Below are 172,386 nucleotides of genomic sequence, written 5' to 3' on the forward strand. Positions count from 1 at the left end.
GTTCCTCCTTTAGCGAAGCTTACGGACAATATGTAAGAAAAATCAAGAATTACAAAATAACGATAGATGTACGAGTCTAAAAAATATTTTTTGACGCTCATAATTGGCGCAAGCCATTGATACATCAACATTTATAGAGGGAGGATTAAAATTGGCTAATATTTTTACATTTATTATTTTGGCGTTAGTTGTAATGGTAATGGTATCCGAATTTTATAAAATGAAATTCGAGCGTAACAAGGAATCCCAAGATGAAAGAGGACAATTAATTATTTTTAAAATAAAGTCGTTTTCTTACACTCTTCTAACTAGTGGAATAGTCATTGGAGTAATATTAGTAGCAATATTTGAGTTATTTAATCGTGAATTTTTTATCTTTTATGTAATGTTAGTCTTCTTCGTTCAAAGCATAGCATCTTCAATATATTTAGCCATTGTAAAAAAACATAGTCTTTTACACTAGCTAATTCTATCAATGCAGAGGTCTTGTACCATATAAGCTAAGAAGGAACGAATTCCTGATCATAGAATTCGTTCTTTTTCACTGCCCTCTACTGAAAACAAGCGCTGATTCTTGTTACAGAATTAGCGCCCGCTTGTTCAATAATTAACTAAAAATATTTGTCTTGAAAATATGTAATTATTTCAAGCCTTAATTATAGTTTTGAATAATGATAATTTTATTTTTTAATAAACATTTGTGTCCAGTAGTTACCGTCTTTAACGTAGCCTACACCAATATGTGTAAATTGCGCATTCATAATATTTGCTCGGTGGCCTGAACTATTCATCCATGCGTCCATAACTTGCGTGGCTGACTTTTGACCTTGTGCAATATTTTCACCGGCTGATTTATAGCTGATATCAAATTTTTTCATCATATCAAATGGTGACCCGTAAGTTGGGCTTGTATGGCTAAAATATTTTTTGTCGTGCATGTCTTGTGATTTATATTTTGCTACACGTGCAAGCTCCCAATCCATTGTAAGTGGGGCTAACCCTTCTTTCGCACGTTCTTTGTTCACCAAGTTAACTACTTGCTCTTCTACTGCTTGTTGTTCATTTTCAGAAATAGTAATTTTATCTCCAACATAAATCATGTCCGGATTTTTTAGTGTAGGGTTTAGAGAAATTAATTCGCTTAGACCGATTTGATTTTTAGAAGCAATCTTCCAAAGCGTGTCCCCACTTTTTACTGTATAGGTAGCTGCAGATGCAGAGTCTGGCAGCGCTAAAAGCATAATACCGAAGAACAACACGATACTTTTTTTCAACATTACTGAATCATTCCTTTCTTGTTGTCTATTACAAGCTTACTAGAAAACTATTCTAAAATCATTAGGGAATGAATGGCGCCTCTTTTGCATTTGTGTTACAAACGTTACAATTATGACTAGCCACTACACGGTTGAAGTTTTTCATCCTTCAGAATCCATGCTACATGAGCCTATTTTTAAGCTATTCAAACGAGTGTATCCGACATAAAAAAGAACGCTAATCATTTAGATTAACGTTCTTCATTTATGATTTTATTAGTATTTCAAAATAACTATTTAGTCGACTCTGCTAATTTCATTAAATAGTATTGTTCCTCCCTCGCCATGTGGTCAGCCATAGACGCTGTAAATGTCCCTAACACTTCCGCACTTAACTCCATTTCTTCAAGTTCATTTAGAAAAGTCTTAAATAAACCCATTTCTACTTCAACCTCATCGTTAAATCTATTTATCGCCGGGAATTTTTGTATATTTGTACGTAAATAGCCAGTTAATTCTACAGCTTTCAAATAAAATTGATCAAAGTGTTTTGTAAAAGTACTGCTTTTTTCCTTTAACCGTCTTTCTACACCATCCAATTGGTCATTAATGGCACCTGCATGACCCGATGCATCTAACAACCAGATTAAATGATGATGTAACTCGTGAAATATTGGTGGTATTTCCCCCTGTTTGAGATAGTTTAATATACGTAAATATTCTTCTAATTCATTTACCATATGATTTATGAAAGTAGGTGTTAAATGAATTTTCATTTCACTTGTTATATGGCGTTCAATAATCGATAGTTTGAAGGCCCTTAAAAGTTTTATTGATTCTTCAACATTATTAGCGAAAAAAATCGCATTGGATTCGTTAAGTGTACTTACTTGAGAAAGTAGTTGATCAAAGTGATGGATAAAGGAGGCAGCTTTAGAAATGTCCTCTTGTTCAGAAGGATATAACGAATCATAAATAAATCGTGAATGATCTCCTAGCACTTGAAGCCAAAACTGATGTTCAAAAACAGCACTCTTCAAATAATTTTCTATGCTATTTACATCCCCTTTTTTCACACTGGTAATCAATTTATTCGACATGGAATCGCTTTATGAGAAATTCTATTTTATATTCAAAAATAAAAATAGCTTATGATAATCAAATTTGATTTCATAAGCTATTTCTTAGTTTATTATCTTTCTAGCGTTAATACGCCGTCTTCCATGCGGTACACTTTATCACAGAACTCTAGCATACGCTCATCATGGGTTACCATAACGGCTGCTTTATTACGTTCTTTTACTTCATATCGAATTTGTTTCACTACTTCAAATGCACGGTTAGAGTCTAAACTTGCTGTCGGTTCGTCTGCCAAAATAACGTTTGAGTTGTTAACAAATGCACGAGCGATCGCAACACGTTGACGTTCTCCCCCTGATAATTCATTCGGGAATTTCGATAATTTTTGCCCTAAACCTAAGTCTTTTAGTAACGCTTTCGCGAATTTGACTTCTTTAGCAGTTACTTTGCCTTTCATCTTACATACAAGCAGAAGTTGATCCAATACATTTAAATACGGGATTAAGTTTGACGTTTGTAAGATGAAGCCGATGTCTGTTAAACGGAATGAAGAAAGTTCTTTTTCTTTCATTTGCCCAATATTTGTATCATTTACTAATACTTCACCTTTAGAAGGTTGTAGAAGCGCACCAGCGATCGATAACAATGTACTTTTACCTGAACCGGATGGACCAATAATTGCGATGAATTCACCAGGATTTACAGATAGTGAAACATTTTTTAATGCATCAACTGTTGAGTCGCCTTCTTTAAATGATTTTGTAACATTTTTTAATACTAAACCTGTCATTTATTCCACTCTCCCAATCGCTGTTAATGGATCGATTTTCGTTACTTGACGAGCTGAAATCACGGAACCTAGAACAGAAACAATTAGTAAGACAACGGCATAAATCAGTACCATTTTAAAGTCTAAGTTAAATGGCATTCCTTCTGGGAAGACTAAAGCCGTTAAATATGTCAATCCAATACCAGCGATAATGCTTCCTAATGATAAGACAAATACTTGTGAGATAATTGAATTTTTAATAAAACGGTCTGAAGCACCAATTGCTTTCATAACACCGAATTGTTGTGTTTTTTGTAAGATGAATACATAGAAGAATACAGCGATAATTACTGCTGAGATGGCAAACAAGAATGCTAGCATCATATAAATTGTTGCACTTTCTTCTTTATAACCAGGCATACCCATAATAGCGTCTGATTTTGTTACCGTTTCAATTGCATCATAGTTGCTTGCAATCGCATCTGCATCTACATTTTCACCTTGTAGCGCAATCATGGCTACTGGGCTTTCTAACCCATTGTCTGAGCCAGGTGCTGCGAATGCATAGCTTTGCCAAGTTTCAACGTTTACAAATACTGTTGGTAAATGGTTAAAAGTTTCACCTTTTGTAATACCAACAACCTCTAACGTAATGTCAGAAGATGTTACTTCGAATTTATCACCAATTGAATAGCCTTTATCTGCTAAAGATTCGTCGATAACGACACCGAATAAATTGTCATTTGAAAGCTGTTTACCTTCAATTACTTTTGGCTCGATGAATTTCCCTGGCTCAATCCCTAAAAAGGCTACATCTTCATTTACTTTTGAGTCTGTAATCTTAGGATTGTGTACGATAATTGTAGATTGTCCAAATTTCGCTGCTTCTTTGACACCGTATTTACCTTCGATATCATCTGCAATTGCTCCAGACACTTTCGTTTTCATCATCGTTCCTTCAGAACCCTCTTCATAAATGAAAAGATCACCGTCAATATTTTTCATCGTTGCCGCTGCTAATGTTGATAATCCATTACCTAGGCCCGACAAAATAAAAACAAGCCATGCGATTAGCATGATAATAGCGCCAATCATTGCAAAACGAGTTTTTGAATGTTTCATTTCTTTTATTGCTAAAAACATTCTTAGTTCCCCCTATTAATATGTCTAATAGAAATAGATTATACGAAAATAAGTTATCCCTACCTTAAAAACTATCTTTATATAATAAAATTCTCTTAAAAACTAAAAATAGCTTTATCGAGTTTGGATAAAAACATTCACGTTATCTACTTCTCTTACAGAAGTATAGCTCTCCAATATAAACTTTATATAAACTTTTCAACATTTAATAAGATGATTCTAAAATAACAACTATAGAAGGATTTCCAGTATATTCATTATATTGGTATACTTTTAATACGTTGTATACTTACACTAATACCTTCCTTAAAGTAAGAATTTAGCGAGTGATAAATCATAAATAATAAATAACGCTCCCCTGTTATTTAAGAGAGCGTTTGTGTGTGCTTTGAGGCGTTTACTTGTTATTTAAGTTATCTAATTTTCTTTCAAGCGCCTCTACTCGTTCTTTTAAAGAATTCAATTCGTATGTAAGCTTAACATCACTATTCTTTTTTGGTTTTAATATAGTTTTATAAATTAGATTGAAGCTCCATAACATGATTGAAAAACATATCCCCAGTATCAATAAAACAATTAATATACCGATAAAATTCTCTAAAATAATATGTCACTCCTTTACCCTTAACTGTCATAACAATTATAAAAACCCATATCAATGCGAATTAAGCAATTAGGGGAGCAAAAAATAAGCGGAGGATTTCCGGTTATTTGGTGGATTCTAAGCATTTCAGGGAAAATAAGGGGAGAATTTCCGCTTATCTACCACAAAACCATGGAATTTTATGTTTTTTTAATAAATAGACGGAATTTCTCCGTCTATTTTTGTCGCTTAACCTGATCTCCTCAGCTTTATATAACTCATCCCAAGCGAGACTTCTTTCCGAGAAATCCTATTCCACTATGGTTGCTGTTAATTTGCTATCTAGTTTTCTAATCGCATGCACCGAATTATCCTGAATAATGCCTGTTTCTACAAAACCTAATGAAGCGTAAAATTCTTTAGCTACGACATTATCTTTATGATAAAAAAGGTCTACATGTTGCGCTTCCCCATATGGGATCTTTTCAATATCCGCCAACATTTTTTCAAAGGCAAGTTTGCCATATCCTTTCCCCTGATAACGCTTATCAATCATAAAATGCCAAATGAAATAGGTCTTCTCCCCATAAAAATCTTCATTTTGAAATGATTCATGATCTGTCGTGTCGTAAATATACATCAAAAATCCCACCATATTATCATCAGCATAAATGGCTAATGGAGTCGCTGGTATACCATCTGTGTTCAACATATGAGCGTCTGCGAAGCATCTAAGATTAGTAGTTTCTAATATAAATTCTTTCTGATTTTCTCCAACATCAAGCGCTATTACTTCATCTATGTTATCCCCGTCTATTCTTCGTAATTCAATCATTTTTTATCTCCTCCCCTTTAAATCACCATTCGCTTAAGAAGAACCATTACGTTTCCATAAGGTACATTTTAGCCATCATATAAGCATGTGCTGTAAAAAGTTGTGTGTTAATCTCTTTTTTTCGAATTAAATTTCCCATATCATTAAAATCTATTAATTTAACAGTTAGTTCTTCAGTATCATCTAGATCCTGTTCAAATTCTTTAAAAGCATCGAGAATTAGATAAGTTATTACTTTGTTATTTTGTGTGGCTGGATTCACCATGAATTCTCCCAAATAGATAGGCTTTTTCACTGAAATATAACCTGTTTCTTCTATTACTTCCCGAATGATCCCTTCCTCATATGTTTCATTTTCTTCGATTTTTCCAGCAGGGACTTCTAGGTAAAAATCTTCTCCTACGTAACGATACTGTTCAACAAGTACAATCTGATTCTCTTTTGTTATAACCACTGCATTTACCCAATCTGAGTATTCATTTACATAATAATCATCAATCACAATTCCATTCGGAAGCTCGCATTGGTCTTTTCTAATATTGCCGAATGGACTTTTATGTATATAATCTGATTTTATTGTTTTCCATTTCCTCATAAACAACCACCCTTTAATAATTGTAAGAATCCGTTCCTCACTAAGTTCATTACCATAAATTGTAACTTTTTTCTTTGTTTTATTAAATGATAATAAATAGCCATACGTGTGGTCTTAATTATTGCAAAACAGCCTGCATACAAAAAAAACGAACTTCTGTAAAGTCCGCTTGTAGTAGAAAAATTATTTACTTGAAATATTCTCTATATGCTGTGATAAAAGCTTCTGGTGAAGATTTCACATTATACGTATATACACCTTGTAACGTGTGTAAATAGAGAATACCACCTTGATTTGCAATTTCCCGATAAGAAAAATCCGTTACCACCTTAATCGGAAATTCTCTATGCTGTGTAATGACCTTATCAATGTATAAGAAAATAATTCTTTCATGCTCAATTTCAACCTGTTCAATACCTGTTACTTTTCTTTCTACTTTTATATAAGGATGTTGCGCTATCAAGCTCATGTGGTCCTCCTAAAACATAGACTTATTCCTATTATCTTATCACAAACAGATTATTTAGTTATCTAATCTAAGGTCCGCATTAATTAATTGTTTCTATAACTATGAACATTATTTTGTTTAATAATCGTAAAATTCCATATGTTTTTTATCTTCTTTATAATAATCAAGCCTATCTTGTAAGGTTCCCGAATGAAATTCAAATTTATGACCGTCTAAATCCGTAAAATAAATTGATTTTTTATCTCTTTCATCTCTCGCTCGTCCTGATAAAATATTAACGTTTAAATTTACAAGCTTTTGATAAATCACATCTAACTCTGTTTCGTCTATCGAAAATGCTATATGTGTATAAGATAGCTTAACTTCATTACGAGGAATATTCTTTTCTTCATTAAGAGCAAGCCAAATACCATTTAAATCAAAATATGCTGTACTTCTACCTTTAACTAATAGTTTTGCATCAAATACATTTTTATAAAATTCTATCGATTTTTCCAAATTAGAAACTGAAAACAAGAGATGATTAAGACTTTTTATAGTCATCTTACTTCCTCCTAAAATAGTTACTTAATTTAACAAAAAAAAGCACTTTAATAATAACTTGTTATTCCACAATCTGGATTTCGAATGTAATATCAAATAACCTTATCTAAGAAAGCACTTTACAGTTGAAGCAGAGTTATGTATTTTGCAACAATAAATTCATTACAAACTGTTCACCCTTAGGACCAATTTTTCTCCTACCTGTATCCTCAAAACCTACTCTTAAGTATAGTTTCTGAGCTGGAATATTTTTATGATTAACGACTAAAATGATCTCATCACAATTAGGAAATTCAGTTTTTACAAACCCTCTTAATAAGAGCATACCTTGTTTAGCATACCCCTTCCCTTGCTTCGCATGATTAACTGACAATGCAGTTAACAACATAGCTTTCGAGTTATCAGAATATTCCTTTACTCGTTCAGTTGAATGCAATAAAAAGAATCCTACCGGTTCATTTTCGCTTAAAATAACAATACGGTATTGGCCTTCTGTCACATTTAAAATCTGACTTGGTAATGCAGTAAACTGCCCTTGTTCTTCTGGAAGTTCAAAAGAATTTAATACATTTAAATATTCTTTCGAAAAATGCTTTAGTTCAACCTTTTCCATAAGTGTAGCCTCCCTTGATTCACTATATTTTACCATAAGGATATATACTTCACCATTTGCTCCTTAATGAAAAAAAAGCGTGATTCTTATTACAGAACCGCACTCCATCGTTAATTCCTATTACCTCTAATTTATAAAGTAAACTATTTCGCAATAAATCGTTCCACTTTGACAATCTGATCCATTGTAATTTTTGGAGTGACACCTTGCATCCACTCATCATCAAAATTGCCTGCCCATTCTTTAGGACGACTCGCAAGCCAATCCATATCAAATAACCTCTCCCAGGTTTCTTTTATCTCATGTAATAAGTACCCACGTTTATCAAACTCTTCCCATTCCATTTCATCAAATGTAATTGGACCTTCGTTTAATATATTATGCCATACTTCAAAAGGAGACCAAAGAATGTTCTCTTCGGGGATATCTAACTTTAAAATGATGCCTTTTGTTCCCTTTTTAAAAATTGCCTTTTCATTACGATTAACTTGACGTTCCCATACCCATATTGGCGGTATTTCACCTATATAGTTAGGTAGCCGCTTTTCCATTTGTTCCATCATCCACTTATATGCCTCTGGAAACATTGAGTATTTAATATCTCCTGTTAAGTAACCCTGTTCTCGCATTAATTTGTTGGCTGATAGTTTTTGTACGGTATAAACAATCATTACTTTCTCCTTTGTATGTAGCTTAATGTTCTATTCGTACTATGTCTATTAATGAAAACGAGCGCTGATCCTTGTTTGCAGAATCGCGCACGTCTAAAAATTTAAAATAATTACCTATATGAATCGTGAATTGGACTAAACAAGTCTTCTTCTGAATTTCTGACAATTGAAAAATGATCAACATTATAATGACCGTGAAGTGTAGCATTATGATGTTTTATAATTTGTTCTGCACTTAAAACATCATTACCAATGGTTGAATGCCCATCACCAACTAATGTTACATCAAACCCATTTATAGTTGCTGTTCTCACCGCGCTATCTATACAATGCTGTGTTTCACAGCCCATAATCACAAGGTGTTTAACGTGTTGTAATTTTAAATATTCTAAAAGACCCGTTCCATAAAAGGAGTTTGTTGCAGCTTTATCGAAAATCTTTGCTTCAGTGGGAACATTAATTTCATTGTGAATTTGAAATCCATCACCTTTTCCCTCAGCAACATCAAGATCCCTTATAAAAACAACTGGAACATCTGCTTCTCTTGCTTTTTCAATCACTTTATTAATATTCCTAACAAGCAGCTCTTTATTGAAAACCGGCTTAACCTTTTGATTTCCATCAATTAACTCTTGTTGTGCATCAATAATTAATAATATTTGATTCAAATATTTACCCCTTTCAAATATATGAGACGAAATTTAAGTTCCCCTCAGGACCAATCGTCACCACCCAACAGGTAGATAATGTACTAAATTTATTGGGATCGGATAATCTGATTATTTACAAATGCTTTTATAAAGAACAACTCATCATCATTTGGGGTTCTGTTATTTTCAAGCTTGAAGGATTCTATTGCACTTTCTAATGAAGGTGATTTAACCGCTTCACTTGCTGCTCTTAACTCTCTCCAGAATGTCGTCATTTCCTCTAAATCGCAAATTGATTCATGACCTATCAGAAACGCTTCAGCATTATATTTTTGAATGTCTTCAATCATTGGTAATAATAAAGATTGTTTATATTGAAACAGAGAATTGGTCGTTGTACCATATACACAATCCCCTAAAAAAAGGACTTTTTCATCTGGGATATAAATGATGGTCGCATCGTCTGAATGGGTACTACTAATTTTTTCAAGCACACAAATTTTATTACCTAGATCAAGCGTTAACGTTTTTTCAAAAATTATATGTGGAGAGTTTAACTTAAAACTATCTCTATTTGGAATCTCTTCTTGAATAATCTCAATACACTTAGCGCTCATCAATTTTGTCCGCGCATACGTTTGTAGTGACTTGTCATCAAATGTGTAATTTTGCCATGTTTTTAATAATTCGTTTGTTTGACTATTAACAATAATAGTTGCATCAAATTCATTCATGCCTAGGAAATGGTCCCAATGCGCATGGGTAATTACCGCATATTTCACTGGAGGAACATTTAGCTTCTCAATTTCTAGTATAAATTCCTTAGCATGCTGAGTTGAGTTACCACAGTCTATTATTAGACTATACTGGTCACCACAAACCAGTCCTAATGTCGGTCGATCGTTTTCATCTTGATTGGGCATATAATAAATAGTTTCGCTGAATTTGTTTAACATGTTATTTCCTCTTTTCTAGATATTAGTAAGATAAAAGAGAAAATCTTCATGTTTATCTTATATTAAATAAAATAAATTAAGATTTTCTCAGATTAGTTGTTTACCATTGGACTAGTACCCCCTCTCAAATATGGAAAAGTATAACATTTATAATCATTGTTAGGTAGCCTTAAATAAAAATGAGCACTGATTCTTGTTACAGAATCGCGCTCATAAACTCCTTTGGCTCAATTATTTCTTCAAGTCAATTACAATAGGATCGAGTTCTATTTTTATGTGACCTTCCCCAAAATTAAGACTGGCAATTTCAATTGGCTGAATGATCAATTGACTTGCACCTTCTTGAATCGTACTAAATTCCGTTGTTCCCATAAATGTTTTACCATTATCGTGAGACATACCTCCACCACCAAGCTCATCTAAATACACATGTCCAAGGTCGTCTGTTACTCTAAATGTAGGTGTCACACTCTCCCAGGTTTTAAGCAGTTCATCAGTCACCACTTGTTCATATGAAATAACGGTTGATACCGGAGTATATTCAATCGATTGAAGCGTAAATGTCACGTCTTCGTTTTGAACTGTTTCATTCAGAAGTTCTAGATTTCCTTCTAAACGTTCTAATGAAAAGGCAAAGTACCAGTCACCTTTTATTTCTGAACCTTCGAAATCTGTAAACTTTTCAGGCTTCCAAGTTACCTGTACCATTTCAGGATATAGAGCATCCTTGAAATGGGGTGTAATACTGGCAATGCCAACATAACGTGTATCAGAAATCCTTTTCATTTCCCCCGAACCTCCACCACCAATGGAACCTTTCACGTCAAACCAGCCATGAGAAAGTATATCCATTTTATCACCAAATGAATGCTCAGTTTCAATTGCGTAGGAAACGGTAATATTTGTCCCATCATAAACAGCATTTTCTATCATTACAGTAGTCCCATTACTTGTTTCAACAAGTCCCACATCAGTAGAGAAGGTTTCAAAATTACTAGAACGCTCATCTTCCGTAAAATAACCTATAATATTTTCCATAAACGGAATTTGGGATGCGATTGTAGGAAAGGCAAACCCAGTTGTTATCGTGGCACTAAGAACTATTATTGAAGCAACGACAATATTTCGCCATCTAGGTGCTTTTTTATGTTTTTTTAATACATGCTGTTTAACACGAGCTTTTTCCATCTCTGTCACTTCGAGCAGTTCGAGATGATCAATGTCCAAATCCGTCCATTTCTTCAGGCTCATAAAAATCGCTCCTTTAATTTTGTATTTGTCGCTAATAATTTTTTCCCTCGATATAAGCGATTATCAACAGCAGCTTTTGAAAGATTTAAATTCTCAGCGATTTCATTATTGGACAGTTCCAAATAATATTTCATGATGAAAATATCGCGGTCAATATCTGTTAATTGACTAATAGCCAGTAATACTTCATTTTTATCCTCACGTTGCAAGATGAATTGATCGGTCTGTAAACTACCAGCATTTTCTTCAAGTAGCATATCTGATTGTTCTCGAGCAATTTGTTTTTCAGTTTGGCGATACCGATCGATTGCTTTATATTTTGTAATTACGCCAATCCACTTCTTAAAATCTTGAGCATCTCCTTGAAACTGATGGGCATTTTGCCAAACAGTTAAAAAAACATCATTGATACACTCATCAATATCTTGTCGTTTCATATTGTATAAAATTTTCGTAGTGATTGTTTTGACAAGTGGCATATAAGCATCAATAATATACTCGAGTGCATCTTCTTTTTGCTTTTTTAATCGCTTAATAAAGTTTGTTGATGAACTGTTCATTTACTTCGCTCCCTATGTTATTGAAAAAGCTTTTTCATAACGTACAACGAAAGCTAATCCTTTTTATTCTCAAAAATATTCATTAAATTTAATAAAAGGTAATCTTCATTTGATTATAATGGAAAAAAGAAAAAACGCGTCCCTGCATTTTTGCAGAACGCGCCTTAGTTAGCCATTATATCCATCACCAAATCCACGAATAAATCCATGAATAAAATCCGGTGATTCAACAAGAATCAGACAGATTATAAAACCTATGCCAGCACCAACAAGTTTAATATTTTTCTTTGTTTTACCTACAATAAGTAATAATAAACCTATAACTAAAGCTAGAGCAGGAAAAATATAGAAAATAGACTCAAGCATAACTGTACCCTCACTTTCTTCAACTTAACATTTACAAATACATACTACAATACCTTTATTTAACAGTAAAGAAATCCTTATTTTAAGTACCTAGCTACTCCCTCTCTTTTTGTAAGCTCCTCAAGCTCAAGCCTTTAAATATTATTTAAACAACGCTTATTTTATCAGCACCATTTCCATAAATTGTATTGAATGTTGAAACTTTTCTTAGCGTTAAACGTAATAAGATTATATGAATTTATATTGAGGTGTTTTCATTGTTAGATATTTTGCTCGAATTTATGAATCTACCCGTCATGCTTACGGTATACTCAAGTATTTTACTGAATTTTGCTCTAGTCTATATTCTATTATCAAATGGATATTTTACATATTTTGAAATAAGTTACCCGATCTATGATCAGCTCAATACATTAACACAAATAGTAATTAATGAAAATTTCTTTATTACTTCCCCTGTTATCGTTTGGCTACAAAGGTCAACGAAAAGATACGAGTACTCCGATGAGGAGGGCGACATCTCTATTCTTCCTACAATCATTTAAAGATCATTACTAGGAGGAAATAGAGTGTACAAATCAAAAAATTTATTTTTATATATGGGTATTGCATTAAGCGCATTATCCTTATCTGGTTGCCAGCAAAGTAATGGAGATGGCACCTTTCAAAAAGTCTTTGTCAATCCGTTTATAAGCAGTTTAGACGGACTTGCTGGAATATTGGGTGATAACTACGGTTTCGCTATCATTATTGTTACGATCATTATTCGACTTATCATTATGCCTTTTATGTTAAAACAACAGAAGAAGCAGCAGGAAATGAAAGTAAAGATGGCGTTGGCAAAGCCCGAAATAGAAGAAATTCAACGAAAACTTAAAGAAGCAACAAATCTTGAAGAAAAACAGAAGATACAGGCGGATATGATGAAAGTGTATCAAAAGCATGAAATTAATCCTTTAAATATCGGATGTTTGCCACTTCTTATTCAAATGCCCTTCCTAATGGGCTTATACTACGCCATTACGAGTTCAGAAGAAATTGCTACCCATTCATTTTTATGGTTTAGTCTTGGGCAGCCAGATTTATTTGTCACGGCAATAGCGGGAATATTATATTTTGTTCAATTTAAAGTTTCACAATCTGCAATGCCAATCGAACAGCAAAAACAAACAAGATTTATAGGATTACTGTCACCGATAATGATTGTGATTTTTTCTATTAATGCCCCAGCAGCTCTACCGTTGTATTGGTCAGTCGGCGGACTATGTCTTATCTTACAAGTGCTCCTGGGACAAAGGCTATATCCTCCACAAATCATGCAACCGGAAACTAAAGGATAAAAACCATTAACTAAACAAATAAAGTAGATGCTTAACATGTCATATGTTGAAGCATCTACTTTTTAGTTAGTTGCGTTAATTTAAATTCTTTTACTACTTTCTGTTGTCGTTCTATTACGATATACAACGAATGTCATGATGTTTAAAAAGAGTGTAATAACAAGGAGTACTGATCCTGCAACCACGACACCTCCACTTGTATCCATAAGAGCAGACCAATCCTCAATTTTCACTAAATAGTTATTATATAGTAGCTGAAAGTATAACGAAATAACACAGGCACAAATACTTAGCATGGAAAGAACTACCCAATTACTATTGTTACGGCTTCGAAAAATATTAACAACAGGAAGTATCCAAGCAATAAGCCCTAGCACAAGACTACCAATATTAAGCCAACCCATTATATAACCCTCCCCCTTAAGTCCAAAAGTAAAAGCATATTCCACAACAACTCTCTTATTGTGAATTAGACGGTATATTTTGGAAAAGGTTTCGATTTATGGTTCATCACCATAACATGGTGTTGATTTTTGGCAAAACGCCTTAGTAGATAGAAAGTGCCTTATTTAAGTTTTTCAGTACCCGCCCAAAATAAGGGAAGAATTTACCGTTATTTGAAGGATATAGCTCATTTTGGGGTAAATAAGGGAACGTTTTACCGTTATTTTAAATAAAATCCTGAATTTTCATGCTTTTTAGGTCAATAACGGAAATTTCTCCCCTTATTTTGACTATTTTTTATGTCATTTTCGAAATAACGGAAATTCCTTCCACTATTTTTTTCATAACCAATACAATCTACAAAAGCTTTGTAGCCACGCCGTTCGGAAAGTCTGTCCCGGAATGTAGTACAACGGATGCGAGCTTCAAAAACACTTGCTTCAACGCGCTTTCCCGTAGCGAATCTTATTTTTTCAATTTTGTCATCCCCAACTTATGGTGATGAACTCATTTTATAATATAATCTTGTAACACACTTACTGAAAAAAAGCGCTTATCCTTTTTACAAAATAGCGCTGGTTGTTGGTTTATTTGTTTAAGCTTTTTTCATGTATTCGATAAATCATAGCCGCCATTTGTGCTCTTGTTACTGGGTTGTTCGGACCAAAACGGCTAATAGTATAGCCAGCCATAATTCCTTCTTGTTTCATCGTTTCAATCGCAATATATGCCCAATAGTATTTGTCTACATCTTCAAATGAATTCTCACCATTATTCGCAGATCGGCTATAGAAACCTGCATTATAGAATATCTGTGCCATTTGCGCTCTTGTTAAAATAGTATGAGGTGAAAAACGACCTTCGCCAATACCATTGATTATTTTATGTTGCGCTACTAAATGAATCGATTCTAATGCCCAAAAACTCTTCTCCACATCAATAAATGAAGTAGTTTTATTTAGTGGGGGCAACGATAAAAACTCACTTAGAATAGCAGCAGCTTGAGCTCTTGTTATCTTATTATTCGGTTTATATGTACCATCAGAATAGCCGGAGATCCAGCCCTTTTCAGCTAAGAACATAATCTGTTCCTCTGCCCAATGTTCGCTTATGTCTTTGAATTTTTTATTATCATACTGATATAAATCCCATTCATCCATTACCCCGCCTCCTTTATTTCGATAATAGTCACCTCCCAAATGGTTATATCCGGCATTCGCAATGTCGTATAGATATTCTTTAGATGCTCGATCAAAACTCCATCCCTTTTTAATTCTTTTATCATAATTTGTTTTTGCGAAAAGATATCTCTGATTTAATAGTAAGTTTCCTGCTAAATAGTTTACCGCTTCTTTATAAGTACTAAATGCACGATACCAGTTATCTCTTCTTTTGCTTTCATCGTAAATTTTGCGATCTTCTCCGTAATCAGCGAGCACAGGTACCCGTTCATAATCTTCATCAGGCTGCCCTTGTAGTTGCCAAGCATTCTCTGGATTATATCCCCATACTTTTATTCCAAAAAGATTATTGGCATTGATTGCTATTCTTGTTGTTCCATAGCCACTTTCAATAATAGCCATTCCAATAATAGCGCTAGCAGGGATCCCCCACTTTTCATTTGCTTTCATTGCATCACCATCGTGTATGTGGAAGAATCGATATAAGGTGTTATATTCATTTTCATCAAAATCTGCCAAAAACTCATTTTATTTCGCGTAAATAAGATAAACAAAGAATTGATTTTCTCCCATAGTTAATCTCCTAGTTTTTACGTCGTTTCCTTCTATTTAAAATGATTAAAATGACAATGAAAATGGCTAATCCCAGTGAAGTCCAAATTAAAATTTGATTTCTAGTTTGTTCACCACTTAAATTAACTTCTTCACTCGGAATCTCACCTTCTCCTAGTACCACCAAATCGTTTTGTGAAGAACTCAACTTATTCGTACGACTACATATGATTGATACAAGCGATTTTGCCCCATACATCGTTGATTCGTTGGCATAAACCAAATATTCATTTTCCTCAATAAAATTAAATCCACAATCTGCATCACCTACACCCTTGGTAATAAGAATTTGTGTTTGTTCAACACCCTTCCAAGTATTTGTTACCTCAAAAAGAACTGATTTATATGAATATCCTTTTAGACTCTTTTTCTTTTTTATATCTAACACTTTCCCGCTAAATACTGCGTCTGAACGTTCAAGTTCTTCTTCTACACTTGATAATTCTGCACAGGAACACGCACTTGTTATTGAAGGAAAAGAACCTATAATAAAAATGAAAGTAAGAAGTATCATTGCTTTCCTCAAAAAAATCATCTCCATCACTCCCATAATTATCTTATAGTACAGAGTCGCTGCGATTGCGAAAGACTATCATTACTTCTCCCTATACTTACCATCCCTAATTGCTTTTTTATATTTACCTTCATCTTTTATGGCAATTGCTTCATCTGTACTTATCCCTTGTATAGCATAATACTTTGTGCCTTTTTCATATGTATTCGAGAAGTTTCCAGAATAAGTTCCTTCCATATCAGAATACTTTGTTACTTCGCTGATTTCTTCATCTATGCTTTCTACATATTCGGCGGTTAATTGATAAATATACCCATCCCAAACAACAAAGTTAAAAGTCCATTCTGCTGATGAATTGTCAAATGGATTGGAATTGGAACAACCTGATATAAAAACAATAGCTGTGACTATACAGATAAAGTTGTATTTTAACCTCAAAAATATCCCCTCCGCTTAATATTCATTCTTTTACAATCCCTACTTATATATGATTTCGCCATTTTTCAAAAAATCAATTACCTTTTCTTTAAGTTCCTCTGGTTCTATCCAATTTTCATCAAGAAATTCATCTAAAGGTGTAATTTCCATTTCCACTGATGGATACTCCAGCTTAAGGTCTGCTAAAATGGTAATTCCCAGAAAAAACATTATGGATAACATTTTTTTCAACTACCCCACCCCTTTTTGTTTTAAAATATCTAATTGTAAGAATATCGTATCAACATATGGTATAAATATCCATTTACTCCCTTGGATTCACAAATATTTGTAATTACATCCATTCGAGTAAATAACTTTCCTTCGTGGTTTTTGAAAAGTTGTGCTATATTCATTATGTCAGGAGTGAGTTGATGAAAAAGTTTTTAACATTTACAGCAATAATTCTTGTTTTACTTGGAGCAGCTGGTTATGCTGTGTGGCATTTTGGAACAAATATCGCATCCGAAAAAATTATCGAAAAAGTGGAAACTAATTTAGATGATGAAAGTCTTAAAGAAGTAAATACTTATATTGAGAACGATCCGAAGCTTCAGGAAATGGTTAGCGAGGCAGCAACTACAAATCCAGATTCTCTTCCCTTCCAAACGAAGGAAGAAGCGACACGTTTGTTAATAAAAAAAGTGGGCGTTACTCGTTTACTGGATATTCAGCAACAAGCGCAAAATGGTGCAATCAATAAGGACGCACTATTAGCCGAAATCGAAGGTAAACTGTCCGAAGATGAACTTTCTGCTTTAAAGTATGTTATATTTAAAGAACTCAATAAATCAAACTAGTCATAATACAAAACGCCAAAAACAATTTATAAGGGCTCGATTCCGCGAATTAGGAATCGAGCCCTTTTGTTTTACTACTTACTAAATAAAACGATATTTACTTGATAATTGTGAAATAGCCAAAATAATAGTGAACCCAACAACCAAATACCACACTATATTAATAGAGATCACAAACATGATTAAGCTAAATAAAAGCGCCACTAAAGAGCTAATTATAATGGATTGTACACTCGGTAATTTATTTTGTAAGATGAGATACAATGCTAACGGCAATATTAGTGTGAAAATCGGAATATAAATCATCACAAAAGTGTGCTGAAGCAAGGCTAATGATAGTACTGCAATTACAAAACCGATAGATGTAGTAAATGTTCTTCCCATATTTCCTTTACCTAAAAGCAGTACCAGCATAATTGTTAAAGCCGCACACATGCCTATGATTGAAACAAATGAATACCCCATAATTAGAGCTGATATAGAAAAACAAACTAAAGAAATACATGGTATCAGCAAGATTATTGGTTTTTGCTGTTTTTCAGTATTTAGTACATTTGTAAAGCCAACAAGAAATAATAATGCAAATGGAATCGTTAAATAGCCTAATTCTATTTGATTAAAATGGGTAATATAACTAACTTCAAGATTACCAAGCAATATAATGACCAATGATGCACTAATTTGACCTACTAACAACCAAACACTTGATAATTTCAGCTTTTCAGTAAGCTTCGTTGTAAATACAATTATAGTCAAACCTAATAATAAAGATAAATATAGCAAATTTATCCCTCCTAATGATTTCTTTAAAGCTGCCACTTCGTTTATGTAATCTTAATCCTCTTTATACTTTAACATAAATATCCAATTTATTCTTTACCTTCTCAACCTTCTGGATTAGAAAGATAAAAACCCCGAATAGATACACATTTGAAAGTGTCCGCTATCCAGGGGCCAGTCCATTTATTTACTGATCTTTCTTTATGCTTTCCTGAGCCATCCTTACTAGCTCCTTGACCATATTCCCGCCAATTCTTCCACCTACTTTACCAGCTTCTTCAGAAGTAAGTTTCCCGTTGTATCCTTCCTTAAGGGGAATACCTAATTCTTTAGCTACCTCTAATGCTGCATCTTCTGGTTTGCTAGTGCCGGATACTTTCGCTTTTAATTGATCAAGCTGTTGTCTAGATTCGGGTACAAGTAATTTATTTCTGTTTCTCTTTGCCATCGAATCACTCCTTTAATACTAGCATAGGCAACTAAGGGCAAAGTATGCGATGCAGATAATGTTAATCATTTCGTCAATGCAAACACCGCAATTGGTTCATATTTTGGTGTATTTTCTAAATTTGATTTATATAATACAATTTCATTTACTTGAAAAGATAAGGCCTTTTCTCTAAAAGGGTTATGCGTTTCTAAATCAACCATTTTAAAATCTTCACTCTTCCCCCACTTCCGCGCCAAAGTGATGTGGGGATGATAAGGACGTGTTTCAAGAGTAAAGCCTTCAGCAAGACAAGTTTTATAAACAATTGCCTGAATTTGAAATAACTGTTCCACTTTGTTCACCGCTCCCCAAAATATACGAGGAGCTTTTTGAGGACCAAACACATTCAGTCCTTCAATATCTAACATAAACGCTTTTTGATTTTTAAGAGCTTCCCCAACTGAATGAATAACAGATTGAAGTTGATGTGGATTAACGGAACCAAGAAAAGCAAGGGTTATATGATAATCACGTAAATCCACCCAACGTTTAAATTGGAAGATCGGTTTAATTCGTGTCAGTTCATCATAAATTGTTTGTTTCACATCATCCGGAATACGCACTGCCCAAAAATAGTGAGCCTCTCTCTCCATGTGTTTTCACCTCTTTTGCTTTGTTGATTTAGAATTGACATCCATAAAGGAATTAATGCATTTATATGGTTAAAGAAAAATAAGCGGAGGATTTCCTCTTATTTTTAAAATTGTGCTCATTTCAGTGAAAATAAGGGTAGAATTTCCGCTTATTTACGATAAAATCATTAAATTTTACGTTTTATTTATAAATAAGGGAAATATCTCCGTTTATTTTGGTTATTTTTCACTTTAATTTTAAAATAAGCGGAATTTGTTCCTTTATTTTGGAGGCTTTCCCTCGGCATATGTACCAAACCTATTTAAACTAATTTCTTCTCCATTATCCAGTAAGTATCATGCCAACCAACATGCACATAATCTAATTGTTTATATAAGCGGCAAGCCGAATTTCTTGGATCTACATTTAAACATAGTTTCTGATACTCAAATTTTATTGCTTCCGCTTCGAGCGCACGCATTAGTGCATGTTCAATTCCTTTACCACGAAATTCTTTCAGGATGGCAATTCCGATTTCGGGCGTTTCAGCATTACCAAAGCCTTTTTGTGCTTCATCAAACAGTCGCAACCAAATGGCCCCAATCGCCTGTTGTTCATTTTCCGCAATCAAGCCTATATCACCACTTTGTTTCCCCCAACCCTCTACATATTTCGAAACAGACGGTTCGTTAAGTATTGTTCGAGGAAAAGGTTTTTGTCCTTCTGGTACAAACGCAGATTCATACACCATATCCCATAAGAAGGGTATATCGCGTTCTACAAGACTTCTTATTTCAAACAGTATGAACCTCCATTCGACGAAACTTTGTTATTTGAACTAGTTATCTAATACTTATTAATTATTGTACATTAATATCTTTTCTTCGCTAGATTTATTATAAAAACCGTTATTATATATCAAAGTGGAGAAGGCTTACTAAACTACATATTAGACAGATGAGTAAATGTTATACTTAAAAACTGGAGTAAATTGGTACATTAAAAAAAATCCATCTATGCATTCAAACAGCAGCGATTATTAAACTAAGTGAAAAAAAGAAATTTAATTTCCTTTCATTTAAATCCGATTAATAAACGAGGAGGTTTTCAATGAATAGTCCTAATAAACAAAAATCAATTGAAGAAGAAATTAGGGATATAAAAAAGCAGACACTAAAAGTATTGACTATCATTTTCTTAGGCATCTTATCGTCCATCATTTACTGGATTTATTTTGAAGAGGACCTATTAGTTGAAAGCCAGTCTCCTTTTGACGATAAAAAAGTAATTATTAATGAAGTTGGAAATTGGTTTATTGGAGGTTCCAATAAAATTAAAATCTATTTTAAAGAGGATGGAAGGACTAGAAACTTCAAAAGAGTTGAAGTTGATAACTTCCGCGAATCAAATACTAAGGAACGATACAATATTGTGTGGATAGATGAGAACAGAATCTCTATAGCCATGGTATTTGAAAGATCTACCCAAGGCTTGGAATATAACTTTACTACTAATTCTATTGAAATGGAATAAACAAAAAAACCCCTGAAAACTAGTATCCATCCATACTAATTTTCAGGGATCACGATATTATCCTGCATGTTCTTCCTGTAAATATGACACATTCACACGTTGATAAATGATACCGTATACAATCGTCATTAATACCACACTTGCCACCATCACTGTAATACTCGGAAATATAAATGCTTTACTCATCGCAAATAAGACATCTGTACGGAACCAGCTTTGGAACGGTATACCGACACTTAAAAGGGCAGCAAAGAATACCACTTTCACACCAATATGCTTTTCTTTCATTTTACGAATCATCCCATTAATAAATAAACGTAATGCTGCTAATCCAGCCCCAACGAAAAAGAAAATAACTAAATAACCTTTCACCGCTTCATCTAAAATAAACGCTTTACTCATCATTACTATAATAATTGCAGTAGCAATAGACATCATCACTTTTGCTTTTTTACTCATCATTGTGTCCTCCTCAAAATTCAACATATTGTTGATTTCTATTTATAGTTTAAGTCGAATCAATAATGATAGCAACGAACAAAATTGGACACATTGTTGATTTTTGAAATTATCAAATGTCATTTTATATTTTTATTAAAATTGGCTTTAAGTAAATAAACAACATCATATTTTTCTATTTCATTAATATGACCATTAACATCCTGATAAAATTCAGCGCTAAGGGAATTCATTCTTCCATCATTTGAATAACAAATACTGCCTAATACAACTTCGTCTTCAATAGATGTATTATCCCCCCGGAAACTCCCCCACACACTTGACATATCATCTAAATCTTTTGAATTTGCGTCATATGCACTGATTGAACTAACGCCTTCCTTACCGCCAACTGCCATATTAAATGTCGGTTGCTTTGAGATAGAGTTTTTGGAAGTTGTGAATATAATTGATCCATCCCCCTCTACCTGCGTCGAAAGTTCGCCAATTTTATCCTCAATCAGATTTCCTGACTCATATTTTTCTATCCATATAGTTACTTCTTTGTATTCTTTGTCTGTATTGAAATCATATACAAATGATTGATCAGCACTACTCGACAGAATCGCATTTTCTCTGTCTGTTAGTTCAGCGACAGAAATTGTATTCTTATTTGAATCAAATAAAAAATAATTTAGTAATAATAAAATTAGCGCTAATGCAGAAAAAACAAGACTGGCTATATTGGTCTTATTCATTTTCTTTTTACTACTCATTTAGTCCACCTACTTTTAACAGTTTTAAATACAAAATTCCCTATATTTATTATACAGTAAATATGTTCCTATAAAATCATTTCCTTACAAATGGCATATTCTTTCCCCTATGATTTAGAGGATTTTAATTGAGTAATATAGAAATAAGTTTAGATGTAAGTAATTAAAGTTAGGTGGTTATAATTATGATAGAGAATTTAAAAGAGCATTTACAACAATTAGAGGAAAGTCATACCGGTATGGAAGTAAGAATGAGTAGAGAAAAACTCGATGAAATTTTAGCTGAGGATTTTTTTGAAATTGGCAGCTCTGGTTATATGTATGATAAGAAAGAATGTCTTGAAACAGGTGTTGTATTGACAAAAATGAAGCTACATAATTATGAAATCTATCCGCTTGCTCACGACGTTGTCTTAACAACATATTTTCTTGTAGATACTACAAGGGAAAGAAATACACTTCGTAGTTCAATATGGAAATTCATTGATGGAAAATGGCAACTTTATTTCCACCAAGGTACAATCACACCACTTCAATTAAATAGTATTATGAGCAGTTTATAGCTAGCATTATTAAAAGCTAATCTAAGTAATCCGTTTGAATTAGAAAAAAGGCCTTTCCTCAGGTTCAGGAAAGTGCCTTTTATTTGGATAAGATTACCTTATCTTCAACAAACTTAATACTAGTTAACCAGCGATTCCTCTAGCTAGCACAATTAAATATACAAAAACCAAGACTCCTCCGTTTAATAAAACACCTAATATTCCAGACAACCACTTCTTTGATAGTACTGCAAATATAATACCAAAAAGCGAAAGCGTCCCAAGTACGATAATAGCCATCAGCAAATTCGCATTAGGCCCTCGTATAATTAAAAATGAAATGATACTCGCAATAACCATCAGTAAAGAAAGAACTCCTAGCTTGTTCATTTTATCCCCCATTTAATTTCCAAATATCCTTTTGGAGTGTTGTTTTGTATTCTAATATTGTGTAATACTAATTACTCTGATTATGAAAAAAATCTAATAATCTGTCAAAAGAATGGATGTCCGGCGTATCGCCTAGATGAATCGTTCCAACTAATTAAATCCCCTTTTTATAGTAAAGCATATTTAGTTTTTATTAATATAGTAAATTAGATTATCAGTCCATTCGCCAAACTCATAAATAAAACCTTTTCTTATGCATTCAAATTGCAACCCAACACTTTCCGCTAATTTTATCGAAGCTGTATTATCGAGATTTATGTGTGCTTCTATACGATGATAATTCAGCTTGTCAAAAGCTAGATAAATCGCTGCTTTTACAGCTTCCTTTCCATATCCTTGCCTCCAAAATTGGTTATGAATCGTGTAACCAAATCTTGCCCATTGAAAGTCATCTCTCATAATTGTAGAAAAATCGATTGAACCAATATGAGTAGTATCTTCTTTCAGGAAAACCCCAAAAACATATGCATTATCTTCTAGAGCCATTCTTTGATGATTATTTACCAAATCTTCAAACCATTCTTTTGTACAAATACTCATATCAATTCTTCCTTCATCGTATTTATGTTGTGAAGGATACCTATTTTCAAACTCAGATAACCACGTATTATAATCATTTCCTTCAAGTGGTCTAATTACCAGTCTTTCTGTTTCTATATGAAGATTAAAATTTCCCAAAAAAACACCTCTTTTATAATGTGAAATTCTTTCTGTTTATAAAAGTAATCCCTGTAGATTTTAACATAAATTTTCCATATATTTTCAAATTATTAATAAAAATGAGCGCTGACTCTAATATAGAATCGCGCCCAATAAATTAAAATATATTATACAGGTACATATCAATCCAATTTAGCAAAAGAGACTAAAGTGCCTTGATCGCATGAAATAAATCCATTTTTCTCATAAAAGTGCCGAACGTCTGGTGCTTCTTCTGTTAACAAAACTTTTTGTCTAACACTTTTATATTTATTAAGAACATGTTGCATAAGCAATGTTGCAATTCCCTGATTTTGATATGCATTTAATACGAGTATATCTTGAATATAGATAATTGTTAGTCCATCACCAACAACACGAACTAAGCCAAGTAGCTTTTCTTCCTGCCAAACTGAGATGACATCTAGTGATTGTAAACAAGCATGCTGCAATAAATCCAAATCGTTGGTATACGCGTACCATTCTACATCTTCATATAAATCCTTCAACTGGCTGATGGGAATGTTTTTTTCGTCATTTATTTTAAACTTCATTTTTATCCTCCTAAAATATTATTTAGAAGAATTTTTTCGTAACTTTTCCATAGGTATGACCACCTTTTCTTAAATTCCTAATATTATAATCTGAAAGTAATTAATTATCAATATAATCATTATTGAAAAGTGATGAACCCAGTTAATTTACCCTTTGTTTTTCATTTACATATTCCAGAACATTTCGAGCATTTATAAACTCTTCCCGTAAATCTATTGGGACCATCTCGATTTCCGGTGGTGATGAGACGCCGGTTTTAGCCATAACCGTTTCATATGTTATTAAAGCCTGAATGTATTGTTCAAATTCTTCAGCTGTCAAAACCTCTTTACTAGATAGTTCATCGTTTAATTTATCAAAGTAAGGTTGGATGTCATAGAGGGCTGCTTTAATTTCCTCCAGATTTTCACTAGGGACTTGAGAATAATCGATATTTCCATTTTTATCGCCAAATTCAAGTTTTGCATTTGTAATTACATATAGTACTTCTTTAAATTGTTCGTATTGCTCTTTTCCTAAGTTACCTTTTGCTTGAGATAATTTGGCATCAAATAATAAATAACTTTTCATTGTGATATTTGCGATATGCTTTTTCACGTTATCGAACGAACCATATAAATCATCCGCAAGTAACGACTGATACGCAAATGCTCCTGTAGGTACCATTAAACAAGCTGCAATGACGGTAATAGCTATACGCTTTTTCACAAAACGTTTCACTGTTCCACCCATTTCCGATTTAGCTTCCTGGATACCTTTCTTACTTCTTTCATGAAGTTGAAATGGGATTTCAATTTTTTCTATTTCTTGTTTAAAATTATTTTCCATAGTTCTCTACCTCCTTTAAATTTTGGCGAAGTTTATTTAAGGCACGGTACAATATTGACTTTGCGGTTCCAAGTGGGATTTCTAAAATCTCCGAAATTTCCTTTAACGTCCGGTCATTATAATACTTTAGTAAAATCACGCTTTTCTCATCTTCATGCAAAGTATCCATAAGTTCTCGTAAAGATAAAGAAGTTTCTATATCTTCTACTTCCGCCCCTGTATGTACTTCAAATTGAGGAATTAGTTGAACCACTTTTTTATTTTTATCTATTACGTTCAGTGCACAATTAATCGTAATTTTCATAAGCCATGTCTTGAAATATTCCGGTTCATTTAAAGTGCTAATTTTTTTAAATGACTGATAAGCTACTTCTTGAACGACGTCTAAAGCGTCATTTTTATTTTTCACATAGACATAGGCCATTCGATAAATATCTGCTTCATATTGTTGGAAAAGCTCTAAATACGCTTTGTCATTTCCTTTTTGAGCTTTTTTTACTAAGCGTCCAATATTCATCGCAATTCCTCCTTTCATTTTTGTCTTACACTTATTAGACAAACAAGAAGAGCATTTGGCTTAAAAATTTACCAATTATTTTTCAAATTCAAATTTCCCTCCATCATTGCATGAAAAAAGACGCCTCTCTTATTACAGAAAAGTGTCCGCTACTAATTAAGATTCCTATTTATTCTTATCTATATAAAATATTGAAATTCACTATCAGCATTAATGATAGCAACAAATACAACTTGGTCTATTTGCCACTATATTTTTTTACTGTGATATATTTCATACTCTTTCACTCCTCATCCACCTTGTTTAAAGTAAATTTCATTTGGTTTATGTGATGGATATCGTGTTCCATTAATCCTTTTAAATATTCATAAAGTGTTAAAGTAGAATCCTTAATCTGCAGTTTAATCAACCATTTCTCTTCAGGTATTTGGTTTAACTGATTTAATAAGTCTTCCCGAATGCGTATACATTTTTCAAATGTTTTTTCAATCGTCTCAGTTCTAGCAATAAATGAAGAATGAATGTTAAAGTCCTCGGCACTTGGAGCTTTCGGTAAGCTTTTACCTGCTAATAAATATGGAATTCTGTGTTGTAAAACAAATTCATCCCAAGGGTAAAAATGACCAACTATTTCGATGATGGACCATTTTCTTTCTCCAATTGGTTTTCTTAGTAGACATTCATCTAAGGTTTTCATTCTTTGCAAAAATAGAAGAAAGTTTTGATGATGCTCTATTATTTCTGATTTTTCTCTTTGCAATTATGCCACCTCGATTTTATCGAATTAAATTTTATGAAGGGCCTCTCCCTCATTCTTGAAAAATATTACATAACCAAATTTTAACATAAACTTTCCGAGTATTTTAAATATGTTTCCAATATAATACGGAGCAGCACCCATTTAATCACCTATAGATTTATAGAATAAAATATGGTTTTTTAGAAATCATACTTTATAATGGCCTTATAAATACCCAAAAAATGTTAGTTAATAATTGGAGATAAAATGAAAAATACTAGAGTTCTCTCTTATATAGTTCTTAGTTTTCTATTGCTGTATGGCTGTGCCGGGGATGACAAAAAGCCAGTTTCTTCCGCTAATGACATGGGAAAAATACATCCAGCCAAAGAAACAAAAAAGGAATTATTAGCACTGTCTGAAGAAATACTTTCGCTGTTAAAAGAGTCTGATTTTGAAAAAATCTCTGAAATGGTTGATCCAGAACATGGCGTCACTTTTGCTTTTTATGCTGATTTTGGTAATCCCGCTGGCTATGGAGGGCAATATGTAAATTTATCAAAAAAGGAAATAAGTGAAAATAATGATACAAAGTATTTGTGGGGAATGGATGAATCAGAAAAAGAAATTGAAATGTCCTTAAATGAATATGTTCAACAAATGCTATTACAAAGTTGGGGAATGGAAGAAGTAGAATATAGTATCATTACTTTTAATGAACCTGCAGAGAATTTTGCAGGTGTATTCAATACCATTCATCAATATTATCCGGATGCCAAATACGTGGAATACCATTCGCCGGGAATTAATGAGCATTCATTCCAATCATTGCGGTTCATTTACCAAGAAAGAGGAGGAAGATGGTACCTTATCGGAATAGCCCGTGATGTAGCTACTTTATAAGAAATTTTAAAACCAAATATTAGTTTTGGATGTGTATTGATTTAGGACTGGTTCAGTTCATTCATTAACCGGAAATAACAGGTTCTTTAAATGAATATTTAGGGGAATGTCCAAATCAGATGTCCCCCTATTTTTACCATAAAGAGACAATATTATTTAACAAAGCCTAAAATATAAATAACAATTCGAACAAAAAAATAAATTATTCCTACAAAAATTAACAACCCCCAAATAATCGGAAATAATAACGAAAAGACCAACTTCTCAAGACTTTATTGAGAAGTTGGTCTTTTTAAAGAGTGCTACAATTGCACCCGTTAATTTTAAATAACCATTTATCGCTATACTAGATACTTTATTTATATAATTTTTTTATTACCCGAACGATATATTTTGCAGCAAAGTATGAAAAAGGAATACCTAGTAACATTGTAATGTTAAACGTAAAATAACTGAACCAAAATAAATTTGACAAGTATGCACAAAATTTAAAGTATGGTATAAAAACGATTACCATTAAAGCTATAAAGCCCGCTTGTCTCATCATTAATCTATTTTCTTTAATATTCAGTTCTTCCTTCCGTTTTTCATCCATACATAATTCCACATTTGTATTCCCCACTTCATCTGATTCTATTTCCTTTATCTTTTCATGTAGTTTCTCCATTTCCGTACCCCCATAACTACTTTCCAACATTTTAACATAAATATCCAATTCCCTGCTATGGGTCACGTGTTGAATGGGGATAAGTTAAGCTGCGCGAACTATCCAATTTAAAAGTACAAAAAAACTGTGTCAAAAAATCTGGCATTACCAGATTTAACACAGCTTTTTTGTATTATTTTATTAACTTTAATTTATCTAATGGAAAGAAAACAATATTTGTTGTACCTATTATTTTATCCTTTGAAACAAAACCAACGTTTGGGTCTCTACTATCTATACTTTTCCGACGATTATCTCCTAGCACAAAAAGGTATCCATCTGGAACGATTGCCTCACCTAAATACTCTTCCATTGTAAAATCTTCAGTGAGTGTACCATTGTCCATCAACGCCTTTTTATATTCCTCTAAATAAGGTTCTTCATATTTCTTACCGTTAATAAAAAGTTCATCGTTTTTATAGGCAATGTGATCACCAGGAATACCGATAATACGCTTGATATAATTTGTATCTTCCTTTGCTTCAAATACAATCACATCAAATCGGTTATACTCTGTTAATTTTGGCCCAATCTTATTTACGATTACTTTGTCCCCGTCTTCAACTGTTGGCATCATAGAAGCACCATCCACCACAATAGGTGTTAATATGAACATCCGAATTCCCACGGCAAATAAAAGTGCGATCCCGATCACTTTTATCCATTCCAAAAACTCATTTTTTTTGACTGCTTTCAAAGTCATCACATCCTTTCAGCAATATGAATAATCTTTTGAATAACTGTATTAACTTGATCATTGTCTCATATGACAAATAAATAATCCGCTTCATCTTCTGTTGGATTAACTATATCTTCCTTTTCAGCCTGTTGTCTAGCAAGTACTTCCTCAAACTTTGTATATGCTTTGAGATGGAATGCTAAAGTATATTAGGGCCTTGTGTCGGTAGTAAATTCTTATAGTATGTATTAATAAATTCAGCATGGTTATCATTGATCCATCACAAAAGAGTTACTTAACTGTTTTTCCAAAGCATGAGCAAATGTCGTTTTTCCAGAATGGGTTTTACCCACTGTAATAATCGCTAACTTTTTCATAGCCCGTCTCCTTCTTGCAAAGCTAAAGTTAAGAAATAACCTTTGTCCCTTGATGAAAATGCATTTTCCAATGTCCGTCGATTAATTTCCAAATCGAGCTACGTAGTGAATGTTGGTTATTTACTTCATTATAAATTCGGTAGGTCGTTAAAATTATTTCTTCAGATAATGAATGAATTTCAAAATCACTTATTTTCATTCGTACTAAACTTAGTGTCATCTCGCCAATATTCGCATCTTTGTACAATACCTGCCCCGAACTTCCAAATTCAAAAAAAGTTTCTGCAAGCAGATTCGTTAGCTCATCTTTTGATGTCCTGATTTCTGGTTTTAACAATTTTTGCTCTAGTGCAAATAACTGTTCTTTCAACGAAGATTTACACTCCATTTAATACTCACCTTTTTCCGTTCATAGAATTGATATTAGTAAAACTAACTAATTAAGTTAGGACCCGACCCTTTATGTTTGAACTTTCTTAACGATAGTAAAACGGCACCTGCTATAAATAAAAGTCCGCTTATTGAAGTAATCCAGAAGAAAATACTACCTCCAGTCGTTGATGCATTAAAAGTCAAACTACTAAATAATATCATTATAAAACCTATAAATCCCCAAAAACCAATTGCCCATTTAGATTTACTTTTGATGAGATAATAGCCAGTTACACCTAGAATATAAAGTATACTTACTATCATTAAAGTTGGAAATAAAGGTTGAAATTTTACTGCATAAACAAAATAATCAAGTTGGCTAATATCCTGTCCAGCCGTTATCTCTATATTAAACAATTTGGTGAACGGTGTGGAATACTTCCATTCGATTGAATTATTTATAAGTGCACTTCCTTCATACCATGCAATAAAAGTTGCTACCATAAAAGTTAAGATTCCTATTATAATTTGCAGTGCATACTTAAACAACTACACTCCCCCTATATAATTATTTAACAAATCACTGGTAATTTTGACGGAAATAAATAACAAAGGTTCCAGGGATTTTGTCGCTTCAAAATAGACGAAGTAAATAGTTAATTGTTACACTCAATTATTTGGTAAATATTTTTTATATTGATCCCATACTTCCAAATATTCCGGCAAATCATGTGGGTGCACTTTAATACATATCCCTATACGTGTATATAATTGAAAAATCACTTCATCTAAAAGTCTTTCTTCGGTATAGCTAAGATCACTGTTCCACATCTCAAACAATGTAAGCAATGTATTCAAATCTAGATTGTCTGGTGATGAACAAAATGCATATGTAAAATCATAAATTTTCGGTCCAATTATTGGTGAAGGATCAATCACACCTTTTAATTGGTTATTTAAATAAACAAAATTATGTACACCAGTATCTCCATGTAAATAATATTTTTCTTCCAAATGGCTATATCCTTTTAACTTATTTACTAAAAGTTCTACCCTTTTATGATCATCTAATGAAAGAACCTTTCCTATATTTTGCTGCGCATATTCCAGACTACTTTGATTAAAATCAGACCAACTGCTTTTAGAAGTACCGTTTATTCTTCCCCAAGGGGTATCTTCATCTACCTTCCTATATTTATCAAATAGTTGCTTTATTAAAATTGTCATCCAGTCTATTTTAGAGCCTCGATTAAAATGTGTTTCTCCTGCAATATAGTCATACACAATAAATTGTTCTTCTGGATCTGTGTAAATAATATTAGGAAGTAAGTTCGTATCACTATAAGCCGTAAGAAATTGTTGCGTCGGCTTTATAATATTTGCTGTATCCATTTTTACCACATATGTTGGTTTTTTATTGACAAGTAGTAAATATAAAATGCTATTTGTAGTACCGCTATTAAGATTTTCTGCCTTTAAATCTGTACTAATTAAATAATTACTTTTTAATAAATTTATAATTTTATTAATTTTTTCCACATTTGAGCCCTCTTCTGCTAATTAATATCGTGCCTGATAGTTATATTCTTTCCTAAATATTAAAATCCTTTTATTTTGAATTGAAATGATTTTTATGTTTAAAAGAAGTTATGAAGGTTTAGGGGTGGAGAAAGACTACACGTAGCTAACTGTTGAGGTAGTCTCCGTAAAGCTAAAAAAAGGATAGATGTATGCAGGAGTTATTCCTGTTCATCTATCCGTACTTTTTTCTTCTATATTTGTAACGAAACCTTTAATTATTTAGCGCTTTTTATTCTCTTTCCTAAACGATAAACGCAAAGTATGAAATGAATAATAAACAAAGCACGTACATTATTGGATGCACTTCTTTAGAACGCTTTTGTGCGATTAAACAAAGTGGATATAGAACAAAACCTAATCCGATTCCGATAACCACACTAGAAGTTAGCGGCATCATAATAATTGTTAAAAATGAAGGAATTACGATTTCTAACTTCGTCCAGTTGATTCTACGGATTTCCATAGCCATTAGTGCACCTACAATAATTAATGCAGCTGATGTCACTTCTACTGAAATAACACTAACAAGTGGCGAGAAGAATAAAGCAACAACAAAACAAGCAGCAATGACTACAGATGTAAAGCCGGTTTTCCCTCCGACAGCAATACCTGCAGAAGATTCAACGCTTGTCGCAGGTGTTGATGTACCTAAAATAGCACCAATTACCCCCGCTGCAGAATCGGCAAGTAAACCTTTACCGATATTCGGAATTTTATTGTCCTTCATCATGCCTGCTTGACTCGTTAATCCAATTAATGCACCCGCTGTATCAAAGAAGGCTACAATTAGAAACGTGAAAATAACTGTAAGGATTTCTGGCGTGAAAATCTCATCTAAATGACCAAACACAACACCAAATGTCGGTTCAAGGCTTGGGATACTACCAACAATTGAAGATGGTACTTCGATTTTACCGAACAGCATACCTACAATTGTAGTAATGACCATAGCGTAGAAAATACCGCCGTTAATGCCTTTTACTAACATAATGATCGTAAGGAAAATACCTAGAATTGCTAATAACGTCATCGGTGAAGTTAAATCACCAATCTTAACAAATGTGTCTGGATCTGCTTGCACAATGCCACCATTTTTTAATCCGATAAAAGTGATGAAAAATCCAATACCAGCAGCGATTGCGAACTTTAAATCACTTGGAATAATGTTAATAATTTTTTCGCGAATTTTAAATAAACTTAAAATCAAGAAGATGATTCCGGCAACAAATACACCTGTTAAAGTGACTTGCCAATCAATACCCATTCCAATACATACTGTGAATGTAAAGAATGAGTTTAATCCCATACTCGGTGCAATAGCGATTGGAAAGTTCGCAAGTAAGCCCATAAGTAGTGTTCCGATAATTGCAGTAAGCGCAGTTGCAGTAAATACAGCACCACTATCCATCCCGGATTGACTTAGAATAATTGGATTTACCACTAATATATAAGCTATCGATAAGAAGGTTGTTATTCCTGCGAGTGATTCCTGCTTATAGGAAGTGTTCCGTTCTGCAAATTTAAAAAAGTTTCTCATGTTGTAATCTCCTATTTGCCAAAGTTAAGAATGAACGGAAATCATTCTGATGTTAGTATTCAGCTATTGCATTTTTCTATTAATAAAAAAAAAACTTTGACCACAATCGGCCAAAGTTTTTTCTACAATAAAGCGGAATAAAAAATCAATAATTTCCCATTCCTTGTAGTCAGCTAATATCGGTAGCTGGTAGAAACTTTCAAGCCGTCTTCTTGAATTTATACAAGGTAAATCTATTCTTTTTTAAAACAATAGGAGAATAATATCAAGTATAATTTAAAAGGTCAATAGTATATATTGGAATAAGTTTTACCCTTAACGGATGTAAAAATATTCTAAAAAGAGCGAAAAATCAAGTAATATTAAATCTATAAAAAAATGCAATGAAATCTCTTAAGACTTATGTAGGATAAAATTGTTAAAAGTAAAATTCTGTGAGCACAAAAGCCGGTAAGAACTATCTTAATTTATAAAATCGAATATTTTTAAATCTATTTCATCTATTGGACCAATCTTTTGTTCTAAGTCCCATAATCGAATTTCGAATGTCTCATTATTTTTCTGAAATGGTTGGAGTTTTTCAAGAGTAGTAAAGTAGACAGGATTATACTTAATTTCATTATTTATTACGTTTTTTACTTTTAACAAACCTTTAAATTCTATATCCAGAACTATTTGACCAGTTTCTTCGTAAAGTTCTCTTATTGCACAATCATTTGGTGTTTCATCCATCTCCCTTTTCCCGGCTGGTAATTCCCATTGTTTTCTTAAAGTGTTATAACATAAAAGATATTTGTCATCACATTTAATTACAGCATATGATCCAGCCAATCGGTGATAGGTATATATTTCTGTCTCTTTTACAACAAGGAATTCAGAAATTGAAAGCCATTATCCTTTGCGCATTCCAATTATTTCCCCCCATCTTTTTAACCAATCTCACTCAAATGTTATGAAATAGTGACTTTATCTAAATGCGCTATGTCCCCTTCAGATAAAATACAATATTCTCCATTTTTTATTTCCATTATTGAAAGACTTGTGTCGTGTATAAATGGTGGTGCCCATAAATCTGTAATGTTCCTTCCTTTTGCATGCATTAATAAAGATTTTAGAATAACAGAATGAGTAATAACCAATATATTTCCAGATTCATGTTCTGAAATAATGTAATTTAATACATTAATAGCCCTGTTTGTAAGCTGCTCAAAGGTCTCACCACCAGCTGGTTCATAAAGGGCTGGTTTCTTCCCAAAATTTTTATATTGCTCAGGGTATGAAACCTTTATTTCTTCATGAGTTTTACCCTCCCATTCACCCAAATACATTTCTCTCAAGTTTTCATTCGTACTAATTGGTAAATTTCTTTCCCCAATAATTAATTTAGCTGTTTCAATTGTTCTTTCACTGGTACTTGAATAAGCAGCAACAAATTCTACCCCTTCTAACCTTTTTCCTAATGCAATTGCGTTATTAACCCCTTGCTCAGTTAACGCTGAATCTTTCCAGCCTTGCATCCTTTTTTGAATATTCCACTCTGTTTGACCATGTCTCACTAAATATAATCTAAGCAATGTGTGTTCCCCCGCTCTATACTTTCTCTAAAATCGCTTGTACATTAAGTTATAGCAGCCAAGAAATGTTGGTTTCTCAGCATTTTTCAACTACTTGTGTATCCCTAAACTGCATATGCCTCCCCTAAAAAATTATAATTTGTTTTTATCTATTTTATAAATCCCTTTCCGATCACGGAGTTCGCATCCATTTTCCTCAAAGATTTTAATCATATAAGAATTACTTACGTCGGTACTGCCGACGTAATAGCTGGCATGGAAATTCTTGAGTAATGCGAGAGTAATTTTATGAATAGTTCTTCCCAGGCCTTGCCCTCTTAAATTCGGCACTACGCCGAAGTAAAACAATCTTCCTTCGTCATCTGTCCCCATTTCAATATGAGGAATACTTATCCCTATTAAAGTTTCATTCTTCGTGAAATAATAGCAATACTTGCGCCACTCAGGTCCCAACTCATTTTTAATAGAATGCATAACTTGATCAATGGGCTGCTTTATATTTTTATTGGCAGAACCCATTCGACATAGATCATACAATTCCGCATATTCTCGGTCATCCATTATTCCTTCAGAAAGTGAATGCCAAACAATTTGATCATCTATTTGTGGTAAATCTTCAAGTTTCCTTGTGTACTCGACAATACTGGAAATCTTGCTGAACTTTTTTTGAAGCAGCCAGCTTTCAAAATGTTCATCCATCAGTAAAGATAAATAGCCAATCCCCAGATGATCCCATTCCTCCAGGATTTTTGTGAATTGATGTATGTATTCTTCTTTTGGAATATCCTCTTTATTGATTTGATCAACAAGCCAATATTTCGGATCGTTTTTGATGATATTGAATAAGTTCAATTTGTTGCTCCCCCTAATACACCAGTTTAAGAATTTTTTTGATATGCTCTTCATTTTCTTCTATACCAACTTGCCTACTCAAATATTTATTCAGTCTAAGAATTTCTGGAAAAGTAGAAATCAACGTTAATTGTCAAAGGTTCCTCTTGCTAATGAACCCGCTAAGTAAATTGCTAAAACATCCGAATCAGATGTTAAGTCTTTTAAAGCATTTCCCAATAAAATATCTCGATGATTTGGTAATAATGTATCACTTTCTAGATGTCTGTTTTCAAGTCCCATACACATCAACTAGCTCCTTTTCTACTTTTGAAGATTCTTTATAAGTTGGGTTAAATCCTTAACGCCTACCACACCTCTTTCTAGGGAAGCCAAAGAATTTCATTAATATAATAAATTCCACAAAAAAGGCATTAATCCTTGTTGGATTAACGCCCTTTTGTTGAAGCAGAAAAAAGTAGCACTATTTTTCCTACTATTTATTAAGATTTTTTACTGTGTCTTACAATTAAGATTACAAGTCTATTGACTCGCCACCTGTTACTCCATAAATTTGACCAGTAATATAACTTCCTTCATCAGAAGCTAGAAGAACATATACCGGTGCAAGTTCTACCGGCTGTCCAGCACGACCAAGTGGAGAGTTTTGGCCAAACTCAGGGATACTACCTTCCAATTGTCCGTTATCTAACTGAAGCGGTGTCCAAATTGGTCCTGGTGCCACCCCATTAACACGTACTCCTTTAGAAGCAAAGTATGAGGAGAGCGTTACCGTAAAGTTACTGATTGCACCTTTTGTAGAGGCATAATCTAGTAATTGTGTGGACGGATTAAATGATTGAACCGATGTCGTTGTAATAATGGCACTACCTGGTTCTAGATACTCTTCAGCTGCTTTAACCGTCTCAAACATACTGATAATGTTTACTTTGAAAGTATCCTCCACTTGTTTGATTGTTATTTCACTTAGGGAAGGTTGTGCAATTTGCTGCGCCGCATTTAATACGAGCGTGTCCAAACCGCCAAAAGCTTCCACTGTTTTTGTTACAATTTCAGTCGCTGCGCCATCTTCTCGCAGATCATAAGGTAGCAGTAATGCTTTTTTGCCTTCTTTTTCAATTAATTCTTTCACTTCATTAGCATCCTTTTCTTCACCAGGGAAGAACTGGATCGCTACATTTGCCCCTTCACGTGCATAGGCAATAGCAGCGGCACGGCCAATTCCGGAATCACCACCTGTAATCAAGGCGTTGCGCCCTTCTAGGCGATTGTGACCTTTATAAGATTGTTCTCCGCAATCAGGTTTTGGGCTCATATCTTTTTGGAGCGCTGGAGTGTTCTGTTCTTGATCCGGGAAGTTTCCTGTATGATATTTCTTACGTGGATCTGTTAGATGTGTGTTTCCCATCAAAAATCATCTCCTAATCTAGTTTTGATAGTAAGGAAAAATCTGAAAACCTATTCCTTTACTAATTTGTGTTACATTCCTTTGAATACCCTGTGTTCATTCACTTTAAACAGCTAAAAGCTATCCTACGCATTGTATTGAAATAGATAATATCTCTAATAAGTGAAGTGGTGACCATCCATTCGATCACCACCTCTTTTTAGTTTGTTTCTGGGAAAAATACCTGGGCTGTACGAACATCTACCAGTGTAGGCGCATTTGTATTAAGTGCCTCTTCCATTACCGATTCCAGTTCAGAATCTGAAGCGGGGCGTAGTCCTTTCCAACCGCAAGCTTCTGCCAATTTCACAAAATCTGGGTTGGTTAAATCTACCCCTACTTCTTCCTTCTCAGCTACTTTTAATTTGTCTCTTTCCATTTGCAGACTCTCATTATTTAACACAACGACCGTAATATTGAGTCCATATCGGGTAGCTGTCAATAAATCAGCAAGTACCATTTGTAGTCCTCCGTCACCGACAATTGCCACTACTTGTTTTTCAGGTTGGATAAGCTTGGCTGCCATTGCAGCTGGAAGTCCAAAACCTAGTGTCCGCCAGTAGCCAGAGAATAAAACAGATTGCCCCTTTTGTCGGAAGTTCCGATTCGTCCACACTGTATTATCTCCTGTATCCAGTGCAAGAATGGCATCCGGTGCCACTGTTCTGTCCAAGGCGTGCATAATTCGGGAAGGATGGACAGGATAACCAGAAGTACTACCTTCCTTCTCATTTTGCTCCGCCCATTTTTCTTTAACTTTCTTGCAACGGATTACCCAATCTTCAGAACGGGAGAATTCTTGCATGCTCTCCAATAAGAATGGTACAACTTCTTCTGTTTTCCCCATGATGCCAAGCTCAGTTGGAATTTCTTTTACAAACTTATCGAATTGGCGGTCAATCTGAATAATCCTTGCATTAGTTGGCACATACCCTTCTGGCCACCAAGTTGTGCCCGCAAGAAGTACTACATCTGAGTCTTTAAATAAATCCGCAGCATAAGGATTACCGCCTTCGCCTATACCTTGCAGAACGAGCTCTGAAGATTCATTAAATAAGCCTTTGCCACCTAAGCTTGTCAGAATTCCAGCTCCCCACAAATCTGCTAATTTTTCCAACTCCTCTGATACGGACGTGGCGCCTAAGCCTGCTAGAATCATTGGCTGCTTGGCTGTTTTCATTATTCCGATTGCGTGTTCCAAGCTTTCTTTCGTGAAGTTGGAAGCCCCTTCTATTACATTAGGCAATGGACGCGGCTCCCCTTTAGCCGGCATCATGAAAATGTCCTTCGGTATGGATAGATGTGTGACTACACGCTGTCCAAGTGATGTTCTTGCCGCTTTTTGCAGAACCTCAATCGTCGCATCTGGATTTGCCAGATTAGCAGAATAAGCAGCAAAGGGCTTCATTAGCTCCTGTTGGTCAATATATTGTGGATATTCCGTCCCGATTTTATCGCTTTGGGCCTGTCCCGTAATGGCGAGTACAGGTGCTCTATCTGCATGTGCATCACCAAGCCCATTTAAAAGGTTAGCTGCACCAGGTCCCATCGTCGCGGTGCATACCCCAAGCCCGCCCGTCAGTTTTGCTTCTGCAGACGCCATAAAAGCAGCTGTCGACTCATGCTTAACAGCAATGTATTGTATTTTATTCTGCTTAGCCAGTGCATCTATGAGTCCGAAAGTAGTATCTCCCACTACCCCGTATATCCGTTTAACGCCAAACATAGATAGTTGGTCCAGCATCAATTCACCAACTGTTCTCTCTTTATTATCCATAAAATATGAACCTCCTTGATAGATTTTCTAACTTGCCAGTTAGAGAGCCTATTTATATTTTTCGGTCATATTTAATTACTTTCCCAAAATAGCGAGAGTTAACCTTTGTTTTTTAATTGCTTAAAGGAAGTTTTTCTAGGGTATTCAAAGATGATAAAGGAGTGAAGAGGATTGATAACAACGATTATCATTAAAGTCATTGTCGGATATTTAGCTCTTATGCTAGTCATCCGCTTGTTAGGGAATAAGGAACTCTCTGAAGTTACCCCTTTCGACTTTGTCTTTATCATTATTCTCGGTGGAATACTTACGAGTGCTATTTATGATGATAAGGTTAGTATTTGGGTTATTCTTATCACTATTGGAGCATGGACTGTACTTAACGTTATAGTCAATTTCCTTGTCCGGATGTTTGAAAAACTGCGCCCGGTCATTAAAGGGGAACCAGCCATTGTCGTTAATAATGGCTGCATTGAGATTAAAGAATTACAAAAAAAGAGAATTGATCCCGAACAGCTTCGTTCCTTATTGCGACAGCAAGGGGTTTTTACTCTTAGAGAGGTGAAATATGCTCTTTTAGAGCCTGGCGGACAAATTAGTATAATGAAAAAGGAATCAGCCAAGGAGAATTCAAGTAATGTTTTGTCCCATCTTCTTGTTGATAAAGGTAGTGTAAAAGAAAAGGCCCTGGATAAAATAGGGAAAGATGAGCAATGGGTCATTAAGTCATTAAAAGATGAAGGCTATGAAAACCTCAAGAAAATATATTATGCTGAATGGGATGAGGAAAATGGATTTTTAGTTCAGACTTATGATTAGCGCTTATAGAGATGCTTATTTCAGCTAATATTAAAGGACATAACTTATTTGGTGATAAAGTTATGTCCTTTATTGATATTTTTATATAAAAAAAGAGTAAATCAACATAAGTAAATTCATGGAAATATGTGCAAACATATGTGCAAGCATGGCAAGCTCCAGATTGTGCTTCCAATAAATCCACCCAAAGAACAAGCCGGCAAAACCATTCAAGAAAATCATTCGGAACCAAATGAATGCTGTCATTTCTGTTGCATTTGCGGTTGCGCCATAATGACCTAATGCAAATAATAATGTGCTAACAAAGATGGCAATGATAAAGATCCAGTTAGCAGGTTTTACTGATTTTCGATCAAATAGTTTCCATAGGATATAAACTAGCAAACTCATAACCCCAAACCGGATTAGTAGTTCTTCAACAATCCCTCCGTAGAGTATTGCGGTCATAAATTCTGAAGCATTATAAGGTCGTAATAATTCTTTAATACTTTCTGTTAAGAACGGTTCTAAAAGATAATCGAATCCTCTTATAACGACACCTGCAATCGAACCTAATATTATGGCTAGTTTAATCCCTTTTATCCACTCTGCCTTTGACTTTTCTCTAGCATTCGGATGAATAATTACAGATTTTAACCCAACTTTATGAGCAGTGAAAAATCCAATAACAAGAGCAATTATTAATAAAATATAATTGGGGATTACGGAGATTAACGCTAACAATTTAGGTTGTACAGAAATCCCCATCATTTCACGTAATTGTTCTAATTGGATCGGGTTTGCCGTTAATGTCGATAATGCCAGAAGATATAAGGGAAACATTGCAATAATTCCAATAAAGAGATAAATTAATAGACCTTTAACACTTCTTTGCTGTGTCATATCCAACCTCCCTGTTTTAAAAATGGTTATCTAATAGCACCAAATAGTCCATATTTTTTAAATAATATGCAGCGATTCTGTAGAACTATTTAATCCTTTTCGAACTATATCTAAGAAGTAATCCTTATTGTCTGGATGGCAAGCAATCAAGTAAGGTTCATTGCTCATGCCTGTGAAGTCATTTCCTTCAAAGTCAATGACAATTCCCCCCGCTTCTTTTACCATCAGTATGCCGGAATACAAGTCATCCCCTTCAGAGTTATAAAGAATAATTCCGTCTATATCGCCTTTTGCAAGCATACACCACTGCAGAGTAGGAGCCCAGAGCCTCATCATCCTTTTACAATTCACATCGATATATTGTCGTAATATTACAGCCTTTTCATCATTCTGCACTTTGTGACCTTGTATCCAAGCAATCGTAAACTTTTTCGGATGATCTCTCTTCATAACTTTTAATGCTGTATCATTACAAAATGAACCACCGTTTACACTAGATATAAATAACCGATCTACCATAGGTTCATAGATAACACCAAGAACCGGTTCGTGTTTATATAATAGCGTTATAGAAGAAGTAAATACAGGTAGCCCAATAGCAAAATTATTCGTTCCGTCCAATGGGTCCACTTGCCATAACCACTCACTTTGTAAGCCATTATCCCCTGCTTCTTCACTATGTATTTTATGATCAGGAAAAGCACTAGTTAATGAGTTTAATATTACAGCTTCAGCTAAATGATCTACTTCAGTTATTATATCCCCAAAATCATCTTTTTCTTCCATACTCGTAACGTTACCAAAACGGTCTTTTGCTATATTCCCAGCATCTATTACAGCCTTAGTTGCTACTACCCGCGCTTTATTTAATAATTCCTCCATATGAATCTCCTTTTGGCATTAAGAATTCAAACTTTTACTATCGTACTTTAGGGGCATAAATAAACCAGGAGTCAATTCCTCACTTTGAATGACTATAGCCGTTAACCCCGCATCCGTTTTCGTTTCGTGCCATTCGTCTTTCTCCCAAAAAACAGCATCCCCAGTCGTAACTTTAAAATATTCTTCTTTTTCATTCCGAACATATCCCTCTCCGTTCAAAATTAAGAGGAGTTGAGGAACTACTGCTTTATGATAGCCTACTATTCCATTTTGATCTAAGTGCATACACCCAATGTTCGTTACTTTAGTTGTTTCAATAATACGGGAAATAATAAAATCCGAATTAAATTGTGAAATCTTTTTGCCACTCTCTTTATTAAATTTATAAAATTCCATAATGACCTCCTAAAAATTTATAAAGCTAAATATGACAAACTGAAAAGCCCTTACTTCTTTTCCTGTTCAATAAACCGGACATTATTTTCTTTAGCTATCCTATAAATTTCACTTTTATCTTCCTGTAGATACTGTTTAGTTACAGGAATTCGAAGAGAACTCCCATCAACTGAAGTAAAGATATATTCTTCATGGTTACCGATGTCATCCGCATAAAATTCTAATACTACTTCATCAATTTCAGCCCATTGAAACGTTTTTTCATCGAACAAATGATTTGAAACGACCTGTTCTTTTCCTATATAGGTATAAGTTAAAATCGATAAATAAAAAACAAAGAGGCCACCAGCTATAAAAGCAGTCATGAGGCTATAAGTAAATTTATTCTGTTTAATTATAGGGATCATCAATCCAATAATTAATATTAAACAGGCAGCCATTACTATTCTATAATTTGTACTACCTGGATAGAGTACAATTGTCGATGGATCATAAATAAATGTTTGAACATAAAAAATAGGAAAGATTAGTCCGAAAACAGGTGTACTGATCAGAATTAATATGGCTATTATTGATAAAACTAGACGAGGCGAGTAATTGGTCTTCATTTTAATTCCCCCTTTAATTTAAATAAAGATCTAACATGGTTTCATATAATCACTAAAATTCAACTTGAAATTAGCTAAATGCCCCAAAATAATCTATGAATTTCCCAGTATGTGCATCTAACACAATAGTTGAATTCATTTCAGGTGATTTTATCGACACTTCCCACTGCATTCTATTTAATAATTCATTCCAAAATCCAGATTTTTGCGAAAGATTTACACCGATATTTTCTTCCGGAATTCCTTCCAGCCCATTGAATGATACCGTTCCCCATTCTTCATCAGGATTTAATAAATAATTTTCTGCATGGAATAAAGCTGCGTCTGAACTTAGTACGGGTGATTTATAAAAATATATAAAACAAACAGCGACGGAAACAGCTAAAATTAAAAATATTTTTTTCAAAAGAATACCACCTTACGTTAACTCTTCATTAGCACAATGTCTCCCTTCACTATATCTACGGACAGAAATAAATAAAGTTTCATAAAATTTTACAAAAATGATATTTATAAGGTAATTCATTCAGCGGATTTTCATCCCTTTTTTGTAGGTGAAGGTAGTTATTTAGTACATGACAAAAAAGCCCTATACATCAGATACAGGACCTTTCTAATTATTCTATTTTCAAGATATGTAAGTATAAAATGGAAGCGATTTTCTTCCAAACCACCATTCGTCATTATGCTTTATTAAACAAATATATTCCGACGAACATTAACGTAAGGGCAATGAATTTGGTGGTATTTAGTGGAAATACTTCCCCACCAAAGAGTCCAAAATGATCAATAATTGCACCGACTACAATCTGACCAATAACGACTGCCATAAGGGTTGCGGCAACACCGATAAGGTTGACAGAAAAAATGTTAACGACAATAAATAATGCTCCTAGTAATCCACCAATTAACTGCCATTTTGGTACATTAAATACATTTAAAAAATTTCCTTTCCCAAAAAAGAAAGCTAAAAAGAATAGCGCAACAGCCCCCACCAAGAATGAAGTAGTCGCACCTTCCAATACGCCAACTTTTTTACTTAACTGTGCATTTATCTGACTTTGTATGGCAACTGCCGCACCACCGATCAGTGCTAAAAAAGCGATTATCAATTTCATCCTCAACATTCCTCCATTGTCTATATCATGTTGTTTTCAATTAAACATTTCAATATTCCTTTATAATTTGGAATACCAATACGTGATAAATAATAGTATATTTCATTCAAACTAAGCCATAATAAGATCTATTTCCAGAAATGGAGGACACAAGTGCAGAGGAATAAAAAAATAAACAAAATGCCATATGTGTTAGCAGTTTGTTCTTTCGTTGTATTCTGTATTTTATGGGCTACGTATAAAACTTCATTCATTCAAGCTTTTGACAGTAAAGCATCGGATTTATTATTTGGTAATAAATTTATTACAATGTTTCATTATTTAGGTGAAACTAAGTTTATTTTTGCTGTCACAATCGTTTTATGGATTTTTATTTTGATTCGTAAAAAAGACCTTAAATTGATGGTTTTTGTTATTTTTTCCGTAGGTGGAGGTTATGCATTATATCAGTTATTAAAACGCGTAATTGAACGGCCTCGTCCAGATATTGTGGATCAACTCTCAACTTATAGCTTTCCCTCAGGACATGCAGTGCATGGTTTGCTGTATTTAATCACCATCGCCTATGTATTGAACCGAGTTATCACTTCTAAGAGCGCGTCGTTTATCATTTGGATCATAGCCATCCTATTGGCTATATTAATCGGGCTTTCACGTATAGCAGAGGCTCGTCATTTTGCTTCTGATGTGATAGCAGGCTGGTTACTTGGCTATAGCTGGTTTATCCTTTCCTTATGGTGGCTTAAAAGTGAAAATCCTTATTGGGGAAAAAATTAATTATTACAAAGGGTCCTAATGGATTCCTTTTTATTTATTATTTATAACCTACTTCAAAGTCGATTTTCATTTACTCACAATTAACGGCCTCATCATCATCGCTCTATATGAATAATATCATTTGAAGGTTCAAGAGACTCTTTATCCCCTAAAGAAAAATTAGTTCTTAAACGTTCAATTTCTGCATATTGAACAACCTTACCTTGATTTAAGAAAACCAATAAATAAATATCATCTCTTGATCCAATATTGCTGGGATCCTTGAATTCAACGCCCAACTGCTTTTCAATATCTGCTTGAGATGTATAAGGTTGAAATAAATAAGCGTTCTCCCATTTAAAATCTGTAAAAGTATCTATATAGTGTGCGCTAGTGCTATTATCAGATACCATCATAATCGATGAATGAAGTTTTTCTTCAAGTTCTGTATTTCGTTTTACGCCGCTGTCGTTGCATCCCATTAGTAATAACATGGAAAACAAAACAACACCTATTTGTTTTATCAATATATTAATCTCCTTTTATGAAAATGGACGCTAATTCTTGTTTAAGAACTGCGCCCTTTAATTGAGTTATGGAGCAAAATCCGCTAGACCTGTAAACAATGCAAAAAGCGCTACTATCCAAAAAATAAAGAGCGATGAGGAAAGAATTAAAGACAGTACGGGAATTATTTTTTTCTCCGTTTCTTTTGAAAGCGCCACAAGTGACATTAGGATACCTATAAATGTCAGGAAGTAAGTGATATAATCTCCTGTCATATTTCCAGTGTGGGCCAACCTTGTAGGTGTTACAAAAACGATAAAGAAACATATAATACCAACTAGAAGTGAACTATAGCTTATTAAACTATGCTTCCTTGATACACTTTGTTCGATATTATTCAAATAAACAACCTCCAAATTTTGTAATAAGCTTTATTCTATCTTTTTGGTCACGTTAAGCAAATATCGTTCTTTAATTACATCTTTACTATTCAACTATTATATAATATGCCATTTTAATGAATTTGAATGGGACCTACTCTGAAGACGAGTCGTTTTTCTCATTCAAAACCGTCCCCTGTAAGTTATTCCACTTATCCTCTAGATAATAGATATTATAAATTATCATCCCAATGATAAATGATCTGTACAATACCGGAAGAAAATGTTCTTGTATTCACGACTTTCAAATTTAACCTCTGTTTAATATCAATAAACAACGGTTTGCCTTCTCCCAATACGACGGGATGAATAGATAATCTAAATTCATCAACAAGCCCTAAATTGATAAACGTAGTAATGAGACTTGCCCCGCCGTATAGCCAAATATCTTTACCAGGTTTGTTCTTTAATTTAATTACTTCTTCACGGATGTTATTATTTATAAATATTGCTTGATGACCGGTTACGTTTTGAGTTCTGGAAAACACATATTTCTCTTTGTTATGAACCAAATCCCACATTTCTTTTTCGGTTTCGGATCCCCCTTCTTCTGGAGTATATTGCCCCCATAAGTCGTAACTCTTTCTGCCGTAAAAAATTGTATCAACTTGATTCAAAAAATCATTAAAGTTCATTTCCGGGTCCATAATACACCAATCCACTTCACCGTTTTTCCCTTCAATCAAACCATCTAAAGTAATCGCCAAATCTAAAATTACTCTTCTCTTTGTTTTATTATCTACCATTATCTTTGCTCCTTCTATACCCCATTACTTATTTGTTGCAGCTCACTTCCACTCTTCATCCAAAATAGCGTAATAATACTCATCCCACCATTCATCCCCACTCGGAATACATTTTTTGAAATACCCTTCCCTTCTCATGCCAATCTTCTCCATGACACGGTAAGAGGGTGTATTCTGTGGTTGACAAGTTGCTATAATCCGATGTAATTTCATTTTTTCAAATCCATGCTCTAACATTGCCTTGGCTGATTCTGATGCATACCCTTTGTTATAAAATTTCGGATTAAACACCCACCCAATCTCATATGTATGATCACCAAAATATTTACCAAAAAAGATATGCCCAATCAGAAGATTTTCATCTTTTAATATGACAGCGAATTTTTCAGCTTCTTCCCCCATATTTTGCTGTATAAATTCTTTAACAGCCTCTTCTTTAAAAACACCTTCAGGTATATATTTCATAACTTTGGCATCGGATGTGTATTCATATACAGCTTGTAGATCTTTTAACTCAAATTTCCGTATCAACAATCGTTCGGTTTCAAGGCGCATTACCTAACCCCCACAAATATGACTATTCTTGTTATCATATTTCGACAGATAATTAATGATTACCTTTCAAGTAAGTCTCATTACATAAAAAACCCCCACCAAACGAGTTGGCGAGGATGAATTATAATGGTCTAACTTTAAGTTTATCCTTGTAAAATATCAATCCATATTTTAATTGCTGTTGCACCAATCATGACTGCGAGTAGCCATTGCAATATTTTTACATTCAGTTTTTGCCCTAATTTTGCACCTAGTGGGGCAGCAATAACGCTGGCGATGATCATAATAAAGGCTGGCCAATATTCGACCTGTCCTGTCATCACTTTCCCAATACTGCCTCCGATTGAGGAAATAAAAGTAATGGCCAAACTTGTTGCAATTGTAATGCGTGTAGGGATTTTTAGTACTGTGAGCATAATCGGCACAAGTAAAAATCCGCCTGCTGCACCAACAATCCCTGAACCAATCCCGACAATCAGTGCAAGTGAGCTCGCTAATGGTTTATTAAAGGTAATTACTTTTGTATCTTCAACAGTTTTCCTTGGAATAAACATCATCACCGCTGCAATGCCAGCTAATAAACCATATACGATATTAACGGCATCTTCTGACAAGAATCCCGAGCCATAACTTCCGATAAAGCTACCGATTAAAATTGCGACACCCATATATATGATTAAGTCCTTGTTTAACAATCCACTTTTACGATAAGCCCAAACCCCTGCAATCGAAGCAAATAATACTTGTACAGCACTTATCCCGGAAACTTCATGTGCAGTAAATGCGACTAAACCAAACATTGGCGGAATATAAAGTAACAATGGGTATTTAATAATCGAACCGCCAACACCGAGCATGCCAGAAATAAATGAGCCGATAAACCCGAGTGCAAAAATGACCGCTATAAATGCGAACGATAAATCGATTTCCATATAAATGCCTTCTTTCGAAAAAAATATAGCGAGTAGAACTTTTCTCTACTCGCTATTTTTTTATGCTTTTTGAATGTAGAAGTACAGTACGCCTGCTTCTTCTTTTTGTTCTACGATTGTGTGACCACCAGCACCAGCCCACGCAGTAAAGTCATTTAATGCGCCTTTGTCTGTTACTAATACTTCTAAAATTTCACCTGAATTAATTGTATCGATAGTTTTTTTCGTACGTACGATTGGCATTGGGCAAGCTAAGCCTTTTGCGTCTAAAGTTTTTGCGATATTCATATTGGTTTCCTCTATTCTTAAAATTGATTTTTGTAAGCGATTTTCTTATTTACCGTACAATACGGTTGCTTGCCTCTTGAGCACGAGGCAAGCGTTAGGTATAACATTTTATTTTATTTATGAATGAATTAACGTACTGCGCAACGATTAGGTCCAATCTCCATCTCTGTTTGCTCTTCATCGCTTGGTGTCACTTTCCCCATGTTCACGATACGGATTTCTTGATAAGCATTTGGCTGTGGTGGTAAATTATCTGTTACCATTGAACGGAATACTGCTTCGTCCTCTACATTTAAACCATGGTTTTCAGCGAATAAGTCACCAAGGCGTTTTGCCACTGTACCATCTTCATTCAGCTCTTCAATAATCATGAAGTGTGCTGGTAATACGATTAAGTCCTCTGCTAATGTGCGATAGCGTTTATATAACGTTTCGCGTAAATCACCAACCCAGTCCTCAGCTAAACCAGCTAAGTCCGGACGACCAATTGAATCGATGAATAAAATGTCACCTGTTAATAAATATTTACTATCAATTACGAAAGATGTTGAACCGATTGTGTGACCAGGTGAATATAAAGCGCCTACTTCGATTTGTGATGCACCTAAATGTACTGTTAATCCATCTGTTAAAGGTGTATAGTCAAACACTACTTCTTTCGCATCTTTTGGCGGTAAATAGTACGTTGCACCTGTTGCAGCTGAGATATGACGTCCACCGGAAATGTGATCAGCGTGCAGATGTGTATCGAATACATGCTTAATCTCTACACCTTTTTCTTTTGCAAAGTTTGTGAAAACATCTGTGAAACGGACGGCATCGATAATTGCAGCTTCTCCGCCATTAATCGCCATGTAAGAAAGGCAGCCTTTCCCTAAACGAACGAATTGATATAGTTCACCGCCATCTTTTAAATCCCCTACCTTAATTGGCTCAAGATACATTGACCACGATTTCATACCACCTTGAAGATAAGCCACTGTAAGACCTGCATCTGACAGCATTTCTGCGATCATAATAGAAGAGCCTTCCTTCGCACATACGACTAAAACTTCTTTATCTTTAGAAATCTTCGGTAAAATTTCTTCTACACCATCCAAAAGATCGAAGTAAGGAATATTTAAGTATTCGAATTGATGCCCTTCAATTTTCCAATCGTCAAATGCATCTGTATTACGTACGTCTAAAATAAATAATTCTTTGTTCTCGATTACTTTGCGTGCAACTTGTGCCGCTGTCCAAGCTGTTACTGTCATATCAAGTACCCCCATAGGTATTATTTTGTTTAAAATTTTTTGGGCTCTAGTAGCAAAATGCTACTAAAACCAATAGATTAAAACGTTAATGTTGGTGCTGCATCCTTTGCATATTCCAGGAATGTTACAGCTCCACCTACACTAATTCCATCTACGAAATCTTCTTTCGTTAAGCCCATCACGTCCATTGTCATTTGACAAGCGATGAATTGCACTCCTAAATCTTGTGCCATCTCCAATAATTGTGGGATTGCTGGTACATTTGCTTTAGCAAATCCTTCCGCAAAATGCTCTTTACCAGCCGGCATTTCAAGTGCGTGCATCCCTTGTTTATGAATTAGGTTCAAGCCTTCAAATGTGAAGAAAATTTGTACTTCTTTATCTGATGCTGCGGCTGCAGTGGCAATATTAAATACTTTATATGCATCGAAAAGGCCACCGTTTGCTGCGATAATCGCTACTTTGTTTGACATTTTATTCAACCTCTTTCTGTAGTTCGCCTTCATACCCTGACATACCAGGTAAGACATTATAAACATTCGTAAAACCTGCTTTGGCTAACTGCTGTGCTGCTAAATCTGAGCGTGTTCCTGTACGGCAAATAACATAAATAGTTTGTGCCTTATCCAGTTCATTCATACGCTCTGATAACTCACCCATTGGGATAGATTTTGCCCCCGGAATATGACCGAATGCATATTCCGCTGCTTCACGCACATCTAAAATAATGCCCTCTTCTTTTATTGCACCTTCATTTGAAATCGTTTGTTCAAACGACTTTTCCACTGCTTCGCTTACTTCTGGATTACATTTTCGGATGTAATGATAAAACACACCATTTTCTTCATTTGTCCCAATGTATTGATGACCGACTGTTTTTGACCAAGCAGCTAAATCCGCTACAGAACCTTTATCTGTTGCCTGAATTTCCAATACTTGACCTTCTGTTAAATTACCCATCGCTTTTTTCGTTTTAACAATTGGCATCGGGCAAGCTAAGCCCTTTGCATCGAGTTGTACGTCTGATTTAATCATATGAATCCTCCACTCATACCGGATAGGGTATATTTTTTACTAAAATTTTTTATTTTACTTCGCCAGTCCATTCCAGCATGCCGCCAGCCATATTCGTCACATTAAAACCTTGAGACTCTAAATATGCTGTAGCTTGACCACTGCGTCCGCCTGAACGGCATACCATAATATAAGGTGTATTTTTGTTGAGTTCATGCATACGGAATTCAAGTAATCCTAAAGGAATATGTGTAATCCCTGGAATGTGACCTGACTCTACTTCATCTACTTCGCGAACATCGATTAAATGTAACGCCTCGCCTGCTTCTAACTTTTTCTTTACTTCTTCTGGTAAAATAGTTTTCATGTTCATTCCTCCTAATATGCGCTCATGCCGCCACGGACATTCGTCACATTTTCAAACCCTTGTTTTTTTAATTGTTTACAAGCCTGACTAGATCGCATACCACTTTGACAAATCACAACAATTTCCTTATCCTTTGGCAGCTTTGAAAAGTCGGAACCAAGCGGAATATTTTTAAATTGCTTGATGTTACGTGCCTTGTATTCACCCGGTGTACGAACATCGATAAATACTTTGTTACGGTCATTAATCATTGTTTTAAGTTGCGCTGTCGATATAGTATTTACTCCTTTTACAGGCTTCATACGCCAAACAAAAAATGCAACAATTACAGCAATCAGTATTACTATTTCCATAAGTCACCTCTTAAATAAATAGATTTACGTTTCCTTCTTCCGCATCTGCTAGGTAAGCTGCAACTCCCGCGTACTGAATCCCATCTAATAATTCTTCTTTTTGAAGACCTAATAAATCCATCGTCATTGTACATGTCACAAGCTTAATATCCTGTTCCTGTGCCATTTCAACCAATTGTGTCAATGTTAACGCATTATGCTTTTTCATAACATGCTTAATCATTTTTGGACCCATACCGAGCATTTGCATTTTCGATAAGCCGAGCTTTTCAGCACCACGTGGCATCATTTTTGCAAACATTTTTTCCAGGAAGCCTTTTTGCACTGCTACTGGCTCTTGTTTTCGTAAAGCATTGATACCCCAGAACGTATGAAAAATTGTTACCTCATGATCATATGCTGCTGCACCATTGGCAATAATATAAGCCGCCATTGCCTTATCATAATCACCGCTGAATAAAACGATGGTTGTTCTTTTCTTTTCCATTTTATTGTCCCCCTACCCCTATAGGTATATTTTGTGTTAAAAATAAAAAGCCTTATCGACTTTTTACTAACAGATCTACTGCCTGTTTAACGATTGCATTTTTATCTACTGTTTCTGCATCTTCCTGTGAAAGACACTCCACTAAATTATCTGTTACAATAACACCAATAGTACGGTCAACAGCAGAACGAACAGCACTTAGCTGAGTAATGACGTCTTTACAATCTTTCTCTTCTTCCATCATCCGCAAAATGCCTCGAAGCTGACCTTCCATCTTTTTCATACGTGCCAGCACCTTTGGATCGTATTGCATACGCTCACCTCTTTTTGAAATGTTTTTATTAGCTTGACCTCATATTACTACCCCTCTGGGTATATGTCAACCGTTTTATATTTTTTTAATTTGCAGTCGAGTTTAAATCCATTTTACATGTTGTTACCCTGTTCTTTCTATAAATCCACCAATAAGTTATAATTTTCATACATTTTATATTATTAGATAAACGAGGTGGATGATGTTAACTTTATTTCAATATAATTGGCAAGTACGCGATGACTGGTTTCAGTGGTGTGAATCCATTCCGGAAGAAGAATTCTATAAAGAGCGTACAGGCGGTATGAAAAGTATTCGGGAAACATTAATACATATTATCGATTGTGAGCTACTCTGGTTAAATTCAATGCTGGAATCAAAAATTGTATTTGAAGCACGAAATGAAATTACCGATTTGAATGCGGTTAAAGCTTACTCGATATTTGTGAAAGCACATACTAAAAAATTCATTGAACACTTACCTTCAGATTATGAAAAATGCATCGTTAAAGTAACACGGCGTGACGGAACAATTCTGCACTTTACACAAAAAAAGATACTAGCACATATCATCACACATGAAATTCACCATATCGGGCAATTATCCATCTGGGCAAGGGAACTGGCGCTTAAACCGATTTCTTCTGATTTGATTGTAAGAAATTATGAGTAGTTTTTGTCAATAAGCAAAGCTGCAGCAGCTACAATATGCGCCATACCAATAAAGATTCAACTCTAATATAAGTATTAAAAATTTGAATTCAAGGATGGGGGTGACAGTTAAATGGGCGCAATCTTTTTCTTGTTTCTACTTTATATCGTTATATTTCTTGCAGTAAAACATGGAATCAATTATTCGTATATTGGTCAATTAATCAAAAATAAGTATCCCGATGATATAGAAGCCAAAAACACAGAAGTAAGTGATGAGGAAATCGAACGTGAATTGCAGAAGCAATCGGATAAAAATTAAATTATGTAAAATCCTCACTCATTTCGAAAAAACAAAAAAATACGGAGGAATAATTTGATGACTAACAGCACATCCAGCGGAGCAACTGCTCTAAATATAGGAGATGTATTGGCAACAATCATTATGTTGGGATTTATGGCAATTCCGATTATATTAGTGGTTTTCTTTTATAAAACGTATAAGAAAAACATGACTCGAGCAGAAGAACGATTCAGCGATGAAAAACAAGAAATACTTAATTTACAAAAACAAATAGATGAATTGAATGAACGTGTAGGTAAAATTGAACATGGCGATACGATTGATACTAACCAAAGGAGATAACCTTTTTGACTTATGAATTAGAGCTAACTAAAATCATAAAATCAGACGATGTATTTATGTCAATTTTAAAATCCGTACAAGCTTTAAAATTAAACGATTGCTGGGTTGCAGCTGGCGTTATTCGAAACAAGGTTTGGGATTACTTACATAACTTACAAACAGAAATAAACGATATTGATGTCATTTATTTTGATAAATCCGATTGTTCAACAGAGACGGAAAAGTTCTTAGAATCCAAGCTGCAACATATAATGCCCGCTCAACCTTGGTCGGTAAAAAACCAAGCAAGAATGCATATTAAAAATAAAGTCTCTCCTTATTTATCTTCATTTGATGGTGTAGCCCATTTTCCCGAAACACCTACATCAATTGCTGTCCGTCTAAATAATGAAAAGATAGAAATAATGGCTCCTTATGGATTGAGCGATTTATTTGAAGGTATAGTTAGACCTACGCCTCCATTTAACCAAAACGCCAATCTACATACTATTTATTTAAATCGAATACAAAACAAAAATTGGCGTTCGATTTGGCATTATTTAATTATCAAATCAGAATAGCGTTACCATAGTAAATGCTTCCCCTGACACACGCTCCAATCGCATACATTATATAAAATTTAGCTCATACATGTAGACTATCCACAAAGCACAAATTGCTTTATAGGCGATTTGTGCGCACTTCTAACTTGCTTCATCTTATATATTTCCATAAATAACCACAAAATTGCACCATTCCCCCTTAAAATACATGAATAAACAAGCACCGGATTCATTATTTTTATTTCTTAACATACACTTAAATGATACACACTACCCTGAGAGGAGCGTTTTGTGTTTACACAATATAAATACTGGCGACCGTATATTAGCCCGAACGACCCGTGCAAACCTATTGAAGTGAAAAGCTATTCCACTCCCCCACAACTCTATATCGGATTTCAACCTAGTGGATTACCCCAATTTCAAACAGCTAAAGAAGCTTTAATGCATGGTACCCTATGGCCTCAGCTATTTAGTCCATATCCTAATCCTGAAAAAAGGAATGAATCATCGTGAGCAAACAAATGCCCCCTGAATTTTATAGCCTTCTGGAGGAAATTCAGGCAATTGATTTTGTCATTGTTGAGTTAAACCTTTATTTGGACACCCACCCTGATGATTTTGAAATTATTCAGCAATTTAATGACTTTACAGAACAAAGCATAAAGTTAAAGATTCAATTTGAGCAAAAATTTGGTCCTTTAATGAATTTTGGCAGAAGTTACTCTAATTATCCTTTTAACTGGGTGGATACTCCATGGCCTTGGCAAGTTTAAAAGCTACTTTATTTAGGAGGAAAATGTGTGTGGTATTATGAAAAGAAATTGCAATACCCGGTGAAGGTTAGTACGTGTAATCCTACGCTTGCGAAGTATTTAATTGAACAATATGGGGGAGCTGATGGAGAATTAGCTGCCGCACTCCGGTATATGAATCAACGCTATACACTTCCAGATAAAGTAGTCGGACTTTTGACAGACATCGCTACAGAAGAATTTTCTCACCTTGAGATGATTGCAACGATGATTTACAAGCTCACGAAAGATGCCACTCCTGAACAAATGAAAGAAGCAGGTCTTGCCGATCATTACGTCAATCATGACAAAGCCTTATTCTATCAAAATGCTGCCGGAGTACCTTTTACCGCTTCCTATATCCAGGCAAAAGGAGACCCAATTGCCGATTTATACGAAGACATTGCAGCAGAAGAAAAAGCCCGCGCTACCTACCAGTGGATCATTGATATGTCGGATGACCGTGATTTAAATGATAGTTTAATTTTTTTGAGAGAACGCGAAATTGTTCATTCGCTGCGATTTAGAGAGGCTGTAGAAATTCTAAAAGATGATCGTGATACGAAGAAGATTTTTTAACTTCCTTATGCACCCAGTTTTGAAGTAACGAAATCCACTCCATGTAGTAACCCATCTAAGCCCAAAGATGGGTTATTTTTTATATAAAATCATATTTAATGTATAATACTCCCATATCATAAATTAAGAGGTGAAGTCATGTCCTGGAAGTTGCAAGTCGCAGAAATGAAGAAAACTTATATAACAGACCAGGAAGCCTGGAATGCACTTCACCATTTCTTTTATCACGGGAAAACGACAACTACATATAAATATGGGTTTTTTAAAGCTCTGCTAGAAGGGTGTATTACTGCCAATGAACAAGGTGAAATCTCCTATGATGCGATTTTTTATTCGTTTACTAAAATTTATTGGAACCTTGTCATTGATCATGGGCTCTGGCAATCCAATACCCGCGCTCAGCCATCCAGTGTTCAAAAAGAAATAGAGAAATTTGCGCATCAAAATTCTATACCGGCCAATTGGAATTTTGAAAAGCTGACGGACACCCAAAAAATTGAGCTCGTTCAAAAAGTTAAGCAAGTAGGGAAAAAATATGTCATTGGTGCGCTCTACGGGGATTTTAATGGAGAAATCTATACGTTTGACTTAAAACGGGAATATTTACAGTTTCACCCGAAATATTTATTATTCCTCCAGACGTATAAACGCATTTTGACGAATGTGACAAATTATCAATTGGCTCTATTCCTCGAAAAATTTAACGAAGTCGAAAAAGTGCAGAGTTTATTGACGAAAGTTGAATTCATTACAGAACGCCAGTCATTAAAGGCTTTTGAACGTTTATTGCAGCAAGCAGGTGTGTCGTCATGCTTTTATTGTAATAAAACCTTGCACTCGAAAACACATGTCGATCACTTTATTCCTTGGAGCTATTTCCAAAATGATTTACTCTGGAACTTTGTTCTCGCTTGCCCCACTTGTAATACACGAAAAAGCGATAAATTGGCAGCTCCCCAATTTCTTAATAGCTTAATTGAAAGAAACGAGGAATTACTTAGTCAAGAAATTTTAAAAGACAACCTGAATCATTACAATGCAGCTAAGCTTGAACAGCTGTATATGTTTGCCGGGAATAATGGGGTTGTAGGCGGATGGATGCCTTAATTGAAAATGCCGAAACGCTAATATACCGCGCTTCGGCACTTCATTATATATTATGTAAGTAAAAGAGACGACGGTTTCCAAGCACTTATCCATTACAAACTATTTAAATACTGTTTCACTAAGTATAAATGATGTTCATGGAATAGGCGCTCCTCCAGTTCTTTAAAAGATACCCAGCGCATCGGTTCAATTTCAACAGGTTCAGCCACCTTTTCCAATAGTTCACAAGCATACAATATCCCGATATTATGCTGGGAGTCATTTGGATATTTTGTCGATACCCAATGTCTTTCGGCCTCCCCTATAAATTTTACAATTTCGACTTTATAGCCTGTTTCCTCTATACACTCTCTTAACAGTGCTTGCTCTGAAGTTTCACCCGCCTCAATACCTCCACCTGCCAAAAACAAATACCCATTCACTTCTTCCACACACAAAAATTGCCCTTTTTCATTTTGAATAACAGCATAAGCTCCAGTTCTTTTACAATAATTTAAATCATCATTTCGTTTACCAAAAGTTTTCATTGTCCCCCCTACTTTCTGCATCTATTTCACTATTGAAAACATATTCACATCGTAAGCTATATTATTTTGATATATATATTTTTTTAAAATACCCTCTTTTTCAAAACCATTACTCAGCAATAATTGATTCGATGCATGATTTTCGATGAAAACTACTGCTCCAATTCTTGTTAACCCTAATTCATTAAAACCGTAATCAACTATTGCCATTAAAGCCTCTGAAGTATAGCCGAGTCTCCAGAAATCCGGATGAATTTCATACCCTATTTCAGCGCGTTTATGAGCTGGTGACCATAAGTTGAAACCGATCGTACCAATTAAACCTTTTTTGTTTTTTCTTTCAATTCCCCAACGAATGCCTCTTTTTTGTGTGAAATTTGAAGAAAAAGCATTAATTAAATTCTCAGCTTCCTCTAAGTTTGTAAAAGTATTCATCCCATAATGTTTTGTTACGCGGTCATCCGAAAAATAAGAATAAATAGCTTCTGCATCCTCCTGGAAAATTTCCCTTAATACTAATCGGTCTGTTGATAACGTCGGAAACATTCTTTCACCCACTTTTTTACAATTTCACTCATTATATAACATCTTTAATTCTTCTCATAGAAAAAAACGCCGATACGCAGGTTTAACGCTGCGTTTCGGCATTTTAATATATTTATCTATTCAAAAGCAGGTGTTGCCGTTTCATTGTAGTTTTCCTTTAGGAAATCGCGCACAACATCACTTGTCATTGCTTCGGCAAGCTTTTTGATTGCTTCGTCGTCCTGATTGTCCTCACGAGCTACTAATGTAATTGCGAAGTCATTTTCCACACCTTCTGTCAGCAGTGCATCACTTTTTGGCGTTAAGCCAAGTGGTGCCGCATAGGCAGGTGTCATGATAACTGCATCGGCATCATCATACATCCGCGCCAGCATTAATAAATCAACTTCTTTAAACTGAAGATTTTTCGGATTGTCCTCTATGCTCCCTAACGTATAGTAAACATCTGTTTTTTCCTTTAATGTAATGACATCATGCTGGGCAAGCAGCATTAAAGAACGGTCGACATTCGAAATATCGTTGGCAATCGCCACTGTTGCACCATCCGGTAAGTCATCGATTGAATCATGATTTTTTGCATAGACACCGTAATTCGCAAAGTAAATCGGCTGAATTGGCACTAAATTCGAGCCATTATTCCGATTGAATTCCTCCATGTATGGGACGTGCTGAAAAAAGTTTGCGTCCACTTCCTTTGCAGCGAGTGCACTGTTTGGTTGTACATTATCACCTAAAACGACAATTTCCAAGTCGATGCCGTCTTTCGCTAATTGCGGCTCAACCAACTCTAGAATTTCCGTCATTGGTGCAATTAAAGATGCGACCTTTAATGTTGTTTCTTCATTTCCTGAATCTTTATTATCTTTTGCTTCCTCTTGCCCTGTGCAGCCAACTAATGCAAAGGCTGCTGCTAAACTTAATAACCATCTTTTTTTCACAATCATTCTCCTATCTTTTATCCAACCATCTTGCTACAGTCGTTCCAAGCAATTGAATGAGCTGTACCAAAATAATCATAATCAAAATCATGTAAAGCATTAAATCTGTTTTGAATTGCTGATAGCCGTAGCGAATGGCAAAGTCACCAATCCCACCACCACCAACAACTCCCATTATTGTGGAATACGAAATAAAACTAACAATCGATGTTGTTAAACCAAGTACAAGCCCCGAGCGCGCCTCCACATAAAGAAAGCTAAAAATAATTCTTTTAACTGATGCCCCCATCGATACCGCAGCCTCGATTACCCCTTTTGGTACATCCAGTAATGACTGTTCGACAAGCCTTGCATAATGGGCAATGGCAATAATCGATAATGGGATAGTAGCTGCAACCGTACCAATCGCAGTCCCTACAATTAGCCTTGTAAAAGGTATTAAAAATACGACGAGCAATAAAAATGGAAACGAGCGGATCGTATTTACGGCTAAGTTCAGTATATTGTAGACGATACGATTTTCAAGTAACTTCCCTTTGCCGCAAAGGAATAAATATGTACCAATTGGCAGTCCGATAAGTACCGCCGCAATAATGGATACGCCTACCATGAAGAACGTTTCGCTTACCGCCCGCCATATCTCGGCTTCATATTGGATGAGTACATTAGGCATGTCCATCTCCACCTTTCACAAGCTGATTGACGAAGCTTTGGGGGTGATGGTCCGTTTCCTTTATGCCTGTTGGTACTAAATCCACGGTTTCATAAATTTGACCGGCATCCAAAACTGTTGCGCGATGGCAGATGCTTTTGACTACTTCAAGCTCATGACTAACGAGCACAATCGTTACACCTAGCGTTTCATTTACTTTTTGCAGAACACGCAGAATTTCTGCTGATGTATTCGTATCGAGTGCAGAAGTCGGCTCATCACAAAGCAATACTGCCGGTTCATTCGCAAGCGCCCTTGCTATTGCGACACGCTGCTTTTGCCCGCCGCTCAGCTGTGCAGGATATTGCTGTGCAAACTGTTCCAGCCCGACAAACTTTAGGCATTCCAAAACACGCGCCTGACGTAATTGTTTTGGATAATTCGCTAACGAGAGTGCAATTTCAACATTAGCAAATACAGTCTTATTTGCTACTAAGTGAAAATGCTGAAAAATCATCCCTATCGATTTTCTCGCTTCCCGAAGCTGTGCACTATTTAACTCGGTCAGCTGTTGGCCATTGATAATAACAGCACCAAAATCAGGAACTTCCAGCAAGTTCATCAAACGTAGCAACGTCGATTTCCCAGCTCCACTCGCTCCAATAAGACCGTGAATTTCCCCGTTTTCAATCGTTAAGGTCACATTTTGAACAGCCTCAAACGTACCAAATTTTTTTGTGATTTGCTGTAATTGAATCACCGTAAAAACACCCCTACTCCATTACCCAATCGATTTCTAATTATAGTAGATATTTCATCTTCAACCAAGAGAAATGATTTTTGAACAATGTAAAAAATGCCAAGTGCTTGAATGTTGTGCTCACAACGTGTTGATTGAGCCGTGCTTCGTAATGAAACTCATATTTAATAAAAGCAAAAAATCTCAATTTCTGTAAGGAAATTGAGATTTATACTTACTTATAAACAGCTAGAGCTTCGGTATTCTAAGAAAGAACTTTATAAACAGCACGCTGATGCGAGAAGGTTTTAAAGCCATGAATACCATGGAAACTACCGCTTCCGGAGTTATTGACACCTCCAAATGGTAAAGCAAGGTGTGTATTGTGTAAAAATAATCCGTTTATCGTCACACCACCCGAAGACGTTGCGCTTAGCACCTGCTGTTGGAAATGCTCATCATCACTGTAAATGTAAAGAGCTAATGGCTTTGGATTTGCCTGGATGTATCTAGTAACATCGGATATATCATTATAAGTTTTCACAAATGTGAGCGGCCCAAAGATTTCCTCATCTGCAATACGCATATCTGCCGAAACATTACTTAATAATGTCGGTTCAATTAAACGGTTTTCATCGTCAAATGTGCCTCCACTTAAAACAGTAGCTCCTTTTTCCAATGCATCCTTGAATAATCCCTTAATCCGATTATAGTGTGCTACATTGACAATTTGTGTGCGCTCTGTTGTACGTAACTTACCATCCTCATAGAGCATACCTAAAGTCATTTGCTGATAGGCCTGTACAAATCCAGATAAATCATCTTCGTGCACAAATAAGTAATCGGGGGAAACACAGAACTGACCAGCCATCAGCACCTTACCGAAAACGATTGTTTGCGTTGCTTTCACAGGATCATATCCCTTTTCCACAATAACCGGCGATTTGCCGCCAAGTTCGAGCGTCACGGTTGCCAGATGCTCGGCCGCTTCACGCATGACGATTTTGCCGATACGGGGACTACCTGTAAAGAAGAAATGATCAAATGGCAACTTTAGTAATTGTTCGGATACATCGGCTTCCCCCTGGACTAACGCAACCTCCTGTTCATCAAATACTGTCTCGATTATCTCTATAAGCACTTGATTGTATGCTGGATTAAATTCGCTCGGCTTAATAATTGCACAGTTACCTGCAGCCAGTGCATCCACTAAAGGATGAATTGTTACTGACATTGGAGAATTCCACGTTCCAAAAATACATACACAACCGCGGGATTCATGCAGAATATAGGCTTCGCCGTCTTGAGGATTATCTACTCGCTCCGGATGCATCCATTGTTCCAAATGCTCAACTGTATAATCAATTGCCGATGTTACCGCATAAATTTGGTGCTCGGCTGTCATAGTAGGTGTAACAAAATCAGTAATCGCTGCTTCTACCAAGTCATGTGTACGCATTAAAATGGCATCTTTTAGCTTCATTAGTTTTTCAATCCGTTGTCTGGCTGACGTTTGACGTACCTGCCACTGATAGCTTTTTTGCTTCTCAAAAATACTTTGTAGCTTGTTGATCGTAGAATTTCTCATTGCTTTCACTCCCTCTTTAAAATTAAACTTACGTATTGCAAGCCAATTTACACCAGCGGCTCTGCAACAGGCTCCTCATCCTCAATTTTTAAATTACGCTTTTGCAATGTAACAACGAAGATTCCTAGAGCAAGTACAACTGCACCTAAGCAGGCTAATAATAAGTACGTTAAGCCCTGACTTAAATTCGGAATTCTTAAAAACAGACCTAGGAAAGAAGTTGCTAATAAAGACGATACAGCAACAGCCAATTGAATTACGCTCATCGCCACACTAATGTCTTTATCAGGCAAATTCATCTGAATACCTGTGTGGAAAATCGAAATCAGAATACCACTTGACGTTCCCCAAATTAAACAAATAATTGTAAGAGCTAATGTAGAAGCGGAGGTTGTAAAGAATGTTAATGTAAAAATCATCGAGGCGAAAATAACCATCGCAACAATTGCCACTAATTTAAAATCCTTCAGTTTTACAACAATGAATCCGCTCAATGCGGCAAAAATAAAGGAAGTCAATCCTCGATAAGTCATAAATAAGCCAGTTTCTGTTGGTGTATAACCATATAGATTTTGTAAAAACATTGGCAATAAATAAATTAAGCCTGTTGCGGCAAACATAACGGCAAAAACACTTAATAGGCAAACTACAAAAACGCGGTATTTAAATAATCGTAAAGGTACGACCGGATGTGCTGCCTTCTTTTGACTTTTTATAAAGAAAGCTATCGCTGTTACGAATAATAATGCCAACACAAACATTGGGACGGAAAGCCAAGGAATTCTTGAGCCCCCGAACGTTGTAACCGCAACAAAGATTAAAATAGCTGTACTTAAAATACTCATTCCCTTGTAATCAAGCTTTGCATTTTCTGTTCGTTGAATATTCGGCATATATTTAACGACTAAATATAATCCAATTACACCAATCGGGGCAATTGAATAAAATACCCAATGCCAAGACATATACTGGACAAAGATTCCGCCTAATGTAGGGGCAATAATCGCTGTAATGGCATTTAATGCACCGTAAAACCCTAAAAACTTCGCACGATTCGCTAAATCAAAAATATCACTAATGACTATTAAGCCCACTACAGCAGTAAGTGCACCACCTAATCCCTGTATCGCCCGGAAAATCATTAAATGATAAATATTGGATACCATAAAAGGTGTTATTAGTTCCGAAATTAAAATTATTAAAATACCGATAATCAAAATTTGTCTGCGTCCGTAAATATCACTCATTTTTCCAACGATTGGTGTCATGATTGCACTTACTGTTAAGTTGACAGTAAATACAAGCGAGTAAAATTCAATCCCACCAATATCATCAATAATCTTGGGTAGAGCAACTGAGAACTGGGAGGATACCATAAGCCCCAATTCGATACACATGAAAATTCCCACCATTAACAATACCTTTTGTTTATACGTTAGCGATTCTACTGTTTTAGACGTTTTCAACATGAACAAAATCACCTCTTTTATTTTGATTTTTATAACTAAAACCTTATAAAAAAGAATAGAGAGAGACTTCATTTAAATATTTCAATATATTTAAACTCGTGTCTCTCTCTATATAAGCCTCTATTTATGTGCCATAATAGCTTGCTCCTGCACAGCTTGAGCAGGTTTTTGATTGGTCCAATTTAACGCTTCAATTGCTAAGTCATAATATTGCTCGATATTTCCTAAGTAATTTTCGTAATATCTAGCCTGCTTAACAAATAAATGACAATCGATTTCCTCAGTGAATCCAATACCGCCATGAATTTGGATATTGTGGGATGCCAATCGAATAAACGCTTCTGTAGCAAAAATACGCGCACTGCAAATTGCCTCAGTCCTGTCCTCGGCACTTGTTTCCAAAGTCCAGTTAGCATAATAGGAAAGTGAACGTGCCGTCTCCAAATCCAATTTCATATCAGCTAAACGATGTTTGATCGCTTGGAATCTACCAATCGGATTTCCAAACTGTTCCCGAATTTTAGCATATTCGGTTGCCATCTCTACTATTTGCTCCATTGCTCCTACCGCTACGGACGATAAAGCAGCATTATAATAAAGAAGGCACTCCTGTAAAATTCCCCAGCCATCCCCTATTTGACCAATCACGTTTTCTATAGGAACCGTGACATTATCAAAATGAATGGTAAACAGTTTTCTCGTTTCCACAAAATTTTTCTGTGGCGTAACCAATAGTCCAGGTGTCTGAAGATCCACGCTGATTAAAGTAATTTCATTGTTGATTCGAAGCGGGACTAATACATGTTGTGCAAGTTCTACATCCGGCACCTGTGTTTTAACACCATTCAACCTAATTTGATCCTGAATGATTTCACCTGTTAATTGTATTCCCTGCTCTTTATAGCTTCCGCCTGGTTCTAGCCATGCCACAGTAAAATTGACATCTGAATCGGCTATGCTCTTTAAAAGTAACTGCTTCTGCTTATTCGTTCCGAAACGTTCTAGTAATGGAACTGCTAAGGCATTTGTTTCAAGGTATAAGCCTGGAAGCAACACCCTACCAAACTCTTCCATAATCGGTACTAAATCAAGCTGTCCTAAACCCATTCCCTCGTATTCCTCAGGGATATTTAATTTTGTCCATCCTAATTCCTTTAAATCGGATATTACATTTTTTACATGCTCAGTTTTATTGTCAACATAATCTCTAGCTATTTTCGTCCGTTCCATATCGACTAAAAATTTCTTAATATATTCGCGAAACATTTCCTGTTCTTGGCTTAAAGAGAAATCCATTTTTTCACCCTCTTATAATTTATTTACCAATATCCTTTGGCAAGCCTAAAATTCGCTCAGCAATTGTATTCTTCTGAATTTCGCTCGTACCGCCTCCAATTGTTTGACCAAAGGAATATAAATAATTTTTTTGCCAATACGAGTCACCATATATAGCATCCTTTTTCCATAAAAGGCCCTGGTGTCCTTGAATAGAAATGGCTTCGGCGAATAATTCCTTAGTGTTTTCGCTAACAAAGAGTTTATCCATTGAACCTTCTACTCCCGGGTGACCTACCTTCAATTGCTTTGTTAAATTGCGGTAGTAATTTAGCAACGACCCGCGCGACTTAATATATAAATTTAGCAATCTTTTACGAACATCCGTCTTTTCAATGATCGGCACATTATCCTCTGTTACATTGCGGGCCAATTCGACCAACTCGTTGAATTGCTGTTCCAACGAAAACACCTGGGCGCCAATGCCTGTTCTTTCATGCATAAGCAACGCAATCGTTACACGCCAACCATCATCAACAGCACCGATAATTTCACTTTCATAGGCAACCGCATCATTTAAATATACCTCATTGAAATCATGCTCTCCGTCCATTTGAATAATCGGTCTAACCTCGACGCCCGGCTGATTCATATCCAGCAAAAAGCAAGTAATCCCATGATGCTTTTTCTCGCCTTTACTCGTTCGGGCAACTAAAAAGCAGCGATCTGCAAAATGCGCGAAACTCGTCCAAACTTTTTGCCCATTGATAATCCACTTATCACCATCTTTAACCGCCGTCGTTTGAACAGCCGCCAGATCTGAACCTGCATTTGGCTCAGAGTAGCCTTGACACCAAACTTCCTCACCTGTAATAATTTTTGAAATATACTTTTCCTGTTGTTCCTTGCTACCGATTTGCATGAGTGTGGGACCAACCATATGTAAGCCCACATAATTTACAAGTGGCGGTGCTTTCACACGAACCATTTCCTGATGATATATAATTTCTTCCATTAATGTTGCATTACGACCACCATGCCGCTCTGGCCAAGCAATTGCTGCCCATTTACCTTCTGATAGCTTTTTTTGCCAGTCTCTTAAAAATTGTCCTTGCTCTTGTTGATCTTCCGGCATTTTAAAGGAGCCATCCATCCAGCCCTCCGGCAGATTATTTTCCAGCCAGTCGCGAAGCTCCAGACGAAATTGTTCCTCCTGCTTCGTGTATGAAAAGTCCATTGATATTCCTCCCTTTTAAAGAATTTAGGCGAATACCCACTGTGGAATCGAGCGCTCCTCAGTAGCCTCTACCCAAACCATTTTCACTTTTGTTCCGATTGAAACTGTCTCAGCATTGCCATTAAGGACATTCGCAATAATCTTAATGTCAGGGTAATCCTCCAAATGGACAACAGCGATTACGGTCGGTAAATCGTTTTGGAATCCCGGCAAGAATGGTCTATGTGAAACGATATACGTATAAACCTCACCTGTAATATTTGATCCTAAGTTCTCCCAAGTAACCTCTATGCTTCCGCAGTTTGCACAGCTTGGACCAGGTGGGTGATTGTAAATCCCACATGTATTACATTTTTGTACATTCAGTTCATGACGATCCGCCGCATCCCAGTAAGGTGCATTATAGGTATTTTTCAATGGAATTGGCTTTTCATAAATTACTTTCGTTTCTTCGTTCATAGTCATTCCTCCTATTTACATAAAATCATTGCACCGGCAACATCAGGACCTGTCCATCCCGTACAAATTGCCAGTTCAGTATCTTCTACTTGTCGATCTGTTCCTTCATATTCACGTCGGACTTGGCGCACAATTTCCAATACATTATTCATCCCATGTGTATAGCCTTCAGAGAGCATGCCACCTGCTGTATTAGTAGGAAGCTTCCCATCCATTCGAAGGTTTCCGGCACTTACAAAATCCCCGACCTCACCTTTCGGTGCAAGGCCATAAGCTTCCAGCTGACGTAAAACGACCCAACTAAAGCAGTCATAAATTGACGCAACTTTAATATCCTCCGGAGAAACACCCGCCGCCTTATATAATTGAGGGGCAACATAATCAGCTGCAACTTCATCAATATTTTTCCAATAGTGTGCGTGGGATACAACTTCCCTTGCAGCCATGCCTAAAATTTTTACAGGTACGGACTTACAATCTTTCGCCCGCTCTGTTGAAGTGACGATAATGGCATTCGCTTCATCCGACTCCAGGCAGTAGTCATGCTTTGTAAATGGTGAACTTAAATGTGCCGTTTTCATGTATTCTTCCATCGTTAATGGCTTCCCGTAGAAAAACGCCTTCGGATTTCGCTGCGCATGCTCATAAAAGCTTGTGCATACATGCCCTAAATGTTCTTGTGTCAAGCCGTTTAGGTGCATATGGCGCGTGGCAAATAATCCGAACCATTGCCCTGGGCTACCTGCTCCGTACGGAATAATAAAGCTTCCGCCATCAAAGCCGTTTTGAAGAGCATCAATACTAAAACCGCCCCCACCCATACGTACGCCAGAGCGTCCATTCATCGAGCGGTAAATAAGTACGGTATTTACCTGACCTGTTTCGATTAAACCAATGGCCTCTGCGATTAATAGCTCGGTACTGCTCCCGCCCCCGAACATTTCTTTTACTACTTTAGGACGTACACCTAAATATGTCGCTACCTGATGCGGACTGCAGGAATCCATTTCTGAATAACTCATGAACCCGTCGATGTCTTTTGCTTCCAAACCTGCATCTGCTATCGCAACTCTCGCCGCTTCCAATGCTAATTCTAATGGGGTAACCCCTGAATTTTTCGAACGATTGCTCTCACCTACACCAACTATGGCATATTTTTCGCGAATTTTTTCCATTAAGTTCACTCCCTCTATGTTAAAATTGGATAACTGCCTCGCCCGTTCCAACAACTTCACTGATGTCTTTTACGGCGAATAATTTCAGAACAACTTCCGTCTTCCCGTCAACTTTATTTTTTTCCTTGACGATTCCTTTACACACAATTTCATCTTCAGGAAACGTCATTGCACCAAAGCGCATTTTAAAATCGATTACCTGGCCTTCATTATTAGCAATTTTATTCACGTATTCTCCTAAAAAACCCATAATAAGCATTCCATGTGCAATCACGCCGTTTAAACCTATTTTTTGGGCAAAGGCATCATCGGTATGCAAGGGATTAAAATCGCCAGAAGCGCCAGCATATTTTACAAGCTGAACCTTTGTTACCTTTTCTTTCTTATATTCAGGAAGGTTGAGCCCTTCCACTAATTGACTCAGATCAATCATATTAATCTATCCTTTCTTTGAGAGATATTTAATTCGTTACTAATGGTCGGTACAGAATATTTGTACGGCTCGTTACAATATGCTCTCCGTTTTCGTCGTTAATTTCTGTATCGAGCAGAATGAATTCCATCGCGCCGTTCTTTCCATCCTTTTCATATACATCCGTTACCTTCATGTGGCAATATAATGTCTCTCCTGCACGTATTGGGCGGCTATATTTAAATTGTTGCTCTCCATGTAGCATTCTTCTGTAATCGAGTCCTAAATCAAACTTGTCATTTTCATCGTCCGGCTTTACGGCAATAGGAAAAGTCAGCGGTGCTATTATCCCTTTATAAGGTGTTTTTTTCGCATACTCCTCATCCGTATAAAGCGGATTCGAATCACCAATAGCCTGTGCAAATTGTCTAATATGACGCTGCTCCACCTTAAAGGTAAAGGGGTTTCCTGTTTTACCAATTAAATGTTTTAGTTCCATGGATTTATCCTCCAATCAATTCCTTCTTAATATTCTCCTCAGCGATAACAATCATCGCATCTACAGCCTTGATACCTTTTTCGTAAACAATCAGTGGATTTATATCCAATTCCTTAATTTTATCCTTATGATCCATCATTAACTGAGAGACTCTTAATAGCACATCAACAATCGCTTCTTTATCAGTCGGCGCCTGACCTCGAGCACCGTCTAAAATGGTCTTAGCCTGCAGTTCTTCGAGTAGCGCATAGGCATCTTTTCTACTTAATGGAGCTACCTTAAAGGAAATATCCTTAAACACCTCGACAAAAATCCCCCCCAGGCCTGCCATAATTACCGGACCAAATACTTCATCACATTTAGCGCCAATGATAATTTCCGTTCCTTTTGGTAGCATCTCCTGTACAGATACGCCATTTAAAATGGCAGTTGGATTATAGTTTCTTGCATTACTCATAATTTCATCGAAGGCCTGAATCACCTCATCTTCCGAAGAAATATTCAGTCGAATCGCATCTGCCTCCGTTTTGTGGGGGATGTGCTGTGAATCAATTTTCATAACAACCGGGAACCCTACTTGTTGCGCCCTTTCTATGGCTTCTTCCTGCGAATTCACCACAAAGCGCTGTGTCGTCGGAATGCCGTATCTCGCTAAAATTTCACTTGCCTCTGACTCACTTAAAGTGGCATTAGGTGTTAACAAGTCTACTACGTTCTCATGAGCAAAAACTTCTTCCATCTCATTTGGCTGATACCTATCCAAAAACTGCCCATATTCTACCAATTGCGCTAATGCACTTACTGGATTCAAAGCCCCCGATACTACCGCTATTTCATTTTCAACTAATATAGGTGTTGTTTTTGGATATGTGATGTCTCCTAATGGGAACGGGAAAAAACAAATGAATTTATCGCTATTTTTCGCGACTGTCATAAACTCTTGGAAATACTTATTGTGCTCATCCCAACTATGCGGAAACTCCGTAAGGATAATGTTATCAACTTCCGGACTATTAACGAGTACCTTAAGCGTATCTAGGAAAAACTCCGTATTTGCAAAAGATGCTGCTGCAGTTAGGTCAATCGGATTGGAAACGCTTGCATAATCCGGTAGAGATTTTCGCATTTCTGTCTTTGTTTTTTCAGAGAGTTCTACAATATTCAACCCATAGGATTCACAGCGATCTGCTTCATTTATGCCCCGGCCACCGGAACTCGTAATAATCGCTGTATTTCTGCCCTTTGGCAATCGGTTCGGATTAAACAATTTTGCAAATGCAATAACATCCTCCGAATCCTCTACACGAATAATGCCATTTTGCCTGAAGAATGCATCGTAAATTTTATCGGATCCAGCAAGTGCACCCGTATGAGAAGCGGCCGCCCTACTCCCAGCATCACTGCGTCCTGTTTTCATCAGCACAATTGGCTTTCTCTTTTCCAAAGCCTTGAGTGCAGCCAGTTTCAGTTTTTCAGGGTTTTTAGCCCCTTCGATATATCCGCTAATAACCTCGATTTCGTCATCATTGACCATATATTCGATATAATCTTCCAACGTTGTGTCCATTTCATTTCCACTGCTAATAAAATAATTAAAATTAACGCCATGCTGTGCAGCTGCCATATAAGTTAAAACACCGAACGCTCCGCTTTGCGAAACATAGCCAACCCCTCGCTTGCCAGTCATTGGTACCCATAGCACCGAGGATGAAAATGTACCGATCAAACCATTCGATGTATTGACTAAACCAACACAGTTTGGACCGAGTAATCGAATATTATTTAATTTGGCAAATTCCGCCAGCTCAAGTTGCAATTTCTTTCCTTCTTCACCAGCCTCTGAAAAACCAGAAGCAAAAATGATGGCAGCTTTTACTTTTTTCTCTGCGCATTCGATTAGCCCGTTTTTAATCTGGTCATAAGCGATACAAAAAATAACGAGATCAATAGAATTTGGTACATCTGTGAGGGATGAATAGCTCTTTAAGCCCGCAATCTGATCGGCTGTAGGATGAATCGGAAATATTTCTCCCTGGAATTTCCCATCGATCAATGCTTGAAGCTGAATGTTGCCGATTTTGTACTTATTTTCCGATGCACCTAACACTGCGACCGATTCAGGGTAAAGTAACGGCTTAATTGATTCATAACCTTTTACATTTTGAGTCATTTACATTCCTCCTAAAATGTTATTAGATGATTCATCTATGACCAAATCATACATTTTGTATTTTCCTTATACAGAAAATTCAGATTAATAAAGTAATACAGTTATTAAGTTGTCAATATACTGAAATAATTCGTTTAAAGACTAGTGTCCGTTGACATTGAAAAATTACATAATAAATTTACGTTCATTCCAATCCCGACTTCTAATCATGGTAGTCTCGACTTAGATACTATGTAAGCGCATTCATTTATTATGTAAAAGAAAATAAAAAAAGCCTCCGTATACTTAACGGAAGCCTTAGTCAAATCGTTCTAACCAATTCAATATTTTCTTTTGTATTTTAGGGGAGCCCGCTACGAGTCCTCGTTCAATTTTATTCAAATACGAGGCGGAAATTTCAATTTCTTCTGCTACACTTGTTAGCGTGAGATTTTGACTTATACGCACTTCATGGATCCGCTGTACGAGTTCCGCCTGATAACTAGTCTGCATATCATTACTTGCCGTAATCGACTTCACAGGTTTTTTTACCCTTTCAATCGATCGGTAATGTTCTTTTACTTCATGAACTGGGTCAATCATGATGGCAGTATTTAGCCAATACTTTAGCCAGCCTTTACCTTGGGCAATATTTTCATCCCAATTAACATAGTACCAATCGGCAATAATTTTATCTTCCGCTAATTTATCCAAAGCTCTTTCAAGCCTCTCTCTGGTACGTACTGGCAGCCGGTCATTCACCTCTTCACCACATGCATCCAGTAGCGTATTCACCCGGTTTAATTGCTGGTAGTCCCCTTTATATGCCTGCGTTCTCCATCTCCAACTTAAATAGCGGCATAACTTTTTCTCAAGATGGAATCGCGCTGCATGATATTGCATTGCTTTTAATGGAAGCAACGCCATTTGACGTTTCGAGGAGGTTAAATATTTCGCAAATACTTTATCTACTGTAAATGTAAAGGACTTACTACAAGTTTCCTCATTAACCTCATATTCCTCTCCCATCGCATTTTTAAATAGAAACGTTCTGCCTTGGACTTCTACTTGAATCGGCTTATTATTTTTATACATAACTGTCTTATCGATTGTCAGCCACAGACTTTGAATAACCTTTAATGAATTGATTACCTGTTCCTTCTGTTTTGCTTCAAAGCCTCCCCGCCGCCCATCTCCACCTAATTTTGCACGAAGTCCTCTCATTATTAAAATATCTCTTAATTCAATCTCGACAATGTCCTCTGTATTTTTTGCTAGCTGTAAATATAGGTGACAAAGAATATCCAGCACATCAACATCCATAAGTGACATCTGTTGTGCAATATTTGAGGCACTTTGCTGATTATTATCATATGCCGAATTAATATCTTGTCTATCGTTAATTAACGGAATTATTTGAATATTCCCGTTGGTATTTCCCTTCACAAAAGAATATTTCGGCCACATAACCTCTTTATCTATCTTAAAGTTCTGTTTGTAAATCGCTTCCCTCACCACATGATAGGCTACATTATTCAAAACATAGGCATAGTTAGAAATAAATTTCAGCTGAGGTGCTTCATTATTCTCAGCAACCGTTTTAGACTGTTCTATCACGCTTTCTATTTGTAAATAGGCTGAAATATTATTATTCAATTCATTAATAAGCCTTCGCTGCCATTCTTTCAAATAAAGATCGACAAGATTACTAAATTTCCTAATAAATGATTTATTAATACTTAAATTAAAGCGCAACAACTCAAAAAATGTGACATTCAGCTCTTCACCCGATAATTCCTTTATGCCCCTAATCCCATTAATTAGAAACATTTCTTCCAAAATTAAAGTTTTCAACTGATTCCGAATCCAAACATAAAAATTATCCCATGTTTCCTCTTTCCCTAAAAAAGTCTCATTCTGAATAATTACCTTCGTTTTTTCGATGGAATTCTCCAATAATTCATCGTTATTCAAAATCGCATTACTTTCCTGTGTATTATGAGCTACCATATAAAAATTAATAGATATCGCCATTTTTTCAATTGTTCGTTTTCGCGACTGTAGTCTGATTTTGTAAAATAACTCCTCATTTTTGGCATATTCATCCCCATCTACAATATAACTAGGAGCATTTATACTACCTTCATCCTGCTCCACGTAGACAATGGACTCATCCATAATATGCCTGTCGAAAAATAAACTATAATTCTTCTTACCAATATTATAATCACTTATAAATAGAACATAGAAATCCTTAATTTTGTGCTTTTCTTCTGCCATTATATGTTCCAAATACGCCTGTGTATTTTCACTATGAGCATAATCAAACATAAAACCCCACCTACCTCATATAAAAAAGTAGTTAATACGAGTATAATTTTAACATATTTAAGAATGTTTTGTAATATAAAAAGAGTGCAGCTGTTTATAACCCATTTATCATCGCCGCACCAATATTTTTTTAAATTTTTTGATAGATTTTCACTTCTCTTTACTATATATTTTGATAAAGGGGGTGATTAAATGTTCAATCCAAGCATCCTGCAGGAAAACAATCCATTTTATGAAATTGACGTTTTTTTCGGAGTTGAAGAGTATCCATCGTTTGTATCGATTATTTTGGACAAGGAAAAATGTTCGGTAACTATTTCATTAAACGAACCTGAAAATGAATTCGCGGAGATAACATTGGAGGATAACGTAGAAATAATACGAGTAACATTCGAAAGTTTATACGCTGCAACCGAATACTATAATAATATGAGAAATCCTATGAATATTAATAACATTGTAAAAAATTACAAAAGCAAGGAGCAATAATCGCATCATGAACTTACATACGTAAAGCCATCCACATATAAGATGTGGATGGCTATTTTTATTGGTCAGCAGATTTTGCTAAGCTTTTACTGTGAAAATGTCGCAGCATTTACAAATGGCTTTGTGGTGTAGTTTGAATTGTAGATTTCTTGATCATTTACTACCGCGCTTTTTTATCCCGTTCGGCAAATAATAAGAAAGATTATTTGTAATCATTCTGCCAACCCGGAAACCGTTCACTGCAGGCTTTCCAAAAGCCCCTTTGCACAGGGTCCAGTCCATTATAAAAGTTAATACGCAGTGATTTTGCCTGCGTAAAGTCAGCATGATTCATCACTTGAAAATGGATATGGGGCTCAGAGGAATAACCTGAGTTCCCACAAAATCCTAGTAGTTGTCCAGTTTTTACACTATCGCCTACATTTACACAAATCGAATCCTTTTTAAAGTGAGCAATCATGCTATATTCGTTATTTTCGTGCACAATGATGCAATAGTTACCTAGAATATTGGTTTCATCCTTTTCCCCTGGTACATTATCTATTATTGAATCCATTACTTTTAATACAGTGCCATCAGCAGGTGCTACTACTTCAGCTCCAAATGCAAAGTAATTTTCATTTTTTAATGGGGCATCTTTGTATGTTTGGTGATTAACCATTTTTACTAAGTTATATGCATATCGTTGTTGTTCAAATGGGTAATGGTAGTTTACAAATTCATTCGTGCCTCCCCAAATAACAAACCATTCATCTGTAATCGGCATCATGTATTTATTTTTTGTCCTTATTTGATTACTCATTGGACATGTTTCAAACGGTTTTAAGTATAGCCCCTGAATGACATCTTTATCATCAAAGACTAAAATCACCGCCTTTGTTTGTGCGTCATCTACCCATATATACCGGTACAAGCCACAAATAATATTGGACGCGATACACGTATATTGACTCACACCATTATTAAACTTACTAGACAGTTCTAAGAATTGTTCAAAGGATACAAGTTCCTGAAATGAAATGGAAGTATTTTCATAGATTATTTTAAAATTCCTTTGTAAAAAAAATTCACCAAATCTTTCCTTTAGTTGGTAATTCATATACAAAAAAACACCCCCAAAAATTAATCTGAATTATAAGAATATTTTAACAAATAAAGTCACTCTTGTCATGGTATTTAAGAATTCACAAAGATAAAAAAAGCTTAAAAATAGTGAAATCTGTCTATTGATTATTTTAATATAGGGATTAAAAATTCGCCAAACTTTGTTAATCATTTGATATAAGCACTTTTCACTATTTTAAATAGTCAAATAAAAAAAAATACCCAACAGGGAAGACTTTTGTCAGGTCCATCTGATTGAGTACCTTTTTAAGCTTTTTGTTAGTACATAATTATCCAACTGATAAAAAGTACAACAATCAGCATTATTTTGTACTTTTCTACTCTTAAAATATTCAAATTGGGAACTTGCCGTTTCATCGGTAACCAGACACTGAAACCGTAACCAACTGCAAATAGTATTAACAGCGGCTTATACAACGGCCCAATCGTATTATGATACCAAAAAAGCAATCCTAAAATAGTTAAATTGATTGTAATGGAAACTCCTAGGCCGCGTACTTTTGTGGGCCGAACAAGCTGACGTCGATTGTAATAAACTGCAGTAAAAGCATTCATGAGCAGCACTGCTACAGCGATCCATATGACCGGAAACTGTACTTTATAATGCGCATCAAACAAATCCGAATAAATCGCCGTTGGATACTGTTCATATCCAGGATAGTAAAGATTATTATCAATATCATATAAATAATTCCACGACAACTCATATTGACGTTGCTCCCCGTTTTTAAATAAGACAACAATATCATATTGCTGATCATACTTTTCAGGAGCCGAAATTGTCGGGAGATCCGATAAATTCTCAAATAAAGTCACAATACTAGGAGTTGTTATATTTTCTACACCCATATAATTTGTTGATAATTTCCCCCTAAACCCCGTTTCTCCAAGGTGTTTATACGAGGTGATTTTAGCAATTTCACCTGAGGCTGCCTGATTTATTTGATTACTGGATGTATAAAATAAAAATAGGGCGATGAAACAAATAGCGGCGACGACGCCCAATTCTCGGAGAGGTTTCAATGAAATAGGCTCTTTTACTGGTTGATCTTTTATTTTGTTTAATATCGTTTGTTTTAATCGTTCATTTTCGGGAATTTTGTTTAACTCTTTTAATCGTTCATCAAGCTTCATCGATTTCCCCCCCTAAAAGCTGTTGCAATGCCTTCATTGCACTTCGCTGTGTATTGGCTATTTTCATAGCCGGTAAACCCATAATGTCACATGTTTCCTGAATCGAGAGCTCTTCAATTTTGCGGTAAATGATGACTTCACGCTGCATGGGCTTTAATTGTTGAAGTGCTTCATATAATTGCTTCCGCGATTCCTCCAGCATTAGCCATTCATGTGGCACATAAATGAATTCCTGCTGTTCCGGAGCACTTTTAAATGGCAGCCATTGAATTAATGCCTTTTTCCGGTAATAGTCATAAACAAGATTTCGGGCGACTTGCCTTATATAGGTTTGGAAATTAGCAACGTTTTCTGTATTAGATTTATAAATCCGTAAAAAAGTATCCTGCGTCAAATCTTCGGCAAGTTGCGCATTTGATACCATATACCGTATGTATTGATATGTTTTATGAAAATGTAGCTCATACAACTCATCAAAGTCCATCCCTTTCACCTCTCTTATTTATATAGACGAACGAAACGAAAAAATTTGTAAGTAATTATAAAAAATTTATAAATTACAATAAAGGCTTTTATTAATCATTGTAGAATAAGTGAAGAATGGTCCAAAATGAATGACTGGAGTTGATCTAAATGGTAAATAAAATCAAGGATCTATTTACACCGAGACTACTCAGCTGTACAAACTGCGCAGGTAAAATTGAAGAGGGTGACCGTTTTATCGCTCATATTACAATGCCTGCAGAAAAGAAAATGCTTGTCTCAAGAATGGATCAAGCCATTGCCAGAACGGCAAATCGTGTAATCTGTGAAAAATGTCAGTAACACTAAAAACTCGCAAAAAAGCGTATTCGACGACCAAATCGAATGCGCTTTTTTATATATTATGTTTAACCCTTCTAGGAGCATGACATTGGAAACTATCATTTTATTTTACTTGTTTTGATAATCTTCCAAATCAGTACGACGAACAGCACAATCAGAATCACAAAGAACGGCCAGCCTATTACAGCGTCATCACCTAATGCTATGGCAACTGTTCGATATACTATGTAGGCAAATAATATATTAATTATATTTCGCATATAATTTAATGTTTGGCGACTGTTTTGATAGAAGGCTTCACGATTAGATTCGTTCAGTCTTTCAGGGTAATTATGTGATTGGGGAAATTTTTCAAATACCATTAAAAAGAAATGCATCGCAATAGCAATACCCGGTAAAATTAAAAGTTCCATTTTAGAGCCCCAACGATCAACATTACCACTGCCGTCAAAATGGGCCGGAACTTCATTTGGCATGTCTCGCCAGTTCATCACTAATATTGTTAACATAACGGCCAATGCCACATAGCCAATAATATCCATCACCCATTCCGATCTCTTTTTTGTTATGTCGATTTTAGGTTGCTTTAGATTACTCATATTCTTTCACCTCATTCATTTATTCTCCGATGCTTTTTATAACCGTAATATGGCTGTATCCGTTATACTTAAACTTACTAATCCTATTGATAGGAGAAAAACAACACATGCTACTTGATATCATTCAATTTTTACGGGAAATCGACCAGGTCATTTTTTATTACATAAAAGAGCTCGGCTTATATATTTATTTACTATTATTTGCGGTCGTTTTCTCAAAAACTGCCTTTGTCATATTAACGTTCCTGCCGGGAGACAGTACGGTTTTTACGAGCGGTACATTAGCTGCGATTGGCAAACTTGATTTAATTACATTACTCATTATATTTATTGTCGCAACAACACTTGCTGATAGCAATAACTATTTAATTGGTAAAATCGTTCGAAAAATTCCGGAAAGACGTAACCTATTTATGCGTTTTATTTCCGAAGAAACGACTGATAAAGCGTTAAATTTTTTAAAGGAATATGATCGTGTTGCCATTACCTTTTCCCGCTTCGTTCCATTAATGCGTACGATGACGCCTTTTATATGCGGTTATTCAGGGTTATCCTACGCGACATTTTTACGCTACAACTTTATTGGCGCAACGCTTTGGACTGTTGTCTGGCTTGGTGGCGGATATTTACTCGGAAATATTCCTTGGGTAGAGGATAATATTGTATTAACGTTAGCTATTATTTCGGTAATTGTTTTTGGTTTTACAGGATACGCCTACTTAAAACAATTTAAAAAGAAAATTGCCTTAAAATGAGAAAAGGAGCTACTATCATTATGATCAATGATACGCTCCTTTTTTTAGTAGAACACGTATACTAAATTATACGTTTGTTTGTTCTTCTTCTTGCATTTTGTGCAAATACTCAATGATTTCGCGCATGCCCTCAAGTGAGTGAACGAGAATTCCAGGATCAATACAGGAAATCATGCGGTTTTCCAAATTCGCAACAGCTGTAAAATATTTCGTCTTATTATAATTGACAAGTCCCAGTTGCGTTAAAACGCCCTCTTCAAAATCAATAATTTCCTTCGCATCTACTACTAATAGACCGTAGTTGATCATCTCCGTTTTTAATACGATCACTTTTAAGTTTTTCGTATCTGTTGGACGGTTATATAAGATAGACTGAAAATCAATAACCGGCGTAAGCTCCCCACGAATCCGTGAGAAACCTAATAAATATTTCGGTAAGTGCGGTATAGGTGTTACGCGCTCCAATTTTTCAATAGAGACCACTTGATCTACTGGTACGGCATACTCTTCTGTTCCACATAAAAATACGACTGCTTTTTCAAATCCCATAAATACCCACCTCTTATTTCAACGTTTCGATAATAATCGCTTCTAATAAATCAGCCAGCTTTTCCAATTCTTCTACCGGCATTCTTTCGTTCGTTGTATGAATTTCCTCATAGCCTACCGATAAGTTTACTGTTGGAATCCCAAAGCCTGCAATGACATTTGCATCACTACCGCCACCTGAAATACCTAACTGTGGTGTGCGATCAACTGCCTCTACTGCAGCCTTTGCAATTTTAACCACTTGATCATCTTCTGTTACACGGAAGCCAGGGTACATTAATTTTACTTCGACTTCTGCACGTGCACCGTTTTCTTTAGCGACACGCTCGAATGTCTCTTTCATATGTGCTGTTTGTGCATTTAATTTTTCTTCATCGATTGAACGTGCTTCAGCTAAAATATTTACTTCATCACAAACGATATTCGTCGCCTGTCCGCCTTCAAAGCGACCGATATTTGCAGTCGTTTCTTCATCCAAACGACCAAGGTTCATTTGAGCAACAGCTTTTGCAGCAACAGTAATCGCGGAAATACCTTTTTCCGGTGCAACACCCGCATGCGCCTTTTTACCGATTATTTTAGCAAAAACTTTCGCCTGGAAAGGGGCTGCTACTACGATGCCGCCTACTTTTCCGTCACTGTCTACCGCAAAGCCGTACTTCGCGATAATTTTCGAAGGATCCAGTTCCTTTGCACCGACCAAGCCGCTTTCTTCACCAGCAGTAATAATGAATTGAATCGTACCATGTGCGATATTCTTTTCTTTTAAACGACGTGCCATTTCAAATAATGCGGCCATACCTGCTTTATCGTCCGCGCCCAAAATAGTAGTGCCGTCCGAATAAATATAGCCGTCTTCACGAATTTCAGGCTTAATCCCTTTCCCTGGCACAACTGTGTCCATATGTACTGTGAAATAAATTGGTTCGATGGATTCGTCGCCTTTTAATGTAGCGATAATATTGCCTGCGCCATGACCATTGCGTGTATGGGCATCATCCTGGTATACTTCAAAACCCATTTGTTCCAATTTTTCAACTAATACAGGTGCAATGATTTCTTCGTGCTTTGTTTCAGAATCAATTTGCACTAATTGTAAAAACTCTTCTACTAAACGATTCATATTCCATAACTCCTTTTAACTAAACAAGTTTACGCTTTATTTTACGCCTCTATTTTTGAAAAAACAATGAAAGATCATCGGCATTCAGTATTGCTTGTTTTTGTTTTATAAGCTCTGTTTCTTTTCTTGTAGCAATATTGAACTTTTGCTCCAACTCAGTAATTGTATTTGCAACATCATCCTGCACACGTGAAATTTGGTTCATGGACGTCGTAATTTTCGAGTGGATTGACCAATCAGTGAAAATATTATCGAAAAAGTAATCGGTGAACATGACAAAGCCGTCTGTATCAATAATAAGGGCATCCTGGCGAATTTCCTTCACATCTAGCAACTCATTTTGGAAGCGTTGTAATGCAATTTGTGCACCATGTAAATAATTATTGGATTCTTTTAATTTATCGTGCTTCATCATAGTAGCCATGAATCCACCGCCTAAAAACGTATCCCATGTTGAATAGGATTTGGCATCATTTAGCGCATATCCGGCATCTGTCAGTTTATTTAACGCATGATTCCCCGCGTCGATTGCTTCTTTTATTTCTTTCACTAGCTGCCTACATAAAAGCTCCTGGTCGGTAATACTCGTAAGCTCCGCTGCGATATGGGCTGCATGTTGCTGTAGCCACTGCTGCTTTTGATCATTAATTTGCTTTAATTGCTGTCCCACATAGGATTCATTGATTGCATTTAATTTATGAATCAAGTCAACATGATCGTCCTGCAAATCTTCATATGATAATTGAGCTTCCGTAAGCTTTAATTCATTGACAGCTACACGGTCTAGATTTTGCTCAATCAACTCATCCTTTTTCCCTGACCATCCACGGAATAAGTTGATAAATGAAAAGTTATCCAGCTTATTTAATTGTTGTCGGGCATTTTGTAGGTCCAATTGATGACGATCTATCTCTCGCTTCGCATGGGAAAGGAGTTTTTCCACATTTTCAATTTTTTTATGTAGCTTCTTCGCTTCAAGCAACTGTAATTGATACTCCTCAGAAAGTTGATGCAATTGCTGCCATTCCATACTTACCGCCTCCTATAATGTAATCGTACCTTCTAGTCCTCATCCTCTTCAAAAAGCTCTTTCAGCATCTTCTCCCGGTGCTTCAAAAAATAGGAGGTAATTTGATAATGCTCAGTTTGTTCATATTCGACCTGTTCAATGCCATGTTCGTCAAATTGGTATATAACTGCATTCGGAAACCCTAGTAAAATCGGAGAATGAGTCGCAATAATAAACTGTACATTCCCCTCTTTTACTAAGTCATTTAATAATGTTAAAAAAGCCAACTGTCGAGCTGGTGACAACGCGGCTTCCGGCTCATCCAGTAAATAAATGGCCTGTTCTGTAAAACGATGCTGAAAAAGTGAAAAGAACGATTCCCCGTGAGATTGATGATGGAGCGATTTCCCCCCATATGCTTTGTAGCCGTTCATATCGGTTTCATCTAAGTGGGAAGCAAACTGATAAAATGTTTCGGCACGCAGGAAAAAGCCGTTTGTCACTTTTGGCCACCATGAAAGTTTCACAAATTCTCCAAGCGCAGATTCAGCTTCATGCACCTCATACGCCTTATAATTTTGTGTACTTCCCCCTGCTGGATTGAAGCCAATTTGATCTGCAATCGCTTCGAGTAATGTCGATTTCCCCGCACCATTTTCGCCGACAAAAAAAGTAACCGGTACATCGACATCCAACTCATTCATATGACGTATAAATGGAATTGAAAAAGGATATTCACTATAATCAGGGATTTGATCTTTTTTTAATTTGATCGTTTTTAAAAACATAGGTCTACTCCTTCGAACATTGCTGTAAATTTCACTTCGTTAACTTTCTGACGACAAATACACTTCCTCAAACGGCTGAATAATTACAAAACCTTCTCCTGAAAACGCCATTTGAATCGATTCATTGCTCCCTCTGCCAATAAGCGTACGAAACGTGATATCTGTTACAAATTCCGGCTTTAAGTTACCAGACCAGGCTACTGTGGCGTTCGGATCGGTATAAACCGTCTCACCAGGCTTTACGATCAATGTTAATGGTTCAAAATGGGTAGTAATCGCTACTTTCCCTTTACCTTTTAACGTCACATTAAACAATCCGCCTGCCATCATCCCGGCCATTTTACGCATTAAATGAATATCCCATTGAATAGTAGGTTCAAAAGCTAGCAAGTCATTGCCATTGACACATAAACTTTCATTTTGTAAATCAAAGATTGTCACCTTTTTCCCTTGGTCCGCTAAATAGAGGCGCCCCTTACCTTTTGCCTTCATCAGCTGTGTACCCTCACCAGTCAGCGCCTTTTTAAACATTTTTGACATACCATGCTCAAGCATCCGCTCACGTTCAAACTTGATAGTGCCCACATACGCAATCATCGCGCCCATTTTTGACCATACTTCCCCGTTCAAATTCACCTCTAGCACACGCTCTGTTTCCAGTTCAAAAAAATCATTTTCTAGCTGGTCCTGCTGTGTTTTATTCACAAAATCACGAATGGAATAGTTCCCCATCAAAAAACCTCCCTTTTTATAATCTACGGATTAAAAGTGGTATAAGTTTCGAATTTTCTGCATTTTATAATTTAATAGTATGATTTCGTTTTGTTATTACTACCACTTCATTTAAAAATCCATTACAATGAAAAAAAAGAGGTGACAACGATGGAGTATCGACGTGAAATCGGATTAGTATATTCAGTTGACGAAGCAATGGCAAAGCTCAATTATATTCGTGCACACGGCTTTTCTGAGCATGAAATCCATCTATTTGCTAAAGATATCCGTCCTCTTCATTCTTTAAAAATGTATACCGAAATTAACATACACGCTGCTGGCAATTGGGTCGATCAGATGATCAGCTTGATTACAGGTCAAAATATATATGCGGTAAGCTTACGCATTTTGCAGCTTACACAAGAGGAAGTCGCTCATTATGGTCACGGAATCGAGCAAGGGGGTATTTTTCTATTTGCTGAGCACGAGCATCCTTACGAAAAGGAACCGGTAAAACAAAGGGTTCCAGTTAATATCCCCAATGTTGTGGACTAGACTACAAAAAACTGCCGTTATTTATAATAAAATTAAATATTAATGAACCAGCTATCAAAATACCGACAACTATATTCAACAAAATAACTAGTCGTTTCGGGAAAGGTATTTTTAGTAACGATGCAATGGTCCAGTGAATAACACTGTAAACAAATTGCACAAGTAAACTGCCCAATGTATAGAAGGCAATATAAAACAGACGTCCACTATTCGATATATCTCCCGGCGGTGCATCTGCTGCAATGAATAAAAGCATGCCCATAAACAGTTCTGATAAAAGGTGGCAAAAGTAGCCGATAAAGCAGATCATCGCCGAATACAATAAAAAATTTATTACCTCTTTTAATTTCAACATATCACCCCAAATCGTATGTATTTAATCATATTAAACGGAAATAATCCGCATGACCTCGAATGAGCAGTTTCCCATCATCCGGTGTAACCCAGAAATAACGGAATACCTTACCATCTTCTGCTCCACCACCAGTTGGTTCATAGTTCCATTCATCTTGGGTTTCATCTATATTCAACCGATAAAAGTATCGGTGATGAATCACGCCATCATCATTTTCCCAGAAGTCGTCAATGAGATATTGAATGTCTGTAAAATCAATCAACCCTGTCTCCTCTTCCATTTCACGCTTCACTGCATCAACAGGCAGCTCCCCATGCTTTACGGTTCCTTTAGGAATTTGAATACCCGCTTCCTTTACCGGATGCTGAAATACTAGAATTTGAGTCTTCCCATCCACCAGTCTCGTTACGTATCCGTACGACTTTTTGATAATCGGCCAATGTATGACTTTTTCCATTAACTCAATCATGAAACTATCTTTAGCTTGTTGGTAACTGGACGTATCATTTGGAAATTTAGTTGCAAGTTCTATTTTCAATTGTCCGTATTTACGTGCTTGCTCGAGATGATTCATTAAATAATATTTAAATTGTAAATGCTTATTAATATTTTCATGACCAGCAGAATAAATATGCACATGATGGCTTCGATTTTGGTCACCCTTTGTATAATAACGACGGCCATTAATGCCGTTTTCCCCTCGAACTTTATAGCCAAGCTTGCGCATTCTTTCATCATAAAGTGATGCCAGCTCTATATTTGATAATCCAATCACAATATCAATAATTGGTTTTGCATAGCCAATAGTCGGAATAGCCGTACTTCCAATATGATAGATTTGGATTAATTGCTCCTGAAAAATATCCTTTAACCGCTGCTCTTCTGACTCATATAATCGATTCCAATCACTTGTCCATTTACTGATGATTGTTTTTCTCATTAAATAACCCCCCCCTCTTCAAAAATAGTAATTAGAGACACTGTGGCTAGAGTCACTTGGAAAAATAGACGGAGAATTTCCGCTTATTTGGAAAATTATATACTTTATTGCCTAAATAGAGGAAAGAATTCCGCTTATTGTTCCGAAAAACATAAATCTAGGGAATTTTTCACTAAATAAACGGAAAACTTCCCCTTATTTACGCCATAATCAGCGCCACCTTTAAAATAGCCGGAAAATCTCCGCTTATTTTATTGTTGGTCGGAATCCTTGTTCAGTCTTCGCACCCACTCTAAACAAAAACACCAGCCCTCTATGAAATAAAGAGCTGGTGCCATACTATTTTATACAGTCACAATTATAGTGGAATGTTGCCGTGTTTTTTGTACGGACGGTCTTCTTGCTTCGTTGAAAGCATATCCAATGCTTGGATTAGCTTAATACGCGTTTCACGAGGATCGATAACATCGTCTACCATACCGCGAGATGCCGCAACATATGGGTTTGCGAACTTTTCTTTATATTCCTCGATTTTCGCTGCACGTGTAGCGTCTGGATCTGCAGATTTCGCAATTTCACCTGCGTGAATGATGTTCGCTGCACCAGCTGCACCCATTACAGCAATTTCAGCGTTTGGCCATGCGAATACTAAATCCGCGCCAATTGCTTTTGAGTTTAATGCTACATATGCGCCGCCGTAAGCTTTACGTAAAATAACCGTAATTTTCGGTACAGTTGCTTCTGAGTATGCATAAAGGATTTTCGCTCCGTGTCGGATAATTCCGCCGTGCTCTTGCTTAACACCCGGGAAGAAACCAGATACGTCTTCGAATGTAATAACAGGAACATTGAATGCATCACATGTACGTACGAAACGAGCTAATTTATCAGAAGAATCGATATCAAGTCCACCAGCTAAAAACTTCGGCTGGTTACAAACTAAACCAACTGATTCACCCGCGATACGTGCAAAACCAACTACGATGTTTTTCGCAAATTCTTTTTGCACTTCCATGAATGAACCTTCATCTACTACTTGCTCTACTACTTTACGAACGTCATAAGATTTCGTTTGGTCGATAGGAACGACATCAACAAGCTCTGAACGGAAGTTATCGCCTTCTGGAGCTGGCTGCTTCGGTGCTTTTTCCTTATTGTTTTGCGGTAAGTAAGATAGTAATTGCTGAATTTGTGCAATTGCTGCTTCTTCATTTTCAGCGCGGAAGTGGGCATTACCTGAAACTGCATTATGCACTTTCGATCCACCTAAACCTTCAGCAGAAATTTTCTCACCTGTAACTGTTTCAATTACTTTTGGACCTGTAATAAACATTTGAGACGTTTTATCAACCATTAAGATGAAGTCCGTGATTGCCGGTGAATAAACCGCACCGCCAGCACATGGTCCCATGATTACTGAAATTTGCGGAATAACACCTGAATAAATCGAGTTACGGTAGAAAATATGGCCGTATCCATCTAAAGAAAGAACACCTTCTTGAATACGTGCACCGCCTGAATCGTTAATGCCGATAAATGGTGTACCGTTTTTAGCAGCTAAATCCATTACTGCAGCAATTTTTTTCGCGTGCATTTCACCTAAAGCTCCACCGAATACAGTAAAATCTTGAGCGAATAAATAAATGTTCCGACCATTAATTTTACCGAAACCTGTAACAACACCATCACCAGGTCCCTCTAATTTTTCCATACCAAAATCAACAGTACGGTGTGTGATGAAAGGGTTAATCTCAACGAAAGACCCTTCATCCAGTAACATTTCAATACGTTCGCGGGCAGTCATTTTACCTTTTTCATGCTGCTTATCAATACGTGCATCACCGCCGCCAAGCTGGATTGCTTCTTTGCGGTCATATAGCTCATTAATTTTATCAAACATATCCATCGTAATTGTCATCGTTATTTATCCCCTTTTCCGCTTTTATCACATAATTCATAAAGTACACCAAATGAGTCTTTAGGATGTAAAAACGCCACTTCTGCGCCATCAGCACCTGGTCCTGGCTCGTCCGACAGCAGTCTTACACCTTTTTCACGTAATTCTGCCATGCGCTCGCGGATCCCCGTAACACCAAAAGCCACATGGTGAATGCCTTCTCCACGCTTTTCCAAAAAGCCGTGAATCGCACTCTTTTCACTCATCGGTTCGAGAAGCTCAATTTTCACATTTCCTGCATCAATGAACGCTACTTTCACTTGCTGAGATTCTACTTCTTCCATTTTTAAAAGCTTTAAACCTAGCGTTTCTGTGTAATATGTAATACGTTCTTCAATATTGCGTACAGCAATACCAATATGATCGACTTTTTCCACGATGTTTGACTCCCTTATAATAAAATTTCTATGAGGTAATTCAATAGTACTTGAGAATTCCTTCAGATTTGTTAAACTAAAATTAGTTCATTATGAAGGAGCGAAAACAATGAGCAACAAAAAATTCCAAAAGATCGTCGTTTATTCAATGGTTGTAATTATGTTAATTTCAACTGTGGCAATGGGCGTAGCAGCAATCATGTAATGGATGTTTCGTACATCCATTTTTTTTATTTCAATCCTTTAAATGATTGCTTTATAACAAGATAAGCATCCATTTCCTCAATAAACTGATACAACGATGCCATCGCAATAAACGTCTCATGGTCATTAGGCAGCGGCATTTTTGCAAACTCTTCCTTCACTTTATCTAACTTCTCCAAAAAATGACTTGCGGTATTTCCCGAATGAACATGCTCACTAAGATCCTCTATAAATGCTGCAACTAGTGGCGCCTGCTCGGTCATAACCGGCAGTGTTGTAATTTTAGGCAACACACGTTCAATAATTTCGAGCTGCTTTTCACGCATATCAAAATACATATAATATATATTTTCTTTACGTGTTAAATGGTTTTCTACATCTTTGAACGCTAGTGATTTCCCCGCATCAATCACCTTTGCTGCTTCTATCAGTTCTCTACCATCCCATAGTGAATCGCCATTTCGTAAATACACGGCAATTTCTGCCAGTATTTTCTTTAATAATGATTCAATCTTTTCACGATTGTAAAACAGGCCGTGCTGTATATCAGGCATGTACATATTAATAACTACCCCTACTCCAAAGCCGATTGCCATTAAACCCAATTCATTTAAAAGTAAATCGGTTGTAAAATCAGCAGTTAAAAAAATATGCATCATAATGACAGAACTCGATATAAAGCCTTCCACAACCCGCAGTGATACGATCGTAGGTATGAACAGAAGTAAAACAATCCCCAAAACTATCGGTGAATAACCGAATATTTCGAAAAATATGAATGCATAAGTCATACCAACCAATGTGGAAACGACTCTCGTATAAACTGCATGGAGAGACTTTCGTTTAGTTGGTTGAATACATAAAATCGTTAAAATCCCGGCCGCCGTAAAAAACTGTAAATCAAAATACTGGGCAATTGCTATCGCGATAGAAGCTCCAAGCGCTGTTTTCAGTGTACGATAGCCGATTGAAAATTTTTTCATATCGGTAGTACCCCCTTTTTATAGTAAGTGTGACAGGTGCACATTATGACACCCGTCCACTTAAAATAATCGCTTAGATTTCTTCGCAGTTCTCTTCGAAGTGTCCTTGTAGGTTAGTTACAACACTCATCGGATCATGACCTTCGATTTCAAAACGACCAACTTCACCAACAACTTGACCATCTTTTAATAAGATAAATGATGGTGATGATGGAATGTGGTCTTCACCGAAATAGTAACGAGCAGCTGCTGTAGCTTCTTTATCTTGACCGGCAAATACTGTTACTAAATAATCCGGACGTTTATCATAATGTACAGCATGTGTTGCTGCTGGACGTGCAATACCGCCTGCACAGCCACATACAGAATTCACCATTACAAGTGTAGTCCCTTTACGAGCAAACGCTGCTTCTACTTCTTCCGGAGTGCGCAGTTGTTCATAACCCGCTGCTTCCATTTCCGCACGTGCAGTCGTTGTAATTTGTTGCATAAATAAATCATAATCCATGTTCATAAGCTTTTTAGCCCCTTTCAATATTCCTTTTTACTATAGCAAGGTTACGAAAGATGTGCAAAGACTGTTGATTCATTTATTATTGTCTTCTTCACCAAATAATGCATTGACCCCCTGTGTAACGGTTAAACGTCCATGCAAAATTTCTTCCTCAAGTGAACGTACTTGCTTTTTCCGATCCGTATTTCTATAAAACGAGTCGATTAAATGGTCGGTAATCATCGTATGGAACCAATCACGTGTTTGTTCATGGCGACGTAGATTCCAATAGTTGGAATCCTTTACCGTCTGCTCAAATTCCGTTAACATGTTCCATACATCGTCCAGCCCTTTTTTCTCCATCGATGAAACCGTCAAAGCAGTACTTAACCAGCCTGGCGTTGATGGCTGCAGGAAATGAAGGATTTGCTTGTATTCCTGCATTGTCCGACGCGCTGGACGAACATTGTCACCATCTGCTTTATGAACGATAATACCGTCCGCAAGCTCCATAATACCTTTTTTCATGCCCTGCAGTTCATCCCCTGCACCCGTCAATACGAGTAGTAGGAAGAAATCAACCATGCCGCGCACATATGTTTCACTTTGTCCGACACCGACTGTCTCGATTAAGATTACATCATAGCCAGCCGCTTCACATAGCAGCATTGTCTCTCGGGATTTTTTATGGACACCGCCTAATGTCCCGGCACTCGGGGATGGTCGAACAAATGCGTTTTCCTGGCGCACTAGTTCTTCCATCCGCGTTTTATCTCCTAAAATACTACCACCCGAAAGTGACGAGCTAGGATCTATCGCCAGCACGGCTACACGCTTCCCCATTTTGCAAAGCATTGTACCAAACGCTTCAATAAAAGAACTTTTCCCCGCGCCAGGTACGCCGGTAATGCCTATCCGAATTGCATTGCCTGTATGTGGCAAAAGCTCTTGTAACAGCTTTTGCGCGTCTTCTTTATGGGTATTGTTCGAGCTTTCAATAAGCGTAATAGCTTTAGCAAGTGATGTACGGTCACCCGCTCGAACTTCCCCTGCTAAATGTTGAATATCAAGCGCTTCCTGCTTTTTTTTCCTGAATTTCTTCGGGTTTGAATAGCTCATACCATCATGACCACCCTTCACGCCATCCATGACAAATAAAGCACTTTTGTCTTGATGTGGCATCATTATTCCGCCACTTCCTCATAGCCAAGCTTCTTGTAAATTTCTTCAATAATGCGCATTGCCGAAACTGGAATCACTGTCCCTGGTCCGAAAATAGCTACAGCACCAGCTTCATATAGGAAGTCATAATCTTGAGCAGGAATAACACCACCGCAAATAACGATAATATCTTCGCGACCTAGTTTTTTCAGTTCCGCAATTAATTCAGGCACTAATGTTTTATGTCCTGCTGCAAGTGAAGAAACCCCAACACAGTGAACATCGTTTTCGTTTGCCATTTGAGCCGTTTCTTCAGGCGTCATAAACAACGGAGAAATATCTACGTCAAAGCCTAAGTCGGCATATCCCGTTGCAACAACTTTCGCACCGCGGTCATGTCCGTCTTGTCCCATTTTCGCCACTAAAATACGTGGACGACGGCCCTCTGCTTCAAGGAAGTCTTCTGTCATTTGTTTTACTTCACTAATCATTTCATCATCCGAGAAGTTTGCTGAATATACCCCTGAAATTGAACGGATAATCGCTTTATGACGACCTGATACCGCTTCAATCGCATCGGAAATTTCACCTAATGAAGCACGTGCTCGAGCTGCATCAACGGCAATAGCCAATAAGTTTTCAGAGCCATCTTCAGCTGCTTTTGTAAGACGAGCTAAATGTTTTTGCACTTCCGCTTCATCACGTGTTGCCTTCATTTTTTCAAGTCGGGCAATTTGTGATTCACGCACGATTGCATTGTCGATATCTAAAATGTCGATCGGATCTTCTTCAGCTAGACGATATTTGTTAACCCCGACAATTGTTTCTGCTTTTGAGTCGATTTTCGCCTGGCGTTTTGCCGCTGCTTCTTCAACTTTCATTTTCGGCAGACCTGTTTCGATTGCTTTTGCCATACCGCCAAGTCCTTCAATTTCCTCGATTAATTCCCATGCTTTTTCTGTCAGTTCTTCTGTCAGTTTTTCAACATAATACGAACCGCCCCATGGATCGATTACTTTCGTCATACCAGTTTCCTCTTGCAGGAATAGCTGTGTATTACGTGCAATACGAGCCGAGAAGTCTGTCGGTAAGGCGATTGCTTCATCCAATGCATTCGTATGAAGTGATTGTGTATGCCCCATCGCAGCTGCATTCGCTTCGATCAATGTACGTGTCACGTTATTAAATGGATCTTGCTCCGTTAAACTCCAGCCTGATGTTTGAGAGTGTGTACGTAGTGCAAGAGACTTTGAATTCTTCGGGTTAAACGTAGACATCATTTGTGCCCAAATACGACGTGCTGCACGCATTTTCGCGATTTCCATGTAGTAGTTCATACCGATTGCCCAGAAGAATGATAATCGTGGTGCAAATGCATCGATATCAATACCTGCTTTTAATCCTGTACGTACATATTCCAAACCGTCTGCCAATGTATACGCAAGCTCGATATCATTCGTCGCACCAGCTTCTTGAATATGGTAGCCCGAAATAGAAATCGAGTTAAATTTCGGCATATATTTCGCTGTATATTCGAAAATATCGGCAATAATTTTCATCGACATAGCCGGTGGGTAAATATACGTGTTACGCACCATATATTCTTTTAAAATGTCGTTTTGAATCGTACCCGCTAATTTGTCGGGAGAAACGCCTTGCTCTTCTGCAGCAACGATATAAAATGCCAATACAGGTAGTACCGCACCATTCATTGTCATTGAAACCGACATTTGATCCAACGGAATACCGTCAAATAAAATTTTCGCATCTTCAACAGAATCGATTGCTACACCGGCCTTCCCGACATCCCCTGTTACTCGAGGATGATCCGAGTCATAGCCACGGTGTGTTGCTAAGTCGAATGCTACCGAAAGTCCTTTTTGTCCCATCGCAAGGTTACGACGGTAAAACGCATTTGATTCCTCTGCTGTAGAGAAGCCTGCATATTGACGAACTGTCCATGGACGAGCTACATACATTGTAGGGTATGGTCCACGTGTATTTGGTGCGATCCCTGCCACATCGTTTAAATGTTTGGCTTGTTGATTATCCGCTTGATTGTATACCGAATTTACTTCGATGCCTTCATTTGTTAAATATGAGCCTGTAGAAGTAAGTTGCTCCGCCTGTAGCACATTTTCAATTACAACGGATTCGAAATTTGCTTTACTCATTGTTGTACCTCCTTCACACGCGTCACGACATCATTTAGTTTTTGAACAATATTTTGACCTGCAAAAATAAAGCCGTTTAAGCCGTTAGCAGTCCATTCTGCTTCATCATCTTTGAATTTACCGGCAACATCCAGTACGACATTTGCTTTTTTACTTTGCAGTAGTGTCGGTAAGATTGCTTTTGTATCATCATCAGTAGCTGCGACAATCACATAATCGTAATCCGCATTTTCTAGCCAATGCGCGGCATCTTCTATTGTTTGGAAACCAGCAGTTTGATGTGCCACAATTCCAGCTGTTGCAAAGAAGCCTTGTACGAAATCAGCACGCGGCTTATAGTTTTTCAGCTCACCAAATGCTAAGATTGCCGGTTTTAATCCCGCTTGAGCAAAGTTGGCACGTAATTGCTCGAATGGAATCGCAATACGTTTCACCTGTGCAAATTGAGCATTTTCAGCTGTAGAAATTTCATCAACCGGATTTGCATAAATATTTGTACCAATTAAAGAATGTTTACGTGTTTCCACTTGTGCAATTCTTGTGTTATAAACTTCTTCGATTTTCGCATCGATGCCGTAAGCCTGTAACCCGCCTGCTTTTTCGATTTCTAAAAACAGTGTCCATGCTTTTTTTACATAATCTGCTGTCAATGATTCGATAAAGTACGAGCCACCAGCTGGGTCGATTACGTTTGTTACGTGAGACTCTTCTTTTGTAACAAGGGATACGTTGCGTGCAATACGGACAGATTGGCTAGTCAGTGCTGTTAATGCGTCATGTGGATGCACTGTAATCACATCCGCACCACCGATTGCAGCTGAGAATGCTTCGTTTCCTGCACGTAATAAGTTTACATATACATCGTACTTTGAGAAGCTGCGTACAGATGTTTCAGCTACTACCGGTACTGCATTTGCTTTATGACCAAATGCTGAAGTAAACGCTTTCCATAACACTTTAAATGCACGGATTTTTGCGACTTCTGCAAAGAATTGCGTATCGACAGCAAATTGCACGAAAAATTGATTTTCAAATGCTTTGAAATCATCCATATCTTTAGCCAGTTCAGCAGCTTGTACTAATGCAATGGCAAGCTCTTGAACTGCATTTGCTCCATCATTGTGGAACGGAACTGTGTTGGCCGCATAGGTACGGACATTTGGATAGTCAGTCAGCACAATCGCTTTCGGTGCAACAATGAATCCTTTAACAGCTGCACGTTTTGATTTATCTATATAATCAAATACACGTAACACGTCATCTTCAGAAGATTTTACTGTAACTTTAAATGAATTTTCAGAAAAATAAGTAGCGAGTTTGCTTAAATTCTCTTCTGACCAGTCAAAAGTAACAGGGCCGTAGATAGTAATCATTTCGTTGCCGCGTGATAAGCTTTCTTCTATGTTTGCAAAAAAGCTTGCAGCATCTTCCCCATTTATTTGCTGTGCAACAGTAAAACTTGCCGACTCAGTTAGCGAGCGAATCGTTGATACTTGCTTTTCTAATTGATCCCCCAGCTTCTCCAATAATGTTTCTTGTGTATATAGTGGCTCAAGCGTAATGTTTTCAATCGTTTTTGTGAATAGGGATTCGAACGGTTTTCCTTTTAAAGCTTTTACCGCTTCTTCCTTCCACTGATCGTAGCTAGCAGACTGAAATTCAATATCTTTCATATTCATTGACATGTGGACGCTTAGTAGCTTCCCCCCTTGTTATATTTCTGTACTATATTTTACACGAGAATGTTCTGACAATAAAGTAAAAAAAACCGCGAAAGCCTTATTTTACAGGCTTTCGCGGTACTTTTAGTAGACTGACATCTTCTTTTTATCTACGTTTTCGAGAATTTCCTTCACACGAGATAGGAATTTACCACAAATCATACCATCCAAAATTCGATGATCTAATGATAAACATAAATTTACTATGGACCTCGGTGCAATCATATTACCCTGTACTATTACAGGCTTCTTAACAATACTTTCCACCTGCAATATAGCTGCTTGCGGATGATTGATAATGCCCATTGACTGAACAGAACCAAATGAACCTGTATTGTTGACGGTAAATGTACCACCTTGCATATGCTCGAGTTTTAGCTTCCCATTGCGTACAAGGTGTGCATATTCATGAATTTCTTTGGCAATTCCTTTGATCGATTTTTCATCGACATTTTTAATAACTGGTACAAACAATGCATCATCTGTAGCTACTGCGATTGATAGATTAATATCTTTCTTTTGAATAATTTTATCTTCAGCCCAGACAGAGTTAATGATTGGATATTCTTTTAATGCCTGTGAAACAGCTTTTAGGAAGAATGCAAAATAAGTAAGATTAAACCCTTCTTTTTTCTTGAACTCTTCTTTAATGCTGTCACGGTATTCAACCAACTCGGTTACATCCACTTCCATCATCATCCATGCATGCGGAATTTCATGTGTACTACGCAGCATGTTTTTCGCAATTGCCTTACGTACTTGTGTTACCGGAATTTCTATATCACCAACAGCCGTTATCTGTTCGTTTGGACGTGGTGCAGCAGGAGCAGGCGACGATGGCTGTGGTTGTGGTGTCATTTCATGCTGTGGCTCAACAAATGCTACCGGCTGTTCATCATTTGAGATTGCTTGATTAGTAGGCTTTCCAGCTGCCACGTATGCCTCGACATCTTTTCTCGTAATACGGTTGCCCGTTCCTGTACCTTCGATTTGGGACAAGTCTACATCATGCTCGTTTGCCAATGCTAAAACTGCCGGTGAAAATCTGCCCGGTTTTCGTTCTGTACGAGCTGGCTTCTCCTCTTTTTTGGCAACAGGCTCTTCTTCTTTTCGCTGTACTCCTGCATTTAAAATCGCTGAGCTGACATTTGAGCTTTTTTCTACAGGTGCAGCTGGCAATTCGGACCCTTCTATTTCGATCGTACATACAACTGCACCAACTGGTAGAGTTTCCCCTTCAGAAGCGATGAGTTCCTTAATAACACCTGCAAAAGAAGAAGGGATTTCTGCATTTACTTTATCTGTAGTCACTTCTGCCAACGGGTCATATTTATTTACTTTATCGCCCACCTGGACAAGCCAACGTTCGATTTTACCTTCTGTTACACTTTCGCCAAGTTGTGGCATGACAATATTTTGAATGGTCATTTAACAATCCCCCTTTAACTAATAATACTTTGGTGAAATAGTACAAATTTCCACATATAAAATGATTTATGATTCCTCTGCATAATGTAAGAGTTGATTTCCATTCCGGGTCGGACGCTTTCCGCGGGCAAGAAACAGAGTCAAACTTGTTTGTCTCTGTTTCTTTGCGCCGAGGATGGTGGCAATTTATTGCGACCACCGCAGAAGCACCCCCTATCTTTATGGAGGAGACAAATACCACTCCCCCCATTCATTCCAATCAACTCTTTCCTTTACAAAGTGTGGCTTACTTATTGCGAAATTCTATATATTCCTTATTCTATAAACTAAAATTCAGCGAGTTCGCGAATGGCTTTTTCCACTTTGTCAGGATTAATCATGAAAAACTTTTCCATTGTTGGTGCATATGGCATCGCGGGAACATCAGGTCCTGCCAATCGTTTAATCGGTGCATCTAAATCAAATAGACAGTGCTCTGCAATAATTGCTGCCACTTCACTTATAATGCTGCCTTCTTTATTATCCTCTGTTACAAGCAGGATCTTCCCTGTTTTCTTTGCTGCTTCAATAATCGCTTCTTGATCAAGAGGATACACTGTGCGCAAATCCAGAATATGTGTTTCAATACCGTCTTTGGCTAAACGCTCTGCAGCTTGTAGGGCAAAATGAACAGCTAATCCGTACGTAATGACTGTTACATCATCCCCTTCACGCTTCACATCCGCTTTGCCAATCGGCAATGTGTAATCATCTGCAGGTACTTCCCCTTTAATCAGTCGGTAAGCACGCTTATGTTCAAAAAATAATACTGGGTCCGGATCGCGGATAGCCGCTTTTAATAATCCTTTTGCATCATATGGCGTTGAAGGAATAACGATTTTTAAGCCTGGTGTCCCGGCAAACATTGCTTCTACCGATTGTGAATGATATAGTGCACCGTGAATCCCACCGCCAAATGGAGCACGGACAACTAACGGACAGCTCCAGTCATTGTTAGATCGGTAGCGAATTTTTGCTGCTTCTGAAACAATCTGATTCACTGCTGGCATAATGAAGTCTGCAAATTGCATCTCAGCAATCGGGCGCATCCCATACATCGCCGCTCCTATCGCAACACCTGCAATGGCACTTTCAGCTAAAGGTGTATCGAGCACACGGGCTTCACCAAACTGGTCATATAAACCGGTTGTCGCTTTAAATACCCCGCCTTTTAAACCTACGTCTTCTCCTAATACGAAGACACGCTCATCACGTTCCATTTCTTCTTTCATTGCTAAGTTAATCGCATCAATATAAGAAATTACCGGCATTACGCATCCTCTCCTTCCGCATACACGAAACGCATCGCATGTTCCGGTGAGGCATATGCTGCATTTTCTGCATAGTCTGTTGCCTCATTAACCGTTTGCATTACTCGATCATTAATTTGTTCAAATAGCTTATCATCCGCAATTCCACGGTCTTTTAAGTATGCTTCAAAAAGAAGAATCGGGTCTTTTGCCTTTCCTTCCGCAATATCCTCTGCTGTACGGTATTGACGATCATCATCATCTGAAGAGTGTGCCGTTAAACGGAAAGTAACCGTTTCAATTAAAGAAGGGCCCCCACCGCTGCGTGCACGATCCGCTGCCTCTTTAATAACTTTGTACACTTCCAAAGGATTTTTGCCGTCTACTGTTACCCCAGGCATGCCGTAACCAATTGCGCGGTCAGATACTTGTGCACAGCCCAATTGACGCTCTACTGGAACAGAGATTGCATATTGATTGTTTTCAACCATAATAATGACCGGTAATTTATGAACGCCTGCAAAGTTGGCTCCTTCATGGAAATCCCCTTGGTTTGACGAACCTTCACCTAATGTCACGAAAGTAATAAAGTCTTTTTGCTGCATTTTCCCTGCAAGTGCCACACCTACTGCATGTGGTAACTGTGTCGTTACAGGTGATGAACCAGTAAGTATGCGGTTTTTCTTTTGTCCGAAGTGTCCTGGCATTTGACGACCGCCTGAATTTGGATCTTCGGCTTTTGCAAAGGCGGATAGCATTAAATCCTTTGCTGTCATTCCAAAATGGAGGACAACGCCCATATCACGGTAGTACGGTGCAATATAATCCTTCGTATGGTCAAGTGCAAATGCAGCACCTACCTGAGCCGCCTCCTGGCCTTGACATGAAATTACAAACGGGATTTTGCCTGCACGATTCAATAGCCACATACGCTCGTCTATACGGCGCGCCATTAGCATCGTTTCATACATTTTAATTGCATCTCTATCCGTTAGCCCTAACTCTTCGTGTGTAATATTTGTTTCAGTCATAAAATACCCCCTATCATATATCAATTATTTTTTTCATAATTGAATCTTAGCGCTAAAAGCTACAAGAAGTTAAAAGTGAATTGCTTTTCCTTCAATCGCGAGTGCAGCTTCTCCGATAATTTCACTCAGTGAAGGATGCAAATGCACCATCTGTCCAAGTTCCCAAGGAGAAGCATTCAAAAATAGCCCCAGTGCCGCTTCAGATATTAAATCTGTTGCATGAGGACCGATTAAGTGTACACCTACTAAGTCATTTGTATTTTCATCCGCAATGACCTTTACAAATCCTTCTGTTTCCCCATAAACAATGGCTTTACCTATTGCCTTGAACGGGAAAGTTTTCGTAATGACATTATAGCCGTTATCTTTTGCTTGTTGTTCTGTAAGACCAACGCTTGCTACTTCTGGATTACTGTATACACCTCTTGCAATGTTGGCGTAGTGGAGTGGAGTAGAATTCCTGTTAGCAATATGTTCCACCGCCAGAATGCCTTCATGTGATGCGACGTGCGCTAACTGCATCCCTCCAATAACGTCTCCAATAGCATATATATGACTTTCTTTCGTCTGGAAATTATCATTTACTGAAATAAAGCCGTTTTCGACTTCTATTTCCGTGTTTTCAAGTCCGATATTTTTTGTATTCGCTATTCTTCCTACTGACAATAGAAGTGCCTCTGCTGAAATTTCAGTCTCATCTAGCTGTAATGATACATTGTCCTGTACATCGATTGCTGAAGGATCAAGTTTCACATTCAGATGGACGTTCACACCACGCTTTTTCAGTGATTTCAGCATCTCGGCAGAAATCGCATCGTCCTCTGTCGGTAACAGACGGTCACCCAGTTCCAAAATCGTGACATCCACATCAAAATCAACAAGCATCGAAGCCCACTCAACACCGATTACACCACCGCCAATAATAATGACGGACTTCGGCAGCTGTTCAATTGTTAAAAATTCATCCGATGTGAAAACCTTTTTACCATCGACTTTTAATCCATCCAGATGTCTAGGACGGGAGCCTGTAGCGACAATTACGTTTTTTGGGACAAGCATTTCATTTTCCGTACCGTCATTCATCTCTACTGAAATGGTGCCCGGCATCGGTGAGAATATAGAAGGGCCCATAATTCGTCCGAAACCGTCATATACATCGATTTCCCCTTTTTTCATTAAGTGTTGGACACCTTTATAAAGTTGCTCTACGACGTTTGACTTTCGCTTTTGAACTTGTTCGAAGTTAACCTTTACATCATTAACTTCCACTCCAAAATCAAGCGCTTTTTTTGATTGTACATATACTTCTGCACTGCGGAGCAATGCCTTCGTAGGAATACAGCCCGCATGTAGACATGTGCCTCCAAGCTTATTCTTTTCAACGATCGCCGTTTTCAAGCCAAGCTGTGATGCACGGATCGCAGCAACATAACCGCCTGTGCCACCGCCTAAAATCACAACATCGTAATCTCTTGCCATTTCCAACACCCCTTTTTGCAATTAAAAATCTCTTACACCTCTGCAAATGTCCGCATATGGCATTTTCTGATCAAAGCCACATCCGCGTTATTTACGAAAGGTTTTTCTTTTTAGCAAGGTTTAACATAGGCTAAAAGAAATCTATTATCGTCCATTTAATATGTTTTTTTCGTTTTGCAGGAACTGACTGCGAGATTTTGCTACACGGGCAATACGCTCTTCAGCCAAACGATTCGCTGCTAAGTATGTTGGAATGTCTTCCTTTTTCGAAATCGCAAAAATTTTCTCCAAGCTTGAGTAAATCGTCTCAACGCGCTTCATCGCACGGTCACGGTTATAGCCGTATAATTCGTCAGCTACGTTAATTACACCACCTGCATTAATTACGTAGTCCGGTGCATAGACAATACCCATTTCATGTAATACTTTACCATGTCTCGATTCTGCCAGCTGGTTATTCGCCGAACCTGCAATCACTTTTGCTTTTAATTGAGGAATCGTTACGTCGTTCACAATTGCGCCAAGTGCACATGGTGAGAAAATATCGACTTCCTGCTCGTAAATTGCATCAGGTGCAACTGCGACTGCATCAAAATTTGTTACAACACGGTCAATAGCTTGCTGATTAATATCAGTTACGATCAATTTCGCGCCTTCTTTATGTAAATATTCACATAAAGTGTACGCAACATTTCCAAGCCCTTGTACGGCTACTGTACGACCCGACAGTGAATCATCACCAAACGCTTCCTTTGCCGCTGCTTTCATCCCTAAAAATACACCATATGCAGTAATTGGCGACGGATTGCCAGAGCTGCCGAATGCTGGCGAGATACCTGTTACGTAATTTGTCTCTTCATGTATTAAATCCATATCGGCAACCGTCGTGCCTACATCTTCTGCTGTGATGTAGCGACCGTTTAATCCTTGGATAAAGCGCCCTAAAGCCCGGAACATTTCTTCGTTTTTATCTGTGAATGGGTCCCCAATAATTACGGTTTTACCACCACCTAAATTCAAACCTGCCGCCGCATTTTTATATGTCATTCCACGGGCTAGACGAAGTGCATCTTCAATTGCCGCTTCCTCTGAGGCATAAGTCCACATCCGTGAACCTCCTAGAGCTGGACCTAATGTTGTATCATGAATTGCAATTACTGCTTTTAACCCCGATGCTTCATCTTGGCAAAAGACAACTTGCTCAAAATCATACTTCTGCATGTACTTGAAAATTTCCATAATACTCTACTCCTCCAATTAAGAAAGCGCTTACTTTCTCGTATATTATTATTTTTTGTTAATTAAGATAATAAATACTTAAATTTGTATAATTTTATTATCGTTATTTTTACAATACTTATAATTTAAAAATGATGCAACTAGAAATCTCTGAATTTAATTAAATTAGAAAATTCGGATAATTTTGCACATTAAATAGCACTAAAAAAAGCATTTCTTTCTTTTGTAAGTTTATTATGCCAACATAACATGTTGATGTAAATTCGACATATTTCTTATTTGAATTTGTTAAATTCGATGGACATTATTGACATTCTTTTGTGGCATTGTAAAATTAAGTGAAACTTCAATCAAAATAGACATATGCTCGATTATACAGTGGGCTATGCATTCAGTCGGTAGGAGGTCTTTAAATGGCACGTATGGCTGCATTTATCGTTCTAGTCATACCAGCAATATTAATGGCTGCTGGTATTAAATTTATGCGTGATACTCTTTTTGGTATATTAATCTCACCATTTCCATGGATTTGGTTACAGTTCGTCGTAGGAGCCATCTTTTTTGCGGTAGCATTTTTGTTTTTCGCTGGTTTTTTACTTCATCGAGATCGCAAGCGTGGCAAAGTGTCAGAGCGCTGGCAAAAATAATTGAGTATATGAAAAAGGTGCCTAGAAAATAATCTAGACACCTTTTTTACGTTGTTGAGCTTCCAGTACTTTATGCGGAAAATCGGTTATCCAACCAATCACCGCTTGATGGGGACTTTTTAAATATAGTTCGTTCCCCCTGATCCCGTAAAAGCGTATGCCAATATTTGCTGCTGTGCACATTTCCAAATACTGCATTTTGTAATATTTCCTATGTGCATGAATGGCATCTATATAATCGCACTTTCCTAATGAAGTCCAATCAAACTTTTTTGTTATAATAATAGCCGTCTCAGCTTTTGGAAGGACTTCTTTTACTGTTTTTAAAAGCGATTCATGAAATGACGAGAAATGACTGTTTGCCGGCAATTTTATTTTATGTAGGAATGTTTTCAGCACATTCTCTTTGGATATTAGTGATTCTTTTAATTCTATGTTCAGTGCTATATTTTCTTTAATAGCCCACTTTAGCACATCCTCGAAAGACATCATCCGCTCTCGAAGAAAAAACCGTTTAAAGCGAGGGCCTAAATTGTACTGTACGAGCTCCTTGTAGTCACACTGCGAAACAAGTCTATTTATTCCAGCAAGCCTTTTCAAATCCATATCATGAAACACAACTAAAATGCCATCTTTCGAAATTTGGAGATCAAGTTCAATGCCATCAGCACCTAGTTTTTTTGCTTTTTTAAATGCAGATAAAGTATTTTCCAAATGAAAACTCGATGCACCACGATGAGCAAAAACCGGTATTTCATTCATTATACATTCAGCTCTCCATTTTCAATTAAAAATCTTCCATTCGTCATCGTCGATAAAAACGAAGACTTTTTGCCAATTTGGATATACGTCCCTGGGTAAGCTTCTTTTTTCACTACGATTTCTTCCTTTCCAACTTTGCGCAGATCATTCATTAACTGCTTAATTTCCCGATCCAATTCCATTGCCAATGATTTATTACTGTCGAGCTGCTCCTTTGTTTGCTCAAACGCTGCAAGCTGTGGCTTCGTCATATTCTGGACGAGAGGCATTAGACGGTTTATTTGGCTGTCCAATTGCATTACATCTTCCTGTAGTGTCTTCAGCAACGCTGCCTTCGATTGGATGAGCTCAAGTCCCTCTGCTTTATTTACACTATTAATAATTAGTTCCGTTCGCCGTTCCAATCGATTTCCGGTAATGGCAGAAACGATTTTATTTTTGGCAATGGCTGTACCACCTATAATTTTTCCTTTTCGTTCATCCACAAAAATAGATTGTGCTGTAATAATAGAACCTAAAGCATAAAAGCCAATATTAACATCTTTCCCTGCGACCAGGTGTGCTTCGTTTACATGTTTCACGAAAATACTGCCTCCAGCTTCAACACGTGTTTGACCTATTCCAAAAATACCGCCGCGGATAAAAATATCTCCACTGGTCGATTTAATCAGCTTTGCTCCTGAAACACCTTCTGGTCCTTCAATCGAAATATCCCCACTAGCAATGACTGAATATCCGGGTTGAACCGTACCGCGTATAGAAATCGATCCTTTAAAGTCAATATTTCCAGTTTCAACACTAACATCACCAGTGATTGGCAAATGATAATTGACACTTACCATTCCTTTATGATTTTCATACACACCACTGATTTTTGAAAGAAGAACCGTTTTCCCGTCTTCTTCCTTTTCATATGCTGATTTGCGATCATATTTCAGTGGCAGATCTCGTCCCGGCTGTGCTGGAATGGGCTCTCCGTGAACGTTTGTCCCTGGGGTTCCAGGTTTTGCATGAATCTTTTCACCTAACCATGCCCCTTGTTCAATTTCAAATATAAAATTCATGTCGTAATAATCTGCAGTACCATCTTCCCGAATAACAGGTTTACGATTAGGTATTTGTAAATAAGAAATTTTCGCATCCTCCCCTTTAACAGGTGGAGTTCCCTGAGCTATCATTATTGCCTTGCCACTAACGATAGATTCGATTTGTATATCGATAATGCCATATCTAATATTATTTTGAGATAATATATTCTCAACGTCATCCAGAAATAATTGTGGATTCGCTCTTATGGATTCTACCGTTTCATAGACGAAGAGAGAAGCAGCCATTTTATCGCGTGACACTTCAACTGTAATCGCTGGGAGCCAGGTCCCAATTTCTATGGGGGTAGGTGTAATCTCCATTAACACTTTTTTCAATATTGCAAAATTAGTTAATTTGATGCGAGGATTTACACGCACAATCATATCAAAATCTTTTAATAAAAAACCTGGTTGTATTGTTTTTATATATACTTTTTCATCATCTACTGTAATTTCGAAAAAACTATTTTCAAAAATAACCACACATATCAACCTCCCGGATACATTCAGTATATACAAAGAATTGATATTTGTTTAGTTAAAAATTTTCATAAAAAAAGACTTTTTCACCCACTCTTAAATATAATACTAAAGAACCGTTCGTTAAAGGTATTAATACCTATCCACTTTTAATATAATGTATGATGGTATTGTAATAAACTATGATATATTTCTGACGCTCCATTTAAGTAACGTTCATCTTTAGTCTCTATCGCCTTGATTGTATTATTAATGAGCAAAATGTCTAGTTCAATAGATTCATTAAGTTCTATATTTTTTACTTCGTTTAAAATTATGACATTTTTCAAACTATTTAGTTCATTTAAATACTCTTGCAATTTTATACTTGTCAAATTCAATTCCGAATTGTCTAACGTCCCTAATAATAATATACTACTATAACATTCCTCTCGTTGAGGCTGTAGATCTTCTATATAGTTTCTTTTGACATCCGTTGTAAAATCCGCTGGGGCAGAAGCTGTTCTAAAATTAAAAGGAAATGTTAAAAGAAGAATGAACGTAATTATTATAAGTACAAATAAAGGGATTTTCCATAGCTTCATCTATCAACTCTCCTCTGATCGTTTGATACCATTTTACTTAAGAAAAATATGAATATTGTAAAATTAATATTAAATTCACATAACAGAATGAAAAACGATGAAATAAAAAAAGCGTCCAGTATATTTCCTGGACACAAAAAGTGAGTAATACCGAGCATGGTATTATTCTTTTGAAAGGAGGTAAGGGAGACTTCAAGGCCTTACTTATTTCATCTATTCCCCCTCCCCACACATATTAAACTTAAATCAAAAAAAAAAAAAAAAAAACACCCCCATAATCATTCGAGCTGAAAATGAACGTGTTTAAATAATATATTAAATTATGAAGCTACCATTTCAATACGAATCTTGTCCGCAATCATGGCAATGAATTCCGAATTTGTCGGTTTTGACTTCATATGGTGCACCGTATAGCCGAATAGCTCTGAAATGTTCTCATAACTGCCTCTATTCCACGCTACCTCTATCGCATGACGGATAGCCCGTTCCACACGAGAAGGCGTTGTGCTGAATTTCTTGGCGATTTCCGGATAAAGTATTTTCGTTACGGAACTTAATAATTCGATATCATTGTACACCATTTGAATTGCTTCACGTAAATAAGCATATCCTTTTATATGGGCAGGTACACCAATCTCTTTAATAATACCTGTGATTGTTGTATCCAATAAACGTGTATCGATTTTTGCAGGCGTATTTGGCGCTAAAATTGGACTGCGTTTTTCCTGTTCATATTTCTTGCCTGCACAATGCAGAATTTTATGCACAAGTTGTTCAAATTCAAATGGTTTCAGCATAAAGTAAGATGCACCAAAATTTACAGCCTGTTTCATAACATCTTCTTGTCCAAAAGCAGTAAGCATAATAACCTGCGTATTTAGATGACGTTCATCATTGTACATTTCTTCCAATACAGCCAATCCATCTAAATGCGGCATAATGATGTCCAGCAGTAATACGTCGATTTTATGCTCTTCCAACATTTTAATACACAATTTTCCATTTGAAGCAGTTGCGACAATTTCAATTTGCGGATGGTTCGCGAAATAAATCTCCATCATTTTTATTAATTCACGATTATCATCAGCAATCGCAATTTTTACCTTTGTCAATCAAAATCCCCCTTTATTTTATGCAATTCTTTATTCACTACAATAGCAAATTTTGCCGAGCATATTAACAAGTGCTAAATTATTTGTCATAAAAATATAACAAAAATGATCGACAGTTGATTCTAATCCCCTTTTGCATTGTCCTGTAGGGAACTTTCGACAGCATTTCTAAAAATCCTTCTCTTTTAACAAAAATGAGTAACAAGTATTATGTTTTCTACCTTTATCGACAAGGAAATATATGGTTCTTCATTTGTCGAATTTTCTATATGTACTATTGTAAAGAAAAAAGGAAAAAATGACTACACTTTTAATAAAGTATAGTCAAAAATTTTTTATTATGGGCTCTTTTTTAACATTTCTATGACAAGAATTCCTGCACCTTTTGTAGGCTCTTCAATAAACATGTGCGTAACCGCTCCGACAAATTGATTGTCCTGAATAATCGGACTGCCGCTCATCCCTTGAACAATACCGCCCGTTTTATCAATAAGACGTTCATCCACAACATGGAACGTAAACGTATTATCCGTTTGTTTGTCAATTTTTATATCAAACAAATTAACTTCTTCACCGTCGATTGCCGTTAAGATTTGTGCTTTTCCTTTTTTTAATTCATTGGCATGTATAATTTCAAGCGGTGGATGCAAACTGTCATGTAATGATTGTTCCCAATTCCCAAAAATACCGTATACATCATTACTGTTAACAGTTCCGAGTGGTGTTTGGGTTTTATCTACAATTGAAATTTTGTAGCCTGGTTGTCCCGGAGTACTCTTTTTCACCTGTGAAATGGATGCTTCATAAATAGCACCTTCACTGAATTTTGGAGGCAGTTTCATCGTGGAGTCTACAATTTGATGGCCAAGTGCTCCGTATTCCATCGTTTCGGGATCGATATACGTGAGTGTTCCTACACCATCCGTTTCGCTTCTTAAAAATGGTTTTAAATGTATCAATTCATGGGCAGATACACTAATTTCTCGCTGTTGCTTTCCATTTTCCAATGTTAGGGTAAACGATTCATCTTTACCGGATAATTCGTCTAGCTGGCTAATTTTTTCACCATTTAATTTTAAAACCCGCTCTCCCTTTTTCAGCCATTCACTACTTTCTAATAAAACGTCCTGAGCAACTATAACATATGGCATTTGCAATTGTACTCCGATTGAATGCCCCATCGGAATTAAAGATTTCCCAAAAACCTGCATTGGCGACAATATAAAAAGCATTGCAACGAGTAACGACCATTTTTTTATCATTATTCACCTCCTCTATGCGCTTACTATGTGAAGAAACGAAGGAGTTATGAACGGAAAAATTTTGTTGATATGAGGAAAAATTAGAATGTATTCAATTCTAATTAGCTGAAAGTAGCGATTGCTCATCGTTTTGTAATAATAAAAACAGCAAAAGCCGTCTAAAAAATTTTTAAAATTTTTAGACGGCTCTATAATTTATTATTTCATGGATTCTTTACGTTCATTTGCCATTTGGATTAATTCTGAAGCATGTTGTAATGTAAGCTCTGTAATTTCTGAGCCACTCATCATGCGGCTGATTTCTTCAACGCGTTCCTTTTCTTCCATTTCAGAAAGAGTCGTAAAGGTACGATCATACTCAACCTGCTTTTTAATATAATAATGATGATCAGCCATTGCCGCTACCTGTGGTAGATGCGATATACACAATACTTGGGAGTTCACTGAGATTGCAGCAATCTTCTCTGCTATTGCCTGCGCAACACGACCACTTACACCTGTATCAACCTCATCAAAAATGATTGAGGTAATGCCATTTGATGTTGAAAAAATTGTTTTCAAAGCAAGCATCATTCGCGAAAGCTCTCCACCTGATGCCACTTTTGGTAACGACTTTGGTGGTTCCCCGACATTAGTCGAAATATAGAATGCCACAAAGTCTTTACCATTTGCATCAAATTGTGCCAATGTATTAAACTGAACGATAAACTGTGCTTTTTCCATATGAAGCATGCGCAATTCATTCATAATTGCTTCACTTAGCTTTATGGCATTTTCTTTGCGAATTGCTGTTAATTCGTCTGCAATTTGGTTTAGATTTTCTTCCATACCCGCTAATAATTGTTCATTTCGTTGCAATGTTTCATCACGGTTCATAAGTTGGCTAAGCTCTTCTTCAATTTTTTCATAGTAGTTTAAAATTTCTTCCACAGTCGTACCATATTTGCGTTTCATATTTTGATATAATGCCAGACGCTGCTCAACTTCATTTAGACGTTCAGCATCATATTCCAAATCATCAAGCACATTTTTAATCTGATACGCTGCATCCTGAAGAGCATAAAAACTTGTTGTGACAGCTTCTGATGGCTCTTTGAAATTCGAATCGAGCGCCACAATATCTTCAAGTGCATTCATAGCATTTCCGATAAAGTCAAGACCATTCGCATCACCGGAGATCGCTTCATATGCTACGTTTGCCCGTTCGAAAATTTTATGGAAATTCATTAAACGAAGTCGTTCTTCGTTCAGCTCATCCTCTTCATCCTCTTTTAATCCAGCCTGTTCAAGCTCCTGAATCTGGAATTGGTATAAATCGATTCGCTGTGCCATCCGTTGCTCGTCCATACTTAGCTCAGCAACTTCTTTTTTTAGCTGGCGATACGCTTCATAGGCTTCGCTATATTGCGCTTTTACAGATTGGAGTTCATGATGTGCGAAAAGGTCCAATAAATGAATATGGAATTTCTCATCCATGAGCTCCTGATTTTCATGCTGACCATGAATATCAATTAAACTGCCTCCGATATCCCGTAAAACAGATAAAGGGACGAGTTTACCATTAACTCGGCAAATGCTTTTTCCCGAATCATGTAAATCACGGCGCAGAATAATGGTACCTTCTTCTGCCTCCACTCCATGTTCCTCGAGTTTCATAAATATCGGATGGTGACAATTATTAACCTGGAATAGTCCACCCAGCTCCGCCTTTTTTTCACCATGACGGATAAACTCGGTTGATCCGCGACCACCGGCCAATATATTAACAGCATCAATAATAATTGATTTACCGGCACCCGTTTCACCTGTTAATACGGTTAACCCTTCAGAAAAACTTACAGTTAAATCATCTATAATAGCAAAATTTCGAATGCTTAATTCTCTTAACAAACCACTCCACCTCGATTTACAGCATATCTAATAATCGATTTTTTATATCTTCACGATCGTTTTCTGTACGGCACATAATTAGAATCGTATCATCACCACAAATTGTCCCTAAAATTTCCGACCAATCCAAGTGATCCAATAACGATCCGATAGCATTGGCATTCCCCGGTAATGTTTTCATTACCAAAAAATGTGAAGCCCCATCAATCGATACGAATGCATCCGCCAATGATCGATGCAATTTTTGAATTGGGTTGAAACGTTGATCTGCTGGTAAACTATATTTATATCGGCCGTCCTGCAGGGGAACTTTTACTAGATGCAATTCTTTAATATCACGGGAAACGGTAGCTTGTGTGACATTGTAGCCCGCATTTTTTAAATGATCGACTAAATCATCTTGTGTTTCAATTTCATTATTTGTAATAATATCGCGAATACGAATATGGCGTTGTCCTTTGTTCACAAAAGTCACCTCATTAAAATGGATAAGAATATATGTATATTTACACTACCACTTGCATAAAAGAAATACAAGAAAAAATCGTACATATGTTCAATTACCCTTTTTTATCAGCATTTATTCTGCTATAAACCTAAAAAAAGTAAAAGCTCTTCGTATAATTTTACGAAAAGCTTTTGATATTATCTTATAATTCACTATTTCTTCTTCCGTTTTCGCCAAACATAAACAATCAATGCAATGACTACAAATAGGAATAGGAAAAGCAGATAGAAACTATTACTATCAAGCATGTTTGATGTTAGTTTTTGCGTCAGGTTTTTTTCGGTGATTTTCGCTTGATTTGTATGAACTTTGCCACCGCTGCCATTCACCGCAATATTGGCATTGTCCCCCAGCATTTTTAAACTCGCTGCAAATTCCTTCGGCACATATTGGTCTGTATTGCTAACGGCATCAAAAACTACCAGAGCATAGTCCTCATCCCAAGGATTATTTTGAATAAATGCAAATTCCATTACATTGAAAAATCCGTGCTCTGTTAAATCAGGAACTTTATCATTGTAATGAACAACCAATACTTCATCCTTTAACAGTTCGTGCTGTTTTTTACCGCCAATAAAAATAACATGACTCTTTTTCAAAAGGTCAGTTTTAACATTATCCGTATGTATAAGCGTTATTTTTGGCAACTTATTATTAATCGTAAGTGCCTCATATACGGCTAATAAATCAGACCAACGATATAAATCGGGCACTACAATCGTGATAGGTTCATCAGTTTTAGGAAATGGAAAGAAGCGGAATGTGAATTGTGATACCGTTTGCTTGTCGACATGAAAATTCAATGTACTCGATTCGTCAATATAAACCCATTTTTTAGGATTATTAAGCAACCCATTTGCTGTAAGCTGAATATTCATGAAAGTTGAACTTGTAAAAACCGCTTTACTTAGTGGAACTTCAATAAAAATATCACCATTTCTATCTGCTTTTACGTTGCGTAAATTAATACTATGAGGCACATTGTTGACGAAAAGCACCAATTCTTCCAGCGGGTTACTTTTCTCTCTTTGACTTGATTGAATCATCTCAGAAACCTTTAAGTGGAGTTCGACACTAGCCTTCATATCGATAAATGGATAGTAAGGCATATAATAAGAATATGTATCCGAATTCATCTTTTCACCACTTAACGTTATACTCGGAATCCCCATATTTTTAAATGTAATTAAATTTATATCTGTCCTGTTTTTTATTATTGGCATATTTGAAATGGTTAATTGGCTGCCGTATAACTGCTGAATGAATACTTCCTCTGTTAATACACCTATTTTTTCAAACACAGTATCCTCTTCGCCTGTAAGGACAAGTATATTTTTAGTAGATTGTTGTAAAGTAATTGGCTGGATTGTAAGTGATAGGCCATCTTTAACTTTACTATTACGTATTAACTCATTAAATGATGCATTTTTAAATTGATTTTCCAGCCCAATTATAACAGTCGCATCGAAAATGGTTTTCACCTGTGATTCTTTTAATAGTTTCACTTTATTGTAAGCCGAGAGATTTGATAAGTAAGTTGTCATTTCAAGTGCGGCATTAAGCATTTTCAATGTCGGCTCATCCGGAATAATAATTTGCGTATTTCGAGTTTCTGCTCCGATAAAATATTCTGGGTATTGATTTAAATCGTTTAGCTGCGCATTTACATTGTTTGCTTTTACCGTTTCTACTTCACCACCATACGGCAAATTCAGGTCTACAGCCTGTGCAGTCGTTTGAAATACAAAAAGTACAATGAAGCTTAGTAGACCGATGAAATAATGCTTCATATTTATATTTATCTCCTTCCACTAAGTTTAGATTGCTTTATTTTAAAAATAAAAAGCACAAAATAAGTCAAATCGACCCATTTTGTACTTTTCATTATTTTAAACTAGTATGTGCATCGTTTACGACTTGATCAAAGTTTGTAAATGCGTCTACTTCTTCACCATCATGAGGGTTATACAAATGGAATAAAAATTCAATATTGCCTTCCCCACCAGTTATCGGAGAGAATGATGCATCCTTAACAACAAAGCCATTGTCAGTCGCCATTTTAGCTGTTTCTTCTAATACAGCTAAATGAATTTTCGGATCCCGTACAATTCCTTTTTTCCCTACGTTTTCCCTGCCAGCTTCAAATTGTGGCTTTACAAGGGCCATCACATTGCCACCTTGCACTAAAACCGTTTTCAAAACAGGTAGAATTAGCGATAAAGAAATAAAGGAAACATCTATTGTCGCAAAATCAGGTAAGCCTTCTGTCAAATCTTCCGGTTTTGTGTAACGGAAATTTGTCTTTTCCATGACCGTTACACGTTCATCAGATCGGATTTTCCATGCGAGCTGATTCGATCCCACATCAAGTGCATAACAATGGCGGGCACCGTTTTGTAAGGCACAGTCTGTAAATCCACCTGTTGACGAACCGATATCAAGCATTAGCTTGCCATCTACGGACAAATCAAAAATTTCAAGTGCCTTTTCCAGCTTAAGTCCGCCGCGTGATACATATTTTAATTGTGAACCTTTTACTTGCAGAGGGGCGTCAACCTCAATTTTTTCCCCTGCTTTGTCGATACGAACTTCATTGGAAAATACAAGTCCTGCCATAATTGAGCGCTTTGCCTTTTCCCTTGTTTCGCACAAACCACGCTCTACAAGCAATACATCTACCCGTTCTTTTTTTTGCTTTGTCATTCTATATTAAACCCTATCCGACTGTTTATTCGGTACGAGCTGTGTAATGCGTTTTACCGCTTCTTCAGCCGTCACGTTAATTTCTTCCAATAATAGATCTACTTCACCGTGCTCTATAAATTCGTCCGGAATACCGATACGGTCCAGCTGCACATTGCGATATTGCTTATCGAAGGCAAATTCTAATACTGCACTGCCAAAACCACCTTGCAGCATCGTTTCTTCAATTGTTAAAATTGGCAGGTTTGCCTGCATAATTTCATGCAACATTGCTTCGTCCATAGGTTTGATAAAACGTGCATTCACAACACGTACAGAAATGCCCTGGTCAGCCAATAACTCAGCTGCATGTAATGCCATTGGAATCGTTGTACCGAAAGTTAAAATAACGGCATCTGTTCCTTCACGTAATACTTCCCATGAACCAATCGGCAATGCTTTCATTTCTGCATCCATTTCTACTCCATAGCCATTACCTCGAGGATAACGAAGTGCTATAGGACCATCATTATACTCTAGTGCAGTTTTCACCATATGCTGGCCTTCATTTTCATCCTTTGGCATCATTAATACGAAGTTTGGGATATGACGTAAAAATGAAATATCAAATACGCCCTGATGTGTTTCGCCATCAGCTCCAACTAAGCCTGCACGGTCAATTCCGATAAATACATTCAGGTTTGGACGTGCAATATCATGTAGAACCTGATCATACGCACGCTGCAAAAACGTCGAATAAATCGATAAAAACGGTTTCATTTGCTGTGTGGCAAGACCTGCAGCCATTGTCGTTGCATGCTGCTCTGCAATTCCGACATCATAAAAACGATTCGGGAAGTCGCGTTGAATCCCTTCAAGCTTCGATCCAACTGGCATTGCTGGTGTAATTGTCACAATGCGGTTATCCTCATTCATGCATTTACGAACCGATTCCGCCACTAAACTACTCCACGCAGGACCTTTAGAGGCAGATTTTACAAATGCACCTGTTTCCATTTTATATGGACCAGTTCCGTGCCACGTACCGACTGTATCATCTTCTGCTGGTTTGTAGCCTTTACCCTTTTTCGTAATAACATGCACTAAAACTGGACCTTGAACTTTTTTTGCATAGTCCAATGTTTTTTCTAATGCTTCAAAATCATGTCCATCGATAGGACCTAAATATTTGAAACCTAATTCTTCAAAGAAAACACCTGAAACAACCAAATATTTTAAGCTATCTTTTACACGCTCTGCAGTAGCTGCCAATTTATCGCCGACCATAGGAATTTTGTGGATTAATGATTCCAAGTCCTCTTTAGCACGAGAATATTCCTTTGCAGTACGAAGTCTACCCAATACGTCATGAAGTGCTCCGACATTTGGCGCAATCGACATTTCATTGTCATTTAAAATGACAATCATATTTGTTTTTTCGTGACCGATATGGTTAAGCGCTTCCAGAGCCATACCGCCAGTTAAAGCACCATCACCAATAATAGGAACTACAAAGTTTTTATCTCCTTTAATATCCCTAGCTGCTGCCATACCCATCGCTGCAGATAAAGATGTGGAGCTATGACCCGTTTCCCACATATCATGTTCGCTTTCGACAAGCTTCGGGAAACCGCATAGCCCTTTAAATTGACGTAAAGTATCAAATTGGCCTGCCCGACCTGTTAAAATTTTGTGGACATATGCCTGGTGTCCAACATCCCATAAAAATTTATCCTTTGGACTATTAAAAGCTTTATGCAATGCAATCGTCAGCTCAACTACGCCTAAATTAGGGCCAATATGACCGCCAGTTATTGAACATTTTTCGATTAGAAAAGCGCGAATTTCGCCTGCCAGCGCTTCTAGTTGCTTTTTATTCAAGTCTTTTAAAAAGGATGGACTAGAAATTTTAGTTAAATCCATCTCTACACGCACCTTTTCATCAGTTTATTCACCTTTGTGATTTTTCTATTATATCAATGTACAACCCAAGAAAAAAGTTTAACACATTTTAGTTATTACGTCTCACAATATATTGTGCAAATTGTTGAAGTAAGGAAGTATCGATATCAATCTTCCTTAATGCCTCAATTGCCAGTTCATAATGCTCATTAAGTTTACTTTTTGCACCTTCTAATGTTAGTAATGCAGGGTATGTACTTTTTTCACTTACAATATCTTTACCTGCTGTTTTACCTAGTTGCTCTGAAGTTCCCTCAATATCTAAAATGTCATCCTGGATTTGGAACGCTAAACCAATATGGTGTGCATATTCTACTAAAGCTTGACGGTCTGACTCACTAGCACCTGCTAAAACGGCACCCGATTCGATGCTAAAGCGCAATAATGCTCCTGTTTTATTTACATGAACTGTTTCAAGCTCCTGTAAGTTTAAAAGGCGTTTTTCGCCATCCATATCCAGAATCTGTCCACCGACCATTCCTTCTGCACCTGCAGCAACACTTAATAAATTTATCAGTTCAATTCGTTTTTCTGCAGGAATATTGTTCAGTCGAGCAATGACTCCAAACGCAATTGTATTTAATGCATCACCTGCCAATGTTGCCAATGCCTCTCCATACACGACATGGTTCGTAGGCTTACCACGACGCAACTCATCGTCATCCATGCAAGGTAAGTCATCATGGATTAGAGAATACGTATGAATCATTTCAACCGCAGAGCCAACTGTATAGCTTGCTTCTAGCGATTGATTATACATTTCACAAACCGCCGCGACAAATAATGGACGAATTCGTTTTCCACCTGCTTTTAGTGAATAGAGCATCGACTCTTTCAAATGGGCCGGTGCCTGAATTTTTTCTACAAGCTCATACATCGTCGCTTCAATTTGTGGGATATTTTGCTCAATAAATTGCTTTAACGCGTTTTCCATTAGTTATTCTTCTCCATTTCCCTGTTGGAAAGCTTTCTTTTCACCATCTTCTCCAACGATTGAAATTAACTGTTGTTCTGCATTTTGTAGTGTGTCATGGCACAGCTTGGAAAGCTCCATACCCTTTTTATAAAGATCAATTGCTTCTTCTAAAGGTACGTCTCCTTGCTCAAGCTTGCGTACTACTTCTTCCAGTTCTGTCATTGCTGTCGCAAATGTTGGTTTTGTCACTTTGCTTCCCCTTTCTTATGCACATGCTTTTTTTCGACCTTTGCTTCTGCAAATCCGTCTTGAAACGTTACATGAAGAATGTCGCCCTTTTCCAACTCATGAATAGATTTTACTACGTTTTCCTCTTTATATGCTACGCTAAAGCCCTTACTCATAAGTGCAAGTGGATTTAATGCCTCCAGCATGCGCAATTGGTTAGTAAAGGCCACTTTGCTTTGTGCGAGCTGTTGTTGCATACGCTGCGTCAATAGCTCTGTTCGATGGCTTAATTGCTGTTTCGCTGCCGATAACTGATAACTCGGCGAATGTAGCTTCATTTTACTGTCAATCGTTTGCAGCTTTGACTTTTCGTTCATCAAATATAGCTTTGTCGCATTTTGCAGTGCAGCATCCGTTTGCGCCAGCCTTTCAATAAAAGGACGATATAATCTCTCAGGTGTTGCAAGTGGATAGGAATTTTGCATTTTTGTTAATCGATTACGTTCAAAATTGAGACGCGATGTCATCATTTGATGGAGAATCGATTGATGATGCAAAATTTGCTGATATAGCTGCTGCTGATTAGGAACAGCCAATTCTGCTGCCGCTGTTGGAGTTGGTGCACGTAAGTCCGCTACAAAATCCGCAATAGTCGTATCTGTTTCATGTCCTACAGCACTAATGATCGGAATGCGGCTTTCAAAAATAGCCCGTGCCACAATTTCTTCATTAAATGCCCATAAATCCTCGATCGATCCACCACCACGCCCTACAATAAGAACATCACAAAGAGCATGTCGATTCGCCAAATAAATATTTTCTGTAATCTTTGGGGCTGCCCCAGCACCTTGAACAAGCGTTGGATAAATTAATATCTCCGCCTGTGGGTAGCGGCGTTTTATCGTCGTGCAAATGTCCCGAATTGCAGCTCCGGTAGTAGCTGTTAAAACCCCAATAGTTTTTGGGTATTGTGGAATCGGCTGCTTAAAGTCTTGATTGAACAACCCTTCCTTTTGTAGACGTTCCTTCAATTGGTTAAAGGCAACGAAAAGACCTCCAATTCCATCCGGCTCCATCGTTTGGGCGTACAATTGATATACACCGCTTGCCTCATATACGTTGACATCCCCGCGTATGAATACTTTCATCCCTTCTTCAGGTTTAAAAGAAAGTTTGGAAGCCTGCGTACGGAACATCGTGGATGTAATACGTGCACTATCGTCTTTTAACGTAAAATAAATATGGCCTGAACTATGTACTTTTACATTTGAAAGCTCCCCCGTTACATACACATCACGTAAATGTGGATCGGCATCAAATTTTCGTTTAATATATTTCGTTAATGCTTTTACGGATAAATAGGAAGTCGAAGTCATATACGTACTGCTCCTTTACGGTGGATTTCACAAAAAGTTACTTCTGTTTTTGGTTTCTAGTTCGATTATGCCTTTAGCGCGCATAAGTCATCCATCATTCTGCTTCGGTAATGAAAAATAAAATAACCGGCATGTTCCCCGCTAATTTTAACCTCATTTATTATTATACCCGTCAAGATAAAAATCACGATTTTGATCGACGTCAAAATCGTGATTTTTAAAGTTAGATTATTCCGCTTGACGTTCTAACTCTTTTTCAGCTGCCTGCACCGTATTTTCCAATAGCATCGTAATAGTCATTGGACCTACACCGCCTGGCACTGGTGTAATATGAGAAGCGATTCCCTGAACATCATCAAAGTTCACGTCACCGCATAAATGATTTTCTTCATCACGGTTAATGCCAACATCAATAATTACCGCACCTTCTTTAATATGCTCACTTGTAATAAAGTTCGCACGACCAACTGCTGCGATTAGAATATCCGCTTGTTTCGTGAAAGATGGCAAATCAGGTGTTTTTGAATGAGTATATGTAACGGTTGCATCTTTTTGTAATAGTAATTGCCCCATTGGCTTTCCAACGATATGGCTACGACCAACGATGACCGCATGCTTTCCGGCAACTTCAATTCCGGAGTGTTCAAGTAATTTCATCACCCCGTAAGGTGTACATGGCAAGTATGTATCCTGTCCTAACATCATTTTCCCTACGCTAATCGGCGAGAAGCCGTCCACGTCTTTTTCCGGGGAAATCGTTTGGATAACTTTGTCTTCATCGATGTGCTTCGGTAATGGAAGTTGAACAAGAATACCGTGAATATCTTTACGATTGTTTAATTCACGAATTTGTTCTAGTAAAGCTTGTTCGGAAATATCTTCCGGGAGTTTGATTAGTTCTGAAAACATACCAATTTGTTCACAAGACTTTTGCTTGTTGGCAACATATGTCTTTGAAGCCGGGTTATCCCCCACTAAAATAACTGCCAATCCAGGTGTTATTCCTTTCGCTTTAAGTTCTTGGACACGTGTAGCAACTCCTGTGCGAATTTCCTGACCGATTTCTTTACCATTGATAATTATACTTGACATGTTGTTACTCCTTCCAGTGATCACGACAATTTGGAAGGTTACCAAAATTATTGACAACCAACCAATTTAAATCTCATATATTAATCTTTATAGATTTGAATACATTTATTGATTTATTGCTCAGTAAATTTCGAAAGTACACCATTGACGAACTTGCTTGATTTTTCGTCACTGAATGTTTTGCAAAGCTCAATTGCTTCATTCATTACAACTTTGTTTGGTGTTTCTGCCTCATACAACAATTCGTATACAGCTAAACGTAGTACAGTTCTCTCAATTTTCGGTAGACGACTAATCGTCCATTTTTCAAGGTTTTTTTCTAGCGCTGCGTCAATTGCTTCCAAGTTTTCAGTTGTCCCACGAACTAATTGTTCCAAAAAGGCATTCGATTTTTGTTCTTCTTCAAGAACATGACCAATCGCCTCTTCTATTGAAAGTTCTGTGCTGTCTAACTGAAACAAAGCTTGCAACGCTTTTTGGCGCGCCTCTGTTCGTTTCATAAATTAAAGCTCTCCTTCATAAGTAGCATTACTTGTTATCATAGCATATTTTGCAAGGCGTAGCACAGTTTGACTGAAAATTTTTGGCTGTAAAAAGAGATTTGCGTAAACTATCTTAAAATGGTGAAATTTGCGCTAAAAAAACGACATGTTTAAGTAAAAACAACATGCCGTTCCTATACTTTTTATAAGAAATTTTAGAACCGATAACTAATTGTTCTGAAGTGGGATCATCAGTGTACCTGTTTCACGCTTGTCATTTTCGGAACCCGGGAATTCAAAAAGGTACGTTATTTGTTCTGTCGTTTCCTTTAACACAAAGAACTGAAAATGCTCCATGTTTTCCAGGAAATACCGGATGTCCTGCATCGCCATTAACTCTCCTACTTCTTCGTAATGCGCTAATGCTTGCTTAAAGTAGGCAGTAATTAATGTTAAATCTTCTTCATTTGCCATACGAATATAATCTTTGCTCATATTTATTAACTCCTCAACTAGACTACGACATATTATAGCATAATTCCAAAAAGGAAATAGAAAGTCAGTTCCTTATTTAAACGCCTGTGCAGCCTTTACTGCCTTATGCCAGCCTGTAAATAACTTTTCCCGTCTTTGTTCATCCATTTCTGGTTCAAATTGGCGATCGAGCTGCCAGTGCTTTTGAACCTCGTCAATATCTTTCCAGAACCCAACAGCTAAGCCAGCTAAATAAGCTGCGCCAAGTGCGGTAGTTTCGTTAATTGAAGGACGTTCAACTGGTACATTGAGTATATCTGATTGGAACTGCATTAAAAAGTCATTCATCACCGCGCCGCCATCAACTCGCAATGTTTTCAAATTGATCTTAGAGTCTGATTCCATAGCCGCCAGTACATCTCGTGTCTGGTAAGAAAGCGATTCCAATGTCGCACGGATGAAATGTTCCTTTGATGTTCCACGAGTCAACCCAAATACAGCTCCGCGCACTTCGCTATCCCAATACGGGGTTCCCAATCCTACAAAAGCGGGCACGACATAGACACCTTCTGTATCTTCCACACGTTTGGCGTATGCCTCACTTTCAGCAGATTTCCTAAACATTCGGAGACCATCTCGCAACCATTGGATGGCTGACCCGGCTACGAAAATACTCCCCTCCAATGCATATGTTACTTTTCCATCGTAGCCCCAAGCAATCGTTGTTAGTAAACCATGCTCAGATTTCACCGCTTCTTCCCCGGTATTTATAAGCATAAAGCACCCAGTTCCATACGTGTTTTTAACCATTCCCTTTTCATAGCAAGCTTGGCCAAATAAAGCCGCCTGCTGATCACCTGCTATACCTGCGATCGGTACTTGATGACCGAAGAAGTGATTACCGGAAATTACTCCATACACTTCAGATGATGGTTTGACTTCAGGCAACATAGAATGAGGTATACCTAGTATTTCAAGTAGCTGATCATCCCACTTAAGTTCATAAATATTGTACATTAACGTACGGGATGCATTTGAATAGTCCGTAACATGCACTGCCCCTTCTGTTAGTTGCCATATAATCCACGTATCAATCGTACCGAATAATAGGTCGCCCGCTTCTGCTTTTTCTCTTGCACCTTCTACATTATCGAGAATCCATTTAACTTTTGTTCCGGAAAAATACGCATCCAAAAGAAGTCCTGTCTTATCGCGGAACAATTCATCGTATCCGGCTTCTCGTAATTCATCGCATATTCCTACTGTTTGACGTGATTGCCACACAATCGCATTATAGACAGGTTCCCCTGTATGTTTATCCCATACAACGGTCGTCTCACGTTGGTTCGTAATTCCTACACCTTCAATTTGCGTTGACTTTATATTGTTTTCGGAAAGCACTTTTGCAATTACCGCTAAGATTGAACTCCATATTTCCTTTGCATTATGTTCAACCCACCCTGATTTTGGAAAGTACTGCCTGAATTCCTGTTGTGCTACATGAACAACATCGCCTTTTTTGTTGAATAAAATAGCACGCGAGCTTGTCGTACCTTGATCCAATGCCATAATATATTTTTCCATCATGTAATCTCCTTTGTAGCGGATTTCGGTTGTGTAATAATTGCTGCAATACAAATGACAATAAATAATGCAGCAAATAGCCAAAATGTCATTGTACCTTCATTTAAAAAGAATTGTTTATAAAATAATGCCCCTGTTACCCCTCCTATAATCGGACCGAAAATCGGTACAAAAGCATACGACCAATCTGAATCTCTCTTATTTGGAATAGGCAATAAAAAATGGGCAATACGAGGACCTAAATCGCGCGCTGGATTTATCGCATATCCAGTAGGTCCACCTAAACTCATACCAATCGCCATAACAATTATCCCAACAAGGAGTGGATTAATCCCATCTGCCAGTGAATTGCCCCCGAGTGCCAAAATTCCTAACAATAATACGAACGTACCGATCATTTCCGTAACGAGATTTGACAGGGGATGACGAATAGCGGGCATTGTTGCAAATACGGACAGTTTAGCATCTGCATCGTCAGTTTTGGACCAATGAGGCAAATACGCAAGGTACACGATCACTGCCCCAATAATAGCTCCTATAAGTTGGGCTAGTATATACATTGGAACTTCTACCCATGGTAAATCACCAATTGTTGCGAACGCAATGGTCAAGGCCGGATTGATATGAGCGCCACTGATTCCTCCTACAGTGTATGCTGCGATTGCCACGGCAAAACCCCAGGCAATCGTAATGAGGACCCAGCCTCCATTTTCGGCTTTAGAAAATTTTAACAAAGAGCCGGCGACAACTCCACCACCTAATACAATTAATATCATCGTACCTACAAGTTCAGCTAAAAAAGTCGACATGGACTCCACCTCTATTTATTGGATATTGTTACGTTTTTTAGTTCGTTTTCGAGTTGTTGTTTTTGATACATCTTTTGATTTTCTGTCCAGTTCAAATATTCTGCCATTTCCTTTATTACTGTTTCTTTATACCGTCTTACCAAATCAATATTAAATAATAGCGCACCCGTTCTGCGAATAAAAAAGTCTGTCGGGGTACATGCACATTCTTCATTCATTGCATAATAAAGCTGACCATATATAATAGGCGGTAAATCTCCTTTTGCCTGTGAAATATAATTAAATACTTTGTCAACATTCGTTCCGTAAAACTTCGCCAAATAACGACTTTGATCTTCGGTTAAACCGAATTGCTGTCCAATTATAGTACGCTTACTGACGAATCGTTCAAAATATTTAGAACCACTCATATCCCCGCCTGAAATAGGTAGATGTTTCGTAATGGATTTCCCGTATGATTGCTGATATTCCTCATTTAATTGCGAAACAACTAAGTCCACAATTTTTTCAGCCATTTTCCGGTACCCTGTCAGTTTTCCTCCTGCAATCGTAATAAGCCCATTTTCAGACTGCCATATTTCGTCTTTCCTCGAAATTTCCGAGGGTGCTTTCCCTTCTTCATGAATGAGTGGTCGGACACCTGCCCAAGCGGACTCTATTTTCTCTTCTGTTATTTGCAGTTGCGGGAACATATAATGAATCGCATCCAAAATATATTGACGGTCTTCTTTTGTAATATCCATATTCTTTGGATCACCATCATAAAAAGTATCCGTTGTCCCTACATAAGTTTTTCCATCTCGAGGAATCGCAAAAATCATTCGCCCGTCTTTTTCTGTATCAAAATAAATGGCCTGCTGTAATGGGAAATCGTCCTCATCAAAGACAAGATGAACACCCTTCGATAAAATAAGGTGTTTATTGTTGAACTCCCCATCCAATTTTCGTACGTCATCAACCCAAGGACCGGCAGCATTCACAACTTTTTTTGCTTTAATGGTATATTGTTCACCCGTTAATTGATCTTCCACCTTTACTGTGGAAAAGGCTAAATTATTTGATTCAAATCCAACCACTTTCAAATAATTCAATGCAAATGCTCCATTAGCAGCAGCTGCTTTCATTACTTCAATTGTGAGACGGGAATCATCTGTTCGATATTCGACATAGACACCACCTCCAACCAATCCATCCTTTTTAATAAGTGGTTCACGTGCAATCGTCTCATCGGCAGATAACATGAATCTTCTTTCATCCTTTTTAACGCTCGCTAAAATGTCATACACTTTCAAACCAAGCGCCGTCGAGAACGTACCAAACGTCCCTCCTTTATGAAACGGAAGTAGCATCCATACAGGGGTCGTAACATGTGGTCCATTCTCATAAACAATCGCTCTTTCACGTCCTAATTGTGCGACCTCTTTGATTTCAAATTGCTTTAAATAGCGCAATCCGCCATGTACAAGCTTCGTTGAACGACTGCTCGTTCCTTCTGCAAAATCCTGCATTTCTGCCAATCCTACCTTCAATCCTCTTGTTGCAGCATCAAGCGCAATACCCGCTCCTGTAATGCCGCCTCCAATCACAAAAAGATCAAACGTTTCTTCTTGGAATACTTTTTTCATTCGTTCTCTGGCTGTTGCAGAAAAGTTTCCCATAACGTACGTTTCCTCCTTACTATACAAAACTGTTATTCTATACCCTATTTTCACCCTGTTCCAAAACTTAAATTCATAAATGCAAGAAAAAAAGGATTCAACTGTGCATATTTAGAACGTGCCCAACAAAAAACCGAGCTTTATTGGAAAATAAGCTCGGTCACATGGTTCATATTATTATTCTGCGTCTTTTGAATTTTCAAACTGAATACCCGTAATATGGATATTTACTTCACTCGTTTCGATAGCTGTCATATTTAGAATAGCTTGACGAATTGTTGTTTGTACTTCTTTTGCTACCTTTGGAATCGCAAAGCCATATTTCACTGTACAGAAGACATCAATGACAATATTGCCTTCTTCCGACATAGCCGATTTTATGCCTTTTGAATGTACTTTTTTACCGAAGCGCTCGGCAACACCTGACGCGAAATTTCCGCGAGTTGCTGCAATTCCTTCTACTTCTGTTGCAGCAATACCTGCAATTACTTCAATTACTTCTGGCGCTACTTCAATCTTTCCTAGCTCTTCTTTGCCAACTGGTGTAGGTTGAACAAATGCTACATGTTGTTTCTCAGCCATTTGTGATACATCCTCTCTTATGTAAACTAATGGATTTCTAACGCTTTTACTTTAAATCCTTATGTTCAGTATACTACAATTATACACTTCATGTAGAATGGTTACGCCACTTTTCTAACAGGAACGTTTATTATCCGTCATTCCAAACAAATTGCCCTTGATTTGGGTCCACTAGTTTTACGTCGTTTGCCTCGCAATAATGCTTTGCAGCAAATAGTATATCCTGTCGTACCTTCAGCATAATATCCGAGTCGTTTGTATCGACAAAATAACGAATAAGAATGCGACAACTATTTGGTCTAAGCTCATCCAACGCTACATGGATAACATTTTTTGACGTCTTCGGATGCAGTGAAATCTGCTTGCGTAATCTTTCAATGAACTTCACGATTGCCTCTTCACTATTATCATTTGAAAGAAACAAATAATGCTCCACTTTCCGCTGTGTGCGCTTTGATAAATTGTAGATAGGTCGATTCACCAAATAGGAGTTCGGTACATAGACCAACCCTTTATCAGACGTCTGGATAAGGGTACTTCGTAAATTAATATCTTCAATTGTCCCATCAATTTTTTCGTCACTGGACATTACCCAATCGCCAACTTGAAATGGTTTATCAAGCGCAACACTCATCCCGCCGAAAATATGAGCCAGTGTATCACGAATACCAAAAGCCAGCGCTACCCCTGTTAATCCAAGTGCTGTTAAAAACCCATTTAAATTAAAATTCCACAATGAAGCAATTGTAAACATCGCAATTGTCATTACAGCAACTTTACTAATCCGTAAGAAAAATGGAGTCAAAATATCCTGATCTTTCCCTGTTTCAAATCGATGGGGATTTTTCAAATAAAAACTCAGTACATCATAAAGTGCATTAAATGCAAAAAACACATAAACCGAATCAATATAAATACTTAGCTTTTCATTGTCAAATAGCCACACTTCCACTAAAAGAGATACTGCTATTACAATTAAACTGAAAATAAGCGCATTGCGGATTGATGGATAAACACTTTTTGCAATATCACTCATTACCGGATGATTTTTCTTATTTAACAAATCCGCTATTTTAAATAGAAGCGGGCGAATAATTAATCGGATGATAAGTAAACCAACGATTAATATCGCAGCAGCAGCTAATGCATCTGGTAATGTAGGCACAGTAACAGACGGTATTAACCATTTAATTGATTCCCACATAGCTTCACCTTCTTTACAACTTTAAATCAAAATCATACCATGTATTGAAATGGTTTGACTAACCCAATGAAAATTCCGAATATTCATTCGTTCTATACTGCATCATCTTGATTTTTGGCTTTTAAGTTTGTATTATTTTCCTTACAAACAATATGCTCAACTATTCAGCATTAAAACGGAGGAATCGTTATGAAATCATTAAAGGAACAGTTTTTACAGTTAGAACAACAACTCATGCTTTACCGTAAGCGTGATTTTACAGCTTATTTAAGCGAAGATTTTAAAGAATTTGGTTCCTCTGGTGGCATTATGGATAAAAATTTCCTACTTGAAAATGTAACCGAACAAGGCTTTGACAAAGTCTATTATGACGTCACAGACTTTGAAGCGCTACTACTTGCAGACGATATTGTTCAAACAAGGTTCATTACAACGAATTTAACAAATGGTAAACAACAAAACCGTAGCTCACTTTGGCGCAACGAAAATGGGATATGGCGCATGTTTTTCCATCAAGGTACACCGTCAATTTAAAAAGCCACTCTCAATCGAGAGCAGCCCATATTTTAAGACTTTTTTAATACATCCTTATATTGATGTGTAGTCCGTAATTCAATGGTGAGTGTGTTCTTCGAATAAAAAGTTCTAATTAAGAACGGCACCCCGCTATTATTCTGGAATTTAAAATCCAATGTGCCATATGAAACCGTTGCATCTCTGCCAGTTGGCACATAGCCGATGTTTAGAGAATGATGGTGCCTTTCCTTCATTTTAACTCCAAGTTGATCCACTGCATTAAATAATGTGGAAGATGTTTGGCAAATACCTCCACCAATACCCATTACTAGCTGCTTATTAATTATTTCTGGGGCTGGTTGGTAGCCTTTTGACACCGATCGTTCACCAACCATTGTATTGAATGAAAAAGTGTCTCCATCACCCACTACTATATTATTGAGTGCAATTGCTGAAAGCTCGATATTTCTGCTTCTTCCTGTTTCAGAAGAAGAGAAATATGTAGTATATGAAGCAACTGTAACATCATTCATTAAAGGGATGTCCTCAGCATTATAATTACTTTCCAGCAAGTATAAAGGTAAAAAAATGTCTTCACCTTTATATGAAGCAGCAATTACTTTTTCCACTAATTCACTTTCCTTTAAAAGGATTCCTGGATTCCCCTTAATAATCTCACCATTAGCGTCCACTCTATCCAATTCCATTTGTTGATCATAGCCAGGGATATCCTTAGTTCCTCTAGCTAATTCCCTTGCTATTTCTTCGACCTTTGATTTGTACAATTTGTCATCCACACCAAACCCCATTAATTGCGGAGAAAAGGTTTTAACAATCTGTAAAGTTCTCGGATCAATTAAGGTAATAACGACTGGGTAGATGAACTGTTGCTCCGAAATGGCGACTTCTGAAGTAGAAGTTAGATTATCTGAAACGACGTCCAAAACTTGTTCATCCATTTCAGCATTCCCTTCGTCCGTTACCCTCAAATTCTGTTGACAACCCGATAAAATGCAGACACTTATAAAAAAATAAATAACCCATGTTTTCATTTTATTTCCCCTATCTATAAAAGCAAAGATTGTCTAGTCTATTCAGAAATTTTTTTTTAGTACCGTTACTTTTATAGGTAAGGAAGGGGATAGATGATAAGTATAATGAATTTAACCACTTTATTTTTTCGCGTTCTTCGCTTCTATTTCCCATCTGGTAAGGGCAGGATAAGGATCAAACGCCCATTCTGTCCGTCCATTGAATTTATAAATTCCATAATGGAGATGCGGCGGAAATTTCCCTGCTGTCCCCTCCTTTCCGTACCCAGTACTTCCAACATACCCTATAACTTGTCCTGTCTTTACAATATCGCCCTCTTGTAAGCCTTTTTCAAAATAAGCTAGGTGAGCATAATAGTGGTAGGAGTTATGATTATCTCGTATTCCAATACGCCACCCACCAAATTGATTCCATCCCATTACTTCTACTACACCATAAGAAGTGGAAAGTACGGGTGTATTGTAAGGAGCATATATATCTGTTCCTTCATGGTTTCTCCTTCCACCCCATCCACGATTGGCTCCCCATGTACCGCTATAGCTATAGTCAGCTCCAATTACAATCGGAAACGTATGCTGGTCCAGTTCAATTGTTCTAAACTTCTCATATAATTTGGCTATCGCGACTATTTGATTGACAGATATTTCGTTTTTATAGTAATCCCATAATGCTAACTTAAAATTGTCTTCACCATAGCCATACTGTCTTAAATAGTTGGCCATCGATAGCAATACATCTTCATCATTCGTTTTATCGGCAATGCCATCCCCGTCGCCATCGATGCCCAACCCATTAAAATAGGCAATGGAAAGTGGAGATTTATCATTTTCTGACGGATTTAATGCCCCAGACCAAAACTCATCTGAAAATTGTATAGCGATTACTGATTCGCGTTTTGGTATATCCGTACGGACCTCTTGGATATTGCGCTCAAATTGGTCAACGGCCGCTAAATAATACCATGGCATCAATACATTTTCATGTTTCATATAATAGCTCATTCTTTTTTGTACTAATCGCTCTTTCGTCGGGGGACTCTCGGATTCCGAAGCTTCTGCAATCGGTATAAATACCCATAAAAAGGCAGTTGTAATGATTATTGCAAGTCGGTTCATAGCTCCCTCACTCCTCTACGACATGATGCTTTTCTTCATTTTGTAAATGAATCATTTGGGAGACCGTAATAAATTTATATCCTTCTTTTTTAAGCTCTGGCAAGATTTTTTCCATTGCTTTTACCGTTTGCTCTCGATTCCCACCACCATCATGAAACAATATGACATCCCCATTTTTCAGCCCATTTAATACTGTAGTGACAATTTTGTTTACACCTGGTTCTTTCCAGTCTTCTGTATCCTGATGCCAGGACCACATTACAATTTTGTAGCCTTTTTTCACAACCTCATTTACAATAGGCTCCGTATAGTATCCTTCAACTGGTCGAAATAAATATGGCTTTTCCCCCGTTATGCTAAAAATAACATCCGACGTTTGGTCAATTTCCTCTAAGATGTGGGAGACTGATTTTGTATTCGGATGGGTATATGTGTGATTTGCAATTTCATGTCCATCTTCAGACATACGAAGCACAACTTCGGGACTTTTCTCAGCGTGCTGTCCCACGATGAAAAAAGTTCCCTTTGCTTCATATTGTTCGAGCAAATCCAAGATCTGCTCTGTATACTTTGGGTGCGGCCCATCATCAAATGTAAGTGCTACAACTTTTTCGTCTGTTTTTATATCCCAAATAATATGTCCTGTCTCTTCATAATACTGGCGTCCTTTTTCTAAAGATTTTGCATTCGTTGCCCCGAGACTATGGAAAACATAGAATGCCGCAAATAAAAATAAAAGAACTAAAAATAAAATAAAGGCGATTCTTTTAATTCTTTTTCTCGTCACATTATCACTTCCTTCATTGTTTTACTCTTCATTAGTATTTAGAGAAACGTAAAAAAAATGTACTTAATTTAAAGTGAAATAAATCCAATTAAAACATGGTTAAAATTGGAATTTAAAAACAAAAAAAGTGTTGTTTCAAAAAGAAACAACACTTTTCTTAATTTAATGTGGTAAATAAGCTAACTGTAATACAAATAAAACCGCAAATATATAAACAAGCGGATGTACTGCACGCCCGCGACCTTTAATCAGCATAATAAGTGGATAACTGATAAATCCTAAAGCAATCCCTGTTGAAATGCTTGAAGTTAACGGCATCGATAAAATAACTAAAAATGCAGGAAACGCATCTTCCATTTCATCCCAATTTATGTGCTTTACAACACTAATCATTAAACTCCCTACAATAATCAGTGCCGGTGACGTAATCGCCGCTACAACTGATAAGGAGCCAACAAGAGGTCCGAAAAATGAAGCAAAGATGAATAGCACAGCAACTGTTAATGCAGTTAAACCTGTACGTCCACCTACCGCTACACCAGAGCCGGATTCTAAATATGCTGTTGAAGGACTTGTCCCAAACATCGCACCAGCAGTGGTTGCAAGTGAATCGGAAATAAGTGCTTTACGTGCACGAGGTAATTTTCCATCCTTCAATAATCCTGCCTGCTTTGATACTCCGATTAATGTACCTGTCGTATCAAATAATGTAACTAAAATGAATGAAAAAATAACACCATATAAACCATATTCTATAACTTCCTGAATCGCTGTAATCGGATTAAATACAATTAAGCCTTCCGGAAGATGCGGTAGCGCTACTACTTTATCAATCGAAAGCTGTCCAGTGAACATCGCAATAACAGCGGTCACAATCATACCGATAAAAATTGCCCCGTTTACTTTACGTGCCATTAATGCGACCGTTATGAACAACCCGATAAATGTAAGTAAAGGTGCCGGTTCCGTAATATCTCCAAACTTGACTAAATTGGAAGTATCCGCCACGACAATTTCAGACATACGAAGCCCGATGAAAGCAATAAATAAGCCAATCCCTGCTGTAATCGCCAACTTAAGGTTTTCCGGAATGGCTTTTATCAGCATCTCACGGAATGGCGTTAAACTAATAATAATAAATAAAATACCTGCAATAAATACTGCTGAAAAGGCAGTAGTATAAGTAATCTCACCATTTGAGGCTAATACAACAGTATAAGTAAAATATGCGTTTAATCCCATACCCGGAGCAACGGCGATCGGATAGTTCGCACAAAGCGCCATCCAGCCTGTCCCGATAACTGCTGCGATAATTGTTGCCATAAACACTTGATCAACCGGAACACCAGCACCTGATAAAATAATTGGGTTTACAATGATGACATAAGCCATCGTTAAAAATGTAGTTAAACCCGCAAATAATTCACGCTTAACTGTCGTTCCATTTTCTTTTAATTGAAACATTTGCATAACCTTCTTTCAAACACGAACATTTTTAAACAACTTATATATAATATTCGTTTATAGAGCGAAATGCAATCATTTTACATAAATTTAGTATATGTTTTAATTTTCTATATAATCAGAAATTTATATAAGAGAAATCTTGAATAGACTGCATTTATCTATTGTTCCCTGTTTTTCAAACAATCATTCGTAGTATCCTCTATTAGGTAAATGAAAAAAGCGTTGTAAATTTTAATTCTAAAATTTACAACGCTTGTATTTTTTTATTTAAAGCGATTAAGACTTCACATTCACGCCTAAAATATCATTCTCTTCAAGGAACTTCGTGTTGAATTTCGCTGATTTGAATACGTCGTTGTTCATTAAAGCTTGGTGGAATGGAATTGTTGTGTTAATTCCAGGTCCAGCTACTTCGAACTCTGATAAAGCACGATCCATTTTAGCGATTGCTTCCTCACGCGTGTCAGCATGTACAATCAGTTTTGCTACCATTGAATCGTAATATGGCGGGATTGTATAGCCTGCATATACAGCAGAATCAATACGAACACCATATCCGCCTGGAACAACATACGTTTCTACCGTACCTGCTGAAGGCATGAAGTTTTTGTATGCGTTTTCAGCGTTAATGCGGCACTCAATTGCCCAACCGTTGATTTTAATGTCTTCTTGCTTGAATGGCAGCTTTTCGCCAGAAGCGATTTTTAATTGTTGCTGTACTAAGTCTACACCTGTGATCATTTCTGTTACAGGATGCTCAACTTGGATACGTGTGTTCATTTCCATGAAGTAGAATTTATCTTCTTGGTAATCATAGATGAACTCGATTGTACCCGCACCTTCATAGTTACAAGCAAGCGCTGCTTTCACAGCTGCTTCACCCATTTGTGCACGACGCTCTTCAGATAGTGCCGGTGATGGCGCTTCCTCAACTAGCTTTTGCATACGGCGTTGTACCGTACAGTCGCGCTCACCAAGATGAACAACATTGCCAAAGCTGTCTGCTAATACTTGAATTTCACAGTGACGGAAGTACTCAATGAATTTTTCCAAATAAACACCAGGGTTACCGAATGCTGCAGCGGCTTCTTTTTGAGTAATCTCAATACCTTTTACAAGATCCTCTTCAGTGCGTGCTACACGGATTCCTTTACCACCACCACCAGCAGTTGCTTTAATGATGACTGGGTAACCGATTTTCGCTGCCCATTGTTTACCTGTTTCGATATCCGGCACAATGCCAGTACCAGGAACTAAAGGAACGTTTGCCGCTTCCATCGTGTCACGGGCAACGTCCTTAATCCCCATAATTTTAATCGCATCCGAAGAAGGACCGATAAATTTAATACCCGCGTTTTCACAAGCCTCTGCAAATGCTGCGTTTTCCGCCAAGAAGCCATATCCAGGATGGATTCCGTCAGCACCTGTTTTTTGTGCTACCCCTAAAACAGCCGGGAAACTTAAATACGAATCTTTCGATAATTTAGGACCGATGCAATATGCTTCATCCGCTAACTTTACGTGTAACGCATCCGCGTCAGCTTCCGAATATACTGCAACTGTTTGAATACCAAGCTCTTTACATGCACGGATAATACGTACCGCAATTTCGCCACGGTTTGCGATTAATACTTTTTTCATTGATAGTTACGCTCCTTATTCAGCTTTTACTAGGAATAAAGGTTGACCATACTCTACTAATTGGCCGTCTTGTACTAAAATTTCTACAATTTCCCCTTTAATTTCAGCTTCGATTTCGTTGAATAACTTCATTGCTTCTACGATACATACGATTGACTCATCGCCTACTTTGTCGCCTACTTTTACGTAAGGTGCTGCTTCAGGGTTTGGAGATTGATAGAAAGTTCCGACCATTGGAGAAGTGATTTTATGTAAATCAGCTGCGTTTTCCACTGGTGCTGGAGTTTCTACTTTTGGAGCCGGTGCTGGGATTGAAGCTACCGCTGTTGGAGCAGGTGCTGCAACTTGCGCTACTGGTGCCTCCTCTACCTTTTTAGGAGCTACTACTTCTGTTACACCATTCTTTTTCTTTAATTTAACCTTTGCGCCGTCCGCTTCATAAACAAACTCGTCGATAGATGATGCATCTACTAATTTAATAATTTCTCGGATTTCTTGAACTTTGAACATTCTTAACTCTCCCTTTAAAAAAGTAATAACAATACAAACCCTATTTTATAATTTTTCCGACTATTTTGAAATACTTTATTTTAAATTACATAAAAATAGGCATAAAACAGAACAAATGTATATTAAAACAAAGAAATAAATAATCATCTGCTATATAACACAGCTCTGTTATTCACTTTAATAGGACGAGCGGTTAATTAAAAGGTTCAAACTTTACTTGTACGTTTACATAGTCATTAAATTCAGAACGAACGATATACATAATTTCACTTGCCTGCTTGTTTGATATCTCATCAGACATAACCGTTACCATTACTTTTTCATCGTCAATTCGGACAAGTGCATCGGAATAGCCGATTGATTTAATAAGCATTTCCAACATTGCCTCTGAAGACTCTAGTTTAATAAGTTCGTCCATTTCATTGAATGCCGTATTCTTTTCTTCCGCGCTGTATTCATCGGATGCAATCTTTTGTGTTAATTGCGCTTTCAATTGGCTTCGTTTGTTTGCTTGCTCTAGGCGCACTTCCTGGAATAAATCACTTTCTGAATTAACTGGTTGAGTTAGATTTTGGTTAACTCCTAAAATATCCGTTTCATTAATAGCTTCATCGGAAAAAATCGATAAAATATTCGGTGTATTGTCTTCAAAAATGTAGAATACAGAAATTACCGCAACTAGGCTTACTAATGTTAAAAACCATACTGTTCGCTTTTTCACTTTCACTTATTTTCCTCCTTAATTTGCATTGGTACAACTTGAATACGATGCGCCGGAATTTGAAGAACATGCCCTACCGTTTCCTTTAGCATGATTTTCACATCGGCCCTGTTTGCTCCTTGTGCCACAATAATGACACCTGATAGTTGTTCTTGTTGTGTCACAGCTAAAAACTGTTGTTCCCTTTGTTGATCATAGTGAAAATATACCTGTACTTGTCCGACTGAATGAATCTCACTTAATAAATTTGCAAGCTGTTCTTCATTTGAGCGATTTTTTTCCCCTTTCTCTGATTGTGGTAGAAGAAAGAATAAACTAAGAATAAATACAACGGCAATAAAGATTAAAACGATAGGACGATTCGCTTGTTTCTTTTCCACATTATTAAGCGTATGCGCCCCCTTCTCTACTAGAATTCAAAATAATGTATGAACGAAAGAACACGGTTATGCAAAGAATGAAAGAATTGTGCTTGTAACAAATAAATATAGGGCAAGCTTCACATAGACGTGCCACTGCTTTTCATCTGCAAACACAAGCAAACTGCTCCCCAGCAAAATAAATAGAAATAATTGAATCACGTTTTTCCTCCTATGGACATCTGCATAAAGAAAATAAATAATAGCACGATAAACATAATCGCAAAGCCGAGTAAAAAAGCGACTGCGCATAAAACAAACAGCGTCTTCCCGACATCATCAAACAAACTGCTTAAGCGCATATTCGTAAAAGGCTCGGTAACTGCACCCATGATTTTAAAAAGCAAGGCATGTAAGAGCAATACAGTTGCAGGATAAAAGGCCGCCCCCCAAACGATTGTTAAAAAGGATAATCCAATAAAAGTCGAAACAGTTGATTGGGTTTTTTGGAAAAAGGACAATCCTTCAACAATCAGACTTCCGATTAACGGAATGTTTTGTTCTATTAGTTTTTTTATAGGAGATTTCAATGCATCGTTTAATTGGATAAATGCAATACCGGATAATGTAAGAATAGATGTGAGAGCCACAACAGAAGCAATCATGACGCTCAATATGGAAGAGCGAATAAGGTCTGCAGCTTTAGTAAAGGAAATTGCAGGATATATTTTCGTACATACATCGAAAACTAAGGCGAGGACAAGGGCTGGTATTAATATGTTCGTACTGACAAATAAAATAACTTGAACAAATATAATGATAATAGGATTCCAGGCGATTGCTGTAAAAACAGTTTGAATTGTCAACAGCATGAACGTCATAATCGGTAATATAGCCATGAAAAAATTTTGAAGCAATGCAATCAACTCATATAATACGACAAAAGCATCGACTACATTTTGTGCAAATACAACGATGAAAAGCAGTATAAATAGCTGTTCTATTAACACGGCTTCACTCGGTACTAAGGCAATTAACAGCAAATACAATAAAATGTAGATTGCAACGAGCAATAATGAAAATAACAAAGATTGAAACGGCTCTGTAAAGATTGAAAAGAACGTCTCCATTACTGTAGCCTTTCTAATAGTTGGATTAACACCTGAAACTTAGGTTGCAATAGATTGATCCAATATAAAACTGCTGTCATACGTATGGACAATGTAACCAGCGTCGCAAATGCATCATACTCATATTGCTCCAATAGCTGGCAGATCAACTCATTCATTAGGAAAAGCAATGCCGTAAACAATAGCCCCTTACTATATGGAACACTGTTAAAAATAACGGCCAGTCGCTGCCAAAGTGGAATTAATTGTTCGCGAATAATAAATTGGAAAAAAATAAAAAAAGCGATGACGACAATAATCGAGTGCAACTTGTCCATTGTCTGTTTTAAAAATAAAAACAGAACTAAGTAAATGACACTAGCAAATAAGGCAATCATTTAGCTAGACTGCTGTCAACCATTGAAAAAATATGACAATCTCTTGAAAGAACAAGCGCAAAAATCGGATTAATTCAATCGTCATATATAAATACGCAATAAAGAATAAGAAAAATGAAAACTCTTTTTTTCCTAAATGTTCGAAAAATAAATGAAGAAGTGCAATAATCAACCCAACCCCTGCAACACGAAGCACATCTTGTAATTCCAATAAAGCCCTCCTTCCTTAACGAAACTATATGCAATTCATAACGAAATAAGCACAAAAAATACCGATGAGAAAGTTTTTATCCTTCCTCATCGGTGATTTTTCCATTAATGATATAACTGCCCGATAATCTCTTTTATCGATCCTTCTTTAGCCAAATAGCTATTTTCCCCCATCCATAAGGACATGTATTCGGGCTTATTTTGATTAGCACTCTCTTTCCGAATATGTAATGTTAAATAATGCTGGATTGGATAAGGTGCAACTATAGCATCCTTTAACTGCTCGGTAAATTTATTTTTAAGACCACGTGCATATTTTCCTGTAAATGCCTTAGTCAATGTTGTGGACTCTTGTGGAGAATTCAAAATGGCATTTTTGTGGGGTTTTGCAGCACCACACTCATGGGCCGTCAATAATACCGTTCCAACTTGTACAAATGAGGCCCCTATTTCAAGCATGCTGTTTACATGCTTTTTTGTCATTATGCCCCCTGCAGCAATAATCGGAATCGATACTTTTTCCCGTACAGTCATCACTAAATCCGCTGTAGCAATTAGTTCGATAGGCTCGGTAAATGAACCTCGGTGACCGCCTGCTTCCCGGCCCTGTAAAACAACTGCATCTAGCCCTGCCTTTTCAACCGCAATAGCTTCTTCGATTGTTGTTGCTGTGCCAATCAAATACACATCATGCGACTTCAATTTCATAATGGTATCTTCGTCGGGAATGCCAAATGTAAACGATACTATATTTACACCTTCATCAATAATTGCTTGAACTTGCCCATCGAAAACTTCTGTCGATATAACGCGTTGTATATTTGGTATTCCCAGTTCATCATAAATCGGCTGTAACGCCGAACGTGCATCTTGAAGGACAGTAACATCAATTCCAGGCTCCTCCTGAATGAACAAATTTACACTAAATGGCTTATTCGTTATTGATTTAACTTTTTTAATGAATTCCTTCGTCTCATCGCCATTTAAATAGCCTGCTCCAATCGAACCTAATACTCCCACTTCACAACAAGCCGCCACAAATTCAGGAGTTGTAATACCTGCCATCGGTGCTTGAATTATTGGCTTTTCAATCGAAAACTTTGATTTCATAGTCGTTCCACTCCTTTCTTTAATTATACTAACCTAACCCTTAATTATCTATAATTTCTAGTGAATGGAAGGTGTATGTATATTCCCTATAATATAGATTGTCACAATAAAAATAGGGATACCGCAAGAAATGCAGTATCCCTATCTTTTAAATGCAGGAATTCACTTATACGTACAGATTATGCACGTGAAACGTAAGAACCTTCAGTTGTGTTGATGATTAGTTTGTCACCTTGGTTAACGAAGAATGGTACGTTTACCATTAAGCCTGTTTCCATTTTAGCTGGTTTAGTACCGCCTGAAGCTGTATCGCCTTTAATACCCGGCTCTGTTTCAGCTACTTCTAAAATAACTGTATTCGGTAATTCGATACCGATTAGCTCACCTTGATAAGATTGGATATGAAGCTCCATATTTTCTAATAAGTAGAATAACTCTTCTTTAATTTGTGCTTCAGATAAAGTAGTTTGATCGTAAGACTCCATGTCCATGAATACGTGCTCGTCACCTTGTGCATATAAATATTGCATTTTGCGGTTTTCGATCATCGCTTTTTCTACTTTTTCACCAGCACGGAATGTTTTTTCTGTTACGTTACCATTACGTAAGTTACGTAATTTAGAACGCACGAATGCAGCACCTTTACCTGGTTTTACGTGTTGGAATTCAAGTACGCGGAATAAGTTACCGTCAACGATAATTGTTAGACCTGTACGGAAATCGTTTACTGAGATCATGAGTTGTTTCCTCCAAATTATAAAATAATTAATTCTTTTGTCGAATGTGTTAGTACTTCATTACCCGTTTTTGTGATTAAAATATCGTCCTCAATTCGAACGCCACCAATTCCAGGAATGTAGACACCCGGTTCAATTGTTACAACCATATTCGGCTCCAGCACAGTTTCAGAACGGAATGATAACCCAGGTCCTTCATGCACTTCCAAGCCGATACCATGACCTGTTGAATGACCAAATGCACTGCCTAAGCCTTTTGATTTTAAGTAATCACGTGCCACTGCATCTGCTTCGATCCCTGTCATGCCTGGACCCACTTTTTCAAGTGCCAGAAGCTGAGACTCGAGTACAGCATTGTACATATCTACCAACTTCTCTGAAGGTTGTCCTACAGCGATTGTACGTGTTATGTCCGAAATGTATCCATTATAGTAAGCACCAAAATCAAGGGTTACAAAATCGCCCGTTTCAATAATTTTATTTGTCGCTACACCATGTGGCAGTGCTGAGCGCAATCCACTTGCAACAATAATATCAAAAGAAGAACTTGTAGCACCTTGTTTACGCATGAAAAATTCTAATTCATTCGAAACCTCAAGCTCTGTTATACCAGGCTTGATGAACTTTAAAATATGTGTAAATGCATTATCCGCAATTTCACAAGCAACCTTAATAATATTAATCTCTTCTGCAGTCTTAATCAAGCGAATTTTTTCAATTAAGCCTGAAACTGGGATAAAATCGATTTTCACTGCAGATTTATATACTTCATATGTACCAAAATGTATAGCATCCTTTTCAAATGCCAATGATTTCACGCCCATTAGCTCTACTTGTTTTGCTACTTCATCAAAAATTGTCCCAGTATGCTGAGCAATTCGAAAATCTTTAATCTGCTCGGAAGCCTGCTCCGTATATCGGAAATCGGTAATAAATACCGCATCATTTTGCGAGACAATTGCCACTCCTGCAGTCCCAGTAAAACCTGTCATATAGCGACGGTTATACTCGTTTGTAATCAATAAAGCATCTACATTATGCTCAATTAAAGCCTGACGTAATTTTGCTAGTTTCACGATTTCTCATTCCCCTTTTTATTGTTGTAAAAACTTGCGGATGGCCAACTCATAGCCAAATGTACCAAGTCCACAAATTTGCCCTATACATTGTGCCGCCAATTTTGATTCGTGACGGAATGCTTCCCGTGCATGAATGTTTGAAATATGCACTTCGATTACCGGTACATGTACAGAAGCAATCGCATCCCGTAGCGCGATACTTGTATGTGTATATGCACCAGGATTAAAAACAATGCCATCTATGTCTGTGTCAGCTGCCTCATGGATCCAGTCAATGAGGATCCCTTCATGATTGGACTGGCGAAAGTCGATGGAAGCATTGAACGAACTTGCAAGCTTTTCACATTTCACCTTTACATCGTCCAATGTTTCAGCTCCGTAAATTTCCGGCTCACGCTTCCCTAAGCGATTTAAATTTGGACCATTTAAAATAAGTAGCTTCATCTATGTGTGCCCCTTTTTTCATACTGACCCTATTTTATCACAGACTTTTCAGACATCAATACTTTCACCTATCGATATATATATAACTTCTTATACTGGGCAGTTTCAATAATAAAACGCATTATCGTCAAAACTACTATGATAAAGGGAATCGATAACTTTTTCACCGAAGAAAATTCAATTGGAAGATCTAAAATCAGCCATTCCAAAATTACTGCAATAACCAGCCCTAAAATTAACGAAAATAAAAAAGGTGGCGCCTTAAACAAAAACTGTGCCAGTAACGTAATCACATACGCACATACTGCCAGGATTAAAAACAGAACAGCCCATCGTTCAAAGGCAGTCCATTCAAACCATTCATATTTTTTTAGAAAAGAAACGGGTTGCCATGGAATAAGACTAAAAAAGTGCAAACCTTTTAAACTGATGGTCATTAAAAGTGCTGCGACTATAGCCGTAATCAATAAATGCATACAAATCAAAACTCCTCTTTTTTTTACAGTATTGCCGTTTGTAAAAAAACTATTCGAATCAATAGTGCTTTTCACCAAAATTTAGTACAATATGAAAGTGAAACTTTAAGATGGATAAGGGTAGATTCCCTTCTATTTTTAAAGTACAAAAATAGAAATATAATTAGAGAGTGGTGTGCTGCAAGTGAGTAATAATGCGCCAGTATATGGTGGGCAAGCACTTTTAGAAGGTGTCATGTTCACCGGGCAAGATCATATGGTAACTGCAATTCGTCGAAATGATGATTCCATTGATTATTTCCACGTTAAAAAAGAGAAAAAGCCTATATATCAAAAACTGAAAAAAATTCCATTCGTTCGCGGTGTTGTGGCGTTAATCGAATCGGCAGGATTTGGATCTCGGCATTTACAGTTTGCTTCAGACCGCTATGAAGTGACACCAGGTGAAGAAGAAGAAAGCGGTGGTGAGGAACCATCGAAGTTAATGATGATTTTAGGCGTAGCCGTTATCGGTGTATTATCGTTTCTATTCGGGAAATTTGTCTTTACATTAGTACCGATGTTTCTGGCAGAATTTCTTAAACCATGGTTCCCCGGAAAAACTGTACAGATTCTTATCGAAACAGGCTTTAAGTTAGTTTTATTATTGGCCTACCTACAAATTATTACGATGACACCTTTAATTAAACGTGTTTTCCAATATCACGGAGCTGAGCATAAAGTAATTAACTGCTATGAAGCCGGCCTAGAATTGACGGTTGAGAATGTACAAAAGCAATCCCGCCTGCACTATCGTTGTGGCTCAAGCTTTATTTTATTCACAGTAATTGTCGGCATGTTTACATACTTCTTTGTGCCAGTAGATCCTCTATGGGTACGTCTTGTAAGTCGTATACTATTAATCCCAGTCGTAATCGGCATCTCATTTGAAGTATTACAAGCAACAAACGCGGTACGTGATATTCCCGGTTTACGTTATTTAGGTTATCCAGGTTTATGGCTGCAGCTTTTAACGACAAAAGAGCCAAAAGATGAAATGGTTGAAGTTGCCATTGCATCATTCAACAAGCTTCATGAAGTTGAAAAAAATCCGGCTATTGCACAAACTTTAGTGCATGACTAAGAAAACAGGAGTTGATTTGAATGTGAAAGCATTCAGCTCAACTCTTTTTTTCTTTATTATTTAGACTCTCGAAATAATTTTATTGAGTTCATTTAGATGAAATGGCATAATAGATATCAAATATGACAGAATTGTTAAAAATCATTTTAAAAGCTTCTGTAATCTAGAGAGCTTGGTTTTTATATAGGTAAATCAGAAGTTAAAATCTAAAGAATTCAACATGAGAGGTAATCACATGAAAACTATTTTCCAATTTATGAGGCGCTATAAATGGCCTGCCGCAATTGCCTTCTTTTTAATGCTTTTAGAGCTGACAAGCGACTTGATCCAGCCACTTTTCATGGCAAAGATGATCAATGAAGGTTTATTAGAAGAAAATTTGTCCAATGTTGCATTCTGGGGTGGCTGTTTATTTGTATTGGCACTGTTTTCCTTTATAAGCGGTGTTTTAAACTCCTTCTTCTCCGCACATGTCGCACATAGCTTCGGCTTCGATTTACGTAAGGCACTTTATAGTAAAATTCAATCGCTGACAATGGCTACATACTTAACATTTCCGACATCGGGTCTAATTACCCGGCTAACGAGTGATGTAACGCAAACAATGAATATTGTCTTTATGATGCTACGAATAGCAATGAAAGCACCATTAATGACAATAGGTTCGCTCATTATGGCATTTATCATCAATGCAAAACTTGCCTTGATCTTATGTGTAAGCTTTCCTTTTTTGCTTATCTTTCTCGTATGGATGGTATCGATTGGCATCAAGCTATTTGCACGAGTACAGCATCGACTTGATTTTGTGAACCGACAGCTTCAGGAAGGTTTGCAAGCTGTAAGATTGATCAAAGCATATATGCGGGGACAGTATGAAGAAAGCCGCTTTTTATCGGTCGCAGAAAACTTGAAGTTTGATACGATTAAAGCGACACGTGTTATGGAAATCGCTTTGCCTGTCCTTCAATTTGTGATGAATATTAGCTTACTTATTGTAATATGGGTTGGTGCAGATGCGATTCGGGAGAACGATATTCTTGCTGGGGACTTAGCTGCAATTATTAACTATGCATTCCGTATGACAGCTTCATTTTCTATTTTTTCATTTATTATTATTGCCTATGCCCGCGCCAAAGCTTCTGCTGAGCGTATTGAGGAAATTTTAAATGTTAACGAAGGAACTGAGGAAGTAGAGAAAAATGAAGCCCCTATTCTTGAAGACTTCTCGATTCGTTTTGATAATGTTTCTTTCCGTTATCCAACAACCGAACAGTATACGCTTCAGAATCTATCATTTTCAATTCATAGTGGCGAAAAAATAGCGATTATGGGCGCAACTGGCTCAGGTAAATCAACCATTTTACAGTTAATCGAACACTTTTACGAGGCTAACAGTGGTGCGATTTATATAAATGGTCACAATATAAAAGAAATCCCGTTACAACAATTGCGCCGCTCGATTACTTATGTCCCGCAGCAATCACTTCTTTTTTCAGGGACGATAGTGGACAACTTACGCTGGGGACAAAATGAAGCATCGCTTGAACAAATTATTGAAGCGACGAAAAAAGCACAAATTCATCAGTCCATTGAAAGCTTTGATAAACAGTACGAGACAATGATTGGACAACGCGGCATAAATTTATCAGGTGGCCAAAAACAACGTCTTGCCATTGCACGTGCCCTGCTGAAGCCAGCTTCATTACTCATTTTGGATGATAGTACTTCGGCGCTTGATGTTGCGACCGAGCAAAAATTATGGGAAGCGCTCGATTCAGAGTCATTAACAATGCTCGTTGTCACACAAAAAATTCAAACAGCACAAACGGCCGATCGCATACTACTTATTGATGAAGGTCAACTTCATGGCTTTGGCACACATGAGGAGTTATTAGAAACAAACGAATTGTATGCGAAAATTGTGGCTTCACAGCAGGAGGTGCTTGCCGAATGAAGATTTTCAACTATGAACCTATCATCACGAAAGAACAAATAAAAAATGCAAGCGGAAAAAAGAAGAAAGGCGAACGTGCTCAAAACTGGACGTACACTTTAAAACGTATTCTTGATTTTGTTGCCGAGCAAAAAATGCTTCTAATTACTGTGCTGCTTCTCGTCGTATTAAGCTCTGCACTCGCATTAATCGGACCATTTATTATCGGACGACTAATCGATCAGTTTATTGATGGCAGTTCGTTAAGCCAACTGCAATATTGGCTATATGGATTGGCGGTCATATATTTGCTCTACAGTTTAGCGAGCTATTTCCAAAATTACTGGATGGTCAGCATCGCTCAGCAAACGGTCTTTCGCATTCGTACACAGTTATACGGGCATTTTTTCAGGCTACCTCTTCGCTTTTTCGATAAAAGAAAGCACGGTGAATTAATGAGCCGCGCGACAAATGATATCGAAACAATCAGTGCAACCTTAAACAGTGCCTTCATCCAAGTCGTATCAAGTATATTAACATTGACGGGTACCGTAGCCGTCATGCTGTGGCTGAGTCCTGCTTTAACGCTCATCACGATGCTGATTGTGCCGCTTATGTTTTACGGCATGCGCTGGATTACAAAACGAACAAGCTTGTTATTTAAACAACAGCAAGCAGCCATTGGAGAAATGAATGGTTTAATTGAAGAATCGATCACAGGTCAGCATGTTGTTAAAGCCTTCTCTCAAGAAAACGAAATGCTGCGCCAATTTGATGAAAAAAATACGCGGATTCGCACTGTCGGCTTTTGGGCATTAACATATTCCGGCTTCATCCCAAAAGTCATGAACACCTTAAATAGCTTAAGTTTTGCAATTGTTGCATTTGCAGGTGGTCTTTTTGCCTACTATGGATATATTTCTATCGGGACAATTATTATTTTCACAGAATATGCACGTCAGTTTACCCGTCCGCTGAATGATTTGGCAAACCAATTTAACACCGTCTTATCTGCTCTTGCAGGTGCTGAACGTGTCTTTTTAATTATGGATGAAAAAGAAGATAAAACCGTTGGGGAAAATGTTGAGATACTCGGTAATGTCCGTTTCCAAAATGTTTCGTTCCAATATGATTCACAGGCATCCTCCCCTACTTTATCGAATGTGTCTTTTGAGGTGAAAGCAGGGCAATCGGTTGCGTTAATCGGCCAAACCGGAGCAGGTAAAACGACGATTATGCAGCTCTTAACAGGGCTATATGAAAAGACGGATGGGAAAATCGTTTTTGACGATATGAATATTGAAGAAATTTCCAAAGCCAGTCTACGTAGCCAAATGGCATTCGTATTACAGGATCCGTTTCTATTTGAAATGACGATAAAAGAAAACATACGCTACGGGAAACTTGATGCAACAGACGAGGAAATTTATGAGGCAGCGAAAAAAGCAAATGCCCATTCATTTATTGATAAGCTTCCAAATAAATACGATACAATTTTAAGCGCGGATGGCAGTCAAATCTCTCAAGGTCAAAAACAGCTGCTCTCTATTGCGCGTGCCTTCGTTGCAGACCCGAAAATTTTATTATTGGATGAAGCGACAAGCAGTATCGATACAGTGACTGAGCTCCATATTCAAGAGGCCCTTGAAAAGCTGATGGAAAATCGTACAAGCTTTATAATTGCACACCGTCTAAATACAATTCGCAAAGTCGATTATGTTATCGTGCTGAAACAAGGGAAAATTATCGAACAAGGAACGCGCCAGCAGCTTATTGAAAAACAAGGTGTGTTCGGACAAATGCTGAACGTGTAGGCATAAAAAGAGCTAAGGCATCTTAATAAATATACAAAACCGCCCATGTTGCACTATAAAAGCATCATGAGCGGTTTTTTGTTTATTATTACTTAAATAGAATCAAGTTCTCCTTGCTCCTCGACTTTCGGTGGCGGATTTTTTAATTGGCGGAAGCGCTTATAATATTTAACAAGCAAAATTACAATAACGACTGCCAATACTATAAACAAAACACCGTTCATTAACAGTTCACGCTGTGCTTCTTCTGTCGAAGGTAAATCAAGTTCGGCCGTTTGATTTGTATATACATATTGAAGGAATGCAAGAAAATTACTGAAACTATGTAATAACATCGGAACAAATATATTTTTTGTTTTTAAATACGCATAGCCGAGCACACAGCCTAATGCAAAAGCAAACACTACATTAATCGGATTAAGATGAATAATCCCAAAAATTATAGAAGAAATAATAATGCTTTTTTGCGGACTCCATCTCAAAGTAAAGCGACGAAGTAGGATCCCTCTGAACAAAAGTTCCTCATAAATAGGTGCGAGAATACAAATATTAATGAAAAACAAAATATAAACGAGTAATGATGGCTGCACTTCTTCCAAATCGATCATCGGATCAAATAAAAATAAGTTTTGTAAAAGTTCTTCAAACATAAGATACAGAAGTGTTACTACAATCGTTGTAAATACAACGGTAATTAACTGAAAGCAGGTGGTTATCGATAAGTACCTTGCCCAGCGTCCTTTTGACATGATTGTATTCATTGGCTGTTCATTATACGTAAAATTCCATTTCTTTGTTTGATATACAATATACACCAAAAAACAAATGGACATAATAAATGTAATCCATTGCTCACTTTCCGGGAAATCGACTGCAAACACCAATACAATACTCGCTATAAATAAGAAAATCGCAAACAGAATAAAATAACGCATTTTAAATTTTTTCAACTCGGTATAGTCCATTAATTCACACCTCCTGCTTTAAGAATAGCATAATATGACAATATTATCCTTTTACCCCCCTAATTATTTCCCACTCATTCACATTATGATAACGCGTTTCTTTTTAGCAGTTATCAAGATTATGATTAGCCTCTCTTCTTTCGTGGACGAACAACAGCGAAAATAAAATAGACTTATATTTTGGTTTTTAGTAAGATTTATATAAGACTTATCTGACTTATCAAAATGGTAACGCAAATTAATGCAAAGCTATGCAATTACAGGTTAACTGTTTTGCATAGCTTTTAATTTTACCAGTGAGCCTTATCCAAAATTACATTAAAAGTATTAACTTAATTGGAGGTAAATTCATTGAAAAATGTAAATCGTTTATTTGTAATTATCGGCCTTATTATTCTTGTTATTGTCGGGCGCTTCTTTTTAGTCCAAAATGAAGTAACCGAAATTCCTACGGCAACGGTTGTAACTAATGAACAAACAATTGATTCTATTCGTGGAAGCTATTGCTGGCATTCTGCTGGCGAAGCTACATGTGTGGATACTGCAGCGCCTCATGAATTGGTACAGGAATCGAATATGCCTTATATTAAAATTCAACCGAATGAAGAGATTGAATTTAAATATGATCAGCATATTAAGAGTGTTTCGATTCAGCTGTGGCAGGAAGATTATAATTATGAGGAAATCGCAACGACCGCTCGATTTACTGCACCAAGTGAAAAAGGTACATATATTATTTCTAGCCTAACTCGGTTTAGTAATGGGGATGTCAGCGATGTAATAGCAATAGAAGTTGAATAGCAGAACGGAATACAGCATGGTTTTGTACAAAGCCATGCTGTTTTATATTATTTATATAAGATATTTACGCACCCGCAAATTGATTAACCAACTCAGTGAAAGGCTCCTCTTCTTCTAAAAACGGGAAATGATTACTTTTCTCAAAGATAGTTAGGTTGGCATTTTTAATAAGTTCAGCAATTTCTATTCCAAAATTTACTGGGCATTGTGCGTCATACCTTCCTGCATAAATAAAGCTTGGTATGTTAATATCCTTTAATTTTTCTCTTAAATCCATATCCCGATATTCTACTTGTCTAAAATATGTAAGTCGCGGTCCAACAGTCTTCCCGCTATTTGGCTTTTTTAATGCTTCTTTTAGTTTGTCTTCACTGTAATATGAAAATAGCGCCCATTCATAGCCTAATTTTTGGCGGTCTTCCTTGGACGTTGATTGATCACTTAACAAATTCATAATTTCCGTTACACGATGAAAATTTTTATTTTGATGATTATACATACAATCTTTATGCATTGCATATTCGTAACTCGCAGCAGTCCCACCCGCAATCAGTTTCGTTATGGAATTTGGAGCTTGAACTGCATATTGTAAGGCAAGCATCCCTCCTGTAGAATGTCCGCCAAATGCCCACTTTTCAATATGGAGCGCTTTTCGAATTGCTTCCATATCATGTACGGTTTCAACCATGCTGTATTCAGAGTCCTGTTGTGCCCTTACTGAGTTCACTGTACCACGCAAGTTAATTAAATAGACCGTAAATTTAGTGGTAAATGGGTTGGCAAATGCATTTCCTCGCTCATCAAATTCGCTATATAAATGAGTAATCGCCATTGGTTCCCCTTCACCATGTTTAAAATATTCAAATGTACCTCGCGCTGTTTCAATTAAGTTTTGCTGCCACAAATAAATCACGTCCTCTCTTATTTAAAATTACCGATAATTGCCAATCATTTCAACATTTATTTAAGAATATAACAATGCCTGGTAAATTTACTACCAGGCATTCGTTTATCGCTGTTTTGAAATTTCAGATAGATCTTGTTGTAATTGCTGTAATTGTTTACTTGCTTTTGATATGGCCTGCATCATTTCATGTTCTTCATGAATAGATGTAGCAATTTCTTCTGTCATTGCTGCATTTTCTTCAGATATTGCAGATAAGCTTTCCATTTGGTTCATTGCTTCTTCGACCATACCATTTGTATTCGTAATAGTCAGCATATCCTCAGATAGCTTCGTTTGAATATTATCAAAGGATTGCTTTATCCCATTAAAAGAAACCGAAATATCATTTAAAGCTTCTACATTTGAATGCACTGCGTCCTTGCCTTCATATGCTTTTAACCGAGCAGTTGCTGCTCGTTGAAGTAGTTGCTTTGTAACTTCTGTGATATTCGCTGCGATTTCCGCGCTTTGTCCCGCCAGCTTTTTAACTTCATCTGCAACAACAGCAAAACCTTTCCCGTGCTCGCCTGCTCTTGCAGCTTCTATCGATGCATTCAAAGATAATAAGTTTGTTTGGTTAGCAATAGCTTTAATACCATCAAGAAGTTCATTCACTTTTGCTAGACTTTCGTGCAGATCGTCTATTGTTACTGTCGTCAAGTCAATGGAATCACTTAACGTTTCCATACCATTAGTTACCTCATGCACTTTTTTCCAACTGTATTCTACAGCTGCCTGAACCTCAGTTGACCCTTTTACTGTCATTTCTGATGATTGTTTTGTCATGAGCATATTTTGATGAGCTAAAACCATTTGTTCATTAATTTTCTGAATCATTTCCGCTTCACTATGAATTGCGGTTGCCATTTGATTGGAAGAGTGTAGAATTGTTTCACTTGCCACATTCAATGTATGGACATTATCATTCACATTAATAATATTTTGGGCTAATTGGACTGAACCGTCGTCGATTTTATTTAAGATTACCGTTAAATTAGCTAAAAGTTCCTTTGCTTCTTTTTCTTTTGATTGAGCATCTTTCACTAATTTATTGCCCCACTTTGTTAAGCGATAAAGCATAAAATTACAGCCATTAATAATAGCAAAAACTGTAATAAAAATAGGGATGCTTGCATTGTCACCTAGTAATTTCTCTGGTGCCACTATGTACAATAACAAATATAAACTATTTATAACTGTCAAAAAAGTTAATATTAAGCGCTCATTGAAATACATAGCCGCCATAATAAATGTGATAAATAAAATGTAATGCTTATTAATTGCGTCCCCGTCTAAATAAAATAATAAAATAGTGACAATTGCAGGAAGAAGTGCGAAAATTAATCCTTTGGCAAAATAAGAAATCTTCAAAAAATAATTCAATGTCGATAATAGAACGACACTTCCCCCCGCAATGAGATAAGGAATGGATTGTTGAAATCCATTTTTATAAATAAGTGGTGTCAGTATTAATACAACTAATATGACGGTAATAATAGTATTTAGCTGGTGTACCCAATTTAATTTATCAATGCGCTTTTCCAAAATTTATCCCCCTAGGAACTATGTACTGAAATAGTCTATTGTGGATATATTTTACAGTCAGTATATTAAATATTCAATCTATTTTTTTATTACATGAAAATATTATTAAATATATTATTTAAATATAAAAAAAAAGAAGCATCACAAAATTTAATTCGTGTGCCTCTTTCATATATCATTTTTTTCTAACAACAGCCCGTACCGGTGACCCGTCAGCGCCTTCTAATTTTAACGGTAAAGCAATTAAATCATAAAGACCGGGTGTTACTTCGCTTAAATCCAGCCCCTCCAAAATATGAATCCCATTTTCATAAAGCGCATGGTGGGCTAATACTCCCTTGCTATCTAAAGGATCGACAGAAGGATTATCCACACCGAGTAAAATAACACCGCGCTCATTTAGTAAGGATGCTACATCCGGAGAGATTACAGGTATCTCTTCTGGAAACTGCTCAAAAGGCTGTTTCACAGTTTTCAACAGCACACGCTTTGCTCCAAGAAAGTCAACGGATGACAGTCGCTCTGCTGTAATGACTCCCTCTCCGACACAAGATACAATATAACAATCTCCAATATAAGTATTGATGTCTAATTGTTCCATTGTCTCTGCCTCACTATTAAAATGAAAAGGCGCATCTACATGTGTGCCGGTATGCAAGGAAGTTGTTATTCTCCCAATATTGACCGAGCCCGTCTGCTGCTTTGTATACCATATTTCAAATGAAAACGGCGTATCCCCCGGCCAGTTCGGCATCCCTTTTTTCATCGTTTGTGTAATATCAATCCACATAGCATCACCTCTAATACTGAATGACTAAATATAAGAGAACGAGAAAAATTACTGCCGGTACTACAAAGGTCATTAAAATTCGATAGGTTCTGTAAAAGCCTTCCCCCATTTTACTACCTTGTAACAACTCACTTTTGACAACTTTTTTATCCATAATATGCATAATAAAAATTGCTATCAGTAAATTGCCGACCGGTAAAATTACATTGGACACAACAAAATCTGTAAAATCAAAAATACTTCGGCCAAATATTGATACATCACCTAGTGTACTGTATGTCAGTGTCGATGGAATCGAAGCGATAAATACAAGTACACCAATAATCATCGTAATTTGAGCGCGCGTAATATTCCACTTCTCGATTACTGCCGCTACTATAATTTCATACATACTGAAGGATGAAGTTAAAGTCGCGAATAAAAATAAAATTAAAAACATCGCCAAGAAAACTTCGCCAAATGGCATCTGTGAAAATGCTGCCGGCAATACCATGAATAATAATGGCGGTCCGCTTGCCACTTCCATATCAAAAGCAAATACGACCGGGAAAATGGCCAAACCTGCTAAAAAGGAAACAAAAATACTCAATCCTACAACTGAGCCTGCTGAATTTGGTAAGCTTACATCTTTCTTTAAATAAGAACTATATGTAACTAAACATGAAAATCCAACTGCAAGCGCAAAAAATGATTGTCCTAAAGCATATAGTATTGATTCACCTGTAATGTTCGAAAAGTCTGGATATAGGAAAAACTTAATCCCTTCCATCGCGCCATCAAGGGTAACTGCTCTAATGACTAAAATAAAGAACATTATGAATAAAAGCGGCATCATAAACTTATTCGCTTTTTCAATTCCGTTCTGTACACCTAGTGCGATAACGACAACATTGGCAATTGTAAATAATGCTAGTCCAACAAGCGCAATCCACGGTGTTCCTGTTACTTGTCCGAAAAATGCACCTGGATCAACTGATGGCTCAATGACATTTCCGACTATAGATACGCCACTATATACAAATATCCAGCCACCTACAACACTATAAAACGATAATAATAGGAAACATCCCAATATACCAAGCTTTCCGATCCATGCCCAAACTTTCGGATTAGGGGAAAGAACTTTATACGCAGTAACCGCTTCTTTTTGCGCGGCACGCCCAATAATATATTCCGATAATAGCATTGGTAAACCAATAATTAATGTTAGTACTACAAAAATCAAAAAGAATGCGCCGCCTCCACTTTGACCGGCTACGTAGGGCATCTTCCATATCGCCCCAAGCCCTATCGCTGCACCAGCTGACGCTAATACAAATCCTAATTTACTTGACCACTGTCCTTTACTCTTCTCCATTTGCCTCACTCCACTCATCTAAACTAAACTAAACTTAACTAAGCTATAACACTGTTCGTAAATCCCATAGCTCCGGGAAAAAACGATGATCAAGCACTTGACGCAAATAATTGACACCGGATGATCCACCCGTGCCTACTTTAAAGCCAATAATACGCTCGACTGTTTTCATATGACGGAATCGCCATTGCTGCAATGAATCTTCTATATCGACTAGCTTTTCACCGAGCTGGTATAAATCCCAGTACTTATCAGTATTTTCATAGACAGTTTTCCATGCAGCAGCAACTGAGTCGTCACCACTATATACTACCGAAAAATCTCGATTTAGCAAAGCTTCATTAATTGGTAATCCAGCTTTTGCCAATGCTTGGATGGAAACGTCATAAATACTCGGTGCATCGTACGCTTCTTTTAATCTTTCTAAAACGTCCTTTTCTTTCTCATAAATTTTTAAAATATGAGGTGTTTTATATCCAAGCGAAAATTCAATTAAACGATATTGATAGCTTTGGAAACCGGATGCTTTTCCAAGATCATCGCGGAACTGCAAATATTCTGCAGGTGTCATTGTTGCCAATACATCCCACGCCTGAATAATTTGCATTTGTATTTTTGAAACTCGTGCCAGCATTTTAAAAGCCAGCTGCATTTCCCCGCGTTCAATTGCTTGAATCGCACCTTGCATTTCATGAATAATCAGCTTCATCCAAAGCTCGCTTACTTGATGAATAATAATAAAAAGCATTTCATCGTGGTGATTGGATAGGCGGTTTTGATTGTTTAAAATTGCGTCTAAACTTAAATACTCGCCGTATGTCATATCCTCCTTAAAATCGGTATGAATGCCTTTTTCACTTTTTAGCTTTTGCTGTAAATCCGAAATCGAACGCTTCTCCATCAAACCACTCCTTATGCAATGATATCCCGCTTGTTTTCATGATTCTCATAAGTCTTATTGAAGACAATATCTTTTAAAATTTGAACAGCATGCCACACTTCTTCAAAGGAATTGTATAGCGCAACAGGCGCTAAGCGGATTCCATTCGGTGCACGGAAATCCGGGACGACCCCATTCTCCTTTAATGCTTTACAAATTCTGGCCGCTTCGTCATGCACTAAAAACAAATGACCGCCACGTGTTTCGTCAAGAGGATTGCCAAATGTGAATGTATTTGGTATTTCATGCATAATGCATTCCATCATATATTCAGTTAAGGCAAGTGATTTTTCACGCACAGCATCAATCCCTGCCTCTGCAAAAATGGAAAGTGCGCCTTCAATTGGTGCCAAACTTAATATATGCGGTGTCCCGATTTGATAAGCCCCTGCATCGGGCGCAGCTGAAATCGTTGTCTCTAAATCAAATTGTTTTTCCTTTGCAGAGCCAAACCAGCCGGCTAAACCTGGTGCTGTACCAAAATGCTTTTCATGGACAAATAAACCTGCGACAGATCCCGGTCCCCCATTTAAGTGCTTATAATTGCACCAAAATGCAAAGTCCGCTCCAATTTCGTGAAGCTGATGCGGAATTGAGCCAATTGAATGGCATAAATCAAAGCCTATGATAATCCCTCGTTCATGAGCCGCTTTCGTAATTGCCTGTAAATCCAGCACTTGCCCACTGCGATATAAAACAGCTGGTAAAACAGCGACTGCTACATCATCAGTCATCGCTTCAATAATTGCTTCAGTCGAAATTGTTTGCCCATCTTCACTTTTTACGAGCTTCATATGGCTTTCCGGTAAATTATGCAGTGCAATTTGACTGGCAACCGCATATAAGTCGGACGGGAAATTCAGCTCATCTGCCAAAATTTTATTCCTCTTCTCGGTTGGTTTGAAAAAAGTAGCAAGTAGCTGATGTAAGTTTGTCGTAGTTGAACCGGTTAATACGACTTCCTTACTTTTTGCTCCAACAAGTGGTGCACAGTATTCCCCTAGCTTTTCAGACAAATAAAACCACGGATGCTCCCCACTCGTCCATCCATCAATTCCGTACTGCCTCCATGAGTCAAGCAATGTAAGCACCGATTGTTCAGCTCGCTTTGACAGTAACCCGAGGGAATTGCCGTCTAAATAGATTTGTCCTTCTTTTTTATAAAACTCATCGGCATATTTTCCAAGTGTATCCTGTTGATCTAGAAGTCTTGCTTTTTCAATTGTAGTCATCCTTTCACCCCTTCTTATTTCCTTACTATTATCGTACGAGGGAAAGAATTTATTGTCAAAGTATTCTGAAACGATATCGATTATTATAATACAAAAGATAAATATAAATAGGTCGGAACAAGTAAACCAAACAATAAAAATGACAGTTTGCGCCAATTGTTATTCCCATATTTATTTTCAATCAAAATATTGATAAAGGCTACAGCAAGACTGCTGCCAACAATCCACATGAAATGAATATTGGGAATAGAAAACAGTAGGATGAATAAGCTTAACAAGAACAATAACGTCAGCACACTTTGTCCTGTATGGGAATGCTTAGGTAATTTCCTTTTTGGATCCGATTTATCACGCATTTGGCGATCGACGTATACAAAACTACCGATTAATAAAACAAATAGTGAAAAAAACGCTACAGTGTGGAGGGTAGTCGGTTGATCATACTGAATAAGTGGTATGCCCGAACCATCTTCCCGTTTATAATACTGTCCTGTTGAAGCATCTTCATAGTAGATCTTTTGACGAACAATATATTGATAATACAGCTTAGATGTATTGTCACTGAAATTAAAGCGGTAAGAAGCATAAACTTTCGAAGTTGCATCAGGTTTATCGGTTATTTGTAGCTGATTGTATACTTGCCAAATCTCATCCAATGCTTTCTCATTTGTCACCCGATTTACATGTAACTGCAGTGCGGACTTCGGGTTTCCATTCCCATTTACTGTATACACAGCGATTAGTTGGCTATCATCAGTAGTTGTTGCCATTTGATTATCGAGAGGGCTGGTTGCAATTAAAAACAATGTAATACTTACAATGCTGACGATTAATGCAAATATTGGCCAATCCACAACCTTTTGCTTGCCGCGCTTTATAATTTTGTCAAAATCAGCCTGTTTTTTTTCCTCATCCACTTTAATATTGCGTAAGGTTTTTAAATGCTTCTCTTCAAACATCTTTTTCCCCTCCCAACATGACACGCAATGCCTTTAAGCCGCGCGCTGTATTATTTTTCACCTTTACTTCACTACAGTTTAAAATCATCGACGTCTCTTTTACCGAATATTCTTCGATATAACGAAGGATTACTACTTCTCGATAGCTCCATTTAATTTGTTGTAATGCACAATAGAGCTTTTCGATTTCTGCATTACGCTCGATTACTTCATCTGGTAAAGCTTCTGTAGCAATAGGGTCTGATTTCAATTGAAAAAAGCCTACAATTTTTTTCCTGCGATAATGATCGTATACAAGATTTCGAGCAATTTTCAGCAAATATGTACGTTCATGCTCAGTATAATTTTTATGATAAAAGCGGTAAAAGGTTTCCTGCAAAAGATCATGTGTTAACTCTGGATCATTCGTTAAATAACGTATGTATTTATATATGGCATCATAATTATTCTCAAAAACTTCGCGTCTCAAATAAATCAGCCTCCTTCCTCTATAAAGACGAGTGACACACAATATGGAATCACTTTTCTATGTAAAAAAAAACCAAAACAAAACCCCGCGCAATTTTTCGATTGCACAGGGTTTCAAATTGCTTAATTATACGCCCATTTTACGGCGTGTGTTGCTCGTTTTTTTCGTTTGTTGGCTTTTCATCTTTTTCGTTGATGTATCACCTTTTAAATTACCCTTACCGCTATTGGCATTGTTTTTCTTAGCCTCTAATTGTTGTTTTACAAGTTCCTGTAAGCTTAATTTCTTTTTTTCTTGTTCTGACATATTCATACCTCCTCATTAACCTTCTCCATTTAGTATAAATCGTGGTTCACCCATTTGTAAAAGAAATGATGCAATTTCCTATTTTAAATTTAAATCACTGACTAACATCATGAAAATAGTCTCCTACTAATTGTAAGAGACTTCTTGTGTCGGGGAATTAAAGTAATACCCTATTCCGCTTTTTGTTTTAATCCATTTTGGCGAACTCGGCTGTTCTTCAATCTTTTCTCGTAATCTTCGAATATGTACATCGACCGTACGCCGATCACCTTTAGTAAAGTCCAGTATATCAATAATTTCCTCACGTGATTTAATATCTCCAGGCTGCTCGAGCAAATGGAGCAGTAATTTAAATTCACGCTTCGTTAATGGAATCTCTACTTCATCTTTAAATACTTTAAAGGTTACTAAATCGACACGGAACGGCCCAATTAATAGTTCTGATATACGCTCCTGCTGCCGAATTTCTTTTTCATGACGTTTTAAATGGATCCGAAGACGTGTGAGCATTTCACGAAATCCAAACGGTTTGCGAATGTATTCCGTTGCACCAATCTCAAGGGCCAGCACAATATCCACCTCATCTGTACGGGCACTTATCATAATGATTGGAAAATCGTGCTCGAAACGAATTTGACGGCATAATTCGATCCCTTCAATGTCAGGAAGCATCCAATCCAAAAGCATGGCATCCGGCTCAAAAGTCTTAATTACTTGCATAATGTTTTTTCCATTTTTTACGCAATGAACTTCATAACCGTCCTTTACTAAATAAATGCGCAGTAAATTCACTAAATTTTCGTCATCTTCAACGACTAATATTTTTTTCGTCATTAATGATTCCCCGCTTCTCTAGTTAACCTAGTTAATTTAAATCAAATAACTGCCCTTTAATAAAGTACGCTGTTGATTCCGCCATATTTGTAATATGGTCTGCTGCACGCTCAACAAAGCGATTAATGAAAAGCAACTGTAACGTTTGCTCTATATCCTGTGGACTTTCTTTTAGATAATCTGTCAGTACTGCATAATTTTCGTGATTCTTCTGATCGACTTTATCGTCAAGCTCGCCAACTGCTTTTGCCAATGCGATATCTTCCTCTATGAAAGCAGTCATCGATTTTTTCAGCATATCCATTGAAATATTTTTCATTTCAACTAAGGATGTTTTGGATAATATTGAATCAGTTTTGCTGATTCTAATCGTCGCTTTTGCTGTATTTACGGCAAAATCCGCTATACGCTCAATATCGGAAGACATTTTAATCATACTAACTATACGACGTAAGTCACGAGCTACAGGCTGCTCTTTCGCCATCAGCCAGATTGCCATTTGATTTATCTCATTTTCCAGTTCATCTATGGACGAATCTTCCTCAATGACAGCTAACGCTAATACCATATCCTGTTCTTCAAGGGCTTTAAACGCTTTTTCCATTGCTACAACCGTCAAGTCTACCATTTCACCCATCTTGTTTTGTAACTCGAGCATGTTCTTTTCGAAATTTTCGCGAATCATCTGTAAATCCCCCTCTTATCCGAATCGTCCTGTTACATAGTCTTCCGTACGCTCGTCTTTTGGAGTCGAGAAAATAACATTTGTATCATCATATTCAACAACTTCACCATTTAAGAAGAACGCTGTTTTATCACTAATACGCGCTGCTTGCTGCATGTTATGCGTAACGATAACAATGGTATAATCTTTTTTCATTTGTGTTATTAGTTCTTCTACTTTCAATGTAGAAATCGGGTCAAGCGCTGAAGTTGGCTCATCCATTAAAATTACGTCTGGCTTCATGGCTATTGCACGGGCGATACATATACGTTGCTGCTGTCCACCGGATAACCCTAAAGCGGAAGATTTTAAACGGTCTTTTACTTCATCCCAAATTGCGGCACCGCGTAAAGATTCCTCAACGATTTCATTTAGAATTTTTTTATTTTTAATCCCCTGCATACGTGGACCATAAGCTACATTATCATAAATGCTCATTGGGAATAGATTCGACTTTTGGAACACCATCCCCACCTTTGTGCGCAGTCTAATGACATCATTCGATTCATATACATTTTCACCATCAATATGAATATTACCAATTACACGCACACCATCAATCAGGTCATTCATGCGATTTAATGTGCGCAGAAATGTTGACTTACCACATCCAGATGGACCGATTAATGCTGTTACTTCCTTTTCTTTTATATCTAAATTGACATTGAATAATGCCTGTTTTTCACCATAAAATAAATTTAAATCGTTTACTTGTATTTTCGTTGCGTAAGTATCCGTCGTTGCACTTGTTGTTGAATTGAAGATTGATGCTTCTGATACGATCATAGTCATGTAAGTTTAGCTCCTTTTAATAATCTGCTTTGTTTAATTTTTTTGAAATATACGTTGCCGATAAATTCAGCACTAAAATAATGACGATCAATACGATACCAACAGCTGCTGCAAGACCGATATCGCCTGCTTCCTGTGTAACTAAAAATGAGTGTACGGTTAATGTACGGGCTGATGAGAATATACTCGTTGGCATAGCCGCTACTGTACCTGCCGTTAAGAAGATTGCCGCCGATTCCCCTACGATACGACCGATTGATAAAATAATACCGGATAAAATTCCTGGCATTGCACTTGGCAGGATAATTTTAATTAGTGTCTGCAACTTTGTCGTTCCTAATGCAAGTGAGCCTTCACGATATGTTGCCGGTACAGTTTTTAACGCTTCTTCTGTCGTTCGAATAATTACTGGTAATACGATGATTGTTAATGTTAATGATGCTGCAATAATCGACATTCCGAGCTTTAAAATGGCTACGAAGAATACGGCACCGAATAGACCATAAATTATGGATGGTATTCCTGTTAGACTTTCTGTTGCAAAACGAATCATGCGGACTAGACGACCTTGTTTTGCATACTCATGCAAGTAAACAGCTGCTAAAATTCCGATTGGTGTTGCTATGGCAAGTGAAATTAAAATCGTTAGTAATGTTGTGACAATCATCGGGAAGATCCCGCCACCACCTGTTGGTGAATAATCCCCGAATATGAAATCAAAGCTAATGTAGGAGAAGCCTTTATAAAAAATATAGCCTACGATAATAACTAGGACAGCTACCGAAACAAATGCGGAACCCCAAAGCAATCCCCGGAGCATATTATCTTTAAATTTTCGCATGTTACTGTGCTCCCTTCGCTGTTATACGAGCTAATACAAAGTTTAAAATAAGAATGAATGAGAATAGTACGATCCCTGTTGCAAACAGCATCTCCTGGTGAGTTCCTGCTGCATAGCCCATTTCAAGAGCAATGTTTGTCGTTAATGGACGTACACTATCCGTTAAGCTTGTTGGAATAATGAGCGAGTTCCCGGCCACTAAAATTACGGCCATTGTTTCACCTAAAGCTCGGCCTAATCCAAGTACGATTGCTGCCATGATTCCTGATTTTGCAGCGGGTACGACTACTTTGAAGATTGTTCCGATTTGCGATACACCAAGTGCTAGTGAACCTTCTCGATATGTTTTCGGTACTGCGCGAATGGCTGTTTCCGCTACCGTTACAATTGTTGGAAGCATCATAATTGCCAGTACTAGAATTACAGCGATTAAACTTTGTCCACGTGCCAAACCAAAATTATTTTGCAGAAATGGTACGATAATGGCTAAACCGAATATCCCGTACAATACAGATGGAATGCCTGCCAATAGCTGAATGGCTGGTGATACAATTTTCGCAACTGATTTCGGCGCTATTTCAGCCAAAAAGATTGCTGTCAGTAATCCAATTGGTACACCAATAATAAGTGCACCAATCGTTGCATAAATCGAAGCAACAATCATTGGGAAAATACCAAATTTATCTTCCGATGGCACCCAATCACTCCCGAAAAGGAAGTCAAAGAAGCTGTAGCCACCTGTTATAAACGGGTTTGAACCTTTATAAAATACAAATCCTACAATAAGTAGTAGGCTGATAACTGATAAAAGCGCACATGCCAGGAAAACTTTTGATGAAAGACTTTCCAAAAAATATTTTCGTTTATTGCCTTTACTAATTTGCTGTTCTAGTTCATTTTTATCTTGTATATTCACACATGTATCCTCCAGCACTGATTATTTCGTTAATGGAATTGCTCCAGCAGCTTCCACAATTTTCTGTCCATCTGCACTTAATATAAAATCCATAAACTTCGTTGCTGCTTCGGGAACGTCTTCTTTATGAACGAATAAGAATGGGCGAGATAATTGATAGTTCCCATCCAATACATTGCCTGCTTCGGCTTTTACACCGTTAATGTCCATAGCTGAAACCGTTTCATCAATGTATTCGAATGATATAAACCCAACAGCGTGTTTATTTGTCGCCACCGTTGTTTTAATATTGCCATTGCCACTTGCTACAATCGCATTGCGAATTAACTGACCTGATTTATAGCCTACTATTTCCTGGAAGGCATCACGCGAACCTGAACCATCCTCACGCGACACGACCACAATCTCCAGATCTTTGCCGCCAAGCTCTTTCCAGTTCGTAATTTCTCCTGTGAAAATCTGTTTTACTTGTTCCATCGTTAAATCTTTTACTGGATTGGAAGGATGAGCTACGACTACAATTCCGTCATAGGCAATAACCAATTCTTTAATGCCTGAATCTATTTCTTCTTGTTTCAAGTCTCGGGATGACATACCGATTTGTGAAACATCCTTGATTGCGTTTGTAATACCGGCTGATGAACCAATTTGGTTAATCTCTATTTTTACGTTTTCAGTTTCCTCATATTTCTCTGCTAATTTCTCTGCTAAAGGTCCGACCGATGTTGAACCTGAAATTGTAATTAAATCTTCGTTGCCGGAATTTGATTCCGAAGTATCTTTGCTATTGCAGGCCGCTAGTACTACCATTAGAATTGTTAATCCAATGAAGTAACATGTTTTTTTCAACATACTTCAATCCTCCATCAACTTGCATTTTTATCTTATGCCTTAACAATACCTTTATAAAATTAATAACATATGTGAATCATGTAAACCTTCTGTAAATTATGAAGAGAGTAATACATATTTTTGTAAAACTCTTAAATAAAATCTGAATATTTTGCATTAATAGTTCTATTAGCCTTAACTTTTTATATTTGTCCGTGATTCGGGCAATTTATTCATCGGTAAGTTGCTATATTTCAGATAGTTCTGAAATATACAGCTAAATTGCAATTAAATAGCTTTAAAATTTCTATAATATTAGATGTAAAGAGCGCTTTTTTTGAAAACGAGATGAATTTTCCGTAAACCTCATTTACAAAACCTTTACAAAGGCTAAGTTTTTTATTTCACTTAATAAAAAAAAGCCGATTTTCATCACAGCAAGTTGTGAAAAATCGACTTTACTATTAATTTGGATTCCTTTTGGCTTTCCTATCGCCTTTGAATAACATATTTTTTCGTCAGTCCGAAAGTAACCATAAAATAAAGGAAGTAAATCAACCCTATAACTACTACTATTGAAACGGATACTATATTAAAATTCAGCATTGCGCTATATCCTGCCAGGTCAATAAATTGATTGAGAATTATTGTAATAGGTATGGATAAGCAGATCGGAACGACTATCGGAAACGTAAAGAACACAAAAATTTGCTTCGCTAATGTCTTTCGCTGTAACTCCTCATTGACGCCTAATCGATTGAGCAGTCTATACTTTTTCTCATCATCACGTAGATTCGATAATATTTTAAGTGCCAAAATTGCCATAGCCAGTAAAATAAAGACGACCGCTAAGTATAATGCTCCGACAATAAAGATAGCTGAGAATGCTGCCGCATATAATCGACGTTGCTCTTTAACCCGGTAGTCACTCGTTAAAACAGAGTAATTGTTTTCTTCTATTTTATAAGTGTAACTTAATGCATCTTGGAGCTTTTGTGCATCAAATGGTCCTTCTTCTAGAGTAATGGCTGCCGCTGTTTGGCTTATTTCCATGCCTTCTACTACTTCATCCGGCACGACAATGACAAAATAGCTCCATAAAAACATCGGCATGGATTCCACTACATGACTTAATGTATAAGTTTGACCTTTATGATTAAATGAGGCCTCTGAAAAGTCTGCCCCTTGAATTCCCGGCATATCAGAGAAAATTGCAAATTGATTATCAAGATTCAGTGGTTTACTGCCGAGTTCTTGCAAAAGCTCATTTACTTCCGATTCTTTCATGTACATATCGACGTCCTGATATTTATCACCCTGCCAAATTGTATGCTTATGAAAAGTCCTTTCATTTGTGGAATAGCCGTTATACACCTTCGACCAATCTATAGGCACATAAGATTCAATCGTTTCCTTTGCTTGTTCCAATGGAATACTGCCCTCTTGTTCGGAATTAATATTGGCTATAATATCAAACGGATATTGTTTATCTAAATTTGCTTCCTCAATCTCTTTATATAAAAAGCTGAAATTAGCAGCAATCATGGCAAATACGATTAAAAAAGACAGCGCCCCAAGTAGAATGGCATTAGAGCTTAACATCGCACTCAATTGACGTAGTAAAAATTGATTCGTCCCACGTTGTGTAAAATGTTTAAACCCTAATAAAATATACATCAAGCTTTTGGCAAGTCCAATGTGGAATGTCACCAATGATACAGTTAATAAAAGCATCAGCCATACGAGGTTTCCCGGATTTGAATCGACTTCTAAAAAGATATTCTTTAATTCCCGAGAAAAAAAGATAAATGATACGATGATTCCAACGAAGGATACGCCTGTCACAAGCATGGCGACATACGGATGCTTCACCCCCTGCTCCACTTTCTTCTCTCCATGAATGAGTTCGTAAATAGTGACACGGTTTAAATAAAAACTTGATACTAAGGATGAGAACAGGAATATGCTACAAACCATTCCAATTGTTAATAGAACACCTTTTAATGAAAACATCGAAAACTCAAATGGAATATCCAGAAGTTGAGTCATTAACAGCATGAGTCCCTGATAAAAAAGTGACCCCACAAAAAATCCAACAACCATCGCAAGAATCCCGAGTAAGCTATTTTCAAATAAAAACAGTTTCACAATATGCTTTCGTTTCATTCCGACCGTTAAATAAGTGCCGAATTCTCTTTTTCGCAGTCGCAGCATAAAGGCATTCGCGTAACCGAGTACAAAAGCTATAATGATACAAATTATAATCGATAGAAACACTAATCCTAATGCCAATTCCGCTATGGATTGAGCTTGAGTTTGTAACTGATCATTAAATATCAAGTTATTCATTGCAAAAATAAGGGAGATTGTTAAAGCAACGGTAATAAAATAAATTAAATAATTGCCAATTTGTCTTCGCACATTGCGTAAGGCTAGCTTACGATACATGCCCCTCACCTCCGAGCAATGCCATCGTCGCTAAAATATCTTCATGCATCGCACGTTGACTTTGATTTCCTCGATACAATTCATTCCAGATCTTTCCGTCTTTTAAGAATAATACACGCTTCGCGAAGCTACCAACAAGGGCATCATGTGTCACCATTAAAATTGTGGAGTGCAATTGTTCATTCATAAATAAAAGTGTTTCCATCAGCTTTTTGGAATTGGCTGAATCTAATGCCCCCGTAGGCTCATCAGCTAAAATAATACTTGGATTTGTAATAAGTGCTCTTGCACAGGCAACACGCTGACGTTGCCCACCAGAAAGCGCCATCGGAAACTTCTTTAGCTGCTCATGAATTCCTAACTTATCTGTAATGTCTATTAAGCGCTTCTCCGTTTCTTTAAGAGATACCCCTTGTAAATTAAGAGGGAGTGTAATGTTTTCTTCTACTGTTAAAGTATCGAGTAAATTATATTCCTGGAAAATAAAGCCGAGCTTATCGCGTCGATAATCTGCTAACTCCCTTTCCTTCTTGTTCGATATTTGCTCTCCGTCCAATAAAATGTTCCCTGCGCTAATTCGGTCAATTGTCGCTATACAATTTAAAAGTGTACTTTTCCCGGAGCCTGATGCACCCATAATTGCTATAAACTCTCCATCTCCAACTTCAAAGGAAATGCTATCAAGTGCTTTTGTTACAATGGCTTCTGCACCATAATATTTTGTTACTTGGTCAATTTGTAATCTTTTTTTCATCGAAACACCCTCCGTTTCGACATTATCATATCACGCTGTGCACAAATCTTTTCTAACAGAGTGGTAGCAGAATTCTTACATTTCCGTTAGATTTGGAAAGATTAACTGAAATCGAGTGTAGTTGTTATGTTCTGATTTTATTTTCAACTCGATATGTAACTCTTTGCACAGCTGTGCCACAATATATAAGCCCATTCCAGTACTTGTCCCTAATTTACGACCGTTTGACCCTGTATATCCCCGTTCCGTAATACGCTCTAATTCGTGAGCCAAAATACCGATTCCATCATCTTCATAAATTAGTTCCGTACCCTCTACACGCATTGTAATCTTCGCACCAGGGCAATATTTAGCACTATTCGTCAATAGCTGATTGACGATAAATTGTAGAGCTTTATTATCCGTATAAATATTGGCATCTCCCTCAATTTCGACCTTCATTTTTGACGCAATTAATAAATCCATTTGGTTTTTCACCACATCATTTAAAATGGCATTCAGTGAATGTTCTTTCAGCTGCTTGTCCTTTTCGATGGAATCAAGCCGCGCATAATGTAAAATGTTTTCAGTTAAATTATCCGCACGCTTTAGCTCCCGACGCAATTTCCAAACATCCTGCTCATTGGCTAATATTAACGACATCGCAGTTAGAGGTGTTTTGATTTCATGAATCCATTGCTCCACGTATTCCTTATATTCTTTCGCTGAACGTTCGCTTTGCTCAACACGGGATATAGCATCTCGACTAACAGCCAGCATCGCCTCATAATATTTATGCTCTACTAAAGATCTTGGTTTTCGTAAAACTTCACCTAATAAATATGTTTCCTCTAGCTTTTCCATCTGCTGCTTCATTTCTTCATAGCGCTTCTTTTCATAAAAAAAGCTTGTTATAAGCCAGCTGAGCTGTATGAAAATAAAGGCAAATGATATCATGGCAATCGTTCCAAATGGTACATCAATTAACATAAAAATTAACAGAAATAAAAAATAGCCAATCCACAAGAAACCTACCGATATGAGTTTAGACTGTAGAAATTCTCTGATCATAGACGGTATCCTACGCCACGTACTGTTTTAATAAAATCTGTCGCATTTAGTTGTTTTAGCTTTTCGCGCAATCGGTTAATGTTTACATACAATGTATTTTCATCAATATACAGCGAGTTATTCCATAAATCCTCTATAATTTCTTCCCTTGTAACAAGTTCTTTTTTCATTAAACAAGCTAAAATACGTGTTTCATTTTTGGTAAGCTCGGTAGAATTATTTTCAAAGCTAACCATCATATTCCCTACATCTAAGGTTAATCCGCGTACTGACTGATGACTTGTTATTTTTCTCATCAATAATCGTGAAATGCGTGCTAATAGTATTGAAGAATTATAAGGTTTGCGAATATAATCATCCGCACCCACTCCAAACCCAATAAGTTCGTCCTCTGTAGAATCCCGTGCCGTCAAAAAGATGATTGGCACATCTGAAGATTCTCGGAGCTTACGGCAAATTTCAAAGCCACTTTCTCCTGGAAGATTGACATCTAACAGCGCTAAGTCACACGGTGGTGCATCCACGGGTAAATAGCCATTACTTTTTAAGAGCTGTTTTAATTCTTCCAAAATTACCGTATCATCTTCTACTACATAAATTTTTTGCACAAAAAGTACCCCTTTAAAGCATTTTCCCTTATTATACACGATGTTTATTCATTAAAAACACAGCCTATTTAAAGCAATAGACTGTGAAACAAGAAAATTAAGGTAAATATATTTCTGAGATGAATACAACTTCCCCATCTTTTTCATATAATTTCAGAAATCCGCTCATTGGAGCAAATTCCTCCCAAGTTACTTGTACTGATTCTCCCGGGTTTTCGAGCATCCAGATTGGCACATCCTTTTTTATACTTATCTCTTTAGTCCCTTCACCGGATTCAAATAGGCGATAACCATTCGGCGCATCCTCATCGATGACTTTATTCTTATACGTAATATTGATATCAAACGATTCTTCGTTAATATCGAAGCTATTTAAAATAGCCGTTTTATAATTAGTTGTTTCGTTTATAACAGCTTCTTGTAAATCAAGTCGATTTTGCAAATAGTAACTGGACTCTTTGAGCAGCGATAATTCATTCATGACTTGCTCCCACTCACCCAATGCTGTCAGTTTATTTTCATGGTCTACAATCGTTTCCTGCTGATCCTGAAGTGTTTGTTCAAGTTTACTTATAGTATTTGCATCTTCATTATCTGAACGAGACGTTGTATTTTCATCATTTGTACAGCCTGCCACTAAAAGTGTAGCCAAAAAGCATCCGAACAGTAGCGAATATTTCTTTTTGTCCAATAAAGATCCCCCTTTCTTTTTCCTCCAATAAATTACGATATTCTTATGTATTAGAAAGTTTACCAAAATAGGCAAAAAAAAAGGTAAGCCATTACTGAATGTGTAATAGCTTACCTTTTCGATTTGGAATCTCCCATTTATTAAGAAGAAGATTTTATGCTTCCAGTAACGCAATCGCTTCTTCAACTTGTTGCTCAGACAGCCCATTACGTACAATATAGCGGTTACGTTCATGTTTAGTGCACTCTATTGTACAGCCGCCTAAATGCTTCGCTTCATTTTCTTCTGATGCTAAAACTTGCTTGTTGCATTCAGGGTTTGCACAGTTAATATAGCGCTCACATGGTGTGCCGTCGAAGTGATCACGACCAACTACGACATGCTCTACCTGGTTGATCGGCACTGTTAAACGCTCATCGAATACATACATTTGACCGTCCCAAAGTTGACCTTTTGTAGCTGGGTCTTTACTGTATGTTGCGACACCACCGTGCAATTGACCAACATCCCCAAAGCCTTCACGCTTCATCCAGCCAGAGAATTTCTCACAGCGAATACCACCAGTGCAATAAGTTAATACGTTCTTACCTTCAAATAGTTCACGGTTTTCCCGTACCCATTGCGGTGTATCACGAAAATTCTGTACTTCTGGTCGAATCGCGCCACGGAAATGACCAACATCATATTCATATGTGTTTCGCACATCTAAAACAACCGTATTCTCATCTTGCAGTTCCTTCATAAATTGCTCAGGGGATAAATAACGGCCTGTCAATTCATGTGGGTTAACATCTTCCTCTAAGCCTAAGTTAACAAGCTCTGGTCGTGGACGAACATGCATTTTTTTAAACGCATGGCTTTCTACCGCATCAATTTTAAATACGATACCTTCAAATAAAGGATCTGCCTTCATCTTTTCCATATAGGCTTCTGTTTGCTCAATTGTTCCGGAAACTGTCCCGTTAATGCCTTCATTAGCGACTAAAATACGTCCCTTTAAACCGATTTCTTTACAGAAAGCTAAATGCTCCGCTGAGAATACTGCCGGATCTTCAATCGTTGTATAATGATAATATAATAATACTTGATAATTCATGTTTTCCACCTATCATTCATATATTTGCAGGATATACCTGATAGTTTAAAACTACCTTACAATGATAAGTTATTGCACTATCATTTCCTATCAGTATTTAGACTGATATTTTAGGACAAATTTCCCTTTTTACACCCTTTTTACAGAGAATATATAAATAGTGATATATTTTATATATAAATAATTTATTGCAAAGGAAGCGAAATGCGGTGAAAGAACAGATGATAACGGAAAAAAATAAGTGGGATGACAGTCATCGTCCATGGGCACTGCCAAATTTACCATGGGGGATGAAGCAGACATGGAGCGATCTTTTGTTTGCCCATTACCCGATTAAGTATGAAATGTTAAGAAAGATAGTACCGGAAGAGCTGGAACTGGATTCATATGAAGGAACTTATTGGATAGGAGTTGTTCCTTTTCTTATGTCAGGGGTAAGATTTCGAGGGCTACCGCCAATTCCAGGAACAGACCGTTTTCCGGAACTTAATGTTCGTACATATGTGACGATGGACGGAAAACCCGGTGTATACTTTTTTAGTTTGGATGCTGACAATTGGCCTGCTGTCAAAGGAGCCAGAACATTTTTCCATTTACCATATTGGTACTCTAAGATGCAAATTAACAATCGCGGGTCAGCTATTGAATTTGAAAGTAAAAGACGCCATGACTTGGAAATTGAATTTGCCTGTAGCTATAGACCCGTTTCAGAGCCATATTTAGCAGCAAAAGGATCTTTTGATGAATGGATATCGGAGCGTTACTGCTTCTATACTTTAAATTCGTCAAAAACCCCTGTCCGCTGTGAAATTTTGCATAGACCATGGATCTTACAAAAAGCTGAAGCTGAGATTACGATAAATACGATACTATCAAAGCAAGGCATTGAAGTGGAAAGTAATGTACCTATCGTCCATTTCGCAAAGAAAATTGACGTACGTGCCTGGCCATTAGTACATCATGCCACGAACCGGTTAAGGATTTAATTTAAAATCATTTCCCTCCGCCGTAAAAAAATCAAAAAAATCATCCCTCCTCTAATATATCTTTAGGGGAGGGATGATTTTAATTTATTTCAAATTCACATGGAAAAATTTATAGTCCGCATTTCAGCTGTGCGCCACAGTTTGTACATGTGTTGCAGCCACCCATTTCCTCTACCGTACCTTGACGGCAAACAGGACATGTATTACCTACTTCCGAACCGATTGTTACGTCAGTATCTGTTAATGGTTTAATCGTATCCACTAACACAACTTGACGTTTTACTTGGTCTTCCATTTGTTTGAATTCTTCAAACTCTAATTGCTCATCTGAATTTGCCTCTTCAGCTTTTAAAGTTAATACTTGTGTATCACGAGAACCGTCTACATACACCGTACCACCTTTTGCACCGCCGCGGTATAGACGCTCGTACACTTGTTGTACTTGCTCTACTCCATAGCCTTTTGGCGCATTCACTGTTTTCGAAATCGATGAATCAATCCAGTTTTGAATAATACATTGAACATCTGCATGAGCTTCAGCAGAAAGCTCCATTGAGGATTTGAACCAGTTTGGTAAGTTATTTTCATCCACACCTGGGTTCGCATCTAAATATTCTTTTACGATTTCGGCTTTTACTTCAATAAACTTCCCTAAACGACCTGAACGGTAGTAAGTGAAGCTGAAGTAAGGTTCAAGCCCTGTTGCAACTCCGACCATTGTACCTGTACTCACTTTTGTTACTCTCTAATTTTAGAGGGCGGGATTATCATTACCCGCTCCATATGTCGCCATATGGGTCAGACTATATCATCAACCATTTTAGAATGTCTCTTTCTATGACATGGGAATTCACATAGAGAAATTAAATTTGAAAGCTGATTCGCTTTCTTCCAATCCCCGTTAAATTGTTTAAAAGGAATAATGTGATGTACGGAAAGCTCTTGTCCATACTCTGCTTCTGTAATTCCGCAATCCTGGCAAGTATACTTATCTCTTGCTCTAACCTTCCTCCGTTGACTATACCAATTTGGCCCATAATATGAGACTTTACCACCTGTCCATGTACCACTGTTAGCACCAGAGAACATTTCATTCTCCGCATAATAAGTGGACATACATGCTACAGTACAGAAGTTTAATTTTCTAATAGTAGAGGGAGTTTTTTCAAATTTTTTATGACAATTACTACAAGAAACAATAATTCGAACACGATATTGTTCCTTTCCTCTAATACCATTAGCTTTTCCTAAACATTTCTTAGAACAAAACTTTGATGTATGCTCACGATTTTTAGGAACAATAAACAACTGATGACAGGTAAGGCATTTAACTTCAACATCTTTTCTCAAATGCTGATTAACTAAATGACCATTTTGTATTTGATATAGTTTTTTGCAATTTATATTGCAAAAATTTGTTTTATTAATATGAGAAGGTTTCCTCAATATTTGTTGTTTACAATAAGAACATGGAATTAATATCTTTTTTGACATTTCACTCCAAAATTGAGGGGGATTGCTTTGTTGATACTCTGTTTTACAGATTCTAGAACAATATTTCTTCCGTTCAAATTGACTGGGTTTTACATTAATTTCTTTTCCACAATTAAGACAATTCTTTTTCATCGAATCACCCTTTATCTGTTTTATTAATTATAAAACAAGAACGAGTGTTCGTAAAATAATGGTGCTCGGCGTGTAGTCGTTGAGGGGTCAGCCACGACTTCCCTGCGGATTGTCTGGTAGATAATTTCTTATCAACACTTTTACATTTTTACCTTTATGGTGCTGGCAAAGCTAGGTAGTAAAAGATACGCCAGGGTTTCCCGCATATAGCCAAGTTTACGCTACATTTTTACAAATGTACGGGGCAACTTGTTTACCCGTAGGTGCAACCGTCAATAAATGCGAGTTGCGAATACCGTTTGCCACAATATTTTCGCGAATATGCTGCGGCATTTTTTTCATGAAGCCTGTGTTAATAAATGCTTCACGTAAACGTGCTGTTTCCGCTTCTGTTTGTCCTTCTAAGAACGGGAAGCTTCCGCGCTCTGTTGCTAATTCAATTGACTGCTCATAAGCTGCAATCGCAATTGTTTTGAAGATTTCATCAACAAGTGCATTGCCTTCTTCAGAACCATATTCTTTTTCGCAATAGATTAGTAAATCCGCAAGCCCCATAACACCAAGACCTACACGACGTTCACCAAGTGCTTGCTTTTTATTTTCGTCCAAGAAGTACGGTGTTGCATCAATTACGTTATCCTGCATACGCACGCCAACTTTTACTGTTTCACGTAACGCCTCAAAATCAACTGTTTTTGATTCCTTATTTGCAAACTTCGCTAAGTTCACTGCTGCTAAATTACAAACAGAATATGGTGCTAATGGTTGCTCACCACAAGGGTTTGTCGCAACAACTTGCTGACCATACGCCTTTGCGTTCGTCATGTCATTTGCGTTATCAATGAAGAAAATCCCTGGTTCTGCAGCATAAGTCGCACAAATATTGATCAGATTCCAAAGTTCTTTCGCTTTAATTGTACGATATGTGCGCACTGGGTAGCCAAGCTTTTCCCATTCGCGAACATCGCCAACTTCATGCCATTTTTCATTGTAATCTTTCATTTGTTCTGGCGTATAGTTTGCTACGTCAGGGAAACGTAATGGGAATTCCCCATCATTTTCTACAGCATCCATAAATTCTTTAGTTAACGTTACCGAAATATTCGCACCTGTTAAGAAATCTGCATTATGGACTGAATACGTCCCGCCATCACGAAGCTTTGTTTCAGCGTCACGGATAATCGCTTCACTAAATCCACCAAAGCCTTCAATATTTTTATAGTTTACAATGCCTTGATACATCGCATCTTCCTGCTGTGATAAAGGTTTGAATTTCAACTTTTCTTTTGCTAGTCGGATAATAGACTCATCGTCTGTATTCTCGATTAGATAACGCAGAATACGAGGGTTTTGCATTTTTGAAATGATAAACTCTACGATATCCGGATGCCAGTCTGCCAGCATAATCATTTGTGCTCCACGGCGAGATCCACCTTGCTCCACAAGATGTGTCAGCTTAGCAATATCATCAAGCCAGCTTACAGAACCACTTGATTTACCGTTTACACCGCGCGCCAGTGTGTTACGGGGACGAAGTGTTGAACCGTTTGTACCAACACCACCACCACGACTCATAATTTCCATTACTTGCTTACGGTGGTCACTGATCCCTTCTCGCGAGTCTGCTACAAATGGCATTACGTAACAGTTGAAGAATGTTACTTCTGTTTCCGAGCCCGCACCATAAATTACTCGTCCTGCTGGAATGAAGTTCATCGACACAAGCTGTTCGTAAAACTTCTCGAACCATTCTGTGCGCTTTTCTTCCGTTTTTTCTACAGATGCCAAGCCTGTTGCATTTCGCTTTGCAATCTGCTCATAGAAAATTTCCAAAGGCTTTTCAATAATATCTAAAGAGCGCTCGATTATTCCTGTTGTCTGCTCTTCTCCCTCTAGTACGTGGCGATAATCCTCTTCAATTTCAATAAGTGCACTCTTCTTATCGAGATCAATTGATTGGATAATGCCCAGTCCACGTGCCGGGAATTTGGGATCCTGCTTTACTGTCAGTACAACAAAATCTCCTGCTTTTAATGTTTTCTTTTCCGTATCCTTAAAAGAATAACGGTCAATCATGACAAGACGCGACACACCTTTATGTGTAATATGCATATCAGGTGTAATCGGATGAACTTGAGGAAATTGCTTAATATCCTGATTTAATTGATTGAATGGGATGGATTGTTCTAAAACACTTACCACCATGCAAGCCCCCTTTGAACGCTATTTAATAATTTTAACTTTCCCAACAAAAACGAGAATCAAACACCATATCTTGTGTTTGATTCATTAGGACTATCCCATATGTTGAGTTATATATAATTCCTTAAAAAAGATTACACCAAATTTTTTTTTCAATCAAGGGTTGATTTTTTTCAGTTTATGTTAAATCCCTATATATCAACGTTTCGAGTATCAAAATTTTTTTCTTAAAAATAAAAACAAGTGTTCGTAAACTATTTTTTGAAATTCCAGGCATCTGTTAAATATTTTTTTTGCATTAACTGTTCCACATATTGCTGTTGCTTTTCGTTTATTTCATATGGAGTCAGCTCTATATTTAGTGCCTCTTCAAACCCCTTTGAAAATGCATTTACACATTGCTCAATTGTAAAGGGAATATCAACAAACTGGTTCATCGCAACTGCCTTTTCAGGTAATTTTTTTCGCATTCTTTCTTTTGCCTCATCAGAATCAAAATTAAATACCGATAACAACAATTCCTCATTTAAATCCAATAATATTGCACCATGCTGTAATATGACACCTTTTTGACGTGTTTGTGCACTGCCTGCCACCTTTTTCCCTTCTACAACAAGCTCATACCAGCTCGAAGCATCAAAGCAAACTGCACTTTTCGGCTTTTTTAGATCATCCAGCTGTTCCTTTGTTTCAGGTACGCTAAAATAGGCGTTTAACCCTAGCTGACGGAATCCTTGTAAAATCCCTTCACTAATAACACGATATGCTTCTGTTACCGTCTCAGGCATATTTGGATAGCTTTCGGATACAATCACCGAATAAGTTAGCTCCTGGTCATGTAAAACAGCACGTCCACCTGTAGGACGGCGAATAAAGCCTAAGTTTTGGTTTTGAACAGCTTGTAGATTAATATCTTTATGTACTTGCTGGAAGTAGCCAATTGATAAAGTTGCAGGGTTCCATTCATAAAATCGAATGACAGGAGGGATTTCTCCTTCACTGTGCCAATCCAGTAAGGCTTCATCTAATGCCATATTATATGCCGAGCTGCATGGACCGGAATTAATAAAATACCATTGTTTTTTCACAATTTCTCGCCTCCAATAATTCATTTTAACAAACTGGCTCGACTAACTCTAGTTCATCTCTTATAATAGAAAGTACAGAAAGAAAGGGGCAATATCGCTGTGACAATTTTATACACGATTCTAGCAATTTTAGTCGTAATCGTTGCTTACGTAGTAATCAATTCAATGCGATTGAAAAAAGCGGTAACAAATTTAACGCAAGAGCAATTTATTGAAGGCTATCGTAAAGCACAATTAATCGATTTACGCGAACCTAAAGAATTCGAAGCTGGCCATATTTTAGGCGCTCGAAACATTCCTATGACGCAATTCAACACACGTCATAAAGAAATACGTCCTGACCTACCTGTATACCTTTACTGCCAAAACTCTGGCCGTAGTGCACGAGCAGCGCTATCTTTAAAGAAAAAGGGTTATAGCCAACTTTATCAATTACAGGGTGGCTTTAAAACTTGGACAGGTAAAGTAAAATCGAAAAACTAATCTTAAAGGCTCTCTAAATAATTAGAGGGCTTTTAATTATGAGTTTCTACTATTATAAAGTGAATTGTAAGAAGTCTAACATCTCCATTAGAAAAAGGGTCAGAATTTCTCTGACCCTTTTGAAAATTTTACGACACTGTTACTTGTTCTTGTTTTTTATAGCGTAACACTGGCGTTCTTGCAGCACGTGTTTCATCTAGACGATTGACAACTGTCGTATGAGGTGCTTCTTGAACTAGCGCTGAATTATCAATTGTTTCTTGCGCAATTTGAATCATTGCATCACAGAATGCATCTAAAGTTTCTTTCGATTCTGTTTCAGTCGGTTCAATCATAATTCCCTCTTCTACATTTAATGGGAAGTAGACTGTTGGTGGATGATATCCGAAGTCAAGTAGGCGTTTGGCAATATCCAGCGTACGTACGCCTAATTTCTTCTGGCGACGCCCCGATAAAACAAACTCATGCTTACAATGACGGTTATACGGTAAATCATAATGCTCTTCCAAACGGCGCATCATATAGTTTGCATTTAATACTGCATATTCAGTAACAGCTTTCAAGCCATCTGGTCCCATTGTACGGATATACGTATACGCACGAACATTTATACCAAAGTTTCCGTAATAAGGTTTTACACGACCGATTGACTGTGGACGGTTGTAATCGAAGTGGTATGTTCCATCTTCTTTTTTCACTAGTACTGGTTTTGGTAAGAATGGAATTAAATCCGCTTTTACACCGACAGGACCTGAACCTGGACCACCACCACCGTGTGGGCCAGTAAATGTTTTATGCAGATTCAAGTGAACACAGTCAAAGCCCATGTCACCAGGACGCGCTTTACTCATAACCGCATTTAGGTTTGCGCCATCATAGTAAACTTTACCGCCAACACCGTGAACAATATTTGCCATCTCTATAATATTTTCTTCGAATAAACCTAAAGTATTTGGGTTTGTCAGCATTAATGCTGCTGTATCTGGTCCAACTACACGGCGTAAATCTTCTAAATCAACTAACCCGTCTTCACCTGATTTAATGGTAATTGTTTCAAAGCCTGCAACAGTTGCAGAAGCTGGATTTGTACCATGTGCTGAATCCGGAACAATTACTTTATTTCGGTGTCCTTCACCATTGGCCTCATGGAATGCACGAATCATCATCAGCGCTGTCCATTCACCATGTGCACCTGCTGCAGGTTGTAGCGTTACTTCATCCATACCTGTAATTTCCTGTAGGGATGTTTGTAAATCGTACAGTAATTCCATTGCACCTTGAACTGTTGACTCATCCTGTAATGGATGAATATTAGCGAAACCAGAAAAACGTGCAACTGTTTCGTTAATTTTTGGATTGTATTTCATTGTACAAGAACCTAATGGATAGAACCCTGAATCCACACCGTGGTTACGGCGGGAAAGTGCTGTATAGTGACGCATAATGTCCAATTCAGAAACTTCAGGTAGTTCAGCTGCTTCTTGACGTACTAAATTTGATGGAATAAGCTCCTCAAGATCAAAATTAGGAACATCCAGTGGCTCTAAGTTATAACCGATACGGCCTGGTTTTGTAATTTCGAAAATGAGTGTTTGGTTTTCGTTATTCATTATAAGCCCCCATTTCTGCAACTAGTGCATCAATTTCTTCTTTTGTACGTATTTCAGTAACAGCGATTAGTGCGTGGTTTTCCAATTCCGGGTAAACTCGCCCTAAATCAAATCCTCCGATGATACCTTTTTCAATTAACGCTTTATTTAATTGTGTTACGTTATGTTTTGTATTTACTACGATTTCATTGAAGTGTGCACCTTTATATACAACTTCGAAGCCAGCTGCTTCAAAGGCGTTTTTTGCATAACGTGTTTTCACGATATTTTGTTTTGCCATTTCTTGCATACCCTGTTTTCCAAGTGCTGTCATTGCAACTGAAGAAGCAAGTGCAAGTAACGCTTGATTTGAGCAAATATTTGATGTCGCTTTATCACGACGAATATGCTGTTCACGTGCTTGTAATGTCAATACGTAACCACGACGTCCATCTTGGTCCACTGTTTCCCCAACTAAACGACCTGGTACTTTACGCATTAATTTAGTCGTAACTGCGAAATAACCGCAGTGTGGACCACCGAATGCTTCCGAAATACCGAATGGCTGTGCGTCGCCAACTGTAATGTCCGCTCCTAATTTCCCTGGAGGTGTTAATACCCCAAGTGCTAATGGGTTTGCCGACACGATAAATAATCCTTTTGCTTCATGTGTGATATCTGCAAGAGGCTGTAAGTTTTCAATTTGCCCGAAGAAGTTTGGATATTGCACAATAACGCCAGCTGTTTGTTCATCAATTAATCCTTTTAACGCTTCAACATCTGTTACACCGTCTTTTGTTGGAATCGTTACAACATCAATTGATTGACCATATGCATACATCGTTACAACATCTTTATACTCTGGGTGTACTGCTCCAGAGACTAATAGTTTTTTACGGCGAGTATGACCTGCTGCAAGCATTCCTGCCTCCGCCAATGCTGTTCCACCATCATACATAGAGGAGTTCGCGATATCCATACCTGTAAGTTCAGCGATCATTGTTTGGAACTCAAAAATCGCTTGTAGCTCGCCTTGGGAAATTTCTGGTTGGTATGGTGTATAGGCTGTATAAAACTCTGAACGGGAAATAACATGATCGACAATTACCGGCTTGTAGTGATTATAAACACCTGCACCTAAAAACGATACATTGCTGGCAGTATCTTTATTTTTGCCTGCTAGTTGCAATAATTCCTTCATTAAAGCTGCTTCTGATTTAGCAGGTTTAATATTATAGTTTCCTTGGAAGCGAACTTTTTCTGGGATATCTGCAAAAAGTTCATCGATTGTTGCAACTCCGACGCGATCTAACATTTCTTGCTTATCTTGTTCCGTCATTGGTAAATAACGATGTTTCATTGTTAACCCTCTTTTCAAAAGTATTATTTTGTACGTTTATAAAACGGTTTTTCCACAATTACAGCTTTAGCTCTATTTTTACGAATTTCAACTTCCAACTCAGTTCCGACTTCAGCGAATTTTGCGTCAATTAAAGCTAAACCGATGTTGCGTTTTGTCATCGGAGATTGCGTACCAGTTGTAACTTCTCCAATTTCTACCCCATCTTTGAATACTTTATATCCAGTACGTGGAATCCCTTTATCTATCATCTCAATACCTACTGATTTACGAGCTAGACCTTTTTCTTTTTGGTCAATTAATGCTTGTTGTCCAATAAATTGTGGCTCTTTAGCTAATTTCACTGCAAACCCAATCCCAGCTTCAAGTGGGTTAATATCTTTAGAAAGTTCCTGACCGTATAATGGGAGGCATGCTTCAAATCGTAATGTATCGCGGGCACCTAATCCTGCTGCAATAACACCTTTGTCCTTACCTGCATCCAAAATTTTATTCCAAAGTTCGATAATAGCTTCCGGTGTACCGTAAATTTCAAATCCATCTTCACCTGTATAGCCGGAGCGAGATACAAGTACCGATTGTCCAGCTACATCCACATTGTCTTTGAATTTGAAATATTTAATCGCTGCCAAGTCTTCCGTCGTTAACGTTTGTAGCAATTCCTCTGCTAATGGACCTTGGAGTGCAATTTGAGCATATTTATCGGAAGCGTTTGTTACTGTAACATTGCCTTCTACATGTTTTTGCAACCATTCGAAGTCCTTTTCAATATTAGAGGCATTGACACATAGTAAATATCGTTCATCTGCTAAACGATATGTTAATAAATCATCTACAACTCCGCCATCTTCATAGCAAAGTGCACTGTATTGTGCTCCACCAACTACTATTTTGGAGATATCATTCGTCAGCATTTTTTGTAAATATGATAATGCATCTGTGCCTTCTACAAAAATTTCCCCCATATGTGAAACATCAAAAAGACCAGCACGGTTACGGACTGCATCATGTTCTTCTTTTATAGAAGAAAATTGTACAGGTAATTCCCACCCACCAAAGTCAATTGTTTTCCCACCATATTTTGCGTATTCATCAAATAGTGGAGTACGTTTTAATTCATTTGTCATGTCATTTCCTCCCTCTATAAATGTTGATATATCAATGGCTTACGCCATTTTTGAGTGTCCAAAAAATATTTTTCGACACATAC

The 172,386-nt window shown here is 37.1% G+C and carries 196 protein-coding genes, 2 pseudogenes and 1 riboswitch; of the genes and pseudogenes, 29 read left to right on the forward strand and 169 right to left on the reverse strand.

Features of this window, described 5'->3' with window-relative positions; translation table 11 throughout:
* The first annotated feature begins 151 nt into the window (after window positions 1–151).
* Entirely contained in the window at window positions 152–463 is a 312-nt protein-coding gene (locus H9632_RS09505) for a hypothetical protein (RefSeq protein ID WP_191703877.1), read from the forward strand.
* A 217-nt stretch (window positions 464–680) separates the two neighbouring features.
* Here H9632_RS09505 and H9632_RS09510 read toward each other — a convergent pair whose 3' ends face one another.
* The 15 genes from H9632_RS09510 to H9632_RS09580 form a co-directional block, all read right to left on the reverse strand.
* A complete protein-coding gene (locus H9632_RS09510) occupies window positions 681–1,277 on the reverse strand; it encodes a CAP domain-containing protein (protein WP_191703878.1) in 597 nt (198 codons plus the stop codon).
* Window positions 1,278–1,549: 272 nt separating this feature from the next.
* Window positions 1,550–2,356, reverse strand: a complete 807-nt coding sequence (locus H9632_RS09515; RefSeq protein ID WP_225223772.1) for a DUF2935 domain-containing protein — start codon at window positions 2,354–2,356, stop codon at window positions 1,550–1,552.
* A gap of 92 nt (window positions 2,357–2,448) precedes the next feature.
* Window positions 2,449–3,126, reverse strand: coding sequence for an ABC transporter ATP-binding protein (locus H9632_RS09520; RefSeq protein ID WP_191703879.1), 678 nt, complete (start codon window positions 3,124–3,126; stop codon window positions 2,449–2,451).
* Window positions 3,127–4,248, reverse strand: coding sequence for an ABC transporter permease (locus tag H9632_RS09525; protein ID WP_191703880.1), 1,122 nt, complete (start codon window positions 4,246–4,248; stop codon window positions 3,127–3,129).
* An 893-nt stretch (window positions 4,249–5,141) separates the two neighbouring features.
* Complete coding sequence (locus tag H9632_RS09530; protein ID WP_191703881.1) at window positions 5,142–5,666, reverse strand: GNAT family N-acetyltransferase; 525 nt, start codon at window positions 5,664–5,666, stop codon at window positions 5,142–5,144.
* A 46-nt stretch (window positions 5,667–5,712) separates the two neighbouring features.
* A complete protein-coding gene (locus H9632_RS09535; RefSeq protein ID WP_191703882.1) occupies window positions 5,713–6,261 on the reverse strand; it encodes an NUDIX hydrolase in 549 nt (182 codons plus the stop codon).
* 187 nt (window positions 6,262–6,448) lie between these two features.
* Entirely contained in the window at window positions 6,449–6,730 is a 282-nt protein-coding gene (locus H9632_RS09540) for a hypothetical protein (protein WP_191703883.1), read from the reverse strand.
* A 117-nt stretch (window positions 6,731–6,847) separates the two neighbouring features.
* Entirely contained in the window at window positions 6,848–7,273 is a 426-nt protein-coding gene (gene fosM, locus H9632_RS09545; RefSeq protein ID WP_191703884.1) for a FosM family fosfomycin resistance protein, read from the reverse strand.
* Between the two features lie 136 nt (window positions 7,274–7,409).
* Window positions 7,410–7,886, reverse strand: a complete 477-nt coding sequence (locus tag H9632_RS09550; protein ID WP_191703885.1) for a GNAT family N-acetyltransferase — start codon at window positions 7,884–7,886, stop codon at window positions 7,410–7,412.
* A gap of 143 nt (window positions 7,887–8,029) precedes the next feature.
* Complete coding sequence (locus H9632_RS09555) at window positions 8,030–8,557, reverse strand: DUF3841 domain-containing protein (RefSeq protein ID WP_191703886.1); 528 nt, start codon at window positions 8,555–8,557, stop codon at window positions 8,030–8,032.
* Between the two features lie 110 nt (window positions 8,558–8,667).
* Window positions 8,668–9,225, reverse strand: coding sequence for a cysteine hydrolase family protein (locus H9632_RS09560; RefSeq protein ID WP_191703887.1), 558 nt, complete (start codon window positions 9,223–9,225; stop codon window positions 8,668–8,670).
* An 89-nt stretch (window positions 9,226–9,314) separates the two neighbouring features.
* On the reverse strand, window positions 9,315–10,163 hold the full coding sequence (locus H9632_RS09565) for an MBL fold metallo-hydrolase (protein ID WP_191703888.1): 849 nt from the start codon (window positions 10,161–10,163) through the stop codon (window positions 9,315–9,317).
* Window positions 10,164–10,394: 231 nt separating this feature from the next.
* Window positions 10,395–11,414 (reverse strand): DUF4179 domain-containing protein, encoded by a 1,020-nt coding sequence (locus H9632_RS09570; RefSeq protein WP_191703889.1) that lies wholly within the window; start codon window positions 11,412–11,414, stop codon window positions 10,395–10,397.
* Window positions 11,411–11,974, reverse strand: a complete 564-nt coding sequence (locus tag H9632_RS09575) for a sigma-70 family RNA polymerase sigma factor (protein ID WP_191703890.1) — start codon at window positions 11,972–11,974, stop codon at window positions 11,411–11,413. Before H9632_RS09575 ends, H9632_RS09570 begins: the two co-directional genes overlap by 4 nt.
* A gap of 168 nt (window positions 11,975–12,142) precedes the next feature.
* Complete coding sequence (locus tag H9632_RS09580; protein WP_191703891.1) at window positions 12,143–12,340, reverse strand: hypothetical protein; 198 nt, start codon at window positions 12,338–12,340, stop codon at window positions 12,143–12,145.
* Window positions 12,341–12,909: 569 nt separating this feature from the next.
* Between H9632_RS09580 and yidC the strand changes: the two genes are divergently transcribed.
* Window positions 12,910–13,680: a membrane protein insertase YidC gene (gene yidC / locus H9632_RS09585; protein ID WP_318247691.1), complete on the forward strand. Its 771-nt coding sequence runs from the start codon at window positions 12,910–12,912 to the stop codon at window positions 13,678–13,680.
* Between the two features lie 80 nt (window positions 13,681–13,760).
* Here yidC and H9632_RS09590 read toward each other — a convergent pair whose 3' ends face one another.
* The 5 genes from H9632_RS09590 to H9632_RS09610 form a co-directional block, all read right to left on the reverse strand.
* Window positions 13,761–14,084 (reverse strand): hypothetical protein, encoded by a 324-nt coding sequence (locus H9632_RS09590; protein ID WP_225223773.1) that lies wholly within the window; start codon window positions 14,082–14,084, stop codon window positions 13,761–13,763.
* A 627-nt stretch (window positions 14,085–14,711) separates the two neighbouring features.
* Complete coding sequence (locus tag H9632_RS09595; RefSeq protein WP_225223774.1) at window positions 14,712–15,824, reverse strand: S-layer homology domain-containing protein; 1,113 nt, start codon at window positions 15,822–15,824, stop codon at window positions 14,712–14,714.
* A 64-nt stretch (window positions 15,825–15,888) separates the two neighbouring features.
* Window positions 15,889–16,443 (reverse strand): hypothetical protein, encoded by a 555-nt coding sequence (locus H9632_RS09600; RefSeq protein WP_191703892.1) that lies wholly within the window; start codon window positions 16,441–16,443, stop codon window positions 15,889–15,891.
* Between the two features lie 69 nt (window positions 16,444–16,512).
* Window positions 16,513–16,869, reverse strand: a complete 357-nt coding sequence (locus H9632_RS09605) for a hypothetical protein (protein ID WP_225223775.1) — start codon at window positions 16,867–16,869, stop codon at window positions 16,513–16,515.
* 39 nt (window positions 16,870–16,908) lie between these two features.
* A complete protein-coding gene (locus H9632_RS09610; RefSeq protein ID WP_191703893.1) occupies window positions 16,909–17,100 on the reverse strand; it encodes a hypothetical protein in 192 nt (63 codons plus the stop codon).
* 182 nt (window positions 17,101–17,282) lie between these two features.
* Between H9632_RS09610 and H9632_RS09615 the strand changes: the two genes are divergently transcribed.
* On the forward strand, window positions 17,283–17,708 hold the full coding sequence (locus H9632_RS09615; RefSeq protein ID WP_191703894.1) for a hypothetical protein: 426 nt from the start codon (window positions 17,283–17,285) through the stop codon (window positions 17,706–17,708).
* Between the two features lie 81 nt (window positions 17,709–17,789).
* On the opposite strand, the gene H9632_RS09620 is transcribed toward H9632_RS09615, so the two are convergent.
* The 4 genes from H9632_RS09620 to H9632_RS09635 all read right to left on the reverse strand — a co-directional run bounded on the left by H9632_RS09620 (window position 17,790) and on the right by H9632_RS09635 (window position 20,302).
* Window positions 17,790–18,491 (reverse strand): MraY family glycosyltransferase, encoded by a 702-nt coding sequence (locus H9632_RS09620; RefSeq protein WP_191703895.1) that lies wholly within the window; start codon window positions 18,489–18,491, stop codon window positions 17,790–17,792.
* A gap of 184 nt (window positions 18,492–18,675) precedes the next feature.
* A complete protein-coding gene (locus tag H9632_RS09625) occupies window positions 18,676–18,936 on the reverse strand; it encodes an alpha/beta-type small acid-soluble spore protein (RefSeq protein WP_191703896.1) in 261 nt (86 codons plus the stop codon).
* Window positions 18,937–19,001: 65 nt separating this feature from the next.
* The gene (thpR, locus tag H9632_RS09630; protein WP_191703897.1) at window positions 19,002–19,571 is read right to left on the reverse strand and encodes an RNA 2',3'-cyclic phosphodiesterase; all 570 of its coding nucleotides are present in this window, start codon (window positions 19,569–19,571) and stop codon (window positions 19,002–19,004) included.
* Between the two features lie 302 nt (window positions 19,572–19,873).
* The gene (locus H9632_RS09635; protein WP_191703898.1) at window positions 19,874–20,302 is read right to left on the reverse strand and encodes a GNAT family N-acetyltransferase; all 429 of its coding nucleotides are present in this window, start codon (window positions 20,300–20,302) and stop codon (window positions 19,874–19,876) included.
* 359 nt (window positions 20,303–20,661) lie between these two features.
* Here H9632_RS09635 and H9632_RS09640 point away from each other — a divergent pair, with 359 nt between their 5' ends.
* A complete protein-coding gene (locus H9632_RS09640; protein WP_191703899.1) occupies window positions 20,662–21,084 on the forward strand; it encodes a hypothetical protein in 423 nt (140 codons plus the stop codon).
* A 57-nt stretch (window positions 21,085–21,141) separates the two neighbouring features.
* On the opposite strand, the gene H9632_RS09645 is transcribed toward H9632_RS09640, so the two are convergent.
* On the reverse strand, window positions 21,142–21,543 hold the full coding sequence (locus H9632_RS09645; protein ID WP_191703900.1) for an MFS transporter permease: 402 nt from the start codon (window positions 21,541–21,543) through the stop codon (window positions 21,142–21,144).
* Window positions 21,544–21,662: 119 nt separating this feature from the next.
* Window positions 21,663–22,298, reverse strand: coding sequence for a hypothetical protein (locus H9632_RS09650; protein ID WP_191703901.1), 636 nt, complete (start codon window positions 22,296–22,298; stop codon window positions 21,663–21,665).
* A 185-nt stretch (window positions 22,299–22,483) separates the two neighbouring features.
* Between H9632_RS09650 and H9632_RS09655 the strand changes: the two genes are divergently transcribed.
* On the forward strand, window positions 22,484–22,861 hold the full coding sequence (locus H9632_RS09655) for a nuclear transport factor 2 family protein (protein WP_191703902.1): 378 nt from the start codon (window positions 22,484–22,486) through the stop codon (window positions 22,859–22,861).
* Between the two features lie 123 nt (window positions 22,862–22,984).
* Here H9632_RS09655 and H9632_RS09660 read toward each other — a convergent pair whose 3' ends face one another.
* The 6 genes from H9632_RS09660 to H9632_RS09685 form a co-directional block, all read right to left on the reverse strand.
* Entirely contained in the window at window positions 22,985–23,230 is a 246-nt protein-coding gene (locus H9632_RS09660; protein ID WP_191703903.1) for a hypothetical protein, read from the reverse strand.
* 183 nt (window positions 23,231–23,413) lie between these two features.
* A complete protein-coding gene (locus tag H9632_RS09665; protein WP_191703904.1) occupies window positions 23,414–23,968 on the reverse strand; it encodes a GNAT family N-acetyltransferase in 555 nt (184 codons plus the stop codon).
* A 164-nt stretch (window positions 23,969–24,132) separates the two neighbouring features.
* On the reverse strand, window positions 24,133–24,543 hold the full coding sequence (locus H9632_RS09670) for a GNAT family N-acetyltransferase (protein ID WP_191703905.1): 411 nt from the start codon (window positions 24,541–24,543) through the stop codon (window positions 24,133–24,135).
* A gap of 142 nt (window positions 24,544–24,685) precedes the next feature.
* The gene (locus tag H9632_RS09675) at window positions 24,686–25,372 is read right to left on the reverse strand and encodes a DUF3600 domain-containing protein (RefSeq protein ID WP_191703906.1); all 687 of its coding nucleotides are present in this window, start codon (window positions 25,370–25,372) and stop codon (window positions 24,686–24,688) included.
* Window positions 25,362–25,889, reverse strand: a complete 528-nt coding sequence (locus tag H9632_RS09680) for a sigma-70 family RNA polymerase sigma factor (RefSeq protein WP_191703907.1) — start codon at window positions 25,887–25,889, stop codon at window positions 25,362–25,364. Before H9632_RS09680 ends, H9632_RS09675 begins: the two co-directional genes overlap by 11 nt.
* A gap of 283 nt (window positions 25,890–26,172) precedes the next feature.
* A complete protein-coding gene (locus H9632_RS09685; RefSeq protein ID WP_191703908.1) occupies window positions 26,173–26,649 on the reverse strand; it encodes a DinB family protein in 477 nt (158 codons plus the stop codon).
* A 246-nt stretch (window positions 26,650–26,895) separates the two neighbouring features.
* On the opposite strand from H9632_RS09685, the gene H9632_RS09690 reads away from it, so the two are divergent.
* Window positions 26,896–27,531: a hypothetical protein gene (locus tag H9632_RS09690; protein WP_191703909.1), complete on the forward strand. Its 636-nt coding sequence runs from the start codon at window positions 26,896–26,898 to the stop codon at window positions 27,529–27,531.
* A 355-nt stretch (window positions 27,532–27,886) separates the two neighbouring features.
* On the opposite strand, the gene H9632_RS09695 is transcribed toward H9632_RS09690, so the two are convergent.
* The 13 genes and pseudogenes from H9632_RS09695 to H9632_RS09755 form a co-directional block, all read right to left on the reverse strand.
* Window positions 27,887–28,198 carry a hypothetical protein gene (locus H9632_RS09695; protein WP_191703910.1) on the reverse strand — a complete coding sequence of 104 codons (312 nt, stop codon included), beginning with the start codon at window positions 28,196–28,198 and terminating at the stop codon, window positions 27,887–27,889.
* 172 nt (window positions 28,199–28,370) lie between these two features.
* Window positions 28,371–28,934 carry a signal peptidase I gene (gene lepB / locus H9632_RS09700; RefSeq protein WP_404829018.1) on the reverse strand — a complete coding sequence of 188 codons (564 nt, stop codon included), beginning with the start codon at window positions 28,932–28,934 and terminating at the stop codon, window positions 28,371–28,373.
* A 65-nt stretch (window positions 28,935–28,999) separates the two neighbouring features.
* Window positions 29,000–29,293, reverse strand: a pseudogene (locus H9632_RS09705) (hypothetical protein).
* Between the two features lie 28 nt (window positions 29,294–29,321).
* Entirely contained in the window at window positions 29,322–29,681 is a 360-nt protein-coding gene (locus H9632_RS09710; protein WP_191703912.1) for a nuclear transport factor 2 family protein, read from the reverse strand.
* A 44-nt stretch (window positions 29,682–29,725) separates the two neighbouring features.
* Window positions 29,726–30,214 carry a YjdJ family protein gene (locus H9632_RS09715; RefSeq protein ID WP_191703913.1) on the reverse strand — a complete coding sequence of 163 codons (489 nt, stop codon included), beginning with the start codon at window positions 30,212–30,214 and terminating at the stop codon, window positions 29,726–29,728.
* 120 nt (window positions 30,215–30,334) lie between these two features.
* Window positions 30,335–31,204 (reverse strand): hypothetical protein, encoded by an 870-nt coding sequence (locus H9632_RS09720; protein ID WP_191703914.1) that lies wholly within the window; start codon window positions 31,202–31,204, stop codon window positions 30,335–30,337.
* 283 nt (window positions 31,205–31,487) lie between these two features.
* Complete coding sequence (locus tag H9632_RS09725) at window positions 31,488–32,783, reverse strand: NCS2 family permease (RefSeq protein ID WP_191703915.1); 1,296 nt, start codon at window positions 32,781–32,783, stop codon at window positions 31,488–31,490.
* Window positions 32,784–32,929: 146 nt separating this feature from the next.
* A riboswitch (purine riboswitch) is annotated at window positions 32,930–33,029 on the reverse strand.
* Between the two features lie 216 nt (window positions 33,030–33,245).
* Window positions 33,246–33,614, reverse strand: a complete 369-nt coding sequence (locus H9632_RS09730) for an NUDIX domain-containing protein (RefSeq protein ID WP_225223776.1) — start codon at window positions 33,612–33,614, stop codon at window positions 33,246–33,248.
* 119 nt (window positions 33,615–33,733) lie between these two features.
* The gene (locus H9632_RS09735) at window positions 33,734–34,357 is read right to left on the reverse strand and encodes a histidine phosphatase family protein (RefSeq protein ID WP_191703916.1); all 624 of its coding nucleotides are present in this window, start codon (window positions 34,355–34,357) and stop codon (window positions 33,734–33,736) included.
* A gap of 132 nt (window positions 34,358–34,489) precedes the next feature.
* Window positions 34,490–35,209: an N-acetyltransferase gene (locus tag H9632_RS09740; protein ID WP_191703917.1), complete on the reverse strand. Its 720-nt coding sequence runs from the start codon at window positions 35,207–35,209 to the stop codon at window positions 34,490–34,492.
* A 126-nt stretch (window positions 35,210–35,335) separates the two neighbouring features.
* Window positions 35,336–35,497, reverse strand: coding sequence for a hypothetical protein (locus tag H9632_RS09745; RefSeq protein WP_191703918.1), 162 nt, complete (start codon window positions 35,495–35,497; stop codon window positions 35,336–35,338).
* Window positions 35,498–35,723: 226 nt separating this feature from the next.
* Complete coding sequence (locus tag H9632_RS09750) at window positions 35,724–36,617, reverse strand: SDR family oxidoreductase (RefSeq protein ID WP_191703919.1); 894 nt, start codon at window positions 36,615–36,617, stop codon at window positions 35,724–35,726.
* A gap of 199 nt (window positions 36,618–36,816) precedes the next feature.
* Window positions 36,817–38,433, reverse strand: a complete 1,617-nt coding sequence (locus H9632_RS09755) for a thiamine pyrophosphate-binding protein (protein WP_191703920.1) — start codon at window positions 38,431–38,433, stop codon at window positions 36,817–36,819.
* Window positions 38,434–38,604: 171 nt separating this feature from the next.
* Here H9632_RS09755 and H9632_RS09760 point away from each other — a divergent pair, with 171 nt between their 5' ends.
* The gene (locus tag H9632_RS09760) at window positions 38,605–39,252 is read left to right on the forward strand and encodes a DUF421 domain-containing protein (RefSeq protein WP_191703921.1); all 648 of its coding nucleotides are present in this window, start codon (window positions 38,605–38,607) and stop codon (window positions 39,250–39,252) included.
* An 81-nt stretch (window positions 39,253–39,333) separates the two neighbouring features.
* On the opposite strand, the gene H9632_RS09765 is transcribed toward H9632_RS09760, so the two are convergent.
* From H9632_RS09765 to H9632_RS09790, 6 genes are all read right to left on the reverse strand, one after another.
* On the reverse strand, window positions 39,334–40,134 hold the full coding sequence (locus H9632_RS09765) for a CPBP family intramembrane glutamic endopeptidase (RefSeq protein ID WP_191703922.1): 801 nt from the start codon (window positions 40,132–40,134) through the stop codon (window positions 39,334–39,336).
* 57 nt (window positions 40,135–40,191) lie between these two features.
* Entirely contained in the window at window positions 40,192–41,016 is an 825-nt protein-coding gene (locus H9632_RS09770) for an inositol monophosphatase family protein (RefSeq protein WP_191703923.1), read from the reverse strand.
* An 18-nt stretch (window positions 41,017–41,034) separates the two neighbouring features.
* Entirely contained in the window at window positions 41,035–41,412 is a 378-nt protein-coding gene (locus H9632_RS09775) for a cupin domain-containing protein (RefSeq protein WP_191703924.1), read from the reverse strand.
* Window positions 41,413–41,462: 50 nt separating this feature from the next.
* Window positions 41,463–42,020: a hypothetical protein gene (locus tag H9632_RS09780; protein ID WP_191703925.1), complete on the reverse strand. Its 558-nt coding sequence runs from the start codon at window positions 42,018–42,020 to the stop codon at window positions 41,463–41,465.
* Between the two features lie 70 nt (window positions 42,021–42,090).
* Window positions 42,091–42,426, reverse strand: a complete 336-nt coding sequence (locus H9632_RS09785) for a hypothetical protein (RefSeq protein ID WP_191703926.1) — start codon at window positions 42,424–42,426, stop codon at window positions 42,091–42,093.
* 277 nt (window positions 42,427–42,703) lie between these two features.
* On the reverse strand, window positions 42,704–43,138 hold the full coding sequence (locus tag H9632_RS09790) for a DMT family transporter (RefSeq protein ID WP_191703927.1): 435 nt from the start codon (window positions 43,136–43,138) through the stop codon (window positions 42,704–42,706).
* Between the two features lie 153 nt (window positions 43,139–43,291).
* Between H9632_RS09790 and H9632_RS19075 the strand changes: the two genes are divergently transcribed.
* Window positions 43,292–43,915, forward strand: coding sequence for a phosphatase PAP2 family protein (locus H9632_RS19075; protein WP_191703928.1), 624 nt, complete (start codon window positions 43,292–43,294; stop codon window positions 43,913–43,915).
* 95 nt (window positions 43,916–44,010) lie between these two features.
* Here H9632_RS19075 and H9632_RS09800 read toward each other — a convergent pair whose 3' ends face one another.
* The 13 genes from H9632_RS09800 to H9632_RS09860 form a co-directional block, all read right to left on the reverse strand.
* Window positions 44,011–44,421 (reverse strand): hypothetical protein, encoded by a 411-nt coding sequence (locus tag H9632_RS09800; protein ID WP_191703929.1) that lies wholly within the window; start codon window positions 44,419–44,421, stop codon window positions 44,011–44,013.
* Window positions 44,422–44,487: 66 nt separating this feature from the next.
* On the reverse strand, window positions 44,488–44,802 hold the full coding sequence (locus tag H9632_RS09805) for a hypothetical protein (protein ID WP_191703930.1): 315 nt from the start codon (window positions 44,800–44,802) through the stop codon (window positions 44,488–44,490).
* A gap of 212 nt (window positions 44,803–45,014) precedes the next feature.
* Window positions 45,015–45,587, reverse strand: a complete 573-nt coding sequence (locus H9632_RS09810) for a dihydrofolate reductase family protein (protein WP_191703931.1) — start codon at window positions 45,585–45,587, stop codon at window positions 45,015–45,017.
* 42 nt (window positions 45,588–45,629) lie between these two features.
* Complete coding sequence (locus tag H9632_RS09815) at window positions 45,630–46,142, reverse strand: GNAT family N-acetyltransferase (protein ID WP_191703932.1); 513 nt, start codon at window positions 46,140–46,142, stop codon at window positions 45,630–45,632.
* Window positions 46,143–46,285: 143 nt separating this feature from the next.
* Window positions 46,286–47,074, reverse strand: coding sequence for a sulfite exporter TauE/SafE family protein (locus tag H9632_RS09820; protein WP_191703933.1), 789 nt, complete (start codon window positions 47,072–47,074; stop codon window positions 46,286–46,288).
* 60 nt (window positions 47,075–47,134) lie between these two features.
* Window positions 47,135–47,362, reverse strand: coding sequence for a sulfurtransferase TusA family protein (locus tag H9632_RS09825; RefSeq protein ID WP_191699911.1), 228 nt, complete (start codon window positions 47,360–47,362; stop codon window positions 47,135–47,137).
* A 128-nt stretch (window positions 47,363–47,490) separates the two neighbouring features.
* Window positions 47,491–48,618: an MBL fold metallo-hydrolase gene (locus tag H9632_RS09830; RefSeq protein WP_191703934.1), complete on the reverse strand. Its 1,128-nt coding sequence runs from the start codon at window positions 48,616–48,618 to the stop codon at window positions 47,491–47,493.
* Window positions 48,619–48,695: 77 nt separating this feature from the next.
* Window positions 48,696–49,091, reverse strand: a complete 396-nt coding sequence (locus H9632_RS09835) for a DsrE/DsrF/DrsH-like family protein (RefSeq protein WP_191703935.1) — start codon at window positions 49,089–49,091, stop codon at window positions 48,696–48,698.
* 1 nt (window position 49,092) lies between these two features.
* A complete protein-coding gene (locus H9632_RS09840) occupies window positions 49,093–49,653 on the reverse strand; it encodes a sulfurtransferase TusA family protein (protein WP_191703936.1) in 561 nt (186 codons plus the stop codon).
* Between the two features lie 49 nt (window positions 49,654–49,702).
* A complete protein-coding gene (locus tag H9632_RS09845) occupies window positions 49,703–49,999 on the reverse strand; it encodes a rhodanese-like domain-containing protein (protein WP_191703937.1) in 297 nt (98 codons plus the stop codon).
* An 11-nt stretch (window positions 50,000–50,010) separates the two neighbouring features.
* Window positions 50,011–50,352 carry a rhodanese-like domain-containing protein gene (locus H9632_RS09850; protein ID WP_191703938.1) on the reverse strand — a complete coding sequence of 114 codons (342 nt, stop codon included), beginning with the start codon at window positions 50,350–50,352 and terminating at the stop codon, window positions 50,011–50,013.
* A gap of 10 nt (window positions 50,353–50,362) precedes the next feature.
* Window positions 50,363–50,839, reverse strand: a complete 477-nt coding sequence (locus H9632_RS09855; RefSeq protein WP_191699917.1) for a DsrE/DsrF/DrsH-like family protein — start codon at window positions 50,837–50,839, stop codon at window positions 50,363–50,365.
* Window positions 50,840–50,891: 52 nt separating this feature from the next.
* Entirely contained in the window at window positions 50,892–51,152 is a 261-nt protein-coding gene (locus H9632_RS09860) for a metal-sensitive transcriptional regulator (RefSeq protein ID WP_191699918.1), read from the reverse strand.
* 202 nt (window positions 51,153–51,354) lie between these two features.
* Between H9632_RS09860 and H9632_RS09865 the strand changes: the two genes are divergently transcribed.
* From H9632_RS09865 to H9632_RS09900, 8 genes are all read left to right on the forward strand, one after another.
* A complete protein-coding gene (locus H9632_RS09865; RefSeq protein ID WP_191703939.1) occupies window positions 51,355–51,825 on the forward strand; it encodes a DinB family protein in 471 nt (156 codons plus the stop codon).
* 111 nt (window positions 51,826–51,936) lie between these two features.
* Window positions 51,937–52,125: a hypothetical protein gene (locus tag H9632_RS09870; RefSeq protein ID WP_191703940.1), complete on the forward strand. Its 189-nt coding sequence runs from the start codon at window positions 51,937–51,939 to the stop codon at window positions 52,123–52,125.
* Window positions 52,126–52,182: 57 nt separating this feature from the next.
* Window positions 52,183–52,449, forward strand: coding sequence for a hypothetical protein (locus H9632_RS09875; protein ID WP_191703941.1), 267 nt, complete (start codon window positions 52,183–52,185; stop codon window positions 52,447–52,449).
* A gap of 5 nt (window positions 52,450–52,454) precedes the next feature.
* Window positions 52,455–53,009 carry a nucleotidyltransferase family protein gene (locus H9632_RS09880; protein WP_225223777.1) on the forward strand — a complete coding sequence of 185 codons (555 nt, stop codon included), beginning with the start codon at window positions 52,455–52,457 and terminating at the stop codon, window positions 53,007–53,009.
* Window positions 53,010–53,282: 273 nt separating this feature from the next.
* Window positions 53,283–53,507 (forward strand): spore coat associated protein CotJA, encoded by a 225-nt coding sequence (locus H9632_RS09885; RefSeq protein ID WP_191703942.1) that lies wholly within the window; start codon window positions 53,283–53,285, stop codon window positions 53,505–53,507.
* Complete coding sequence (locus H9632_RS09890; RefSeq protein ID WP_318247692.1) at window positions 53,504–53,767, forward strand: spore coat protein CotJB; 264 nt, start codon at window positions 53,504–53,506, stop codon at window positions 53,765–53,767. Before H9632_RS09885 ends, H9632_RS09890 begins: the two co-directional genes overlap by 4 nt.
* 27 nt (window positions 53,768–53,794) lie before the next feature.
* A complete protein-coding gene (locus tag H9632_RS09895) occupies window positions 53,795–54,364 on the forward strand; it encodes a manganese catalase family protein (RefSeq protein WP_191699923.1) in 570 nt (189 codons plus the stop codon).
* Window positions 54,365–54,502: 138 nt separating this feature from the next.
* Window positions 54,503–55,471: an HNH endonuclease gene (locus tag H9632_RS09900; RefSeq protein WP_191703943.1), complete on the forward strand. Its 969-nt coding sequence runs from the start codon at window positions 54,503–54,505 to the stop codon at window positions 55,469–55,471.
* A gap of 92 nt (window positions 55,472–55,563) precedes the next feature.
* Here the strand turns inward: H9632_RS09900 and H9632_RS09905 are convergent, their stop codons facing one another.
* From H9632_RS09905 to H9632_RS09975, 15 genes are all read right to left on the reverse strand, one after another.
* Complete coding sequence (locus H9632_RS09905) at window positions 55,564–55,998, reverse strand: NUDIX hydrolase (RefSeq protein WP_191703944.1); 435 nt, start codon at window positions 55,996–55,998, stop codon at window positions 55,564–55,566.
* Between the two features lie 21 nt (window positions 55,999–56,019).
* Window positions 56,020–56,544, reverse strand: a complete 525-nt coding sequence (locus H9632_RS09910) for a GNAT family N-acetyltransferase (protein WP_191703945.1) — start codon at window positions 56,542–56,544, stop codon at window positions 56,020–56,022.
* A 116-nt stretch (window positions 56,545–56,660) separates the two neighbouring features.
* Window positions 56,661–57,482, reverse strand: a complete 822-nt coding sequence (locus tag H9632_RS09915; protein ID WP_318247693.1) for a MetQ/NlpA family ABC transporter substrate-binding protein — start codon at window positions 57,480–57,482, stop codon at window positions 56,661–56,663.
* A 10-nt stretch (window positions 57,483–57,492) separates the two neighbouring features.
* Window positions 57,493–58,155, reverse strand: a complete 663-nt coding sequence (locus H9632_RS09920; protein WP_191699927.1) for a methionine ABC transporter permease — start codon at window positions 58,153–58,155, stop codon at window positions 57,493–57,495.
* Window positions 58,148–58,894 carry a methionine ABC transporter ATP-binding protein gene (locus H9632_RS09925; RefSeq protein WP_191703947.1) on the reverse strand — a complete coding sequence of 249 codons (747 nt, stop codon included), beginning with the start codon at window positions 58,892–58,894 and terminating at the stop codon, window positions 58,148–58,150. Before H9632_RS09925 ends, H9632_RS09920 begins: the two co-directional genes overlap by 8 nt.
* A gap of 244 nt (window positions 58,895–59,138) precedes the next feature.
* On the reverse strand, window positions 59,139–60,461 hold the full coding sequence (locus H9632_RS09930) for an aldehyde dehydrogenase family protein (RefSeq protein ID WP_191703948.1): 1,323 nt from the start codon (window positions 60,459–60,461) through the stop codon (window positions 59,139–59,141).
* Window positions 60,462–60,508: 47 nt separating this feature from the next.
* Complete coding sequence (locus H9632_RS09935; RefSeq protein WP_191703949.1) at window positions 60,509–61,930, reverse strand: MFS transporter; 1,422 nt, start codon at window positions 61,928–61,930, stop codon at window positions 60,509–60,511.
* 120 nt (window positions 61,931–62,050) lie between these two features.
* Window positions 62,051–63,226, reverse strand: a complete 1,176-nt coding sequence (locus tag H9632_RS09940; RefSeq protein ID WP_191703950.1) for an acyl-CoA dehydrogenase family protein — start codon at window positions 63,224–63,226, stop codon at window positions 62,051–62,053.
* Window positions 63,227–63,245: 19 nt separating this feature from the next.
* Window positions 63,246–64,442 (reverse strand): acyl-CoA dehydrogenase family protein, encoded by a 1,197-nt coding sequence (locus H9632_RS09945; RefSeq protein ID WP_191703951.1) that lies wholly within the window; start codon window positions 64,440–64,442, stop codon window positions 63,246–63,248.
* 24 nt (window positions 64,443–64,466) lie between these two features.
* A complete protein-coding gene (locus H9632_RS09950; RefSeq protein WP_191703952.1) occupies window positions 64,467–64,901 on the reverse strand; it encodes a Zn-ribbon domain-containing OB-fold protein in 435 nt (144 codons plus the stop codon).
* A gap of 11 nt (window positions 64,902–64,912) precedes the next feature.
* Window positions 64,913–66,076: a thiolase C-terminal domain-containing protein gene (locus H9632_RS09955; protein ID WP_191703953.1), complete on the reverse strand. Its 1,164-nt coding sequence runs from the start codon at window positions 66,074–66,076 to the stop codon at window positions 64,913–64,915.
* Window positions 66,077–66,095: 19 nt separating this feature from the next.
* Window positions 66,096–66,509 carry a MaoC/PaaZ C-terminal domain-containing protein gene (locus H9632_RS09960; protein WP_191703954.1) on the reverse strand — a complete coding sequence of 138 codons (414 nt, stop codon included), beginning with the start codon at window positions 66,507–66,509 and terminating at the stop codon, window positions 66,096–66,098.
* 28 nt (window positions 66,510–66,537) lie between these two features.
* Entirely contained in the window at window positions 66,538–66,987 is a 450-nt protein-coding gene (locus tag H9632_RS09965; RefSeq protein ID WP_191703955.1) for a MaoC family dehydratase N-terminal domain-containing protein, read from the reverse strand.
* A 4-nt stretch (window positions 66,988–66,991) separates the two neighbouring features.
* On the reverse strand, window positions 66,992–69,157 hold the full coding sequence (locus H9632_RS09970; RefSeq protein WP_191703956.1) for an acetate--CoA ligase family protein: 2,166 nt from the start codon (window positions 69,155–69,157) through the stop codon (window positions 66,992–66,994).
* 297 nt (window positions 69,158–69,454) lie between these two features.
* A complete protein-coding gene (locus tag H9632_RS09975) occupies window positions 69,455–71,467 on the reverse strand; it encodes a helix-turn-helix domain-containing protein (protein WP_191703957.1) in 2,013 nt (670 codons plus the stop codon).
* 192 nt (window positions 71,468–71,659) lie between these two features.
* Between H9632_RS09975 and H9632_RS09980 the strand changes: the two genes are divergently transcribed.
* A complete protein-coding gene (locus H9632_RS09980) occupies window positions 71,660–71,956 on the forward strand; it encodes a hypothetical protein (protein WP_191703958.1) in 297 nt (98 codons plus the stop codon).
* Between the two features lie 202 nt (window positions 71,957–72,158).
* Here H9632_RS09980 and H9632_RS09985 read toward each other — a convergent pair whose 3' ends face one another.
* The 3 genes from H9632_RS09985 to H9632_RS09995 all read right to left on the reverse strand — a co-directional run bounded on the left by H9632_RS09985 (window position 72,159) and on the right by H9632_RS09995 (window position 74,699).
* Entirely contained in the window at window positions 72,159–73,055 is an 897-nt protein-coding gene (locus H9632_RS09985) for a M23 family metallopeptidase (RefSeq protein WP_191704056.1), read from the reverse strand.
* 284 nt (window positions 73,056–73,339) lie between these two features.
* A complete protein-coding gene (locus H9632_RS09990; protein WP_191703959.1) occupies window positions 73,340–74,215 on the reverse strand; it encodes a dehydrogenase in 876 nt (291 codons plus the stop codon).
* Window positions 74,205–74,699: an RNA polymerase sigma factor gene (locus H9632_RS09995; RefSeq protein WP_191703960.1), complete on the reverse strand. Its 495-nt coding sequence runs from the start codon at window positions 74,697–74,699 to the stop codon at window positions 74,205–74,207. Before H9632_RS09995 ends, H9632_RS09990 begins: the two co-directional genes overlap by 11 nt.
* Before the next feature lie 149 nt (window positions 74,700–74,848).
* Between H9632_RS09995 and H9632_RS10000 the strand changes: the two genes are divergently transcribed.
* Window positions 74,849–75,040, forward strand: a complete 192-nt coding sequence (locus H9632_RS10000; RefSeq protein ID WP_191703961.1) for a hypothetical protein — start codon at window positions 74,849–74,851, stop codon at window positions 75,038–75,040.
* 98 nt (window positions 75,041–75,138) lie between these two features.
* On the opposite strand, the gene H9632_RS10005 is transcribed toward H9632_RS10000, so the two are convergent.
* The gene (locus H9632_RS10005; protein ID WP_191703962.1) at window positions 75,139–75,639 is read right to left on the reverse strand and encodes a DUF1648 domain-containing protein; all 501 of its coding nucleotides are present in this window, start codon (window positions 75,637–75,639) and stop codon (window positions 75,139–75,141) included.
* 107 nt (window positions 75,640–75,746) lie between these two features.
* Here H9632_RS10005 and H9632_RS10010 point away from each other — a divergent pair, with 107 nt between their 5' ends.
* Window positions 75,747–76,394: a DedA family protein gene (locus H9632_RS10010; RefSeq protein ID WP_191703963.1), complete on the forward strand. Its 648-nt coding sequence runs from the start codon at window positions 75,747–75,749 to the stop codon at window positions 76,392–76,394.
* A 66-nt stretch (window positions 76,395–76,460) separates the two neighbouring features.
* Here H9632_RS10010 and H9632_RS10015 read toward each other — a convergent pair whose 3' ends face one another.
* From H9632_RS10015 to H9632_RS10035, 5 genes are read right to left on the reverse strand one after another with little or no spacing between them, the layout of a single operon-like run.
* On the reverse strand, window positions 76,461–76,943 hold the full coding sequence (locus H9632_RS10015; RefSeq protein WP_191703964.1) for a chemotaxis protein CheW: 483 nt from the start codon (window positions 76,941–76,943) through the stop codon (window positions 76,461–76,463).
* A gap of 13 nt (window positions 76,944–76,956) precedes the next feature.
* Window positions 76,957–78,066: a M20/M25/M40 family metallo-hydrolase gene (locus H9632_RS10020; RefSeq protein ID WP_191703965.1), complete on the reverse strand. Its 1,110-nt coding sequence runs from the start codon at window positions 78,064–78,066 to the stop codon at window positions 76,957–76,959.
* 49 nt (window positions 78,067–78,115) lie between these two features.
* The gene (locus H9632_RS10025) at window positions 78,116–79,096 is read right to left on the reverse strand and encodes a hypothetical protein (protein WP_191703966.1); all 981 of its coding nucleotides are present in this window, start codon (window positions 79,094–79,096) and stop codon (window positions 78,116–78,118) included.
* 32 nt (window positions 79,097–79,128) lie between these two features.
* Window positions 79,129–79,863 (reverse strand): AAA family ATPase, encoded by a 735-nt coding sequence (locus H9632_RS10030; protein WP_191703967.1) that lies wholly within the window; start codon window positions 79,861–79,863, stop codon window positions 79,129–79,131.
* Window positions 79,864–79,902: 39 nt separating this feature from the next.
* Window positions 79,903–80,595 carry an AIM24 family protein gene (locus H9632_RS10035; RefSeq protein ID WP_191703968.1) on the reverse strand — a complete coding sequence of 231 codons (693 nt, stop codon included), beginning with the start codon at window positions 80,593–80,595 and terminating at the stop codon, window positions 79,903–79,905.
* 150 nt (window positions 80,596–80,745) lie between these two features.
* Between H9632_RS10035 and H9632_RS10040 the strand changes: the two genes are divergently transcribed.
* Window positions 80,746–81,132, forward strand: coding sequence for a general stress protein (locus tag H9632_RS10040; protein ID WP_191703969.1), 387 nt, complete (start codon window positions 80,746–80,748; stop codon window positions 81,130–81,132).
* 1 nt (window position 81,133) lies between these two features.
* Here H9632_RS10040 and H9632_RS10045 read toward each other — a convergent pair whose 3' ends face one another.
* From H9632_RS10045 to mce, 4 genes are all read right to left on the reverse strand, one after another.
* Window positions 81,134–81,484 (reverse strand): hypothetical protein, encoded by a 351-nt coding sequence (locus H9632_RS10045; protein WP_191703970.1) that lies wholly within the window; start codon window positions 81,482–81,484, stop codon window positions 81,134–81,136.
* Between the two features lie 28 nt (window positions 81,485–81,512).
* The gene (locus H9632_RS18855; protein ID WP_225223778.1) at window positions 81,513–82,427 is read right to left on the reverse strand and encodes a GrpB family protein; all 915 of its coding nucleotides are present in this window, start codon (window positions 82,425–82,427) and stop codon (window positions 81,513–81,515) included.
* Window positions 82,428–82,785: 358 nt separating this feature from the next.
* Window positions 82,786–84,333: an acyl-CoA carboxylase subunit beta gene (locus H9632_RS10060; protein ID WP_191704058.1), complete on the reverse strand. Its 1,548-nt coding sequence runs from the start codon at window positions 84,331–84,333 to the stop codon at window positions 82,786–82,788.
* Window positions 84,334–84,347: 14 nt separating this feature from the next.
* Complete coding sequence (gene mce, locus H9632_RS10065; protein WP_191703971.1) at window positions 84,348–84,761, reverse strand: methylmalonyl-CoA epimerase; 414 nt, start codon at window positions 84,759–84,761, stop codon at window positions 84,348–84,350.
* 109 nt (window positions 84,762–84,870) lie between these two features.
* Between mce and prli42 the strand changes: the two genes are divergently transcribed.
* Window positions 84,871–84,966, forward strand: a complete 96-nt coding sequence (gene prli42 / locus H9632_RS10070; protein ID WP_008404197.1) for a stressosome-associated protein Prli42 — start codon at window positions 84,871–84,873, stop codon at window positions 84,964–84,966.
* A gap of 25 nt (window positions 84,967–84,991) precedes the next feature.
* Here the strand turns inward: prli42 and H9632_RS10075 are convergent, their stop codons facing one another.
* From H9632_RS10075 to H9632_RS10120, 10 genes are all read right to left on the reverse strand, one after another.
* Window positions 84,992–85,948 (reverse strand): aromatic acid exporter family protein, encoded by a 957-nt coding sequence (locus H9632_RS10075; protein ID WP_191703972.1) that lies wholly within the window; start codon window positions 85,946–85,948, stop codon window positions 84,992–84,994.
* Between the two features lie 73 nt (window positions 85,949–86,021).
* On the reverse strand, window positions 86,022–86,462 hold the full coding sequence (locus tag H9632_RS10080) for a BrxA/BrxB family bacilliredoxin (RefSeq protein WP_191699952.1): 441 nt from the start codon (window positions 86,460–86,462) through the stop codon (window positions 86,022–86,024).
* A 72-nt stretch (window positions 86,463–86,534) separates the two neighbouring features.
* Window positions 86,535–87,626, reverse strand: coding sequence for a methylmalonyl Co-A mutase-associated GTPase MeaB (gene meaB / locus H9632_RS10085; RefSeq protein WP_191703973.1), 1,092 nt, complete (start codon window positions 87,624–87,626; stop codon window positions 86,535–86,537).
* On the reverse strand, window positions 87,626–89,776 hold the full coding sequence (gene scpA / locus H9632_RS10090; protein WP_191703974.1) for a methylmalonyl-CoA mutase: 2,151 nt from the start codon (window positions 89,774–89,776) through the stop codon (window positions 87,626–87,628). The genes meaB and scpA overlap by 1 nt, the downstream gene beginning before the upstream one ends.
* Entirely contained in the window at window positions 89,773–91,455 is a 1,683-nt protein-coding gene (locus tag H9632_RS10095; RefSeq protein ID WP_318247694.1) for a methylmalonyl-CoA mutase family protein, read from the reverse strand. Before H9632_RS10095 ends, scpA begins: the two co-directional genes overlap by 4 nt.
* Window positions 91,456–91,581: 126 nt before the next feature.
* Entirely contained in the window at window positions 91,582–92,925 is a 1,344-nt protein-coding gene (locus H9632_RS10100) for a dihydrolipoamide acetyltransferase family protein (RefSeq protein ID WP_191703976.1), read from the reverse strand.
* 326 nt (window positions 92,926–93,251) lie between these two features.
* Window positions 93,252–94,235, reverse strand: coding sequence for an alpha-ketoacid dehydrogenase subunit beta (locus H9632_RS10105; RefSeq protein ID WP_191703977.1), 984 nt, complete (start codon window positions 94,233–94,235; stop codon window positions 93,252–93,254).
* The gene (locus H9632_RS10110) at window positions 94,235–95,245 is read right to left on the reverse strand and encodes a thiamine pyrophosphate-dependent dehydrogenase E1 component subunit alpha (RefSeq protein ID WP_191703978.1); all 1,011 of its coding nucleotides are present in this window, start codon (window positions 95,243–95,245) and stop codon (window positions 94,235–94,237) included. The genes H9632_RS10105 and H9632_RS10110 overlap by 1 nt, the downstream gene beginning before the upstream one ends.
* A 69-nt stretch (window positions 95,246–95,314) precedes the next feature.
* On the reverse strand, window positions 95,315–96,724 hold the full coding sequence (lpdA, locus tag H9632_RS10115) for a dihydrolipoyl dehydrogenase (protein ID WP_191703979.1): 1,410 nt from the start codon (window positions 96,722–96,724) through the stop codon (window positions 95,315–95,317).
* Window positions 96,725–96,868: 144 nt separating this feature from the next.
* Window positions 96,869–97,963, reverse strand: coding sequence for a Leu/Phe/Val dehydrogenase (locus H9632_RS10120; protein WP_191703980.1), 1,095 nt, complete (start codon window positions 97,961–97,963; stop codon window positions 96,869–96,871).
* 413 nt (window positions 97,964–98,376) lie between these two features.
* On the opposite strand from H9632_RS10120, the gene H9632_RS10125 reads away from it, so the two are divergent.
* Window positions 98,377–98,610 carry a DUF2627 domain-containing protein gene (locus tag H9632_RS10125; RefSeq protein WP_191703981.1) on the forward strand — a complete coding sequence of 78 codons (234 nt, stop codon included), beginning with the start codon at window positions 98,377–98,379 and terminating at the stop codon, window positions 98,608–98,610.
* Window positions 98,611–98,643: 33 nt separating this feature from the next.
* Here H9632_RS10125 and H9632_RS10130 read toward each other — a convergent pair whose 3' ends face one another.
* From H9632_RS10130 to H9632_RS10230, 21 genes are all read right to left on the reverse strand, one after another.
* Window positions 98,644–99,372: a glycerophosphodiester phosphodiesterase gene (locus tag H9632_RS10130; RefSeq protein ID WP_191703982.1), complete on the reverse strand. Its 729-nt coding sequence runs from the start codon at window positions 99,370–99,372 to the stop codon at window positions 98,644–98,646.
* On the reverse strand, window positions 99,372–100,943 hold the full coding sequence (locus H9632_RS10135; RefSeq protein ID WP_191703983.1) for a FapA family protein: 1,572 nt from the start codon (window positions 100,941–100,943) through the stop codon (window positions 99,372–99,374). The genes H9632_RS10130 and H9632_RS10135 overlap by 1 nt, the downstream gene beginning before the upstream one ends.
* Window positions 100,944–101,089: 146 nt before the next feature.
* Window positions 101,090–101,524 (reverse strand): hypothetical protein, encoded by a 435-nt coding sequence (locus H9632_RS10140; RefSeq protein ID WP_191703984.1) that lies wholly within the window; start codon window positions 101,522–101,524, stop codon window positions 101,090–101,092.
* A 320-nt stretch (window positions 101,525–101,844) separates the two neighbouring features.
* Window positions 101,845–102,636, reverse strand: coding sequence for a sporulation transcription factor Spo0A (spo0A, locus tag H9632_RS10145; protein ID WP_191703985.1), 792 nt, complete (start codon window positions 102,634–102,636; stop codon window positions 101,845–101,847).
* Window positions 102,637–102,974: 338 nt separating this feature from the next.
* The gene (locus tag H9632_RS10150) at window positions 102,975–103,898 is read right to left on the reverse strand and encodes a SpoIVB peptidase S55 domain-containing protein (protein ID WP_191703986.1); all 924 of its coding nucleotides are present in this window, start codon (window positions 103,896–103,898) and stop codon (window positions 102,975–102,977) included.
* A 198-nt stretch (window positions 103,899–104,096) separates the two neighbouring features.
* Window positions 104,097–105,788, reverse strand: coding sequence for a DNA repair protein RecN (gene recN, locus H9632_RS10155; protein WP_191703987.1), 1,692 nt, complete (start codon window positions 105,786–105,788; stop codon window positions 104,097–104,099).
* A gap of 16 nt (window positions 105,789–105,804) precedes the next feature.
* Window positions 105,805–106,254 (reverse strand): transcriptional regulator AhrC/ArgR, encoded by a 450-nt coding sequence (gene ahrC, locus H9632_RS10160; RefSeq protein WP_191703988.1) that lies wholly within the window; start codon window positions 106,252–106,254, stop codon window positions 105,805–105,807.
* Between the two features lie 194 nt (window positions 106,255–106,448).
* Window positions 106,449–108,086, reverse strand: coding sequence for a hypothetical protein (locus tag H9632_RS10165; protein WP_191703989.1), 1,638 nt, complete (start codon window positions 108,084–108,086; stop codon window positions 106,449–106,451).
* A gap of 94 nt (window positions 108,087–108,180) precedes the next feature.
* Window positions 108,181–108,999, reverse strand: a complete 819-nt coding sequence (locus H9632_RS10170; protein ID WP_191703990.1) for a TlyA family RNA methyltransferase — start codon at window positions 108,997–108,999, stop codon at window positions 108,181–108,183.
* A 6-nt stretch (window positions 109,000–109,005) separates the two neighbouring features.
* Window positions 109,006–110,901 (reverse strand): 1-deoxy-D-xylulose-5-phosphate synthase, encoded by a 1,896-nt coding sequence (gene dxs, locus H9632_RS10175; RefSeq protein ID WP_191703991.1) that lies wholly within the window; start codon window positions 110,899–110,901, stop codon window positions 109,006–109,008.
* An 88-nt stretch (window positions 110,902–110,989) separates the two neighbouring features.
* A complete protein-coding gene (locus H9632_RS10180; RefSeq protein WP_191703992.1) occupies window positions 110,990–111,874 on the reverse strand; it encodes a polyprenyl synthetase family protein in 885 nt (294 codons plus the stop codon).
* Window positions 111,875–111,877: 3 nt separating this feature from the next.
* Entirely contained in the window at window positions 111,878–112,105 is a 228-nt protein-coding gene (xseB, locus tag H9632_RS10185) for an exodeoxyribonuclease VII small subunit (RefSeq protein WP_191703993.1), read from the reverse strand.
* Window positions 112,102–113,460, reverse strand: coding sequence for an exodeoxyribonuclease VII large subunit (gene xseA / locus H9632_RS10190; protein ID WP_191703994.1), 1,359 nt, complete (start codon window positions 113,458–113,460; stop codon window positions 112,102–112,104). Before xseA ends, xseB begins: the two co-directional genes overlap by 4 nt.
* A 228-nt stretch (window positions 113,461–113,688) precedes the next feature.
* Window positions 113,689–114,552, reverse strand: coding sequence for a bifunctional methylenetetrahydrofolate dehydrogenase/methenyltetrahydrofolate cyclohydrolase FolD (gene folD / locus H9632_RS10195; protein ID WP_191703995.1), 864 nt, complete (start codon window positions 114,550–114,552; stop codon window positions 113,689–113,691).
* A 113-nt stretch (window positions 114,553–114,665) separates the two neighbouring features.
* Complete coding sequence (gene nusB / locus H9632_RS10200; RefSeq protein ID WP_191703996.1) at window positions 114,666–115,052, reverse strand: transcription antitermination factor NusB; 387 nt, start codon at window positions 115,050–115,052, stop codon at window positions 114,666–114,668.
* A gap of 210 nt (window positions 115,053–115,262) precedes the next feature.
* Window positions 115,263–115,529, reverse strand: a complete 267-nt coding sequence (locus tag H9632_RS10205; protein WP_191703997.1) for an aminopeptidase — start codon at window positions 115,527–115,529, stop codon at window positions 115,263–115,265.
* A gap of 72 nt (window positions 115,530–115,601) precedes the next feature.
* The gene (gene glpK, locus H9632_RS10210) at window positions 115,602–117,092 is read right to left on the reverse strand and encodes a glycerol kinase GlpK (protein WP_191703998.1); all 1,491 of its coding nucleotides are present in this window, start codon (window positions 117,090–117,092) and stop codon (window positions 115,602–115,604) included.
* Window positions 117,092–117,901 (reverse strand): MIP/aquaporin family protein, encoded by an 810-nt coding sequence (locus tag H9632_RS10215; RefSeq protein WP_191703999.1) that lies wholly within the window; start codon window positions 117,899–117,901, stop codon window positions 117,092–117,094. The genes glpK and H9632_RS10215 overlap by 1 nt, the downstream gene beginning before the upstream one ends.
* Before the next feature lie 11 nt (window positions 117,902–117,912).
* Complete coding sequence (locus H9632_RS10220) at window positions 117,913–119,559, reverse strand: glycerol-3-phosphate dehydrogenase/oxidase (RefSeq protein ID WP_191704000.1); 1,647 nt, start codon at window positions 119,557–119,559, stop codon at window positions 117,913–117,915.
* Between the two features lie 177 nt (window positions 119,560–119,736).
* Window positions 119,737–120,141: an Asp23/Gls24 family envelope stress response protein gene (locus tag H9632_RS10225; protein WP_191704001.1), complete on the reverse strand. Its 405-nt coding sequence runs from the start codon at window positions 120,139–120,141 to the stop codon at window positions 119,737–119,739.
* Between the two features lie 130 nt (window positions 120,142–120,271).
* Window positions 120,272–121,345, reverse strand: a complete 1,074-nt coding sequence (locus tag H9632_RS10230; protein ID WP_191704002.1) for a mechanosensitive ion channel family protein — start codon at window positions 121,343–121,345, stop codon at window positions 120,272–120,274.
* Window positions 121,346–121,534: 189 nt separating this feature from the next.
* Here H9632_RS10230 and H9632_RS10235 point away from each other — a divergent pair, with 189 nt between their 5' ends.
* On the forward strand, window positions 121,535–121,879 hold the full coding sequence (locus tag H9632_RS10235; RefSeq protein ID WP_191704003.1) for a nuclear transport factor 2 family protein: 345 nt from the start codon (window positions 121,535–121,537) through the stop codon (window positions 121,877–121,879).
* A gap of 32 nt (window positions 121,880–121,911) precedes the next feature.
* On the opposite strand, the gene H9632_RS10240 is transcribed toward H9632_RS10235, so the two are convergent.
* The 17 genes from H9632_RS10240 to H9632_RS10315 form a co-directional block, all read right to left on the reverse strand.
* Window positions 121,912–122,913: a VanW family protein gene (locus H9632_RS10240; protein WP_191704004.1), complete on the reverse strand. Its 1,002-nt coding sequence runs from the start codon at window positions 122,911–122,913 to the stop codon at window positions 121,912–121,914.
* Between the two features lie 120 nt (window positions 122,914–123,033).
* Entirely contained in the window at window positions 123,034–124,029 is a 996-nt protein-coding gene (locus H9632_RS10245) for a M23 family metallopeptidase (protein WP_191704005.1), read from the reverse strand.
* Between the two features lie 7 nt (window positions 124,030–124,036).
* Complete coding sequence (locus H9632_RS10250) at window positions 124,037–124,816, reverse strand: polysaccharide deacetylase family protein (protein WP_191704006.1); 780 nt, start codon at window positions 124,814–124,816, stop codon at window positions 124,037–124,039.
* A gap of 162 nt (window positions 124,817–124,978) precedes the next feature.
* Window positions 124,979–126,280 carry an NCS2 family permease gene (locus tag H9632_RS10255; RefSeq protein WP_191704007.1) on the reverse strand — a complete coding sequence of 434 codons (1,302 nt, stop codon included), beginning with the start codon at window positions 126,278–126,280 and terminating at the stop codon, window positions 124,979–124,981.
* A 279-nt stretch (window positions 126,281–126,559) separates the two neighbouring features.
* Window positions 126,560–127,924 carry an acetyl-CoA carboxylase biotin carboxylase subunit gene (accC, locus tag H9632_RS10260; RefSeq protein WP_191704008.1) on the reverse strand — a complete coding sequence of 455 codons (1,365 nt, stop codon included), beginning with the start codon at window positions 127,922–127,924 and terminating at the stop codon, window positions 126,560–126,562.
* A 15-nt stretch (window positions 127,925–127,939) separates the two neighbouring features.
* Window positions 127,940–128,434, reverse strand: coding sequence for an acetyl-CoA carboxylase biotin carboxyl carrier protein (gene accB / locus H9632_RS10265; protein WP_191704009.1), 495 nt, complete (start codon window positions 128,432–128,434; stop codon window positions 127,940–127,942).
* A gap of 193 nt (window positions 128,435–128,627) precedes the next feature.
* Window positions 128,628–129,161, reverse strand: a complete 534-nt coding sequence (locus tag H9632_RS10270) for a SpoIIIAH-like family protein (protein ID WP_191704010.1) — start codon at window positions 129,159–129,161, stop codon at window positions 128,628–128,630.
* Window positions 129,158–129,535 (reverse strand): hypothetical protein, encoded by a 378-nt coding sequence (locus H9632_RS10275; protein WP_191704011.1) that lies wholly within the window; start codon window positions 129,533–129,535, stop codon window positions 129,158–129,160. The genes H9632_RS10270 and H9632_RS10275 overlap by 4 nt, the downstream gene beginning before the upstream one ends.
* Before the next feature lie 66 nt (window positions 129,536–129,601).
* On the reverse strand, window positions 129,602–129,736 hold the full coding sequence (locus H9632_RS18985; RefSeq protein WP_263618324.1) for a hypothetical protein: 135 nt from the start codon (window positions 129,734–129,736) through the stop codon (window positions 129,602–129,604).
* Window positions 129,733–130,644, reverse strand: a complete 912-nt coding sequence (locus H9632_RS10280) for a stage III sporulation protein AE (RefSeq protein ID WP_191704012.1) — start codon at window positions 130,642–130,644, stop codon at window positions 129,733–129,735. The genes H9632_RS18985 and H9632_RS10280 overlap by 4 nt, the downstream gene beginning before the upstream one ends.
* Entirely contained in the window at window positions 130,644–131,021 is a 378-nt protein-coding gene (locus H9632_RS10285) for a pyruvate formate-lyase (RefSeq protein WP_191704013.1), read from the reverse strand. The genes H9632_RS10280 and H9632_RS10285 overlap by 1 nt, the downstream gene beginning before the upstream one ends.
* A gap of 4 nt (window positions 131,022–131,025) precedes the next feature.
* Window positions 131,026–131,232, reverse strand: coding sequence for a stage III sporulation protein AC (locus tag H9632_RS10290; protein WP_191704014.1), 207 nt, complete (start codon window positions 131,230–131,232; stop codon window positions 131,026–131,028).
* 104 nt (window positions 131,233–131,336) lie between these two features.
* Window positions 131,337–132,341: an NAD(P)H-dependent flavin oxidoreductase gene (locus H9632_RS10295; protein WP_191704015.1), complete on the reverse strand. Its 1,005-nt coding sequence runs from the start codon at window positions 132,339–132,341 to the stop codon at window positions 131,337–131,339.
* Between the two features lie 179 nt (window positions 132,342–132,520).
* Window positions 132,521–133,078, reverse strand: coding sequence for an elongation factor P (gene efp / locus H9632_RS10300; RefSeq protein ID WP_191704016.1), 558 nt, complete (start codon window positions 133,076–133,078; stop codon window positions 132,521–132,523).
* A gap of 17 nt (window positions 133,079–133,095) precedes the next feature.
* Window positions 133,096–134,157, reverse strand: coding sequence for a M24 family metallopeptidase (locus H9632_RS10305; RefSeq protein ID WP_191704059.1), 1,062 nt, complete (start codon window positions 134,155–134,157; stop codon window positions 133,096–133,098).
* Window positions 134,158–134,172: 15 nt separating this feature from the next.
* Window positions 134,173–134,601 (reverse strand): type II 3-dehydroquinate dehydratase, encoded by a 429-nt coding sequence (gene aroQ / locus H9632_RS10310; protein WP_191704017.1) that lies wholly within the window; start codon window positions 134,599–134,601, stop codon window positions 134,173–134,175.
* A gap of 68 nt (window positions 134,602–134,669) precedes the next feature.
* The gene (locus H9632_RS10315) at window positions 134,670–135,077 is read right to left on the reverse strand and encodes a DNA helicase (protein ID WP_191704018.1); all 408 of its coding nucleotides are present in this window, start codon (window positions 135,075–135,077) and stop codon (window positions 134,670–134,672) included.
* Window positions 135,078–135,312: 235 nt separating this feature from the next.
* Between H9632_RS10315 and H9632_RS10320 the strand changes: the two genes are divergently transcribed.
* The 3 genes from H9632_RS10320 to H9632_RS10330 all read left to right on the forward strand — a co-directional run bounded on the left by H9632_RS10320 (window position 135,313) and on the right by H9632_RS10330 (window position 139,947).
* Entirely contained in the window at window positions 135,313–136,200 is an 888-nt protein-coding gene (locus tag H9632_RS10320) for a DUF1385 domain-containing protein (protein ID WP_225223786.1), read from the forward strand.
* Between the two features lie 235 nt (window positions 136,201–136,435).
* Entirely contained in the window at window positions 136,436–138,154 is a 1,719-nt protein-coding gene (locus H9632_RS10325) for an ABC transporter ATP-binding protein (protein WP_191704020.1), read from the forward strand.
* Window positions 138,151–139,947, forward strand: a complete 1,797-nt coding sequence (locus H9632_RS10330) for an ABC transporter ATP-binding protein (protein ID WP_191704021.1) — start codon at window positions 138,151–138,153, stop codon at window positions 139,945–139,947. Before H9632_RS10325 ends, H9632_RS10330 begins: the two co-directional genes overlap by 4 nt.
* A gap of 92 nt (window positions 139,948–140,039) precedes the next feature.
* Here the strand turns inward: H9632_RS10330 and H9632_RS10335 are convergent, their stop codons facing one another.
* Window positions 140,040–140,912, reverse strand: a complete 873-nt coding sequence (locus H9632_RS10335; RefSeq protein WP_191704022.1) for a CPBP family intramembrane glutamic endopeptidase — start codon at window positions 140,910–140,912, stop codon at window positions 140,040–140,042.
* Window positions 140,913–141,263: 351 nt separating this feature from the next.
* Here H9632_RS10335 and H9632_RS10340 point away from each other — a divergent pair, with 351 nt between their 5' ends.
* Window positions 141,264–141,713, forward strand: coding sequence for a cAMP-binding protein (locus H9632_RS10340; RefSeq protein ID WP_191704023.1), 450 nt, complete (start codon window positions 141,264–141,266; stop codon window positions 141,711–141,713).
* 64 nt (window positions 141,714–141,777) lie between these two features.
* Here H9632_RS10340 and H9632_RS10345 read toward each other — a convergent pair whose 3' ends face one another.
* From H9632_RS10345 to trhO, 21 genes are all read right to left on the reverse strand, one after another.
* Window positions 141,778–142,617 carry an alpha/beta fold hydrolase gene (locus H9632_RS10345; RefSeq protein WP_191704024.1) on the reverse strand — a complete coding sequence of 280 codons (840 nt, stop codon included), beginning with the start codon at window positions 142,615–142,617 and terminating at the stop codon, window positions 141,778–141,780.
* 105 nt (window positions 142,618–142,722) lie between these two features.
* Entirely contained in the window at window positions 142,723–144,204 is a 1,482-nt protein-coding gene (locus tag H9632_RS10350; protein WP_191704025.1) for a methyl-accepting chemotaxis protein, read from the reverse strand.
* Window positions 144,205–144,379: 175 nt separating this feature from the next.
* Complete coding sequence (kynB, locus tag H9632_RS10355) at window positions 144,380–144,994, reverse strand: arylformamidase (protein ID WP_191704026.1); 615 nt, start codon at window positions 144,992–144,994, stop codon at window positions 144,380–144,382.
* A gap of 10 nt (window positions 144,995–145,004) precedes the next feature.
* The gene (locus H9632_RS10360; protein WP_191704027.1) at window positions 145,005–146,351 is read right to left on the reverse strand and encodes a sodium-dependent transporter; all 1,347 of its coding nucleotides are present in this window, start codon (window positions 146,349–146,351) and stop codon (window positions 145,005–145,007) included.
* A 43-nt stretch (window positions 146,352–146,394) separates the two neighbouring features.
* Window positions 146,395–147,252, reverse strand: a complete 858-nt coding sequence (gene kynA / locus H9632_RS10365; RefSeq protein ID WP_191704028.1) for a tryptophan 2,3-dioxygenase — start codon at window positions 147,250–147,252, stop codon at window positions 146,395–146,397.
* 11 nt (window positions 147,253–147,263) lie between these two features.
* Window positions 147,264–148,523: a kynureninase gene (gene kynU, locus H9632_RS10370; protein ID WP_191704029.1), complete on the reverse strand. Its 1,260-nt coding sequence runs from the start codon at window positions 148,521–148,523 to the stop codon at window positions 147,264–147,266.
* Between the two features lie 83 nt (window positions 148,524–148,606).
* Entirely contained in the window at window positions 148,607–149,482 is an 876-nt protein-coding gene (locus H9632_RS10375; RefSeq protein ID WP_191704030.1) for a hypothetical protein, read from the reverse strand.
* Window positions 149,475–149,951 (reverse strand): RNA polymerase sigma factor, encoded by a 477-nt coding sequence (locus tag H9632_RS10380; protein ID WP_191704031.1) that lies wholly within the window; start codon window positions 149,949–149,951, stop codon window positions 149,475–149,477. Before H9632_RS10380 ends, H9632_RS10375 begins: the two co-directional genes overlap by 8 nt.
* Before the next feature lie 126 nt (window positions 149,952–150,077).
* On the reverse strand, window positions 150,078–150,257 hold the full coding sequence (locus H9632_RS10385; protein WP_191704032.1) for a hypothetical protein: 180 nt from the start codon (window positions 150,255–150,257) through the stop codon (window positions 150,078–150,080).
* Window positions 150,258–150,383: 126 nt separating this feature from the next.
* Window positions 150,384–151,091: a response regulator transcription factor gene (locus H9632_RS10390; protein ID WP_191704033.1), complete on the reverse strand. Its 708-nt coding sequence runs from the start codon at window positions 151,089–151,091 to the stop codon at window positions 150,384–150,386.
* 31 nt (window positions 151,092–151,122) lie between these two features.
* The gene (gene phoU / locus H9632_RS10395) at window positions 151,123–151,776 is read right to left on the reverse strand and encodes a phosphate signaling complex protein PhoU (RefSeq protein WP_191704034.1); all 654 of its coding nucleotides are present in this window, start codon (window positions 151,774–151,776) and stop codon (window positions 151,123–151,125) included.
* A gap of 15 nt (window positions 151,777–151,791) precedes the next feature.
* The gene (gene pstB, locus H9632_RS10400) at window positions 151,792–152,607 is read right to left on the reverse strand and encodes a phosphate ABC transporter ATP-binding protein PstB (protein ID WP_225223779.1); all 816 of its coding nucleotides are present in this window, start codon (window positions 152,605–152,607) and stop codon (window positions 151,792–151,794) included.
* Between the two features lie 16 nt (window positions 152,608–152,623).
* Window positions 152,624–153,448 carry a phosphate ABC transporter permease PstA gene (gene pstA, locus H9632_RS10405; protein ID WP_191704035.1) on the reverse strand — a complete coding sequence of 275 codons (825 nt, stop codon included), beginning with the start codon at window positions 153,446–153,448 and terminating at the stop codon, window positions 152,624–152,626.
* 1 nt (window position 153,449) lies between these two features.
* Window positions 153,450–154,364, reverse strand: a complete 915-nt coding sequence (gene pstC / locus H9632_RS10410) for a phosphate ABC transporter permease subunit PstC (RefSeq protein ID WP_191704036.1) — start codon at window positions 154,362–154,364, stop codon at window positions 153,450–153,452.
* A gap of 21 nt (window positions 154,365–154,385) precedes the next feature.
* Complete coding sequence (locus H9632_RS10415; RefSeq protein WP_191704037.1) at window positions 154,386–155,216, reverse strand: phosphate ABC transporter substrate-binding protein; 831 nt, start codon at window positions 155,214–155,216, stop codon at window positions 154,386–154,388.
* A 468-nt stretch (window positions 155,217–155,684) separates the two neighbouring features.
* Window positions 155,685–157,643: an ABC transporter permease gene (locus tag H9632_RS10420; protein ID WP_191704038.1), complete on the reverse strand. Its 1,959-nt coding sequence runs from the start codon at window positions 157,641–157,643 to the stop codon at window positions 155,685–155,687.
* On the reverse strand, window positions 157,633–158,397 hold the full coding sequence (locus H9632_RS10425) for an ABC transporter ATP-binding protein (protein ID WP_191704039.1): 765 nt from the start codon (window positions 158,395–158,397) through the stop codon (window positions 157,633–157,635). Before H9632_RS10425 ends, H9632_RS10420 begins: the two co-directional genes overlap by 11 nt.
* A 75-nt stretch (window positions 158,398–158,472) precedes the next feature.
* Window positions 158,473–159,447: a sensor histidine kinase gene (locus tag H9632_RS10430; RefSeq protein ID WP_191704040.1), complete on the reverse strand. Its 975-nt coding sequence runs from the start codon at window positions 159,445–159,447 to the stop codon at window positions 158,473–158,475.
* Entirely contained in the window at window positions 159,444–160,055 is a 612-nt protein-coding gene (locus tag H9632_RS19080; protein WP_191704041.1) for a response regulator transcription factor, read from the reverse strand. Before H9632_RS19080 ends, H9632_RS10430 begins: the two co-directional genes overlap by 4 nt.
* 97 nt (window positions 160,056–160,152) lie before the next feature.
* Window positions 160,153–160,746, reverse strand: coding sequence for a hypothetical protein (locus H9632_RS10440; RefSeq protein WP_191704042.1), 594 nt, complete (start codon window positions 160,744–160,746; stop codon window positions 160,153–160,155).
* A 154-nt stretch (window positions 160,747–160,900) separates the two neighbouring features.
* Window positions 160,901–161,842 (reverse strand): oxygen-dependent tRNA uridine(34) hydroxylase TrhO, encoded by a 942-nt coding sequence (trhO, locus tag H9632_RS10445; RefSeq protein ID WP_191704043.1) that lies wholly within the window; start codon window positions 161,840–161,842, stop codon window positions 160,901–160,903.
* Between the two features lie 221 nt (window positions 161,843–162,063).
* Between trhO and H9632_RS10450 the strand changes: the two genes are divergently transcribed.
* Window positions 162,064–162,828 carry a YqjF family protein gene (locus H9632_RS10450; RefSeq protein ID WP_191704061.1) on the forward strand — a complete coding sequence of 255 codons (765 nt, stop codon included), beginning with the start codon at window positions 162,064–162,066 and terminating at the stop codon, window positions 162,826–162,828.
* Between the two features lie 109 nt (window positions 162,829–162,937).
* Here the strand turns inward: H9632_RS10450 and H9632_RS10455 are convergent, their stop codons facing one another.
* From H9632_RS10455 to H9632_RS10470, 4 genes and pseudogenes are all read right to left on the reverse strand, one after another.
* Window positions 162,938–163,561, reverse strand: a complete 624-nt coding sequence (locus H9632_RS10455) for a response regulator SirA (RefSeq protein ID WP_191704044.1) — start codon at window positions 163,559–163,561, stop codon at window positions 162,938–162,940.
* Window positions 163,562–163,626: 65 nt separating this feature from the next.
* Window positions 163,627–164,454: an HNH endonuclease gene (locus tag H9632_RS18860; protein WP_225223780.1), complete on the reverse strand. Its 828-nt coding sequence runs from the start codon at window positions 164,452–164,454 to the stop codon at window positions 163,627–163,629.
* A 255-nt stretch (window positions 164,455–164,709) separates the two neighbouring features.
* Window positions 164,710–166,659 (reverse strand): annotated as a pseudogene (locus H9632_RS10465) (vitamin B12-dependent ribonucleotide reductase); the annotation flags it as partial.
* Window positions 166,660–166,910: 251 nt separating this feature from the next.
* Window positions 166,911–167,690 (reverse strand): lipoate--protein ligase family protein, encoded by a 780-nt coding sequence (locus H9632_RS10470; RefSeq protein WP_225223790.1) that lies wholly within the window; start codon window positions 167,688–167,690, stop codon window positions 166,911–166,913.
* 153 nt (window positions 167,691–167,843) lie between these two features.
* Between H9632_RS10470 and H9632_RS10475 the strand changes: the two genes are divergently transcribed.
* Entirely contained in the window at window positions 167,844–168,227 is a 384-nt protein-coding gene (locus H9632_RS10475) for a rhodanese-like domain-containing protein (protein ID WP_191700099.1), read from the forward strand.
* Between the two features lie 128 nt (window positions 168,228–168,355).
* Here H9632_RS10475 and gcvPB read toward each other — a convergent pair whose 3' ends face one another.
* Genes gcvPB through gcvT form a run of 3 tightly spaced genes read right to left on the reverse strand, consistent with a single transcriptional unit; the run spans window position 168,356 to window position 172,303 of the window.
* Window positions 168,356–169,837 carry an aminomethyl-transferring glycine dehydrogenase subunit GcvPB gene (gcvPB, locus tag H9632_RS10480; RefSeq protein WP_191704046.1) on the reverse strand — a complete coding sequence of 494 codons (1,482 nt, stop codon included), beginning with the start codon at window positions 169,835–169,837 and terminating at the stop codon, window positions 168,356–168,358.
* Window positions 169,830–171,176, reverse strand: a complete 1,347-nt coding sequence (gene gcvPA, locus H9632_RS10485; RefSeq protein ID WP_191704047.1) for an aminomethyl-transferring glycine dehydrogenase subunit GcvPA — start codon at window positions 171,174–171,176, stop codon at window positions 169,830–169,832. Before gcvPA ends, gcvPB begins: the two co-directional genes overlap by 8 nt.
* Before the next feature lie 23 nt (window positions 171,177–171,199).
* Window positions 171,200–172,303: a glycine cleavage system aminomethyltransferase GcvT gene (gene gcvT, locus H9632_RS10490; RefSeq protein WP_191704048.1), complete on the reverse strand. Its 1,104-nt coding sequence runs from the start codon at window positions 172,301–172,303 to the stop codon at window positions 171,200–171,202.
* Window positions 172,304–172,386 lie beyond the last annotated feature (83 nt).

The sequence above is a fragment of the Solibacillus merdavium genome, from assembly GCF_014836935.1.
GTDB lineage: Bacteria > Bacillota > Bacilli > Bacillales_A > Planococcaceae > Solibacillus > Solibacillus ferritrahens.

Coding starts and splice junctions, on each gene's coding strand:
- H9632_RS09945 (WP_191703951.1), bottom strand. CDS start 64,442: ATGGACTTTTCATACACGAAGCAGGAGGAACAATTTCGTCTGGAGCTT.
- H9632_RS10235 (WP_191704003.1), top strand. CDS start 121,535: ATGAAATCATTAAAGGAACAGTTTTTACAGTTAGAACAACAACTCATG.
- H9632_RS10095 (WP_318247694.1), bottom strand. CDS start 91,455: ATGAATATGAAAGATATTGAATTTCAGTCTGCTAGCTACGATCAGTGG.
- H9632_RS10150 (WP_191703986.1), bottom strand. CDS start 103,898: ATGATAAAAAAATGGTCGTTACTCGTTGCAATGCTTTTTATATTGTCG.
- H9632_RS09840 (WP_191703936.1), bottom strand. CDS start 49,653: ATGATTAAATCAGACGTACAACTCGATGCAAAGGGCTTAGCTTGCCCG.
- H9632_RS09990 (WP_191703959.1), bottom strand. CDS start 74,215: ATGAAGCTTGATGAACGATTAAAAGAGTTAAACAAAATTCCCGAAAAT.
- H9632_RS10240 (WP_191704004.1), bottom strand. CDS start 122,913: ATGAAAACATGGGTTATTTATTTTTTTATAAGTGTCTGCATTTTATCG.
- H9632_RS09865 (WP_191703939.1), top strand. CDS start 51,355: ATGTTAACTTTATTTCAATATAATTGGCAAGTACGCGATGACTGGTTT.
- glpK (WP_191703998.1), bottom strand. CDS start 117,092: ATGGAAAAATATATTATGGCATTGGATCAAGGTACGACAAGCTCGCGT.
- H9632_RS09935 (WP_191703949.1), bottom strand. CDS start 61,930: ATGTTGAAAACGTCTAAAACAGTAGAATCGCTAACGTATAAACAAAAG.
- H9632_RS10140 (WP_191703984.1), bottom strand. CDS start 101,524: ATGAAGCTATGGAAAATCCCTTTATTTGTACTTATAATAATTACGTTC.
- H9632_RS09825 (WP_191699911.1), bottom strand. CDS start 47,362: ATGAATATCGCAAAAACTTTAGACGCAAAAGGCTTAGCTTGCCCAATG.
- H9632_RS09520 (WP_191703879.1), bottom strand. CDS start 3,126: ATGACAGGTTTAGTATTAAAAAATGTTACAAAATCATTTAAAGAAGGC.
- H9632_RS09510 (WP_191703878.1), bottom strand. CDS start 1,277: ATGTTGAAAAAAAGTATCGTGTTGTTCTTCGGTATTATGCTTTTAGCG.
- H9632_RS09550 (WP_191703885.1), bottom strand. CDS start 7,886: ATGGAAAAGGTTGAACTAAAGCATTTTTCGAAAGAATATTTAAATGTA.
- H9632_RS10220 (WP_191704000.1), bottom strand. CDS start 119,559: ATGGGAAACTTTTCTGCAACAGCCAGAGAACGAATGAAAAAAGTATTC.
- H9632_RS10125 (WP_191703981.1), top strand. CDS start 98,377: ATGGCACGTATGGCTGCATTTATCGTTCTAGTCATACCAGCAATATTA.
- H9632_RS09540 (WP_191703883.1), bottom strand. CDS start 6,730: ATGAGCTTGATAGCGCAACATCCTTATATAAAAGTAGAAAGAAAAGTA.
- gcvPA (WP_191704047.1), bottom strand. CDS start 171,176: ATGAAACATCGTTATTTACCAATGACGGAACAAGATAAGCAAGAAATG.
- H9632_RS09860 (WP_191699918.1), bottom strand. CDS start 51,152: ATGCAATACGATCCAAAGGTGCTGGCACGTATGAAAAAGATGGAAGGT.
- H9632_RS09910 (WP_191703945.1), bottom strand. CDS start 56,544: ATGTTTCCGACGTTATCAACAGACCGATTAGTATTAAGGGAAATTTTC.
- H9632_RS10040 (WP_191703969.1), top strand. CDS start 80,746: ATGGAGTATCGACGTGAAATCGGATTAGTATATTCAGTTGACGAAGCA.
- H9632_RS09645 (WP_191703900.1), bottom strand. CDS start 21,543: ATGAGTAAAAAAGCAAAAGTGATGATGTCTATTGCTACTGCAATTATT.
- gcvPB (WP_191704046.1), bottom strand. CDS start 169,837: ATGAATAACGAAAACCAAACACTCATTTTCGAAATTACAAAACCAGGC.
- H9632_RS09570 (WP_191703889.1), bottom strand. CDS start 11,414: ATGAGCCTGAAGAAATGGACGGATTTGGACATTGATCATCTCGAACTG.
- H9632_RS09780 (WP_191703925.1), bottom strand. CDS start 42,020: ATGAAGACCAATTACTCGCCTCGTCTAGTTTTATCAATAATAGCCATA.
- H9632_RS10105 (WP_191703977.1), bottom strand. CDS start 94,235: ATGCCGGTAATTTCTTATATTGATGCGATTAACTTAGCAATGAAAGAA.
- H9632_RS09855 (WP_191699917.1), bottom strand. CDS start 50,839: ATGGAAAAGAAAAGAACAACCATCGTTTTATTCAGCGGTGATTATGAT.
- H9632_RS10360 (WP_191704027.1), bottom strand. CDS start 146,351: ATGGAGAAGAGTAAAGGACAGTGGTCAAGTAAATTAGGATTTGTATTA.
- H9632_RS09980 (WP_191703958.1), top strand. CDS start 71,660: ATGTTCAATCCAAGCATCCTGCAGGAAAACAATCCATTTTATGAAATT.
- H9632_RS10335 (WP_191704022.1), bottom strand. CDS start 140,912: ATGGACTATACCGAGTTGAAAAAATTTAAAATGCGTTATTTTATTCTG.
- H9632_RS10430 (WP_191704040.1), bottom strand. CDS start 159,447: ATGATCAGAGAATTTCTACAGTCTAAACTCATATCGGTAGGTTTCTTG.
- H9632_RS09680 (WP_191703907.1), bottom strand. CDS start 25,889: ATGAATATTGGACGCTTAGTAAAAAAAGCTCAAAAAGGAAATGACAAA.
- H9632_RS10425 (WP_191704039.1), bottom strand. CDS start 158,397: ATGAAAAAAAGATTACAAATTGACCAAGTAACAAAATATTATGGTGCA.
- efp (WP_191704016.1), bottom strand. CDS start 133,078: ATGATCTCAGTAAACGATTTCCGTACAGGTCTAACAATTATCGTTGAC.
- H9632_RS10080 (WP_191699952.1), bottom strand. CDS start 86,462: ATGAACATGGATTATGATTTATTTATGCAACAAATTACAACGACTGCA.
- H9632_RS09690 (WP_191703909.1), top strand. CDS start 26,896: ATGAAAAATACTAGAGTTCTCTCTTATATAGTTCTTAGTTTTCTATTG.
- H9632_RS09575 (WP_191703890.1), bottom strand. CDS start 11,974: ATGAACAGTTCATCAACAAACTTTATTAAGCGATTAAAAAAGCAAAAA.
- kynA (WP_191704028.1), bottom strand. CDS start 147,252: ATGGAGAAGCGTTCGATTTCGGATTTACAGCAAAAGCTAAAAAGTGAA.
- H9632_RS09905 (WP_191703944.1), bottom strand. CDS start 55,998: ATGAAAACTTTTGGTAAACGAAATGATGATTTAAATTATTGTAAAAGA.
- H9632_RS10390 (WP_191704033.1), bottom strand. CDS start 151,091: ATGACGAAAAAAATATTAGTCGTTGAAGATGACGAAAATTTAGTGAAT.
- H9632_RS09965 (WP_191703955.1), bottom strand. CDS start 66,987: ATGGAACTAAAACATTTAATTGGTAAAACAGGAAACCCCTTTACCTTT.
- H9632_RS10320 (WP_225223786.1), top strand. CDS start 135,313: ATGTTCACCGGGCAAGATCATATGGTAACTGCAATTCGTCGAAATGAT.
- H9632_RS10285 (WP_191704013.1), bottom strand. CDS start 131,021: ATGATTGCCTTATTTGCTAGTGTCATTTACTTAGTTCTGTTTTTATTT.
- H9632_RS10110 (WP_191703978.1), bottom strand. CDS start 95,245: ATGACTGAAACAAATATTACACACGAAGAGTTAGGGCTAACGGATAGA.
- H9632_RS09710 (WP_191703912.1), bottom strand. CDS start 29,681: ATGGAGTGTAAATCTTCGTTGAAAGAACAGTTATTTGCACTAGAGCAA.
- H9632_RS09580 (WP_191703891.1), bottom strand. CDS start 12,340: ATGCTTGAGTCTATTTTCTATATTTTTCCTGCTCTAGCTTTAGTTATA.
- gcvT (WP_191704048.1), bottom strand. CDS start 172,303: ATGACAAATGAATTAAAACGTACTCCACTATTTGATGAATACGCAAAA.
- kynU (WP_191704029.1), bottom strand. CDS start 148,523: ATGACTACAATTGAAAAAGCAAGACTTCTAGATCAACAGGATACACTT.
- H9632_RS09940 (WP_191703950.1), bottom strand. CDS start 63,226: ATGGATTTCTCTTTAAGCCAAGAACAGGAAATGTTTCGCGAATATATT.
- H9632_RS10205 (WP_191703997.1), bottom strand. CDS start 115,529: ATGAGCAAAGATTATATTCGTATGGCAAATGAAGAAGATTTAACATTA.
- accC (WP_191704008.1), bottom strand. CDS start 127,924: ATGAAAAAAGTATTAATCGCAAACCGTGGCGAAATTGCGGTACGTATT.
- H9632_RS09975 (WP_191703957.1), bottom strand. CDS start 71,467: ATGTTTGATTATGCTCATAGTGAAAATACACAGGCGTATTTGGAACAT.
- meaB (WP_191703973.1), bottom strand. CDS start 87,626: ATGATGCCACATCAAGACAAAAGTGCTTTATTTGTCATGGATGGCGTG.
- H9632_RS09970 (WP_191703956.1), bottom strand. CDS start 69,157: ATGACTCAAAATGTAAAAGGTTATGAATCAATTAAGCCGTTACTTTAC.
- H9632_RS09815 (WP_191703932.1), bottom strand. CDS start 46,142: ATGCGCCTTGAAACCGAACGATTGTTGATACGGAAATTTGAGTTAAAA.
- folD (WP_191703995.1), bottom strand. CDS start 114,552: ATGTCAAGTATAATTATCAATGGTAAAGAAATCGGTCAGGAAATTCGC.
- H9632_RS10375 (WP_191704030.1), bottom strand. CDS start 149,482: ATGTTTGAAGAGAAGCATTTAAAAACCTTACGCAATATTAAAGTGGAT.
- H9632_RS09565 (WP_191703888.1), bottom strand. CDS start 10,163: ATGTTAAACAAATTCAGCGAAACTATTTATTATATGCCCAATCAAGAT.
- H9632_RS09830 (WP_191703934.1), bottom strand. CDS start 48,618: ATGACAGTAACAGCTTGGACAGCGGCACAAGTTGCACGCAAAGTAATC.
- H9632_RS10015 (WP_191703964.1), bottom strand. CDS start 76,943: ATGGGATTTGAAAAAGCAGTCGTATTTTTATGTGGAACAGAAGAGTAT.
- H9632_RS09530 (WP_191703881.1), bottom strand. CDS start 5,666: ATGATTGAATTACGAAGAATAGACGGGGATAACATAGATGAAGTAATA.
- pstB (WP_225223779.1), bottom strand. CDS start 152,607: ATGACTATGATCGTATCAGAAGCATCAATCTTCAATTCAACAACAAGT.
- H9632_RS09950 (WP_191703952.1), bottom strand. CDS start 64,901: ATGAACGAAGAAACGAAAGTAATTTATGAAAAGCCAATTCCATTGAAA.
- fosM (WP_191703884.1), bottom strand. CDS start 7,273: ATGACTATAAAAAGTCTTAATCATCTCTTGTTTTCAGTTTCTAATTTG.
- H9632_RS10120 (WP_191703980.1), bottom strand. CDS start 97,963: ATGGAAATTTTCAAGTACATGCAGAAGTATGATTTTGAGCAAGTTGTC.
- H9632_RS09755 (WP_191703920.1), bottom strand. CDS start 38,433: ATGGATAATAAAGAGAGAACAGTTGGTGAATTGATGCTGGACCAACTA.
- thpR (WP_191703897.1), bottom strand. CDS start 19,571: ATGGAGAGAGAGGCTCACTATTTTTGGGCAGTGCGTATTCCGGATGAT.
- H9632_RS09660 (WP_191703903.1), bottom strand. CDS start 23,230: ATGAACAAGCTAGGAGTTCTTTCTTTACTGATGGTTATTGCGAGTATC.
- H9632_RS09810 (WP_191703931.1), bottom strand. CDS start 45,587: ATGGTAGATAATAAAACAAAGAGAAGAGTAATTTTAGATTTGGCGATT.
- H9632_RS09900 (WP_191703943.1), top strand. CDS start 54,503: ATGTCCTGGAAGTTGCAAGTCGCAGAAATGAAGAAAACTTATATAACA.
- H9632_RS09625 (WP_191703896.1), bottom strand. CDS start 18,936: ATGGCAAAGAGAAACAGAAATAAATTACTTGTACCCGAATCTAGACAA.
- trhO (WP_191704043.1), bottom strand. CDS start 161,842: ATGAATTATCAAGTATTATTATATTATCATTATACAACGATTGAAGAT.
- H9632_RS10170 (WP_191703990.1), bottom strand. CDS start 108,999: ATGACAAAGCAAAAAAAAGAACGGGTAGATGTATTGCTTGTAGAGCGT.
- H9632_RS09750 (WP_191703919.1), bottom strand. CDS start 36,617: ATGGGAAACACACATCTAACAGATCCACGTAAGAAATATCATACAGGA.
- H9632_RS09820 (WP_191703933.1), bottom strand. CDS start 47,074: ATGGAAATCGATTTATCGTTCGCATTTATAGCGGTCATTTTTGCACTC.
- aroQ (WP_191704017.1), bottom strand. CDS start 134,601: ATGAAGCTACTTATTTTAAATGGTCCAAATTTAAATCGCTTAGGGAAG.
- H9632_RS09845 (WP_191703937.1), bottom strand. CDS start 49,999: ATGAAAACTATTTTACCAGAAGAAGTAAAGAAAAAGTTAGAAGCAGGC.
- H9632_RS09955 (WP_191703953.1), bottom strand. CDS start 66,076: ATGGAAAAAATTCGCGAAAAATATGCCATAGTTGGTGTAGGTGAGAGC.
- H9632_RS09985 (WP_191704056.1), bottom strand. CDS start 73,055: ATGAATTACCAACTAAAGGAAAGATTTGGTGAATTTTTTTTACAAAGG.
- H9632_RS10225 (WP_191704001.1), bottom strand. CDS start 120,141: ATGGCTGAGAAACAACATGTAGCATTTGTTCAACCTACACCAGTTGGC.
- H9632_RS09790 (WP_191703927.1), bottom strand. CDS start 43,138: ATGAAATTGATAATCGCTTTTTTAGCACTGATCGGTGGTGCGGCAGTT.
- H9632_RS09535 (WP_191703882.1), bottom strand. CDS start 6,261: ATGAGGAAATGGAAAACAATAAAATCAGATTATATACATAAAAGTCCA.
- dxs (WP_191703991.1), bottom strand. CDS start 110,901: ATGGATTTAACTAAAATTTCTAGTCCATCCTTTTTAAAAGACTTGAAT.
- H9632_RS10000 (WP_191703961.1), top strand. CDS start 74,849: ATGGTAAATAAAATCAAGGATCTATTTACACCGAGACTACTCAGCTGT.
- H9632_RS09640 (WP_191703899.1), top strand. CDS start 20,662: ATGAATAGTCCTAATAAACAAAAATCAATTGAAGAAGAAATTAGGGAT.
- H9632_RS09995 (WP_191703960.1), bottom strand. CDS start 74,699: ATGGACTTTGATGAGTTGTATGAGCTACATTTTCATAAAACATATCAA.
- H9632_RS10215 (WP_191703999.1), bottom strand. CDS start 117,901: ATGTCGACTTTTTTAGCTGAACTTGTAGGTACGATGATATTAATTGTA.
- H9632_RS09765 (WP_191703922.1), bottom strand. CDS start 40,134: ATGACACAGCAAAGAAGTGTTAAAGGTCTATTAATTTATCTCTTTATT.
- H9632_RS09675 (WP_191703906.1), bottom strand. CDS start 25,372: ATGGAAAATAATTTTAAACAAGAAATAGAAAAAATTGAAATCCCATTT.
- H9632_RS10010 (WP_191703963.1), top strand. CDS start 75,747: ATGCTACTTGATATCATTCAATTTTTACGGGAAATCGACCAGGTCATT.
- H9632_RS10030 (WP_191703967.1), bottom strand. CDS start 79,863: ATGTTTTTAAAAACGATCAAATTAAAAAAAGATCAAATCCCTGATTAT.
- H9632_RS10295 (WP_191704015.1), bottom strand. CDS start 132,341: ATGAAATCAAAGTTTTCGATTGAAAAGCCAATAATTCAAGCACCGATG.
- H9632_RS09930 (WP_191703948.1), bottom strand. CDS start 60,461: ATGAGAAATTCTACGATCAACAAGCTACAAAGTATTTTTGAGAAGCAA.
- H9632_RS09745 (WP_191703918.1), bottom strand. CDS start 35,497: ATGTGTATGGGACTTGAAAACAGACATCTAGAAAGTGATACATTATTA.
- H9632_RS09850 (WP_191703938.1), bottom strand. CDS start 50,352: ATGGAAATAGTAATACTGATTGCTGTAATTGTTGCATTTTTTGTTTGG.
- H9632_RS09615 (WP_191703894.1), top strand. CDS start 17,283: ATGAAAAAGTTTTTAACATTTACAGCAATAATTCTTGTTTTACTTGGA.
- H9632_RS18860 (WP_225223780.1), bottom strand. CDS start 164,454: ATGAAAAAGAATTGTCTTAATTGTGGAAAAGAAATTAATGTAAAACCC.
- H9632_RS10415 (WP_191704037.1), bottom strand. CDS start 155,216: ATGTTGAAAAAAACATGTTACTTCATTGGATTAACAATTCTAATGGTA.
- H9632_RS09590 (WP_225223773.1), bottom strand. CDS start 14,084: ATGGGTTGGCTTAATATTGGTAGTCTTGTGCTAGGGCTTATTGCTTGG.
- H9632_RS10100 (WP_191703976.1), bottom strand. CDS start 92,925: ATGACCATTCAAAATATTGTCATGCCACAACTTGGCGAAAGTGTAACA.
- H9632_RS09515 (WP_225223772.1), bottom strand. CDS start 2,356: ATGTCGAATAAATTGATTACCAGTGTGAAAAAAGGGGATGTAAATAGC.
- H9632_RS10330 (WP_191704021.1), top strand. CDS start 138,151: ATGAAGATTTTCAACTATGAACCTATCATCACGAAAGAACAAATAAAA.
- H9632_RS09555 (WP_191703886.1), bottom strand. CDS start 8,557: ATGATTGTTTATACCGTACAAAAACTATCAGCCAACAAATTAATGCGA.
- H9632_RS10385 (WP_191704032.1), bottom strand. CDS start 150,257: ATGTCAGAACAAGAAAAAAAGAAATTAAGCTTACAGGAACTTGTAAAA.
- xseA (WP_191703994.1), bottom strand. CDS start 113,460: ATGACTTCGACTTCCTATTTATCCGTAAAAGCATTAACGAAATATATT.
- phoU (WP_191704034.1), bottom strand. CDS start 151,776: ATGATTCGCGAAAATTTCGAAAAGAACATGCTCGAGTTACAAAACAAG.
- H9632_RS10075 (WP_191703972.1), bottom strand. CDS start 85,948: ATGAAAAAATTTTCAATCGGCTATCGTACACTGAAAACAGCGCTTGGA.
- H9632_RS10280 (WP_191704012.1), bottom strand. CDS start 130,644: ATGGAGACGTTCTTTTCAATCTTTACAGAGCCGTTTCAATCTTTGTTA.
- H9632_RS10035 (WP_191703968.1), bottom strand. CDS start 80,595: ATGGGGAACTATTCCATTCGTGATTTTGTGAATAAAACACAGCAGGAC.
- H9632_RS09635 (WP_191703898.1), bottom strand. CDS start 20,302: ATGGTGTATGAATCTGCGTTTGTACCAGAAGGACAAAAACCTTTTCCT.
- H9632_RS10470 (WP_225223790.1), bottom strand. CDS start 167,690: ATGGCATTAGATGAAGCCTTACTGGATTGGCACAGTGAAGGAGAAATC.
- nusB (WP_191703996.1), bottom strand. CDS start 115,052: ATGAAACGAACAGAGGCGCGCCAAAAAGCGTTGCAAGCTTTGTTTCAG.
- H9632_RS18855 (WP_225223778.1), bottom strand. CDS start 82,427: ATGAGAAAAACAATCATCAGTAAATGGACAAGTGATTGGAATCGATTA.
- H9632_RS10165 (WP_191703989.1), bottom strand. CDS start 108,086: ATGAAGCATTATTTCATCGGTCTACTAAGCTTCATTGTACTTTTTGTA.
- H9632_RS09725 (WP_191703915.1), bottom strand. CDS start 32,783: ATGAGAAACTTTTTTAAATTTGCAGAACGGAACACTTCCTATAAGCAG.
- H9632_RS10245 (WP_191704005.1), bottom strand. CDS start 124,029: ATGAACCGACTTGCAATAATCATTACAACTGCCTTTTTATGGGTATTT.
- H9632_RS10005 (WP_191703962.1), bottom strand. CDS start 75,639: ATGAGTAATCTAAAGCAACCTAAAATCGACATAACAAAAAAGAGATCG.
- H9632_RS09775 (WP_191703924.1), bottom strand. CDS start 41,412: ATGGAATTTTATAAATTTAATAAAGAGAGTGGCAAAAAGATTTCACAA.
- H9632_RS10325 (WP_191704020.1), top strand. CDS start 136,436: ATGAAAACTATTTTCCAATTTATGAGGCGCTATAAATGGCCTGCCGCA.
- H9632_RS10060 (WP_191704058.1), bottom strand. CDS start 84,333: ATGGATATGTTTGATAAAATTAATGAGCTATATGACCGCAAAGAAGCA.
- kynB (WP_191704026.1), bottom strand. CDS start 144,994: ATGTGGATTGATATTACACAAACGATGAAAAAAGGGATGCCGAACTGG.
- H9632_RS09670 (WP_191703905.1), bottom strand. CDS start 24,543: ATGAAGTTTAAAATAAATGACGAAAAAAACATTCCCATCAGCCAGTTG.
- H9632_RS09525 (WP_191703880.1), bottom strand. CDS start 4,248: ATGTTTTTAGCAATAAAAGAAATGAAACATTCAAAAACTCGTTTTGCA.
- H9632_RS09875 (WP_191703941.1), top strand. CDS start 52,183: ATGACTAACAGCACATCCAGCGGAGCAACTGCTCTAAATATAGGAGAT.
- H9632_RS09835 (WP_191703935.1), bottom strand. CDS start 49,091: ATGTCAAACAAAGTAGCGATTATCGCAGCAAACGGTGGCCTTTTCGAT.
- H9632_RS10025 (WP_191703966.1), bottom strand. CDS start 79,096: ATGGAATGGCAGCAATTGCATCAACTTTCTGAGGAGTATCAATTACAG.
- H9632_RS09920 (WP_191699927.1), bottom strand. CDS start 58,155: ATGCCTAATGTACTCATCCAATATGAAGCCGAGATATGGCGGGCGGTA.
- H9632_RS09870 (WP_191703940.1), top strand. CDS start 51,937: ATGGGCGCAATCTTTTTCTTGTTTCTACTTTATATCGTTATATTTCTT.
- H9632_RS10130 (WP_191703982.1), bottom strand. CDS start 99,372: ATGAATGAAATACCGGTTTTTGCTCATCGTGGTGCATCGAGTTTTCAT.
- lpdA (WP_191703979.1), bottom strand. CDS start 96,724: ATGGCAAGAGATTACGATGTTGTGATTTTAGGCGGTGGCACAGGCGGT.
- H9632_RS09650 (WP_191703901.1), bottom strand. CDS start 22,298: ATGAGTAGTAAAAAGAAAATGAATAAGACCAATATAGCCAGTCTTGTT.
- scpA (WP_191703974.1), bottom strand. CDS start 89,776: ATGAGTAAAGCAAATTTCGAATCCGTTGTAATTGAAAATGTGCTACAG.
- prli42 (WP_008404197.1), top strand. CDS start 84,871: ATGAGCAACAAAAAATTCCAAAAGATCGTCGTTTATTCAATGGTTGTA.
- pstA (WP_191704035.1), bottom strand. CDS start 153,448: ATGCGAAAATTTAAAGATAATATGCTCCGGGGATTGCTTTGGGGTTCC.
- accB (WP_191704009.1), bottom strand. CDS start 128,434: ATGTTCAAAGTTCAAGAAATCCGAGAAATTATTAAATTAGTAGATGCA.
- H9632_RS10255 (WP_191704007.1), bottom strand. CDS start 126,280: ATGTTTCAATTAAAAGAAAATGGAACGACAGTTAAGCGTGAATTATTT.
- H9632_RS10230 (WP_191704002.1), bottom strand. CDS start 121,345: ATGTGGGAATCAATTAAATGGTTAATACCGTCTGTTACTGTGCCTACA.
- H9632_RS10450 (WP_191704061.1), top strand. CDS start 162,064: ATGATAACGGAAAAAAATAAGTGGGATGACAGTCATCGTCCATGGGCA.
- H9632_RS09655 (WP_191703902.1), top strand. CDS start 22,484: ATGATAGAGAATTTAAAAGAGCATTTACAACAATTAGAGGAAAGTCAT.
- H9632_RS10315 (WP_191704018.1), bottom strand. CDS start 135,077: ATGCATTTATTGATTACGGCTATAGTCGCAGCACTTTTAATGACCATC.
- H9632_RS09695 (WP_191703910.1), bottom strand. CDS start 28,198: ATGGAGAAACTACATGAAAAGATAAAGGAAATAGAATCAGATGAAGTG.
- H9632_RS09770 (WP_191703923.1), bottom strand. CDS start 41,016: ATGGAGGAATTATTAAATAAAGCGCGGGTAGTAGCAACTAAGGCTGTA.
- H9632_RS10180 (WP_191703992.1), bottom strand. CDS start 111,874: ATGGAAAACGCGTTAAAGCAATTTATTGAGCAAAATATCCCACAAATT.
- H9632_RS09960 (WP_191703954.1), bottom strand. CDS start 66,509: ATGATTGATCTGAGTCAATTAGTGGAAGGGCTCAACCTTCCTGAATAT.
- H9632_RS10420 (WP_191704038.1), bottom strand. CDS start 157,643: ATGTATCGTAAGCTAGCCTTACGCAATGTGCGAAGACAAATTGGCAAT.
- H9632_RS10020 (WP_191703965.1), bottom strand. CDS start 78,066: ATGAATCGTTTAGTAGAAGAGTTTTTACAATTAGTGCAAATTGATTCT.